Consider the following 225,238-nt stretch of genomic DNA (forward strand, 5'->3'; position numbering starts at 1 on the left):
CGATCTCAACAACCTCACCATAGACGCCGCGGCCGTGGCGTTGTTGCCGGAGGTGCAGGCCCGTCGCTATCGTGCGCTGGCGGTCAACCTCAGCGACGACAAGGTGACGGTGGCCATGTCGGATCCCGCCGATCTGAGCGCCCTGGATGCCATCGCCGCCCTGCTCAGCCCGCGCGAGCTGGTGCTGGCGGTGGCACGGGAAGGCCAACTGCTTGAGTATTTCGACAGGCTCTATCGCCGCACCCGCGAGATCGAGAGCTTCGCCGTGCAACTGCATGAGGAGCATCAGGAGACCGGGTTCGAGCTCGGCAGCAGCAACCTCAATACCGGGGCCGACGAGGGGGAGGCGACGGTGGCCAAGCTGCTGCGCTCCCTGTTCGAGGACGCGGTGCAGGTGGGGGCCTCGGATATCCACATCGAGCCGGACGAGAAGGTGCTGCGCATCCGCCAGCGCATCGACGGCGTGCTGCACGAGAATATCCTCAGCGAGGTGCGCATCGCCCAGGCGCTGGTGCTGCGCCTCAAGCTGGTGGCCGGGCTCGACATCTCCGAGAAGCGGTTGCCCCAGGATGGCCGCTTCGCCATGAAGGTGCGCGGCCGCGACGTGGACGTGCGGATGTCGACCATGCCGGTGCAGTATGGGGAATCCGTGGTGATGCGACTGCTGGATCAATCCTCCGGCATCCTCTCGCTGGCCGAGACCGGCATGCCACCGGCAATCCTGGCGCGTTTTCGCCGCCAGCTCAAACGCCCCCACGGCATGATCCTGGTGACGGGGCCGACCGGTAGCGGCAAGACCACGACGCTCTACGGCGCGCTCTCCGAGCTCAACCAGGCCAGCCACAAGATTATCACGGTGGAAGATCCGGTGGAGTACCGGCTGCCGCGGGTCAACCAGGTGCAGGTCAATCCCAAGATCGGCCTCACCTTCTCCCAGGTGCTGCGCTCCACCCTGCGCCAGGATCCGGACATCCTGCTGGTGGGGGAGATGCGGGACAACGAGACGGTGGAGATCGGCCTGCGTGGCGCCATCACCGGCCACCTGGTGCTGACCACCCTGCACACCAACGATGCGGTGACCAGCGCCCTGCGCCTGATCGACATGGGCGCCCCCGGCTATCTGGTGGCCAGCGCCTTGCGGGCCGTGGTGGCCCAGCGCCTGGTGCGGCGGGTATGCGAGCACTGTGTCGAGGAGCAGGCGCCGGACGAGGGCCAGGCCACCTGGCTCGGCGTGCTCTCCGGCGAGGTGCCGGGTCAGCATGCCTACCACAAGGGGCGAGGCTGCCAGAGCTGCAACTTCACCGGCTATAGCGGCCGGATCGGGGTCTACGAGCTGCTGGAGCTGGATCAGCCCATGATGGATGCCCTGCGCCGCAACGATGCGGAGGGCTTCGCCCGGGCGGCGCGCGACCATGAACACTACAGACCCCTGGCCCTGACTGCGCTGGACTATGCCCGGCAGGGCATCACCTCGGTGGACGAGGTGCTCAGGCTGGCCGAGGATCTGGGCTAAGCCATGGGCAGCTTCAACTACAAGGGCCGCGACAGTCAGGGCAATGCCGTCAGCGGGATGGTGGATGCCGCCAGCGAGATGGCGGCCGCCGAGCAGCTGATGCGGCGCGGCGTGATGCCGACCGAGCTCAAACCGGGCAAGGCGAAAGCGGCCAGCATCGACTGGTCGCTGCTGCTGGAGGGGGGCGTCAAGCTGGACGAGCTGGTGGTGTTCAGCCGCCAGATGTACGCCCTGACCCGGGCGGGAATCCCCATACTGCGCGCCATCGCCGGGCTGGAGGAGAGCGCCCACAGCAAGCCGCTCAAGCGGGCGCTGCATGCGCTGGGGGAGGATCTTGGCAACGGTCGCCCCCTGTCCAGCGCCATGCAGTCCCATCCCAGGGTGTTCAGCAACCTGTTTGTCGCCATCATCCATGTCGGCGAGAACACCGGTCAGCTGGAGGAAGCCTTCCTGCAGCTCGCCAACTATTTCGATCTGGAGCTGGAGACTCGCAAGCGGATCAAGACCGCCATGCGCTATCCCAGCTTCGTGATGATTGCCATCGGCATCGCCATGGTGATCCTCAACATCATGGTGATCCCGGTGTTCGCCGGCATGTTTGCCAAGTTCGGGGTCGAGCTGCCGCTGGCGACCCGGATCCTGCTCGCCACCTCCCACTTCTTCGTCCATTACTGGTGGCTGCTGCTCGCCATACTGGTGGGCGCCGTCGTTGGTTGGCGGCGCTGGGTCGCGACCCCCGGGGGCAAGCTGACCTGGCACAGATGGCAGCTCAGGCTGCCCATCGTCGGCACCATCATAGAGCGCTCCCTGCTGGCGCGTTTTGCCCGCAGCTTCTCCATGATGCTCAAGGCCGGGGTGCCGCTCAACCAGGCGCTGACCCTGGTGGCCGACGCGGTGGACAACGCTTATATGGCTGGCCAGATCCGCGACATGCGCGCGGGGATCGAGCGTGGCGAGAGCCTGCTGCGCACCGCCGGTGGCAGCGGCCTGTTTACCCCGCTGGTGATGCAGATGATCGCGGTGGGAGAGGAGACCGGCCAGGTGGATGAGCTGCTGCACGAGGCGGCCGAATACTACGAGCGGGAGGTGGACTATGACCTCAAGAGCCTCACCGCCCGCATCGAGCCCATCCTGATCGGCATAGTGGCGGTCATGGTGCTGATCCTGGCGCTGGGCATCTTCACACCCATGTGGGACATGATGCGTGCCGTGCGCGGCAAGTGATGAGGCATCTTCACCCTCCTGATGGGGGGCATGGTGCGTGCCGTGCGCGGCAAGTAATGGGTATCTTCACTCTCCTGACGAGGGACATGATGCGCGCGGTCAGAGGAAAATAAGACGGCATCTTCACCCTCCTGATGGGGGGCATGGTGTGTGCCGTGCGCGGCAAGTGATGAGGCATCTTCACCCTCCTGATGGGGGGCATGGTGCGTGCGGTGCGCGGCAAGTGATGAGGCATCTTCACGCTCTTGATGAGGGGCATGATGCGTGCGGTCAGAGGAAAATAAGACGGTATCTTCAGGTTCCTGACGAGGAACATGATGTGTGCCGTACGGGACAAATCAGCGCCGGGAGGGCAATGGGTGAGCAGACAGTCCGAGCAGGATGATCGCTGGCTGGGGGGATACAGGCGCTTGTGGGCCCTTATCCTGCTGCTGGTCATCGTCGCCAGCCTGGCCCTGGGCTATCGCAGCCAGCGGGAGCAGGCACTGGCGGTCAGCCTGGAGCTGCTCGGGGGGCAGTTCGCCGAGCGCGCACAGCGCTTGCACGGGCTCTGGCTCGATCAGCGCAGGCCCGAGGTGCTGCATGGGCAAGGAGTGGCCTGGCAGTTCGATGCACGGGGCTGGCCGCTGGCCGTGCTGCCGTTGCGGTCGCCCTCCGACAACTGCCGCCAGCTGTGGCAGCAACTGATCGGCCCGCAGGCGCAGGAGCTGCCGTCACTGCAGGTGCTGGCCAGCCGGGATGGCGGAGGCTGTGAATTTGGCTGGGAGGCTAACTGGCTGATTTATCGCTTCTCTGATGGCCGGGTGGTGTTCAGATCCTGAATGGCGATTGAACGGATCCAGTCTGGACTCTGGGTTACATGATTTTTTTCTATCTGCATGAAATAATGCGGGTTACTACGGAGGCAGCATGGCAGCAAAGAGAGTGATACCCGGCCGCACTATGGGCGGTTTTTCCCTGATCGAGCTGGTGATCGTCATCGTGATTCTGGGGATACTGGCGGTCACCGCCTTGCCCCGTTTTCTCGACGTGACCGACGAGGCGAAGAAGGCCAGCGTGGAAGGGGTATCGGGCGGCTTTGCCACCGCGGTCTCTCTGGTGCGGGCCCAGTGGGAGGCGGAGGGGCGTGCCAAGCAGGACAGCCTCAATACCGTGCTGTATGACGGCTCGCGCTTCTATCTCACCACGCCGACCGAGAGCCAGGTCAACAATGGCGAGCTCTCCCCCGGTTATCCCATGGATACCTCGGCGAGCGGCTCTCCCGATGTGGATCCGGCCAATCTGACGGCCACGCGCTGTCTCAATATTTGGGAGGGGTTGTTGCAAAATCCTCCCAAGGCTACTGCCAACTTTGACGAGGTAAGCGGTAGCGGCAATGACCTGAAGTTCTATGCCACGGTGAGCAACAATGGACTGGATTCGGTCTGCCGTTACTATCTGGTCAACAGCCTGAGCAAGGGAAGTGATGGACGGTATCAGGACCCGCAAGGGAGCACGGATGCCTATATGAGTTTCAGTTACCGCCCGGCCTCTGGCCAGGTCACCACCAATATCAATTGATAAACAGAGGAAAATGTAATGAAAAAGCAGGCGGGTTTTACCCTGATCGAACTGGTGATCGTGATCATCATCCTGGGCATTCTGGCGGTCACCGCCGCGCCCAAGTTCCTGAATCTGCAGGATGATGCGCGTACTTCCACCCTGAAAGGGGTCGAAGGCTCCCTGAATTCTGCCGGTGCCATGGTCTATAGCAAGGCCGTTATCGCCGGTAAGGACACAGCTCCCACCGAGACACTGGATATCGGTAATGGTGTCAGTGTGGGTATTGCCTACGGCTACCCCAAGGCAACCCAGGTTGATCTCGAGAAGGTGCTCGAGTTGAGCTCCGGTGACTGGAGCTTCAGCACTCCAGTATCCAGCAGCATCAAGATTTTCCCGGCGGGTGTCTCTGCTACCACGGCAACCGACTGCTTCGTCACTTATAAAGAAGCAATTTCGGGCTCTCTGCCGACCTCAGAAGTCACTGCCTGTAAGTAAGTCTTATGGCTATCAAGATAGAGAGAGGAACTCCTCTCTCTATCTTCTTTTTATTGGGATGGCTTGCCCTGATGGAACAAGACGAAGGTTTTACCCTGATAGAACTGGTGATAGTAATCCTGTTACTCGGGATTCTGGCCGCCTTTGCCGTGCCCAAGTGGCTGGGCAAAGGCGGCTTTGAAACCCATACCCTGCGCGATGAGCTGGTGGCCCGGCTACGACTGGTGCAGACCATGAATATGAACGAGGGGACGGATCGCTGCACCCAGCTGGTGCTGGAGGCTAACCGCTTCGGTCACCTGACGCAGACCGGTAGCTGCAGTGCCAAACCCATCTCTAGCTGGAGTGCGGATGAGCAGAGCCGCGGCCGGGTGGTGAGCACCTCTGGCGCCGTTGTCCTGTCCCCCCCGGCGAGGTTCTCCTTCGATAAACGCAGTGGCCGCCCCTTGGGCTCTTGCGCCGCTGGTTGCGATCTGATTGTCACTGAGGGCGCTGAGCGTACCCTGCTGCGCATCGAGTCCGAAGGCTATATACATGCCCTCCCTTAACCCCTCCCGTGGTTTTACCCTGATCGAGTTTGTCGTCGGCATAGTGCTACTGGCGGTGGCTCTCACCGGGATCTTGAGTTTGTTGAATAGCCTGGCCCCTCAAAGTGTGGATCCGGTGCAGCAGGTGCGCGCCGCCCAATTGGCTCAACGCATCTTGAACGAGGTGCTGCAAAAGTCGTTCGATGAGCACTCGGATCACAACGGTGGGCGTTTCCGTTGCGGCGAGACGGCCGGTACTCCGCCGGTGGCTTACGCCGCCTGCACCGATACGGCCAGCTATGGCCCGGAAGCTGAGACCAGCGCCTATCAGTTCAACGATGTCGATGATTACCAGACCAGCGCCATCTGTTCCCGCCGTCTGGCCAACTGTGACGGTGACTGGGTGCCCGCTAACTACTTCAGTGCCCAGAGCGGACAGGGGGCCGATGAGAGCGAATACCGGCAGTATTGGATCCGGATCCGGGTGAGCAGGACGGATCTGACCCAGCCTGAGCTACCCGTCTGTAGCGGCACCTGCTCCATCGGCAAGCGCATCGAGCTGACCGTGCGGCTGCCGGATGCGAGCGAGGTGGCGTTTGCCCTCTATCGGGGGAATTACTGATGCGGCCGTCGTCGGGTTTTACGCTGGTCGAGCTGGTGATGGTGATCCTGCTGCTCGGCATCATGGCCATCTTCTCCAGCCAGTTTATCGGCATCGGCACCCAGATCTATGGCGATGCGAGTAGCCGCGAGCAGTTGATGAGCGATGCCCGCTTCGCGCTGGAGCGGCTCAATCGCGAGCTGCGCGATGCGGTGCCGGGCTCGGTACGGGTGGAGGACAGCCTTGGAAATGTGGTGGAGCAGGGCAACTGCCTGCGCTTCTGGCCCATTGCCACCGCCAGCCGCTATCTGAGCCCCAATGGGAGCGGCGGGCTGACTATCATCACCCCGGTTCGCCTCCCCGAGGTGGGTGAGCTGGCCATCGTCTACCCCCTTGCCAGCCCGGATCTCACCCTGGACCAGGGTTGTCTCTATGGCAACTGCGTCGCCAGGGTGACCTCAGTGGGTAGCCCCGTCTCGGGGGCGCTGCCGCTGGTGGTCGACAATGTCTTCACCAAAGATTCTCCGAGCTGGCGCATCTATTTCGCCAACCAGCAGGTGCGCTACTGCGTGATTGATTCAGTGTTGAACCGGAGCAGTGGCGCCATAGGCGTGAATATTGGCACTAGCACTCCCGCCCCGATGGCCGAGCATATCCGCCCGATCTCCTCTTACTTCTACCGGGATCCGGCGGCCTTCAGCCCGAGCGAGGTTGGGCTGAGGCTGATACTCGAGCAGCGCGGCGAGAGCGTCACCTTCAACCATCGGCTGGAGCCATTCAATGTCCCCTAGCGCCTTCCCTCCCGCCATGACGGCCCAACGGGGCAGCGCCATCATGATCGCGCTCTTCGTCATCGTCATCATGGCCCTGCTGGCGGCGGCCATGGGCCGCTTTCTGGTCGACAGCGGCGAGAAGAACACGGTCGAGGTGCGCGGTGTGCGGGCCCTGATGGCGGCCCAGAGCGGGTTGGAAATAGCCCTCTATCGGCTCTATCCCAACGATCACTGGACCGCCCAGCGGTGTGATGCACTGACCAGGACCGCCTTCCCTATCCCCGGGCTGGTGGATTGCCAGGTCAGCGTGACCTGTCAGCCCATCACCGCGAGTACGAACGGGATGACCAAGACCAGCTACCGGTTTCGCAGCGAAGGGCGCTGTGGCAATGCGGACCCGAACAGCCCAAGCCCGGATTTCGCCGTCAGCCGGACCCTGGTGGCGGAAGCCTTTGATGGAGTCAACCCATGATGGCCCGCTGGTTATTCGCCTTGTCTCTGGCATGGATGGCGACACCGGCCCTGGCCGCATTTGAGGCAATAGATACCGGGGCCATATTCCCGGCGGTGGTGCAGGGCCATCACGGTAACAGCAACGATACCTGCCATCAGATCAGTGGCGATCAGCTCTATCAGGTCAATAATCCGCAGATAAATGGCACCGGGGGCAAGGCGTTAAATTTCTGCTCAATCAACAAGGATCAGAACCATACCCCGCGTTGCGACAACGGTGTCGGGGGCTATCAGGCTTGTCAGGTGACGAAGGAGGACATTCGTGGGTTGCAGTTGTTCGGTCATAACCAGTTTCCCTCCATCGGTGCGACCAACTCGCTGATCTGCGAATCCGGGCAACAAACCGTCCCCCTCGGCCGCTATGGCACCATCACGGCTGAAAATTGTGTCCTGACCTTTCCCAGCCGCAGCGAGTACCTGCTGAGGAACGTCACGCTGAGAAACAATGCGACCCTGTTGCTCGGTGAGGGGGATTACTATATCGATCAACTGACGATAGATAATGGCGACATCAGGCTGACGGGGTCGGGACTGACACGTATCTTTATCAACCAGGACGTCAGGTTCTTGAACAACGTCAACGTCAACGCAGACAAGAAGGGCAGTCTGGTATGGGTTAACTACGACAACATGGTGCTCGACAACAGCACCAAGTTTTACGGTTATCTCTATACCGATAACAAGTTGACCATGAATAACCGTGCCGCCATTTATGGCCGTGTCACCGCCCGTTATCTGAGCATGGATGCGCAGTCCAGCATCAATGACTTCGAGTCGGTGCCCCCGGTAGGCATCCAGATCGATCACTTCGAATTCGATCACAGTGGCAACGCCCTGACCTGCAATCCGGAGACCCTGACCATACGCGCCTGTGCCAATGCATCCTGCAGTACAAGGGTCATGGATCCGGTGACTGCGACCCTGCTCCCGGTGACGAGTGCCAGTGGCGGCTGGGTGGGGGGCAACCAGGTGAGCTTCAGCGGCGGCACTGCCAACTACCAGCTGAGGCAGAACACGGCCGGTGCCGTGACTGTGGGGGTCAGTCATTCCACCCCGACGGCCAATGCTCCCACCCTGTGCCGGGCCGGGGGCGGTGCACTCAGCACCACCGCCTGTACCCTTAACTTTGCCGACAGCGGCTTCCTGTTCGATGTGCTGGACACTTACGCCAACAGGCCGCAGCAGGTACAGCTGAAGGCGGTGAAGAAAGACAGCGCGAGCCAGAAGTGCGTGCCCGGCTTTGCCGGCGTCAGCAAGCCGGTCAGCTTCTGGAGCGATTACGTCAGCCCGAGCGGCAACGGCTTTGGCAGCAAGGTGACGGTCAATGGCAACGCCATCGCGACGACCCAGGGGGCGGCCACCGCCAGCAACCTGAGCTTCGATGCCCAGGGGGAGGCGACCCTGACGGTCAATTATCCGGATGCGGGTCAGATGCAGCTCAACGCCCGCCACCAGGGCAGCGGCGACAGCGCCGGGCTGGTGATGACGGGGGGAGATCAGTTCATCAGCCGCCCGGTCGGGCTCTGCATCACGGCCCCGCAAGGGGCCTGCGCGGCGGGGGATATCAGCTGCCCGGTATTCAAGAAGACCGGTGAAGCCTTCCCGATCAGCCTTGGGGCCGTGGCCTGGCAGTCCGATAACGACGCCGATCTCTGCCGCGGCAATCTGGCGACCCCCAACTTTGCGCTTACCGGGATAGCGCTCGCTAGCCAGTTGGTTGCCCCCCAACCCGGGGTGGAGGCGGTCGTCGGTACGGCTAGCTACGACCATGCCATCACGACCGCCAGCAACCTCAACGTGGTCGGGCAGTCGGTCAACGAGGTCGGGGTGTTCCGGATGCAGGCGACCCCGCCAGCTGGCGGCTACTTCGGCTATACCATAACCCCCGCGCTCAGCGCGCCGCTGGGGCGCTTTATCCCGCTGGACTTCAATCTGGTCAGCGGAGACATAGCGCCGGCCTGTGGCGCCTTCAGTTATATGGGGCAGCCCTTCCTGACGCAGTTGCATATTGAGGCCCGCAACCAGCTCGGACGGGTCACTCAGAACTATAGAGAGAGCTTCGCCAAGGGCGATGCCTACCTGAGCACGGCCAACAACAGAGATGGGATAGCACTCTCTGCCCGGCTGCGCAGCCTGGGACCGCTGCCATGGGTGGCGGGGGGGGCTGATTTCAGCGGGCCGACCGAGTTTGCCCGCCTCTCCGATAGCCAGCCTGACGGCCCCTACCGCGAGCTGCTGTTTGGTCTCTATATGCAGGACAACGATGGCGGGCAGACGCTGATCGCGGCCCCCGATTTCAATGCCCAACAGGCCGGGACATGCAGCGGCTCGGGTTGCAACGCCAAGCAGATCGATGCCAGCCCCATGGAGGCCTATTTCGGGCGGGTGCTGGCCGGCACGGCGCAGGGGGTGGCGTCGGCGCCGCTGACGGTGCCGCTGCAACTGCAATATCACGAGGCAGGCAGCTGGCACCGGCAGTGGGCGGATCAATGTACCCGGCTCTCCCTGCTGGATGGAGGGTTCGAGTTTACCGATAGCAGCCAGAGCTTCGATACAGGGAGCGGCGATCTGACCCTGGACGAGAACACCAAGATCCGGCTCGGGCTTGGTCCGGTCGCGCCCGGCGCCATGACGGCGACGGTGCAGGATGGCGTCATCGCCTTGCAGCTGGCGGCCCCGGACCAGACGGTGCGCATTCCCTTCCGAATCGATCTGAGCAAGCAACCCGAGTCGGCGCTGCAACCAGGACGGCGGCCGCTCTGGCTTTCGGACCCCCAGAGTCTGGATGGCATGGCGATTTTTGGCATCGGTCGCGGCAATGACAGAATTATTTATCGGCGTGAGGTGATGCCCTGAAATTGATCTGTCGATGAGGATCGGGACCGTTTGGCCTGAGCTTGAGACTTATCTCCTTGTTTCGTAGAGTTTGTCTGCCTGAGCGGGTGAGTGATGACTCGCATTTTTGTCGCGCTTGATTGATTGGCGACAGTTTGAGCGCTTGCCCATTGAGGTGGGCATTGGTAAAGTTAGCCGGTTTTATGCACCTCCAAATTCTTAGGATTTCCCGTAGCCATGTTCAAAAAGCTCAGAGGCGTCTTTTCCAACGATCTGTCGATCGACTTGGGAACTGCCAACACCCTGATCTACGTAAAAGATCAAGGGATCGTCCTTAACGAACCCTCAGTTGTCGCCATTCGCCAAGAGCGCGGGAACGCCAAATCGGTCGCTGCCGTCGGTCATGCCGCCAAGCAGATGCTGGGTCGTACCCCAGGCAACATCTCCGCCATCCGTCCGATGAAAGACGGCGTCATCGCCGACTTCTACGTGACCGAGAAGATGCTGCAGCACTTCATCAAGCAGGTTCACGACAACAACTATTTCCGCCCCAGCCCCCGTGTGCTGGTGTGCGTGCCGTGCGGCTCCACTCAGGTCGAGCGCCGTGCCATCAAGGAATCCGCACTGGGCGCCGGTGCCCGTGAGGTCTACCTGATCGATGAACCCATGGCTGCCGCCATCGGTGCCGGCCTGCCGGTCTCCGAAGCGACCGGCTCCATGGTGGTGGACATCGGTGGTGGTACCACCGAGGTGGCCATCATCTCCCTGAACGGCGTGGTCTACTCCCAGTCCGTGCGCATCGGTGGCGACAAGTTTGACGAAGCCATCATCAGCTACGTGCGTCGCAACTATGGCAGCCTGATCGGGGAAGCCACCGCCGAGCGCATCAAGCACTCGATCGGCTCCGCCTATCCGGGCGAAGAGGTACGCGAGATCGAGGTGCGTGGTCGCAACCTGGCCGAAGGGGTGCCGCGCAGCTTCACCCTGAACTCCAACGAGATCCTGGAAGCGCTGCAAGAGCCGCTGTCCGGTATTGTCGCCGCCGTCATGGTCGCCCTGGAGCAGTCTCCGCCCGAGCTGGCGTCCGACATCTCCGAGCGCGGCATGGTGCTGACCGGTGGTGGTGCCCTGCTCAAGGACATCGACCGCCTGCTGATGGAAGAGACCGGTATCCCGGTCGTCGTGGCCGAAGATCCGCTCACCTGTGTCGCCCGCGGTGGCGGCAAGGCGCTGGAGCTGATCGATATGCACGGTGGCGATCTGTTCCACTACGAATAAGACCCAAAGCCGGCCAGCGTGCCGGCTCTTTTTTGACGACTCATGAAACCCATTTTTGGTAGAGGCCCTTCGCTTCAGTTACGGTTGTTTCTCGCCGTCATCATCTCTGTTGCTGCCATCGTCGCGGACTCCCGCTTCGGTGTGTTTACCCATGTCCGCGTTTATCTGAGCTCGCTGGTCAGCCCGCTGCAATACATCGCCAACGCCCCCGGCACCCTGCTCGATACCATGTCGACCCAGGTGCAGACCCGCTCCAGCCTCATCGAACAGACCAAGCAGCAGGAACAACAGCTGTTCACCCTGCGCTCGCGCCTGCTCAAGCTGGATCAGCTGGAGCACGAGAACCAGCGGCTGCGTGAGCTGCTCGGTTCGCCGGTGCACAAGGAGTCCCGCAAGATGGTGGCCGAGCTGCTGTCGGTGGATTCCGACCCCTTCAGCCATCAGGTGCTGATCAACAAGGGGGCGCTGGACGGCGTCTATAACGGCCAGCCGGTGATCAACGATCAGGGGGTGATTGGTCAGGTGCTGCACGTGGGTTCCACCACCAGCCGCGTCCTGCTGGTCACCGACTCCAGCCACGGCATCCCGGTGCGGGTGCTGCGCAACGATCTGCGCGCCATCGCCTCCGGCAGTGGCGAACTCGACAAGCTCGAGCTGCGCAACCTGCCGCGCAATACCGATGTGCAGGTCGGCGATCTGCTGGTGACCTCGGGTCTCGGCGGTCGTTTCCCGGAAGGCTACCCGGTGGCGACCGTGACTCGCTCCGACTATGTGGAGGGCAAGCCCTTCGCCCAGGTCGAAGCCAAGCCGCTGGTGGAGCTGGACCGATTGCGCTACCTGCTGCTGCTGTGGACCGACAAGAAGCCGGAAGTGCACGACAATGATGCCCTGGCACCGGCTCAGGCGCCAGCTCCGGCGGCGTCCGCGGCGACGGCCACCTCGGCGGCGGGAGCGACGCGCTGATGCTGCAACCCGCCAGTGGCAGGATCTGGATCTGGGTCTCGATCCTGCTGGCTCTGTGCCTGTCGATCCTGCCGCTCCCCTTTCAATTCGAACCCTTCCGGCCGGACTGGCTCGCCATGGTGCTCATCTACTGGGCGCTGGCGTTGCCGCACCGGGCCAACGTCGGCACCGCCTGGGTGGCGGGCCTGCTGCTGGACGTGCTGCTCGGCAGCACGCTCGGGGTGCGGGCCATGGCCATGGCCATCACCACCTATCTGGCGGCCTTCCAGTTCCAGAAGATCCGCAACTTCTCCCTTTGGCAGCAGGCGCTGATCATCGGCCTGCTCTCGCTGGTGGGCAAGATCACCGTGTTCTGGGCCGAGCACCTGTTCAGCCGTGCCAGCCTCAATTTCGCCTATTTTTGGTCGACCCTGACGACGATGCTAATATGGCCCTGGATCTTTATGGTCTTGCGCAAGGTGCGCCGTCACTTCAATATTAAGTGAACATGAGCAAAAACAACGGATTGTAACTGCGTCTCATCTCATTGAGTGAATATGAACAAGCACAACGAACTACAACTCTATCTCGCCTCGGGCTCCCCCCGTCGGCACGAATTATTGACCCGCCTGGGCTACCGTTTCGAGGTGCTCAGGCTGGATGTTCCCGAGCAACGGGAAGCGGGCGAGAAGCCCCAGGATTATGTCTGCCGGCTCGCCCGTGACAAGGCGATGGCCGGGGTGGCCGCCGCCCCGACCGCGCTGCCGGTGCTGGGCGCCGACACCATAGTGGTGCTGGGGGATCGGGTGCTGGAGAAACCCTCCGATCTGCTCGACGCCAAAGACATGCTGGAGGCGCTCTCCGGCAAGGTACATCAGGTGATGACGGCGGTGGCGTTGGCCACCCCGGAGCGCTGCGACGTGCGGCTGGTCACCACCAACGTGGCGTTTCGCAAGCTGGACGAGGCCGAGATCGAGGCCTACTGGCGCACCGGTGAGCCCTGCGACAAGGCCGGCGCCTATGCCATTCAGGGCATCGCCGGCAAGTTTGTCAGCCGGCTCGAGGGGAGCTACAGCGCCGTGGTCGGCCTGCCCCTGCTGGAAACGGATCTGCTGATCCGCCAGCAGCTCGAACAGAGCCGATAACCCGCCCCAGCGGTCTCCTGCTGCGTTACCACCTGCGTTGCGCGTGCCCTGCCGGACTGGCAGTCAGAATTCAAAACTAGAAAGGCAAGGTAACTTATGTCAGTCGAACTGCTGGTGAACGTCACCCCCTCCGAAACCCGGGTCGCCCTGGTCGAGAACGGCCTGCTGCAGGAAGTGCATGTAGAGCGTCAGGCCAAGCGCGGCATAGTGGGCAACATCTACAAGGGCAAGATCAGCCGGGTGCTGCCCGGCATGCAGGCCGCCTTCGTCGACATCGGCATGGACAAGGCCGCCTTCCTGCACGCCTCCGACATAGTGCCGCACACCGAGTGCGTGGCGGTGAAGGAGAAGGAGCAGTTCCAGGCCGGCAACATCGCCGAGCTGGTGCGCCAGGGTCAAGACATCATGGTGCAGGTGGTCAAGGATCCGCTGGGTACCAAGGGTGCCCGCCTCACCACCGACATCACCCTGCCCTCCCGCTATCTGGTGTTTATGCCGGGCAGCGCTCACGTCGGCGTCTCCCAACGCATCGAATCGGAAGCGGAGCGCGAGCGCCTCAAGCGCACCGTAGCGGGCTACGTGGATGATCTCGGCGGTTACATCATCCGCACCGCCGCCGAAGGGGTGGGGGAGCAGGAGCTGGAGCAGGACGCCGCCTTCCTCAAGCGGCTGTGGCGCAAGATCCTGGAGCGCAAGCAGAAGTACCCGCCCTGCAAGATCCTCTACGAGGATCCCAGCCTGGCCTTCCGGGTGGTGCGTGACTTCGTCGGCGCCGAGCTCGACAAGATCCGGGTCGACTCGCGCCAGAGCTTCGAGCTGCTCTCGCATTTCACCGGGGAGTATGTGCCCGAGCTCGCGAACAAGCTGGAGTACTACTCCGGCGAGTCGCCCATATTCGATCTCTACGACGTGGAGAACGAGATCCAGCGCGCCCTTGAGCGCAAGGTGGAGCTGAAATCCGGCGGCTACCTCATCATCGACCAGACCGAAGCCATGACCACGGTGGACATCAACACCGGCGCCTTCGTCGGCCACCGCAATCTGGAAGAGACCATCTTCAACACCAACGTCGAGGCGACCGCCGCCATCGCCCGCCACCTGCGGCTGCGCAACCTCGGTGGCATCATCATCATCGACTTCATCGACATGCAGTCGGAGGATCACCGCCGTCGGGTACTGCACAGCCTGGAGCTGGCGCTGGCCAAGGACAGGGCCAAGACCAACGTCAACGGCTTCTCCCAGCTCGGGCTGGTGGAGATGACCCGCAAGCGCACCCGTGAGAGCCTGGAGCATGTGCTCTGCTCCGAGTGCCCGGAGTGCAAGGGCCGTGGCCGGGTCAAGACGGTGGAGTCGGTCTGCTTCGAGATCCTGCGGGAGATCATCCGGGTCAACCGCGCCTACGATGCGGATCAGTTCACCGTCTACGCGGCCCCCTCGGTGGCCGACTACCTGCGGGGCGAGGAATCACACAGTCTGGCCGAGCTGGAAGTCTTCATCGGCAAACAGGTCAGGGTGGTGACTGAGCCGCTCTGTGGGCAGGAACAATTCGATGTGGTGATGATGTAATTGGTCTACCGCTGGCTGAGTCGGGGCTGGTTAGCCCTCGGGGTCTTCTTCGTGCTGCTGGCCATCCTGGTCAGCCTGGTACGCCTTGGCGGCCCCCTGCTCAACCAGCATCGCCAGGCGCTGATCGCCAGCCTGCTCGGCAACAGTCAGCTGGAGGTCAGTGTCGAGCACGTCGGCCTGGACTGGACCCAGCGCGGGCCGGCCCTCGAGCTGCAAGGACTCGCCATCGCACCCGATTCGGGGCGTTTCTCCCTGCGCCTCGGCAAGGTGTGGGCCCACCTCGACTTCTGGCGCTCCCTCAACGAGTGGAAGCCGGTGTTCGGCCAACTGCTGCTGAGCGACGGCGACATAGCGCTGGATCTGGCCCAGCCGGCAGAGCCGGCGGGCGAGAAAAATCCGAACCAGCAGGCAGCCCTGCTGCGCTTCCTGCTGACCCAGCTCTCCACCTTCGACATTCATGACACCCGCCTGAGCGTGACCACGGCGCTGGGTGAGGTGCGCGCCCTCAACATCGCCCAGCTGCGCTGGCAGAACCGCGGCCAGCGTCACCAGGGCGTGGGCAAGGCCTATCTCATCAACGGGGTGGGCGAGAGCGCCATCGATCTCATCCTGGACGTAGACGCCCCCGCGACGCGGTTCGGCAGCCTCAGTGGCCAGCTCTATCTGGGGGCCAGCGAGCTCGACATCAGCCCCATGCTGGCCAGGATCCACAGCGGCGAGCCCAAGGTGACGGGCCAGCTCGACTTCCAGCTGTGGAGCAACTTTGCCAACGGTCAGCTGGGGGACTCGCTGCTGGCCTTTGGCAACAACCATCTGATCTGGAAGGACGAGGTCAAGGGAGAGCCACACCGGCTCGATCTGCGCGGCGGCAAGATCCAGCTGCGGCGGTCGGGGGAGGAGTGGCAGCTCGCCAGCCATGATGTGATCTTCAAGCTCGATGGCGCGACCTGGCTGCACAGCCGGCTGCAGCTCGAGCGGGTGGGCGAACGCATCCAGGGCTATGTGCCCGCCATCGACATCAGCCAGATCGCCAGCCTGAGCCAGCTGGTCTCGGGTCTCTATCCCCGCCTGACTGAGACCCTCAAGCGCACCCAGCCCAAGGGCAAGTTGCAGGATCTGATCCTGCAGGCGGATGCGAACTGGCAGGGGCTCTCCCTCGCCGGACGGCTCGCGGGCTTCGAGATGAAGGCCTGGCGGGATGTGCCTGGCCTGCAGAACCTGGACGGCGAATTCTGGCTGACCCCGGCGGGCGGCGGCGCCCGCCTGGGCCTCGGCAAGGGCAAGGTGGATCCGGCGCGCCACTTCAAGGAGCCGATCCCGGTCGACAGCCTGGCGGCGCGGCTGGATTGGTGGCAGACGCCGGCAGGCTGGGTGCTCTATGGCCAGGACATCGCCTTGGACAACCCGGATCTGCGCCTCGCCAGCCGCTTCCGGCTCGATCTGTTCGAGCACCCCTTCCTCGCCCTGACCGGCCGCATCGACGTCAAGAACGCGGGCCATGCCTATCGCTATTACCCGCTGGCCGTGATGAGTGACGGCCTGGTGAACTACCTGAGCGGTGCCATCAAGGGGGGCCAGGCCAAGGGCGCCGACCTGCTCTGGTACGGCGAGTTCAGGGACTTCCCCTACGATCAGGGCGCCGGCGTCTTCCAGGTGGCGGTGCCGCTCGAGAAGGCGACCTTCCAGTTCTTCCCCGGTTGGCAACCGCTCACCGACCTGCAGATCGATCTGCTGTTCCAGAACGCCAGCCTTGACATGAACAGCCGCTCCACCCGGCTCGGCAAAGCCGGCTCCGACTCGGTGCATGCCTGGATCCCGACGCTGGCCCCGGGCGCCCATCTCTACGTGGACGCCAGGGTCGCCGGCGAGGGCAAGGCCATCAGCGACTATCTGCAGGATTCGCCGATGGGCAACTCCGTCGGCCAGGCGCTGCGGGAGATCGAGATCCGCGGGCCCATGAAGGGCACGGTCAAGCTGGATATTCCGCTCGGCGGCAAGGGCGAGGTCAAGGCCAGCGGAGATGCCTTGTTCCACAACAACAAGGTCAGGATCGCCGCCCTCGACATGCCGCTGGAGCGGGTCGATGGCCGACTGCTGTATGACAACGAACACACCCGCTTCAGCAATCTCAAGGCCAGCCTGTGGGATCAGCCGCTGACCCTGGATTACCAGGGCAAGCAGTTGCCGAACCGCTACCAGGTCGATCTCAAGTTCAAGGGGCAGTGGGACAGCAGTCGCCAACGCCGCGACATCCCCGCCCTCGAGCTGCTCAAGGGGCGCAGCAACTGGACTGGCGCCCTGGGGCTGACGCTGCCCAATGACAAGCCGTTCAGCTTCCAGCTGGCGCTGGACTCCAACCTGCAGGGGATGGGGCTGGATCTGCCGTTCCCCCTCGCCAAGACGGCCGACAGCCAGCTCCCGCTCAAGGTCACGGTGCGAGGCCGCGACGGCGCCGCCGATATTCGCGGCGTGCTGGGGAACGATGTGGACATGCAGAGCCGGCTGGTTTACGGCGAGGGCACGCCCTACCTCAGCCGGGTGCGGGTCGACGTCGGCCAGCCGGGGGCCAGGGTGTTGCAGGACAAGCCCATGCTGCTGGTCATCAACCAGCCGCATGCGGACGTGGGTGGCTGGCTGGCGCGGCTCAAGCGCTGGCTGCCGAGCCAGGCCGAGAGCGGCAATGCGGTGGTCGGCCCCTCCTTCCTGCCGCAGGAGTGGTGGGTGGATGGCCAGCTGGCCAGGGCCGATATCGGCAGCGCCAACATCAAGGCGGTGCGCTTCACCGTGGGCCCGGTCCGCCAGGCCACCGAGGTGATGATCGACAGCCCGGATGTGATGGGGGTGGTGCGCATCCCCGTCGCCGGCCAACAGCCCATCGACGCCAAATTCGCCAGGATCTACTGGTCCGGCAAGGGATCGGACCTCAGCCCGGAGCCGGATGCCCGGCAGGACAAGGCCATCATGGACGCCATCCCCTGGCTCAACTTCAGCTGTGTGGACTGCCGTTTCGGCACCCTGCCGCTGGGGGAGCTGAAAGGCGAACTGGTGCCCGGCGTCAACCAGCTGGCCCTCAAGGGGCTGGAGATGAAGCTCGCCGGCAGCACCCTGAGCGGGAACGCCGAATGGCTGGCGCTACCCGGCCAGATGCAGACCAGGGCCCGGCTCAAGCTCAACACCCAGAACAGCGAGCTGTTGCTGCAGCGACTCGGCTTCACCTCGCCCATCGGCGATGCGCCGGGCAAGCTGGCGCTGGATCTGAACTGGCGTGACGTTCCCTACCGGCTGGATCTGCCGACCCTGGGGGGTACCGCCGACTATCAGCTGGAAGGCGGCACCCTGCGGGAGGTCAACGACAAGGGGGCCCGCCTGCTCTCCCTGCTCAGCCTGGATTCGTTGCTGCGCAAGCTGCGGCTCGATTTCCGCGATGTGTTCGACAAGGGCTTCTACTTCGAATCCATGTCCGCCTCCGCCAAGATCAAGCAGGGGGTGGTGGACAACAACGACTTCTACATGAAGGGGGCGGCGGGCAACCTGCGCGGTGAGGGCATCGCCGATCTGGTGCGCTGGCGACTCGATTACGATCTGAGCTTCTCCCCGAATCTGGGGGGCACCCTGCCGGTGGTGGCCGCCTTCTCGCTGACCCCGATCACCGGGCTCTATGTGCTGGCGCTCTCCAAGCTGCTGGAGCCGGTGGTGGACGTGGTGACCCGCATCGACTTCCGGGTCTCGGGCCCGCTGGATGATCCCAAGCTGATCGAGGCGGGGCGGGACAAGGCGCGCATCAAGCTCAACCAGCAGCAGAAGCAGGCGGTGGATGCGGTGGCTCCCAGCCTGCCCGCCGAGGAGGTCACCCCCTTCCTGCTGACCCCCAAGCATACCGGACCCGGTCAGCGCTGAGGCGGGTAGGGGTCTTCAATCACAAGGAGTGAGCCATGATCCGACACATTCTGCTGATCACCTTCAAGAGAGAGGTCCAGGCCGACGGTATCGCGGCTGTCAGGGCAGCCTTTCTCGACATCCCGGCCAAGGTCAGTGGCGTGGTAGCCGTCGAGTGGGGCCAGGATGACAGCCCAGAAGGGCGCGCCGAAGGCTTCACCCACAGCGTGCTGATGACCTTCGCCGACGAGGCCGCCCGCCAGTGTTACCTGCCCCATCCGGCTCATGCTGCTCTCAAGGCCCTCTTTCACCCCGTGCTGGCACGTATCATAGTGCTGGATTACACCCTGCAAGCCGGGGATGCGGTCCTTGCAAAGGAGCCGTCGTGATGGTTGATGAGCGTTGCCCTGCTATTCCGCTACTTCAACGTGCTCTGCTGCAAGCCGTGATTGAGCATGGCGCGGCTCACCCTGCCATAGACGCTGGAGTGGTGGTTGGGTCACTCGCCAAGGGCAAGGCCGACAGGGTGTCCGATGTCGATGTCTTGTTGCTGGCTACGCCGGGTTTTCACAATCAGGCGGCATCACTGGTGCGGTCTATTGTGGGTGAGCGCGAAGTATTTCACTGCTGGCAGGGAAAGCATGAAGAGGTTTGTTCCTACTGGCGTTATATCTTCTATGACATGTCCAGCATAGAGATCCACATCCTCGATAGTGGCACCGAGTTTCCTCTTGCCAAGCCTTACTTGCCTCTCTTCGATAAAACATCTTGTCTACCGGGGTTGGAGGTAGGAGGCACGGCGCCAAGTCACTGTGATTTTCCAGCCTATATCGCCGATGGCGATGGTTTGGTATGGGAATTGTTTGATTGCCTTAAATGGGCCCAAAGGGGCCAACGAGATCTGGTCCGACACCATCTTCGCAAACTGTTGAGCAAAATGGATAAAGACCCGAATATCAGGACTGCCATCAACGCCGACAAGGAGTGAGTCATGTGGTTAGCTGCAATACAGCTGGTGTCCGGTCGGCACTGGCAGGATAACCGGGAGCAGATCGCCGCCGAGCTGGCGGCCCTGCCCAAAGCGCGCCCCTTGCTGGTGCTGCTGCCGGAAAACTTCGCCCTGTTTGGCGAACGCCAGGGCTATCTGGACAACGCCGAAGCGATCGGTGAGGGGCCCATCCAGCAACAGCTGGCCCTGTGGGCCCGGGAGCAGGGGATCTGGCTGGTGGCCGGCGCCATGCCCACCCGCATCCCCGGCTCGAGCCATATCCACACCAGCTCGCTGGTGTTCGATCCCAACGGGGATCTCAAGGGCCATTACCACAAGATCCACCTGTTCGACGTGGACGTGGCCGACAACCAGGGCCGCTACCGGGAGTCGGAGACCTTCAGCCCCGGCCAGGATCCCGTGTTGGTGGATTCCCCCTTTGGTCCCCTCGGCCTCTCTATCTGTTATGATCTGCGCTTCCCCGAGCTCTATCGTCGGCTGAGCCGCGCCGGTGCCCGGGTGCTGCTGGTGCCGGCGGCCTTCACCGCCGTGACCGGCGAGGCGCACTGGGAGCCGCTGCTGCGGGCCCGCGCCATCGAGAACCAGTGCTATGTGGTGGCCGCCAATCAGGGCGGCAGCCATGAGACGGGGCGCCAGACCTGGGGCCACAGCATGGTGATCGATCCCTGGGGCCGGGTGCTGGCCTGTCAGCCATCGGGCCGTGCGACCGTGCTGGCGAAGATGGATCCCGCCCTCGGCGAGGAGCTGGCGCGGACCATGCCGGTGCTGCAACACGCCCGATTGCTGTAGGTCTGCATGGGTTCGATTAGCCGCATGGCGGCGCAATCGGACTAGCGCGAAACGGCCGCATCGAGAGTTCGTGAATACCCTTGCATATGGCACACATGACGTTCGATTGCGCGTCGCGAATCGAACCTACTTTGCCCTTTCTCGTTGAGACAGGGGATTTTATTACGACATCTCCCAGCGAGAATGGAGAACAAGATTGAGTCTATTGAGCCAGGTTAGTGCCTCATTGTTGGCCCCGAACGACCTCGATGAAGGACGGCTGCAGCAACTGCTCGGCAGCCTGATGAGCCATCAGGTGGAGTTCGGCGACCTCTATTTCCAGCGCAGCTGGCACGAGTCCTGGATGCTGGAAGATGGCATCGTCAAGGATGGCAGCTACAACATCGACCAGGGGGTCGGGGTGCGCGCCGTCAGCGGCGAGAAGACCGGCTTCGCCTACTCCGACGAGCTGAGCCTGCTGGCGCTGCAACAGTCGGTCACCGCCGCCCGTGGTATCGCCGCCGCCGGCGCCCAGGGCAAGGTGAAGGCCTGGGCTCGCACCGAAGCAAACCTGCTCTATCCGGCCATGGATCCGCTGCAGACCCTCGACAAGTACCAGAAGATCGCGCTGCTTGAGCAGATGGACAAGTTTGCCCGCAGCCTGGATCCCGCCATCAATCAGGTGATGGCCTCCATCAGCGGTGTCTATGAAGAGATACTGGTGGCCGCCACCGATGGCACGCTCGCCGCCGACGTGCGCCCGCTGGTGCGGCTGTCGGTGACCGTCATCGCCGAGAAGGGGGATCGCCGTGAGCGCGGCAGCGCCGGCGGCGGTGGCCGCTGCGGTTATGACCATTTCCTGGAGCTGGACGGGCTGGAGAGCCGGGCCTTCGGCTATGTGCGCGAGGCGGTGCGTCAGGCGCTGGTCAACCTCGAGGCCATAGATGCCCCGGCCGGCACCATGCCGGTGGTGCTCGGCGCCGGCTGGCCCGGTGTGCTGCTGCACGAGGCGGTGGGGCACGGCCTGGAGGGGGACTTCAACCGCAAGGGCTCGTCCGCCTTCGCCGGCCGCATCGGCGAGCAGGTTGCCTCCAAGCACTGCACCATAGTCGATGACGGTACCCTGGTGGGCCGACGCGGCTCCGTTAGCATCGATGACGAGGGCACGCCGGGCGGTTACAACGTGCTGATCGAGAACGGTATTCTCAAGGGCTACCTGCAGGATAAGCAGAACGCCCGGCTGATGGGGGTACCGCTCACCGGCAACGGTCGTCGCGAATCCTATGCCGCCCTGCCGATGCCGCGGATGACCAACACCTATATGCTGGCGGGTCAGTACGATCCGGCGGAGATCATCGCCTCGGTGAAGAAGGGCATCTATGCCCCCAACTTCGGCGGCGGTCAGGTGGACATCACCTCCGGCAAGTTCGTCTTCTCCGCCTCCGAGGCCTACCTCATCGAGGATGGCAAGATCACCGCCCCCATCAAGGGCGCCACGCTCATCGGCAACGGCCCAGAGGCCATGCGCCAGGTCTCCATGGTGGGCCACGATCTGGCATTGGATCGCGGGGTCGGGGTCTGTGGCAAGGAGGGCCAGAGCGTCCCGGTCGGGGTCGGCCAGCCGACCCTCAAGCTGGATCAGCTGACCGTGGGCGGTACCCAGTAACGGGTCACCCAGTCCATATCCGATCAAAAAAGACCCCGGCCAGTGCCGGGGTTTTTTATTGGCGCTGGCGGCCGGGCGCAACAAAAAGCCCCGGACAGGGTCGGGGCTGGGGAGGCAGGGCGGGTCAGTTGACCGAGATGGCCCTGGCGTCGATGTAGTAGTGCGGCCTGCCCTGGGGATCGATCCGGATCTGGGCCACCAGGCGGTTGGATTCCCGGTGTTCCCATCCCTTGGCCTGCCGGCTGGGGGACGGGCTGGTGACACCGACCACGGTCAGGTACTCATGAAACAGGCTGTAACTGCGGATCTCGGTCAGCATCTTTTCCATTGCATCTCTCCTGAGGGGGTGGATAGGGTGGTATCACCTTAGTCCTCATTAGCTGAATGCTGGCTGTACAAAAAATAACCAAAATGGGCCGTTCCGCTGACCCTTATTCCAATCCACTCAGGATCCACGTGCCTCCAGTGTCAGCTTGACGGCCTCCTCGTCCGGCCCCGCGGTCTTGTGCTGTACCTGAGCGGCGGGCGCACCGTGGAACACGGGATCCTGCGCCACTTCCTTGATGCCGTTGATGCAGAACTGCATGCCCATGCACACCAGCAGGAAGCCCATGATGCGGGTCATTGCGTCGATGCCGGTGGCCCCGAGGATCTTGCAGACCGGATCCGCCAGCTTGAGCACGCCCCAGCTGAGCAGGCTCATCAGGGCGAAGGCGGTGACCACGGCGGCATAGATGACGAAGCGGTTGTAGTCGGCCGGCAGTTCGGCGATCTGGGCGGCGCCGCTGATCACCAGCGCCATGGTGCCCGGCCCGCACATGCTGGGCATGGTGAGCGGCACGAAGGCGATGCTCTGGTTGATGTCGACCCCGGTGGCCTGGCTGGGGGCGGGGAACAGCATGCGAAAGCCGATGAAGGCGATGATCAGGCCACCGGCCAGTCGCAGGCCGGGGATGGAGATCCCGAACAGATCCAGGATGGAGGACCCGATGAAGAAGCTGACGCAGAGGGTGGCGAACAGATAGATGGCGGCCAGATTGATCTGGCGGCGCACGTGTTCACGGGACATGCCCTTACTCAGTCCGAGCAGCAGGGTGGCCGTGGTGGGGGGATTGACCATGGGCAGCAAGGCCAGCAAGGCAATGAATACGACCTGGAAAAACATCTTTCACCTCGGGGTGGTTGGCAAACAACAGGGCCAGACGGTGGTCTGGCCTTAAGGGGGGGCTACTCTACGGGAGCCAGGCTGAATATAGCCGGAACAAAGGGGCCCCGAAAGTCTGGGGCCCGCACCGGTCAGGCGGCTTGTGGCGCGACCTGACGCTGACCGCGCTGGCGTAGCCAGAACAGCAGGCCGAGGACGAAGCCCAGCCCGGCCAGGCTGACCACATAGTGGGAGGGGGCCAGCACGTCGTTCTTCATCCAGAGGGTGACCAGCATAGGGGTCAGACCGCCGAAGATGGCGTAGGCCACGTTGTAGGAGAACGACAGCCCGGAGAAACGCACCACGGCCGGGAAGGCGTTGACCATGACGTAGGGCACGGCCCCGACGATGCCGACGGAGAAGCCCGCCAGCATGTAGAGCGGGATCAGCTGTTCCATGCCGGCCGCCAGGCCGTGGTAGAAGGCGTAGCAGGAGCCGGCCAGCAGCAGGGAGCCAAACACGAAGGTGGGGCCGCTGCCGAGGCTGTCGATCAGGCGGCCATAGAAGATGCAGCCCAGGGTGAGCGCGACTATGGCCAGAGAGTTGGCGGTCAGCGCATCGGCCGGGCTGATGCCGTGCACCTTCTGCAGATAGGTCGGGGTCATCAGGATCACCACCACTATGCCGGCGGAGAGCAGCCAGGTCAGCAGCATGGAGACGATGACGCTGCCCTTGTGCTCACGCAGCACCGTCTTGAGCGGCAGCTCCTCGGCCAGCGTCTTGTTGGCCTGCATCTCGGCGAACACCGGGGTCTCGTGCAGCCAGCGGCGCAGGTACATGGCGACTATGCCGAAGATGCCGCCGAGGATGAAGGCCAGACGCCAGCCCCACTCGCTCACCTCGACCGGGCTCATGCCGCGGTTGATAGCGGTGGCGACCAGGGAGCCAAGCAGGATGCCGGCCGTCAGACCTGCCGTGAGAGTGCCGCAGGCGAGCCCGATCCGGCGGGCGGGCACATGCTCCGCCACGAACACCCAGGCGCCGGGGACTTCACCGCCGATGGCGGCCCCTTGCAGGATCCGCAACAGCAGCAACAGCAGCGGGGCGGCGATGCCGAGGGCGGCATAGGTGGGCAGCAGGCCGATCAGCAGGGTGGGCAGCGCCATCATGAGGATGCTGAGGGTGAACATGCGCTTGCGGCCGATGAGATCGCCGAAGTGCGCCATGATGATGCCCCCGAGCGGGCGGGCCAGGTAACCGGCGGCGAAGATGCCGAAGGTCTGGAACTGGCGCAGCCATTCGGGAATGTCGGCCGGGAAGAACAGCTCGCCGATCACCACGGCGAAGAAGACGAAGATGATAAAGTCGTAGAATTCGAGGGCGCCGCCGAGGGCGGCCAGACTCAGGGTCTTGTAATCCTGCCGGTTGAGGGGGCGGCCGTGATCATTGCGTTGCGTGACTGTGGTCATATCCTTATGTTTCCCATCGTTTTTTTAGTTATTGTTCCCCATCCTTTGCGGGGACACGCTCACCAACGAGGGTATGCTTTTGTATCCCGGAATGTAAATCGCACAATTCGCAACACAGTCTTGCAGCTTCTTGGTGCAAGCGGAGTGGAGACATGATGACGAAGAAGAAGGTACTGCTCTCCTGGAGCAGTGGTAAAGACAGTGCCTGGGCACTGCATCAGTTGCAGCAGGATCCGGCCATCGAGGTGGTGGGGTTGTTCAGCACCCTGAACCAGGAATTCGAACGGGTCGCCATCCATGGGGTGCGCAAGCAACTGCTGATGCAGCAGGCCGAGTGCCTTGGCCTGCCGCTGCGCACCCTGGATCTGCCCTGGCCCTGCAGCAACGAGGATTACGCCCGTATCATGAGCGGCTTCGTGGCCGAGGTGGTGGCCAGCGGGATCCGGCATATGGCGTTTGGGGATCTGTTCCTCGAGGATGTACGGGCCTACCGCGAGCGGCAACTGGAGGGCACCGGCATAGAGCCGTTGTTCCCGCTCTGGGGCAGTGACACGGCCGAGCTGGCGCAGAGGATGATCGCCGCCGGCTTGAAGGCGCACATCAGCACCCTGGACCCCAACAAACTGGCCGCCAGCCTGGGGGGCCATGCATTCGATCAGGCCCTGCTGGCCGCCCTACCCGCCGGGGTGGATCCCTGCGGGGAAAACGGCGAGTTCCACACCCTGGCCGTGGACGGCCCCATGTTCTTGCGGCCCCTGGCCATCGAAGTGGGGGAGACGATAGTGCGTGATGGCTTCGTCTACACGGATCTGCTGCCGAAAACGTCGGCCTGATCGACGGCTCCCCACGGCCGGCTCTTCATGCGGTCGCCGAATGCAACAAGGCCGGATCCCCAGGGATCCGGCCTTGTTGTCGGGCCCGCTTCAGCGGGCGGCGAAGGTGTCGCAGCTGGCGGGCTTGCCGCTGTCGAAGCCGCGCTTGAACCAGGCGAGGCGCTGGGCTGAGCTGCCGTGGGTGAAGCTGTCCGGCACGACCCGGCCCTGGCCTCGCTGCTGCAGGCGGTCGTCGCCGATGGCCTGGGCGGCGTTGAGCGCCTCCTCCAGATCGCCGTGCTCCAGCACCTGCTCCCGCTCCATGTAATTGCCCCAGACGCCGGCGAAGCAGTCGGCCTGCAGCTCCAGCTTGACCGACAGCTTGTTCTGCGCGGCCTGACTCAGCCCCTGCTGTTGCTGGCGCACCTTGGCCGAGATGCCGAGCAGGGTCTGCACGTGATGGCCCACCTCGTGGGCGACCACGTAGCCCTGGGCGAAGTCGCCATCGGCCCCCAGCTTGTCGCGCATGTCCTGATAGAAGGAGAGATCGATGTAGACGGAGCTGTCCGTCGGGCAGTAGAAGGGGCCCATCACCGCCTGACCCTGGCCGCAGCCGGTGCGGGTGGCGCCGCGATAGAGCACCAGCTTGGGCGGTTGGTAACGGCTGCCGCTCTGGGAGAATATCTCGCCCCAGGCATCCTCGGTGGAGGCGAGCATCACCGAGGTAAACTTGGCCAGGGGATCGCTGGCCGGCTGAGACGGGTTCTGACGCTGAGCCTGGCTCTGTTGGGCCGGCTCGTCGAGCAGGGGGCTCAGATCCACACCGTAGTAGCCGGCCACCAGCACCACGACCACCAGGATGAGGCGCCCCTTGCCGCCGATGGGCAGGCCACCGCCCCCGTTGCCACCGCCCTGTTGGCGCCTGTCTTCCACATTGCTGCTCTCACGGCGATCTTGCCAGCGCATACCCGCACACTCCCCTTCTTGGCTGTGGCAGTAATGATAATGGCTGGCGCTGCGCCCTGCCTAATGAGGGCGTTACTAGGCCCAGGGCATCTCGGGCAGGCTGTCGAGGAACTCGGCGTAGCGGGTCAGGTTGAAGGGGCCCTGCTCGGCCTCCATCGCCATCAGCTCGGCGCCGAGGGCGCAGGCGATGTATTGCAGCGCCTCTTCCCGTGGGGTGCCCTTCATCACCAGCCGCATCAGGGTGGCTTTCACCTGCGGGGGGTGACCGTCGGTGAGCTGGTTATCGACCATCTCCAGCAGTGCCTGTTCGTCGAAGAATTCGGTGTCGTCCGTCATGGTGTCTGTCCTGCTTGTTTGAAGAGGGGGCATTATAGCCGGAACCGGTCCGCGGCTCGCGCCTGAGGGGGATAAATAGCTGGTGGGGGGCGGCCAGTATCGGCACATGCTCGCTTTTGCACGCGAGATCTTGCCAAGGCGGCGACGCGGGGGCAGTCTTGATGGCCTGTTTTTCCGACAAGAGTCTTGATCATGATCCTCTCCGAGCGCCTCGTCTTGCGCGAACTGACCGCTGTGGACGCCCCCTTCATCCTCGAGCTGCTCAACGACGGCGACTTCCATCGCTACATCGGCGATCGCGGCGTGCGCACCTTAGGCGACGCCGAAGACTATATCCAGCAGGGGCCGGCGGTCAGCTACGCCCGCCACGGGCATGGCCTCTATCTGGTGATGCGACGGGAGGATGAGGCCAGGCTCGGCATCTGCGGCCTGATCAAGCGCGACACCCTGCCGTGCGAAGACATCGGCTATGCCTTCCTGCCCGCCTATCGTGGCCAGGGCTACGGCATAGAGGCGGCGCGGGCGGCGCTGCAAGACGGGCGGGAGCGGCTCGGCATCGAGCGGGTGATCGCCATCGTCACGCCGGGCAATGAGCGCTCGGTCGGGCTCTTGGCCAAACTGGGGCTGAGTCAGGGTCGGCTGGTCAAGCTGGGTGAGAGCGAAGAAGAGTGTCTGCTGCTGGAGGTGCCGGGGCGAGAGAGCTGTCCGGTCTAGGGTTTGCTGGCAAAGGGGCCGCCGTGAGTTGCGGCCGGTCTGCGTCGGTGCTGCCGTTGGGCAGGGATCAGTTGAGATCTTCGATGGAGAACTCGCCAGCGGTGCCATCACAGGAGATGGCGAAGCCACCGCTGAAACGGGTACTGAACTGGATCAGGAAGGAATCGTCATCCTGCTCTTGCGGGGGCAGGTTGATGGGTTTGCTACGACGCAGGGGTTTGTGTGTTTGTATGGCTTTCATCATGGTATTTCTCTATATAAATTAAGTAATTGCTCCTTGTTTTGGCAAATGTAGGTCGATGGGCGCGGTCAGCTCATATGGCAGACAAGCACGCAGGAATACCCAGCCCGGTCAAGGGCGTCTGCACTATCAAGGAATATGCGGATGCATAGTTCAAATTGGGTGGGCAGATCGGGTCTGCACCGTGAGAGCCGGGCAACGCAGGCAGACAGCCTGACGGTTCTCAAGGCGAGTAAATCAGAGGGAGGTTATGCGGGGACTGGCTGGATTCATCCGAAGGTGAAGCATTGCAGGGGTAACATAAACAGGGCTGATTAACTAGCCGGGGCGCATTCTCGCCTCGTGATGGATAAAAAGCAACCTGTATTTGGCAGAAATTTAGCCACAGGCCCTGATGTTCTGGTCAGCGCAAGAAAAAAGGGCTCCCGGTGGGAGCCCTTTTCGTTGATACATGGGATGTATGGCCGTGGATCAGTAGCTACCGCTGGCCTGCTTGGCCGCGGTGATCCACTGGCGTGATGGTCATGTTCCTGCCATGACTTTGCCGTTTGGCCTCGCGGGCATTTGATATGAAAAAGGGCTCCCGGTGGGAGCCCTTTTCGTTGATACATGGGATGTACTGCAGTGGATCAGTAGCTGCCGCTGGCCTGCTTGGCCGCGGTGATCCACTGGCGTGATGGTCATGTTCCTGCCATGACTTTGCCGCTTGGCCTCGCGGGCATTCGATATGAAAAAGGGCTCCTGTTAGGAGCCCTTTTCGTTGATACATGGGATGTATCGCCGTGGATCAGTAGCTGCCGCCGGCCTGCTTGGCCGCGGTGATCCACTGGCGTGATGGTCATGTTCCTGCCATGACTTTGCCGCTTGGCCTCGCGGGCATTTGATATGAAAAAGGGCTCCTGTTAGGGGCCCTTTTCGTTGATACATGGGATGTACTGCAGTGGATCAGTAGCTGCCGCTGGCCTTCTTGGCCGCGGTGATCATCGGGGTGATGGTCATGCCCTGTACCACGATGGAGAACATCACCACCGAGTAGGTCATCACCAGGATCACCTCCCGCAGATCGACACCCTGCTCCGGCAGCACCATGACGCCGGAGGGCAGCGCCAGCGCCATGGCCATGGCCAGGCCGCCGCGCAGGCCGCCCCAGGTCAGGATGCGGATGGAGAAGGTGTTGTAGCTGCGGAAACGGCGGAAGGCGACGTAGGGCAGGGAGACGCTGATGAAGCGGGCGGCCAGGCAGAGCGGCACCGCGATGACCAGCAGGATCCAGTCTTGCCAGGCGAGATCCAGCAGCACCAGTGCCAGGCCGATCAGCAGGAACAGCAGGGCGTTGAGGAACTGATCCATCAACTCCCAGAAGTGATCCAGATGGTGGCGGCTCTGCTCGGAGAAGCCGGACTGGCGGGTCCAGTTGCCGATCATGATGCCGGTGACCACCATGGCCAGGGCGCCGGAGACACCGATCATGTTGGCGAAGGCGAAGCCCGCGGTCGGGATGCAGAGCGTCAGCAGCAGCTCGAGGGAGCCGTCGTCGGTGGCGCTGATCATCACGTGGGCGATGAGGCCCAGCACGGCGCCGAACAGGATGCCACCGAGGGCCTCATGCAGGAACAGACCGGCCACGCTGCTGAAGGTCGGCTCGACCCCGCCAAAGGCCACGGCAAACACGGTGGCGAAGATCACCAGGCCGACGCCGTCGTTGAACAGGGATTCCCCCTCGATCTGGATGGCGATCTGGGGTGGCGCCTGCATCTTCTTGACGATGGCCAGCACGGCGATGGGGTCGGTGGGGGAGATCAAGGCACCGAACAGCATGCAGTAGACCAGCGGCAGCTCCCAGCCCAGCAGCTTGGCGATGAACCAGAAGCCATAGCCGATGATGAAGGTGGAGAGCAGGGTCGCCACTATGGAGAGAATGGTGATCTCCCACTTCTGGCTACGCAATGCCTTCAGATTGATGCCGAGGCCGCCGGCGAACAGCAGGAAGCCCAGGATCCCCTTCAGCAGGAAATTCTGGAAATCGATGCTCTCCATGGTCTCGATGGCCAGAGGTTCCAGATTGAACCAACCCAACTTACCAAACAGCACCATCAGCGCGGAGATCAGCATGGATCCTGCGGTGATGGCGATGGTGGTCTGGATCTTCACAACATACTGGTTGGCAAAGGCGATGAAGATCGCCAGCGCTGCCAAGAAACAGAGTGTGTAGTAGACGCTCATAGTTATTTTTCTCTTTAGTAAACAGCAAGCACGTGTCCGAATTAAGGACGGGCATAGGGTACTCCCGGCTCAGGGTGCACTCATTACCTATTTATGGTTATATTTAATCATCACTACGGACAGATAGACGGCTAGATTTCCATTTAATTTGTTTGCTGCTAGGATGGGCGACGCGCAGTTGCATGGATGTAAGAGGATCGAGCGGTGTCGAGCATAAAGTCGGACATAAAGAAGAAACTGGAAGCCTGTCTCAGGGAGCGGATCCTGATCATCGACGGTGCCATGGGCACCATGATCCAGGGCTACAAGCTGGGTGAGGCGGACTATCGCGGTGCGCGTTTTGCCGATTGGCATACCGACATCAAGGGTAACAACGATCTGCTGGTGCTGACCCGACCCGGGGTGATCCGCGAGATCCACGATCAATATTGCGCCGCCGGGGCCGACATCCTCGAGACCAACACCTTCAACGCTACCCGTATCGCCATGGCCGATTACGAGATGGAGGCCTTCTCCGCCGAGATCAACCGCGAGGCCGCCCGTCTCGCCCGCGCCGTCGCCGACGACTGGACCGCCAAAGAGCCTCACAAGCCGCGCTTCGTGGCCGGGGTGCTGGGCCCCACCAACCGCACCGCCTCCATCTCGCCGGACGTCAACGATCCGGGCAAGCGCAACGTCACCTATGACCAGCTGGTGGCCGCCTACACGGAATCGACCCATGCCCTGATCGAGGGCGGCGCCGACCTCATATTGATCGAGACCATCTTCGATACCCTCAACGCCAAGGCCGCCGCCTTCGCGGTGGAAGGGGTGTTCGAGGAGCTGGGTTATGCGCTGCCGGTGATGATCTCCGGCACCATCACCGATGCCTCGGGTCGCACCCTCTCCGGCCAGACCACGGAAGCCTTCTACCATTCCCTGCGCCACGTCAAACCGCTGTCGTTCGGCCTCAACTGCGCGCTCGGCCCGGACGAGCTGCGCCAGTATGTGGAGGAGCTGTCGCGCATCAGCGAGAGCCATGTCAGCGCCCACCCCAACGCCGGTCTGCCCAACGCCTTCGGCGAGTACGATCTGGATGCGGGGGAGATGGCCGAGCATATCCGCGAGTGGGCCCAGAGCGGCTTCCTGAACCTGGTGGGGGGCTGCTGCGGCACCACCCCGACCCACATACGCGCCATGGCGGACGCCGTGGCGGGCATCAGACCGCGCGCCCTGCCCGAGCTGCCGGTGGCCTGCCGGCTCTCCGGCCTCGAGCCGCTGATCATCACCGCGGAGTCCATGTTCGTGAACGTGGGGGAGCGCACCAACGTCACCGGCTCGGCCAAGTTCAAGCGGCTGATCAAGGAGGGACTCTACGACGAGGCCCTGGACGTGGCCAAGCAGCAGGTCGAGAGCGGCGCCCAGATCATCGACATCAACATGGACGAGGGGATGCTGGACGCCGAGGCGGCCATGGTGCGCTTCCTCAACCTGATCGCCGGCGAGCCGGACATCGCCCGGGTGCCGGTGATGATCGACTCCTCCAAGTGGGAGGTGCTGGAGGCGGGCCTCAAGTGCGTGCAGGGCAAGCCGGTGGTCAACTCCATCTCCATGAAGGAGGGGGAGGAGAAGTTCATCCAGCAGGCCAAACTGCTGCGTCGCTACGGCGCCGCCGTCATCGTCATGGCGTTCGACGAGGTGGGCCAGGCCGATACCCGTGCCCGCAAGTTCGAGATCTGCCAGCGCGCCTACCGCATCCTGGTGGACAGGGTCGGCTTCCCGCCGGAAGACATCATCTTCGATCCCAACATCTTCGCGGTGGCGACCGGCATCGACGAGCACAACAACTACGCGGTGGACTTCATCGAGGCGGTGAAGGACATCAAGGACAACCTGCCTCACGCCATGATCTCCGGCGGCGTCTCCAACGTCTCCTTCTCCTTCCGTGGCAACGAGCCGGTGCGCGAGGCCATTCACGCCGTCTTCCTCTACCACGCCATCCAGAACGGCATGGACATGGGCATAGTCAACGCCGGTCAGCTCGCCATCTATGAAGACATCCCGGCGGAGTTGAAAGAGAAAGTCATCGCCGTGGTGCTCAACCTCAACGACAACGCCACCGAGGATCTGCTGGCCATCGCCGAGAAGTATCGCGGCGCCGGTGCCCAGGCCGAGGATCCGCGGGATCAGGAGTGGCGTAGCTGGCCGGTGGGCAAGCGGCTGGAGCATGCCCTGGTCAAGGGCATCACCGACTTCATCGAAGAGGATACCGAAGAGGCGCGGGCCGGGGCCGAGAAGCCGCTGCACGTGATCGAGGGGCCGCTGATGGACGGCATGAACGTGGTCGGCGATCTGTTCGGCGCGGGCAAGATGTTCCTGCCCCAGGTGGTGAAGTCGGCGCGGGTGATGAAGCGGGCGGTGGCCTACCTGCAGCCCTATATCGAACAGGAGAAGGAGGGGGGCTCCAGCAACGGCAAGATAGTGATGGCCACGGTGAAGGGAGACGTGCACGACATCGGCAAGAACATCGTCGGCGTGGTGTTGCAGTGCAACAACTACGAAATCGTCGATCTCGGGGTCATGGTCTCCTGCGAGAAGATCCTCAAGACCGCCAGGGAAGTGAATGCCGACATGATCGGATTGTCCGGCCTGATCACCCCTTCCCTCGACGAGATGGTGCACGTGGCCAAGGAGATGGAGCGTCAGGGGTTTACACTGCCGCTGCTGATCGGTGGTGCTACCACCTCCAAGGCGCACACCGCGGTCAAGATAGAGCAGAACTACCGTGAACCCGTGGTCTATGTGTCGAACGCATCGCGGGCGGTCGGGGTGGCTCAGAGCCTGCTCAACCCCGAGCTCAAGCCCGCCTTCGTGGCCCGCATCGACAAGGAGTACGAGATAGCCCGGGAGCAGCATGCCCGCAAGCAACCGAGGTCCAAGCCGGTCAGCCTGGCCCATGCCCGCGCTAACCGCCAGCAGTTGGACTGGGTCGGCTATCAGCCGCCAGCCCCCCGCGAGCCGGGTGTGCAGACCTTCGAAAACGTGCCCATCTCGGTGTTGCGCCCCTACATCGACTGGACGCCCTTCTTCCTGAGCTGGGAGCTGGCGGGCAAGTATCCGCGCATCCTGGAGGACGAAGTCGTCGGTGAGGAGGCGACCAAGCTGTTTGCCGATGCCAACGCCATGCTGGATCAGCTCGAACGGGATGGCAGCGTGCGCTGCGCCGGTATCATAGGCCTGTTCCCCGCCAACGGCGTCGGCGACAGCATCGAGGTCTATACCGACGAATCGCGCACCGAGGTGCGCAAGGTGTTGCACCACCTGCGCCAACAGAGCGAGAAGCAGGGCTTCCCCAACTACTGCCTGGCGGACTATGTGGCGCCGAAAGAGAGCGGCAAGCCGGACTGGATCGGCGCCTTCGCCGTGACCGGCGGCATCGGCGAAGAGACCATCGCCAACGCCTACAAGGCCCAGCATGATGATTTCAATGCCATTCTGGTGCAGGCGGTGTGCGACCGCCTGGCGGAAGCCTTCGCCGAGTACCTGCACGAGCAGGTGCGCAAGCGGCACTGGGGTTATGCCCAAGATGAGGCCCTCAGCAACGAGGAGCTCATTCGCGAGAACTATCAGGGCATACGCCCGGCCCCCGGTTACCCGGCCTGCCCGGAGCATACCGAGAAGGGCAGCATCTGGGAGCTGCTGGGCGTCGAGCAGGCCATCGGCATGCAGCTGACCGAATCCTACGCCATGTGGCCGGGGGCGGCGGTGTCCGGCTGGTACTTCTCCCACCCCGACAGCAAGTACTTTGCGGTGGCGCAGATCCAGCAGGATCAGGTCGAAGACTACGCCCAGCGCAAGGGCATGAGCCTGGTCGAGGCCGAGCGCTGGCTGGGGCCAAACCTGAGTTGAACAGGGTGCGCCCTGATGGCGCACCTCCTGCAGAGCGGGACTGGCCGAGGCCAAACCTGAATTGAGGTCGTTATGAAGATTGGATTCGTCGGCCTGGGGGCAGTGGTGGAGACCGCCTATCTGCCGGCGCTGCAGGCTCTGGCACCCGATGTCGTCTTGTGGGGATTCGATCCCGCACGTTCCCTGCCCGGGGTGACCCCGGTACCGAGCCTGGAGGCGCTGCTGGCGCTGCCGCTCGATCGGCTGGTCATCGCCACCCCCTCCCTGCTACATCTGCCTGTGCTGGAGCTGGCCTTGGCCAGTGCAGTGCCGATCATCCTGGTGGAGAAGCCCGTGGTGGCCAGCCTGACGCAGCACGACAGCCTGCAGGCGCGGCTGGCCGATCCCGCGCAGGCGAGCCGGGTGCTGGCGCTGGATCACTGGATGGCCCGCACCGCGGTGCAACGCTTGCTGAGTGGTACGCTGGGGACCGATTGGCAGTTGCTGACGGGGGACGAGGCCAGAATCACCCCGGCGACCATAGATGATGTCAGCGCGGTGGAGGGCTTTCTGCTGGAACCCTGCGGGATCGATGCGCAGGGGCGGCCCTTCGCCCTCAACTTCGCGACGGGGGAGCCGGACCAACGGGAGTTTCACCATCCGGACGGGGTCATCCTCGACATCGGCACCCATGTGCTGGCCATGATCCGCGAGCTGCTGGTGGCCCTCGGCGGGGACGACCGCCTGCAACTGGCCGCCTCCGAGGTCTGCGATCGGCTGGGTCAGCCCATCCTGCGGGGGGATCTGCACAGCGCCGAAGGACGAGCCTGCCTGCGGGGGGAGGCGGCCGGGGTGCCGCTGACGCTTTGGCTCGACAAGTACGCCGGTCCCGGCATAGAGCGCAAGGGGCTCTGCCTGCATCTCAAGGATGGCCGCCGCATCGAACTGTTTCGCAGCGGCAATCAGGAGTGGTTGCACCATCATGACCAGGGCGTGGTGCATCGCTGGCAACACCTGGGGCCACTCTATCGCGACTGCATCGCCGAGACCCTGCTGGCGCCTCTTCCCGCCAATGGATGGCAGGGGACCACGGCCCGCCGCCTGCAGGAGGTGGGCTTGCTGCTCGAGCTGCAACAGCGGCTGCGCGGTCCGCATTGAATCTGTTTTAGGGCGATCTTGCAGAAAGACACATGGTGAGGGGAAAGGATTGGCGTTGCCAGACGTTCATGGCACCTTATACTCTCCAGTCCGATTATCAGGTCTGCCATTTCCATGAATATTGCCATTTTATCCCGCGAGCCCAACAACTACTCCACCCGCCGCCTGGTCGAGGTGGCACGGGCCCGTGGTCATCAGGTTGAGGTGCTCGACACCCTGCGCTGCTACATGAACATCGCCTCCCATAGCCCCTCCATTCATTACGAAGGACGGGAGCTGGAGAGCTATGACGCCGTGATCCCGCGCATCGGCGCCAGCATCACCTTCTACGGCACCGCCGTGCTGCGTCAGTTCGAGATGATGAACACCATGGCCCTCAACAGCTCGGTGGCCATCTCCCGCTCCCGCGACAAGCTGCGCGCCATGCAACTGCTCTCCCGCCACGGCATAGGCCTGCCCATCACCGGCTATGCCCACAGCACCCACGACGTGCCGGATCTCATCACCATGGTGGGCGGGGCGCCGCTGGTGGTGAAGCTGCTGGAGGGGACCCAGGGAATAGGGGTGGTACTGTGCGAGACCCAGAAGGCCGCCGAGAGCGTGATCGAAGCCTTTATCCAGACCAACAACAACATCCTGGTGCAGGAGTATATCCGCGAGGCGAACGGTGCCGACATCCGCTGTCTGGTGGTCAACGGCAAGGTGGTCGCGGCCATGCGTCGTCAGGCCCAGCCGGGGGAGTTTCGCTCCAACCTGCACCGTGGCGGCACCGCCGAGGCGATCAAGATCAGCCCCGAAGAGCGGGCGACCGCGGTGCAGGCCGCCAAGATCATGGGGCTGGATGTGGCCGGGGTGGACATTCTGCGCAGCGCCCGCGGTCCGCTGGTGCTGGAGGTGAACTCCTCACCGGGCCTGCAGGGGGTGGAGGCAGCCTCCGGCAAGGACGTGGCGGGCAAGATCATCGACTTCCTGGAGCTCAAGGCGAGTCGCAAGCACAAGCCGGCCGAGTGACGACGGTGACCAGGGATGATTGGAACTGACAAGGCGCCTTCGGGCGCCTTGTCGTTTCTAGCCTTAGCCGCCCGGGGAGGAGGGGTTGGGGAGCGGGGATGGGGTGGCCAGCATCTCCAGCCTGGCGCTGAAGAGGTCCCCTTCCAGCCGGGTGGCGATCCGCCAGTCCAGCTTCTCGCAGATGCGCTGGATGATGGTCAGGCCGCAGCCGTAGCCGAGGATCTGATCCGGCGCCGCCGCGGTGGGATTGCTGATGGTGAGGGTCTGCCCTGCCAGCACTATCTCGATGTGGCCGTCGGCGTAGCTGAGGGCGTTCTTGAGCAGGTTGCCGAGGGCGATGGCCAGCAGGGAGAGCGGGGCCTGCACCTCGCTCTGCTCGTCCAGATTGAGGCGGATGTCCAGGCTTTCCCGCTGCAACAGGGGGGCGAGCCGAGCCAGCTCCCGCCGGATCAGCGGAGCCACCCGTTGCGGGGGACGCTCGACCGCCTCCTTGCGCCCCAGCAGCAGGAAGGTTTCGGTGAGCAGCGCCATCTCGTCGCTGGCGGCGCGGATGCGGCTGGCCGCCCGGGCGGCGGGGGCGGGCAAGTCCGCCACCTTGCCGAGCAGGGCGGCGGAACCCTGGATCACCATGTTGGGGGTGCGCAGCTCGTGGCTGGCGAAGCGGCTGAACTCCTGTTCGCGGGCGAACACCGCAGCCACCTCCTGCTTGCCTGCCAGCAGCGCCAGCTCGATCTCCCGCAGCTCCTGCCAGGGGGCGTCCGGCACGAAGTCCGCCTGATCCGGGGTGAGGTGGGCGACCCGCTGACGCAGCCGTTCGAGCGGCCGGGTGATGTGGCGCACCAGCCAGATGCCGAACGCGATGCAGCCCAGCAGCAGGGCCAGGCCGATCAAGCGGGTGACCAGGTGCAGCTTGTCTTCGTAAGGATCCAGGTAGTCGTCGGCGTCATCGTTGAACACCAGATAGAGCAGGCCCTGGCCGGAGGGGTGGGGCCGCACCAGGAAGTGCTTGTCCTCCTTGCCGAGCTGGTGCTCGAAGAAGCCCGGGCTCTGGTAGGCCTTGAGCCAGGCGGGCAGGCGGCCGTGCTCGGTCCAGTAGCTGGAGAACTGGCGCGGGCTGGGTGCCGGGGCCGCGGTGCCGAGCCGCAGCCAGTCGTCGTTGTAGCGGGTCACCTCCGCCTCCAGCCAGTGGCGCAGGCTCAGCTCCTCCATCTTGTCCTCTGCCACCACCATCAGCAGGCTGAGGATCACCAGCAGCAGCAGCCCGGCCCCGCCCAGCGCCAGGATCAGCCGGCGACGCAGACTGGGCAGACTCACGGTGCCACCTGCGCGTCAGCTGTCATTGGCATGTTCGCTCCCAGGCTTCACCAGCCGGTAACCCTGACCGTGCAGGGTCTCCAGCATGGGGGTGGGGAAGGGCTTGTCCAGCGCGTTGCGCAGGGCATAGATGTGACTGCGCAGGGCATCGGAGTCGGGCTCCTCATCCCCCCAGACGGTGTCGAGCACCTCCTGGCGGCTGACCAGGGCCGGGGCCCGGCGGGTGAGCAGGGTCAGGATCCGGAACGGGATCTTGCCGAGTTTCAACTCGACGCCGGCACGGCTGGCGCGGCCACTGGCGGGATCCACCTCCAGCTCGCCGAAGCGAAGCGCCCCCAGATCGCTGCGGGGGCCGCGCAGGGCCAGCGCCTGCAGCCTGACCTCCAGCTCCTCCATGGCGAACGGCTTGACCAGGTAGTCATCGCCGCCGGCGCGAAAGCCGGCCAGCTTGTCGTCCAGCCCGTCGCGGGCGGTGAGAAACAGCACGGGCGTCGCAATGCCGTCGGCCCGCAGCCGCTCGACGGTGCGCAGGCCATCGAGGCGCGGCATCATCACATCCATGATGATGACGTCGAAGCGCTGCTCCGCCAGCAGTTGCAGGGCCGCCTGGCCATGATAGGCACAGTCCAGCCGGTGTCCCGCCAGCTCCAGGTAGTCCATGATGGTTTCCGCGACCTGGGGATTGTCTTCCACCACCAGTATTTTCATGTTCAGATCTCCTGGTTTCGGCCGGCATTTCACGGCCATTTCACACCGGATGAAGCATCCTGTGTGCCAGTGTAACCCCGAGGATCCCCGATGAAGAAGTCTCTCTGTGCCCTCTGGCTATTGATTTTATTGCCCTTTGGTCTGGCGCAGGCGGCCGAGTTCAAGCTGACCGGCCGTACCAGCTGGCAGCTGGGTCAGTTGATGGTCAACGGCATTCCCTTCGTCATCGATGGACAGACCCGCTTCAAGGATGGTCTGGACGAAGACGATCTCGGCGGCACCTGGGTCGATCTGGAAGGGGTGGTACAGGGAGAGCAGCGGCTGATCCGCGAGGTAGAAGCGCTGGAAGAGGAGGGGGAGATGGAGCTGGAGGGGCCGGTGGAGCAGGGACGGATCTGGGGCTATGTCACCTCGGACGACAGCCTGGCGCCGTTCGAGGGGCGCTGGCTGGAGCTGGAGTGCAAGTTTGACGGCATGCGGCTGAGCCAATGCCGCGAAGATGATTGAGGCGCCCGCAGCAGCGCCGACCGGAAAAAGTGCCCATCCAGGCCCATAGTTAAACCTCATCGCCGGTTGACCATGGGCCTATTTGCTATGACCAGAACCGCATTGCTGCTGTGGGTGTTACCGTTTTGCACCCTGGCCACCGAGGCCGAACTCTGGCTGGTGGAGCTGGAGCACAACGACGGCATCCGCCTGCAATTTCAGGGTGCCGAACTGGAGCTGGGCAACGCCGCGCTGACCGGGGTGAGACAGCCCGACGATCTCAAGCCCGGCATGCGGCTCGCCATCCTGAGCCGGTACGGCGTTGCCCAGCAGATCCGGGTACTCGCCACGGCGCCGGATCTGGCGCAGAGCAGCCAGTGGCTGCGGGCGGAGGACAGGCTGCTCGCCACCGCAGGGGAGACCTTGCTGTTGCAGGAGCTGGGAGTGCTGGCGTTCGATGCGAAGACCCGTTGGGTGAACGGCAGCCCCACCGACCTGCAACCGGGCCTCAGGCTGGTGCTGAGCCGCGATGAGGATGGACGCTTGACCGAGGTGCTGATCCCCAATCCGGAGGATGAACTGTCTGAGCCCTGAGGCGACGGTTCGCCCGGACCCAGAGGTCCGATTTGTTAAAGGCTTGTACTTTCTATTTACCCACCTATACTGGCGCCATCTTGTCGGAGTGCCGACCGTCGAACGACGCGAAGCTGAGACCGTTAATTCGGGATCCGTGGAACCTGATCAGGCTAGAACCTGCGAAGGGAAACAAGGGTAACCAGTGGGTTGCCGCGCGGGGAGAGGGACAAGCCTCTCCCGCTCATCGAAGGGGTCAATCCCGCGATGAGTCAGGGCGCACGAGAGGGAGTCTGTCCCGTCCGGCCTGTCCATAGAGGCGCCGCACGGCCCGCCCGAGCAGGGGGGAGCCAGACAGCAGAGCAGGGAAGCACAGATCCCGGGCTCGCTCCCTCTTGAAGCACATCTCACCCACAGGTTCATCACTTCTCCTCGAACTCCAGACAAGCAAACACCCATAACTTCAACCAGTTAATGTGAGTTTTGCTATGTCTACCCCAGTACAGTCCGTTCCAGAAGTACAGTCCGTTTCAGAAAACGCCGTATCTGAACAGATCAAGCCAGCCGTCGCCAGCCGTCGCCAGCAGCGTGCCAGCGCCCAGCGCTTTATCGATAACCTCAAGGGCATGGCCCATCCCAACTCCAAACGCATCTTCATCCAGGGCTCGCGCCCCGACATCCGGGTCGGGCTGCGGGAGATCTCCCTGGCCGACACCTTCGTCGGTGGCAGCGAGGAGCACCCCAAGTTCGAGGCCAATGAGTCGGTGCCGGTCTACGACACCTCGGGCGCCTACGGCGATGAGCAGGCCGAGATCGACGTGCGCCGCGGCCTGCCGCGCCTGCGGGAAGCCTGGGTGCTGGAGCGGTGCGATACCGAATCCCTCGATGGCCTGAGCTCCGCCTTCACCCAGGAGCGCCTCGCCGACGAGGGGCTGGATCACCTGCGCTTCGAGCAGTTGCCCAAGCCGCTGCGTGCCAAGCCGGGTCGCCGGGTGACCCAGCTGCACTATGCCCGCCAGGGTATCGTCACCCCCGAGATGGAGTTCATCGCCATTCGCGAGAACATGGGCCGCGAGCGGGTGCGCTCCGAGCTGCTGCTGCGCCAGCATCCGGGCCAGGGCTTCGGCGCCCGCCTGCCGGGCAACATCACCCCCGAATTCGTGCGCGATGAGGTGGCCGCCGGCCGCGCCATCATCCCCAGCAACATCAACCACCCGGAAGCCGAGCCGATGATCATCGGCCGCAATTTCCTGGTGAAGATCAACGCCAACATCGGCAACTCGGCGGTGACCTCCAGCATCGAGGAGGAGGTCGAGAAGCTGGTCTGGTCCACCCGCTGGGGCGCCGACACCGTGATGGATCTCTCCACCGGCCGCTACATCCACGAGACCCGCGAGTGGATACTGCGCAACAGCCCCGTCCCCATCGGCACAGTGCCCATCTATCAGGCGTTGGAGAAGACCAACGGCATCGCCGAGGATCTGACCTGGGAGCTGTTCCGCGACACCCTGCTGGAGCAGGCCGAGCAGGGGGTGGATTACTTCACCATCCACGCCGGCGTCCTGCTGCGTTACGTGCCCATGACTGCCCGGCGCCTCACCGGCATCGTCTCCCGTGGCGGCAGCATCATGGCCAAGTGGTGCCTGTCACACCATAAAGAGAACTTCCTCTATCAGCATTTCCGCGAGATCTGCGAGATCTGCGCGGCCTACGACGTGGCGCTCTCCCTCGGGGATGGCCTGCGCCCGGGCTCCGTCTATGACGCCAACGATGAGGCGCAGTTCGCCGAGCTGCACACCCTGGGTGAGCTCACCAAGATCGCCTGGGAATACGACGTGCAGGTGATGATCGAGGGGCCGGGCCACGTGCCCATGCACATGATCGAGCGCAACATGACCGAGCAGCTGGAACACTGCCACGAGGCGCCCTTCTACACCCTAGGCCCGCTCACCACCGACATCGCCCCCGGCTACGATCACTTCACCTCCGGCATAGGCGCCGCCATGATCGGCTGGTACGGCTGCGCCATGCTCTGTTACGTCACCCCCAAGGAGCACCTGGGGCTGCCGAACAAGGAGGACGTGAAGCAGGGGCTCATCACCTACAAGATCGCCGCTCACGCCGCCGACTTGGCCAAGGGTCACCCGGGCGCCCAGATCCGCGACAACGCCATGTCCAAGGCGCGCTTCGAGTTCCGCTGGGAGGATCAGTTCAACCTGGCGCTGGATCCCGAGACCGCCCGCGCCTACCACGACGAGACTCTGCCCCAGGAGTCCGGCAAGGTGGCGCACTTCTGCTCCATGTGCGGCCCCAAGTTCTGCTCCATGAAGATCACCCAGGACGTGCGCGACTACGCCGCCAAACTCGATGCTGCCAAGCTGGAAACCATAGAGGTCAAGCTGGTGGGTATGGATGGCCAGCAGGAGCGGGTGCAGGCCGAGGTTGAAACTGGCATGGCCCAGATGTCGGAAGTCTTCAAGGAGAAGGGGGGTGAGCTCTATCATCAGGCCGCCGCTCTGAAGCAGGAGCGGGAAGAGGCATGAGCACCAAACCCATCGTCTGGACCATAGCGGGTTCGGACTCGGGGGGCGGCGCCGGCATCCAGGCCGATCTGCATACGATGCACGCCCTCGGCGTGCACGGCTGCTCGGTGATCTCCGCCATCACGGCCCAGAACTCGGTGGCGGTGAAGATGGTGGATCCCGTGCTGATGCAGAGCTTCTGCGCCCAGATCGACGCCCTCGGCGTCGATCTTCCACCCGCCGCCATCAAGATAGGCCTGCTGCCGACCCGGCTGCATGTGGAGGTGCTGGCCCGCCGGCTCGATACCCTGAGCGCCCCCTTCGTGATCTATGACCCTGTCGCCATCGCCAGCACCGGCACCCCCATGGCGGAGCCGAACATGCTGGCGGCGGTGCGCGAGCACCTGCTGCCACGCTTGTCGCTCATCACCCCCAACGGCCCGGAGCTGGAAGCCCTGACCGGCATCCCGGCGACCAGCCCGGCGCTGGTACGGGCGGGGGCGGCGCGGCTGCGCGAACTCGGCGCCAGGGCGGTGCTGGTCAAGGGCGGCCACCTCGGTTGGAGCGGGGATCACTGCCTCGACTATTACCAGGATGAGAGCCGCGAGTTCTGGCTTGCGGCACCTCGTCTGGCGACCCGCCACGGCCACGGCACCGGCTGCTGTTACGCCAGCGCCATCGCCGCCGTCTATGCGTTGGACTATCCCATCGAAGACGCCATCACGCTCGCCCGCGCTTACCTGCAACAGGGGTTGGCGGGCGCGCAGGGGGTGGGGGCGGGCCCTGGCCCCATCGCCCACCTCGGCTGGCCGGGGGATCTCGCCCAGTTCCCCCGCGTCGTGTTGGCGGGATCCGAGCTGGATCGTCGCTTCGGTCTCTGTCCTGCCGGCGAGGCACGCTTGCCGCAAGGCCCCTTCGCCGAGACTGAACATCGCCTCGGCCTCTATCCCGTGGTGGATTCGGTGCAGTGGCTCGAGCGACTGCTCGGTGAGGGGGTCAAGACTATTCAGCTGCGGATCAAGGACTTGCCAGAAGATAAGGTGATGCCCGCTATTCGAACTGCGGTGGCTTTGGGCCGCCAGCATCGGGCCCGGCTCTTTATCAACGATTACTGGCAGCAAGCCATCAAAGCTGGCGCCTATGGCGTGCACCTGGGCCAGGAGGACATGGAGACGGCGGATCTTGCCGCCATCCAGGCCGCCGGCTTGCGCCTTGGCATCTCCACCCACGGCTACTTCGAGCTGATGCGGGCGCGGGAACTCGCCCCGTCCTATATCGCGCTCGGCCATATCTTCCCAACCAACACCAAGCAGATGCCGTCCCGACCCCAGGGGCTGGTGCGACTGCATCACTACCGCGCCCTGATGGCGGACTGGCCCACGGTCGCCATCGGCGGCATCGGTGAGTCGCGCATCGCTCAGGTGCAGGAGAGCGGGGTGGGCAGCATAGCCCTGGTCTCCGCCATCACCGCGAGCGATGACTGGCAGGGGGCCACCGCCCGCCTGCTGGCCGCCGTGGGGGCAGGGGATCCGGCGCTCTCCGCCATCCCGACGCAGGAGGCGGAACATGCTTTCTGACGAAGAGTATCTGAGATACGGCAGGCAACTGATGCTGGCCGAAATTGGAGAGGCGGGACAGGCGCGGCTGAAAGATAAATCGGTGCTGGTCGTCGGCCTCGGTGGCCTGGGTTCACCGCTCGCCCTCTATCTCGCCGGGGCGGGGGTGGGGACGCTGTGGCTTGTCGACGGCGACGTGGTGGATTCCAGCAATCTGCCGCGCCAGTTTCTCTACACCGGGGAGGATCTGCGCCGCTCCAAGGCTGAGCTGGCCCGCGAGCGCCTTAGCCAACACAACCCGCTGGTGGAGCTGATTGCCATCAACCGGCGCCTCGATGAGGCAAGCCTGCCGGAGTTTGTGGCCGAGGTGGATTTGGTGATCGACTGCTGCGACAACCTCCCCACCCGCCACGCCATCAACGCCGCCTGCGTGGCTCAGGGCAAGCCCTGGATCTCCGCCGCCGCCGTCGGTTGGCAGGGGCAGCTGATGGTGCGAAGCACCCCCGAACACGCTTGCTACGCCTGCCTCTACCCGGCGGATACCGAGATCAAAGAGAGCTGCCAGAGCAGCGGCGTCACCGGCCCCCTGGTGGGCGTGATGGGCTCCTTGCAGGCGCTGGAAGCCATCAAGCTGCTGCTGGGGCGCCCCAGCCCGGTGGCGGGCACCCTGCGTCGCTTCGATGCCTTGAACCACGAGTGGCAGACTCTGCGCCTGCCTGCGGATCCCGCCTGCCCTGTTTGTAGCAATGGCAACGGCAGCGCCAACAAGGAGTGCCAATGAATATTCGATTGAACGACAAGGCGCTGGCCCTGACGGCCGAAGAGGCAGCCAGCGTGGCCGCGCTGCTGGCGGCGCAAGCCGTCGCTCCCCAGGGGGTAGCTGTGGCCCTCAACGGCGCCGTGCTGCCCCGCAGCCGCTGGTCCGAGACTCCCCTCAATGACGGGGATGAACTTCATCTCTTCACTGCCATCGCCGGAGGCTAAGATGCTACGCATTGCCGATCACAATTTCTCATCCCGCCTCTTTACCGGCACCGGCAAGTTCGCCCGCCCGGAATTAATGGCTGCCGCCATCGAGGCGAGCGGCTCCCAACTCGTCACCATGGCCATCAAGCGGCTGGAGCCCGGCAAGCGCCACGACGATATCCTGAGCCCCTTGCTCAAGCTCGGGGTCAAGCTGCTGCCGAACACCTCGGGGGCCAAGACCGCCGCCGAGGCGGTGTTTGCCGCCCATCTCGCCCGCGAGGCCCTCGGCACGAACTGGCTCAAGCTCGAGATCCACCCCGATCCCAAATACCTGCTGCCCGATCCCATAGAGACGCTGAAAGCGGCGGAACAGCTGGTGCGAGAGGGCTTCGTGGTGCTGCCCTACTGCGGCGCCGATCCCGTGCTCTGCAAGCGGCTCGAAGAGGTGGGTTGCGCCGCCGTGATGCCGCTCGGCGCCCCCATCGGCTCCAACCAGGGGCTGGTGACCCGGGAGTTTCTCTCCATCATCATCGAGCAGGCCAGGGTGCCTGTGGTGGTGGATGCGGGCATAGGCGCCCCCAGCCATGCGGCGGCGGCGTTTGAGCTTGGCGCCGATGCGGTGCTGGTCAACACGGCGATTGCCGTGAGCGGCGATCCCGTCGCCATGGGCCGCGCCTTCGCGCTCGCCTGCGAGGCGGGCCGCGGCGCCTATCTGGCCGGGTTGGGGGCGCGCGGCAGCCAGGCCCAGGCCTCCAGCCCGCTCACCGATTTTCTGGAGGCGCTATGAGCCAGAGCATGGGGCAAGATGTGGTGTCTGCATGCTCCCCTCTCCCATTGGGAGAGGGGCCGGGGGTGAGGGAACCGGCTGAAGCGGCACTTGAATTGGTCGAGCCCTGCGCTCCTCCCCCTCCCAAGGGGGAGGCCGGGAGGGGGTTGGATTTTGCCGACCGCTGGCGCGAGCTGGATTGGGATCATGTGGGCATGAGCATCCGCGCCAAGACGGCCCAGGATGTGGAGCTGGCGCTCGGCAAGCCCCGCCGCAGCCTGCAGGATTTTATGGCGCTGATCTCCCCGGCGGCAGAGGCTTATCTGCCTCAGCTGGCCCAGCTGGCAGAGAGTCTCACCCGCCAGCGCTTTGGCAACACGGTCGGCTTCTATGTGCCGCTCTATCTATCGAACCTCTGCGCCAACGACTGCAGCTATTGCGGCTTCTCCATGAGCAACCGTCTCAAACGCAAGACCCTGAATGCAGAGGAGATAGAGCGCGAGTGCCTGGCCATCAAGGCGCGCGGCTTCGACAGTGTGCTGCTGGTGACCGGCGAGCACGAGACCAAGGTCGGCATGGGCTATTTTCGCGAGATGATGCCCATCATCCGTCGCCACTTCAGCACGGTCGGGATGGAAGTGCAGCCCCTGTCCGAGGCCGAATACGCCGAGCTGAAAACCCTGGGGCTCGACGCCGTCATGGTCTATCAGGAGACCTACCACGCCCCCGCCTACGCCCGCCATCACCTGCGCGGCAACAAGCAGGACATCGCCTGGCGTCTCGCCACCCCGGATCGGCTGGGCCGCGCCGGCATCGACAAGATTGGCCTCGGTGCCCTGATCGGCCTGTCGCCGGACTGGCGTGCCGACAGCTATTTCGTGGCCGAGCACCTGAGCTGGCTGGAGCGCCACCACTGGCAGAGCCGCTATTCCTTGTCATTCCCGCGGCTGCGCCCCTGCACCGGCGGTCTGCAGCCCGAGGTGACCATGACGGATCGCCAGCTGGTGCAGCTCATCTGCGCCTGGCGGCTGCTCTCGCCGACCCTGGACTTGTCGCTCTCCACCCGGGAATCGCCAGCCTTTCGCAACGGCGCCCTGCGCCTCGGCATCACCCAGATGTCGGCGGAGTCGCGCACCCAGCCGGGCGGCTACGCGGAAGGGGATGAGGAGGAGCTGGAGCAGTTCGCCATCCACGACGATCGCGCCCTCGGCGAGGTTGCCGCCGCTGTCAGGCAAGCTGGGTTGCAGCCGGTGTTCAAGGACTGGGAACCCTTCCTGGGCCGATAGGGGCGGCCAGGCCCCTCTTTGCTGGGTAGCTGCCCGGCATGGCGGTGAGGGGGAGTTCGGCCAAACTCCGTGCCTGTGGTGAGAGGCACGGCTGCGCCGTGCAGGACGCGAGGCCGCTGGCCTCGAAGGGGTTTCGCCCGCCCTTCGGGCTGGGGCGAGTGACTTTGGAAAGACCCAAAGTCACCAAAGGTCTTCTCCCCCGCTTATTCGCCCGACTTACGTCGGGTTCCTTCGGTTCACCCGCTTGTCCGACGGCACGCGCCGACGGGCCATCCATGGCCCGGCGCCGCTCGCTCGACATCCTGTCTCGCGGCCTGGACAAGCGGGTTCGCCTCAGCGAACAAGAGGGGGAACCAAGACCGTGTCCGCCCCGTAGATAGTGGTGGGTGCAGTTGATATGCGAGATGGTTCTTAGGGTAATTGCTTGAGGTAATTGGTTAGCGAGAAGGGGTGAGCAAATTCCTTCATGCCTGCCAACCTGTCCAGCTCTGCCTGCCCAATCTGCTGCAACTGGTTTTTTTGGGCAGGAGTTAGGGTGGTGGCGCTGGCCTTGATTAATACGTTGAGAAAGGAACTGTCTCCCTCTACTGCTTGATGGAACGCCTTGAGCGCCAGTGCATCAACCTCTGCTGCGGTGCAGCGCTCCATGCTTTTTTCATGCAGATAGATAAGCACGGTCGCCTGTTGTTCCCTCCCCAGTGACCAGAAGCGGTCGCCTTTCGCTGGCAGCGTGGGTGTGTGCTGCGACTTGATCGCTTCACACCGCTCAAACGCTGGGTCCAGATCATGTAGTGACAGGGCCATGGTGCCCTGACAGACAAAGAGCAGCAGGAACGCGAGTTTACTTGTTATATGAGGCATGGACGCACTTCCAGAATTGAGATTCTTTACCTGTTGAGGACCATGCCATGGGTTCGACAACCTGATTCAATTTATGGCGAAGCATATTGGGGATACCTTCCATTGCTTGGCCATACAACTCCCAGTCGTGGTCATGGATGTTGTAGACCACATCTTTGGCACTTCTTGGGTCACTGAAAATGGTATATAGCGGCGTGGCGGAAACGGCGAAGGCCAATTGATTCGCACTATCCACAAGTTGGTCGATCTGCTCAAGAGCATCTATTGAGCGAGAACTCAGAGTCAACTCCTTGATCGGACAAGTGGCTATCCCCATGATACTCTCCTGTTGCTATCAGACATGAATGAGGCCAAATGGATATCATTTATTCCGCTGACGGTCAAATTAAAGGGTTTGAAAATGGAAGATGTATCGTACTGTTCTGAGATGAGCAGGAATCCGAGAGGTAGATATTTATTATGATGTTGCTGGTCGTTTTTCTCATCGCGGGAATCTACCTTTTTTCGGGTTTTGGTCGGCTTGAAGATAAACGGTTTTTATCCGGTTCATTCTTGATGTTGTTCTATCTTGCCCTTTATTACTTCTTTCCTGTCACCACATCTGGCGCTTCCATTTATATTGGGCGGTTAACCCAATATTTGCCCATATTCTCATATGGTGTGATATTGTTTGGTCACGCAGTTATGCCATCCGCTAAAGAGGGTAATATTTATTGGCTGGGGTTTTGCGGGATGATATTTACAATTACCTCTCATTTGGCGATGAAATAAGCAATCTTTATTGACGTTAAAAATTTGACTTCGTAGGTTCAGCTACAACCTATTGTTTGGCGTAGGTTGTAGCTGAGTAAAGGAAAATCCAATATTTATATTTTTACTGCACGTATGAAATCGGGGAACCAGTCGGGGAAGTTATCGCGGAACATATCCATATCCTCCCTAAAGCTTTCAATTATTTCGGTTATTTTTACTCTTTGGGATAGTCTATTTTCTGTGGCAGGTAAAAGTCTCCCTGTTCTTTTTACTATCTGCTTTATTAGCGGTTCCCATAAATCAACGGCTTGCGCTCTAGTAATATTGTCTTGGAATGAAATAGAGTATCTATTGGGGATTACTCTATTAGTAATCATTTCTATTATTGATGCTATAGCATGTATGATTATAAAATTAACACCAGGTCTACTAAGAAACTCAGCTTTCGGCTTATCTTGGTCGAGAAGTGTATTGTGTCGATTTGAATATGCGATCTCAGATTTAATTTTCAAAATTGCTTCATAAAGGCTATAAATGAAGAGTATGTGTCTTGATGTAATTGTTTTATTGAATGACACTCCATATAACTCATCATTCTCCCATATTTCAGTCTTCTGGTGATAACTGCTAGTGGGATGACCATGAAATGCCATTAATATTTGTGCTAGCGATTCTGGATCAATCAGTATACGTTTCTGTGCAGCAGATAAATTTTTTCTGAGGCCTCCACTGTAATATGCATCTCTAATTGTCTCAAATTCAGTACGTAAGCGAGTTTGTATTTCATCACCAGATCTAAAGTCAGATGCAAGAACTTTATTCTGAGAGTTATTTGCAAGTGTTATTTTTCGAATTTTGTCGTCGTCATTAACCTTAATGAATCGAATTCCAACCTTAATATTTTTATCTAACTCTTGTTCGTTAGTAGATAAACAACCTGTGGTTTGGGCTCCATTGACAATTGAAATACCTGTAATGGTATGGAGCCGTCCAAGAAGTTCATCTTGTTCATTAATATTAATGATATTAAAGTCATGTACTAATGCAGTTATTCCATTGTTACATACGAAAAAGTCCAAAGGTGTTTCTAATGCGCTCTTTTTTATTTGTCCGTTTATGGCTTGATCTTTATTATTACTTCCCATATATGATCGTACATTGGCACTAAAAAGTTTATCCTCTCCATATCTGTCATATAAATTCTTTAAAAATGTGGCGCTAACACTTGTGCTAAAGGTCTGCCATCCAGTGTCACTCGACTCTATAAATCCAGCATTGTTTTCTGTTTCTATTACATCACTAATTAAAATGGCATTTTGCTGAGAAAGATAAAGTTGATCTAGATTTTCAAGACCGACTTCGGTAGAGTCTACAATTATATTATTTTTACCTTGCCCTCTTAAGATTGTTGTTGCTTGAGCTCCAATACCATCCATAATCCTTTTGCATTCATCCGTTTGTGGACAGTTATGAACAAACCAGATGTGAATAATTTTTATTTGATCTTTTTCTATGCATTCGCGAGCTTTTATAACTTGTTCTCTAATTCTATTAGGTATATTTTCAATGTTCATTGAAAATAAAGCTGTAACTGCATAGCTACTATCTCTTGCTTTGTTAGGTCGTGCACCTTGCATTCTGAAATGTGGGGATTGAAATGACTGGATAACATATATTCTTGATGCGTCCTCATCAACAAAGAGAATATCTATGTTTTCATCATCGCCTCCTTCTGTGATAATATCTGGTGCTATGCTTGTTATATCACCTACATTCCCATGTAATTCGATTGCATATAGTGCAGCATTTAAATTTCCATGCCTTGACAAGTCAGTGCGTTGTTGGAGCGCAGTCCAGAAATGGCTGTTTTCTAGATTTATAGTTGCCATGAGTATCTCCATTTGATTACTAAAAATTTATATTTATATCAGTTGCTAGATTCTTGATGTAATATTTTTTTTTAATTTCTCTGGGAAGGTTAGTTGTATTTTCTCGTCAATTTAAAAAATCACTTTTTCTAACTTAGGCAGAGCAACAGGTGCATCTGTCGTAATTTAATGTCTAGAGTATCCTTTTGTGGGTTCTGCATGAAGCTCTTTGGAGTGGAAATGTGAGATAAGGCTACTTCTTTATAAGTGGTTAAAAAAACACCGCTTCCCAGATGGCGTTATTAATAAGCATCTATTTTTATTGAGATCCTAGCTTTCCCTTCAGCCCTTATTGGTCGCTTCAAGTGATCTTTTCCAACTCCGTAATATCCCCACCGCCAATCAATTTCAAATTCCGGCTGATCTGCTCCACCGGCCAGTCCCACCAGGCGATGGCGTTGAGACGCGCTATGGTGTCGTCGTCGAAGCGGTAGCGGATCACCCTGGCTGGGTTGCCGCCGACGATGGCATAGTCGGGCACGTCGCCTGTGACCACGGAGCGGGCGGCGATGATGGCGCCGTTGCCGACCTTGACGCCCGGCATGATCAGCGCGTCATAGCCAATCCAGACATCGTTGCCAATCACCGTATCCCCCTTGTAGGGGAGGCTGCCCGGTGCGGGGGCGGCGCTCTCCCAGCCGTTGCCGAAGATAAAGAAGGGGTAGGTGGAGAAGCCGGAGCGCTGGTGGTTGGCGCCGTTCATGATGAACTTGACCCCGCGGGCGATGGCGCAGAACTTGCCGATGATCAGCTTGTCGCCGATGAAGGGGAAGTGGTAGAGAACGTTGCGCTCAAAGCCTGCCGAGTCTTCCGGGTCATCGTAGTAGCTGTAGTCGCCCACCTCGATATTGGGCCCCTTGATGGTGTTCTTGATAAAGCACACCTGGGGGAAGCCCTTCATGGGGTGGGGATTGGCGGGGTCGGGTCCGTGCATGGGGTGCTCCTCTCGAATCTGGGTTTTTGATACCCTAACGGAACCTAGCAGCCCTGTGCCACCTTTTTGTACACCCTGGTTCGCCAGGCTTTGTCGCCCCGTGTCGGTTCACGCATCGACCCGGGGCGGGTTTTTCTCTAGCATGGACCGATAGCGGGGCAGGGGCTCCGCCACCACGGTTATTCTGGCGGAGAGAACAAGATGAAGACGCGTCACCTGCTCATGCTGAGCGCCCTGTTGCTGGGCGGCTGTACCATCAATCCCTACGGCAGTACCCCGGCGCCCGTCACCGAGCCGGACCAGCCGGTGAGCCAGCCGGACAAAGCCGTGACCGAGCCCGACGCGGCCGAGCCGGTTCCCGCCCCCAAACCCGTTGCCCCGACCGGCCTGGCGCTGGCCATGGCGGATGCCTTCCTCAAGGCCCCCGAGGTGCAGGCGCTGACCCAGGGCGGCAGCCCTGTGCTGTTGCTGATGCCGCCTCAGAACGGCACAGGGGAAGAGTTCAACACTCAACCCATGGCCATCGCCATGAGCAAGCGGATCCAGGCCAACAGCGGTTTTCGCTTCGCCGATCCGGGCCAGGTCGCGGCCATCACCGGCCAGCTCGAGTATCAGCAGGGGGGCATGAACCCGGCCTCCCTGGTGCGGCTGGGTCGCCAGACCGGGGCCGGCTACATGCTGTACGGGGATCTCGTCTCCGAGGGGAGCCGTTACCGGCTCGCCATGAGCCTGATGGATCTGAAAAGCGGCGAGCTGCTCTGGAACGGCAGCCGTAGCGCCAGCCGCTGAGCCCTGGCGAGGGGTGAGGTCATCCTCGCCTCACCCCTGCTTTTTCAAAAAGTAACTGGTATGCCCTGGGGGCATATCGGGCAGCTCACCGAAGACGGCATAGCCCTGCTTCCGATAGAAGGGCAGCGCCTGGAAGCTGGTGGTCTCGAGGTGGATGCGGGTGATGCCGCGGGCTTGGGCTGCTTGCTCCAGGGTGGCCAGCAGGCGGGCGCCCCAGCCATCCTGGCGGATGGGCTCGTCGACCCAGAGCCCCTCGATATGCAGCCAGCCCCACTTGATCTCGCCGAGGATGCCGCCTCGCACTCTCCCCTCCTCATCCTTCACAAAGCTGGCGATCCGCTCCCGGGGCAGGGGGCCGGTGACGCTCTCATTGAACCGGTTCAGCCCCGTCCGCAAGGCGTCGAAGTCGGTTAACTGGGGGGATTGGGGGGCGGTCAGTTGCATAATAAGCTCCGTATGAAGAGCCTCCACCATTAACCCGGGGGCCTGCCGGTGGTCAAGCCGGATGGCATCTGTCGGCCGCCGATCCCACACTATGGAGATGATGGCCCGGCCAGAATGGCCAGCATGCCTGCCTTGGCTCAGGTTGTCCGAGCGGGCGCGATGCCCGACGGGAGAGGGGCCTGGCGGGTCATGGCGGTCCTGACAAGGCCGTATCAAGGTCTCTTCCTGTACGATAATCGCAGGTAGGGCATAGGTGAAATGCCCATTCTGACGGCGCAGCAGACGAGGTACCTATGACGCTCTCGGTCACGCAACTCTATGAAGTCATGACCCAGTTGCCGGATCCCGTGTTTATCCTGAGCGAGGATGGTTACTACGTCGAATACATAGGTGGCATCGAGCAGCTCTCCTATCAGGACGGCAATCCGCTGGCGGGCAAGCAGCTGGCCGACGTCTTGCCCGCCGCGATGGCGCAGTGGGTGATGGCGCAGGTCGCGCTGGCCTTGAGCAGCGGGCAGGTGCAGGTGGTGGAGTATGAGCTGGCCGCCACCGAGGTGGAGGGGATAGATGCCGCCGCCGGGCCGCAGGGGACGCAGCGCTTCGAGGGCAAGATAGCGCCGCTGCCCTCGCGCTATGAGGGCAAGCGGGCGGTGGCCTGGGTGACCCGCAACATCACCCGCCAGCACGAGCTGCAGCAGCGGCTCAAGCGGCTCGGCGAGACGGATCAGCTGACCGGCCTCTACAACCGCCATTTCTTCTTCGAGCACTACAGACACAAGCTGCAGGGCCAGGGGCGTACTGGCCTCATCATGCTGGATATCGATCACTTCAAGCAGATCAACGACAACTTCGGCCATCAGACCGGGGACAGGGTGCTGTGTCGCTTCTGCGAGTGCGTGGCCGCCCAGCTGCGGGTGGAGGATCTGTTCGTGCGCAGCGGTGGCGAGGAGTTTTTGATCCTGTTGCCGCAGATAGACGAGGCCATACTGCCGAAGGTGGCGGAGCGGATCCGCGCCGCGGTGGCGGCCATGGCGCCGGATCCGGTGCCCATCACCGTGAGTCTGGGCAGCACCCTGATCCAGCCGGGAGAGGAGGTCAACGCCGTGCTGGCCCGCGCCGACGAGTGGCTCTATCGGGCCAAGCGGAGCGGGCGCAACCGGGTGGCCCATGATCCGGACTCCTGACTTTGGCTCCTCTGAGCCTCAAAGCACAAGGGCGACCAGCTGGTCGCCCTTGTTCGTTTATGCGGCCTTGGCCAAGGCGCTCTAACCCAACAGGGTCGAGACGTTCTGGCCCGCCATCAGCAGCCCTATGGCCAGTACGCCGAACCAGACCAGGGTCGCGCTCACCAGCGCGTAGCCGCCGGCGACGAACAGGCCGTCGCGCTGCAACATGCCGATGGCCAGCAGCAGTATGGCCCAGGCGGGCATGGCGTTGGTGAACGGGATGGCGCCGAGCGGCAGCATCAGCAGCAGGGCGGCCAGCATGATCAGCAGGCCGTTACAGCGGTTGACGGCGGTGCTGCCGGTCAGCAGCAGCAGGCGTGGCCGGATGAAGCGATCGATGCGGGCCAGCAGATCCGCCCCCTTGTGCAGGGTCGGCTTGAGCTGCTCGGCGGCGAAGCGGCGCTCCATCAGGATGGCGGGCAGCCAGGGCACCCGGTTGAGGGTGATGCCGATGCCGATGAACAGGATCAGCAGGCCGAACGGGGTGCTGACGCCGGGGATGGAGACCGGCAACAGGAAGGGCACTGTGAGCAGCACGCAGAACAGCAGCATGCCCTGCTCGCCGACCAGGGCGAGCATGTCCCGCAGGCTGATATGGCTCTCCTCGATGGCGTGGGCGGTCGCCCGCAGCGTGTCGGAGAGTCGATGTTGTGGGTCGTTGAGTTGCGCGGCAACCATTCCTGAGATCCTCGTCCTGTTGAAGGCCACCCCTGTGGCCGCCGCTAGCTTACGTGGCAAGGGTTAATCCCAGATGAATGGGCCTGGCCGGCGTACATCTTGGGGGGCAGGCGAGGGCCGGATCCGCCAGATGGGTCGAAATTGTCTGGTACAGCCCCTATTTAGGCGCGGCCTCGAGGGGCTCTGATATGCTTCTGGCACGATCAATGCCAATCAGGGGAAGGCCGTGAGAAAAAGAGCAGGAATGATGGTGATGGGACTGTTGCTGCCGCTGGGTCAGAGCTGGGGGGCCGAACCGGCCGCCGATCTGGGCTGGCAGGTGACGCCTTTCCTCGGTTACAGCTCCTCCCTCGACTTCGAGGCGATGGATGAACCCGAGCCCACGCCGCACTCGAGCGACATCGACTCCCTGCAGGGGGAGAGCTCGGGCAACTGGGGCCTGTTCATCAGCAAGGAGGTCAACGACCCCGGCATGATAGAGCTGCTCTACAGCCACCAGTCGACCCCCATCTCCCCCGATCAGCCGGATCGGCTGACGGTGGATACCCTGCACTTCGCCGGTGCCCTGACCCTCTCCGACAACGTCATGGCCCCCTATATAGGCGCCGGGATCGGGTTGACGCGCTTCGATGCCTACGACAGCGAGGTGGCGCCCTCCATGTCGCTGGCCCTGGGGGTGCAACCGCGCCTGACCGACAGGCTGGCGCTGCGGGCCGAGGTGCGCGGTTACGGCTCCCTGGTCAACGAAGACAGCCAGTTCCTCTGCAACCCCGAGATCTGTGCCTTCCGGGTGCGGGGGGAGCTGATCACCCAGTGGCAGGCCAATGTCGGCTTGACCCTGAGGTTCTGAGTCCCATCATGGTGAGACTCTCCCCGCAGGATCAGGAGCCTTGAATACGTTGCGACCACTGCCCCGCGAGCTGCCCGTCCTGCCGACCCCACGGCTGCAACTGCGCCCGTTCGGGGTGCAAGACAGCGAGGATCTGTTCGCCATCTACGGGGATCCCGCCGTGATGCGTTTCGTCGGGGAGGCGCCCTTTCCTGCACTCGCGACGGTGGCGCAGATGTTGGCGAGCGTCGAGCGCCTGCTGGCCAGGGGGGAATCGCTGGAGTGGGGGCTGGTCGAGAGGGGTGGCCGTCTCATCGGCACCTGCGGCCTGCACGGCTTCGAGCCTGCGCTCCGTCAGGCCGAGCTGGGCTGCATGCTGGCCCGCAGCCATTGGGGTCAGGGCCTGATGGGCGAGGCGCTGGGCGCCTTGATGGGGTTCGCGCGGGAGCTGGGTATAACGACTCTGCTGGCCGATATCGAGCCGGAGAATCTGCCCAGCCAGGAGTTGTTCCGGCGGCTGGGCTTCGTCTGGCAGCGAGATACCTATTACCAACTGAGGCTGGATGAAGGGATCAGGGGATGCCGCGAGTGAGGCGGCTCAAGGACTCGTTGACGTCGAACAGCCGGTATTGCACCTCGCTCGCACCCATGGCGAGCAGCCGCTGCTCGTGCATCTTCACATAGTCCAAGGCACTGCCCTCATCCTCGAACAGATAGATGCCGCCGGCCTCGCCGGTGCGTGGATTTTCGGTCCAGATCTTGGAGATGAAGCCGGGCTCCCGGGTGATGGACTCCGCCAGCGGCACCGCCGCCTCGGTGAGGGCCGGCCCCATCATGGCGGCGGGGAAGTTGAAATGGATTTGCAGCAAACTGGGCATGGCGGGCTCTCTCTTCGGGTAGACAAGGGACTGGCCGCATCATAAGAAGCCGGCATCCTGGCTGCAAGAAGGCACATTTTGGTGGCATAGTTACCCCAAAGTAACCACTCACGAGGCACCCCGTGCACCCACCCCCTTGCCCCGCTTACGAGGTACTGCGACTGCTGACCGGTAAATGGAAGCCGGCCATCCTGTTTCATCTGCGTGAGCAGACCCTGCGTTTTGGCGATCTTCGCCGTTGCCTGCCGGCGGTCAGCCAGAAGGTGCTCACCGCCCAGCTCAAGGCGCTGGAGGCCGATGGCGTCATCGCTCGCACCCTGCATCCCGAGGTGCCCCCCAGGGTGGAATACGCCCTGAGCCCGCTCGGCACCGCCCTCATCCCCTTGTTGCAACAGATGCACGACTTCGCCCTGAGCCATGCCGAGCAGTTGACGGGGGACGCGAAGCGGGTCGAGGCGCCTATGATGACGCCCTGACTCGCCGATGAGCCTGTGGTCAGCGGGCCCGCAGTAGCCAGCGGCTGGCCGGGGTCGCCGCCAGCAGCCGATAGGCGAGCAGGGAGAGGGCGATCAGCGCCGGCACCTTCATCAGCTCCCACCACACCAGCTTGCCTTGCGGGCCAAACACCATCAGCCAGACCACCAGCATCATGTGCAGGCAATAGAGCCCGAGCACCTTAGGGGCCTGGCGCTCCAGCCAGCTGCCCTTGCCCCAGTCGGGGCGCGCCAGCAGCAGCCCGAACAGGCCGAGGGCCCAGGGCACGGATCCCAGCAGGAAGTCATGGCGGTTGAGCGCCACCCCGGCCAGCCACAGCCCCCAGACTTCCAGCCCGTAGAGTGCGAGACCCGCCCCCAGCAGCCAGCCACTCAGGCGGGCCGTCGGTCGCCAGCGACTGGCCCTCAGGTAGGCGCCGAGCGCCACGAACAGCAGCGAGAAGAAGGGCCCGTTGCGGGTCAGCAGCGGCCACTCGCCGCCCAGCAGCGGCTTGCCGTAGGAGCCGCCGAGCAGCGCCAGCAGATAGAGCAGCACGCCCGCCACCAGCGCCAGCTGGGGCAAGCCGACGCGCTGACAGAGCGCCAGGATCAGCACCGCCAGCATCAGGGCGGGCAGGAACCAGAGGTGGATCATGCCGCCGACCCACCAGGCATTGAGCGGATCCCCAATCTGCATCTGCCACTGGCCCGCCATGCTGGCCAGATAGCCCTGCTGCACGGCGGCGATCGGGTTGAAGGGCACCAGCAGGTAGATGAGGCTCCACCCCAGCCAGAGTCCCAGCAGGGGGCGGCAGTAGCGCAGCGCCACCGCCATGGGATCGCCCGCGGCCAGCCTGGGTTGCAGGAAATAGCCGGAGCAGAGGAAGAACAGCGGCACCGCGAAGCGGCACAGCTGATTGATGCTGCCCCCCAGCCAGAGAGAGAAGGGATCGCCCCACAGGCTGGGATCGAACGGATTGCTGAAGGGGGAGATGTGAATGGTCATCACGGCCACTATGGCCAGGACCCGCCCGCACTCGATGCTGGAGATGCGCATGATACCTCTTGGCGTCTGGGATTCTGGCCGCACCCTAACAGCCACGGTTGACCCCCGCCAGCCAAGGGGGTGACAACTGTGACCCCGTCGCTGGCCGGTTACCCTTTGTTACCTAGACCACGGGGGCGTTACCCCGGCGCCGTCCCGGATCCCGCCTGGGCTAAGGCAGGCAAGGGGTTCAGAGCAGGGCGATCAGCAGGGTGACGAGGGCCCCGCTCACCAGCAGCGCCATGCCGCGCCCGGGCGGGCCGTGCAGCTTGTTCCACATCAGCAGGCTGGTGAGGGCGAGCAACAGCAGCGCCAGGGCGGCGAGATCCCCCAGCAGTTGCCAGGGCAGACCCGTGCCCATGCCGCGATGCAGCCGGTTGAGGCTGGCGGCGGTGTTGGCCTGCTGCCGCTCGATGCGCACCAGCAGGGTGCCTTCCACGTAGCCGGCGGCCAGGCTCTGGCTCAGGCTCACCTGCCGCAGCTCCCAGCGTGCCGGCAGGGTGAGGGGGCCTGTGGGGGTGGGCAGGGTTCGGGCCGGGGTGAGGGCGACCCTGGCCTCCTCGACGGCGTCTGGATAGCGAAGGCGCAGCAGCGCCGTCAGCGCATCGGGGTTCGCCAGCGGCGCCGTCAGCACGAGATCTTCGCTGGTTTTGTCGGTATGGGGCCCGGGCAGGGGCAGCACGGCCCTGTGTTGCAGCCAGAGGCCGGTGAGGCCGTAGAGCAGCATCAGGGCCAGGGTGGCAAAGCCGGCCCAGGCGTGGATGCGGCGCACCCACTTGTTGTTATGCAGGGGGAGTCTTCTCTGTTTCATGTTTTGCGCGTCATAAAAATCTGGCCAGCGCGGGCTGGCCAGGGTCATCTGTGATGATGGAGGGATCAGAAACGGTAGGCGGCGGTCAGATGCAGCTCACGGGGACTGCCTGGCATGATCTGGGCCGCGCTGGTGGCGCTGAGGTAGTACTGGTGGTCGGTCAGGTTCTCCACGCTGAGCTGGGCATCCCACTGTTGCCAGCGGTAGCCGGCCCTGGCATCGAAGCGGGCGTAGCCGGGCAGCACAGTGGTGTTGGCGTTGTCGGCGAAGCGATCCCCCACCGCCGTCACCCCGGTCTCGCCAAACCAGCCCTGCTGGCCGCTCTGGTAACCGGCGAACAGCTGGCCATTCTGGCGGGAGACGTTGCTCGGCCGCTTGCCCTGCAGATCCGCGTCCGCCTTGACCTGTTCGGCGTCCTGGAGGGCGACGCCGCCGTGCAGGTAGAGCTCGTCGGTCAGCTGGGCGCGTGCACTCAGCTCTATGCCCTCGGTGCGCTGCAGGCCGGTGAGGATCACTTTGGTGGGATCCAGCGGATCCTTGCTGCGCTTGTTGTACATCTCCAGCCGGTAGATAGAGAGGGTGGTGGCCAGCCGGCCGCCCAGCCAGTCGCTCTTCACGCCCCCCTCGTACAGCCGGGAGTGCTGGGGATCCAGCTGGTTGTTCTTGTCCCCCGGGGTGATGCCGATCAGCTCCCCGCCCACCGGGGTGAAGGTCTTGCTGTAGGAGGTGTAGAAGGCGTGCTCCTCGATGGGGTTCCACACCAGGCCGAGGCGCGGGCTCAGGCTGGTGACCGAGAGGGTCTCCTCCTTGTCGAGGTCGTTGCGGCGGCTGGTGACGGTGAACGCGTCCCGGCGCAGACCGCCGAGCAGGTGCCAGTCACCCAGGCTGAGCTGATCCTGCAGATAGAGGCCGTAGCCACGCACCTTGTGGCTGGCGTCGCTGGCGAGCTTCATGGGGCCATGGTAGCTGGGCAGGGAACCCGGATCGTACAGGTTGCCCGGCGGGATAGGGCTGGCGTTCTGATACAGCTTGGGGGTGCGCTCCTGCCAGTTCTGCTCCAGCCCGAGCAGCAGGCGATGCTCGACGGGGCCGGTCTGCAGCTGGCCCTCGGCCTCGGTGTTGCTGGTCAGGCTGCTGGCCTTGAGGTCCTGCTGCCAGCGGGCGCGGGTCACCTGATCCCCCTTCACGCCGGTGACATAGGTGTTGTCGAATCGGCTGTCGAGGCTGGTGTAGCCGAGCTGCTGGCGCAGTTGCCACTGTTCGTTGAGATCCCAGGTCAGGCGGGAGCGGGTGGACTGGGCCAGATCGTCGATGAAGTCCCGGCTGGTGTCGCTGTAGACGCTCTCGATGGGCACCTCGGCCGGACGGCCATTGACCCCGGGAATGCCGCGATCCGGGGTGCGATCGCTGCCGTTGCGCTCGTACTGCAGCAGCCAGTTCAGGCTGTCGTTGATCTCCCAGTTGATGGCCGGGGCCAGCAGGGTGCGCTGGCTGGTCACGCCGTCGCGAAAGCTGTCGGCGTCCTCCTGGGCCAGGTTGAGGCGCAGTTGCACCCGCTCACCGGCCTCGGCGTTGAGATCGGCCGCCAGCCGCTGGCTGTCGAAGCTGCCGACCCGGGCGGTGACGCTGGAGGCCTGCCCCCTCTGCGGTGTCTTGCTGATCCTGTTGATGATGCCGCCCGTGCTGCCACGGCCGTAGAGCACGGCGGCCGGGCCCTTGAGCACCTCGACCCGCTCTATGTTGCCGAGATCCCGGGTGTACTGCATGTCGTCGCGCAGACCGTCGAGATAGAAGTCGTTGCTGGCGTTGAAGCCACGGATGTTGACGCTGTCGAAACGGGTGTCGCCGCTGGCGTTGACGCCGGGAATGCCGGTCAGGGCCTCGCTCAGGCTGGGTTGACCGTAGGCGGTCAGCTCGCTGGCGGACACGCTGTCTATGGTCTGGGGCACCAGCTTGGCGGGGGTGGCGGTGCGGGTCGCGGTGGCGACTTCCGCGTGTTGGCTGCGTTTGCCGACGACCGTCATGGTCTCATCTTCGGCGCGGGTGCCGGCACTGAGGGCCAGCAAAGCGACGCCCAGCAGGGCGCGCGGGGGAGTGGGGTTAAGCATCTGCGTGTGACTCTTCTAATCGGCCTGACGACCTGAACTTATTGATTTATTTGTAATTATTTTGTTCTCTCATGCCGAGAGGGCGCCAATGATATTGATTTTCATTTCCATGGCAAGGGAAAGATATAAACAATCCCTATCTATCGCCGCCGGCGCAGCCAGACGGCACCCGCTCGGGTCTATCCCGTGGAGAGGGCGACTCTTGGTGTCGGCAAAGGGCTGGTTTACCATCGGGATATGGCGCCTTGGGCGCAGCATCCAGCGGGAACAGGGAATCGAGACATGGAAGAGATCATCAGGGCAGACCTCGGCAACCGGCAGCATGGCCAGGCCCTGGTCTGGCTGCTCAACGAATACGCCAAGGACGAGATGGGCGGTGGCTGCGCGCTCTCCGCCGAGGTACAGGCCGGGCTGGCCCAGGCGCTGGCCGCCAGAGACAATGCCCATGTGCTGCTGGCCTGGGTGGATGGTCAGCCGGCCGGGGTGGCGACCTGTTTCGAGGGCTTCTCGACCTTCGCCTGCCGGCCGCTGCTCAATCTGCACGATCTGGCGGTGCACCCGGACCATCGTGGGCACGGCCTCGGCAAGCGACTGCTGGCCGAGGTGGAGCGGCTCGCCCGCGAGCTCGGCTGCTGCAAGCTGACCCTGGAGGTGCTGGAGGGCAATCAGGTGGCGCAGGCCGCCTACCGGGCCAGCGGTTTCGCCGGTTACGAGCTCAGCCCGCAAGTGGGGCGGGCCCTGTTCTGGCAGAAGACGCTCTAGGGTGTCGGCGCTGGCGGGCGCTGGCCGGTCTCGGCCGCCGTGCTTGTCATCGGGGCGGGCAAGTCTTAGAGTAACGCCTGATTTTTCTATCCTTTTTCAATGGGCCGACCTGGCCGGGTGATCAAGATGACGCTTTATGCCTCGGATCAACGTGTGACCCGAGTGAACTCCGAACAGATGCGCACGATGAGGCATTGTCCGGAGCCTGGGGAGGCCTGAGCCTCCCACCCATTCATCGTGCCAGTCCTATCGGATCCTGATTGAGTCAGGACCCGAGCCTGACTGGCACGAGTGAAACAGCAGGCCATAGACAATGTCTATGGCCTTTTTTGTTGGCCCCGCCCCATGGCGCGGGCTCGCAACAGAGCAGAGGCCCACCCGGGTGCTCTGCTTTTTTTTTGGCCTGTGTTGGCGGAGGCGAGAATATGCTCATGGACATCCGCTCCGCTAGCAGGCTGATACGATTCGAATGAGGAAGTGTGAAATGTCACAAAATATCTATGACGACCAAGGGTTTTTCGAGGGTTACGCCCAGTTGCCACGCTCCCGGCAGGGGCTGGCGGGAGCGCCGGAGTGGCCGGCGCTGCAGGCCATGTTGCCGCCGCTGGCGGGCAAGCGGGTGCTGGATCTGGGCTGCGGCTATGGCTGGTTCTGCCGGGTGGCCCGGGAGCAGGGGGCCGCCGGGGTGCTCGGGATCGATCTCTCCGCCAGGATGCTGGCCCGCGCCGCCGAGCTGACCCGGGATGAGGCCATCTGTTACCGGCAGGGGGATCTGAACGGACTCGAGCTGTCTGGCGAACCCTTCGATCTGATCTACAGCTCCCTGGCGCTGCACTACCTGCCCGAGGTGGCGCCGCTATTTGCCGAGATCCATCGCGCGCTGGTGGCGGGGGGCCGGCTGGTGTTCTCGGTGGAGCATCCCATCTTCACCTGCCCGCAGCCGCAGGGCTGGCTGGTGGATGGCGAGGGGCGTCGCTCCTGGCCCGTCAACGGCTACCAGGCCGAGGGCAAGCGGGTCAGCAACTGGCTGGCGGACGGGGTGATCAAGTACCACCGCACCCTGGGCAGCTATCTCAACGCCCTGATCGGCGCGGGCTTCCAGATTGCTCAGGTGGAGGAGTGGGGACCGAGCGCCGCCCAGATCGCCGCCAACCCGGCCCTGGCGGAGGAGGCCGAGCGCCCCATGCTGCTGCTGGTGTCGGTGCAAAAGCCGCTCGGCTGAGGCAATCGCGCCCGGCAGTCATGGGCCAAATAAAACGGCGCGCAGGAGTCTGCGCGCCGTTTTTATTGAGGTATCGCTTAGAAGTCGTAACGGGCTGCCAGCTGGAAGTCATCCTTGGTGTTCAGCTTGCCGCTGTCATCGCTGTCCAGGTTGTTGATCCGGTACTCGCCGATGACCCGCAGGTTCTTGTTGAACTTGTACTGGGCGCCCAGGGTGTAGTAGTCGATGGAGTCGTAGTCGTCCCGACCTGCCTCTTCCACCTTCTGCTTGTTCCACAGCGCCATCAGGCCGATGCCGTTCTCGAAGTTGTAGCCGAGCGCCGCTTCCCAACCGGTGTGATCCTTGTCGGTCGCCAGGAAGTCGCTGCCGTCGGCGTAGCTCAGGGCGGCGTAGACGGCCTTGTTGTCGTACTTGGCGGAGAGCAGCCACAGCTTGGCATCCTCTTCGCCGCTCTTGTCACGGATACCGACGTTGTAGGCGGTACCCAGCGCCAGGTTGAACGGGAAGGTGTAGGCAACGGCGGCACCGTAGGCGGCGTCGCTGTCCTTGCTGCTGGTCTCCTCGGTGTCACCGCCATCGAACTTGTAGCTGGTATCTACCTGGAAGCCGTTGAACAGGCCCGAGTATTTCAGCACAGAGCCGGCACGGTTGGTGGCGAAGGTGTCGGTCTTGGCACCGAGGGCGTCGTTGCCGTAGCCGTCGGAGAGGGAGACGTCGGTCCAGTCGGCCAGCATGCCGGGGGCGCCCTTCTGGCGGCCGAAGGTGACGTTGCCCCAGTCGGCGCCCACCCCGGCGAAGGCCAGGCGGGTGCGCAGGTTGTCGGAGTTCTCGCTGACGGTCTTCTCGCTGTCATTGATGTAGATCTGCAGCTCATACTGGGCCAGCGCCTTGAGACCCGGGTTGATCTCGCTCTCGACCTTGGCACCGAGGCGGACGAACTGGTTGGCGCCCTGCTTGTCGCTGTATTCGTTCTTGATGTCGCCATTGGCATCCAGCTCTTTCTTCTCGCCGAAGAACTGGCCGGCGTAGATGCGGCCATAGAGATCGAGCAGGGTGGAGTCATTCTTATAGACTTCGACGGCTTGAGCCTGGAAGGCCGCGGTGAGTGCCAATGCTACTACTGTCAGCTTTTTCATCATCATCCCTTGTTTGTAAGCTTCTGTTTTCAAAGACGGGGCCATGCTAGACAGGGGAAATGACAGCGGGGTGACCGTAACATGAACAACCGATGGCGGTTTGGTGTCAGTCCGGTGAACGCCGGGATTTATGTGGCGATCCGCCACTTTTGCGCGCAAAGGTTTGCCCTTGTGGTAGAATGCCGCCCGTTTTCGAGCTCCTAAGGTTGGATATGCGATGAGACGTGAACTGGCAATCGAGTTTTCCCGAGTGACGGAAGCGGCTGCACTGGCTGGCTACAAGTGGCTCGGACGTGGTGACAAGAATATCGCCGATGGTGCGGCCGTTGCGGCCATGCGCCATATCCTCAATCAGATCCAGATCGATGGTGAGATTGTGATCGGCGAGGGCGAGATCGACGAAGCCCCCATGCTCTACATCGGCGAGAAGGTCGGGACTGGTCTGGGGGATGCCGTGGACATCGCGGTCGATCCGATCGAGGGTACCCGCATGACTGCCATGGGGCAGTCCAATGCCCTGGCCGTGCTGGCCGTCGGCGACAAGGGTTCCTTCCTCAAGGCGCCCGACATGTACATGGAGAAGCTGATCGTGGGTCCGGGTGCCAAGGGCGCCATCGACCTGGATCAGGCCCTCGAGCTGAACCTCAAGGCCGTGGCCAGGGCGCTCGGCAAGCCGCTCTCCCGTCTGACCGTGATCACCCTGGCCAAGCCACGCCACGACAAGGCGATCAAGGAGATGCAGGGACTGGGTGTGCGGGTGTTCGCCATCCCCGACGGCGACGTGGCCGCGTCCATCCTCACCTGTCTGCCGGACAGCGAAGTCGACATGCTGTATGGCATCGGCGGCGCCCCGGAAGGGGTCATCTCGGCGGCGGTGATCCGCGCGCTGGATGGTGACATGCAGGCGCGCCTGGTGCCCCGTCACAAGGTCAAGGGCGACAGCCCCGAGGTGCGTGCCCTGGGCGAGCAGGAGATTGCCCGCTGCGAGGCGCTCGGCATCGACGTGAACAAGGTACTCAAGCTGGAAGATCTCGCCAAGAATGACAACGTCATCTTCTCGGCGACCGGCATCACCAAGGGTGATCTGCTGGAAGGCATCACCAGCAATGGCGTCATGGCGACCACCGAGACCCTGCTGATCCGCGGCAAGTCACGCACCATCCGCCGCATCAAGTCGATCCACTTCCTGGATCGCAAGGACAGCGTGGTGCGCGACATCATCCTCTGATGCGCTAACCTCCTGTCACCAAAAAGCCCGACCGCTTCTGCCGTCGGGCTTTTTGTTGCCCGCTCGGCGGGCCGGCCACTATTTCAGGGGGGCGAAGGGATAAGGCTAAGGGGAATCCCGGCCCTTTGATAGACTGCTTCGCCATGCACAGGAAAGCATCACATGGAATGTCGTCAAGGTTGTGGCGCCTGCTGCATCGCCCCCAGCATCAGCAGTGCCATCCCCGGCATGCCGGCGGGCAAACCGGCCGGGGTCGCCTGTATCCAGCTCGATGCAAGGCTGGGCTGCAAGATCTTCGGCCAGCCCGAGCGCCCGGCGGTGTGCAGCGGTTTCAGGCCCATGCAGGACGTGTGCGGCTCGCACCGGGAAGAGGCCGTCTGGCTCATCGGTGAGCTGGAGCGGCTGACGTCCTGAGTGCTGGTTTGGTACTGGTTTGTCAGCAAAGAAAGAGGCCGCACTGTGCGGCCTCTTTTCGTTGGTGCTGGGGGCAGGGGATCAGATCCCGGCCAGTGCCAGCGCCTGACGATAGTATTCGTTGGCCTTGTTGGTGAGGCGGCGCTTGTCCATCAGCTGGCCGAGGGCGTGGCAGACGGCGGCACTGGGGGCGCGTTTGACCTCCTGCTCCAGCAGACGCTGGGCCTCATCCAGCTGGCCGGCCAGCAGATAGACCTGGGCCAGCGCCGCTTCGGCGCCCGGCTGATCCTGCAGCTTTTGCAGCAGAGTCAGTATGGGTTGATAGTCATCCAGCTTGAGCCTGGGCAGGCGGGCGAACAGCTCGGGGGCCGGCTGCTTGCGCAGCGCCTCCAGCCAGAGTTCGGCCGCCTCGCCGTCGGCCCCGAGCTGGCGCAGGCGATCGCCGTAGCTGGCCAGCAGTACGGGATCCTGGCGCAGCTTGCGCGGCAGCTCCTGCCAGACCGGGCGCAGGGTCTCGAGCGCCTCGCCGGCGGCCTCGAGCCGACCGGTCCAGGCCTGATGCAGCAGATCTTCTTCCTGCTGGGGGGTCAGCTTGCCCACCTTGCGCAGGGCCGGGGCGAGATCGATCAGGGCCGCCCAGTCCTGGCGGGCCAGATACACCTGGCGCAGCTGATCCAGCACCATGGGGTGGCGCGGATTGAGGGCGTAGACGGACTCGAGCCGACCGAGGGCGCTGTCGTATTGGCCCTGCTCTATCTGCAGCTGGGTCTGGATCAGGGTCAGTGCCAGCTCGGCCTTGGGGTTCTCCTCCTGCGCCTTCTGCAGGTAGTGATCCCGGCGCACGTCATCGCCCCGGGCCTGGGCCACCCTGGCGGCACTCAGGTAGTTGAGCAGCGGGGTGTCGCTGTTGTCGGCCCCCTTGATCAGCAGCTTCTCGGCCTGGTTGTAGTGACCCTCGGCCATGGCCAGGGTCGCATTCACCGTCTGCAGGTTGGCCTTGCGGCGGCGACGGGAACCAAACCAGCCTTGCGTCTTGCGGCGCAGGCCGAACACCCGGCTCAGCAGCCACTCCAGCACGAGCAGGGCGCCGTAGAACAGCACCGCCAGGATCACGGCACTGGTGACCGAGGACTCCACCGTGTAGTTGCCGAGGGAGATGAGCACGTAGCCCTTGTTGCCGGAGGCTTCGGGGCCGAACATCAGGCCCGCCACCATCACGGCCACCACTAGGATCAGACGAATCATGGGCGTCTCCTCAGTTGCCGGCCAGGATGCGTTGCAGGCGCTCGTTCAGCACCTGCTCCAGCATGGCCTGGGTCTTGAACTGATCCGGATAGTCGAACTGGATCTGCTCGCCTTTGAGCTTGTCGAGCTCGGACTGCATGTATTGGGTGGCGCTGTTGTCGACGTCGAAGTACTGGGTCAGCCAGCGCTGGGCCTTGTCCAGGCTGTCTTCATACAGCGCCTGCTGCTCGCGGTAGACCGCCAGCTGGGCTTGCAGCAGCTTGGTTTTGAGGTTCTCGCGCAGGAAGATTTCCTGCTGCGGGGAGAGCAGCGCCTCCACGGCGCCATCGCGGCGACGGATGGTGATGAAGTTCTCGGTGAACTTGACCCAGTTCTTCTTCAGGTTGCTCTGCCATTCGTCCGGGCTGGTGCTGACCGCCTGATCCGGCTCGGCCTTGGCTTGTGGCATGCTGACGGTGGAGAGGGGCAGCAGCTCGATCTGATCCGAGAGGGCGGCCAGTTTCAGGGTCAGCCCCTCGCGGTCGACCCGCGGCATGCCCTTGAGCTGGGCGATGTCTTCCGCCAGCGCCTTGCGGATCGGCATCAGGCTGGGATCGTTGAGCGCCTTGATCCGCTCGTCGGCGTTGCCGAGCAGGGTGATGGCGGAGATGAGGTCATGCTCGAGCCACAGCTTGCGGCCCGCCATGCGTACCAGGTATTCGGATTCGGCCAGCATCCAGTCGTTGGGCCGCTTGTCGTTGAGATCCAGCACCCTATGCTGCAGCCCGTCCAGCGCCTCCTGCAGCTGTTGCTGGCTCTTGCCGAGCACGGCCAGCTGCTGCGCATCCTTGCTGTTGCTCTGATCCAGCTTGCCCATGACCTCGGCCAGCTGCTGCTTGAGCGCACTCAGCTCGGCCTGCTGGGCGACGGCGTTCCGGTGCCCGTGCAGATAGAGGCCGCCGGCCAGCCCGAGGGCCAGCAGGATGGCGACGCCGCCGAGGAGTGCACCGGAGCGGTGCTTGCCGTTCTTGGGCTCGAGCGCCGGTGCGGCAGGGGCCGCGGCGTTCGGCTGGACTTCTTGCTGATCAGTCATTCCATCTTCCTCAGTTCCAGGGCGGCCGTCAGGGCCTGGTTGGATGCACCTTGGGCAATCACGATACGGGTAAAACCAGCCGCCTCGGCCTGTTCGGCTACGCGGGGGCTGGGCACCACCAACAGGCGGTCATGAAGCCAGGGCTGCTGCTGGCTTGGCACCAGTTCCAGCAGCCGTTGCAGCAGTTCACCACTGGTGATGAGCAGGCTGTCGAGCCCGGCCGTCTGCCAGTGGCGAGTCAATTCGTTTCCGTCGAGCTCGGGGTAATGGCGCTCGTAGGTGGCACAATAGTGCACCAGTGCGCCGCGTGAGGCCAGCTCCCGGGCGATGAGATCCCGGCCACCGTTGCCGCGCAGGATCAGCACCCGTTTGCCGGTCATCGCTTGCAGGGCCGGCAGCAGCAGCAGTCCCTCACTGCGAGGATCCTGCGGACTCTGCGCCTTGACCCCCACCTCGGCGAAGGCGTCGGCGCTGGCCTGACCGACCGCAAAGTACTCAATATGTGGCCAGGTCAGACCAGTTTGCAACAGAAAATGATGAGCAAAATGAATTGCATGGGCGCTGACGGCGATGATGATGTCCGCCGTCGGTAGTAAGGCGGGCAGGCGGGACAGCTCGTCGCCCGGCCGGGTCTCCAGCAACGGGCAACAGAGCGGGCTGTGGCCGTGCCGGCGCAGCAACTGCACCAGCTCGTCGGCCTGCCTGGCAGGGCGCACCACCAGCGGGATCATCAGGCCGCGCCCAACGGTTGTGGCCTGACCCGGCCCGCGCTCATGGGCGGTAGACCTCGGCCAGGATGGCGTCGGCACCGGCGGCCAGCAGGCGCTGGGCCAGGGCGTCGCCGAGCGCCTCGCCATCGGCAAGGGGGCCGCGGATCTCGTCCCGGATCACCCGACGGCCATCCGGGCTGCCCACCAGGCCGCGCAACCAGACTTCATCACCCTGTACCAGGGCATAGGCACCGATGGGGACCTGACAGCCCCCTTGCAGGGCACGATTCATGGCGCGCTCGGTCAGCACCCGGATCCGGGTCTCGGCATGCTCCAGCGGGGCCAGCAGGGCGTGCAGCTCGTGATCGTCCTGGCGGCACTCGATGCCGACCGCACCCTGACCGTTGGCGGGCAGGCTCTGCTCCGGCTCGATGAAGGCGGTGATGCGGTCTGCCATCTCCAGCCGTATCAGGCCGGCGGCGGCGAGTATGATGGCGTCATATTCACCGGCATCCAGCTTGGCGAGGCGGGTGTTGACGTTGCCGCGCAGGTCGCGGATCACCAGATCCGGGCGGGCAGCCCGCAGCTGGCACTGACGGCGCAGGCTGGAGGTGCCGACCACGGCGCCCTGCGGCAGCGCGTCGAGCTGCTTGAAGCGGTTGGAGACGAAGGCATCGCGCGGATCTTCCCGCTCGCAGATGGTGTGCAGGCCGAGCCCTTCCGGGAACTCCACCGGCACGTCTTTCATGGAGTGGACCGCGATGTCGGCACGCCCCTCCAGCATGGCAGTCTCCAGCTCCTTGACGAACAGCCCCTTGCCGCCGACCTTGGCGAGGGGGGTATCCAGGATCTTGTCACCCTGGGTGCTCATGGGCACCAGTTCGACCTGCAGATCGGGATAGAGGGCTTCCAGCCGATCTTTCACAAAGTTGGCCTGCCACAGGGCCAGTGGGCTCTTGCGAGTGGCAATTCTCAGGGTTCGGGCTGCCATATCAATCAGTTGTTTCATCTTTAGAAGGAAAACGATCTTACCACCCTTTGCAGGGGCTTTCATGGCACAGCCGGCAAAAGCGGGGCCAGGTTCAAAAAAGGTGGCTGAAAATGATTTTCATTAAGTCAGGATGATATGTTAACGATATGAAATTATTAACTTTTATTGCTTTCCATTGATACCGTTATGGAGCCCGCCAGAAATAATCCGGTGATTCAGTGCGGGCTTGTTTACCACGGCAGTTTGCATTGTTAACATGATCACACTTTTTTGACGTCTCCCCGTTTTGGTGCGTCATTTGTCTCCCCCATCATAGGTAGGGCATTGCTGGTAAAACTCGACACGCTGGTGGTGCGCTACGACGAACTCAATCGTCTCAAGACGCAACGGGCGTTGGATCTCATGAGTCGCTATGGGCAGCAGGTCTTCCAATTGCTGCCGGTCATGCTGCACTTCAATCATCCTCTCTTGCCCGGCTATGTGGCGGGGGATGTGCCTCATGGTATCTGGAGTTTTGTCGCCAACGAGGCCCAGCAGGCCTTCATCCAGGATCTGTGCCAGAACGCCAACTGTCAGGGCGGCCTCAGCACCCACGACAAGTCGATCCAGGGCCTCTATTCCATGGGCAGCACCTCGTCCATCGGCCAGTGCTGCCACTCGGATCTCGACATCTGGGTCTGCCATGTGGCGGGGCTGTCGCAGGAGCGGCTCGCCCTGCTGGATCTCAAGTGCCAGCAACTCTCCAAGTGGGCCGAGCAGCGCGGGGTCGATCTCAACTTCTTCCTGATCCCGGAAGACAAGTTCCGTCAGCGCAACGATGCCCAGATGCAGGGTGAAAGCTGTGGCAGCGCCCAGCACCTGCTGCTGCTCGACGAGTTCTACCGCAGCGCCATGCACATCGCCGGCAAGCGCCTGCTCTGGTATCTGGTGCCCGCCGAGTATGACGATCACTACGACGAGTATGTGAATGGCCTGTTTGCCCACGGCAAGCTGAGCCAGGATGACTGGCTCGATCTCGGTGGTTTCGATCGCATTCCGGCCGAGGAGTACTTCGGCTCTGCCCTGTGGCAGCTCTACAAGGGCATCGACTCCCCCTACAAGGCGGTGCTCAAGTCGGTGCTGATGGAGGCTTACTCCCACGAGTATCCCGATACCCGTTTGCTGTCGGTGACCAGCCGTGACTGGTTCCAGCACAACGAGGGCATGCACTACCGGCTCGACAACTACTGCCTGATGCTGGACAAGGTGACCAATTACCTCAAGTCCATCGGCGACATGCAGCGCCTGGATCTGGTGCGTCGCTGCTTCTATCTCAAGGTGTGTGACGGTCTCAGTCACCCGAAGGAGGAGCACTCCCCGAGCTGGCGTCGCGAGCAGATGGCACAGCTGGTGGCCTACTGGGGCTGGAGCCCGGAGCGGCTGCACCATCTGGATCACCGCCAGGAGTGGAAGGTCGAGGACGTCAAGGTGGCCTACGCCGAGTTGCTGGAAGCCCTGATGCAGAGCTATCGCAACCTGATCCAGTTCGCCCGCCGCAACAACATCAGCGAGTCCATCAACCCGGAAGACATCGGCATACTGTCTCGCAAGCTCTATGCCGCGTTCGAGAGCCTGCCGGGCAAGGTGCAGCGCATCAACCTCAAGATAGCGCCGGATCTGAGTGAGCCGGATCTCAGCCTGGTGCAGGTGCCCCACGGCCGCCTCAACCGCGCCGGCTGGTATCTCTACAAGCACTCCCTCGAGCCGGCGGACATCATAGGCCGGGCGCCGCTCGAATATAACGGCTACATCAGCAAGCTGATGGCCTGGGCCTACTTCAACGGCCTGCTGACGCCCGAGTCCCGGGTGCACCTGTTCAATCAGGGCTCGGATCTGCACATCGACAACCTGCACCAGTTCTGTCGCGATCTGTCCGGCACCTTCCCGGTCAAGTATCCGCGCGCCACCAACCTGGCCCTGAGCCGCCCCTGCGAGATCCATCAGCTCTCCATCTTCCTCAACCTGGAGACGGATCCCACCAGCCACTGGGTGGGGCAGGTGATCGAGTTCGACGCCAACGCCGCCGATGTGTTCTCGTTCGGCCGCAATCAGGAGTGCCTGGTGGGCTCGGTGGATCTGGTCTATCGCAACTCCTGGAGCGAGATCCGTACCTTGCACTTCCAGGGGGAGGAGGCGGTGGTGGACGCCCTCACCACCATACTCGGCAAGATGCACCAGGATGCCGCCGCCCCCGAGATGATCGAGGTGTTCTGCTACAGCCAGCACTTCCGCTCCCTGGTGCGCTCCCGCTTCCAGCTGCTGCTGGCCGAGTGCATCGAACTGCGGCTCGCCCGCGACAAGCAGCAACTGGTCAAGACCCTGGCGCTCGGCAAAGAGAAGTACGGCATCTTCTTCGAGCGGCGCGGGGTCTCGGTCAAGAAGCTGGAAAACGCCATCGACTTCTACCGCCACATCTCCCACAACAAGCTGGATCACCTGCCGCTGCGGCTCGACAAGACCCACAGCCAGCACCTGCCCGGCATCGTCGATGCCTATGCCAGCGAGGGGCTGGTGCAGTTCTTCTTCGACACCAGAGACGCGGGCACCAACATCTATATCCTGGACGAGGCGAACCGGGTGGAGATCTACCAGCACTTCGCCGGCAACAAGGATGAGCTGGTGCAGGGGGTGAACCGCTTCTATACCTCGGGCCACGAGCGCTTCAGCAACGCGGGCCAGTTCAGCAACTTCAACCTGCCCCAGTACTATGAGATCGTGCTGATGGGAGACGCGCTGGAGGTGATCCCCTACCGCAGCCAGAGCCCGCAGCGGGACAATCCGGGCCCTGCCCGCGAGGTGGGTTGAGCGCCCAGTCGCCCAATCCACGCCGCCGAGACGCAAACGGCCTGCAGATGCAGGCCGTTGTCTTAATTTGTGGTCGAGCGGTTTCAGGCGTCGAGGCGGGCCAGCAGCCAGCTGCGAATGTCGCCGAGCTGAGGGCGGCAGATCTCGTGGCGCATGGGGTACTCGTGCCACTCGAGGCTGAGCCCCGCCGCTTCCAGCCGGTTCTTCGCGTCCCAGCCCATGGAGAGCGCCACCACGTCGTCATAGATGCCGTGCATGTAGCAGATGGGCAGGGCGCGGGCGGCCTCGCTCAGCTCGCCGAGCAGGACATCGGGCGCCGCCAGATAGGTGGACATGCAGAGCAGGCCCGCCAGCGGCGTCGGGGAGCGCAGGGCGGTGAAGGAGGCGATGACCCCCCCCTGGGAGAAGCCGGCCAGGATGATGCGCTCGGGGGCGAAGCCCTCGGCGATCAGGTCGTTCAGCAACCCCTGGATGCGGGTGGCCGATTCGCGCACATGGGACTCCACGGCGCGATCCGCCGGGTTGTCGAAGCTCTTGATGTCGTACCAGCCGCGCATCTTGTAGCCCATGTTGATGGTGATGGGCCGCTCCGGCGCATCGGGCAGCAGATGGCGGACCGGCAGGCTGGCGGGCAGATCAAGGGCATCGACCAGGGGCGCGAGCCCGGCCCCCGAATCCCCCAGCCCGTGCAGCCAGATCACCGCGTGCCGGGCGCCATGAGGATGCAGATCGATCATGGGATGCGGGTCCATCATGGGAACTGTACGGGCTCGCCCGCCTGGGTGGTGCAGGCCCGGGTCAGCAGGGCTTTCAGCTCGTCGCCGAAGCGGTTGTCGATCCAGTTGTCGCCGTGCAGCTCGAAGTGGAATCCGTTCTCGCGGGTGGCGACCCAGATCTGGTGCAGGGGTTCCTGCTTGTTGATGATGACCTTGGTCTTGTTCTCGAAGCTCAGGGTCAAGACCCCGCCGGCGCGTTCGCAGTCGATATCCGGATAACCCTCGTCGATAACGTCTTCCACATACTGGAAAAAGGCGTCGGTCAGGGCGTGATACTCGTGATCCTTCATCGGTTTATCCTGTTGCTTTTAACAATGTGAGTGCGATTATAGAGGGCCAAAAATTTTTTCGCAGCGAACCATTATGATTAGCCAGTTTACCAAGTGCCTGTTTGCCGCGTCCTTGTCGCTCGGGTTGGCCGCCTGCGGCCTGACGGGGCCACTCTATATGCCGCCAGCCGAGCAACCCGTGTCTACCGAGCAATCCAAGACACCGGCACAGCCCAAGACAGAGAGTACACCGCAAGCCGCCTCGCCGGCGACCGCAGAAGCTGCCCCCGAGGCCGCGCCGCAATAATCTAGGAAGGAACCGCCCCTTGGATCACTTTAACTACGACGCCGACGGCCAGCTTCAGGCCGAACAGCTGCCGCTGCAGCGGCTCGCCGAGCAACATGGCACCCCGCTCTATGTCTACTCCCGCGCCACCCTGGAGCGTCACTGGCACGCGTTCGATCAGGCGGCCGGCGACATTCCCCACCTGATCTGCTACGCGGTCAAGGCCAACTCCAACCTGGCGCTGCTCAACCTGCTGGCCCGCCTGGGCTCGGGTTTTGACATCGTCTCCGGCGGCGAGCTGTCCAGGGTGCTGGCGGCGGGGGGTGATCCCGCCAAGGTGGTCTTCTCCGGCGTGGCCAAGAGCGAGGCCGAGATGCGGCTGGCGCTGGAAAAAGAGATCCTCTGCTTCAACCTGGAGTCGGAAGCCGAGCTGGAGCGCCTGAACCGGGTGGCCGGCAGCATGGGCAAGACCGCACGGGTCTCGGTGCGGGTCAATCCGGATATCGATGCCGGCACCCATCCCTACATCTCCACCGGGCTCAAGCAGAACAAGTTTGGCATCCCCATCGAGCAGGCCCCGGCTATCTACCGCAAGGCGGCGGCCATGGCCCACATCGAGATCAAGGGGGTGGATTGCCATATCGGCTCCCAGCTCACCGAACTGACTCCCTTCATGGAGGCGGCGGACAAGCTGCTGCGGCTGATCGATGAGCTGGCCGCCGAAGGCATCCAGATCCATCACTTGGACGTGGGCGGTGGCCTCGGGGTCAACTACGGCGCCGAGCAGCCACCCCATCCCACCGAATATGCGCAGGCGCTCAAGCAGAAGCTGGCGGGCCGGGAGCTGACCCTGCTGTTCGAACCGGGCCGTGCCATCGTCGCCAACGCCGGCGTGCTGCTGACCCGGGTCGAATACCTCAAGCCGGGGGAGACCCGCAACTTCGCGCTGATCGACGCCGGCATGAACGATCTGCTGCGCCCCTCCCTCTATGGCGCCTGGATGAACATCATCGAGGTGGATAGCCGCACGTCCCATGAGAAGGCGGTCTACGATGTGGTGGGACCCGTGTGCGAAACCGGCGACTTCCTCGGCAAGGAGCGCACCCTGGCCATAGCCGAGGGCTCCCTGCTGGCGGTCCGCTCCGCCGGTGCCTATGGCTTCACCATGTCCTCCAACTACAACACCCGTCCCCGTGCGGCCGAGGTGCTGGTGGACGGTGACAAGGCGTTCCTCATCCGGGAGCGCGAGCCGCTGGAATCGCTCTGGCAGGGCGAGCACCTGCTGCCCTGAGCAAGGCACGGGCACGCGAGACGGTGATGATGTTTGCCGGTCGGGATTCCAAGCGTTCCTCCATGTGAGAGCGTGATTAACGGTACAGGAACGCAGGATGTTGATAGATTTTTCCAAGATGCATGGCCTGGGCAACGACTTCATGGTGGTGGACGGTGTCACCCAGAAGGTGTTCTTCAGCAATGACGTCATCAAGAAGCTGGCGGATCGCCACTTCGGCATCGGCTTCGACCAGCTGCTGCTGGTGGAGCCGCCCTATGATCCTGAGCTCGACTTTCACTACCGCATCTTCAATGCCGATGGCAGCGAAGTGGAGCAGTGTGGCAACGGGGCGCGCTGTTTCGCCCGCTTCGTGCGGCTGAAGGGGCTGATCAACCGGGATCGCATCGCGGTCAGCACGGCCCGTGGCCGCATCACCCTGCAGCTGGAGGGGGAGAACCAGGTCACGGTCAACATGGGGGTGCCCCAGTTTGAACCGGGCAAGGTACCATTCCGTGCCCAGAAGGCGGAGAAGACCTATCTGCTGCGGGCGCAGGAGCATACGGTGATGTGCGGGGTCGTCTCCATGGGCAACCCGCACTGCGTCATCGAGGTGCCCTCGGTGGATGACGCGCCCGTGCAGACCCTGGGCGCCATCATGGAGCGGCACGAGCGTTTTCCCGAGCGGGTCAACGTCGGCTTCATGGAGATGGTCAACGCCACCGAAATCCGCCTGCGGGTGTTTGAGCGCGGGGTGGGGGAAACCCTGGCTTGCGGCACCGGCGCCTGCGCGGCCGTGGTGATCGGCATCAGCCAGGGCAAGCTCAGGGAGCGGGTCACCGTCAGCCTGCCGGGCGGCAAGCTGACCATCGCCTGGAAGGGACCTGGCCAGCCGGTCTACATGACCGGGCCGGCCGAGCACGTGTTCGATGGTCAGATAGAGTTATAGGCATCGAGCGGGGGCAACCCCGCCCTGCCAAGCGGTAATGTCAGGGCCCTGTGCCCTTTTTCTATGATGGACCAACCAATTTATGAGCGAACTCAAACGGCAGGAGACACTGGTGGACGAAGCCAGCGTGCTGGAGTACCTGGCCCGTTATCCCGAGTTTTTCCAGCGCCACGCGGCCATGCTGGACCGGATCCGTATTCCCCATGAGCGCAAGGGCACCGTCTCCCTGGTGGAGCGCCAGCTGGATCGACAGCGCGAGCGCATCGATCAGCTGGAGCAGGAGATCACCGAGCTGATGGGGGTCGCCAGCGAGAATGAGCGGATCTTCCGGGTCTATGCGGATCTCTATGGCGAGCTCTACGGCTGCCAGACCCTGTTCGAGATGAGCGTGGCCATGGGCAAGGCCTTCGTGCAGCGGCTGCGGCTGACCGAGTTGCGGCTCTGGCTCAACCCGAAGAAGTTCCAGCTGAGCGGCCCGGAGCAGCGCTTCCTGGCACAGGGCAAGCAGCTCGAGCAACTGCTGGGTCAGCGCCTGCCCGGATCGGATTACTACTTCGGCCGGCTCAACCAGAGCGAGAAACAGGCGCTGTTTGGCAGCGACGTGCTGGTCAACTCGGTGGCCCTGATGCGGCTCGGCGATCTCGGCGTGCTGGCCTTCGCCAGCTCGGATCCCAGCCACTTCGCCCCCCACAACGACACCCTGTTGCTGGGTCAGCTGGGTCGCCTACTGCAACTGCGTCTGCCCGAGCTGGTTCGTGGCTAAGACGCCGCAACCCGCCACCGAGCCCCTGCCTCCCGCATTGGCGGGGGAACTCACGGCCTTTATCGAATACCTGAGGGTCGAGCGTCAGCTCAGCCCCCACACCCGCAGCAACTACGAGGCGCACCTGCAGGCCATGACCGCCGAGCTGGTGCGCCTCGGTCTCGACGACTGGGCCCGGCTCGAGGCGAGCCAGGTGCGCAGCCTGGTGACCCGGATGCACAAGGCCGGTCTCGCCCCCCGCTCCCTCGCCACCAAGGTCTCGGCCCTGCGCAGCTTCTGCGACTGGCAGGTGCGCCAGGGGCGGCTGGTGGCCAACCCGGCAAGGGGCATAGTGACCCCCAAGCAGGGGCGGCCGCTGCCCAAGAACCTGGATGTGGACGAGATGTACCAGCTGCTCAACATCACCGACGAGCAGGATCCGCTGGCGGTGCGGGATCGCGCCATCATGGAGCTGATGTACTCCTCCGGTCTGCGCCTCGCCGAGCTGGTGGGGCTCAACCTGGCGGACATCAAGCTCGACGAGCGCCAGCTCAAGGTGACCGGCAAGGGCTCGCGGGAGCGGGTGCTGCCCATGGGGCGGATGGCGGTGGAGTGGCTGCACAAGTGGCTCAGGGTGCGGCCATTGCTTGCGGGGGACGAGGCCGAGGCGCTGTTCGTCTCCAAGCGCAAACAGCGGCTGTCGGCCCGCTCGGTACAGGAGCGGCTCGATGGCTGGGGCAACAAGCAGGCGCTCAACGCCCACGTCCATCCCCACAAGCTGCGCCACAGCTTCGCCACTCATATGCTGGAGTCATCCGGCGATTTGCGGGCGGTACAGGAGCTGCTGGGCCACGCCGATCTCTCCACCACCCAGATCTACACCCATCTCGACTTCCAGCATCTGGCCAAGGTGTATGACAATGCCCACCCCAGGGCCAAACGGGATCCCGCCACCCCGGAGGATGAGTGACGCCTGTCGCCACGGACTGCTGTCAACCTGTGTGACAGCGTCCGAGCCGCCGGGGCCAAACGGGATCCTGACTCCCCGGGACTGTGAGTAACGGGCTGGCCCGGCCATCAAGCAGAGGAGAGCACATGCAGTTTTATCGCCGCTGGCAGCCGGTGGCCGCCATCTCGTTCGATCTCGACGACACCCTCTATGACAACGGCCCCGCCATAGTGCGGGCCGAGCAGTGGATGCTGGCCCATCTGCGCAGCGAATACCTGGCCACCGCCATGCTGGACAAGCCGCGCTGGCTGGCGCTCAAGCGCAGCCTGCTGCTGGCCCACCCCGAGCTGCGTCAGGATGTCAGCCTGGCGCGCCGACACTGTATCCGTGAGGCCATGGTGCAGGGGGGCATGGCGGCCGGGATGGCCAGTCATGAGGCCGAGCGGGTGTTTGCCGGCTTCCTCGTCGAGCGCTCGAAGATAGAGGTGAGCGCGGCCACCCATGACTTGCTGGCACGCCTCGCCGGGCGCTACCCGCTGGTGGTGATCACCAACGGCAACCTGGATCTGGCCCAGGCCGGGCTGAGCGACTATTTCACCCTGGTCTGCAAGGCCGGGGTGGGCGCCAGGATGAAACCGGCGCCGGACATGTTTGCCCAGGCGCAGGCCGCGCTCGGCCTGCCGGCCGACCGGATACTGCACGTGGGGGATCACCCGGAGACGGACGTGCTGGGGGCACTGCTGCACGGCTTCAAGGCCGCCTGGCTCAACGATCGCCAGCAGCCCTGGCGGCAGCTGCAACTGCTGCCGGATGTGGAGCTCTGCGCCCTCGGCGAGCTGGCAGAATTGCTGCTGTGACGCATGGCAGAAGAGGCCTCAGCGTCTGTCGGGCAGCCGAGACGAAGAGGCGGTGATGGATGGCGGTCTGGTGCGGGTCGACAAGGGAGTACAAGGATTGCGTTTGAAGAACATCTTCTGGTTGGCGATGCTCTTGCCGCTGGCGGGCTGCGATCTGCTGACGGACAAGTACCGGATGGAGTTCAGGGATGGATCCTGGCGCGAGATCGCCATCTCCCCCTTCTCCGACGAGGCCCGCTGGCGGGAAGGCTGCGCCAGCGGCGAGGTGCTGACCGACATGACGCTGCCCCTGAAGCGGGGCAAGCGGGTCGATGCGCGGCAACAACTGCTGATCGGCGGCGAGCTGTTCGAGCTGGACGACGCCAATCTGTACCGCAGCAATGGCATGGTGCTCGGTCAGGCCCCGGATCACGTCCAGCGGGGCCTCAAGGGGCTGGATCTCTGCCGTACCCTGCGCCCCGATCGCGGGGCGCTGCCCAGGCTGACGGGCAAGGGTTTCGGCGACTAGCCGGCCAGCATCCTGTGCCGGCGACAGGCGGCACCGAAGGCCTCGAACAGCTTGATGGAGTGGGGGTTTTCGGTCGCCTTCCACTCCGGATGCCATTGCACCGCCAGGGTGAACTGGGGCAGCTCTGGGGCATGAAGGGCCTCGATCAGCCCATCCTCGGCATAGGCCAGCGGGGCCAGCCCCTTGGCCAGCGTCTTGATCCCCTGGCCGTGCAGGGAGTTGACCGGGATCTGCTCCTCCCCCATCAGCTCGGCAAACCAGCTGCCGGCCACCAGACTCACCTGATGGCTGTGACCATACTGATCCTCCACCGGATCGTCCGCGTCTTCCCGATGATCGTCATACCCCGGCTCGCAATAGACCTTCTGATGAATGTCCCCGCCGAGCGCCACGTTGATCTCCTGCATGCCGCGGCAGATGCCGAGCAGCGGCAGCCCGCGATCGATGGCGGCGCGCACCAGGGGAATGTCGAACAGATCTCGGTCTCTGTCCTGCGGCTTCTCCGGGGTCAGGTTCTCCTGGCCGTAGAGGGCGGGATCTATGTTGGAGCCGGCGCCGCTCAGGTAGACGCCATCGGCCAGGTTGAGGTACTGCTCCAGATCCTCGGTACCGCAGCAGGTCGGCACCAGCAGGGGAATGCAGCCGCTGATCTCCACCAGGGGGGTGATGTATTTGTGGGTCATCACCTGGTAGGGGTGGCCGTTACGGGGCTGGGCCCCCATGGTCATCAACACGACGGGTTTGGTATGGGTACTGGGGTTGGGCATAGGTCACCTTGGCTATCCTTGTCTGGTGTCTCATCCTGCGCCTTGGGAAGGCCCTTGCCGCGGCTGAGCAGCAAGGGCATGCCTCAAGGCATGGTCATGGGATCCGGGTCTTGCCGCGGTGCCAGAATCGTCGGTCAGCCTGGGCAGTGACAGCCTGGATCCTGATCCCAGTCTGCCAAGGCCGTTCAATATGTCAAACGAAATGATGCAAAAATGTTAATCATGATAATGACTAAGCCGTCTTGAGTCCCTGTATCAGGGGCCTGAGCGGCAATGGGCGGGGGAGTGTGGGCAAGGCGTGGTGGATATATTAAACATTCGGCGGGAGGGGAAAAACGAAGGGGCATCCAGGGATGCCCCTTAGGGATCAGGCGTTCAGGATGAACTGCTCGATCACCTTGGCCACGCCCTCGTCATCGTTGCGGGCCGTGGTGTGCTGCGCCAGCCCCTTGATCTCGTCGGTGGCGTTGCCCATGGCGACCCCGAGTCCGGCGTATTCGATCATGTGGCGGTCATTGCCCGCATCGCCGACCGCGATCACCTGAGCGGCGCTGAGGCCAATGTGCTCGGCCAGGGCGGCGACGCCGGTACCCTTGTTGCTCTGCTTGTTCATGAACTCGAGGAAGTAGGGGGAGCTGCGCACCACTGTGTAGCGCTGGTAGAGCTCGGCGGGCAGCTGGCTGATGGCGCGGGAGAGCAGGGGCTCCGGGTCTATCATCATCACCTTCATGATCTGCTCGTCCAGGGGCAGGGTGGCGAAGTCCACCAGGTTGATCGGCATGTCGACCAGGCGGGACTCGTGCTCGGTATAGGTGCTGACCCTGGGGCTGATCAGCCCCTGACGGACGGAGAAGCCGTGGATGTTCACCCCCAGCTCATCGGCCAGGTGGGCGATGGCGCGGGCATCGGCGCCGGTCAGCAGCTGGCTGCGCAGGATGCGGTGATCCGCGACCTGTTGCACCAGGGCGCCGTTGTAGCAGATGACATAGTCATCCGGGCCGGTGAGGCCGAGCTCGATCAGATAGGCACTCATGCCTTCCAGCGGCCGTCCCGAGGTCAGCACCACAGTGACGCCCCTGGCGCGGGCCGCCGCGATGGCGGCGTGGGTGCGCGGGGTGATCTGACCCTGAGGGTTCAACAGGGTGCCATCCATATCCAATGCGATCAGCTTGTACATCTTCTCACTACCTGAGTCTGGCCGGCCCACCCGATGGGGCCAAGGGGAGGCCGAGTGTAGCGAAATTCACCGCCGGGATCACGCCATGCGTCCCATGGATCGGGCCGGTGGTGGGGCGCCCCTCACTTGTGGCCCTGATAGGGGGTCAGTTGCAGCTGCTCGTCGCGGATGACGAAGCTGATGGGGCCGTGCTCTATGTCGACCCTGTTGTGATGGTGGGCCATCTCCACCTCGACCCCGGGAAACAGGCGCTGGGTCGCGACTATGTTCATGCCGGCCATCAGCAGTTGCAGCTGTGCCTGGGTCGCCGCCAGCTGCTCGTTCAGCGACTTGGCCTCGTCGAGCTGGCGGATGCGCAGCGTCTTGATCTTCTGCACCGTCTCGGGATTGCGCTTCTCCCTCGGCAACTGCAGCAGCTTGAGGATGAGATCCTGCAGCTTGAGCAATTGCTCCCCGCAGGCCTGCTTGCGCTGGCGCAGGGTCTGCTCCTGCTCCTTGTGGCTGAAGTAGCCGCCGAGGATCTGCAGCCGGGTCCGGTTCGCCGCCGAGGCTCCGATCACCGGGGCCATGACCAGCCGGTTGGCGATGCTGATCCCGCCGATCAGGTGGCCCTTGCGCATGGCGCTGTCGCCGACCCTGAGATCCTGGCCGCTGCGGCAGTAGCAGTGGCTGAGCTGGCTCTGGATATGGATGTCGCCATCGGCCTCCAGCCTGGCGTACTGGGCATAGCTGGCGTGGATCTCGCCGCCGGCGCTGAGCTGGCACGGGTATTCGTCGTTGCCCTCCTGCTTGCGGCCTATGATGCCGTTGCGCACCGTGATGCTGCCACCCGACACCACGGTGCCGTTTTCGACGAAGCCGCCGATCACCACGTCGCCGCTGGCCTGGACCCGCATGCCGGGCATGACGTCGCCGGTGACCAGCAGTGATCCCTCGAAGCTGACATGGCCGTGGCGGGCATCCACCTGTTTGACGCTCAGCACCTCGTCGACCCGCATGCCGCTCTTCTCATGGCAGGGCAGGCCGTTGCGGCTCGCCAGCAGCAGGTCGGGATCCGCCGCCGAGACGCAGCTGCCTTCCCCCACAGTCATCTGGCTCTCCTTGCCCGCTCTGGCCGGCAGCGTCTGGCCGGTCACGGTGAAGCCGTCGATGCCCCGGGTGGCGGGATGGCGCCGCATCAGCGGGGCACCCGCCTTGACGGTGATCAGGGCGCCCAGATCGCGCATGTCGACCCTGCCATGATCCAGCTCCTGGGGCTTGAGGATCCGCTCGGCCGGCGTCTCGACCAGGCGTTCCAGCCGGGTATCCAGGCCGTGCTCGACCGGCCGGCCGAGGGCGATGACATGCCTGAGCTGGGCGCCGGGCGCGGCCTCCTTGCTGGCCAGGATGGCGGCGGCGAGCAGGCTGTCACTCAGCCCCTGCTTGATGCCGCTCGCCACCACGGCGTCCTGCAACTGGGCCTGGGTCAGCCATTTGCCGCCCCAGTCCGCGGTGAGCTGGGCGGTGGCGCTCATGGCGTCTTTCTCGATCACCACCAGCACGCAGGCGTCGTGGCGCTGGGCGATGGGCACGGGGGGATGGGGGCGGGCGTCCGGGTTGGCCAGCAGGGCGTTGAGCAGGCCGATGGCCTGCCGGATCCCCTCGCTCAGCGGCTGATAGCGCCGACAGTTGGACGCCAGCAGCAGGGACAGGACCTGGGCCTCGGTGATGGGGTGGGCGAGGCCGGGGGCGATGCGCAGGCAGACCAGCGTCATGTCGGCCGATAACAGTAACCACTCTTTGTTCAACACTGGGGCAGCTCTCCCTAGTCCCGATCCGGCTGGTTCCCCTGGTGGCCAGGGCGGGATCCTTGTCGCAAGCCGCGACCGTCTTGGCGGCTCAGAATCGCAGTATTCGGGCATTTCTCTTTCCGGGTCAACGAGCTGAATGCAAATGGGTGAGCTGGGTGGAGGAAATCCAGGGTGACAAGGGGTATGCTGGCGACGAGTGTATCAATTGCGCCTCATTCCCCTGTGCCACCACCTCGGGATGGGAAAATGGCTTGCGAAAGGAGCCCAGATGCGACGTCATTGCCTGCTGTCGGCCACCCTGCTTAGCTTGCTCAGCGCCTGCCAGCCCACGACCCAGGGCACGGCCCTCGGCACTCTGGAGCGGGACCGGGTGCTGCTGACCGCCACCGCCAACGAGATAGTCCGGGCCCTGCCGGTGGCCGAGGGCAGCCAGGTGGCCGAGGGGACATTGCTGGTGCGGCTCGATGACAGCCGCCAGCAGGCGGTGCTGGCCCGGGCCAGGGCCGAGGAGGCCAGCGCCACAGCGGCGCTGGCCCGCATGACCAATGGCGAGCGGCCGGAGGACATAGCCGCGGCCCGTGCCAGCCTCGACAAGGCGCAGGCGGCGGTGATCGAGAGCGAGCGCAACTTCAGGCGTATCGATCGTATGGTGGCGCAGAAGTTGTTGAGTCCCTCCGAGCTGGACAAGGCCCGCGCCCAGCGCGACGGCGCCCTGGCCGAGCAGGATGGCGCCCGCCAACAGTTCGACAAGCTGGCCCGGGGCGTGCGGACCGAGGACATCGACGAGGCCACCGCCAAGCTGGCGGCGGCCCGGGCGGATGTGGTGCTGGCCGAGCGGGAGTTGGCGGATCTCACCATCATAGCGACCCGCAGCGGTCGCCTCGACAGCCTGCCCTACAACCTGGGGGAGCGGGTCCCGGTGGGCGCCGTGCTGGCCGCCTTGCAGGCAGATCAGGCGCCCTACGCCCGGGTCTATGTGCCCGAGCCCGCGCTGGCCCGCTACCGGATTGGCGAGTCCATCGCGGTGCGGGTGGACGGTGTGCCTGCGCCCCTCACCGGCCGGCTGCGCTGGATCTCGAAGGAGCCCGCCTTTACCCCCTACTACGCCCTCAACGAGCAGGACAGGGCCCGGCTGGTCTACCTGGCGGAGATAGACTTGCCCGGGGCACAGGACTTGCCCAGCGGCCTGCCGGTGCAGGCAGAGCCTTCCCATGAGTGAGCCGTCGCTCGATCGAGTGCCGACGTCAGCGGAGTCTTCCCATGAGTGAACTGGCGATCCGGGCTGAGGGCGTGAGCCGCCGCTTCGGCGACTTTCTCGCCGTGGACGGGCTGGATCTCAGGGTGCCGAGGGGGCAGATCCAGGGCTTTCTCGGCCCTAACGGCTGCGGCAAGTCCACCACCTTGCGGATGCTGACCGGCCTGCTCACCCCCTCCGCCGGCGACATCGAGGTGCTGGGCCTCGCCATCCCGAAACAGGCGGAGGCGCTGCGCCGGCGCATCGGCTATATGACCCAGAAGTTCTCCCTCTACGACGAGCTGACCGGCTGGGAGAACCTGGAGTTCATGGGCCGGATCCACGGCATGGGCGGCGCGCCTCTCAACATCCGGCTGCACGAGCTGCTGGCGACCTACGAGCTGAGCGAGCTGGCCAGGCGTCGGGCCGGGGCCATGAGCGGCGGCCAGAAGCAGCGGCTGGCGCTGGCGGCGGCGGTGATCCACCGCCCGGATCTGCTGCTGCTCGATGAGCCCACCTCGGCGGTGGACCCGCAGAATCGGCGCGACTTCTGGGAGAAGCTGTTCGATCTCAGCGAGGCGGGCACCACCATCCTGGTCACCACCCACTACATGGACGAGGCGGAGCGCTGCCACGCGCTGGCCATCATGGAAGCGGGCAAGGTGCGGGCCCAGGGCTCGCCCCAGGCGCTGATGGAGGGGATGAATACCCAGGTGGTGGAGGTGCTGGCCCCGGATCTGCGGCTGCTCAAGCAGCAGCTGTTGCAACTGCAGCCGGTGCGCTCCGCCGCCCAGCTCGGCCAGCGGCTGCGGGTGCTGGTGGACAAGCAGCTGGCGGATCCCGTGCCCTGGCTGCAGCAGGCCTGTCCGGCCCTGGCTGGCGCCGCCATGGCGCTGGTCAGGCCTAGCCTCGAGGATGTGTTCGTCAGCTGCACCGGTCAGGAGCCAAGGACATGAACGGCCTGCGACGGCTCTGGGCAATTACCCAGCAGGAGCTGAGGCAGCTGGCGCGGGACCGGCTGACCTTTGGCACCCTGGCGGTGATGATCCTGTCCCGTCTAACCCTGAGGGCAAGCCGATGGACGGTCTGAGGCGGTTATGGGCCATTACCCAGAAGGAGCTGCGTCAGCTGGCACGAGACCGGCTGACCTTTGGCACCCTGGCGGTGATGATCCTGCCCCGTCGAACCCTGAGGGCAAGCCGATGGACGGTCTGAGGCGGTTATGGGCAATTACCCAGAAGGAGCTGAGGCAGCTGGCGCGGGACCGGCTGACGTTCGGCATGGTGGTGATGATACCGCTGCTCCAGCTGCTGCTGTTCGGCTACGCCATCAACACGGACGTGCGCCACATCCCGGCCGGGCTGGTGGACATGAGCCAGAGCGTGCCGGGTCGGCTGTTGGTGGAGGCGGTGAAGGCCAGTCAGGTGGTGAGCATCGAGCAGCGCTACGTGGGGCTGCAGGAGGCCGAAGCGGCGCTGACCCGGGGCGAGGTGCGGGCCGTGCTGGTGCTGCCTCCCGACTTGAGCCGCCGGCTCAGCGCCGGTGAGAGTGCGGGCCAGTGGCTGGTGGACGGCTCTGACACCATGATCGCGGGGGCCCTGCTCGGCCTGCGCACCATGCCGCTCTCCGATCTCAAGCCGGATCTGGTGCCCCTGCCGCCCACCTTCGAGACCGTGCTCTACTTCAACCCGTCCCGCCGCTCGGCGGTCAACATAGTGCCCGGTCTGCTCGGGGTGATCCTGACCATGACCATGATCATGTTCACCTCGGCGGCCATAGTGCGGGAGCGGGAGCGGGGCAATCTGGAGCTGCTCATCACCACCCCGGTCAGTTCGATGGAGCTGATGATCGGCAAGATCCTGCCCTACATAGGGGTGGGCCTGATCCAGGTGGTCATCATTCTCGGCCTGGGTCACTTCATCTTCGCGGTGCCCATCAACGGCGCCCTGAGCCAGGTGCTGCTGGCGACCCTGCTGTTTATCGCCGCCAGCCTGACCCTGGGGCTGCTCATCTCCACCCTGGCCCAGACCCAGTTGCAGGCGATGCAGATGACGGTGTTCATCCTGTTGCCCTCCATCCTGCTGTCGGGCTTCATGTTCCCCTACGAGGGGATGCCGGTGCCGGCCCAGTGGCTCGCCGAGCTGCTGCCCGCCACCCACTTCATGCGGTTGATCCGGGGGGTGGTGTTGCGGGGGGGCGAGCTGTCCGATCTGCTGCCGGATGTGTTCTGGCTGCTCGGCTTCACCCTGCTGATGCTGACCCTGGCCGCCCGCCGCTTCAAGAAGAGCCTGGATTGACCCTTATTCCGGCGATCCCGGCTTGGGGTTATGGGGTGGCTTGATTGGGTGCTGTATGAGTCGTTAATGTTGGCCGGTGCCGGCTATGGCATCGATTTCGGGATAAATGGCTGAAAATATCGGGGCAGAGGCGCGATTCACCTTGCTCATTGCGCCCCGAGGGACTCTAATCTGCCGCCCAACGCCGTTGGGCTTAGCACCGTCCTTTATCCCCTTGCCCCATAGAGCCATCATGACCGCCCAAGGCCATCTGCTGTTTTCCGTTACCTGCGCCCTGCTTGCCCACAAGTTACCGCTCACCCCGGCACTGGCCGAGGCCAGCCTCTGGCAGATAGTGCCCGCGGCGCTGGCCAGCGCCCTGCTGCCCGATCTGGATCATCCCAACTCCCTGCTCGGCCGGCGCCTGCCCTGGATCTCGGGGCCGCTCTCCCGCCTGTTCGGCCATCGCGGCTTCACCCACAGCCTGCTGGCGGTCGGCATGGCTGTCTGGGGGCTGGCGCAGTTTCAGGCGCCCGGCCTGCTGCCGGTGGGGGTGAAGGATGCGCTGATCATCGGCTATCTGAGCCACCTGCTCGGGGACTGGCTCACCCCGGCCGGCATCCCGCTGTTCTGGCCGATGCGTCAGCGCTTTAGGCTGCCCTACCTGTCGCTCAGGTGCGGGGGCGGGGTGGAGACGGCCTTCTGCGTCCTGACCCTGGCGCTCGCCGGGTTCTGGACCCAGGGCGGCATGGCGCTCAACGCCTTCTAGCGTGGCTTGGGCGCCAATCTGTCTCGTGTATCAGGGGAGCCGGCCTGGGGCCCTGACGCAAGCCGGTACCCAAAATATCCGCCTTAGTCGGCCCGCTGCGCCGTTCTCGGCAGGGTGAGGTAGTCGGCGATCACCGGCACACCCAGCAGGTGGCGGCGCAGCATGTCGAGGGCGGCGAAGGCGAGGATCTTGCGGCCGCCTTCGGGATCCGGGTGGCTAAGCTTCACCGTCTGGCCGATCTGTTGCCCATCGGCGCACAGCAGCAGCGGCACGCCATTCGCACCCGCCATGCCTATGGTCAGGCTCAGCCCCTTGTCGATCCCCGTCAACTGGCCGAGTTCGCTGGCGAGCTCGCCGCTGAAATGGGCCTTAAGCTGTGAATGCTCATGGCAGAGGGCGAGCAGGGCACCCCGGCTCTCCCCCTCGAACAGGGTTAGTGGGCTGTCCCCCAGCAGGGCCAGGATCTGGCTGGCTGGCCCCCGGTCGCCGCGCCCCACCAGCCAGGGCTGAGTCTCGCCGAGCAGGCGCGCCTCGGCGGCCGCCATGTCCGCCGCCGAGGCGCCATGACCGATGAGTTTCAGCTCGATGAGCGGCATAGAGGAGCGATAGCCGAGCTCGATGCCGCTCGGCCAGGGGGTGGCGTCCAGCTTGTCGCTGAGCGCCGATTCCGAGATGCCGAAGCTGTAGAAGCGGCGCAGCTCGGTGTCGGCCTGCGCCCCGGCCAGCTGTTTGAGGCGCGGCAGGATCTGCTCGCGCACCATCTGCTTGAACTCGAACGGCACGCCCGGGGTGAAGAAGAGCCGGCTCTGGCCGTGCCCGGCCGAATGATGGACCAGGAAGCCGCAGGCGGTGCCGACCGGGTTGTCGAGGATCTCGCACTCCCGGGGCAGCCAGGCCTGCTTGGCGTTGCTCGCCGGCATGGGACGGCCCCGGCTGGCGTAGCGCGCGGTGATGGTGGCGAGCCAGTCGGGGAACAGGGTCAGCGGCTGGCCAAAGGCCTCGGCCGCCGCCTGGGCGGTGAGATCGTCCGCGGTGGGGCCCAGGCCGCCGCACACCAGCACCACCTCGGCGCGCCCGGCGCTCTCCTGCAGCACGGCTTTCAGATCCGCGAGGTTGTCCCCCACTGTGGAACGGCGGCGCACCTGCCAGCCCTGCTCCAGCAACAGGGCGCTGAGCCAGGCGGCATTGGTGTCCAACACCAGGCCCGTGACTATCTCGTCTCCCGTGCTGATGATCTCGATACGCATGCTGGTTTCCTCGGGTTGAACAGGCTGGCTGGAAGGCGCCATGGGGGAATTGTACCAAGCTCCCTCGACCGCTGGCGATATCCAGGCGTCGTGACGGGAGCGGAATGAGGATCAGACACCTCTTTGTTAACCAGCCCGTAACAAGGGTGAACCCTGGCTTAAGCGTGGGCATGTTTTCCTGTGGCAACAGTCACGTTCCATGACAGAGGTGGGGTAAAATGCTCACCAATTGTTCAATTGTTCAAAAAAAGGTCATAACCATGAAACACGCAGCCTTGTTGCTGGCCCTGCTGGTAGGCACCCCCGCCTGGGCCGGCTTGCAGATCAACTCCAACGACGTGCGCATCAATGTGGACGGCGATGAAGCCGACGAGTGGAAAGAGAAGCACAGTGATGACTGCTCGAGCATCGCGGTCGGCGACGTCAAGGTGAGTAGCGAGGGCTGTGACGGCAAGGGCAAGAACAAGGAAAACAGCAGCGTGCACGGGGACAATAACCCCGGCAAGGGCCACAACAAGGCCAAGAACAAGTGATACAAGGGCGCCAACAGGCGCCCTTGTTGTCAGTGTCGTCGAGGGAGGACGAATGCACAGGTAACTGATGACAGGCTGGGCGCTTTATTATAGGCTTCTAGATGTCCAGACATATTTACCGATGCAGTACAGGGAGTCAGCATGCCGATCAAGATCCCGGACCAGTTGCCCGCCGCCGAAGTGCTGGGGCAGGAGAACATCTTCGTGATGACGGAATCCCGGGCCGTCACCCAGAACATCCGTCCGCTGCGGGTGCTCATCCTCAACCTGATGCCCAAGAAGATAGAGACCGAGATCCAGCTGATGCGGATGCTCTCCAACTCGCCGTTGCAGGTGGATGTGGATCTGCTGCGCATCGACGATCGGGAGTCGAAGAACACGCCCCAGGCGCACCTCGAGAACTTCTATCACGACTTCGAGCAGGTGCGTGGCAACAACTACGACGGCATGATCATCACGGGGGCGCCACTCGGGCTGGTGGAGTTCGAGGAGGTGGTCTACTGGCCGCGCATCGTCGAGATCATCGAGTGGTCTCATCAGCACGTGACCTCGACCCTGTTCCTGTGCTGGGCGGTGCAGGCGGCGCTCAAGGCGCTGTACGGCATGGAGAAACAGACCCACGGCGAGAAGCTGTCCGGGGTCTATCGCCACCACCGCCTCGACGAGCACGAGCCGCTGCTGCGCGGTTTCGATGACGAGTTCGTCGCGCCGCACTCCCGCTATGCCGCCTTCGACGGGGATCTCATCCGCGCCCACACCGATCTGCAGATCTTCGCCGAGTCAGAGGAGGCGGGGGTCTATCTGGCGGCGACCAAGGATTGCCGCCAGGTGTTCGTCACCGGTCATCCTGAATACGATGCCCTGACCCTGGATGGCGAATATCAGCGGGATCTGGCGGCCGGGCTCACCCCCGTCATCCCGGTCAACTACTACCCGGACAACGATCCCGGCCAGACCCCGCGCGCCAGCTGGCGCAGCCACGGCCACCTGCTGTTCTCCAACTGGCTCAACTACTACGTCTACCAGCTCACCAGCTACCGGCTGGAGGACATCGGCAAGGTGTTCACCTACCAGCAACCCAAGGCATAGGGCGCTGGCTCAGCCGGCCAGCCGGTGCGCCAGGGCGTCGAGCCAGTGGCGATGGCAGGCCAGGGTGAAGGCGCGGGGCCGCTTGGCCCGGATGGCGGCCATGGCCTCCTGCTGCGACTGACCCAGCGTCATCAGCAGGGCGGCGGCCACCAGCCCGGTGCGCCCGCTGCCCCCCTTGCAGTGGATGGCCAGCTGCTTACCGTCGCGCAGCAGGGCGATCAGCCGGGGCAGCGCCTGCTGCCAGGCTTGCTCGAAGGCGGCATCGGGGGCCTCGTCGTCCTCGATGGGCAGGTGGAACCAGCTCATGCCCCTGGCGTCGAGCTGCGGGCCGAGCCGCTCCAGCCCGACGCTGGCCAGCTCGGCCTCCGTCATCAGGCTGATGACCCCATGGGCCCCGGCCAGTTGCAACTGGTCCAGGACCTGCGCCGGGGGGACCTGCTGGGTGCCGGGGCAGGGGGTCAGCAGGAGCTGGCCATCGAGGCGTGGCACCTCCAGGCTCCAGAAGGGGTGGGAGGGATGCATGGATTTCCTTGTCGAGTCTGACATGGTGTCAAACGAGTGTTTTTGCGTCGTGGCGAAGTGCGGCAAAGCATAGGGGGCGGCGCCACGATGTCAATCTGCGTTGTGTTCGGCCCGGTTTACGGGCAGAGTCTAAAAAAATTGAGCGATGCAAGGAGTAAAGATGAGAAACCTGGATCAACTGGATTTGGACATCCTGGCCCATCTGTTTCGCGATGCGGGCATGACCAACAAGGACCTGGCTGCCCTGGTCGGGGTGGCACCGTCCACCTGCCTGGAGCGGGTGCGCAAGCTGCAGCAGGATGGGGTGCTCAAGGGGGCCCACTGCGAGGTGGATTATCAGGCGCTGGGTGGCCACATTCAGGCCATGGTCTCCCTGCAGCTGGCGCGCCACAGCCGTCAGATCATCGATGCGTTCCGCGATGCCATACTGGCGTTGCCCGAGGTGATCAGCCTGTTTCACATGGGTGGCAAGGACGATTTCCTGGTGCATCTCTGCGTCGCGGACACCGAGCACCTGCGCAACTTCGTGTTCGATCACTTCACCTCGCGGGAGGAGGTGGTGCACCTCGAGACCTCCCTGGTGTTCGAGCACAGATTCAGCCGCTCACTGCCCTGCTTCACCCACCCCTGAGCGCCCGCGCGGCGCACAGAGGGAAGAAAAAAACCGCCTGCTGGCGGTTTTTTTCTGGCGGTGGCTGACCCTCAGTTGAGCACCAGGCGGCTGTCCGGCGCCGTCTGGTAGAGTCCCTGCTGATAGGCCAGGTTGCCCCAGAGCACCAGGCCCAGCGCCGCCTCCTTGAGCTCATCGGGCTGGGGCGCCGGTTGCAGGCGCTGACTGGCGGCATCATACCGATAGCCCTCGGCCGGCCGCTCCGGCTGCAGTATCACCACGTCCTTGCCCCGCATCAGGGCGAAGTTCTTGTCGTACTGCATGATGGCTCGCCCCGGCCAGTCGTCCGGCATGCGGGTCAGATCCTTGCCCAGCATGGGATAGTCGGCGCTTATCCCCATCAGGGAGAGCAGGGTCGGCGCCATGTCTATCTGGCTCACGACCCGCGAGTCCTGGCGAGGCTTTATCCCCTCGCCGACGATGACCCCGGGAATGTGGAAGCGGGGGATGGGCACCAGATCGGCGCCGCTGACCCGGCTGTCGTGATCGGCGATGACCAGGAACAGGGTGTCTTGCCAGTAGTCCGATTGGCGGGCCTGCTTGAAGAACTCGCCGACGGCATGGTCCGCGTACTTGGCGGCGTTGTTGCGGGTCTGCTTGGGTTGCTCAAAGAGCGCGATGCGATCGTCGGGAAACTCGAACGGATCGTGGTTGCTCGAGCTGAACACCAGGCTGAAGAAGGGCTTGCCCTGCTTGCTCAGGGCCCGGAACGTCTCGTCGGCCTTGGCCATCAGATCCTCGTCCGAGGCGCCCCAGGAGCCTTCGAATACCGGATTCTCGAAGTCCTTCTGCTCGATGATGGTGGTGAAGCCATTGCCGAGGAAGAAGCTGCGCATGTTGTCGAAGTGGCTCTCGCCGCCGTAGATGAAGCTGGTGCTGTAGCCCCGTTGCTTGAGCAGATCCGCGATGGTGAAGAAGTTGGTCTGGCTCTTGCCGAGCTTGACCACGGCCTGGGCCGGGGTCGGCGTAAAGCCGGTGAGCACGGCCTCGATGCCGCGCACCGAGCGGGTGCCGGTAGCATAGAGCTGCTCGAAGGCCCAGCCCTGTTGTGACAGCGCATCTAGGTTGGGGGTGAGCGGCAGGCCGCCGAGGGAGCCGACGAACTGGGCACCGAGGCTCTCCTGCAGCAGGATCACCAGGTTCTTCGGCTTGCCGGCATAGCTGGCCTCGTTGGCGGTCTGGCTGGGCAGGGTCTCGGAGCTGTAATCCTGGTCGGGGCGGCCGCTCTCCCGGCGCACCAGCTCCAGGATCCGCTCCCTGGGCAGCTCCCCATAGAATTCGCCGGCGCTCTCCTCGTTGCCCATCTGCTTGATGGCGAAGAACAGGGAGTAGGAGGAGTTGACGGTCAGGGCGTTGATCAGGGGATCGCTGGCAAACGCCACCATGGCGGGGTTGAGGGCCCTGTGGCCCAGGCTGGAGCGGGCGCCGAGGAAGCCGATGGCCAGGATCAGCAGGGCGAAGGCCGGGCGCAGGTACCAGCGCGGGAAGCTAAGGTGCCGCATCAGGCGTCCGCTCAGCCACCAGCCTCCCCCCAGGGTCAGCAGGCTGAACACCAGAGCCAGCAGCAGCTCACCCTTGCGGCCCGCCCACAGCATGGCGAGCACCTCCTTCGGGTAGATGAGGTATTCGATATAGAGGCGGTTGGGGCGCACCCCGTACTCGGTGACGAAGGAGGGGGTGGAGATCTCCAGGAACAGCATCAGCCAGAGTCCCAGCGTCAGCCAGACCCGGATAAGCTGCAGCCAGGCGCGGCCCAGGGCATGGGGGCCGGCCAGCAGCAGGGTGAAGACGGCGGGGACGCCCCACAGCCAGCAGAGGGTGGCAAAGTCGACTCGCAGCCCTTGCAGCAGCAGCTGTGACCAGCCGGCGACGGCATCGACCCGCTCCTGTTGCCAGAGTCCGAGGGCTATCCGGCTGGCGGAGAGGGCGATGAGCGCGATCGCCGAAAAAATGGCGATGGGCCAAAATGGACCCAGCCAATGTCTTATTTTTGTCATTGTTATTCCTGATAAAGCCAATTTCTTGATGCCCATCCGAGGGCACTTTTTCTTATCTTGCAGGGTTATGACAGTGGGGGTGGGGAAAGGTTGCGGCGGGGTGGTGAAAAGCAAGTTATTGATAATATTAATTTTTTAATGAGCAGTTTCGAGAGGGTAAAAAGACAGCATAAACGACTGGGATTAGTGTGATCCCCGCTACAAAGCGGGGAGAAGGGCTTTTCTATAATGGCGCCGAACTCTCTCAATCGGAGCCGAATTCATGCCGGTCTTTCTCGATGTCGAGTATCTGCGGGAGTGGTGCCTGTTCGTGGTGCTCTCGGACGGCACCACTGGGGTGCTGGACCTGACTCCCTGGCGCGAGCAACCGCTGTTTGCCAGTATCCCCTCGGCGCGCCACTGCGCCCGGGTCTTCATCAATCGCCGCCATCAGCTGGAGTGGCCGGGGGGTTGCGTGCTGGCCGCCCAGGAGGTCTATCACCTGATCCAGCCCGTCGACGAGCGCAACCTGCACTGAGCTGACATGCTAACTCGTTGAGCCAGATAACGTTTTCAGTCACATACCCCATGCGTTCCGACCGTTATCATGGTCCCAGATGCGGCGCATCTGCGTCCATGCCACCACAGCGGGAAGATGACAATGAAACAGGGAAAGTTGCGTTATGGCGGTCTGCTCGGGGCCGCCTTGTTATTGTCGGCATGCGGCAGCGGGGGCGGCTCCAGCGCCGAGACCCAGCCGCCGATCGTCAATCCCCCTCCTGCGGCCAGCAGCCGCGCCTGCTATGGGGATGATCAGCCCGCCTGCAACCTGAGGATCTACCAGGTGATGGTGGAGTCATTCGTCGACGGCGATGGCGCCGCCAACTACGGCGTCGGTTACGGTCCCTCCCGGCACAACGGCGATCTGCAGGGCATCATCGCCAGCCTGGATCACATCAAGAGCCTCAACGTCAACGCCATCTGGCTGACCCCGGTGTTCGACTCCTGCGCCGGTCAGGGCGGCGACGACAGGCTGGATGCCACCGGCTACTTCGCCTGCGACTTCTTCAACGTGGATCCAAACTTTGGCAGCAACGCCCAGCTCAAGCAGCTGGTGGATGCGGCGCACCAGCGCGGCCTTTATGTCTTCCTCGACGGGGTGTTCGGCCACGTCAACAAGGTCGGGGTGAGCAAGCCCTCGCCCGAGGGGCGCCTGCCGGCCCTCAAGAGCGGCGGCGTCGGTTATCCGGGCCAGCTGGTGGACTACGGCAAGCCCGAGAGCCTCGCCTACTTCGAGGAGGTGGCGCGTCACTGGGTTGAGCAGTACGGCATCGACGGCTGGCGGCTGGATCAGGCCTACCAGCTCGGGCTGGATGAGTGGCGCGCCATTCGCGCCGAGGTCGAGCAGGCCAGTGCGGCGCGCAAGGCGGCCGGCCAGCAGTGGGGCACGCTCGGCTATATGGTGGGCGAGGTGTGGAAGGGGGCGGACGAGATCCGCACCCAGGCCTATGGCCCGAGCGACAACCCGGCGCTGCCCTCGGCGTTCGACTTCCCGCTGCGCTACGGCCTGATGCAGGCGCTGGCGGTGGAGGAGTCCGGCAAGGGCGGGCAGGGGGCCAGCGTGCTCGACGCCAGCTGGAACAAGGTGGAGAACTACCCGGATCACGCCATGCCGAACCTGATGCTGGGCAACCACGATCTGGTGCGCTTCGGTGATCTGCTGGAGCGCGGCAACTTCGATCCGGCGGACTACTGGCTGCGTCACAAGGCGGCCTTCAGCTTCCTTGCGGCCCGCTCCGGTCCCATCACCCTCTATTACGGTGAGGAGTTCGGCGACGAGGTGCCGGGCTTTGCCCAGCAGGTGAGCGGCGACTGTGCGGCCCAGGGGTTGTGCGACGATCACGTGGCCCGCAGCGACGGCAAGGTGCCGGGTGTCACCGGCTTCGTGCCGGACGGTGAGCAGGCCGAGCTCAAGCAGTGGCTCGCCGAGCTGCTGGCCCTGCGCGCCGCGCATCCCGCCCTCTATCAGGGGGAGCGGGTCAAGCTGGTGGCCGAGGGCAGCGTCTACGGCGACATCAAGCAGACGGCGGCGGAGCAGATCGTCTACCTGCTCAACGTCTCCAGCACCCCCCAGAGCTACAGCCTGCCGGTGGCCAGGCTGCGCGGCGGCAGCGCCCTGGTGGATCTGCAGAGCGGCGAGCGCCTCCCCATCGGTGGCAGCAGCCTGACGGTGGCGCTGCCCCCCTTGAGCGGCCGCTTCTTGCAACTGCAGTAGTGACGGGACAAACATGAAAAAGGGCTCCATCGCGGAGCCCTTTTTGTTGCCGGGCGCAGGGGCATCACTTCTCGATGCCGCTGCCCAGCTCCTCCTGATGGGAGCTGGTCGGGACCCTGCGATCATTGCCGCTGCGCCAGTGCTCGAGCCGGTTGTGCACGCCACGGCGCAGGCTCTTGAAGCTGGTCTCCAGATAGTGGACCCCCACCAGGATCCCCAGAGTCACACCGGTGAGCAGCAGCGCCTGGCGCAGCATTCCCATGCCGATGAGGGCGCCGAGGGCGGCCAGCATCCAGATGGTGGCCGCCGAGGTCACCCCCAGCACCTGACCATCCCGGGTCATCATGACCCCGGCGCCGAGGAAGCCGATGCCGGTGATGAGCTGGCCAAGCACCCGTGCCTGATCCGCGGGCAGCGGGCGGACGGCGGCGCCGATGGCGAGGAAGCAGTAGGTGCCGACCACGATGAGGGAGGAGGTGCGAATGCCGACCGGCTTGCCGTGCAACTGCCGCTCCAGCCCGACCAGGCCGCCACACACCAGACAGGCCAGGATGTTGTCCCAGCCAAGGGGCGCTATGTCCCACCACTGCGTTGTCATCATATCCACCTCTGCCACCCTGCTCGTTATCCTGCCGCGCTCTGCCCCCGGTTCTCCAGTCGTTGCCGGAAGGCCCTGGCCAGGCGCTCGTAGAGATCTTTGGCCTCTCTGTCTTCAATATCGCCACGTATCCAGGGATTGTCGATGATTTCCAGCAGCACGCAGTCGCGACCCTGCTGGCGCAGGTCGACCCCGAACAGGCCGTTGCCGAGCTGATGCACGGCGCGGCGGGCGGTCTGCAGCACCCGCTCCGGCACCTCGGTCAGCGGCAGCGCCTCGATCCGGCTCAGGTCGAGGGGGTGCTTGCGGCGGCGGATGCGGTTGCCCGGCTCCGGCCGGAAGCGGCGGCAGGCGAACAGCGGTGAGCCGTCGAGAAAGCCGATGCGCCAGTCGAACTCGGCGGGGATCCGGCTCTGCACCAGCAGCAGGGCGGAGCGGCCCAGCCCCTCGTCCAGCAGGCGGGCGAGCTGGGTCTCGTCGCTGGCCATGGCCAGATCCCGGCCCTGGGCGCCGTCGGGGACCTTCACCATCAGCGGCAGGCCGAGGCGCTGCACCAGCTCGTCCACCTGGTGGCGGCCGCGGCGGGTCACCACCATGGTCGGCGGCATGGGCACGCCGCTGCGCACCATCAGCTCGTAGAGGTAGAGCTTGTTGCTGCAGGCGAGGATGGCGCGGGAGCTGTCGATCACCGGCATCTTGAGCTGCTCGGCGCGGCGGGCGAACTCGAAGGTGTAGTGGCCGACCGCGGTCTCGGCGCGCAGCCAGAGGGTATCGAACTCCGGCAGCCGCTCGATGGCGGAGGGGGGCAGCAGCTCGGCCTGGATCCCCTGGGCGGCGGCGGCCCGGATGAAGCGCTCGAGCGCCAGGGCATCGCTGCTGGCGCGGCCATCGTTGGGATCCATCAGGATGGCGAGCTGGTAGCGCGGCGCCGCCTGCTCCTCATCCCCGGCACCGACCAGCGCCTGGGCGTGTTGCAGCATCAGCGCCTTCTCGCTCTGGCTCAGTGCCAGCGGCGACAGGCTCTGCTGCTGGCGCACCGACCAGCCGTGGCGGCCGCGCTTGAGGGTCAGCTCCTGCAGCGGCAGCTGGCTCAGGCCGTAGTAGTAGCGGGCCAGCCCCGCCAGCTCGCTCTGCTCGCACTGGCCGAAGATGGCGCGCACCCGGATCCTGTCCTCGCTCTGCCGGGTCAGCCAGCCCTGCAGCTTGCGCCACAGTTTGGCCGGCGGCTGCTGGGGTTGCAGCACGCTGATGGCCTGCAGGCCGGGCAGGCAGTGGTGGCTGCGGGCCTGGGCCAGCAGGGAGCAGTAATAGCCGGCGCTCAGGTGCTCCAGGCTGCGACAGAGGTTGATGATGCGGGGGCGGCCACCGGTGGTGGGCAGGCCGTGTTGCAGGTAGGTGCGGGCGGTCAGCAGATAATCGGCATGGCAGGGCCAGTCGCCCAGCTCCTCGACGATGACATAGGTACTCATATTTTCGGCTCCACAGATCAGACTGCCTGGACGGCAGGATCCCCAGTGGGCTTCGATGCACCGACAAGCACGACAATGGCGCGAGGGGAAACAAGAGGTTACAGTGCCTAATATGCCGCCTTGGTAACTTGTGATACAAGTCGCATTTCTGGTGCTGAGGATAAATAACCGAACAAGGACTCCCCGTGTTGACCCTGCGCGCCGCCCGAACCGATGATTTGGGCGCCATCGTTAAGCTGGAACGCTACTGTTTTCCCCCCGAGGTCGCCTTCGGCCGCAGCCGCTGGCACTATCTGCTCACCCAGGCCAAGGGGCGTACCCTCTTGCTGCTGGACGACAAGGCCCAGCTGATGGGCTATCTCAGCGTGCTGGAGCACAGGGGCTGGGATCGGCTGGTGATCCAGACCCTCGCCATCCGCTGGACGGTGCGCCGCCAGGGCTGGGCCCGCCGCATGCTGGAGCAGGTGATCCAAGAGGGCCGGCAGGCGGGCTGGGGCGCCATCCGGCTCGAGGTCGCCGATGCCAACCCCGAGGCCCAGACCCTCTACCAGAGGCTGGGGTTCCGCCCCCGACTCCGGCTGCCGGATTACTACGGGCCAGGCCTGCACGCGCACCGGCTGGTGCTGCCGCTGGGATCCGGTGAGCAGGGGCTGGCATGAGCCGTGCTGCCTCGGCATCGAGGGGCCGGCATGAGCTGTGACGACTGCCTCGCCACCGCCATCAGGGCCAAGCTCGGGCGCTGCCGGGCCTGCGCCCTCCAGACCCTGGTCATCGGGCTGGCGGGTTGGCTGGCCTGGTGGTGGTTCGGCGCCGATGCCTCGGTCAATGCCCTCACCGGCCTGCTGTTCGCCCTGGGGGGCAGCGGCCTGTTGCTGCTGCACCTGCTGGCCTTCCTCTGGCGCAGGGGCGGTCGCGGGCTGGATGAATGAATTCGTTTTTGTTTCAACAAGATGATAACAATGGAGGTTCAGATGATAGCAATGGTAACGGGCGCCTCGTCCGGTTTCGGGGAGGCGATCAGTCGCCTGCTGGTGAATGCGGGCTACAGGGTGATCGGCACCGGTCGCCGTGCCGAGCGGCTGGCCGCCCTGGCCGGTGAGCTGGGGGATGACTTCCTGCCGCTGGTGTTCGACGTGCAGGACAAGGCCGGGACCCAGGCCGCCATCGACGGCCTGCCGGTCGCCTGGCAAGAGGTGGATCTGCTGGTCAACAACGCCGGTCTGGCGCTCGGGCTGGAGCCCGCCCACAAGGCGGACCTCGAAGACTGGGAGCAGATGATCGCCACCAACATCAGTGGCCTGACCCTGCTCACCCGCTTGCTGCTGCCGGGCATGGTGGTGCGCAACCGCGGCCACGTGGTCAACATCGGCTCCATCGCCGGCACCTACCCCTATCCGGGTGGCAACGTCTACGGCGCCACCAAGGCGTTCGTGAAGCAGTTCAGCCTGAACCTGCGCGCCGATCTGGCGGGCACCGCCATCCGCGTCACCAACGTGGAGCCGGGCCTGTGCGGCGGCACCGAGTTCTCCAACGTGCGCTTCCACGGTGACGATGCCAAGGCGGCCACCGTCTATCAGGGGGTGCAGGCGATCCAGCCGGAAGACATCGCGAGCACAGTGCTCTGGGTCAGCCAGCAGCCCGCCCACGTCAACATCAACAGCATCGAGATCATGCCGGTGGCCCAGACCTTCGGTCCGCTCCAGATCAGCCGCCGCTGATTGCCCCGTTTGACGAAATGAGAAGAGGCACCCCAGGGTGCCTCTTCTGTTTTGACGAGCCGGTCAGAGGCTCATGATCTTCTTGAACTCCGCCTCCGAGTACTTCTTCTCGCTGCGCTTGGTGAGATCCGTCATCAGCTTGTAGCGCAGATCCTTGGCCAGCTGATAGCTCTGCTCCAGCTGACCGTAGGAGTAGTCCGACGCGAGGCGCAGCGCCGTCCCCTTGTCGCTGGCATAGGTCTGCTTGAGCGCCTGGTCGAGCACCGCCACCTCCTTGTAGAGCTTGTCGCTCTGCTTGCCCCAGACGCCGCGCAGCAGCGGCAGGTATTTGTCCGGCTGGGTGCTGGCCAGCGCGGTCAGGCTGCGGAACTGCCAGTAGGCGGAGTCATCGGAGTAGCTGTCGCTGCCGGTGCTATAGGGCAGGGGGTAGCTCTCAAGGGTATTGTAGAGCGGCACCATCACCGACTCGGCCAGCACCCCGTAGCTCTGCCAGATCAGCCCCTGCAGCTCCTTGGGCATCTCCTTGCGCAGCTGGATGATGTGGGATTCCAGCTGGCGATCGATGCGGATCGGCCGATCCGCCTTGCCCTCCAGCGGGGTGCCCTGGTAGGTGGCGCTGAGCAGGCGGGTGACATCCGGCACGGCGATGGGGGCATCGGGCTTCATGAACAGCGGATACTGCGCCTGACGGGTGGGCTGCTGGTGGGAGGCGGTCAGCAGTTGCTGGCCGAGCCACTCCCTGTCCACGTTGTAGGGGTCGGCGATGACCCCGAACGCCTTGGCGAAGTTGAAATCGCTCGGATCTGCCTTGTCGAGCAGCTTGTGCTCTCGCACGAACTCCAGCAGCCTGGGGGAGTGGAGCACATCCGGGCTATCGAGATTGACGCCGTGGATGCGCAGGCCGTTGGCCACCATGGCGTAGCTGTCGTCCGGCACCCGCACCGCGATCCAGTGGTGGCCCGAGCCTATCTCCATCAGCCAGGCCTCGTTCACATCCGCCAGATAGAGGCTGTTACCCTCGCCGGCGCCATGGGTCTCCACGTAGTGGCCGAGCAGTTCTACCCCCTCCTTCGCCGTCCTGGCCTGGGGCAGGATCAGGCTGGGGATGATGGCCTCGATGACCCCCTTCTCGATCAGTGGATCGGCCTTCTGCGCCCGCTCGTTGACCTCGGCGCTGGTGGTGGCCGAGAGGGCGACGTTGAACTCGTTGATGCCACGCTCCTCGTAATACTTGCCGGCCGGATCGCTGGTGGCGGCATCCCAGTCGCGGATGGCGGAGTAGGCGAGGAAGGCCTTGGGCATGGGCACCTCCAGGCCATTGCCCAGTCTCCAGCGTTTGCCTTCGTTCTGCTGGGCGGAGCGGAAGACCAGGTACTTGTTCCAGTTGTTGACGCCAAAGTCCTCATTTCTGGCGATCATGATGCTGCCATCCGCGCTGGCGCCCTTGCCGACGATGAGGCCGGTACAGGCGTCGGCGCTGGTGCCCAGCAGGCCGATCAGGGTGGCGGAGAGGAGACTCAAGGTATGTATTTTCATGAGGTTGCCCGAACGTTGAGGTGAGTGAGAGTCAGGCGAGGGATGAGATGCGGGTTGCCACAGGCCGGATGCGGCAAGGGGAAGATGCCGGTGAATTGGTCTGCATATTATTGGTTTTGCAAACATATCATCCACAATACGGCGTCCTGACTGTATTGTGCGCCGGCATGGTATGCCTCTGTGGTTGTTTATTTTGTGATCGCGTGTTCATTATTGATCTTTGTATGGCCAGCACTGACCCTATTGGTGACATCTGTTGAGATGGCCGCCTGCGGCAGCAGATCGGTGATGGGGATACTGCTATCCGGGTGGGGAGGGCAAGTTGGCCTGTAACTTGCTCACCTTGTCGGTCATGACGGGGATCCCTCCCCGCACGCCGGATCGGCAGACAGCTTGGAGCCTTCATGGATATCAAACCTTATGGTCAGCAACTCGCCCAGAGTGCGTCCCACAACCGCGCCCTGGCCACCCTAGGCGCAGACGACGGCCCGCAGGGCGGCGGCTGGGAGCAGCAGGTCAGCCTCTCCAGTCAGCGGCTGACCGGCAAGGCACAGCAGGTGCTGACCTACGAGCACCTGGCCAAGAGTGGCAAGGGTTCCTCCCCGACGGGGGGCGTCAACAACCTGGGGATGCAGCAGCTGGTGGACAAGGCGCTCGGCTTCGATCGCAAGAAATTTGACGATCTCGAGAGCCAGCTCAAGGGGGTGGCCGACAACCAGCAGCTGTCGAGCGAGCAGCGCGAACAGCAGACCAAGGCGCTGACCGAGCAGCGTGACGCCATGCTCAAGGCGGCCATGGATCGCCTCAGCGGCAAGCAGACGGGCGAGAAGCAGAGCGCATAAGCCGCGGCTCATGGCTCAAACGGCAATCTTTGGTGGCGGGGGGCAAGCGCTTGCCCGGCGGCGATCAGGGTATGGACGCCGATCGCCCTGCATGAAGAAGGGAGGGCCTGGGCCCTCCCTGTGCATGAGTGAAGGGGATGTGAGCGGTTATTTCGTCTGCGGCTCGATCCCGATGCCGACGGCCGTGGTCTGGACGGCCTTGATCTGGTCACCCTTGGCAATCAGGGCGAACTGCGCCGGATCATTCACCCTGAGGGTGAGGGTCTTGTCCACGCCCTTGACCTTGATGGTCTGCTGCTGCTTGTCGAGATCGATGACGTCGGCATAGATGGTGACCTGCATGCCAGCGCCGGCGGCCGGTTTCTGCCCCGCAGCGGCCTTGCCTCCCTCGGTCTCCACCACGCGTTTTCTCACCCCGGCGGTGCCCTTGAGCAGCTCCAGATCCAGCAGTTGCAGGTATCTGAGCGCGACCTCGTCACCCACCTTGACGTTCTTGAGATTGGTCACCTCGTCACCGGCGACCAGATCGAAGCTCTCACCCTCGGTATTCTTCAGGCTGACCTTGCGGGTCGCCATGTCGATGGCGGTCACCGTGGCCTTGGCTGTCACCTCTTCCGCCAGCTGGGCCTGGCCTGGGGTGATCGCCACGTTGGTGATGACCTCGGCGGCCTGTGTAGCGGATGCGAGTGCAAACAAACCAGCAATCCATGCGTGTTTCAGTTTCATGATTGAGACCCTATGGCTAGAAAACGGAACCCCGTGAGAGGCGCCCGATGGCGAAACGGCGGTGGCGCCATGACGATGGGAGGGGCTATGGCCCTGCCCGGTGACCACCATAGCAGAGTCACAGCTGAGTACCTATGCCGGCAACAACCGCCTCCCCATTTTGGTAACAAGCTCCCGTTTTTGACCTCGCGGGAGTGCGGGCGCACAATTCCCCTGCATGCATTCAACCGAGGGCTCTGCCGTGTACAACTTCCAATATGCCAACCCCACCCGCATCTGCTTCGGCGCGGGCCAGATCGCCAGCCTGTCCGAGCTGATACCGAGCGGCAGCCGCCTGCTGGTGCTCTATGGCGGTGGCAGCATCAAGCAGAACGGGGTCTATGAGCAGCTGACCGAGGCGCTGGCGGGGCGGGAGTGGCTGGAGTTTCCCGGTATAGGTGCCAACCCCAGATACGATCAGCTGATGGAGGCGGTGGCGCTGGTGAAACGCGAGCGCATCGACTTCCTGCTGGCGGTCGGGGGTGGCTCAGTGGTGGATGGCACCAAGTTCGTGGCCGCCGCCGCCTGCTTCGAGGGGGAGGATCCCTGGGACATACTGCAGCACAAGGCACCGATCAAGGCGGCGCTGCCGCTCGGCTGCGTGCTGACCCTGCCCGCCACCGGCTCGGAGAGCAACCCCGCCGCCGTGGTGAGCCGGGGGGAGGCCAAGCTCTCCTTCTACAATCCGCTGGTGCTGCCGCAGTTTGCGGTGCTGGATCCCACCACCACCTACAGCCTGCCGGTGCGCCAGGTCGGCAACGGGGTGGTGGATGCCTTCGTGCACATCATAGAGCAGTACCTCACCTTCCCGGTGGGGGGCGAGGTGCAGGATCGGCTGGCGGAGGGACTGTTGCAGGTGCTGGTGGATAACGGCCCCAAGGCGCTGAGCGATCCCACCGACTATCAGGTGCGGGCCAATCTGATGTGGGCCGCCAGCCTGGCGCTCAACGGCCTCATCGGTCGCGGCGTGCCCCAGGACTGGGCCACCCATGCCATCGGCCATCAGCTCACCGCCCTGCACGGGCTGGATCATGCCCAGAGTCTGGCGGTGGTGCTGCCCTCCCTGCTGCGCGCGCAGGCCGCCCAGAAGCAGGAGAAGCTGGCCCAGTTTGCCGAGCGGGTCTGGCACTCCAGCCGGGAGGACAAGGCGCTGCGCATCGAGGAGGCGATCATCCGCACCGAGCAGTTCTTCCAGCAGATGGGGGTGGGCACCCGCCTCGCCGACTATGGCCTGGACGAGCGCTGCATCCCGGCCATCTGCTCCAACCTGAAGCGCTTCGGCCTGACTGCGCTCGGGGAGCAGCAGGACATAGATCCGGACAAGGTGGCGCGGATCCTCTCCCACGCCCGCTGAGTTCATGGCGGCCTGAGGAGGATCCGGGCCGGCTGGCCAGGATCCTCCCTCAGACCTGTGGATCCTCGGATCGAGCCCGAGCCAGAGCCAAAAAAACGCCCCGTTGATCGGGGCGTTTTGCATCCTGTGGTGAGGGGCCGTGGGCCGTGGCTCAGGCGCCCTGATCCAGCTCGCGCTCCAGCGCCGCCGCCTTCTGTCGGGCCGGGTGGTCGTTGAGCCGCTGCCAGTAGGCCTGCAGGTGCGGGAACTGGGCCAGCTGCCTGCTCTGGGCCAGCAGATCCACCAGGAAGGAGTTCATGATGTCGGCGCCGGAGAGGCGATCCCCCACCAGATAGCGGCGAGTGCTCAAGACCGCATTTAGATAACCCAGCACCTTGGCGCACTCCGCCTTGGCATAGCCCGGCAGGAAGCGCATCGGGCTGCCGTCCTTGCGCACGAACATGTCGAGCAGCAGCGGCAATATGCCGGAGCTCTCGGCAAAGTGCAGCCACTGCAGGTACTCGGCGTACTCGGGGCTCTCCTGGGCTGGGGCCAGTTGCCCGGCGCCGTGGCGGGCAATCAGGTACTCGGTGATGGCGCCCGATTCCGCCAGTACCCGGCCCTCCAGCTCGATGACCGGCGACTTGCCGAGGGGATGGATGGCCCTGAGCTCGGGCGGCGCCAGGAAGGTGGCGGCATCGCGCTGGTAGGCCTTGATCTCGTAAGGCAGCCCCAGCTCCTCGAGCAGCCAGATGATGCGTTGGGAGCGGGACTTGTTCAGGTGGTGCAGGACAATCATAAGAACCTCGATTCGATGGCAGGAGGCAGTCATACGCGCCGGCGAGCCGGTCGGTTCACTCCGCCGTGCAAAAAGGCAAAAAAACGGAGGGCGGGCGCCAGGCTCGCCCTCCGGGCTCGGTCGACTCAGGCCGCCAGCGCCTGATCCAGATCCGCCAGTATGTCCTCTATGGCCTCTATCCCCACCGACAGCCGGATCATCTCCGGTTTGACCCCCGCCTTGGCCCGCTCTTCCTCGTTCAGCTGGCGATGGGTGGTGGAGGCCGGGTGACAGGCCAGGGACTTGGCGTCGCCGATGTTGACCAGCCGCTTGAAGATCTTCAGCGCATCGTAGAAGCGGATGCCGGCCTCGTAACCCTCCTTCAGGCCGAACGAGAGGATGGCCGAGGGGCGGCCACCCATGTACTTCTCCGCCAGCGGATAGTGGGGATGGCCCGGCAGGCCGGCGTAGCTGACCCAGGCCACCTTGGGGTGATGCTTGAGGTGGTGGGCGACCCGCAGGGCGTTGTCCACGTGGCGCTCCATGCGCAGGCTCAGGGTCTCCAGCCCCTGCAGCAGCAGGAAGGCGTTCATGGGGGCCAGCGCCGCCCCTGTGTTGCGCAGGGGCACGGTGCGCACACGGCCGATGAAGGCCGCCGGCCCGAAGGCTTGTGTGTAGACCACGCCATGATAGGAGGGCTCGGGCTGGGTGAGCTGGGGGAAGCGCGCGGCGTGATCCGCCCAGGGGAACTTGCCCGAGTCGACGATGACCCCGCCGAGGGAGTTGCCGTGGCCGCCCACGTACTTGGTGAGGCTGTGCACCACTATGTCGGCGCCGTGCTCGATGGGCTTGCACAGCACAGGGGTGGCGACCGTGTTGTCGACGATGAGCGGCACCCCGCGGGCATGGGCCACCTTGGCGAAGGCGACGAGATCGACGATGTTGCCCGCCGGGTTGCCGATGCTCTCGCAGTAGACCGCCTTGGTCCTGTCGTCGATGAGGGCGGCGATGGCCTCGGCGCTGTCATCCGCGGCGAAGCGCACCTCGACCCCGAAGCTCGGCAGCATGTGGGCGAACAGGGTATAGGTGCCGCCATAGAGCTGGGGGGTGGAGACGATGTTGTCACCGGCGGCGGTCAGCGCCTGGATGGCGTAGGTGATGGCGGCGGAACCCGCCGAGACCACCAGCCCGGCTATGCCCCCCTCCAGCGCGGCCATCCGTTGTTCCAGCACGTCGTTGGTGGGGTTCATGATGCGGGTGTAGATGTTGCCGGGCACCGCCAGGTTGAACAGATCCGCCCCGTGCTGGGCGCTGTCGAACTCGTAGGCCACGGTCTGGTAGATGGGCACGGCCACCGCCTTGGTGGTGGGATCGTGGGAAAAGCCGTGGTGCAGGGCCAGGGTCGCATCTTTCATCACACACTCCTTGTTGGATGTCGCTCGTCGCGGTCTCGGATGGATAGATGTCCAATCTAACAGGCCCTGATGCGATGTAAACCGCCAGATCCGGCAAAGCAATTGCGGTGGCCTTGCCGGCCTCCTGCTCGCCTGGCCGGGTCCGCCTCAGAGGCGGCGGCGATACTCCTTGTCGTCGATCTGGTTCATGTCCCACTGCATCAAGCGGTTGAGCTGGGTCATGGGATCCTCCACCAGCGACAGCGGGCGGGGCAGGATCCGCCGGAAGTAGCGGCGCAGGCTTTGTTGGATCCGGATCGGGGTGGGGGCGGTTTGTTGGCTCATGATGGTGCTCCTGTGCTGTGGCTCTCATGTTCGGCAACAGTATTGAGCTAAAATGCGGAAGTAAAAACTGACGACTTCTCTATCAAGGATTTCCTCTTTTATGCCCACCAGTCGCCTCCATCAGCAATTTCAACGACTCGCCCAGCAGATCGGCAACGAGGAGCGGGAGATCAGCCTCGCCGAGGTCGCCGAGCTGCTGTGCTGCACCCCGCGCAACGCCCGCCTGCTGCTGCGGCGCATGCAGGATCAGGGCTGGCTCAGCTGGTCGGCCGAGGCGGGGCGGGGACGCCGCTCCCGGCTGCTGCTGCTCGACAGCCAGGAGAGCCTGATCCGGCGCCGGCTGCGGGCGCTGCTGAGCCAGGGCCAGCTCGCTCAGGCGGTGCGGCTGGCGGAGGATCGGCTGGATCTGCTCACCCCGCTGCTGATCGAGCAGCTCGGCCAGGCCACCCGGGAGGGGCGCCAGATCCTGCGGGTGCCCTACTACCGTCCGCTGCCCATGCTGCTGCCCACGGATCCGCTGCGCCGCTCCGAAATCCACCTGAGCCGGCAGATCTTCAACGGCCTCACCCGACGAAATGAGGAAAATGGGGAAATCGAGGGGGATCTGGCCCACCACTGGGAACGGCTAAGCTCCTGCCACTGGCGCTTCTACCTGCGGCCGGCGGTGCGCTTCCACCACGGTCGCGAGCTGGGGGTGGAGGATGTGATGGAGAGCCTGCTGGCGTTGCGGGAGCGGCCGCTGTTCGCCCACCTGCTCCGGCTGGAGAGCCCCTGGCCGCGCACCCTGGATCTGCACCTGGACAGCCCGGATCCCTGGCTGCCCCATCTGCTGGCCGAGCCGGTGGCGGCCATACTGCCGCGAGAGCTCAAGGGGGAGCCGGGTTTCGCCCTGCAGCCGGTGGGCACGGGCCCCTACCGGGTGACCGCCAACGATCCCCTGCAACTGTGCCTGGGCGCCTTCGACGATTACTTCGGCCTGCGGGCCCTGCTCGACGAGATCGACATCTGGATGCTGCCGGAGCTGGCGGAGCGGCTGGAGAGCCACCTGCAGCTCGGCCACGACAGCCCTGAGCTCGGCACCATGCGCGGCGAGTCGGAGCTGGAGTCCGGTTGCTACTTCCTGCTGCAGGACGACAGATCCCGGCCCTTGCAGGATCCGGCCCTGCGCCAGTGGCTGACCAACCTGCTCAACCCCATCGCCCTGATGGCGCGGGTCGCCCCCGAGCTGCAACGGGGCTGGACCAGCGCCCTCGGCCTGCTGCCGCACTGGCGTGAGGCCCTGCCGGCGCCGCTGCCTAGCCCCGCGCTGTTGCCGGAGCGGCTGGTGCTGGCCTGCTTCAACCAGCATCTGGAGTTCAACGAGTGCGCCGGTGCCATGGCCAGCCTGCTGGCAGAGCAGGGCATCCGGCTGGAGGTGCGCTCCTTGGATTACGACCGCTGGGTGAGCGGGGAGGATGAGGACGTGGATCTCTGGCTCGGCACCCTCAATCTGGAGCACGAGCAGGCGTTTGCCCCCTATGCCTGGTTGCTGGGCACGCCGCTGCTGCAGCGGGTATGGGGTCGCCAGCCGGGGTTGTGGCAGGGATTGACGCAGTGGCGTGCCAGCGGCACCGAGCCGGGGCCGCGCGCCCTGCTGGCACAAGTGCAACGCCAGGGCTGGTTCGTGCCGCTGTTCCATCACTGGCTGGAGCTGGAGAGCCGGGTCGGGGTGCACGGGGTGCGCATGACGGCGCTCGGCTGGTTCGATTTTCGCAGTGCCTGGCTAAAACCCGTACAGGGGGGAGCGGCGGAGGAAACCGGAGCCGGCTCCCACCCGGATGCAGGGACGCTTGAGTCGTGAGGGCGACCGCGCTAGCCTGTGCGCGGTCCAACGACAAGGAGTCGATATCCATGCTGGAAATGCAGATCCAACCCCGTTTTCAAGAAACCGATGCCCTCGGCCACATCAACAACACTGTGCCGGCGGTCTGGTTCGAGTCGGCCAGGGATCCCCTGTTCCGTCTCTTCTCCCCCGAACTGGATGTGCATGACTGGCATCTGATCATCGCGGGCTATGCGGTGCAGTTCAAACGGGAGCTGTTTTACGGTCAGCAGGTATCGATCAAGACCGGAGTGCGCCGCATCGGCACCAGCTCCTTCACGGCCTGGCAGGAGGCCTGGCAGGGCGGCGAGCTGGCCGTCACCGCCGAGACGACCCTGATCCATTTTGACTACCGGACCCGCCAATCCCGTCCCCTGAGTGAGACGCACCGGGAGGGGCTGCGGGCCTGGTTGGTAGAGAGTTAATCCTGGCCCGCGGGCCCATCACAGGACACTTATGCGCAATACCCTGATCGCTCTGACCCTGGGACTCTGTTCCCTACCTTCGTTGGCCGCCACCCTGGCCGAGCAGTTTACCCTGATGGAGCAGGGGGCACAGAGTGCCCTCGACACCCGCCAGTTCAGTCATGACGGGGTGGATATCAAGGCCTGGATCGACGGCGCCCCCGTCATCATCGCCGTGCCCATCATGAACGAGCAGGGCAAGCTGGAGGGCGAGAGCCGCTACTACTTCAAGGGGGGCAAGCTGTTCGGGGTGAAGGAGCCGGCCGCCCAGTTCGCCTTCGATGACCAGGGTTCCCTCACCCAGTGGCTGGATGACAAGGGCCAGCCGGCCGAGTTTGTCAGCAAGATGAGCATGCAGCAGCGCGAGGCCTGGCTCACCAAGCGGGCCGCCGAGCTGAGCCAGCTGTTTGCCGTCAGTCCGATGGAGCAGCAGGCCGCCAAGGGCACCAAGCTGAAGGGCAAGGAGCTGAGCCAGTGGCTGTGCAACGGCAAGCTGATGGTGCTGGCCAAGGGTGACAAGGTGATCGCCGAGCCGGAGAAGATCAAGTTGAGCGAGCGTGGCATGGAGGGGGAGGTCTCCCTGCGCCAGGACAAGGGCTGGCAGGATCTCTGCTTCAAGTGCGAGGTGCAGGGCACGCAGGTGACCCGCCTCACCTGGCAGCCCATGCCGGGGGCCAACAAGCCGCTATAACGGTATCGAGGATAGACGAGGGGGCCAGCAGGCCCCCTCATCATTTATGGCTGCTCCCCGAGCCGCAGCCGGGTCAGCGCCTCGACTCGTCGCCACTGCTCAGGCTGAAACCAGCGCGCCAGGAGCGCCTGCTGCTGCTCGGCCCGCTCGAAGGGGGGCAGGGGCTCTAGCTCGGCCAGATAGCCCGTCAGCTGCTGCTCAAACCCTTGCTGGTTCTGCGCCAGCTGGTGCAGGCGATCCACCGCCTCCGGCCCCAGCTGCTCCAGCAGCGCGGCGTCGCGCTCGGCGGGCGCCAGCCGATCCAGGCTCTGCAGCTCGCCGAGCAGGCGGCCGTTGGTCTCGGCCTCCCGAAACCACTGGGGCTGCTCCGCCAGCCAGAGCTCCAGCTCGGTGGCCAGCCCCTGTCTGTCTGCCTCGTTCGCCTCCGCCAGCGCCTTGCGGCGCAGGGTCCACTGCTCCATCAGCCGATCCTCGGCGAACAGTTGCTCCTGCTCGGCCGGGGTGAAGCGTTGCCGGCGCAGCTGCTCGCGCTGGTCGAACAGCAGCTGCAGGCTGGCGAGGCCAGGATCCGTCGGCACCCTCAGGCTGCCCTCCGCCGCCAGGAAGGCCCGATAGCGGGCCAGCAGCGGATCCTGCTCGTCCGCCTCGCCCTGCTCCAGGCGCTGGGCCAGTTGATGGCGCAGCGCACCCTGCTCGGGGGCCGCATCCAGGGAGGGCTCCGCACTGGGGCAGATCGCCAGCACTCCCAGCAGCAGGGCCGGGCACAGCAGCGCCAGTATCAGCACGCTCCTGTTCATAGCCCCAGCCCCTGCAAGCGATTGGCGTGCTGGCGATAGAGGGTCAGGGGATCGGTGTCAAACAGATGGTGGATACCGAAGGACTGGTTCACCTCGTCAAGGTGGTTCATCCGGTAGCCGGTGCCTATCACCTTGCCGAGGTGGCTGCTGCACACCCCGACCAGGCCGTCGTTGGGCTCCTTGAAGAAGGTGCCGGTCAGCGCCAGCGCCGGATCCACCGGATCCAGGATGTTGGTCATGTTTCCGCGCCCGCTCCAGGAGAAGTAATAGACGCCGTTGGCGGCTTGCAGCGGTCCCTCGCCACAGTAGCGGCTGGGCAGCCCTTCCGGGTAGTGCTGGTTGAAGCGCTGGGCGCCGGCGCTGGTCAGGGCATCGAGGGAGGCGAGGGGGTCCTGCGGCAGATCGCTGCCACCGGAGAGCAGGGAGATGACGCCGGAGAGCGCCGAAGCCGCCGCCACCGCCAGCCGCTCGGTCACAGAGCCGGGTTTGACGTTGGCGCGCACCAGATCTGCTATCTCTGAGCCCTGGTTGACCCCGCCCACGCTGGTGGCGGAGGCGACCAGTTCGGGGGCGACCGAGGCCACGTAGCGAATGGTGGGGCCGCCGTGGGAGTGACCTATGAGGTTCACCTTCTCGGCCCCGGTGATGGCGAGCACCTGCTGCACCTGCTTGAGCAGCTGTTCACCGCGCAGTTCGGAACTCTGGGTGGCGGAGACCTGGGCCACGTAGACGCGGGCGCCGTCCCGGGTCAGGGCCTGGGGGATGCCGTAGAAGTAATCGACCCCGAGCAACTTGTCGAAGCCAAACAGCCCGTGCACCAGCACTATGGGGTAACGGGTCTGGGTATAACCTGCCGCCTGGCCCAGCATGGGCAGGGCGCACAGCAGCACCAATAGCCATCTCTTCATCTTCATCATCCTTGTGAAAACGGGCTGCCTATCCGGCAGCCACCGGCCTCATGCCAGTCCTATGAGCATGGTAGCCACACTCGAATCTATCTGTGGAAGGGATCACTAAACCGGGTATTACGGAAAAACCCTACCCATATGGGCAGAGGCGGGCACGCGAACCGGCGCTTGTGTTCGTCAGTCAAATAAGTTAAATAATAATTATTATCATTTGAGTGTTGAAGCCATGACGCTAAGCTGGGTGAAGGGATGGGTCGGTGCCACCGACGGGGACGACAGCATGGCGCACTGGAAGCAGCAGACGCTCCGCGGCAATCGCCATTTCGATGCCGGTGAGCATGCCAGGGCGCTCGACCATTACCAGCAGGCGCTGTGGCTGGCCCGTCAGCAGTTCGCCGGCTGGCACGACGCGGACGAAGCCGTGGCCGCCCTGGTGGTGGCGCACCACAACCTGGCGGATCTGCTGGTGGCCATGACGCTGCCGGACCGGGCCGCCGACCTGCTGTGCCACATCCACGACTGCCTGCTGGCCACCAGCCAGTCCCCCGCCTGTCCGGCGCCGCTGCGGGCCTCCGCCCTGCGTCACAGCCGCAACACCCATACCGAGCTGCTCGCCTTCGTGCGCCGGCACGGCAGCCACGACGGCATTCAACGCTGCCTCGGCCAATGCCTGTGTCAGGCCGAGCCAGCCTCCCGACTGCATTGATCCCAAGAAGAGAGAGACGAACATGAGCCATACCCTGCCTGCCCTGCCCTATGCCTACGATGCGCTTGAGCCTCATATCGATGCGCTGACCATGGAGATCCATCACAGCCGTCACCATCAGACCTACATCACCAACCTCAACCTCGCGCTGGAAGTGGCGCCCGCATTCGCGGCCCTGCCGGTGGACGAGCTGCTGCTGAGCTTCGACAGCCTGCCGGCCAAGGTGCAAGGGGCGGTGCGCAACCATGGTGGCGGCCACGCCAACCATAGCCTGTTCTGGCAGGTGATGAGCCCGCAGGGGGGCGGCGAGCCCGGTGGCGAGCTGGCCGAGGCGATAGTGCGGGATCTGGGGGGGCTGGATGCCTTCAAGCAGGCCTTCACCCAGGCGGCGCTGAGCCGCTTCGGCAGCGGCTGGGCCTGGCTGGTGGTGGACAAGGAGGGCAAGTTGCGGGTGGAGAGCAGCGCCAACCAGGACAGCCCCCTGATGCAGGGCCAGGTGCCCATCCTGGGGCTGGACGTGTGGGAGCACGCCTACTACCTCAAGTACCAGAACAAGCGCCCCGACTACATCGCCGCCTTCTACAAGGTGGTCGACTGGCCTGAGGTGGCGCGTCGCTACCGGCTGGCGCTGGCCTGAGCCTTCTCCTTTTCTGCCCTCATAAAGCAAGAGACCCGCCTGATGGCGGGTCTCTTGTTTCTGTCTGCTCAGGGGGCGGTTGCCGTCGCCGCACTGGTTGCCGTCGCCGCACTGGTTGCCGTTGCCGCGCTGGTTGCCGATGCCGCACTGGTTGCCGTTGCCGCGCTGGTTGCCGATGCCGCACTGGTTGCCGTTGCCGCACTGGTTGCCGTTGCCGCACTGGTTGCCGTTGCCGCGCTGGTTGCCGTTGCCGCGCTGGTTGCCGTTGCCGCGCTGGTTGCCGATGCCGCGCTGGTTGCCGTTGCCGCGCTGGTTGCCGATGCTGCGCTGGTTGCCGTCGCCGCACTGGCTGCCTTGTCGAGCGGCTTCTGCACCGGCGCCACCGGGGGGATCGGCAGGCAGGGCTGGCTGGCGCCTATGGTGCTCAGGGCCTGGCAGGGGATGGGACCGCCGATGACGATGGGCTCGCCGAGGAACTTGGGCCCCTTGTCCAGCACATAGAGATCGAGCAGCCCCATCAGCCGGGCGAATACCTCGCGTACCCGGGTCTTGATGCCCTGATAGGCGCTGGGATCCAGGGCGTTGAAGCCGACTGCCTCGATGCCGAAGTGGCGGGCGATGAAGATGGCGCGCTCGTTGTGGAAGGCCTGCGACACCACGGTGAAGTGGGCCTGACCGAACACCTCCTTGGCGCGCACTATGGAGTCCAGGGTACGGAAGCCCGCGTAGTCGCTGTAGATGGCGCTGGCCGGGATGCCGGCCTGGATCAGGGCCCGCCGCATCTGGCGCGGCTCGTTGTACTGCACGGTGGCGTTGTCGCCGGAGACCAGGATGTAGTCCACCTTGCCGTTGTTGTAGAGCTCGGCGGCGGCCTTGATCCGGTATTTGAAGTAGTGGTTCGGGCTGCCCCCGATCAGGTACTTGGAGGTGCCGAGCACCAGGGCGACCCGGTTGTAGGGCACGGCATCGACGTCGTCATAGGTGTAGTGACGGGCGTCCGAGACTGTCCACTCGCTGTAGCCCAGCAGCGCAATGGCAGAGGCCAGCAGCAGGCAGAGGCCGGCGAGCAGGATCTTGGCAAACTTCTTCATGCGCGGTGCGGTTCGGGTCTGAAATAAGGGGGAACAGGGAGCCATTCTATTACAACTTGGCGTCCGGCGTCAGGCCTGATAGCCGCCGATGGCGTCACTCGGGCAGAGACTGTCGTGGGCGGGCGATCTTTGCACAGCCTGGACCCAAGAGAAGGGGCAGCCCTGGCTGCCCCTGTCTGTTCGCCCGCTCATCAGTGGGAGGAGTCGTTGGCCTTGCAGTCGTCAGAGTCCCGGTTGCTCTCCCACCAGGGCAGCAGGTCGTTACTTAGCCAGCTCTGGTAGGCCTCGCTGTCATCGGCGATCAGCTGATCCAGCCCGGCCTCGAAGGCACTCATCGCCTGCGCCTGATCCGGGTTGCGCAGGGCCTGGGCCAGCGCCAGCCAGCTGGCGCCGCGGCCGGTCTCGCTGAGGAAGCGGTGCACCGTGTAGGACCAGGAGTAGACCAGCTCCCCCCCCTTGTCGTAATCCAGGTGCAGTATGTCGGCCAGGCCGGGTCGCTCGGTGGCCGGGCGGGCCGCCACATTGTCCAGGCCGCGGGCGAAGCACTGGCCGTGGGCGACGAACTCCGCCAGCCCCTCCGCCCACCAGGTGGTGCGGTTGAGGGGGTAGTGGCCGAAGCTGCCGTACTGGTTGAAGCGACCATCCAGGTAGTGCACGTACTCGTGGCGCAGGTTCCACACCTGGAAGGCGGGGCGTTTCCACTCTGCCTCATAGGCGAAGAAGCGGGCCTGGTTGCCGGGGCGGGCCGGATCCCCCTCGAGGTAGATGCCGCCGTTGTCGGTGGAGACGCCGCCAAACAGGGCGCCGCCGTAGCGCTGCCAGTCGGCGGAGGAGTCGAAGATCACCAGCTCCAGCGCCTCGTTGTTGTCATCCGCCACCGGCTGCCAGCCGGTCTCCAGTTGCTGGTGGAACTGCTGCTCCTCGGCGCCCAGCTCGCGGCAGATGCCGTCGGCCTGGGTCTGGGTCAGATCCTGGGCGCGCAGGCGCAGGGTCGGTGAGCAGGTGTGCTCGAACGGCAGTATGTCTTCCACCCGTATTGGGGTGCAGAGTCCGGCGAAGTCACCGCTGATGCAGGCCTCGGCGGTGCGATCCGTGTAGGTCAGGTAGTAGGTGGAGAGGGTCAGCGACATGTCTGCCAGCAGATCCTGGCTCTGGGAGCCCCCAGGGAGCAGGCCGTGATGGCGGATCAGGGCGATGACGGAGTCATCCAGCAGCTTGCGATAGCCGTCGCTTTCATCGGGCCTGGTATGGCGGGCGACCCGGTAGAGGCGGGTGTAGGCATCGAGCACATTGTTGATCAGGAACAGATCCTTGCCGCTGCGGCCCTGCCACAGGGACAGCTCGCTCATGCCGAGGGCGTGCAGCTGGCGGCGCAGCGCCTCATCCTGCTGGCGGAAGTCGGCGGCGAAGGCCTCGCTATGGTCGCTGGCGAAGTCGATTAAGTTAAGCAGATCGAACAGCCCGGTCGCCCAGGCTGGGCGGCCGTTGATTTCGCCGGCATGCAGGGTGCTGTAGGCCAGCATCTGGTTGAACTGGCCGAGCAGGGTGCCGAAGCGGCTCTGCACTGCCGGGCTCCGGAACTGGCCGTGCAGGGCGATGCTCCAGGCGCCGATGACGGTACCCACCTCGTCGCTGGTCTGCTCCGGGTAGAGCAGCTGATGGGCGCCGAGGGCGGTCAGTGCCTCGGCCAGCGCCTCGGCGGCGGCCGGGCCGTCTTCCCTGTGCTTGCCGTAGTTGTGGTAGTTGTGGGCGCGCACGTATTCCAGCAGCAGCTTCATGGCCGGATGGGCGGGCTGATTGGCCGCCAGCAGGCTCTGGATGCCGCGCGACACCGCCAGCAGCTTGCGGTCGTCGTGGCCGTAGTTCTCCTGCCAGACGGGAGCGGGCTGGCCGCTGGCGTCCTGCACTATCTGGCTGGCCTCGGCATCCAGCAGCTCGGTGTCAGGCAGATCCGGCTCCGAGCAGGCGCGGCCATCGGCACGGCGGCAGTCGAGCTGCTCCTCCACGCTGGCCAGCACTATGGGGCGATTGAGCACCCGGCTCTCCTGCCACTCGGCGGTTTCCGGCAGGACCTGCCACTCGCTGCCACCGACTGGGTACTGATAACCGCTGTCTTTGAGCACCACCTGCACCTCGCTGCCGGCGGGCAGAGTCTGGCGGCAGATCCGGTAGCTGATGGTCTTGTCCCCCTCCTGACGGGTCTGGGGCTGGTCGCACTCCTGCTGGGCCTTGGCCTCGTCCAGCTGCCAGCTATATTGGCGCCAGACGTGCAGCTCGCTCACCTGGCGGGCGGCCTGACTGCCCGCCACCGGCTGCAGGCGGAAGAAGATCTGATCGAGCCGGCCATCCCGCTCGTTGGGGGTCTCCTCCAGCACGCTCAGCTGCTGCCAGTCCTGCGGCCTGTATTGCCAAACCTGCTCGGCGCAGCGGCCCTCGGCATCGAGCTCGCAGCGATCCAGCTCTCGCTCGCTGTGACCCAGGATGATGCGCTCGGCAAGGGGCAGCCGATCCTGACGGGGGGCGGTCGGGGTGCCAGCCAGTGGCTCCCAGCGCCCCTGCTGCAGGCCATAGCCGAAGTCATAGCTGCTGGCCGGGATGGCCTTGCCGGCCGGTACCGCCTGCTCGCAGCTGAGGTAGCGGATCTGCCAGCCCTGCTCGACCCTGAGCCGCGGCTCGCCGCATTGCTGCTCCCCCAGGGCGGCCAGATCGGTCTCGCGCCAGTCGAAGCGGCGATAGACCCGCAGCTGCTGATAGGGGGCGCCGGCGTCACGGGCGCTCAGCTCGTAGGCCACTTCGGTGATGCCATCCCCCAGCTGGCGGCTCGATTCGCCGTTCAGCCGGTATTGCTGCCAGTCGGGGGAGTAGTTGGCCAGCGCCGAGGTGGCGAGCAGGCCGGGGGCTGCCAATAGCAGCAGTCGGGTACCCAGGTGGTTCATCATGATCCCTTTGGTGGAAAGTGGACGTGGGGGACCAGACAGGGTATTGGGCTTCAAAGGAATATCAATTGGCCAGATGGCGCAAGGGGAGCTCCTAGCCGGGGAACAACATCAAAAAAACAGCCCCATAAGGGGCCGTATCGATAGCAAGGGCTCAGCCCCAGATGGGGGGCCAGTATCAGAGGCGCGGTTGCAGGCTGGCGGCCAGCTTGCTGCGGGAGGGCTTCAGGCTGCCGCCGAGATCCGGCCAGGGCAGCCAGCGGTCCGGCACCATAAAGCCAGGTAATGACTGCCTGATCCAGGCGGCCAGCTCGTCATGGGGCACCGGCTCGCCGTGCCAGTCGATGAAGGCGGCGGGGCGCTGCCCCCACTCCTCACTGGGGATGGGCACCACCAGCGCCTGGGCCACGGCGCCGTGATCCACCAGCCGCTGCTCTATGGTCTCGGGCTGGATGTTCTCGCCGCCGGAGATGAAGAGGTTGTCGAGCCGCCCCTCCACCACCAGCTCCCCGGCCGGGGTGAAGTGGCCCTTGTCGCGGGTGTGGAACCAGCCCTCCTCGTCCAGCGGCCGCTCCAGGGCGCCGGCCTTGAAGTAACCGGCGAACAGGGTGGCGCCCCGCACGCAGATCTCCCCCTGCCGGATGCAGAGCTCCCGCCCCGGCAACGGCCGCCCGACCACCCCGGGGGCGGCCGGCAGGCCGGTGCAGACCTGGCTGCCCATCTCCGACAGGCCATAACTCGACTTGGGGGTGAAGCCAAGCTCGCCGAGGCGGCTCACCAGCGGCTGAGGGATGGCGGCGCCGCCGAGCAGCAGCTCGCGCAAACGGGTGCGGGCGGGATCGAAGCCCTGCGCCAGCAGGCGCCAGAGCTGGGTCGGCACCAGCGAGAGGTGGGTGATCGGCTGGCATTCGAGGCGATCCTTGAGGGACCGGCTGCGATCGTCCAGCACCAGGCAGGCCCCCGCCAGAAAGACCCGGAACAGGATGGCGTAGCCGCCGACGTGGAACAGCGGCAGGGAGAGCAGCCAGCCGCAGTCGCCATCGAGGGGGAGCAGGGCGGCGGAGCCCCGGGCCGAGGCCAGGTGGTTGGCGAGGCGGTGTACCACGGCCTTGGGGGTGCCGCTGGAGCCCGAGGTGAGGATCATGTTGCACAGCCGCGCGGGATCCAGCGGCAAGGGACCGGCATCGGCGCTCAGCGCCGCGCCGAAATCCAGCCGCAGCGGGCGCCAGGGCCCGGCCGGCATCTCGTCCGCCGACCAGAAGGCGGCCACCGCCAGCTGATGCGCCAGCTCGGCCTGCCGGGTCGGCGGGAAGGCGGGATTGAGCGGGCAGAAGACGATGCCGCTGCGCACGCAGGCCCAGGCCAGCAGGGCATCGGCCAGGGCGCCGCGCACCACGGCGGCCAGCCGGTCGCCGGCTGTTAACCCCGCCCGTTCGAGCTGTTGGCAGAGGCCGTTGAGTCGCTCATCGAGCTGCCGATAGTTGAGGGGATGGTCGCCGTGGATGGCGATCCGCGCCGGCGCCTGGCTGGCCCAGTGGCGCACCGGGCAGGCTTCGGCTGGGGCGTCGGGCCCGGCGGCGGGCGGCATGGGGGCCCCCTCAATCACGGTGGAACAGGGGCTTGAGCAGCTTCAGATCGGGTTGACCCTGCTTGTCCAGCAGATCCCCCGCCAGCCAGCGGCGGGTATCCAGGCCAGGGGCCTGATCCGGGGCCCACTCACCGGCGAGGCGGGCGAGCTGACCGAGACCGACGCCGGACTCGAAACAGGAGGAGACGATCACCTTGAGTTTCAGCTCACGGGCGCGGGCCACCAGCGCCTCGCTGTTGGCCAGGGCGCCGAGCAGCGTGGGCTTGAGCACCAGCGCCTTGAGCTGGGGTATGGGCTGCCAGGGCTCGCCCCGGGTCAGCAGCTCGTCCAGCGCCACCGGCATGCCGGTGCGCGCCGCCACGAAGGCGATGTCGTCGAAGCTGGCGCACAGGTCTTCCAGATATTCGATCCGGTTCGGATCCAGGTGACCGCAGAAGGCCCAGGCCTCCTCGCGGGTCCAGCCCTGGTTGGCATCCAGCACCAGCTTCAGGTTGGGGCGCCGATCGAGCAGCAGGCGGATCAGCGCCAGCTCGTCCCGCATGGGGTAGCGGGCCACCTTCAGCTTGGCCTTGAGGGGCGTCTCGTGCAGCCAGATCTTCCAGTTCTTGAGCAGCTCCTGGGGGGAGCCCTGAATGAGGGGATAGGGGTCGGGCAGGGGTGTCGTCTGCGCCGGCCAGTGGCGGCGGGCGCAGTCGAAGCCAAATTGCACCGAGGGCAGCAAGGGGGCTATGGCTTGCCCCCTTGCCAGTTGTGTCAGGCAGCCGAGCGCCTCGGTCTGGGCCTCGGCCAGGGTCTCTTTGGAGAAACCGGGCAGGGGGGCTATCTCCCCCCAGCCGTCGTCGATGCGCAGCAACAGGCCCTCTCGCGCCACCTCCACCTTGCCGTGAAAGGTCAGGGGCTGGGTAAAGGGCAGATGGTAGCGATAGAGGGCGAGTGTCATCAGGGGTTCCGCTTGTATTTGGAGAAGTCGGGACGGCGTTTCTCGTTGAACGCGTTACGCCCTTCCTGACCCTCTTCGGTCATGTAGAACAGCATGGTGGCATTGCCCGCCAGCTCCTGCAAGCCGGCCTGGCCGTCGCAGTCGGCGTTCAGCGCCGCCTTGAGGCAGCGCAGCGCCATCGGGCTGTTCTGCAGCATCTCGCGGCACCAGCGCACCGTCTCGCGCTCCAGCTCGGCCAGCGGCACTACGGTGTTGACCAGTCCCATGTCGAGGGCCTGCTGGGCGTCGTACATGCGGCACAGGAACCAGATCTCGCGGGCCTTCTTCTGGCCGACGATGCGGGCCATGTAGGAGGCACCCCAGCCACCGTCGAAGGAGCCGACCTTGGGGCCGGTCTGACCGAACTGGGCGTTGTCGGCGGCTATGGTCAGATCGCACATCATGTGCAGCACGTGACCACCGCCGACCGCGTAACCGGCCACCATGGCGACCACGGGTTTCGGGCAGGTGCGGATGTCGCGCTGGAAGTCGAGCACGTTGAGGTGATGAGTGCCCTCGTCATCGCGATAGCCACCGTAGTCGCCGCGGATCTTCTGGTCGCCGCCGGCGCAGAACGCCTTCTCGCCGAAGCCGGTGAGGATGATGGTGCCGATATGATCGTCGTAACGGGCATCGGCCAGCGCCTGCAGCATCTCCTTGACGGTGCGGGGACGGAAGGCGTTGCGCACCTGGGGACGGTTGATGGTGATCTTGGCAATGCCATCTTGGGACTTGTGATAGAGGATGTCCTCGTAACCGGTGGAGCAATCCTGCCACTCTACGGCGGCATAGAGTTCCGCTTCTGTCATTGCTTCAATCATGGAGCTTCTCTTCTGGTTGGTTAACCCACTCCCAAAGGAGTCGGGCAAAAATTTCGGGCTGGTCGGCGTGCAGATTATGGCCGCCATCCAGCGTCAAGTGGTTGATATTGCAGCCCAGCTTCACCAGCTGGCAAGCCAGCCGATGGAATTTTTGATCCCGGCTGCCGGAAAGCCAGGTCACCGGCAGCGATGTGTCGGTCAACCAGGGGGCGAGATCCGGCTGCCTGCCGAGCGACGTCGCCCGTAGCATGGCGGCGACGGCCTGGCCATCGTTGCCGAGACGGCGGGCGGCCTGACGGGCACGGGCGGCGTCGTCGAGATCGGCGAACACCCCCTGTCGGTACCAGTCGGCCAGCACCTCGGCCAGGGGCTCGCGCTCGAAGCGGCCGGCCCAGCCCTCGTCGTGTTTGATGCGGGCGGCCCGCTCTGCCTGCGGCAGGCCGGGGTGGCAGTTCTCCAGCAGCAGGGCCTGCAAACCGGCGGGAGATTGGCTGGCGTGATAGAGGGCGAGCCGCCCGCCCAGCGAATAGCCCGCCAGCCGATAGCGCACTATGCCGCGCGCCTGCAGCTCACCACAGAGCCACTGATGGGCCTGCTCGAAGCCGGTCATCCGCAGCGCCTGGTTGCTGCCGTGGCCCGGCAGATCCAGTGCATGGCAGGGGATCCCCGGCAGGGCCTCAATCACCGCTTGCCAGTCGCGGCCATCGCCGAGCAGGCCGTGCAGCAGCACTAGCGGTATGTTAGCTGCCACGGATAGCCGCCCCCAGTGCCTTGAGATCCTCGGCCACTTCGGTGTTACTCAGCACCTTGATTTCAATCCGCACTGTTGCTGCCTCTGGTTTAGCTGCCACGGATGGCGGCTCCCAGTGCCTTGAGATCCTCGGCCACCTCGGTGTCACTCAGCACCTTGATTTCAATCCGCACTGTTGCTGTCTCTGGTTTAGCTACCACGGATGGCGGCTCCCAGTGCCTTGAGATCCTCGGCCACCTCGGCGCTCGGCACCTTGATTTCAATCAGGGTTACACCCTTTTCCAAGGCTTCCGCGTAGGCCTGCTCGAACTCGGCCAGGGTGGTCGGCGCCCGATACTGGAGGCCGAACATGGCGGCGGCGTGGGCGAAGTGCAGGCCGTGGGGCAGGCAGTAGTAGGTTTCCAGCAGCCGATCGCCGGTGGGCACCGGCAGCATGCGGAAGATGCTGCCGCCGTCGTTGTTGAGCAGGATCACCACCAGCGGCCGGCTCGACTTGCCAAGCAGGGCCAGGCTGTTGAGATCGTGCAGGGCGCTGAGATCGCCGAGCAGCAAGGTGGTGGGCTCGTCGCTGCCCTGCTCGATCGATTGTGCGAAGCCATAGGCGCTGGCGATCAGGCCGTCGATGCCGGAGGCGCCGCGGTTGGTCATCACCCGGCTCGGGCCCTTGCCGGTCTCGCCGAGCATGTCCATCAGCCGGGCCGGCATGCTGTTGCCGACGAACAGCTGACCCCGGATCAGGCTGCCGAGGCGATGGCAGACCCCGAGCTCGGAGAAGCGATCGCAGGCCGCCCGGATCTGCTGGGTCGCGCTCTGCTGACGCTCCGCCAGGCGGTGCCAGGGCTGCTGATCGTTGACCGGATGGGCGGCGGCGAAGGCGCTGGGCTCGCAGACCAGGCGGCGGCGCAGCCGATAATCCGGGTCGAGGCGTGCCGGTTGCGAGTCCACCAGCCAGTAATCCTGCCAGGGGTGCTGCTTGATGAACTGGCCGAGTCGCTTGGAGATGAGGCGGGCACCGAACTGCAGCAGCACCTCGGCGCGGGCCAGCTCGGCGGTGAAGTCGTGGTCGTTGAGGGCCAAATCCATGTGGATAAGGTTGCGGCTATCGAAGCGGATCTGGCTCTGCAGATCCGCCAGCAGCGGCCAGCCGAGTCGCTCGGCCAGCCCGGCCACCACCAGTGCCTCGACGGGATCCTGGATGCGGCCCGCGACGATGACGCCGCGCTTGCCCTGCAACGCCGCCCAGTCGGGCTGGCGGGGGCAGGCTTGCTCGCCCTGCTGCCAGGGGCTCCAGGGCTTGTCTGAGCGCAGCCAGTCGCCGAGGGTTGCCAGGTAGTCGCTGAAATCCAGATAGTGGTCGCCGGGGTAGAGCGGCTCGGGGTACATGCAGTTGAAGTGGACAGGCCCCGGGGTATGCGCCTGCTGCGCCAGCGCCTGATCCACCGAGCTCAGCACGAAGGCGGCCGGGATGCTGGGGGTGGGGCTCGGCAGGTTGAGCTGATAGACGGGGTAGTGGCCGAAGATCCCCTGCTGCTGGATGGCCTGGTTGGCGCCGTTGTCGATGAGCTCGGGCGGCCGGTCGGCCGAGAGGATGATGAGCGGCACCCCGGTCAGCTGCGCCTCGGCCACCGCGGGCCAGAGGTTCGCCACCGCGGTGCCCGAGGTCATGATCACCGCCACCGGCCGGTTGCTGCCCTTGGCCAGCCCCAGCGCCATGAAGCCCAGGCCCCGCTCGTCGAAGTGGAGGTGGCGGCGAAAGCCGGGGTGGGCGGCGGCGGCCATGGTGAGCGGCGCCGAGCGGGAGCCGGAGGCCAGCGCCAGATCCCGTACGCCGAGGCGATAGAGCTCCTCCAGCAGGAGGGAAGACCAGACGTGGTTGAAGGTGGCATGTCTACTGGTAAACACGGGGCTCGCAAACATGGGAAGGCTCGCTAGGGGTCGATGAGAAGACGCTATCCCAGCAGGGAGAGCACGTTGGCGATCTTGTTGTCGAGCTCGGCCCACTCGGCGGCAGGCTCGGAGCCCGCCACTATGCCCGCCCCGGCGAACAGGGTGATGGTCTGCTCCCTGACCAGGGCGCTGCGGATGGCGACGGAAAACTCCGAGGTCTCCCGGCTCAGCATGCCGCAGGCCCCCGCATACCAGCCGCGATCATAGGGTTCGAACGCGCGGATGAAGGTCAGCGCCGACTCGCGCGGGGCGCCGCCCACGGCGGGGGTCGGGTGCAGGGCATCCAGCAGCTGCCAGTCGCCCACGCCGGGGCTGAGATCGGCCTCGATGTCGCACTTGAGGTGTTGCAGCAGCCGCAGCTTGAGGATCCGCGGCTCGGTCAGGCTGGCGCGGCTGGTGAGCGGCGCCAGCCGGTTGAGGATGTCAGCATGGACCAGCCGGTTCTCCAGCCGGTTCTTGCTGTCGGTCAGCAGCTCGGCCGCCAGCGCGGCATCGGTCGCCTCGTCACCGGAGCGGCGTATGGTGCCCGCCAGCGCCTCGGTGAACAGGTGGCGCCCCTCCCGCCGGTAGAGCCGCTCGGGGGAGCAGGAGATGAAACTCTGCTCGGGGGAAAACTGGAAACCGAAGTGGAAGCACTCCTGGGCGTGCTGCGCCCATTGCGCCAGCAGGGACCAGGGGGAGAGGGCGGTCCGGTCATCAGACTCATCCCGCGGCGTGAGGCGACTCTCCCGCGACAGCACCACCTTGGGGGTGTGGGCCTGCGCCGCCGGGGCGGTGACTTGTTCTACCAGCGCTTGCCAGAGGGCGGGGGAGGGACAATCTTCCCGCTGCCAGGCCTGCCTGTGCAGTGGTGGCAGGGGGGCCTCCGGCTGCAGGGCATCGAGGGCGGCCTCGGCGGCCCGCAGCTCGGCGTCGAACTCGCTCGCCCGCTCCGGAGCCGGCAACCAGAGGTTCAGGCAGAGGCTGATACACTCGCCGCGGCGCACCAGCTCGATGCGCGGCAGCACGAAGCGGCAGGGGCCAAAGCCCGGCCAGCCGGGCTGGGTCGGATCGAACGCCAGGCCGCCGTAATAGCGCGGGCTGTCTTCGCTGTCGGTGCCGGTGTTGTCACAGACCCGCCGAATATCCTCCGGCCGGCTCAGCTCATGGATGCGGCCGAGGGCGACATACTCCGGGCTCTTGGGGCCACGGGCCTGCCAGTAGATGCGGGGATAGAGGGTCTGCGCCGTCAGCCAGCCCAGGAAGGATTGTACTTCGACCGCCACGCGCAGCCGGACGAAGCCGCTGACATGACTGTGACGCAGGGCGTCCAGTTGTTGCTTGATATGGGTCTGAGCCAACATGGATGTCTTGTCTGAGCCGGATAATCGCAATCGCTCTGGGGGGAGGATGGCGCAGGTTGATGCCAAAGGGCGATGATTTCCTATATATTATCCGCCCATTCTTCCATGTAAATTGCCCGAGGGAGCAGCGCCCCCACGGAGCCAAGTATACCGAAATCCGGTTCGATAACCCTTAACACGATCAATATCTGATTGTTTGGCCATCACAATATGACAAATACCTTCTCTGTTTGGTTGCTGGCGGCGCGTTTGCGAACGTTACCGCTCGCGTGCTCCTCCATCTTGCTGGGCTCCGGCCTGGCGGCCAGCCGGGGTGCCTTCGATGGCGCCATCATGGGCCTCTCCCTGCTGACCGCCATCCTGTTGCAGATCCTCTCGAACCTGGCCAACGACTATGGCGATGCGGTGTCGGGTGCCGACAACGGCGAACGGATAGGCCCCCAGCGGGCCGTGGTATCGGGTCTCATCACCCGGCGACAGATGTGTGTGGCCATGGGGCTGACCGCGCTGGCGGCCGTGGTGAGCGGGCTCGCCCTGCTGGTCTGTGCCTTCGGTGAGGAGTGGGTGCAGATCCTCGCCTTCGTGGGGTTGGGTGGGGCGGCCATCGTCGCGGCCATCACCTACACGGTGGGCAAGACTCCTTACGGCTATCGGGGTTTCGGCGATATCTCAGTGTTCCTGTTCTTCGGTCTGCTGGGGGTGCTCGGCTCCTATTACCTGTTCACCCATACCCTGCAGTGGGATCTGCTGCTGCCCGCCACCGCCTGCGGCCTGCTGGCCACCGCCGTGCTCAACATCAACAACGTGCGGGACATCGAGACCGACGCCGCCAGCGGCAAGGTCACCCTGGCGGTGCGGCTCGGCCGCAATCGCGCCATCGCCTATCACTGGCTGTTGCTGGGGGCGGCCCTGTTGACCACCATCGCCTTCCTGCTGACCCAGCAGACCAGCCTCTGGGCCTGGATCTTCCTGCCCGCCATGAAGCCGCTCACCGATGCCGCCCGCACCCTGCGCGAGAGCTTCGACGGCGAGGTGCTGACAGGGGCCCTCAAGAAGACCGCCATCAGCGCCTTCCTGTTCAGCCTGCTGCTTTCCATCGGGCTGGCACTCTCCTGAGCGCTGTTCAGCCTGCTGCTCTGCACCCATAGGGCTGGCGCTCTCCTGCAGAGCTCCACGCCAGAGAGGGCCCTTCGGGGCCCTTTTTATTGGTCTGTCCTGCGGATTTTTTCAATCAATTCAGACTCGTTCCGTGGATGAGCGGGCACATGGCCGTGATCCGGCCGGCAATATTGATAAATTCTAGCGACCGGGTGCCGAGTTGTGACGAGCCCCGATTGTGGCACCGGGGTGATTGCTATAGAGATGTAACCGTACAGGGTTGTATATGTAAAAACCAATGACGGGAACACACTTATGGACAAGTTAGGGAAACACCTGGGATGGGTGCTGATGGCGCTGGTTGGCGCCAGTTCACTCGGTTATATCGCCCTCAACCGTGGCGAGCAGATCAACGCGCTCTGGATAGTGGTCGCAGCGGTGTGCGTCTATCTGATCGCCTATCGCTACTACGGCCTGTTTATTGCCAAGCGCGTGCTGGCAGTCGACAGCACGCGCATGACCCCGGCGGTGCGTCACAACGACGGTCTGGACTATGTGCCGACCGACAAGAAGGTGTTGTTCGGCCACCACTTCGCCGCCATCGCCGGTGCCGGCCCCCTGGTCGGCCCCGTGCTGGCGGCCCAGATGGGCTACCTGCCCGGCATGCTCTGGCTGCTGGCCGGGGTGGTGCTGGCGGGGGCGGTGCAGGACTTCATGGTGCTGTTCGTCTCCACCCGCCGGGACGGTCGCTCCCTCGGCGAGCTGATCAAGTCAGAGATGGGTCCGGTCGCCGGGGTCATCGCCCTGGTCGCCACCTTCATGATCATGGTGATCATCCTGGCGGTGCTGGCGATGATAGTGGTCAAGGCGCTCACCCACAGCCCCTGGGGCACCTATACGGTCGCTTTCACCATACCGCTGGCGCTCTTCATGGGGATCTACACCCGCTATCTGCGCCCTGGCCGTATCGGTGAGGTGTCGCTCATCGGGCTGGTGTGCCTGATCTTCGCCATCGTCTCCGGTGGCTGGGTGGCCGAGAGCGCGACCTGGGCACCCTATTTCGATTTCGACGGCGTGCAACTGACCTGGATGCTGGTGGGCTACGGCTTCGTCGCCTCTGTGTTGCCGGTCTGGCTGCTGCTGGCGCCCCGTGACTACCTCTCCACCTTCCTCAAGATCGGCACCATCATCGGCCTGGCCATCGGCATCCTGATCATGCGGCCGACCCTGCAGATGCCGGCCCTGACCCAGTTCATCGACGGCACGGGCCCGGTGTGGGCGGGGAGCATGTTCCCCTTCCTGTTCATCACCATCGCCTGTGGCGCCGTGTCCGGCTTCCACGCGCTGATCGCCTCCGGCACCACCCCCAAGATGCTGGCCAACGAGAACCAGGCCTGCTTCATCGGCTACGGTGGCATGTTGATGGAGTCCTTCGTCGCCATCATGGCGCTGGTCTCCGCCTGCGTCATCGATCCGGGCGTCTACTTCGCCATGAACAGCCCACTGGCGGTGCTGGCCCCGGCGGGTACCGCCGATGTGGTCGCCTCCGCCGCCGCCGTGGTGAGCGGCTGGGGCTTCCAGATCACCCCGGATACCCTGACCCGCATCGCCAGCGAGGTGGGTGAGCAGAGCATCATCGCCCGTGCCGGCGGTGCCCCGACCCTGGCGGTCGGCATGGCCTACATACTGCACGGCGCCCTCGGCGGCCTGATGAACGTCGCCTTCTGGTACCACTTCGCCATCCTGTTCGAGGCGCTGTTCATCCTCACCGCAGTGGATGCCGGCACCCGCGCGGCGCGCTTCATGCTGCAGGATCTGATGGGGGTGATCTCGCCGTCCCTGAAGCGGACCGACTCCCTGCCGGCCAACCTGCTCGCCACCGCCCTGTGCGTGCTGGCCTGGGGTTACTTCCTGCATCAGGGGGTGGTGGATCCCCTCGGTGGCATCAACACCCTGTGGCCGCTGTTTGGCATCGCCAACCAGATGCTGGCGGGCATGGCGCTGATGCTCTGTGCCGTGGTGCTGTTCAAGATGAAGCGCCAGGCCTATGCCTGGGTCGCCCTGCTGCCGACCAGTTGGCTGCTGATCTGCACCCTGGCCGCCGGCTGGGAGAAGACCTTCAGCGACAATCCAAAACTGGGCTTCCTGGCCATTGCCAACAAGTTCCAGGCGATGATCGACAGCGGCACCATCCCGGCCCAGTACACCGAGTCACAGCTGGCCCAGCTGGTGTTCAACAACCGCCTCGATGCGGGGCTTACCATCTTCTTCATGGTGGTGGTGGTGGTGCTCGCCGGCTTCTCCCTCAAGACGGCGCTGCAGTCGCTGCAGAGCGATCAGCCGACCGCCAGGGAGACCCCCTATCAGCCGATGCCGAAGCATCAGGGTGCAGCCCGGCCCCAGCCGGATGACGATGCCGATCTGGCCCCGGCCAGCCCCAATAACTAAGGCCTGAGTCCGGCGCCTGCGGGCGCCGGACCCTCATCTACGCATCAAGGAGGTAGCATGTTCGATACCCTGGCCAAGGCGGGCAAGTATCTGGGACAGACCGCCAGGCTGATGGTCGGCGTGCCCGACTACGACAACTATGTGCAGCACATGCGACTGACTCACCCCGAGCAGACCCCCATGAGCCACGAGGAGTTCTTTCGCGAACGCCAGGATGCCCGCTACGGCGGCAAGAATGGCGGGCGCTGCTGCTAGGAGCCGTTTGAGGTTGCGGCGCGGTCGCGCTGAAACCTCAACGGCCCCTCATACATTCATCACCGGAGCCCATCATGACGCAAGCGGTAGTGGTCACCCTTTCTTGAATGGTTTTCTCGGCTCTGGCCAGATATATCCCCTCACCACAGGACTTTCATCATGACCCAGGCTGTAGCGGTCACCCTGCTGACCGGCTTTCTCGGCGCCGGCAAGACCACCTTGCTCAACCATTTCCTGCGCCACCATGCCGACGCCTCCGTGGCCATCCTCGAGAACGAGTTTGGCGCCGCCAACATAGACGGCGCCCTGTTGCAGCGGGGGGAGTCGGTGCAGGTGATCGAGCTCAGCAACGGCTGCGTCTGCTGCAGCGTGCGCGGCGAATTCCGGGCGGCGCTGACCGGCCTGCTGGCCCGGCGGGCGGCGGGGGAGTTGCGGTTCGAGCGGTTGATCGTCGAGACCACGGGGCTCGCCGATCCGGCCCCCATCATCCAGACCTTCTTCGTGGAAGAGGCATTGAGGGATGCGCTGCGCCTGGATGCGGTCATCACCCTGGCCGATTGTGAGCACATCGCCCGCCAGCTGGACGAGCATCCGGTGGCGGCGGCCCAGCTCGGCTTTGCCGACCGCATCCTGCTCACCAAGACCGATCGGGTGGACGGGGCGATGCGGGAGGCGGCCATCGCGCGAGTCCACGGGATCAACCCCAAGGCGCAGATCATCGACATAGTGCAGGGGGAGTGCCCGGCCGAACTCTGGCTGGATCTGGATGCCTTCGCCCTCAGCGATGAGCTGAGCCTCAGCCCCGGCCTCAACATAGTGCGTGCCGGTCGGCAGGGCTTCGAGGCGTTTCACCCGCTCTCGGCCCAGCCCCGCTCCTGGCACGACGCCATTTCGGCTCAACTGTTCGAGGAGGGGGAGCTGGATCTGAAGCGGATCGGCGCCTTTATGGAGCAGTGCGTCGAGCAACATGGCAACGACATGCTGCGCTACAAGGGGGTGCTGGCCATCGCCGGCGAGCCGCGCCGGCTGATAGTGCAAGGGGTGCACAGGGTGGTGGGCTTCGATTACGGCTCCCCCTGGGGAGAGGAGCCACCTCGGTCGCGGCTGGTGATCATAGGCCGCTACCTGCCCGTCGAGGCGCTGCGGGAGGGCTTTACCCGGACGCAGGCCGGAGGAAAAGCGACAGATGCGTGAATCTCTGAGAGAGAAGATCATCCAGGTCTGCCACCAGAAAATCGCGCAGAAGGGAGAGGCGGTCGGCGTCTCCTTCTATGCATTTTTTGCCAACAAGAACGATGATCCCGCCTTGCTGATGGAGGCCGCCAGCTGGTGGATCCAGACCCACAGGCTCGATCACTTCGAGAAGGCCCGGAAGATCACCGCGCTGGTGGAGGGGATGAAATAGGGACGGGGATGAGGCAACAAGGGCTCCTGATGAGGAGCCCTTGTTGTTTGTGGCCATAGCCCGCGAGTGGCTTTAGTTGGCTTGCGCCAGTCCGGCCGCGCGGCGGGAGAAGAGCAGGCTGTCCAGCAGCCAGATGGTGACCATGGAGGCCCCCACCAGCGGGAAGCAGATCCCGAGCAGCACCAGCACGGCCAGCGCACCGCGCATGGGCGGCAGCACGGCCGGCAGGGGCGGTGCGGCGAGGCGACCCTGTGGGCGGCGGCTCCACCAGATCCAGAGCCCGCTCACCGCGCTCAGCAGCACCAGCAGGCAGATGATCAGCATGGCGAGTTGATGGGGCCAGCCGTAGAGCTTGCCGGTGTGCAGCATGACGCCTGTCTCCACCACCTTGGCGACCGGGCCGTAATCCTGCCAGCGCACGTCGGCCAGCACCTTGCCGCTGTACTGATCGATGTGCAGGGTGGCGTCGTTGCGCGGATCGTCGGCGAACAGGGCTATGGTGTAGACGCCACTCTTGCCGGCCGGCGGCGTGATGCTGTAACCCGGGGTAACCTTGCGCTCTCTGGCGATCTCGACCACTTGTTGCAGGCCGATGCGATCCTGCGCCATGACCATGCCGTCATGCTCGCCGCCCTGGTTCATGGCACTGTGATCGTGGCCCTCAGACGCCGGTTGCGCAGCGGGTGGGGCCGTCTCTGGCATCGCCATGGCAGCCATCTGGTCGGGCGCGACCGAGCTCGGCATGGGGGTGCTCTCCATCGCCCAGGGCACCGTCTGGTCATGGGGCTGGTTGAGGCTGCGGGCCAGCGGGGCCGACTTGGGCACCTCGTTCCACATGGCGGCCGGGAAGCGATTCCAGACGTTGGCGAACTGATCCCCCCAGAAGCCGGTCCAGGTCATGCCGCTCAGCAACAACAGCAGCAGGAAGCCGGCGCCCCAGAAGCCGACCACGGCGTGCAGGTCGCGCCACCAGAGCCGCCCACGCTGATTCATTCTGGGCCAGAGAATGCCGCCGACGCCGGGCCCCTTGCGCGGCCACCACAGGTAGAGGCCGCTGACGAGCAGCACTATGCCCCAGCCGGCCGCCAGCTCGATCAGCCGATCCCCGGTGGTGCCAAGCAGCAGTTCCGCATGCAGGGCACGGGCCACCGCCTGCAGATTCCACTGGTTGTCCATGGTGCCGAGCAGGGCGCCGCTGGCGGGATCCATAAACAGGGTCAGCTCGCTACCCTGGCGTTTGACGACAAACTGGGCGCTCAGATCCGGGGCAGCAGGGGGCAGGTATTTGCTCAGGCTGGCGTCCGGCATGGCGGTCCGCGCCTTGGTCCACAGCGCATCCGCGCTTAGGGCCTTGGCCTGCAGTGGATTGGCACTCTGGGCGTGGGCGGCGGGCTGCACCTTCATCAGTTCGGGATAGAGCAGGTTGTCGAGCTGGGGCTTGAACAGATACACCATGCCGGTGAGGGAGAGCAGGATCAGAAAGGGGGCGACGAACAGGCCGGCATAGAAGTGCCAGCGCCAGATCCGCTGGTAATGATTCGCGTCGTGGTTTTTCATCTCTGATCCTTGCGGCGGTGGCAAACGTTACGGCTGGTGGAACCTTTGGGTGGCGCGGATGATAGCAGCAACGTTTTGTTAACTGCAATAAAACAAAGGTGGCTCGTTCATAGACGGAGAATGCCTGCGAGCAGGAGGCCTGACAGAGGGTAAACAGGCCGGAAAGAAGACGATAGTCACCCGGTGGAGCCGATGAGCATTGTGGATCAGCACCGATGGGGATGCTGGTTCTGACGGGTAAAACGGGGATGACTGCGGCGGTAAAGAGGGGAGGGAACGTCATGGGTGTGGCACATCATAGAGAGGGCGATCCAGCTCTTAGCTCAGGTTGATAAACCACTTGTCCCGCTCGTCGACGCAGTCGGGCTCACCCATCTCGAACTCCCGGCAGATGAAGGGCGCACTTCATAGAGGCGGCACATCATTGAGGGGGTGATCCAGTGCTTAGCTCAGGTTGATAAACCACTTGTCCCGTTCGTCGATACAGTCGGGCTCACCCATCTCGAACTCCCGGCAGATGAGGGGGCGGACTTCATAGATGCGGCACATCATGGTGTTGCGATCCAGCGCCGCACACCAGCCATCTTCCAGCCGGTGCATCACGGGCACCTGTCCTTCTATCTCGTCCACATAGCGATCCGGTACGCCGGTATCGGTGAACAGCATCACCTCTAGGCGGCAACAGCAGGCTTCGCAATTCTGGCAGCTGACTTCGGGCGGGTTGGCTTGGGACATGGCTCATCTCATGGTGTGTGACTGGGTTGGCAGGGGAAACAGGCGCCGTCAACAGCGCCTGTTTCCTGATAGCTGGGTGGAACTTAGCCCAGCTTGCGGGCGCGATAGGTGCGGCCCTTGATCTTGCCTTCCTGCAGCCGCTTGAGGGCGGCGCTCGCCACCTGACGTTTGACCGCCACGTAGGAGTGCTGCTCCGAGATCTGGATCTTGCCGACGTCGGCACCGGCGATGCCACCTTCGCCGGTCAGGGCGCCGAGGATGTCACCGGCCCGCACCTTGGTCTTGCGGCCCGCATCGATGGAGAGGGTCACCATCTGCGGCGCGATCGGCTTGATCTCGCGGCCGATCCCGGCCAGATCCCCTTGCGGGATGGGAGCCTGCTGGTACTCCTCGATCAGGTTGACGCGCTGGGCCTCGTTCGGCTGATAGAGGCTCAGGGCCAGGCCCTGCTGGCCGGCACGACCGGTACGGCCAATGCGGTGCACGTGCACCTCGGGGTCGTAGGTCAGCTCGTAGTTGATGACGGCGCCCAGCTCCTTGATGTCCAGCCCACGGGCGGCCACGTCGGTGGCGACCAGTATGGTGGCGCTGCCGTTGGCGAAGCGTACCAGCACCTGGTCCCGCTCGCGCTGCTCGAGATCGCCGTTCAGCGCCAGCGCCGAGAAGCCCTTGGCGGCCAGATGCTCGGCCACGTCGTTGCAGGCGCGCTTGGTGTTGCAGAACACCACGCAGGAGCTCGGCTGATGGTGGCTCAGCAGCCAGGTCAGGGCGTCGAGGCGCTGACCGGCGGGCACTTCATACAGCTTCTGCTCGATGGCGCTGCCCTCGTGCAGGGACTCCACGCTCACCTCGACCGGATTGCGCTGCACGCCGCGGCTCATCTGGGCGATCCCCTCCGGGTAGGTGGCGGAGAACAGCAGGGTCTGGCGGCGCTCGGGCGCATAGCTGATGACTTTATTGATGTCTTCGCCAAAGCCCATGTCCAGCATGCGATCCGCTTCGTCCAGCACCAGGGTCTCCAGGCTGGACAGCTCCAGGGTGCCCTGCTCCAGATGCTTGAGAATGCGGCCAGGGGTGCCGACGGCGATGTGGGCACCGAAGCCCAGGGTGGCGGACTGAGGCGCGGTCGGGGTGCCGCCACACAGGGTCACCAGCTTGACGTTCGGCAGGGCGCGGGCCAGACGACGGATCTCCTGGGCGACCTGATCCGCCAGCTCGCGAGTCGGGCAGAGCACCAGGGCCTGCACGTCGACGCGGTTGACGTTGAGCCGGGAGAGCAGGCCGAGGGCGAAGGCGGCGGTCTTGCCACTGCCGGTTTTTGCCTTGGCGATCAGGTCTTTACCGTCGAGCACCAGGGGCAGGCTCTGAGCCTGGATCGGGGTCATCTGCAGATAACCCAGGCTGGCGAGGTTCTCCAGCAGGGCGGGGGAGAGGTTGAGGCTGCTAAATTCGCTGTTGTTCACAAGAGGACTCTATATCGGGAAAACGGGCTGCGCGTGGCGCAAGGGCGCGCATTGTACCAGAGAGTGCCGCCGCGTGGGATGGATTGTGGCGGATTTTTGAACGCCGGAGCCGAAGGCGTCGGCCAGGCGGGGATCCCGTGACAGGGAGGTTGGGAGTCGATCCGCCCCGGCGTAACGACCTCGATGGCTATTGACTAATTATGCGTAAACGAGATAAACGTTTTCCATCTGATTTGATTAAATATTGCGATGCCGAGCCGGTTTTTAATGGGCTGACAGCCAGACGGGTCTGCGGGAAATAATGAGGAAATAGAACGCCATGCGAAGAAGTTGAAATATAACTCATTGTTTTTTATTTGATATTTTTATCATAAGAGGTGATGGGACTCTTATTTCATGATTAATTAATTTAAAAACGTTTGTATTATCCTGGGTGCATATTTTTACCGCAGATTGTGATGGCTATCTGATTTTTAAATATGCAAATCTCTATGATGGCGCCGGTCAAAAATTACAATTCACTCAGGTGCTACTGGTATGGAATACGTTCACTTTGTGCTCGGACTGGTGATGGTCCTCGTGCTCGCGTTGCTGGCTAACCGCCACAACTGGAAACAGATCAAGCTGCGCTATATCGGCCAGCTGTTGGTGGTGGAACTGGCGCTGGCCTGGTTCATGCTGAACTCCGAAGTGGGCCTGGCCGTGGTGGGTGGCTTCGCCGCCGGCTTCACCAAGCTGATGGAGTTTGCCAAGCAGGGTACCGACTTCGTGTTCGGTGGCCTGGTCAACGAGGGAGCCTTCTCCTTCTTCCTGATGGTGTTGATGCCCATCGTCTTCATCTCGGTGCTGATCGGTATCTTGCAGTACATCCGTCTGCTGCCCATCATCATCCGTGGCATCGGCACCGTGCTGGCCAAGATCAACGGCATGGGCAAGCTGGAATCCTTCAACGCCATCAGCTCCATGATCGTCGGCCAGTCCGAGAACTTCATCGCGCTCAAGAACACCCTGCCGCACCTGAACGAGAAGCAGATGTACACCCTGGCGGCGACGGCCATGTCCACCGTCTCCATGTCCATCGTCGGTGCCTACATGCAGCTGATCGAGCCGCGTTACGTGGTGGCCGCGCTGGTGCTCAACATGTTCAGCACCTTCATAGTGCTGTCGCTGATCAACCCGTACGAGCCGGACAACTCGGTCACCGATCTGAAGGCCATAGCCGAGGGTGACGAGCACCATACCCCGAAGAAAGAGAACTTCTTCGAGATGCTGGGCGAATACATCATGGCCGGTTTCTCCGTGGCCGTGATCGTGGCCGCCATGCTGGTCGGTTTCATCGCCCTGATCGCCCTGGTCAACTACCTGTTCGAGATGGCGTTTGGCGTCAACTTCCAGTACGTCATGGGCTACATCTTCTATCCGATCGCCTGGATCCTGGGTATCCCCAGTGGTGAGGCGCTGCAAGCCGGCTCCATCATGGCGACCAAGCTGGTGACCAACGAGTTCGTGGCCATGATGGATCTGGGCAAGATCGCCGCCGATCTGTCCCCGCGTACCATCGGTATCCTCTCCATTTTCATGGTGTCGTTCGCCAACTTCAGCTCCATCGGCATCATCGCCGGTGCGGTGAAGGCGCTGAACGAGGAGAAGGGCAACATGGTCTCCCGCTTCGGCCTGAAGCTGGTGTACGGCTCTACCCTGGTGAGCCTGCTCTCCGCGGTGATCGCCGGTGTGATGATCTAAGCCTTACCGCATTTGTACTGATAAACCCCTGCCCAGTCAGGGGTTTATTTTTTCCTGGCCCGGAACTTTTCTATTTTATCCTGCTCTGAACTGATTGAATGAAAATGAACCAGGACCGGGAGAACAGGATGAGATGGTTGATATGGGGAATGGCAATGCTGCTGGCTGGCTGTGCCGCCAAGGGGGACACACCGGAGCAGAAGCGGGGCTATGTGCAGGAGATGCGCGAGCAGGTGCTGAGCGAGCTCTACCAGGAGAAGGCGAGCATCCGTGATGAGGTGCAACAGGCCAAGGGTTATGCGGTCTTCTCCAGCGTCAATAACAGCCTGGTCTTTGTCAGCGCAGGCAGCGGCTTTGGTGTGGTGCGGGACAATGGGACCGGTCAGGATGTCTACATGAGCATGGCCAATGCCGGGGTGGGGCTGGGTCTTGGCATCAAGGACTTCAGGGCGCTGATCCTGTTCAACGACGCCGATGCGTTGAAGCACTTCATCGAGGTGGGCTGGGAGGCGGGGGCGCAGGCCGATGCGGCGGCACGCTCCGGTGACAAGGGCAGCGAATTGCTCAATAAAACCGCCAGCACGGGGACCAAGAAGGTGACCATCTATCAGCTGACCCAAAGCGGTCTGGTGTTGCAGGCGACCCTGCAGGGTTACAAGTACTGGACCGATGATGAACTCAACGCACCTGGTCCGGCCGAGGTACAGACGGTGCAGTGATCTGCCATGAGCTCATCTTATGCGCGAGATCGTTGAACCATGCTGGTTGGCTATTTTGGGGGTTAATGAGAGCTGTCAGGGCATTTGCCTCTGCATGAATGCAGGTCGATATGCGTAAAAAAGGGTCCCTAGGGACCCTTTTTTGTTGTGGTTGATGGTTAAGGTATCAGGCCAGGGAAAGTCAATATGTTGCTGGATACCCCATTGAGCTCGGCTTGGAAGTTGGTACTGCCGAGGGGAATAACCAACACATAGGTATTGCCCAGCCCCAAGGCCAACAGACCGCCATTCATGCGCCAAGTCGCACTGCTGGTCACATTCTGTGTGCTGCCGTCCGAGTAGTGGCCTATCGCCGTGAAGGTGATAGTCCTTACCGTGTTCAGCAAGTTAATACTGCTGGTGGAGCTGATTACCAAGCTGCTCAGCACCGCATTGCTGACGGTGACCGGCAGGGAGGCTGTGACACCCTGTACGTTGACACTGACGTTCGCACTGCCGACGGTGACCCCAGTCGCCAGGCCCGTCGACGTGACGCTGAATACGCCGGGGTTGCTGCTCAGCCAATTGGCCTGAGCGGAGACATCCTGAGTGGTTGTGTCGCTCAGCGTCGCCGTGACCTTGAGCTGTGTCGATGTGCCCGCCGCCAGCGGGCTAATGGGAGCGATAGCCACGCTGACGACCACCGCATTGGATACCGTCACTCCCAACGTGGCGCTCTCTCCATTCAGAGTCCCTGTGATGGTGGCAGTTCCCGGTTGCAGCGCAGTGACCAGGCCGGAATTGAGGCCAACACTCGCAATGGCTGGGGCACTGCTGGTCCAGCTGACATTGGCGGTGACATCTACGGTGCTGCCATCGCTGTAGCTACCCTGGGCGGTCAGTTGACCCGTCAGCCCTGCAGCCAACGTTAAGGGCGGTACCGTGATGTTGAGTCCACCCGGATTGAGGGCGGCACTGGTCACGGTGATCAACAGGGTCGCATTTTGCCCGTTCAGAGTACCGGTAATCACAGCAACACCCGGCGTAACCGCTGTGACCAGGCCGGTCGAGCTGACGGTCGCAACAGCGGGGGTGCCGCTGCTCCAGCTGACACTGTTGGTGACGTTGATGTTGCTGCCGTCACTGTAGCTGCCATTGGCGGCAAGCTGACCGGTCAGACCGGCGGCCAGGGTCAATGGGGGCACCGTGATGCTGAGTCCAAATGGGTTAAGGATGGCGTTGGTGACAGTCACCTGCAGGGTCGCAGTTTGCCCGCCAAGAGTTCCTGTAATGGTGGCCGTTCCCGGTACGACAGCAGTGACCAGGCCGGTGTTGAGGCCAACGGTCGCAACGGTAGGGGCGCTGCTGGTCCAACTGACATTGGCGGTGACATCCAGGTTGCTGCCATCGCTGTAGCTACCATTGGCGACGAGCTGGCCGGTCAGGCCGGCAGCCAGGGTCAAAGGTGGCACTGTGATGGTGAGCCCACCGGGATTGATGGCTGCGTTGGTGACAGTCACCAGCAGGGTTGCAGTTTCTCCATTCAGGGTGCCCGTGATGGTGGTGATTCCCGGCGCGACAGCAGTGACCAGACCGGTGTGGAGGCCAACGGACGCAACGGCAGGGTTGCTGCTGGCCCAGCTGACGGAGGTGGTCACATTCACGTTGCTGCCATCGCTATAACTACCATTGGCAACCAGTTGACCTGTCAGGCCTGCGGCCAGGGTCAGAGGCGGTGTGGCTATGGTCAACCCACCTGCAATGAGCACCGCATTGCTGACAGTGACTAACAGGGTCGCACTCTGGCCGCCCAGGGTACCAGTGATGGTGGCGGTGCCGGGGGCGACGCCAGTGACCAGACCGGATGCATCGACGGTGGCGACAGCCGGATCACTGCTGACCCAGGTGACGGAGGCGGTCACATCCACACTGCTGCCATCACTGTAGTTGCCGTTGGCGGCAAGCTGACCGGTCTGACCGGCTGCCAGCGTCATGGGCGGCACCGTGATGGTGAGCCCACCTGCATTGATAGTGGCGTTGGTGACGGTGACGGAGAGCGTTGCACTCTGGCCATCCAGGATGCCGGTGATGGTGGCGGTGCCGGGGGCGACAGCGGTGACCAGGCCGGTCAGGCTAACGGTTGCGATGGCTGGATCACTGGTGTCCCATTGGACATTGGCGGTGACATCCGCGCTCGTGCCATCGCTGTAGGTTCCGCTGGCGGCAAGCTGACCCGTCAGGCCAACGGCCAGCGTCAGTGGCGGCACCGTGATGGTGAGTCCACCGACATTGAGGGTGGCGTTGGTGACGGTGACAGAGAGCGTTGCGCTCTGGCCGTCCAGGGTGCCGGTGATGGTGGCGGTGCCGGGGGCGACGCCAGTGACCAGACCGGATGCATCGACGGTGGCGACAGCGGGGTCACTGCTGGTCCAGCTGACGGAGGTGGTCACATTCACACTGCTGCCATCGCTGTAGCTGCCGTTGGCGGCAAGCTGACCGGTCAGGCCGGCTGACAGCGTCATGGGCGGTACCGTGATGGTGAGCCCACCGGCATTGAGGGTGGCACCGGTCACCTCCAGCGTAGAAGCGTTGCTGGTCACGTTCTGGAACTTGGCCGAAATGATGGTATTCCCTTCATTGAAGGCGGTCGCCTCACCATTCAGGTCGATGGTGGCTACGTTGATGTCCGAACTATCCCAGTCGACCTGACTGGTGAGATCCTGCGATGAGTTGTCGCTGAAGGTCGCTATTGCCTGGAATTGCTGCTTGGTCCCTTTGGGCAGTGATTTGGCTGCGGGGGTAATCTGGATGGAGGTGGTAATGGCGTTGGTGACAGTCAGTGTTGCACTGCGACTGATGGCTCCCAGCGTGGCGGAGAGTGTTACCTGGCCAATGCCTTTGCTCGTGACCAGTCCCACACTATTGATATCTGCCAATGTGGTGTCACTGCTGCTCCACTGCACCTGTTCCGAAACATCTTGAGTGGAGCCGTCCTGGAAGGTAGCGATGGCCTGCAACTGGGTCTTGGTGCCCAAAGCAATGGAGCTTGCTGCAGGAATGACTTGCAGAGTGCTGGCGCTGGTGTTGTTGACCGTGACGCTGGTAGTGGCAGTTACACCGAGCAGGCTTGCGGAGAGGGTGACAGTGCCTGCAGCGACACCGGTGACCTGACCCGTACCATCAATGGTTGCGACGGCGGGGTTACTGCTCAACCAGCCTACCTGAGAGGAGACATCCTGAACGCTTTGGTCAGCAAGAGTAGCGAGGGCCGTCAGCTTCGTCTTGGTGCCGATAGCCAGGGTGACCGTGGCTGGAGTGATCTGGATCTGGCTGATCGCCAGATTCACTGCAGAGACGCTAGTCTGACCGGTGACACCTTGCAGGGTGGCGCTGACGGTAGCATCGCCGATATCGCGAGCAGTAATCTTACCTTGTGTATCGACTTCCAGCACGGCCGGGTTGCTGCTCTGCCAGTTGGCTTGGGTCGACACATCTTTGGTGCTGTCATCGGATAGGGTGGCGATGGCTTGCAATTGCAGCGACAACCCCTTGGCCACCTTGGTGGTGGGGGGAATGACGCTGATCTTGGTAGCAATGGCATCAGTGATGGTCAGCGTGGACGCATTGCTGGTGACCCCCTGATAGCTGGCCGTTATCTCGGTCTTGCTGATTTTGAGTGGTTTGGCCAGGCCTTTCTCATCGATGGTGGCAATGCTGGTGTCGGCACTGCTCCAAGTGGCCAGAGCCGTGATGTCTTCCGTGGTGTTATCGCTATAGGTTGCAATAGCCGAATATTGGGTGCTGATGCCAAGCGGGGTGCTGGGATTGGCTTCGGCCCTGGTCTTGGTGCCTGCGGTGTCGGCAGAGATATCGATCTTGGTCAGCGTCTTGGCGCCTGGATCGGGGGACTCATTTCCTCCTCCCCCTCCTCCACCACAACTGAATAAGAAGAGGGTAAGAAACAGTGAGAGAAATACATTCATTGGTTTGCTCATGGATATTCCCCTTTGAACTCTGTGCTTAATCTGAGACGAGATTCCCCTTGTTTTTAGGGGCGACGAATCTTGCAGAGATGGTGTTCTCTGTTCTCGATAAGCACTCAAGTGCAGTAACTTGTTGAAATTATGACGTTAAGTCCCTTATTTTATTCGGCAGGAATATATTTTAATTATTTCCATTGTGTTGTTGTGGACATATTGTGGGTTTGCGCAAAATGCTACTAACAAGATTATTAATTTGTAGTTTGTTAATATGTCTAGGTTAGGTGGCTCGGTATTTCAACCACCATTGATATAATTAAAATTATGAGGAATAGGCCGAATTGATATAAAAAGTTATATCGAGCATCGGTCTCATCTGTGACGATGGGAGCAAGAAAAGGGAACCGAGTGAGGCGTATCTTGTGCCAGCGAGGAAGGGGGCATTACTGTGTGAGCCTGAGCGGCCCACAGCGGTGAGCCTGGAAGGCAAGTCGAGATGCTACGGCTTGCCGGAAGCTATGTCGGTCAGGCGGCTCAGTGCCAGCAGTCAGCCCATGGGGCTTGAACGCTGTCTCTCTTTATCTGGCTATGCCAGCTTGCCTCTGAGCAACCACTTGTCCAGCGCATTGGCGAAGCGTTGCTTGTCGGCCGCGTTGAAGGGGGCCGGGCCGCCGGTCTGGACCCCGGCTGAGCGCAGCTCCTCCATGAAGTTACGCATGCCGAGCCGCGCCTGTATGGTCTCGCGGGTGTAGATCTCGCCCCGGGGATTGAGTGCCTCGCCGCCGGCATCGATCACCCAGGAGGCCAGCGGGATATCGCCGGTAATGACCAGATCGCCGGGCCTGACCTGCTGGGCGATCACGTGATCCGCCACATCGAACCCCTGCTCCACCTGCTGGGTCTTGATGAAGGGGGAGGGCGGCACCCGCAGCCCCTGATTGGCGACCAGGGTGGTGACAACCTGGGCACGGTGGGCGGCGCGGTAGAGGATCTCCTTGACCGGGAGGGGACAGGCATCGGCATCAACCCAGATGGGCATGGCATGGTTTCCTGTGTCTGAAGCGAGGGCCGCATCTTAGCACGGCTGACGCAGGGCGGCTGCCCCGGGGCTGAGTCGGCCCCGGCTTTCGTGTAAGCTGGGTCGATGAACATGAACGAGAAGGACGTGCAGATGGATCGGGTGCCCAGTGACGTGATTTATGGCCTGACCCTAGATGGCAAGGGGGGCATGCAGCCGCTGGAGCCAGGCAGCGAGATCCCGGGGCCGCAACCCAGCTGGCTGCACCTGGATTATGGCAATCCGGAGTCGGCTCGCTGGTTGCTGCACACACCTCTGTTCAATGACGCCGTGCGTGAATCCCTGCTCGGCCAGAGCAACCGCCCCAAGCTGGTGCGGATGGGAGAGGCGGTGCTGCTGATCCTGCGTGGCATCAACCACAACCAGGAGCACCGCCCCGAGGAGATGGTGGCGCTGCGCATCTACATCACGCCGGATCTTATCCTCAGCAGTCGCCGTCGCCCCCTGCTGTCGGAGACGGACGTCTTCGAGCAGTTGAAACTGGGAGGGGGCGCGGACTCTCCCGCCGACTGGCTGGTGGAGATCTGTGATGCCCTGACCGAGCGGGCGGGGGAGTTCGTTGAGGAGCTGCACGATCAGATCCTGGAACTGGAGGAGAGGGTGCTGACCCGCGACTTGCCCGCCAATGGCCGGTTGGCGCTGATCCGCAAGCAGCTCATCATGATCCGCCGCTATCTCTCCCCCCAGCGGGATCTGGTGGCGCGGCTCGCCAACGAGAAGATCAGCTGGCTGGACGAGGATGACCGCCGCCGTCTGCTCGACATCGCCGATCGCTTGCGGCGCTGGCTGGACGATCTGGATGCCGGGGTCGCCCGTACCGCCGTGCTGGCGGACGAGATCAACAACCTGATGGCGGAGGCGACCAATAGACGCGCCTACCAGATGTCGGTGATGGCGTTGCTGTTCCTGCCTGCGACCTTCCTGACCGGCCTGTTTGGCATCAACCTGGGGGGCATTCCGGGGGCGGAGAGTCCGCTTGCCTTCTGGGTCTTCAGCGGCTCCCTGCTGACATTGGCGACCGTACTGGCGGTCTGGCTCAAACATCGGCGCTGGTGGTAAGGAGCACAGATGACGACATGGGAATCTTTTGGTGTGACCCTGCTGCTGTTGCTGGGCCACACCCTCATCCGCGGTCTCATTCACAAGAGTCTGATGGCGCTGGCTCAGAGCCGGCAGGTGAGCGAGAACCGGGTGCTCTACGTGGAGCATGTGTTCCACTTCCTGCTCGGCTGCGCCACCCTGCTGATCCTGGCGGGGGTGTGGGGGCTCGACTTCTCCCGGCTGGTGGTACTCGCCTCTTCCTTCTTTGCCGTGCTCGGCGTCGCCATGGTGGCGCAGTGGTCGATCCTCTCCAACATCACCGCCAGCATCACCATCTTCTTCGCCTTCCCCTACAAGATTGGCGACAGGATCCGCATCCTCGACAAGGATGATTCCGTCACCGGTGTCATCACCGAGATCGGCCTGTTCTACCTGCGGGTGCGGGATGACAACGGCGATCTGGTGACCTACCCGGCCAACCTGATCCTGCAAAAGCCGGTCAGACGACTGGAGAGCAAGGAAGCCGAGCCGTTGCAGCCGGAATAACAAAAGGCTCCTCCCGGAGCCTTTTTTCTATCGTAATAACTTCTCAGCGCTCGTAGAAGCGGTAGAGATGCTCGACCTGGATTGGGCAGTCCGCCACCCGATGGATGTGTTCGCGAGCATCCTCCTCCGAGGCGAATCTCACCGGGCAACCCAGGGTGTCCGTCATCTCGTACAGGCGGCCATCCTGGCCACGAAACTCCACGAGCCAGCCCGGAAAGGCGATGTCGTGCAGGATCTCCGCCTCCTTGAAGCGGCGCTGCTGATTCAGTGTGCGCAATTCGCTGACCGTCATGACATCCTCCTATGACTCATGGCACCACCCTCAAGTCTAGTCGCCGCCAGCCAGGGCGGCACGCCCCCGGAGGAGCTGAGTACTGGGCCTATTGTCGCTTAGGCGGCAGAGAGTCTCAGGGCGCCGGCGGCTCCCTGGGTGGCTGCAGGGCGATCAGCAGCTCGCCTGCCTGCGGCTGGATAGGGCCGGTGACGACATGGGGCTTCGCCCTGGCATCCAGCACGAACAAGGGGATGGCACCCGGATTGGCCTCCTGGTACTGGGCCCAGTCAAAGGCGTCGCTCAGCCGGGTCGCCTTGATCTGGCCGCCCCGGCTCAGCAGGCCGCTCAGGCGGGCATAGTTGACCTCGGGTCCGAACAGGTTCTGGCGGGCGCGGAAGGTGGCGCTCTCCCGGTTCGCCTTGCCGTGCTGCTCGCTGGATCGCAGGGAGTAGACCTTCTCCTCCCCGTACAGATGGGCGAAGTGCAGCACGCCGAGGGCGTTGTTGTGGCGGTTGGGGGAGAGCGCCAGCACTGTACTGATGCTGGTGAGCGGCAGGTGCAGCTCGGCATGTTCGGACTGCGGATTGCCGAAGTAACAGGGCAGATTGCTCATGCGCGCCTGCCTGCAAAATTCCCAGGCCGGGTCGCAGAGCTGCACCGGCACCCCCTGCTCCGCCAGCGCCCGGCCTATGGCCCGCGCCACCGAGTTGGCCCCTATGATGAGCCAGGTGTTGGGGGCGCTCTGGCGCATCTTGAGCAGGCCCGCCAGTGGCGCCGAGGTGAGGCTTTGCAGCACCACTGTGGAGATGATCACCGCGAACACCAGGGGCACCAGCTTGTCCGCATCGGGAATATCAGCCTGATGCAGGCTGATGGCGAAGGAGGCGCTGACCGCCGCCGCCACTATGCCCCGCGGTGCTATCCAGCTGAGCAGGGCGCGGGCTCGCCAGGAGAGATCCGAGCCCCAAGTCGAGACCAGGATGCAGAGCGGGCGCGCCACGAACTGCACCACGCACAGCAGCGCCAGCACCATGGGACCGAGCTGCCAGAGCTGGGCCAGGTCGAGGCGGGCCGCCAGCAGGATGAACAGGGAGGAGATAAGGATGACGGCGAGATCCTCCTTGAAGGCCAGCACCTCTTCCAGGTCCAGCCCCTCCTGATTGGCAAGCCAGATGCCGAACACTGTGATCGCCAACAGGCCGGATTCGTGGCTGAGCCAGTTGGAGAGGCTGAAGGTGACCAGCACCAGCGCCAGCACCCCGAACTTGTGCAGGCTGACCGGCAGCCAGTCCTTGCGGATCAGCAGTGTGGTAAGCCAGCCGGCGGCCACCCCGATGAAGGAGCCGACCCCCACCGTTTTTGCCAGTGCCAGCAGGGTGTGGCCGATGAGATCCCCCTGGCTGCCGAGGCGCACCGCCTCGAACACCAGCACCGCAAACAGGGCACCGATGGGGTCTATGACTATCCCTTCCCAGCGCAGTATGCGGTCCACCTCCCGGGTGGGGCGGATCACGTTGAGCATGGGGGCGACCACGGTCGGCCCCGTCACCACCAGCACGGCACCGAGCACCATGGCGACCCGCCAGTCCAGCCCCAGCAGAAAGTAGCTGGCGCTGCCGATGACGGCGAAACTGGCCAGCATGCCCACCGAGCAGAGGTTGCGCACCACCTTGCCTATTCCCTTGAGTTCGGCCAGATGCAGGGTCAGGGCCCCTTCGAACAAGATGATGGCCACCGACAGGGACACCAGCGGGAACAACAGCTCCCCCAGCAACTGATCCGGATCGAGCAGACCCGTCATCGGGCCGAGCAGCAGGCCACTCAGTAGCAGAAACAGGATGGCGGGCACCCGCAGGAACCAGGCCAGCCATTGCGCCAACAGGGAGATCAGGGCGATCCCCGCCAGGGAGAGTGCGATCATGCCAACCTCGGGCAGGTGAGGGGGTTGGGAGTAGTGTAGCGGGGAAGGAGGGCAAATTGACACCCGCTCGCGGCGGCGGGGCGGCGCCTCCCTGCTTTACCGGAGGGGCCTTGCCGGGGGAGCTCGCCTAGATGGGGCTCTCTTTGTGAAGCTCGGCGACGCAGTCGGCCACCGCCAGCACCAGTGCGGAGCGCACCACCTGATCGAGCCGGTTGAGCTGCATCTGGTAGAAGGGCCAGTCTTCCTCGTTGGCCGGGGGATCCTGCGGCATCATGCTGCCCTGGTTGAGACCGTGCAGACGAGCCAGCAGATCGCGGATCGGCTTGTCGCTGAAGCGGTAATCCTTGGGATCGCGCACCAGAAAATCGCGGATCTTCAGGTAGGCTTCCAGATCCTGATAGCGCTCGAGGGAGATGAGACCGAGGGCGAAGATGAGCTTGAGGCGCACCTCCAGCTGGCCGAGGGGGCCGCTCTGGTTGAGCAGGGGTTCGATGGCGTATTTGACGGCATACTCCTCCTGACGGAACGCGCGCCGCATCAGGGAGTCGACCGCCTCTTCCAGGATGGTCACGACTTCGAGAAAGAAGCCGCGGGGGCCATCCTGCTCGTTCAGTCGTTCCAGTATTTCATCTTCCTGGTGTGTGGTCATAGGTGCTTAAGGTCCAGCTGACAGGGAGAGAGTGCCTCTCTCCCGGTTTTTATCATATGGGGCGAATTCCCATGCCATTCAACCGGTTGATGCGGCTGCTTGGCGGTGAGTGCGCCCCATCAGGGTCACTTCAAGGTGTCGTAACGGGCGACGATGGCACGCACTATCTCGCTGTCGGCGGCAAGGCCTGTCACCCGGGCCAGGGCCTGGGCCGGGCCAAGCTCTGCCAGCAGGCTCTGCAGCTCCACCGCCTGGGGGTCATCGGCGTTGCGATAGTGCAGCGCCGCGGCTATCCCCTCCTGCAGGTGATCGCTCGGCAGGCCGTACTCCAGGGTGCCGAGCAGCGGCTTCACCAGCCGATCCCCCGCCGCCAGCTTGCGCAGCGGCTGACGGCCGACCCGGTCGATTTCGTCCACCAGATAGGGGTTGGCGAAGCGGGCCAGGATCTTCTCGATATAGGCGGCGTGCAGGCGCGGGTCGAAGCCGTAGCGTTTCACCAGTACGGCTCCGCTCTCCTCCATGGCGCGGCGCACCTTGCTGCGGATCAGCGGATCCTCTATCGCCTCGCGCACGGTGCGATAGCCCCGCAACTTGCCGAGGTAGGCGGTGACTATGTGGCCGGTGTTGAGGGTGAACAGCTTGCGCTCGACGAAGGCCATCAGGTTGTCGGTGGGCTCCATGCCCGCCACCTGCGGCAGTTCGCCCTTGAACTGGGTCTGATCGACGATCCACTCGCTGAAGCTCTCCACCGTCACTTCCAGCGGATCGTCGTTGGCCGCCGCCGGTGGCACTATGCGATCCACCGCGGAGTCGACGAAGCCGACGCAGGATTCGAGCGTGGCATGATACGCGACCGGCAGGAACTTGAGTACCTCCTGCTTGAGATGGCTGGTGCCGCGCACCATGTTCTCGCAGGCGATGACGTTGAGCGGGGTCAGGTTGCCGGCATCGAAGCGGGCCTGCAGCCCCTTGGCCAGGGTGCTGGCAATCTTGTCCAGAATGTTGGGGCCGACCGCTGTGGTGACCAGATCGGCGGTGATGATGCGGGCGATCACCTCGTGACCGGCGGAGCTGACCGCCGCCACGTTGCGCACCACGTCCAGCTTCTGATCCGCCCCCACCACGTGCACCTTGTACTCCTGGCGGTGGTTGAGCTGATCGATCAGGGTCTCGTTGACGTCGGCGAAAGTGACCTGGTGGCTGGCGTCCGCCAGCAGTTTTCCAATGAAGCCACGACCTATGTTGCCGGCACCAAAATGCAATGTTTTCATGATATTAACCTCTACAACCAAAGACGATGAAGGACGATTACGCAGCCTGTTCGGCACCCAGCAGATCCAGAAACTCCTGGGGATCCGTGGTGCTGGCCAGCCGGTCGATGAGACCGGGTTCATCCAGTGCATTGGTCAGGCGGGTTATCACCTGCATGTGCTCGTCGTTGCGGGCGGCGATGCCGATCACCAGTCGTGCCACCTCATCGGCCGCCTCGCCGAAGGCGACCCCGGCCGGATACTGGCAGATGACGATGCCGGTACGCTTCACGAACTCCTTGGCGGCTATGGTGCCGTGGGGCACGGCGATGGACTCGCCGAGGTAGGTGGAGACCAGCTGCTCGCGCTCCAGCATGGCGTTGACGTAGTCGGGCGCCACGTAGCCCCGCTCGGCCAGCAGCGCGCCGGCGGCCAGGATGGCGGCCTCCTTGTTGTCGGCCTTGAGCCCCAGATGCACGTCCTGCAGGCTGAGGCTGAACACCTCGGCGGCCTGCGGCTCGTAGCTGTCGTCGTTGGCGGCCACCAGCAGCTGCGGGTGGGCGACGTCATCGTTGGCGGCCTGGGTCAGGCTCTGCACCAGCTCCTGATAGAGGCCGTTGTCGAGGAAGTTGGTGAGCGAGATGTGGTGGGCGTTCGGCGCATGGCGACGGGCCCGCTCGGTCAAGTCCTTGTGGGTGATGACCCAGTCCACCTGATCGTCGAGCTGATCGATGGCGCGGTTGGTGACGCTGATGTCGAGCCCGGCGGCCTGCACCCGCTTGCGCAGCATGCCGGCGCCCATGGCGCTGGAACCCATGCCCGCATCGCAGGCAACGACGATATTGCGCACCGCCATCAGTTCACCGCTCGGCTTCTTGGCCGCCGCGGTTTCGGGTTTGGCGCCCTTCATGGCTTTCATCTTGCGAGTGGCTTCACCCAGGGCATCGGCCTCGTCGGCTTCCGGCTGCTGGGCACGCACGAACACGGCGGCGACCAGGAAGGAGACCAGGGTCGAGCAGATGATGGAGAGAGCAACCCCGATCAGGGAGGCTTTCGGCGTCATCAGGAGCACGGCGAAGATGGAGCCCGGCGATGCGGGGGAGACCAGCCCGGCATTGAACAGGGTCAGGGTGAAGACCCCTGTCATGCCGCCGGCGATTACCGCCAGTATGAGGCGCGGGTTCATCAGCACGTAGGGGAAGTAGATCTCGTGGATGCCACCGAAGAAGTGAATGATGGAGGCTCCGGCGGCGGACTGCTTGGCGGCACCACGGCCGAACACCATGTAGGCCAGCAGCACGCCCATGCCCGGGCCCGGGTTCGCTTCGATCAGGAAGAAGATGGAGCGGCCATGCTCGGTCGCCTGTTGGATCCCCAGCGGCGAGAAGATGCCGTGGTTGATGGCGTTGTTGAGGAACAGGATCTTGGCCGGCTCGACGAAGATGGAGGTGAGCGGCAGCAGGTTGTTGTCCACCAGGAAGCCGACACCACCGGCCAGCACGCCGGACAGCACCTTGACGAAGGGGCCGATCACGAAGAAGGCGAGGATCGCCAGCAACATGCCGATGAGGCCGGCGGAGAAGTTGTTGACCAGCATCTCGAAGCCGCTCTTGACGCGGCCTTCCATCACCTTGTCGAAGCGCTTGATGGCCCAGCCACCCAGCGGACCGACCATCATGGCACCCATGAACATCGGGATGTCGGTCCCCACTATGACGCCCATGGTGGTGATGGCACCGACCACACCGCCGCGTTCACCGCCCATCAGCTTGCCGCCGGTATAGCCAATCAGCAGCGGCAGCAGGTAGGTGATCATGGGGCCGACCAGCTTGGCCAAGGTTTCGCTTGGCAGCCAGCCGGTGGGGATGAAGAGGGCGGTAATAAAGCCCCAGGCGATGAAGGCGCCTATGTTGGGCATGACCATATTGGACAGGAAGCGTCCAAAATTCTGTATCTTGACTTTGGTATCCGGTGATAACATGTCGGGACCCCGTTTTAAGCCTGTTTGATTAAGAGTGGTAGTCGGGATGACGGGTTTTGCCGAACCCCCATCCCAGTCGTCTAAGCAACTTCAATCTACCAGCTCGCGATCGAATTAGGCTGAAAACGGGGCATCTTGTGATCTGCCTCTCAATTACCTCGACCTCCCCCCTCCCTTCCCAGTGATCAAGATCACAGTCATGGGCTGTATTCTGGTTACATCTCGATCATCGCCGTCGAATCGGCCTTGTTTATGTGACTTCTGTCACTCTTTGTTGTTTGCGCAAACAGGATGTCAATGTGATTCTCGTCACAAGTTGGTAATTTGTGCTCAAACGAGGCAACTCATCGGTGGTGGATCCCGGGGGAGATGACGATGGATCGATCCTGGTTTGCCGTTGTTGACTAATGAATGATTAGGTTTTGTAACCCACTTTCAGTTTTCAACCCCCGCATCACGGCCATGACAATCTCTATGCCTGCCTGCCTGCCTGCCTGCCTGCCTGCCGTCCGCCACGCCCAGATCCCGCTCGCCAAGCGGGAGCTATTCACCGATAGGGTGCCGTCGGTGTCGTGAGCCGGGCGTAAAAAAGCCCGCCGAGTGGCGGGCTGTTTGAATCGAGCGGGTGGCTGCGACTTACTCCGCCTTGGGAGCAGCTTCAGCCTCAGCCGGTGTCTCAGTCGATGCCTCGGTGCTCTCGACGACCGGGGCTTCCGGTGCCGGGCCCGGTACCAGCGCGACCGCAGGCTTGGCGATGAGGGAGCGGGTCTCTTCCACCGCCTCGCTCAGCCTGACCTCGATGATCTGGCCCAGCTCATAGACCACTTCTGTCTTGTCCAGGTAGACGCGACCGTTGTCCCAGTTGCACTCCAGCCTGTCCTTGTTGTCCAGGATGTGGCGGGCGGGCATGAACACCACGGCGCCGTTCTCCTGCAGGCGCAGCTTGAGGCCGGCGCGCATCACGTCGATGATCTCGGCGTTGAACAGCTGCTCGGTGCCGGCGGCAGCCTGGAGGTAACGGACATAGAGCCAGTCGCCGATGTCGCGCTCGACCCTGCGGTGCAGGCGGCGGCACTCAGTCAGGTGCTCGGTGAGCTCCTGGCTCGGACGCTCACCCGGGGTCTTGCCGGCGATGACGGCCTTGAGCAGGCGATGGTTGACCATGTCGCCGTACTTGCGGATCGGAGAGGTCCAGGTGGCGTAGGCATCCAGCCCCAGGCCGTAGTGGGCACCCGGCTCGGCGGACATCAGTGCATAGCTCTGGAAGCGGCGGATCTTGCCGTCCAGCCAGCGGGTGTCCAGGCTGTCGATCCAGCGGCGCAGGGCGCAGAAACCGGTCAGGCTGGCGATCTCTTCCTTCTCGAACGGGGCCTCGGCGCTCTTGAGCAGCTCGATGGCGCCGTCGAGGGACTCCTCGTCGAAGCCGGTGTGGACGTTGAAGATGCCGTAGCCGACGCTCTTGCCCAGCACCCGACCGGCGCAGATGTTGGCGGCGATCATCGACTCCTCGATCATCCGGTTGGCGATGCGGCGCGGTTCCACGTGAATGGCCAGCACGGCGCCGTTTTCACCCAGTTCGAAGTCGTAGTCGGGACGATCCGGGAACACCAGGGCGTGCTCGGTGCGCCACTTGATGCGCGCCTCTGTCATGGCCTTCATCAGCGGCAGCTGGGCCATGACGCCTGCGTCTATGGCCAGCTCTTTGCCGTGCTCGGCCCAGTCGGAGACCTCGTCATAGTTGAGACGGGCGTGGGAGATGATGCGGGCGGCGAAGAACTCGGTCTCCTCCAGCAGCAGGCCATCTTCGGCGATCAGCAGGCGGGCGCACAGGGTGTTGCGCTCCTCGCCCTCTTTCAGGGAGCAGAGCTCGTCGGAGAGGGTGCGCGGGATCATGGGCACGTTGCGGCCCGGCATGTAGACGGTGAAGGCGCGCTTGGCGGCTTCCTGGTCCAGCTCGCTGCCTTCGGCCACATAGGCGGTCGGATCGGCGATGGCGACCAGCAGCTCCCAGCCGTTGTCCAGCTTGCGGATGGACAGGGCGTCATCCATGTCCTTGGTCTTGGCACCGTCGATGGTGAAGAAGGGGACGGCGGTCAGGTCGGTGCGCGGCAGCTCTTCCTCTTCGATCACCTTCCACTCGGGCAGGTCCGCCGGCTCGATCTGGGCCAGGTTGTGGCGTGCCAGCACCACCCACCAGGGCACGTTGTGATCGCCCTTGTCGGCGATGAGCTGGGTGATCTCGGCGGAGAAGTTACCATCCACCAGGGCGTGACGCTTGAGGGTCGCAACCACCCAGTCCCCTTCCTTGAGGGACTTCTCATCCAGCCCCTTCTTGGCGCGGGCCTTGATGGCGTCCTTGATGAGGGGATGGTCAGGCACCACGTTGAGGCGGTCGCGGAACATCTTGACGCGACCGACGAAGCGGGTCACCGCCTGCTCCAGCAGGGCATCCGGCTCGGCCACTTCCTTATCTTTCTCGGTACGGATCAGGGCGCTCACCCGGTCACCGTGCATCACCTTCTTCATGTAGGGAGGCGGCACGAAATAGCTGGTCTTCTCATCGACCTCCAGGAAGCCGAAGCCCCGATCGGAGGCGCGGATCACACCCTCTTTCTTGGGGATGTTTTCGCGGATTTGTTGCTTGAGCTGGGCCAGCAGCGGATTGTCTTGGAACATAAGTGAGGAACCTGAGTGGAGACCTGATGAAGAATCGCCCAGCACTATACGTTTTTACCCCCCCAAAGCCAAGGTGAATGGCCCCGTCAGCGGGGCAGCAGTGCCCGGCGACCCTGTTCGATCAGGCGCAGGGAGATCTGTTTGTGCAGCCCCCGCTCCAGCACCCAGCGGTGCCAGTAGAGGCGCTCGATGAGGTGATGCCCCGGGCTGAGATCGAGCAGGCTCCCCGCCGCCAGCTGCTGGCGGATCTGCAACTCGGGGATGAGGCAGTAGGCCAGCCCCTGCTCGGCCATGGCGACGAAGGCCTCCGACGAGCGCACCGTGTGGCAGGGGTAGCCGCCGGGCTCCAGCCCGAAGTGGCGGGCCATGAAGCTCACGTGCATGTCGTCGCGCTGATCGAAGGCCACCGCCGGCGCCTTGGCCAGCGCTTCCGGGGTGAGCCCCTTGGGAAAATGGCGGGCGACGAAGGCGGGGCTGGCGGTCAGCAGGTAGCGCATCTCGCCGAGCTCGTCGACGCAGCAACCGGCGAGGGGCTGGGGTTGCAGGCTGACGGCGCCGAAGGCTTGCCCCTCGCGCACCTTGTCGAGGGTGCGGATCTCGTCATCCACCAGCAGGTTCAGCTCGATGGGATGCTGCTCCAGCAGCGGGGCCAGGGCGGGCAGCAGCCAGGTGGCCAGGCTGTCGGCATTGATGGCGATGCTGACCCGGATCGGTGCCTGGGGCGCGGCGGGGGAGAGCTCCCCGGCCAGTTCGAGTTCAAGCTGGCGTACCTGCCGGTAGTGGGCCAGCAGCTTCTGCCCGAGTGCGGTGGCCTGCAGCGGCTGGCTGCGAATGATCAGCGGCTCGGCAAACTGCTGCTCCAGCTGCTTGATGCGCTGGGAGATGGCGGACTGGGTGATGTGCAGGCGCTGGGCGGCCCGCTCGAAGTTCTGCTCCTGCATCACGGCATCCAGTGCCAGCAGCAGCTTGTAATCCAGGGCTTTCATCAGCCTTCCTTATCCCGCTGAGAATCAAGAAAACAGGCTACTGAAGGGGGGCGCCGGCGACAAGAGGAACCGCCCTCGTTCCCTCTCTTTCGATCGGCTCGGCGGGCGCGGCCACTGTGATAAGTGACAGTAGAGACAAGGTGAGATTCATAAGATACTCACTCTGTCCGTTTTTGCATGGGGTGGAAACGGGCCATAGCGAGAGTTTTAGTCCCGGGTATCAACCCGGGACTTTTTTATGGCGCTCAGGCCGCCGGGCGGGTGGCGCTCAGGAGGTGCCGACCAGCTCCTCAGACGGCTGGTACCGGCCCCGCAGCGGGCGATTGACGGCCAGGGCGAAGCGCTCGTCCAGCTGGAAGCGGATGCCCACTCCGCGCACGGCGCCCAGCTCCACCGCCTGGCGGTGGCCGAGTCGCTCTATGGGCAGGCCGAGGCGGCGGAAGATGCGCTCGACCGGCAGGCTGACCACGGCCACCAGTTCCCGGATCCCCTGCGCCCTGGCGAAGGCATAGACCTCGCGGAAGATGACGCAGGTCAGCTCGTTCACGCCGTTGTCCAGTTGCGGCGCCCGACTGGCATCGATGGCGAGCCGGGTCAGCTCCCAGACATCGGCGCAGCGCGGGGCCAGCTCGCCGGCGAGGGCAGCGGGGAAGATGCTGGGCAACATGTAGTCCTGGGCACAGCTGAGCAAGCGAATGCAGCCGCACAGGCCCTGCTCGTCCTCAATCAGTACCCAGTGGGTATCCGGCTTGTCGAAGCTGTCCCGCTCCAGACCCCGGTGGGATTCCACATCCCAGCCGAGCCGATCGGAGAAGACGCGCTTGCGAAAGCGATAAAGTTCGTTTTCGACCTCCCATCTGGGGTGTTGTTTCAATTTTCCTTTGAAAACAAGCATTCATGTCTCTCCATTTCATGGTTAGGCGCTATAATCCAAGGCCTTGGCCAGGGGGGCTAGCCTATGACACACGACCAACTGCTTGAGTATCTCGAACATTTCACGGTGGTGACGGATGGCAACCGGCTGGCGGAACTGATCGGCCGCTTCACGCTGGGAATGGGCTACGACTACTATCGGTTTGCGCTCATCCTGCCCATGTCGATGCAGAGGCCCAAGGTGGTGCTGTTCAACCAGTGCCCCGACTCCTGGGTACAGGCCTACACGGTCAACAACATGCTGGCCTGCGACCCCATCATCCAGCTCGCCCGCAGGCAGACCCTGCCCATCTACTGGAACCGGTTGGACGAGAAGGCGCGCTTTCTGCAGGAAGGCAGCATGGACGTGATGGGGCTGGCGGCGGAGTTCGGGCTGCGCAACGGCATCTCCTTCCCGTTGCACGGGGCGGCAGGGGAGAATGGCATACTGTCGTTCATCACCGCCGAGCGGGCCTCGAGCGATCTGCTGCTGGAGTCCTCGCCCATCCTCTCCTGGATGTCCAACTACATCTTCGAGGCCGCGATCCGGATCGTGCGCAAGGGCCTGCGGGAAGGCGATCCGCAGGAGGCCCTGACCGACCGGGAGACCGAATGCCTGTTCTGGGCCAGCGAAGGGAAGACGTCGAACGAGATCGCCTGCATCCTGGGGATCACCGAACGCACGGTGAACTACCACCTCAATCAGGTGACCCGCAAGACCGGCTCCATGAACCGTTATCAGGCCATCGCCAAAGGGGTGAGCAGCGGCATCCTGATCCCCAACCTGGAGCAGGTCGTGGTCACCAATTACCCCAAGATCCTGCAGTGAGATAAGCGCCTCCCGCCCCACCCCTCGTGCCAGGGCCGGACGGGCGACATAGCTGGTCAGTCACCCGTGATCCTCGTCCCCTGCCCCAGCCGATGCGTCGACCCTGTTGATTCTCGGTGCGGGGCGGCGGGCTCACAATTGTCAGATCCTGCAATTGACAGCCCGCTGAGAAGGGCGTTGGCGCCCGGGTTATTAGTGAATTGAATGTATCAGCAGATTAATGAATTTCTCTGATTCCCCCGATCCCCTTATAGTGCCGTCCAGTTACCCATACGGACGCTTCACCCATGCTCGCAACCACACTGCAAGGCTTCACCCTCGGCCTCGCCATGATCATCCCAATAGGTGCCCAGAATGCCTTCGTGCTGAGCCGGGGCATCCACCGCAACCACCATCTGTTGACGGCCACGCTCTGCTGCTTCTGCGATCTCATCCTGATCGGTATAGGGGTGTTTGGCGGCGCCAACCTGCTGGCGAGCAGCCCCATCGGCCTGGCGCTGCTGACCTGGGGCGGCGTACTGTTCCTCGGCTGGTTCGGCATTCGTTCCCTGCGCAGCGCCTGGCGCGGGCAGGGGGCGGCATTGGCGGATTCACCCCAGCTGATGGGGGTCAAGAGCGTGCTGGCCATGACGCTGGGCGTCACCCTGCTCAACCCCCATGTCTACCTGGATACCCTGATGCTGCTCGGCTCCTTCGGCAGTCAGTTCGCCGAGGAGCTGCGACCGGCCTTCGCCGCGGGCGCCATGCTGGCATCCCTGGTCTGGTTCTACGGTCTGGCATTCGGGGCGGCGGCCCTTTCCCCCTGGCTTGCCCGGGGCAGGGTGCAGCAAGCCATTGATCTTGTTGTTGGTATTATCATGCTGGGGTTGGCGGTTCAGCTGGCCAGCGGGGCCTTGCTGGCCTCATAAGGCTATTTTTGTGTCGGGCTTCATAAAAATTAATCTCGGTTCCATGCGCTGACATATTCGTCTGTTAAATTCCCGTCGCTGGTAAAGCGTTACTCATAATAAAAGGGAAAAGACAGTGAATAAAACCATGAAGCTGGGCGCCATTGCAGCCATAGTGCTGTTGACTGCCTGCAGCAATGAAAATGATAGCAAGGCGCAGCCGGGAGCCGTCTCTCTGCGCCTGATCCAGACCTCCGATATCCATTCCAACGTGCTGGGGTTCGACTACTACCAGAACAAGGAAGACCGCAAGTTTGGCCTCTCCCGCACCGCCCTGTTGATCCGCGCGGCCCGCGCCGAAAACCCCAACAACCTGCTGCTCGACAACGGTGACCTGATCCAGGGTACGCCGCTGGCGGATTACATCTTCGAGCAGTCCGGCGCCGGTTACCTCGACAAGCAGGCCCACCCGGTGTTCAAGGCCATGAACGAGCTCGGCTATGACGCCGGCAACCTGGGCAACCACGAGTTCAACTACGGGCTGGAGTACCTCGGCAAGGTGCTGGCGGGCGCCAAGTTCCCCTATGTGAACGCCAACGTGTTCGAGATGGGCGCCTTCAAGCGCGATGCGAAGGGACAGATCGACTGGAGTGGCAACAAGTTCACCCCCTATCTGCTGCTGGAGCGCCAGGTGACGGATGACAAGGGCCAGTCACAGACCGTCAGAGTCGGCATCCTGGGGCTGACGCCACCGCAGGTGCTGCAGTGGGACAAGCGCCACCTGGAAGGCAAGGTGGTGGTGGCCGACATGGTCGAGACCGCCAACCACTATGTGCCGGAACTGCGCGCCAAGGGGGCCGACATAGTGGTGGTGGTCGCCCACACCGGCATCAACGCCAACAGCTATGAGGCCATGATGGAGAACTCCGCCTGGCATCTGGCCAAGGTGAAGGGTGTGGATGCCCTGATGCTGGGCCATGCCCACAAAAACTTCCCCGGCGACTTCCCGGATCTGCCGGAGGTGGACAACCAGGCCGGCACCCTGAGCGGCATCCCGACCGTGATGCCCGGCTACTGGGGCAACCACCTCGGCATCATCGATCTCAAACTGGAGCAGGTGGACGGCAAGTGGCGGGTGAAACAGAGCCAGGCCAGCCTGCGCAAGATCGACTCCAGCGAGAACAGCGCCGTGGATCAGCGGGTGGTGGACCTGGTGCAGGCCGATCACGATGCCACCAATCAGTGGCTGGACGAGCCGCTCGGCAAGATCACCTCCTCCATCCACAGCTTCTTCGCGCTGGTGCAGGATGATCCCTCGGTGCAACTGGTGAGCGACGCCCAGCGCAAGCACGCCGAGCAGCTGCAAAAGGATGGCCTGCTCAAGCAGCCCTACCCGATCCTGTCGGTGGCGGCCCCCTTCCGCGGCGGTCGCAACGGCATCAATGACTTCACCTATGTGGCCAAGGGGGACATCTCCCTGCGCAACGTCTCCGATCTCTACATCTACCCGAACACCCTGCAGGTGGTCGAGGTGAACGGGGCCACCGTCAAGGAGTGGCTGGAGATGAGTGCCGGCCAGTTCAACCAGATCGATGCCGGCAAGACCGAGGTGCAGTGGCTGGTGAATGAGAAGTTCCCCACCTACAACTTCGATGTGATCGACGGGGTGAACTACGAGGTGGATATCACCCAGCCGGCCCGCTACAGCAAGGAAGGCGCCAAGGTGAGCGAGGGTCAGCGCATCAGCGGCCTGACCTTCAACGGTCAGCCGATAGATCCGGCCCAGAAGTTCTACGTGGTGACCAACAACTACCGCGCCAGCGGTGGCGGCCACTTCCCGGGCATCGACGGCACCAATATAGTGCACGAAGATCCCTTCGAAACGCGGGAGATCATCGCCCAGTACCTGAAGACCCAGTCCGCCGACAATCCGGCAGGCTTCAGCCCGGCGGCCAACAACAACTGGCACATGAAGACGCTGCCCGCCGGTGTCGACGTGCGGCTCTACTCCTCGCCGAGCGAGGAGGCCAAGCAGCTGGCCGGCGCGGATCTTGAGTACAAGTCCACCCTGCCAACGAGCGATGAGAAGCACCCTGGCTACGCCATCTATCGTCTGATCCGCCAATAACCCAGGCGCTGTCGCAGACCCGTAAAAAAGCCCTCGCATGCGAGGGCTTTTTCATTCGGGGCCGAAAGGCTCGTCTCAGTAGTAACCCGCGTCATTGGGGTTGGGGCGGGTCTTGAAGCGGCGGTGCAGCCACATGTACTGCTCCGGGGCCTTGCGTACGGCGGTTTCAATCTCCCGGTTGGCGCGGCTGGCGTCGGCCAGATCGTCGCCGCTCGGGTAGTCGGCCAGCGGCGCCCCTATGTGCAGGGTATAACCGGTGGCGGTGCGAATGTTGTAGCAGGGCAGGGTGACCGTGTTCTTGACCCTGGCCAGGGTCGCCGTGCCGGTGATGGTGGCCGCCTGCTCCACCGCGAAGTAGGGCACGAACACGCTGGCATGGGCGCCGTAGTCGTGATCCGGCGCGTACCAGAGCGCATCGCCGTTGCGCAGCGCCTTGATCATCCCCTTCACGTCCATGCGATCCACCAGGTACTTGTTGGAGGCGCAGCGACCGTGGTACTGGGCGTACTCCAGCACCGGATTGGTGTTGGGGCGATAGACGCCGACCCCGGGCCGCACCAGGCCGAAGCAGCGGGCGTTGAGCTCCAGCGTCAGGAAGTGGCAGGAGAGCAGCAGCATGCCCTGACCCTGCTCCACGGCCCGGGTGACGTGCTCTTCCCCTTCCACCTTCATCAGCCGGCGCATCCGCCAATCCGGCCAGAACCAGGCCATGCCGACCTCGAAGATGGCGCAGCCCACGCTCTCGAAGTTCTGCACCAGCAAGGCTTCGCGCTGATCGCGGCTGAGCTCGGGCATGGCCAGCTCCAGATTGCGGCGGGCTATCTTGACGCGGGACTTCAGCAGCTTGCGGGCCAGGGTGCCGAGCTGGCGCCCCAGCCACATCTGGCTACGCCAGGGCAGCAGCACCAGCAGCCAGAGCAGGCCAAGGCCTGCCCAGCTGCCCCAGTAGCGGGGATGGAACAGATGGGGTTCGAGGCGGGGAGCGCGTTCTTGGGCCATGAAGAGTCTCTTGTTCTCAATCGCAAATAATCCGGGGAGCCCAGTCGCACAGGGGCGGCGCTCGATGCAGGCGCCTATCCTGGTCGGCTGACTTGACTCACAATCCGAGGATTCTATCCGAAAAGGGGGGGCGGGTGCGAATGGCCATCGTCTGGTCAGAGGGGAGGGGGGCGGAGTGACAGGCGGGCAATTGCCGGTGGGGCCGCGCTTTTTTCACCCGGGAGAAAAGAGTGTGATAAAATCGGGGGCTGAATTTTTCAGGTTTTGAGAGTCGATACAGATGAAGATCACCCTGCCCGAGTTTGAGAAAGCCCGCGTTCTGGTCGTTGGCGATGTCATGTTGGACCGCTACTGGCATGGCCCCACCGGCCGTATCTCCCCCGAGGCCCCCGTGCCCGTGGTCAAGGTCGAACACATCGAGGAGCGCCCGGGTGGTGCCGCCAACGTGGCCCTGAACTCGGCCGCGCTTGGTGCCCATGCCGTCCTGCTGGGTCTGACCGGACAGGATGAGGCCGCCGACGCCCTGGCCGGCCAGATGGCGGGGGTCAAGGTCGCCTGTGATTTCGTTCGACTGGCCGACTATCCGACCATCACCAAGCTGCGGGTGCTGTCTCGCAACCAGCAACTGCTGCGTCTCGACTTCGAAGAGGCCTTCCACGACGTCGACGCCAGCCTGCTGATGAGCAAGGTGGAAGAGGCGCTGCCCCGGGCCGATGTGATGATCCTCTCCGACTACGGCAAGGGTGCCCTGAACGATGTGCCGGGCATGATCAAGCGCGCCCGCGCCGCCGGCATCCCGGTGCTGGTGGACCCCAAGGGGACCGAGTTCGAGAAGTACCGTGGCGCCACCCTGTTGACCCCCAACATGTCCGAGTTCGAGGCCGTGGTAGGCAAGGTGAAGAGCGAGGACGAGCTGGTCGCCAAGGGGCTGGAGCTGGTCAAGCGCTTCGAACTGGACGCCCTGCTGGTGACCCGTTCCGAGAATGGCATGACCCTGATCCGCGAGGGGCAGCCCGAGCTGCACCTGCCCGCCCAGGCTCACGAGGTCTATGACGTGACAGGTGCCGGCGATACCGTCATCTCCACCCTGGCCACCTCCCTGGCCGCCGGCATGAGTCTGGACGAGGCCTGCGCCCTGGCCAACACCGCCGCCGGCATAGTCGTGGGCAAGCTGGGTACCTCTACCGTCAGCCCGGTGGAGCTTGCCAATGCGCTCTACACCGAGCAGGAGACCGGCTTTGGCGTCATGTCCGAGGCGCAGCTCAAGATTGCCGTCCAGGCCGCCCGCCTGCGTGGTGAGAAGGTGGTGATGACCAATGGCTGCTTCGACATACTGCACGCCGGCCACGTCTCCTACCTCGCCAATGCCGGCAAGCTGGGGGATCGGCTGATCGTCGCGGTCAACACCGATGACTCGGTGCGCCGCCTGAAGGGGCCGGGTCGCCCGGTCAACCCGACCGAGCGCCGCATGACGGTGTTGGCGGCGCTGGGCGCCGTGGATTGGGTGGTGCCGTTCGCCGAAGACACGCCGCAACGGCTGATCGCCGAGATCCTGCCAGATCTGCTGGTCAAGGGTGGCGACTACAAGCCCGAAGAGATCGCCGGTTACGCCGAGGTCACCGCCAACGGCGGCGAGGTGCGAGTGCTGAACTTCGAGGATGGCTGCTCCACCAGCGACATCATCAAGACCATCCGCGAGCGCGGTTGAATCGACGCCCGGCTTAGGCCGGGTTGTTCACGGCGGTTATCGCCGCGCATCATCGGATAACAAAAAGGCGACCCTAGGGTCGCCTTTTGCATGTCTGGAGTCAGGCTCAGGACTTGGTCGTCACCTGGGCGGCTGGCATCAGCCCCTGGTTCACATCTTCCAGATCCTTCTGCTCCAGCGTGCCGGCGGCCTGCTTGAGAGAGAGGATGCTGAGGATGTAGTTGTAACGGGCCTCGGACAGTTTCTGCTTGGCCTGGTACAGCTTGCGGGTGGAGTCCAGCACGTCGACTATGGTACGGGTCCCCACTTCATAACCGGCCTCGGTCGCCTTCAGGGCGCTGTCGGCGGAGATGACGGACTGGCTGTAGGCGCGCACCGAGCCGATGCTGGCGTTCACGTTGTTGTAAGAGGAACGGACCGTGCTCTGCACCGAGCGGAAGCTGCGCTCCAGCTGCTCGCTGGCGGCCACGTAGTTGAACTGCGCCTGCTTGACCAGGGAGGTGGTGGCTCCACCGGTGTAGAGCGGCAGCTTGAAGTTCAGGCCGACGTTGGCCTCGTTGCTGCTGCTCTCGGGGTTGCGGATCTCGTCCTTGTAGTCGTTGTAACCGGCGGTGAGGCCGGCACCGAGATCCAGGGTCGGCTCATGACCCGTCTTGGCCAAGTCGATCTGTTCCTTGGCGATGTCCTTGCCGATGCGGGCGCTGTGCAGCTCCAGGTTCTTGTCCAGTGCCAGCTCCAGCCACTTGTCGGAGTTGAACGGGGTCTTCTGCGGGGTGAAGCGGGCGGTGTTGAGCACGTCCAGCTGGCGGTGATCGATGCCGGTCAGCTCGCGCAGGCTCTCGTAGCTGTTGTCCAGGGTGTTCTCGGCATTGATCTCGTCTGCCAGCGCCTGGTCACGCTCGGCCTCGGCTTCGTGCACGTCGGTGATGGCGGTCAGGCCCACTTCGAATCGCTGCTGGGTCTGTTCCAGCTGACGCTCGACCGCGACCTTGTTGGCACGCACGAACTCCAGGGTATCCATCGCCTTGAGCACGTCGAAATAGGCCTGGGCGGTACGCAGCATCAGGTTCTGGATCTCGAGGTTGTAGCCCACGTCGGATTGGGTGGCGCTCTTCTCGGTCAGGTCCAGGTTGACCCAGTTGCTGCGGCGATAGACGGACTGATCCAGGGTCACAGTACCTGAGGCGTTACTGTTGGTCATGGTATCGTCTTTGTTCTGCAGATAGTTCAGACCGGCGCCCAGGTTGATCTGCGGCAGCAAGGCGGCGCGTGATTCGTTGATCTTCTCGAAGGCTTGATCCCGTCTCGCCTTGGACTCCAGCAGTTGGGTATCTTTGATCTGAGCCTGTTGGTAGATCTGGAGCAGGTTTTCGGCATGAGCAGCGGTGCTCACGCCCAGCATCACCATGACTGACAAGAGTGTTCTTTTCATATGATAGTTTTAACCTTATATATCAACCCAAAGCTGTCCGCTGGATGGAGAGGGGGGATTGTCATCGAGCAAGCTTGATTTCAGCTTAACCACTCTACTATAAGCAGAATTTAATGCGAACTGTCTCTTTTCCAGCGACAGGAACGTCAAGAGTCAGGGCGAGTTTTTCTCGGCTACGCGCCTAGCCAAATAGCCTGTGGCTGCTAAAATCCATCCCTCATCGTCAGCGAGAACGAGTGAATGAACGTTCATTCATGTTCCCGAATATTATGGTCAAACCTAGCCAAGTCAAGCTGGCAGGAGTGTCGTATGTCACAGCAAGCCTTGCCACAAACCAGTCACTACTCCGGTAGCGATGTGAAAATCATCGAAAAATCATCTGGATACAATGGTTTCTTCAAAGTAAACGTCTACCGTCTGCAGCACAGGTTATTTGAGGGCGGCTGGAATGAGCCCATAGTGCGCGAGCTGTTCGAGCGGGGTCATGCGGCCGCGCTGCTGCCTTATGATCCCGTGCTGGACCAGATAGTGCTGGTGGAGCAGTTCAGGATCGGCGCCATGGAGACCAGCCCCACCCCCTGGCTGCTGGAGCTGGTGGCCGGCATCATAGATGAAGGGGAGACCGCCGAGGTCGTGGTGCGCCGGGAGGCGGTGGAAGAGGCGGGGCTCGAGGTGGGCCGCTGCGAACATGCCATCAGCTATATGGTGAGCCCGGGTGGCAGCACCGAGCGGATCGAAGTCTTTGTCGGCGAGGTCGATGCCAGCAAGGCCGGGGGGATCCACGGTCTGGCGGAAGAGGGTGAGGACATCCGGGTGCACGTGGTGAGCCGCGAGCAGGCCTATGCCTGGCTGAAAGAGGGTCGCATCGACAACGCCGCCTCCGTCATCGCCTTGCAGTGGCTGGCGCTCAATCACGCGGATCTGCGGGCCCGCTGGCTGACGGGGCGCTGAGGTGGCGCTGACCCTGCAACAGAGCCGGCGCTATGTGCCGGATCTGATGTCCCTGCAGCGCACCTGCGAGGTCAACTACATGGCCTTGATGAAGCTGCTGCCTCCTGGGGGGAGCCTGGGGGCTGAGCGTCGCTATCAGGTCGGCAACGGCTTGCAGTTCCAGCTCACCGTCAGCGGGGAGAGCCGCTTCACCAGCCAGGTGATCCTGGCCCAGCACAATCCTGAATTGGCGAGCTACTTGCAGGCTCGTATAGAGATTCGTTTGTATCATGATGTGCGGATGGCGGAAGTGTGTGCCGCGCAACAGATTTCGATGTTGCAACCACGTTATGATTATCCCAATAAAAAAATGCATCACAGGGATGAAAAAGAGCAGGTAAATCTGTTCCTGGCCGACTGGCTAAAATTTTGTCTCAAGCATGGCACCAGCCCGATAAACATCCTCTAGTTGAACTCATATAAAGAAGCGTGATTTTGGAAACAGAGCTACCCCAGGCGCCGGACGGAAGCGTGCGTCTGTTACAGATTACCGATACCCATCTCTTCGCCAGCGCCGAGGGACGACTGCTGGCCGTGCGTACCGCCGAGAGCCTGGCTGCCGTGCTGGCGCGGGTGCAGGACAACGCCCATCCGTTCGATCTGATCCTGGCCACCGGCGATCTGTCTCAGGATCACAGCCCGGAATCCTATCTGCGCTTCGCCACCATGATGGCCCCGTTGGCGCGCCCCATCTACTGGCTGCCCGGCAACCATGACGACGGCCCCCTGATGACCGAGTACCTGCATGCGGCCGGGATCAGCGAGGCCAAGCAGCTGGTGGGGGATCACTGGCAGGTGATCCTGCTGGATACCCAGGTGCGCGGCAAACCCCACGGCGTGCTCGGCGATCACCAGCTGGCGACGCTGGATCAGGCCCTGCGCCAACATCCGGAGCGCCACGCCCTCATCGCCCTGCACCATCAGGCCGTGCCGGTCGGCTGCGCCTGGCTGGATCAGCACAATCTCAAGAATGCCGACGACCTGTTCGCGGTGCTGGCCCGTCATCCGCAGCAGAAGACCATCTTGTTTGGCCATGTGCATCAGGAGTTTGACGAGGTGCATCAGGGGGTTAGGCTCATCGCCAGTCCCTCCACCTGCATCCAGTTCAAGCCGCTGTCCGATGGCTTCGCGCTGGACGAGTCCGGCCCGGGTTGGCGCTATCTCACCCTGCATCCGGATGGCCGGATCGCCAGCCAGGTGTGGCGCCTGCCGGTGGGGCAGTTCGTGCCCGATCCCCATGCCACCGGTTATTGAGGAGGCCTGCATGAAGCCCGTCCTCTTGTATCTGCACGGTTTCAATTCATCGCCCGGATCGGCCAAGGCGCAGCAGATGGCGGACTGGGTCGCCCGGCACAGGCCCGATATCGAGCTGCTGATCCCGGCCCAGCCCAACACCCCGGCGGCGGCCTGGGCGGCCATAGAGCAGACCATAGAGGAGGCCGTCGCCCGTCATGGCCAGAGGCTGCGACTCGGCGCCGTGGGCAGCTCCCTCGGCGGCTTTATGGCGACCAGAGTCAGTGAGTTGTATGGCTGCCGCGCCGCCCTGATCAACCCGGCGGTGCGCCCCCACGAGCTGCTCTGCGACTACCTCGGTCCCCAGACCAATCCCTATACCGATGAGCGCTATGAGCTGCTGCCGCTGCACATGGATGAGCTGCAGGGACTGGCGGTGCCGGTGACGGCCCCCGGACGGCTCTGGGTCCTGCAACAGCAGGAAGACGAGGTGCTCGACTACCGCAAGACGCTGGCCGAGTATCGCTTCGCCCGCCTGTCGCTGGAGTGCGGTGGCAATCACGCCTTCATGGGGTTCGAGCGCTACCCGGCCCAGATAGTCCGCTTCCTCGGGCTCTAGCCATGCAACCGCCGTTGGCCGCCTTTCTGGAACAGGTGCTGGCCACGGCCCAGGCCGGGCTCACCTACTCGCAAGACCCCTTCGACATAGCCCGTTTTCATGCCCTGCGGGATGCCACCGCCACCCTGATTGCCAGCCAGAGCGAGCTGGATCCGGCGGCCATCGCCGACTGGATCGCCCTAGACAGCGGTTATCCCACCCCCAAGCTGGATGTGCGGGCGCTGATCCTCGATGAGCAGGGGCGGTTGCTGCTGGTGCAGGAGCGCAGCGATGGCTGCTGGACCCTGCCGGGGGGCTGGTGCGACATCGGCGACTCGCCGGCGGGGGCCGTGGTGCGCGAAGTGGTCGAGGAGACCGGACTCGAGTGTCGGGCCGTTCGGTTGCTGGCGCTGTTCGACAAGCTCAGGCACCCCCATCCGCCGCAGCTGCCCCATGCCCACAAGGCGTTCTTCCTGTGTGAGGTGACGGGAGGGCAACTGCTCACCGAGACCGACGAGACCCAGGGCGCGGCCTACTTCCCCATCGACCAGCTGCCCCCGCTCTCCCGCCACCGGGTGGTGGCATCCCAGCTGCGCACCCTGCATGCCCATGTGCGGCAGGGGCGGCAAGATACCCTGTTCGATTGAGACAAGCGGGCCAAGGCCCGGCGGCAAGGAGGCCATATGATCAAGCGCATCGGCAATACCCCCATTCAGGAGAAGCACAGGGCCAGCTGTCATTGCGGGGCCGTGGTGCTGGAGCTCAGCCTGCCGGATGGAGTGGTGGATCCGCGCCGCTGCGACTGCTCCCTCTGCCGGCGGCGCGGTGCCATCGTCGCCTCTGTGCCGCTGGCGGGCATCCGCATTCTGCAAGGGGAGGCGGCGCTGCGCTGCTACCAGTTCAACACTCGTACCGCCCGCCATTACTTCTGCGGCCTCTGTGGCATCTACACCCACCATCAGCGCCGCTCCAATCCGGCCGAGTATGGTTACAACCTCGCCTGCCTCGAGGGGGTCAATCCGTTCGAGATCGGTGAGGTGCCGCTGCGGGATGGCATCAACCATCCGGCAGATCGGTGACCTTGGGGCGTCATCTGCTTCTGTAGCCGCCGAAATGGCTGTGTTAACCTTGGCCTGCCTGCCCTCGAACGGGCCATCGCCGATTTCCTCTGTCCTCCTCTCGCCAATAGGGAGCACGCCTGTGACGACCGCTTCAGCGCTGCCGGATCTGATCCTGGGGGCCTCGCTCTACTTTCCGCCCCTGTTCAAGGCGGTGCTGCTCGGCCTGCTGGGCTGGCTGCCGGCCCATCATCTGCTGCGCGACTGGCTCTACAGCGGAGATGTCTGGCACCCCCTGTTGATGGATCTCTCCCTGTTCGTCCTCGCCGTCAGTGGCGCCTTATGGATATTGCTACATGGCTAAATCACCCCTCGCGACCCTCAAATACTTCTCCACCCTGCTGGTGTGCGCCCTGGCGCTGGCGGCGGGCTGGTGGCTGTGGAACTACTACATGCAGGGTCCCTGGACCCGGGATGGCAAGGTGCGGGCCGAGCTGGTCAGCATCACGCCTGAGGTGTCGGGCAAGATCACCCGGATCTGGGTGCAGGACAACCAGCTGGTCAAGATGGGTGACGTTCTGTTCAGTCTGGATCCCGAGCCCTACCGGATCGCGCTGGACAACGCCAATGCGGCCCTGGCCAAGGCCAAGTCGGATCTCGACAAGGCCGAGCACGAGGCCCATCGCCGGCAGAGCCTGGCCCGCACCGTCATCTCCGCCGAGGCGGTCGACGAGTCCAGCCTCAACGCCCAGGCGATGCGGGCCGCCTATCAGGTGGCCCAGGCCGATCTGGAGCAGGCGCAGTGGTCCCTCGCCAAGACCGAGCTGCACGCCTCCAGCGACGGCTACATCACCAACCTGCAGACCCGGGTCGGCAACTATGCCAGCGCCGGGGTACCGCTGGTGGCCTTGGTGGACATCCACTCCTTCTACGTACAGGGCTATTTCGAGGAGACCAAGCTCAGGCACATCCGGCCGGGCCAACCGGCGCGGATGGTGCTCTACAGCGGGGAGCAGGCACTCAAGGGGGAGGTGGAGAGCATAGGGCGCGCCATCCACGATCAGAGCGTGGAGGGGAGTGACGGCCTGCTGCTCGACGTCAAGCCGAACGTGCCCTGGGTGCGGCTGGCGCAGCGGGTGCCGGTGCGGATCCGCCTGCTGGAGGTGCCGCCCGAGCTGGCGCTGATCGCGGGCACCACCTGTACCATCACCATAGGCGACTAGGGTGGCAAGCGGGGGATCGCTCTGGCAACGGACGCCCTGGGCCCAGGCCAATGAGAGCCAGTGGCGCTATGCCCTGCGCAACAGCCTGGCCATGTGTCTGTCGCTCTGGCTGGCGTTCGTGTTGCAGCTGGATGCCCCCTACTGGGCCATGACCTCGGCCGCCGTGGTGAGCTTTCCCACCGTCGGCGGGGTCATCAGCAAGAGTCTGGGGCGGGTGGTCGGCAGTCTGATTGGCGCCATGGCGGCCGTGGTGATCACCGGCCTTGGCATCAGCGATCCCTGGTTGTTCAGCTTTCTCATCGCCCTCTGGCTCGGGCTCTGCACCTACATCTCCAACCACTATCAGAACAATGTCTCCTACGCCTTTGCCCTGGCGGGCTACACGGCCGCCATCATCGCCTTCTCCTGCGTCAACGTGGTCGATCCGCAGCATATCTTCGACATAGCCCAGGCCCGGGTGAGCGAGGTGATCATCGGCATCCTCTGCGGTGGCCTGATGATGATGATCCTGCCCAGCACCTCCGACAGCGAGACCCTGCTGCAATCGCTGCGCAAGAGCCAGAGCCGCCTGCTGGAACATGCCCAGCTGCTCTGGCTGGGGGAGGCCAACCCGGATGTGCGCAGTGCCCACGAGGGGTTGATAGGCCAGATCCTCACCATGAATGTGCTGCGCATCCAGGCGGTGTGGAGCCACCACCGGCTGCGGCGCCACAACAGGCTGCTCAACTTCCTGCTGCACCGCCAACTGCGGATGATCAGCCTCATCTCGGGGCTGCGCCGCATGCTGCAACACTGGCCGGAGCAGCCCCAGGCGCTGCAGCCACTGCTGGGAACCCTGCTGAGCGCGCTGGCCGAGCCGGACTGCGACAAGCTCCGTATCGCCCGCCTGCTGGCGCCCTTCGTGGCAGAGGCGGAGGGAGATTTTCGCCGGCGCACCTTCTGGCTGCGGCTGCGCCATTTCTGCTGGAGTTATCTGGAGTGCCAGCGCTGGCTGAGCCGGCTGACACCCTATGACGGCCAGGAGTGGCCGGCGCCGCCGCGCCACAGCTCGCTCACCCAGCACACCGACAGCCTAGAGGCGGCCTACAACGGCGGCCGTACCTTCCTCTGCGTAGTGCTGGGCTGCGCCTTCTGGATCAACACCCAGTGGGAGTCGGGGGCCTCGGCGCTGACCCTGCTCTCCATCTGCTGCGTGCTCTACTCGGCGACGCCGGCGCCGGTCAAAGGGGTCAACACCATGCTGCAGGCCATTCTGCTGCTGAGCCTGGTCTGTTTCGCGGTCAAGTTCGGCCTGATGATCCGCATCGACGACTTCTGGCAGTTCTGCGCCCTGCTGTTTCCCGTGCTGGTCACCATGCAGATGTTCAAGCTGCAAAAGCCCAGGATGGCTGTGCTGTGGGGTCAGCTCATAGTGCTGCTCGGCTCCTTTCTCTCCATCACCAACCCGCCGAGCTACGACTACTCGTTGTTCATCAATACCAGCATCAGCCAGGTGCTGGGGGTGATGGCAGCCGGACTGGCGTTCCAGATCCTGCGGCCGAGCTCGGATCGGCGCAAGAGTCGCCGCATCATGCGTATCCTGCGCCACGACTTCATGGACCAGCTGGCGCCCAGGCCACAGCAGAGCGAGAGCCAGTTCGAATCGCGCATCTATCACGGCATCAGCCAGCTCAGCCAGAGCCAGGATCAGACCGCCAGGCTCTGGGTGTTGCGCTGGGGCGTGGTGCTGCTCAACTGCAGCCACATCGTCTGGCAATTGCGTCAGTGGCGTGGCGACGATCAGCCGCTCTATCTGGTGCGAGACGCCTGCATTCGCTGCCTGCGAGGGATCCTCACCGAGCGGGGGGTGCAGCATGACTCCCTTGAACGGACGCTGGCCGAGCTGCAACGCATCAGCCGGGGGCTGGCGGGGCACAGGGAGCCGGCGGCCCAGGAGCTGGCGGGCCTGGTGTGGCGGCTCCATTGTTCCCTGTCCCAGCTGTTGCAGGCACTGCCCCTGGCGTCAGATGCCACCTGATCCCGGCCGGGACGGCCGCCACGGCCGGCCTGGATCACCCTTTGCCACCGCCGGGTTTGTCCAACGCCGTCCCAACGAGTAAGATCCTCCCCAAACGTCAATTCGCAAGGCCCTCCATGTCCACTCAATACAATGCGGATGCCATTGAGGTCCTCAATGGCCTCGAACCGGTGCGTCGCCGCCCCGGCATGTACACCGACACCACCAGGCCCAATCACCTCGGCCAGGAGGTCATCGACAACAGCGTCGACGAGGCGCTGGCGGGCCATGCCCGCACCCTGGAGGTGACCCTGTTTGAAGACCAGTCCCTCGAGGTGATCGATGACGGCCGTGGCATGCCGGTCGACATTCACCCGGAGGAGGGGGTCTCGGGGGTCGAGCTGATCCTCTGCAAGCTGCACGCGGGTGGCAAGTTCTCCAACAAGAACTACCAGTTCTCCGGCGGTCTGCACGGGGTGGGCATCTCGGTGGTGAACGCGCTCTCCGACCGGGTCGAGGTGACGGTGCGCCGCGACGGTCAGGTCTATGACATCGCCTTCGAGCGCGGCGACAAGGTGCAGGAGCTGACCATCAGCGGCACCTGCGGGCGCCGCAACACCGGCACCCGGGTGCGCTTCTGGCCGCAGGCGAGCTACTTCGACTCGCCCCGCTTCTCTGTCAGCAAGCTGGAGCACCTGCTCAAGGCCAAGGCCGTGCTCTGCCCCGGCCTCACCATCAAGTTCCTCGACAAGAACACCGGCATCAAGCTGGAGTGGTGCTACGAAGATGGCCTCAAGGATTACCTGATCGATGCGGTCAAGCAGTTCACCTGCCTGCCGGAGCAGCCCTTTATCGGAGCCTTTAGCACCGAGCAGTCCGCGGTGGACTGGGCGCTGTGCTGGCTGCCGGAAGGGGGGGAATGCCTCGCCGAATCCTATGTGAACCTGATCCCCACGGCGCAGGGCGGCACCCATGTCAACGGTCTGCGTCAGGGCTTGCTCGACGCCATGCGCGAGTTCTGCGAGTTCCGCAACCTGCTGCCGCGCGGGGTCAAGCTGACCCCGGAAGACATCTGGGATCGCTGCGCCTACATCCTCTCGGTCAAGATGCAGGATCCCCAGTTCGCCGGCCAGACCAAGGAGCGGCTGTCGTCCCGCCAGAGCTCGGCCTTCGTGTCCGGGGTGGTGAAGGATGCCTTCAGCCTGTTCCTCAACAGCAACACCGAGCTGGCGGAGCAGATCGCCGAGATCTGCATCAGCAGCGCCCAGCGCCGGCTGCGCGCCGCCAAGACGGTGGTGCGCAAGAAGATTACCCAGGGTCCGGCCTTGCCCGGCAAGCTCACCGACTGCAACTGCGCCGACCCCATGCAGGGGGAGCTGTTCCTGGTGGAGGGTGACTCCGCGGGCGGCAGCGCCAAGCAGGCGCGGGATCGCGAGTTCCAGGCCATCATGCCCCTGCGCGGCAAGATCCTGAACACCTGGGAGGTGGAGGCCGGCCAAGTACTCGCCTCCCAGGAAGTGCACGATATCTCTGTAGCCATCGGCCTGGATCCCGACTCCGAGGATCTCTCCGGCCTGCGCTACGGCAAGGTGTGCATACTGGCGGATGCGGACTCGGACGGTCTGCACATCGCCACCCTGCTCTGCGCCCTGTTCGTGAAGCACTTCCGCACCCTGGTCAACAAGGGCCACGTCTATGTGGCCATGCCGCCGCTCTACCGGATCGACATCGGCAAGGAGGTGTTCTATGCCCTCGACGAGGACGAGAAGAACGGCGTACTGCAACGGGTCGAGGCCGAGAAGAAGAAGGGCAAGGTGATGGTGACCCGATTCAAGGGGCTGGGTGAGATGAACCCGAAACAGCTGCGGGAAACCACCATGGATCCCAACACCCGCCGTCTGGTGCAACTCACCATGGGCGAGATGGAGGAGGGGGACGAGACCCTGCAACTGATGGACATGCTGCTGGCCAAGAAGCGCGCCCCGGATCGCCGCGAGTGGCTGGAAGAGAAGGGCAACCTCGCCATCATCTAAGCCGTCGGCTGGTCCTGTACGGGCCAGCAAGCATTTAGCCGGAGTCGCCCTGTGGCGGCTCCCGAACCGAAAGAGAAAATCACATGAGTGATGCTATCGAGCTCAGTCTGGATGGGGTAGAGCGCCAGCCCATGCGCACCTTTACCGAACAGGCTTACTTGAACTACTCCATGTACGTCATCATGGACCGGGCCCTGCCCCACATCGGCGATGGCCTCAAACCCGTGCAGCGGCGGATCATCTACGCCATGAGCGAGCTGGGTCTGTCGGCGCTCTCCAAGCACAAGAAGTCCGCCCGTACCGTGGGTGACGTGCTGGGTAAGTACCACCCCCACGGCGACAGCGCCTGTTACGAGGCCATGGTGCTGATGGCCCAGCCCTTCTCCTACCGCTACCCGCTGGTGGACGGTCAGGGCAACTGGGGGGCACCGGACGATCCCAAATCCTTCGCCGCCATGCGTTACACCGAGGCGCGGCTGTCGCGCTTCTCCGAGCTGCTGCTCTCCGAGCTCGGCCAGGGCACGGTGGAGTGGACCCCGAACTTCGACGGCACCATGAAAGAACCCGTGGTGCTGCCGGCTCGCCTGCCGCACATCTTGCTGAACGGCATCACCGGCATCGCCGTGGGCATGGCGACCGACATCCCGCCCCACAACGCGCGGGAAGTGGCCCTGGCCTGCGCCGAGCTGCTCGACAACCCCGATGCCGGGCTGGATGCGCTGATGGCGCACATTCAGGGGCCGGACTACCCGACCAGCGCCGAGATCATCACGCCGCGCGATGACATCCGCAAAATCTACGAGACCGGCAAGGGCTCCATCAAGCAGCGGGCGGTCTGGAACGAGGAGGATGGCGACATCGTCATCACGGCGCTGCCCCATCAGGCCTCCGGCGCCAAGATTATGGAGCAGATCGCCGCCCAGATGGTGGCCAAGAAGCTGCCCATGGTCAGCGACCTGCGGGACGAGTCGGATCATGAGAACCCGACCCGGCTGGTGATCATCCCCCGCTCCAACCGGGTGGACATGGAGGCGCTGATGGCCCACCTGTTCGCCACCACGGATCTGGAGAAGAACTACCGGGTCAACCTCAACATCCTGGGGCTGGACAACAGACCCCAGGTGAAGACCCTCAAGATGATCCTGTCCGAGTGGATCGTCTTCCGTCGCGAGACGGTGCGTCGTCGCCTGCAGTATCGCCTCGACAAGGTGCTGTCCCGCCTGCACATCCTCGAAGGCTTGCTGGTCGCCTACCTCAACATCGACGAGGTGATCGAGATCATCCGCACCGAGGATGAGCCGGGCAAGGTGATGATTGAGCGCTTCAACATCAGCGAGACCCAGGCCGAGGCGATCCTCGAGCTCAAACTGCGCCATCTGGCCAAGCTGGAAGAGTTCAAGCTGCGCGCCGAGCAGGATGAGCTGGCCATCGAACGCGACAAGCTGGAGCTGCTGCTGGGTTCAGAGCGCCGCCTCAACACCCTGCTCAAGAAGGAGCTGCTGGCGGATGCCGAGAAGTACGGCGACGATCGCCGCACCCCGCTGGTGGAGCGTGCCACCGCGGTGGCGCTGACCGAGAAGGAGTTGGTGCCGAGCGAGCCGGTCACCGTCATCCTGTCGGGCGCGGGCTGGGTGCGCGCCGCCAAGGGCCACGACGTGGACGTGGAGGGCCTCTCCTACAAGGCGGGGGATGGTTATCTGGCTCATGCCCATGGGCGCAGCAACCAGCAGGCGGTGTTCCTCTCCACCCTGGGACGCACCTACGCGCTGGAGGCTCACACCCTGCCATCGGCCCGCAGCCAGGGCGAGCCGCTCACCGGTCGCTTCGCGCTGGGGGCCGGCGAGGAGGTGCGTCATCTGGTGATGGGCAACGAGGGGGAACCCTACCTCATCTGTTCCGATGCCGGTTATGGCTTCGTCTGTACCTATGACGATCTCATCGGCAAGAACAAGAACGGCAAGGCGCTACTCAGCGTGCCGGAAGGGGGCCTGGTGATGGCCCCCCAGAAGATCGGCTCGCCGGAGACCGATCTCTGCATGGCCATCTCCAACGAGGGGCGCATGCTGCTGTTCCCGCTCAGCACCCTGCCGGTGCTCGGCAAGGGCAAGGGCAACAAGCTCATCAGCATCCCCTCCGCTCGCGTCAAGGCGCGGGAAGAGTTTATGGTGATGGCCGCCATCATACCGCAGGGGCAATATGTCACCCTGTTTGCCGGCAAGCGCAAGCTGACCCTCAAGCCATCCGATCTCGACTACTACCGCGGCGAGCGCGGCCGCCGTGGCGCCAAGCTGCCCCGTGGCTTGCAGCGGGTGGACAGGATAGAGATAGAAGCCGCCGCCGGTGCCGAGCCGGTCGCGGAGGAAAATCAGGAAGGGTAATAAATATAAAGGGCGCGAAAGCGCCCTTTATATTTGATGTCGGATGGAATGAGATATCTATCCTCTTGTAATAGGTCTCTTTTCAACTTTCTCCTGAGCGTTTTTAAGCAATACGGCTCTTAAAACAATCCGGTACCTAGGATCAACAAAAGTAAATGCATCTCCCTTAGGTGAGCGTTTAATCAATGGTTTATCACCTTTGGATAGCTGACTTAACACGGCGGATATATTTAAGTTAGTTTGATTTGTCGACTGAGGGAATTGCTCTCTGACAATTGCCTCTATCTCTGTATATCTGAACTGTTCGCCATCACATAGAGACAATGCATAAAGTACTTGATTTCTCCTAGCAGCCTTTGTCTCTCTCTCATTCATGTGAGACTCAATCGCCGCATATGCATACTGCATAGATCCTGCAAGCCAAATGGCATTAGCTTCATGTATTTTTGACTGAGTAACATGTTTGTCAGATTCACAAATCAAACTAAGCTCAAGGCAATAATCATGAATTACTTGTGGTACTCTATCGGAAACCCATGATATATGTGTTTTTAAAGCTACAATGTCATCTATTTTATAAGACAGCTTTTCAACAAAACCACGCTCAACAAGTGCATCACATTCGGCTTTTTCTAATCTTGCGACTTCAGGAAGTTCTGTTAATCGGTTGGCAACTGTCATATGGTTAGGTGTTCTATAGTAATATTCTTTCACACCACTCGGAACACCAACAATTAATATCTTTACCTTATAAGAGGAATATCTTTCGTCGTCACACAGAATTATTAAATCTGCAAGTTCCTTTAAAAGTGGTTCAGTAAATGCAGCTTCTAGGTTATCAAAAACCAATACTGTTTGCTTGCCACCATATTTTTTATTCAAAAAATCTAAGCATGCTTCAAAGGGTTCTTTTTTACCTATTTCATACTGCCCAGTGTGACTTAATGCTCCCTTGGCCATAACGGCACTAAGCTCAGCTGATTTTTCTTCCTCATAGGACACTTTGTTAGCTTGCTGCTCCCTATCAATTAAATTCCGTAATTCTGCAGCTACGCTCCCAAGCCTAGAAGCATTTGCGAGATTTGCAACAAGATAAGGGACACCTAGTTTTATTAATGAACTTTTGTATAACCACGACTTTCCTGTCCCGCTTTCACCATGAATTAACATATGCAAATTTCGCCGCAGAGCTGCTGATATCGCTGCTTCTAATACTGGCCGACTGATGTACATATTAGAATTAACTTCAGCTGATCTAGGGGTGAATACATCTTCAGGTCTCACTGAAGAAGAGAATAAATTCATAAGCCCACCACTGTTCATTGATAACTAGATTGGGACATATCATACACAAGGTTTCATTCATACCCCACAATCACTACAAAAATTTATGACTGGGTCACATTAAAATTCCCGACCTCACTCTGGGACCCTAAAAAATGGGAACACCCACCTTTGTGATAATGACTATGACTGTACTTAGCTTGAGGAGTCTCCGTCGAGGAGGAAAACCATGAGCATTGCCCGTTCACATCGAATCAGTCTGCAGGACCGTAGGTTTGATTAACGCAGCGTAATCAGACGTTCGCGAAAGTCGGCTGCCGGTCTCCTACTGGCAACCCCTCTTCTTTCCTTCTTTGCCAATTGCCACAGGTCAAGGATTTGGCCGATTAGGCCCCGCAAGTCGCACTTGCTCGCTAACATTGAAGGGAGCAGCACAGTGCCAGGAGGCCAAACATGGAAACGGAGAAAGCCATAGGGCTTATCGAGGCTCACGGGGTTTTTCACGGGGATCACTACAGCTTCAACAGCGACGAGTTCGTGCAGTGGTGTCGGGAGGAGACTCACCAGCCCCTCAGCCTGGAGCAGGCCAATCATGAACTTGCCCCCTTCTGCATCCGGGTCGGCTACGCAGAGCCGATCAGGTTGTGGCGTTACTATCTCACCTGATGCTCACGAAGCGGGCAAAGGCGAGGCAAGGGCCTCGCCTTTTATATGCGCTGGGTAATGGCGAAAGGAGCCAGCAAGGCTCCTTTCTTGTGATCATGCCCCAGCCTGTTGTTTTATATGCCGGCATGGCCACCCAGAAAGACCACCATGATGGTAAACAGCAGCCAATCATTGATGATGTGTGCGCCGGTCGATACCCAGATATTTTTGGTGATGATGTAGCCGCTTAACAGCACGATGCGAGCAGTCCCGATAACCAGAAAACATTGCAGGAAATTCCAGCCATAAGTGGGCAGGTGCAATGCACCGAAGATGAGTGCGGTACAGAGCCAGGCCGCAAGCAGCGCCCGCTTGCGAGTCATGTTGAGTCTTTCGTGACAGAACCAGAGGACAGCAAGAAAAGGCAATATGGAGACCACCTCCTCGCCGAAGAGCTGAGGCGCCGTTTTTAAATAAAAGAGGATACGGGACGTATTGGAGGCCTCTGCCAGCATGTTGCTCACAGGATTGCCATTCATCTGGAAAACATGCTGCAGCAATAAGGCAACGATAACGGACACCAGGATATTGGCGCCAGCAATCACCAGCATCAAGACGAGATCCCGCAGCCCAGGCTTTCTAAAGAGTGCCCGCCATACTGGACCCGCCACCATGGCGAGCACGACCAGGGGGATGACAGGGAAAAGAATGGCGGATACAAAGCCACCCACCGTGGTCTTATAAAGCGCCATGGGGGCCGTCAGCACGGCGAAGCCCAGCGCCACGCCAAGCAGGATCAACACCCAGCCACGGGTGGATAATGCATGAGGCTCTTGGCGATAAAAAGGGAAGTCCCCGGCACTCTTTCGCTCGAGGCCATAGTAATCACCGTCATTCAATGTCGTTATGGCCACAGATTGATATTCGCTCATGGTGATGCTCGATATTTAATTCGTTTGTCAGGGGGCAACTGCACATCAGATGATATGGCTAGTCGGTCACTCTCACACCTTTATTTAAACTTTAACAATCAAGGTTGTAACAAAGGGAATGAGAGCCAGTAGCCTGTGCATTCCCTGCATACAGTTAGCTATAAAGTATTTATTTTTCTTCATCGAAAACATGCTTATATCACCAAGAGAGTCGGATGCTCAATTGATGTCCACCCTTATAATTTGTAATAAAATGTTTTCTGTCACTTTTTAATACAACCCGGCCCATTTAGTAACAACTGGGTGGTTGCCACCCAAGATTCAACTTCTTGCTCTGTGTCGGTTGTTCCCGCAGCGATGGCCTCATCCCCGGCCTTTTTCCCCTTTCCATGCAAAGAATGGGAGAAGGGCGTAAAGACAGCGCCTGCGGAGCAGGATCCGACGTGGCGTTGCGATAGTGGAAAGCGGGTTTATTCCCTCTCCCTTTGGCAGAGGGGGTTGAGTCTTAGTTATTGAAATTCCAAGCGATGGGCAGCTCGACGTCGAAGATCAGCAGATTGTCTTGCAGGGTAAAGGGCACGCTGAGCTGGTGCCGCTCGTATTCGTCGACGATCAGGCAGCCCTCGAAGAAGTTGGATTCGTAACTGAGGTGGGCCAGACCCTGAGTGCCGTTCTGGTCGAGTTCGATGCCCAGCACTTGCGGCGGGTGCTCCTGGCTCAGATTGACCCCGGGATTTCCCTCATCCACCAGCCGCTCCAGCAGGGGGAAGAAGTCCCGCCTGTGGGCCTCTATCGCCCGGGCGATCGCCTGCTCCAGCTCGGCCTGAGTGGCAAAGGGGCCGGCGAGCCGGTACTGGGTCTGGATCCTTTCCTGGGTCATGCTCTTCTCCTTGGCTCTTCCCCTGCCATCAGTATCGGCGCAGGGCTGTCTGATCGACCGTTCGTGGACAGCTGGCAATATCAGGCGGGGATCCGGCCATTGCGCACCAGCGCCCGGCGGATGTTCTTGCACATCTTGCCAAAACTATAGAGCTCGTCGAAGGTGGGCGGGATGCCGCGATCGATCTGATATTGCCAATAGGACAGATCTGTATCCACCAGCTCCATCAGCTTCTTGGGGCAGCCGATGCACGTATTGTCCGGCCCGCATCTGAAGGTATCTGGCTGATAGAGCGGGAATTCCTGCTTCACGGCATCGATGATCTGCTGCATCGCGGTGATCCTGTCGGGTTTTCTGCTCATGCCTTGCTCCCCTGCTACTGGTATGGGGGAGTCATTATATCCCTGACAAGTTGTAGGCCAATGATGCTAACGAGGTAGGGCGCCTGATCGGCGCGGGGTCATCAATCCTGTGCGAACAGAATTGGCCTAGGGCAATGGCGGCCGAGCACGCCTCGTGCGGCCTGATGCTCTGCTAGCGGCGATGTGGGGTGCCGGGCCTTATATGGGCTTGCCCGAGGCGTGGCTGGAGAAGACACTGATCAGGTGGCCGGCGGGCTCGCGCAGGGTAAAGACCTCGTGGCCGATGGCGGGGCGCGCCTCGATCGGCGAGGGCGCCAACCCCAGGGCGCTCAGGCGGCGGTGGGTCTCGTGCAGATCGTCGACCATCAGATCGAACGGGGCCTCGCCCGCCAGGACCCGATCTCGTCGCATCAGGAGCAGGTGGGTGCCGCCGCGCATCTCGTAGACGCTGACCTCAGGCCCGTCGAAGATGGGCCTCATGCCGAGCTGGCGCATGAAGCGGGCGGACTCCTTCATCCGGTCGGTCTGCAACATCACATGGGCCACGCCAACCGGCGGTCTTTGCTCATCCTGCGCCATCTGCACGCCTCCTGAAACAGCCTGTGGGCCCAAGCCCGTCTTCCCCCATCCCAAGCCAGATTATGGGGCAGCAAGCCGCGGATAGGACAACGCCCGGTCAGGCCGGGCGTTGGATCACATGGATGGGGGCGGGCGGCGCCAGCACTGAGCTGGCTCACTCGCCGCGATGCGGTGCCTATTTCTTGATCTCATGGCCAATCACGCCACCGACCACGGCCCCGCCAACGGTGCCGGCCGCACTGCCGCCGGTCAGCACGGCGCCACCGACGGCCCCTATACCGGCCCCGACAGCGGTGCTCTTGCCCTGTTGCGACATGCCGGAACAAGCTGCCAGGCCAAACAGCATGACCATGGTCACGGCGCCTTTAGCTAAACGATGGATCTTCTTCATGGGGTTACCTCTTGATACTGATCAATACGTTAGGGTGTCCCGATCAGGCGGTTACCGAGCCTGAGCCCGACGCGCAAGCCGGATGATGGTTGCTCAACGGCGGATCCGGCGGGCATATGGAGCGATGGGGCAAGATGTCTGATATGGGTCGGGTGCTCTGCCAGGCGTTTGGTCGTTATGGCGACCATCTTCCCCCACCCCCCGCAAGCGCGTCTGTACGCTAGCGCCTATAGGGTGACCTTTCTTTTGCCACTGCCGCTCATCGGCGCTTGCCGCAGTGACCGCTTGCGGCGGCACATAACCCCATCAACTGAGCCCTGCAGACCCTCGGTGTTGGCGACCCTGCTGGAGTGATATACGTTGCGCCGGCGGTTCCGGTTCATTTTACCTCCGGCATTTATGGGGCCGGATGGCTGGCCTGCCCCTTCCCCGACCCTGCTCTCGCGAGGAGAGAAGAGGGCAAGGCGCCGCGGCCTGCACTCGCCAGCGATGACAACGCCCGGCGGGGCCGGGCGTTGGGGTACGACGAAGGGAGGCAGCGCCTGCCATCAGAAGTCGTGGTAGAGCGGCCAGCCGAGCAGGGGGTGCTTGAGACCGGCGCGCATCTCGACGTTGTCGAGCTTCTCCGGCGAGGCATTGGCATGTTGCAGCAGCTGGTACTGGCGCACGAAGCCCAGGGTATGCAGCAGGTTGGGCACGAAGCCGGGGCTCAGCTCCTGGCGCAGACCGGCCACGAGATCCCCCGGCAGCTCGGCCAGCATCAGCTCGAGCTGGGCGGCCAGATAGTCGGTGTCGTACCAGGCCTCTTGCAGCACTAGGTCCCGCCCCAGGCGGCGCTTGAGATCCTGCTTGACCCTGAGCTGGGCGGCGCCGCTGCCCTGGCCGCAGAGGATGCGGTAGAGCAGCGCCTCGGCCAGCTTGTCCTCCATGGTGGGATGGTCGCTCTCATAGGCGAAGAAGTGTTGCTCCAGCAGACCCAGCAGGCGGGTCTTGTTGTGCTCCACCAGCGCCTTCTCGTACTCCTGCCAGCCCTGCCACTCCTCCACATCCGGCGGGCTGGAGATCTTGTCCAGCAGGCGGGCATCCACCTCGCCGTAGAGGCTCTTGCCGCCGGGCTGCTTGGGGCTGACCGAGATCAGCATGGACCAGCCCTTCTGGAACGGCTTGACCGGGCCTTCCGGCGCCTGCAGCAGGGCCAGCGCCTTGGCGCGATCCTGCTGTGACAGCTCCTGCAGCCCCAGGCTGACCACCCCGATCACGTCGTGGGCGGCCTGCTCCAGCAGGTGCATCTTGTACTTGTTGTAGTACTTGTCGGCGAACTTCAGGCTCATCAGCACCGCCTTGCCCTTGATGGCGGCCAGTTGCTGCTCGCTCAGCCGTTCGTTGTCGCGACCAAAGCGCAGTACCTGGGTCAGGAAGGGGCCCTGATTGCTCTCGCGGATCACTAGTTGCATGGTGCGGGCCTCAATCCAGGAAGCTGAACATGTCGTCGACGTCTTTGTATTCGTCCTCGACCTGGTTCTTCTCTTTGGCCTGCATCACCAGCTCGGCGGCAAACTTGTTGATGATGCCATCCCAGCTGCTGTTCTCGCTGCGCAGCAGCGCCTTGATGGCTTGCTCCACCCCGGGCGCCAGGGTACGGATCAACATCAACAGGCTGCGGGGATCGTCCAGCGCATAGTCGTGGGCATCCTCGCTCAGCTGGCGATCGCTGTAGGCGAGCGCCTCTTCGAGATCTTCCTCTTCGGCGTGCAGCTGGTCCTGATAGCCCTCCTCGTCGTCAAAGCGCTCACCGCGATAGAACTCGATGAAGGGGATGGCGAGGTAGAACAGGCCGGCCGGATCCTCGGCGATGCACTCCAGGATCTCGGCCTGCTTGGCTTCGTTGTCCTGGGTGCGGATCAGGTAGTTGAGGAAGTCGAAGGTGTGCTGTTGCAGCTCATCGGCGTTGTGCTTGATCGCCTCTTCCCAGTAGAGCGGCTGCTGGCAGACGATGTCGCGGATCCGCTCCGGGGTCATCAGCTCGGAGATGATCGACGGGAAGGACATGTCGTGCTGGCCGTTGATCTGGGTCAGGGTAACGATATCAATATTTTCAATGACTTCGACCAACTGCTCGTCGGACATCGTCATGGCGATCAGCTCGAACTTCTCGCTGGCCTGCTTCGGCTCGATCACGGCCAGCTCTTTGATCTCGATGGCGGTAATTTCAATCAGACTATTCATGCTTTACCCCAAGTTAGAAACGCACTTCGTCGTACATGTCCTGATCGTCTTCCTCGCCCTCTCCGCCGTGATAGTCGGCGTCGGCGTCTTCTCCATCATCCTCCTCCTCATCGCGCAGCTCATAGTCGTCATCGGCATGGCGGCCACCGCGTGGCTGCGGGTTGTCCAGCAGATAGAGCACGGCGCAGGCTTCGATGAGCTTTTCTTCGCTCAGGGCGCGCACCGCCTTGACCAGCGGCAGGTCGGCATTGTTGAACGCCACCGACACCTTGAATTCGTCCCAGGAGGGCTGGACGCTGCCGCCGAGCCACTTTGCCCAGGCCTGCTTGGCCTGGGGCGGGAACTGTACCCGGCCATAGAGGGCGAGCGGCAGATATTCAGGCATAAATTCCAGCATGCTGGTGTCGGCCAGCAGCAGGGCCTTCATCTTGCCGGTGAACTGCTCCAGCGCCTTGGGCTGGTCGAGATCCCGATAGGATTCGATGTTCTCGCTTGCATCCTGCATCAGCGCCTTGATCCGCGCCTGGTCCCATTTTGTTTGCATAGTGGCTCTTCTTGCTTAGCGCATCAGGGGTAGAACTGGTCCCACATCTCCTGCATGGCAGAAGCGGGATCGGTCACGATGACGTTGTTGAAATCCTTGATGAAGGCAGCCCGTGCCTTGGGGTCGTTGAGCACCTCGTAGGCCTGTTTCACCTGGTGCAGCTTGATGGCTGCCTGCTCTCGCTCTTCATCCGTCGCCCCGAGCAGCTTGTCGGGATGGTACTGGTTAGACAGCCGTCGATAGGCTTTCTTGATCTCATTTTCGTTGGCGTTGGACTTGACGCCCAGCACCCGAAAGTAGTTGTTCATGGCAGATCCTGCATCACTGGCATCGTCGGAGTCACACCGTGGGCGCCTGGGGCTCGCAAAACCAGGCACGGCAAAAACCCGTCATTTTACCGGAAACAGGCCGCCGCCGCCATGAATAGGAAGCGAACTGGCAACGAACAGGCGGATGGCGCCCGGCGCCGCTGGCGATCGGCATCGGGGCTACACTGGGGGAGGGCCGCCGGGAACTCTTTTGCCGTCGCGTTGCCCAAACCGGGGATGGGGTGTCCGGCTGATCCGGCACCTTGCTCGATATTCATCAGGGCTCGGCGAGGCCGGGGCCAGCAAGAGGAATACATTGCCATGTTCAAACCCTATCTTCTCTCCCTCGCGCTTTTGAGTGGTCTCAGCGTCGCCGCCGATGAGCCGCCTGGCGAGCCACTCATCAAGGGGGATATCAGCAAGGCCCAGTTTATGGAGAAAGCCGAGCAGCGCTTCGCCCGGCAGGATCAGAATGGTGACGGCGTGCTCTCGATTGCCGAGAAGGAGGCCGCCATGGCGAAGATGCATGAGGCGATGAAGCTGGCCGGCAAGAGCGCGCCGGAGAAGATGGCCAACATGAAGCCCAGGCAGGAGACGACCAAGGTGCAGTTCATGCAGCGCCAGGAGAAGATCTTCACCCACCTGGACAAGAATGCTGACGGCATGATCAGCGAGGCCGAACGGGCCGACGTCAGGGCCGGCCTGAAGCAGCGGGCCGAGCAGTCGATGCCCTAAGGATTGCGCCCCTTCGAGGTAAAAAAGAGCCCGGTAGAAATACCGGGCTCTTGTCATTCTGGCGGACGGGAATGACTCGCTAGCGTGACCAGTCGGCCCACAGCAGCCGCAGCTGCAGTCCCCAGCGGCTGCTCCAGCCGGTGGTGCTGCTCACCAGCTCGCCATCCTTGACGATGAGGAAGGTCGGGGTGACCCCGATCTTCCACTGGGCTGCGAGGCTGCCCTGCTCATCGTTATGGGTGGGGAAGCTCAGCCCCTTCCTGGTCATGCCCTGTCGCAACTGGGCGTCGCCGCCGGAGCGCAGTGCCACCGTCAGCACCTGCCCACCGTCTTGCCACAGCTGCTCCACCACCGGCGTGGTGAAGCGGCACACCCCACACCAGCTGGCCCAGTAGTAGACCAGCAGCGGTTTGTTCTGGCTCAGGGCGGCGAGGCTGGTGGTGCTGCCATCCTGCAGGGTGAGGGGGGCGCTCATGGCCCCGGCGGGCAGGGTCGGGCCGCGCCAGGAGTCCAGCAGGCTGGAGATGACCAGGCCCGCCAGCAGCAGCCAGATCGCCTCCTTGCCCCAGCGTTTCCAACGAGGCTGGATAATGGTCGCCATTCCTTAGCCCAGCTTGGCCAGTTCGGCCTTCACCAACTGTTCGAGCTGTTCATAGGGGAGCGCGCCCGGCACCAGCTGGTTGCCGATCAGGGTCGCCGGTGTGCCTTGCACCCCCAGCAAGGTGCCGATGCGCAGGCTATTGCGCAGCTCCTCGGTGGCCTTGCCTTCAGGTTTGAGCGCCACATTGCCGGTGGCCGCCAGCGCCTTGTTGATGTCCGCCTCGGTCAGCATGCCCTGCTTGCTCATCAGTTTGTCGTGGAGCGGCAGGAAGCGGGCCGGATCCTGTTGCCACAGGGTCAGGCTGTACTGGGCCGCCTTGGCGGAGGTCTGCCCCTTGAACGGCAACAGCTTGATCACCAGCCCCAGATCGTTCGGATAGGCCTTGAGCAGCTTGGCTATCTGCGGATCGAACTGTTTGCAGTAGGGGCAGTTGTAGTCGGTGAACAGCACCAGGGTCAGCTTGGGGTTCTTGGCACCGAGCCGCGGGCTGGTGGCACTGTTGAACAGCACGTCCTTGTTGCCCTTGATGAAGTTGCCGAGCTGGGCCTCCTGGGCCGCGGTGTTCTGCTTCTCCCAGGATTCGGCCGCCTCGTCGAGGATCTTCGGATTGGCCACCAGGGTCTCGCGGATCAGCTCCTTGATGCGGGCCTCCTGCTCCGGGGTGAAGGGGGCGGCGTGCAGAGCCGGGGCCAGCAGGCCGGCGGACAGGGAGGCAATCAGGGTCAGAGTGCGCAGGGTCGGTTTCATTTTTTCTCTCCTTCGAAATGGGGGGACTGGCCGTCGCCTTGGGATGAGGCGGCGCGGCGCAACAGGGTCAGCAGGTCGGCCTTGTCCAGCAGCGGGGAGAGTGTCTCTCCCGCTGGCAGGCCGGGGCCGTAGATCTGGTTGAAGGGGACGGCGGCGGCGTCGCGCTTGCGCAGGAAGGCGGCGATGGCGTCGTTGGGTCTGCTCCAGTCACCGCGCAGGGCCACCACATCGGGGGCCGAGAGGGCGTCTTGCACCTCATCGCGTAGCAACACATTGTATTTATTGGCCTTGCAGGTCACGCACCAGTCGGCGGTGACATCCACGAACACCCGTTTTTTGTCGGCCAGCGCCTGGCTGATGGCCTGCTCCGACAGGGGCTGCCAGGCCACCCTGTCGAGGCTGCCCGAGCCCTGGACGGTGAAGGCCCCGCCCAGCAGCCAGGCCCCGCCCACCAGGGCACTGAGCGACAGCGCCAGGGTGAAACCCCGGATGCCGTAGCGCCAGATGATGCCGGCTAGCAGCAGCAGCAACAGCGTCGCCATCAGCCAGCCGCTGGTGACGCCGCCCAGATGGTTGCCGAGCAGGCTGATCAGCCAGAGGCTGGAGCCCAGCATCAGCAGGCCGAGCAGGAGGCGCAGCCGGCTCATCCAGCGGCCCGGTTTCGGCAGCCAGAGCGCGAGGCGCGGCAGGGCCGCCACCAGCAGCCAGGGCAGGCTCATGCCGATGCCGAGCGCGGTGAAGATGAGCCACAGCTCGGCCAGCGGCGCCGCCAGGGCGAAGGCGACGGCGGTGCCGAGGAAAGGCGCCGAGCAGGGGGTGGCCAGCAGGGTGGCAAAGCTCCCCTGCAGGAAGTGACCCCCGAGACCATTGCCGCCGCTGGTGGCCAGCCGGGTGCTGAGGGTACTCGGCAGGCGGATCTCGAACAGCCCCAACAGGTTGGCGCAGAACAGCGCCGTCACCACCACCATGAAGCCGATGAAGCCGACACTCTGGAACTGGATGCCCCAGCCGACCGCCCCCTGGGTGGCCCGCAGCAGGCTGCTCATGGCCGCCAGCAGCCAGAAGGAGGCGAGGATGCCGGCGCTGGCGGCGAGGAACTGCTTGCGCACCTCGGTCTGCTGCCGGTGTTGCTGTTGCAACACAGAGCCGAGCTTGAGCGCTAGCACCGGCAGCACGCAGGGCATCAGGTTGAGAATGAGGCCGCCGAGCAGCGCCGCCCCCAGCAGCCAGAGCAGGGATTGGCGCTGGTCTGGCAGGCTGAGCGCCTCACCTATGGGGACTTCGGTCTGCCAGGCCTGTTCGTCGCTGGTGAGCAGCAGGCCGAGCCGATTGCCGCGAATGTCCGGCGCATCCCCCTGCCAGCCATCGCTGACCGGCACTCGGGCGATCAGGCGGGTGCCCTGCACCTCCAGCGCCGGCTTGCCAAACTCGGCCCCCTCCAGGGCGTCGATGAAGAGTGCCGGGTTTTGCCAACCCTCGGCGCGCTCTGCCAGCAGTTGCAGCTGGTTGTGCTGATAACCAAGGCTGACCCTGATGTCCGCCGGCAGCGGCTGGGGCAGGGTGCTCATCCCTTTGGCGTAGGCGAAGTCGAAGCCGGCGGGCACGGCACCGTCCGCGTCGAGCCGGAAGGGGTAGTCGGTCAGGATGCAGACGTTGCTGCAGGTGGAGAGGCGCAGGATCCCTTCGAGTGGCTGCTCTTTGGGGTAGCGCAGGCTGATGGGAAAGCTGACGCTTTTCTGATAGCCCTGGGTGCTGAGCCCGGCCACCTCGAAGTGCCGGGGCACGGGCCAGTGCCATTGGAGCTCGGTGACGGGTTTGTGCCACAGGATCTGGGGCGCTATGCCCCCTTCACCCGGGCTGTGCCAATAGGTCTTCCAGCCTGACTCGAGTTCGACCTCGAGCAGGATGCGGGTCTGTTGGGGATCGCTGCGGTCGGCTTGCAACCGCACCTTGGCGTGATCGTTCTGGGGGCTGGTGAGCCAGCCCGTGTCGCTGGCCAATCCCATGGATTGCCACAGCAAGCAGCCCAGTAACAGGGTTGCCTTGAGAAGGTTTGACATCGGTTTTATCTCGCAAAAAAATGAATGACGGCTAATCAACGAACAGCCGAACTCATTCCCGCCAGACACAGAGGGTGAGATGAAGACGCCGCTCGGGCGGCGAGATGACCCTGGGGGGAGGCAAGGGGGGCGTATAGCGCCAGAGCGGAGCCAGCAGGGCGATGACCAGGGCCACCGCGAAGAACAGCTGCTCGACGCAGAGCAGGCTGGCGGCACTCAGCCACTTGCCGTTGAGCTGGCAACTGCTCGGCTGCGGGCTGGCGGCGCGGGCGCTATCCTGATCGTCGGGACTACTCTGTTCGGGCAGCGCCTGGCAGCCGAGAGCCTGATCGAGCAGGGCCAGCCGGGCCAGCGGCTGGGCCGCACAGTTGAGCACCAGCAGGCAGACCAGCAGCAGGAGTCGTTTCGCCGCGCGTTGTTGCAACATCATGCTAGCCCCGTCCATCAAGATGGGCACATCCTAGCGGCCAATGGCGGGTGGGGCAAGTCGGGGGTCTGGTCGTGTGCCCATCCGCGGACAGGGGGAGGTCGGTTCTGTTTGGCGAACGCTTGTTCGCTAAAAGGGGGACCAGTATACTGCGCCGAGTTAACATCCGAGGTGTTCGATGCTCAAAATTGCCCGTGTGCTGCTGCTAACCCTGCTGCTCGTCTTCTGGTTTGTGTTTGGTCTGTTGCTCTGCCTGGTGCGTCCGCGCCACCCCAACAACGTCTATGTCTTCGCCCGCATGTACCACGCGGTCTGCCCGCTGATCGGGCTCAAGGTCAGGGTCATCGTCCCGGACGAGGTCAAGACGGTCGGCCCGGCAGTGTACGTCTGCAACCACCAGAGCAACTTCGACATCTTCACCGTGACCGGTGCCGTCATGCCCGGCGTGGTGGCGGTGGGCAAGAAGAGCCTGCTGTGGCTGCCGTTCTTCGGCCTCCTCTTCTGGCTCTCCGGCAACGTGCTGATCGACAGATCCAATCGCTCCCGTGCCATCGGCACCATAGGTCAGGTGGTGGATCGCATCAAGAATCACGGCACCTCCATCTGGATGTTCCCGGAGGGGACCCGCTCCAAGGGCCGCGGCCTGCTGCCGTTCAAGGCCGGCGCCTTCCACACCGCCGTGCAGGCCGAGGTGCCTGTGGTGCCCATCGTTTGCTCCAGCTACTTCGGTCAGGTCGATTTGAACCGCTGGGACAACGGCGAGGTCCTGCTGGAGATGCTGCCGCCCCTGTGCAGCAAGGAGCACGGCGCCGCCGGCATCCGCGATCTGTCAGATACCTGCCGGGCCCAGATGGAGGCCAAGCTGGTCGAGCTGGACAACCGGCTCGGCCATAGTCCGGCCGCCTGAGGTCGCGCGACGAGATAGGAAGGGAGCCGCTGGCTCCCTTTTTTGTTGGTTAAAATCACCACCATATTGGCTATTTTTACCAACTCAGGGTCCTTGGATTTCGACGGCTAATCTCCATCTCTATGTAAAACAACAATAAATCATATTGGCACGGCTCTTGTAATGTCATGGATAGAGATACCCATCCCATGAACGAGGAGCCAGACCATGAGCGTATTTAGCCGCCTGACCGACGTGATCAACGCCAACCTGCACAGCCTGCTCGACAAGAGTGAGGAGCCGGAGAAGATGCTGCGGCTGATGATCGAGGAGATGGAGCAGGTGCAGGTCGAGATGAGAACCCAGGCCGCCCGCGTCATCGCCGAGCAGAAGCAACTGGAGCGCCATCAGCAGGCGCTGCGCCACCAGATCCAGGAGTGGGCGGCCAAGGCCGAGCTCGCCATCCAGAAGGGCCGTGAAGACTTGGCGCGCGCCGCCCTCACCGAGAAGCTGGCCGAGCTCAAGAAATGCGAGCAACTGGAGCAGGACAAGGCCCGGGTGGCCGAGGTGCTGGCCCAGCTGACCGCCGACAGCGAGCGGTTGGCGAGCAAGCTGACCGAGGCGCGGGAGAAACAGAAGATGCTGACCCTGCGCGAGCAGACGGCGCACAGCCGGATCCGGGCCCGAGCCCAGGTCGACAACCAGCGCATGCATGAGCTGATGGCGCGTTTCGACGGCTTTCAGGGCCGGGTGGATCAGCTGGAAGCCCAGCTGGAGGCGGCAACCCTGGGGCAGAATCCCTCCCTGGAGGCCCAGTTCCGCGAGCTGGAGCTCAATGACGAGATAGATCGTGAGCTGGCGAAGCTGAAGGGTCAGCAGGTCGGGGTGTGAGCATGAGCCCCTGGCCCAAGGATCTGGCCCATCGCAAGCTGACAGGGGTCTGTGCCGGCCTGGCCAATGGGCTGGGGATCTCGCGGGTGACGGTGCGGGTCCTGGCGTTGCTCGCCCTGATCCTGATGCCGCCGCTGGCCTTGGCCGCCTACCTGCTGGCGGTGCTGATCATGCCGCCCCGTCGTGAATTGAAGCGCTGGCTGGATTGATCCCCGGATCAGCCCAGTTGGCAAGATACCCCTGATGAGGAGCAACCCATGCTGGAATTTATCGTTTTGATGCTGGTGCTGGTGACCATGGCGCTGACCGGTTTTACCGTGCTGGCCATGCTGCTGGTGAGCGGGTTTTTCGTGCTGTTTGGCGCCCTGGCTGGCATGTTTGCCCTCATCATCAAGCTGGCGCCCTGGCTGCTGTTACTGCTGGTGGTGTGCTGGTTGCTCAGCAACAGGCGCAAGCAGTCGAACACCTACCGTTAAGCCTCCCTGCTGTCGGACCCTGGCCACTGCTCGCAGTGGCCTTTTTTATGGCGCCGGGTGGCTGATCGTCTTGGGATCGGCGGCGATGCTTGCCAGCCAGGATTGATGCCAGTCGCTCCACAGTTGAGGCTCGAGCAGCAGCCGCTCCTTGAATGCCTTGCTCTGCTGCTTGAGCCGGTATTCGAGGCGCAGCGCCTCGCCCTTGTCCGCAAGCTCCTGCCGCCACACCAGTGCCAGCTGTCCCTTGCCACGCAGGGCGCGGGCGCCCTTGCCGCTCTGGTGCTGGCGCAGGCGCCGCTCGGGATCAGTGCTGATGCCGGTGTAGAGCGCGCCCGCGCCGGTGCGCACCAGATAGATAAACCAGCGCGCCGTCGGCCGATCGGCAGTGGTGGGGGCGATCAGGGTTTGTGCCATTCGACTCGGCTCCGCTTGAGCAGATGCAGGGGCAGCAGGCTCACCAGCAGGCCGGCCCAGACGAAGGCGAAGCCCACCGACTTCACCGGATCCGCCGTCTCGCCGAACCAGAAGATGGCGAGCAGGAAGGCGAGGCTGGGCTCTATGTATTGCAGCAGCCCCACTGTGCTCATGCGGGTGCGCGCCACGGCGTAGCAGAACAGGCCCACCGGCAGCAGGGTGGCGGGGGCGCTGCCCATCAGCAGCAGCCTGTCGGCCCAGTCCCCGGCCATAAACTGGCTGGTGCCGTGCAGGCCCAGCCATACGATGATCAGCAGGGCGAAGGGGAGCTGCACCAGGGACTCGAGATAGAGGCTGACGCCGGCATCATAGTGCACCTTCTTCTTGAGCAGGCCGTAGAAGGCGAAGTTGGCACCCATGATGAGGGAGAACCAGGGCAACTGGCCGTAGGAGAACAGCATATAGGCCAGCCCCGCCAGGGCCAGGGCGACCGCCAGGTGCTTCTGCGGGCTGAGCCGTTCCCTCAGGAAAATGACGGCAAATACGATGTTGAACAGCGGCGTCATGAAGAAGGCGAGGCTGGTGGCCAGTACCTGGCCGGTGGTCAGGCACCAGGTGAACATGCACCAGCTGACGGACATGACGGGGCCCGCCAGCAGGATTAGGCCGAGCTGGCGCGGCTCGCTGCGCAGCCGTGCCCAGGGCAGCCGATAGCCGAGCAGCAGGAAGAGCCCGCCTAGCAGGACGGCCGACCAGAGCACCCGGTGGGAGAGCAGCTCCCACATGTTGACCTCGGGCATGAACTGGTAATAGAGCGGCAGCATGCCCCACAGCAGGAAGGAGAGGGCCGCACTGCCGGTGCCCATCCAGTTCTTCATCGCTTTCCGTTTATTAAATTAAACAAATGTGGCCGCATGATAAGTAGCTGCCGGCGGTTTCACAAGCAGGATAGAGGGGGAAAGTCTGCTACCATCGGGCCATGAACCGACTCGACATGCTGTTTGAACAGATCCGGGCCTGCCGGCTGTGCGAGGCCCATCTGCCACTGGGGCCGCGGCCGGTGATCCGTGGCGCCGAGAGTGCCCGCCTGCTGATCATCGGTCAGGCGCCGGGCACCCGTGTCCATGCCAGCGGCATCCCCTGGGATGATCCCTCCGGCGATCGGCTGCGCCACTGGCTCGGGGTGGACAAGGCCACCTTCTACGACGAGTCCCGCATCGCCATCATGCCGATGGGGCTCTGCTATCCCGGCAAGGGCAAGTCGGGGGATCTGCCACCCAGACCCGAGTGTGCGCCGACCTGGCACGACAAGGTGTTGATGCTGCTGCCCCATATAGAGCTGACCCTGCTCATCGGCCAGTACGCCCAGCATTACTATCTGGGTGCGGCGGGCAAGGGCTCGCTCACCGAGACGGTGCACAGTTGGGCCGACTATGGCCCCGCCTGGCTGCCACTGCCGCATCCCTCACCGCGCAATACCTTCTGGCTCAAGAAGAACCCCTGGTTCGAGCAGGAGGTGGTCCCTCACCTGCGACTCAGGGTCGCCCCCCTGCTGGGGTGACCCTGTAGCCTGTCGCGTCAGACCACCGGCTCGGCCAATGGTTTTGGCTTGCCGCGGGCCATGGCGACCAGCGGCAGTATGATGCACAGGCAGCCAAGCAGCAGCGGTAGACCCGGCTGCTCGTCGAACAACCAGACCCCGATGGCGACCGCCATCAAGAGACCCGTGTATTCCGCCGAGGCGATCTTGCTCGCCTCCGCCTTGCGATAGGCCACCACGCACAGCCCGGCGTAGACCATGATCAGCGCCGACGAGCCGAAGGCGGGCCACCACATCTGCCACTGCCAGGTTCCCCCTTCCCACCAGGCCAGCGCCAGTATGATGGGCATGCTCAGCACGTTGGTGAAGAACAGGGTCTGGGCGATGGGCTGCTTGAGCGGGATCCGCTTGATCAGCAGGTTGTTGACCGCCATGGAGAGCGCCACCCCGAGCGCCGCCAGCGCGGCCCAGTTCACCTCGGTCGGGCGCAGCACGATCAGCACCCCGATGAAGCCCACCAGCGCCGTCAGCACCTTCTGACGCGACAGTGCCTCCCCCGCCAGCCAGACCGCGAGCGGCACCATCAGCAGCGGCGCCGCATAAAACAGGGCATTGGCGGTGGCGAGCGGCAAGCGGGTGAGGGCGACCACCATCAGGCAGACGCCGATCGCCCAGATGTGGGCCCGCAACAGATGCCACTTGAGCGCCACCGGCGGGTTGCGGCGCCAGGACCAGAGCAGCCAGGGCGCCAGCAAGAGGGCGGCGGAGAGTTGGCGAAAGAACACGAACTGGAACACCGGCTGGCTCGGATCCAGTACCTTGACCAGCGCATCGGAAAAGACCGCCACCATGTTGCCCAGCACCAGATAAAGGATGCCGATCCCGACTGCATTCATACCACCTCCCACGTTAGATGAGGGGAGGGTAGCCTGGGGCTAGTTATCCAGTAAAATGATAAAAAATCACCATCTATGAGAATTTTGGATAATGAAGCTGCCCCCCCTGCGTGCCGTCCAGTACTTCGAGGCGGTCGCCCGCCTGCTCAGTTTCTCCCGCGCGGCCCTCGAGCTGAACGTCAGCCAGAGCGCGGTCAGCCACCAGATCCGCCTGCTGGAGGACTTTCTGGGGGAGCGGCTGCTGCTGCGTCAGGGGCGCCTGTTGTCACTGACCGCCCAGGGAGAGATCTATTTCGAGGGCATAGCGGCCGGGCTCGGCCAGATCGCCCAGAGCAGCGAGCAGCTGCGTGGGGGCGGCGAGATGCGACTGCGGCTCGCGGTCTACAGCTCCTTCGCGGTGAAGTGGCTGATCCCGCGCCTGGCCGGGTTGCGCCAGCTCTATCCCGAGCTGGATCTCAGCCTGGAGATGGTGGCGGAAGATCCCGAACTCTCCGATCGGGTGGCGGACTGCTTCATCACTGTCTCCCCCCACGGTCGCGGCTATTGTCACGATCTCATCTATCAGGAGCGGCTGTTCCCGGTCTGCAGCCGCCGCCTGCTGCAACAGGTCGAGGGGGATTGGCCACAGGCTATCTGGCAGTTGCCGCTGTTGTCGGTGCAGTCCATCTACAAGGCGCGGGGGGAGGATTGGCAGCGCTGGGCCCAGGCGGGCGGCCTGGTCATTCCGGAGCAGGCGCGCATGCACCACTTCAGCCATGTGCTGCTGGCGATGGAGGCGGCGGCCTGGGATCAGGGGGTGGCGTTCGTGAATGACTATATGCTGCGGCCGGATGATCCCCAGCTGGTGGCCTTGCCGGTCCACCAGCTGGTGACGGGGGATGCGTTCTACTTCACCTGCAAGCGCTCCCGGGCCCATGAGCCCGCCATCAGCCGACTGCGCCAATGGCTGATGATGGAGACGCGCCAGAGCATGCCGCTCTAGGCCAAGGAGCAGCTCCGACGTGCCGGTGATCAGGCCTTCTTGAACTGGCTCAGGATAAACAGGCTGGTGGCGCAGACCACCACCGAGGGGCCGGCCGGGGTGTCCTGGAACCAGGAGAGGCTGAGCCCGCCCAGTACCGCCAGGCAGCCGATCAGCGCCGCCAGGCCGGCCATCTGCTCCGGCGTCTGACTGAAGCGACGGGCGGTGGCGGCGGGGATGATCAGCAGGGAGGTGATGATCAGCGCGCCGACAAACTTCATGGCCACCGCTATCACCAGCCCGATCAGCAGCATCAGCACGCAGCGCAGCACATCGACCCGGATCCCTTCCACCCGCGCCAGCTCCTCCGAGATGGTCATGGAGAGCAGGGGATCCCACAGCCGCCACAGGGTGAGCAGCACCAGGGCGCCGCCGCCGTAGATCCAGAGCAGATCCATGGGTTGGACCGAGAGCAGGTCGCCGAACAGGTAGGCCATCAGATCCACCCGCACGTTATCCATGAAGCTCAAGGTGACCAGGCCAAGGGACAGGGCGCTGTGGGCCAGGATGCCGAGCAGGGTGTCGGTCGCCACTTGCTGGTTGCGGCTCATGACCACCAGCAGCATGGCCATGGCGAGGCAGCAGACCACCACCGCCAGGGTGAGATCCACCTGCAGCAAGATGCCGAGCGCTATGCCGAACAGGCAGGCGTGGGAGAGGGTGTCGCCAAAATAGGCCATCTTGCGCCACACCACGAAGCTGCCGAGAGGCCCGGCCAGCAGGGCGATGCCGAGACCTGCCGCGAGGGCATATAACAGAAAGCTGTCCACTTGAATGTCCTTAGCCGTGCTTAACGATTGCGAGAGGGCAGGCGGATGACCGGGGCCTGCGGCTCGTGATGATGGTGTTCACCGTCACAGTGGTGATGGTGGGTATAGACCGCCAGCACCTCCTGCTCCGGGCGCCCGAACAGGCGGGCAAATTCGGGGTGGCGGGCCACGCTTTCCGGCTCGCCGTGGCAGCAGATGTGGCGATTGAGGCAGATCACCTCGTGGGTGCTGGCCATCACCAGATGCAGATCGTGGGAGACCATCAGCACGGCGCAGTTGAGCTCGGCCGCCAGTTGACCGATCAGGGCATAGAGCTCGATCTGGCCGCTGATGTCCACCCCCTGCACCGGCTCGTCCAGCACCAGCAGCTCGGGCTTGACCAGCAGGGCGCGGGCCAGCAGCACCCGTTGCATCTCGCCACCGGAGAGCTTCTGCATCCGGTTGTCCAGCAGATCCTGGGCGCCGACCCGATTCAGAGCCTCGTCGATGGAGAGCCGGCCATTCTTGCCAAGCTGCAGGAAGCGACGCACCGTCAGCGGCAGGGTGGGATCCAGATAGAGGCGCTGTGGCACATAGCCGACCCGCAGATCGCGGCGCCGGATGATCTTGCCGGAATCCGGGTTGAGCAGGCCCAGCACCAGCTTGCTCAGGGTGCTCTTGCCCGCGCCATTGGGGCCGACCAGGGTGGTGATTTTGCCTTTATTCAGGGTAAAGGAGACCTTGTCGAGCACGGATCGTCCGTCAAACGCGAGACAGACCTCTTTCAGCTCCACCAGTTGGGTCATGACAGCTCCGGGGTTTACAGCCAGTGAGAGTTATAATATAACAATAACGTTGGTTTGTTATATTATCACACACTCACTTCCTGACGAGATCTCTATGCGAATTCTTACCCTGATCACCGCCCTGCTGGCGGTGAGTCTGCCTGTTCGTGCCCTCGAGGTACTGACCACCATCAAACCGCTCGGTTTCATTGCCGCTGCCATCACCGACGGCGTGAGTGAGCCCAAGGTGCTGCTGCCGACCGGCGCCTCCCCCCACGACTTTGCCCTGCGCCCTTCCGACATTCGCAGCATCAACGAGGCCGATCTGGTGGTGTGGGTCGGCCCTGAGCTGGAAGGCTTCATGGCCAAGCCGCTGGCCAAGCATCCCCATGTGCTGACCCTGACCCGGGTCGAGGGCATGCCGCTGTTCGACTACAGCAAGCAGGCCGGACATGAGGAGCCGGCCGATGAGGAGCATGAAGGCCACGATCATGACGGGCACGAGGGCCACCATCACGAAGGGGTGGATCCCCATATCTGGCTGGGACCAACCCAGGCGCTGGTGATCGCCAAGGCGATGAGCGAGACGCTGAGCGCCCGGGATCCGGGCAATGCCGAGCGTTATCGCGCCAACCTGCTGGCCTTCCAGGCCAAGGTCGACGCCAAGGACAAGGTCATCGCCGGGCAGATGAAGGTGGTGAACCAGAAGGGCTATTTCGTGTTCCACGAAGCCTATGGTTACTGGGAGCGCCACTACGGCATGAGCTCCAAGGGACACTTCACCGTGAGCCCGGAGCGCCGCCCCGGCGCCAAGACCCTGGTGGAGATCCGCAAGGCGCTGGAGGAGAAGCAGGCGAGCTGCATCTATGCCGAGCCGCAATTCTCGCCGGCGGTGATCGAATCGGTCGCCCGCAACACCGGCGCCAAGGTGCTGCTGCTGGATGAGGTCGGTGAGCAGGTGCCGCTCGGACCGGATGGTTACCCGCAGTTCATGCAGCAGCTGGCCGACGCCTTCGCCCAGTGCCGCTAAAGGTAGTTGCCGCGTCGATGCCCTAGTCAGGCCTGACTATACTGACCTCCAGCGCATGACACGGAGCGTCTCGTATGAAATGGCTCGTCCCCGCCTGCACATTGGCACTGGCATGTGCCCCTGTGCAGGCCTCCCAACTGTCCAATTACGTCGCCAGCCCGGATCTCAAGACCAAGCTGCAGGCGGTCTATGGCGGCAAGGTGTTGCAGCGGGCGGAGGCGTTTTCTCGACTGCTTACCCCCAGAGCCGGCACGACGGATCAGCAGAAGCTGGAGCTGGTGAACAACTACTTCAACAACCTGACCTTCAGCGACGATCCCAGGCTGTGGGGGGAGGAGGATTACTGGGCCAACCCGCTGGAGTTTATCGGGGCCCGGGGTGGGGACTGTGAGGATTACAGCATCTCCAAGTACTACACCCTGATGGAGCTGGGGGTCGACGAGCAGAAGCTGCGGCTGGCCTATGTCAAGGCGGTCCGGTACAACCAGTTTCACATGGTGACGCTCTACTTCTCGACCACCAAGTCCGACCCTCTGGTGCTGGACAACATCAATGGCCGCATCCTGCCCGGTAGCCAGCGCAACGATCTGCAACCCGTCTACAGCTTCGATGCCAAAAGCATCTGGGTCATGAAGTCACGGCGCGAGGGCACCCTGGCGGGGAGCGCCGATCGTCTGACCCAGTGGACCTCGATGCAGAGCCGGTTCTCCAGCGAGCACCTGCGCACCCCCCGCCGCCAGCTATAGCTTGCCGGCCGTTTTCAACTCCTCGAAATACTTTGTCGCCCCCGGATGCTGCTCGATGCTCAGCACCGGGCCTATCTTGTTGCGCGCCTTGTGGAACAGGTTGGCGTAGCCGTAGGTCTGCTCGTTGAAGCTGGTCTGCTGGCTCAGCATGGCCTTGGTCAGACGATACACGTCGGCATCCGTGGTGCTGGCGTTGGTGACCAGGGTGGCGGCGATGGCGAAGGTGGGGGTGGCCTTCAGGTTGCCAGGATAGATGCGGGCAGGCACCTGGCTACGCTGGTAATACTTCACCCCCTTCAACAGTTGATCCCGCACCGGCCCATCGATGGGCAGAAAGTGGATGGCGCAACGCTTGGCCGTCTCCAGCACGATCCGGTTCGGGTGCCCCATCACCAGCCCATAGGCATCGATCTGCTTGCTGCACAGCGCCTCGGCCAGATTGGCCACGCTCTTCAGATCCAGATCCAGCTCTGCCACGCCCAGTGCAGCAAATAGCGCCAGCGCCGTCTGGCGCGTGCCCGAGTGTTTCAGCCCCATGTCGATGGGCGCCAGCTTGAGCTGGTCCAGCTTGCTGATGTCGCCATCGGCCCGCACCACCAGAGTGAAAGGCTCAGCATGGGTGGCAAACAGAGCCCGCAGCTCAGGCTGGGGGAGTTTGCTGAAGGGGCCGGTGCCGTGGCTGGCCTGATAGAGCCAGTCCGACTGCACTATGGCGTAGGGGAGCCCTCCCGCCTGCAACAGGCGAAGATTCTCGATGGAGCCCGAGCTGGCCTGCAGTCTGCATTTCAGATCCGGGTCGCTCTTGCCTGCCAGGCGGCAGAACTCCTTGATGACCTGGTAATAGATGCCCTGTTCCCCCCCGGTCCCTATGGTCATGGTGGTGGCCTGCAAGGAGGGCAGCCACAGCAGGGCGAGTAACGGCAGAATGGGTCTCATGATGCCTCCTGGCTGGCATAACCATCTATGCCCCAGTTGCGTAGTGTATTGATGTCATTGATTTCGCTGGCTTCTGCCAACAGGGTATAGCCGGACGCATGCAGGCACTGGGAGAGCAGATTCCAGTAGAGCGGGGCCTGGGTCAGCTGACAACTGATGAACACCGGATTGATGGGATCGAGTCTGGTCAGGTTGTCGTTGTTCATGGGCACATTGCTGAACGCCATCTCGACCCCCTGGGCCTGCAGGGCCGTCAGGCGCTCCTCGGCAAGGGGCGGGAAGAGGGCGAGATCCCAACGCCAGTCCAGGGTCTTGCCCTTGCCGCTGGCCAGGGACGAAGAAAACTGTGCCCAGTCAGGATGATTGAGCAGGCTGAGGGGGAGCTGCAGCCCCTCCGCCTTCTGTGCCAGCCAATGGTTTATCAGGGCCCGGATCTCGTCCGGTGAGCTGTCGACGGTCGGTGGTCTCTGGGGGAGCAGCCGGCTGTACAGCCTGATCTCCCCCTGGGTGGAGATGAAGTGTTGCAGATACATGCCGCTCGCTGTCTCTGTCAGGGCCATCAGTTTCTGGCTGATGTGGGGCTCGTGCTGTTTGCCAAGCTGGGTGATCTTGAGCCGCTGCTGGAGCAGATCCCGCTTGCGCTCGGAGACCAGTTGGTTGATCGACACCACGACCTCCTGCAGTTCCTGCAGCCAGGGGGTGGGCAGGTTGCCACTGAAGCGGCGCTGACGAACCTGCATCAGCTGCAGGCTGACCTGTTCGAGGGGGCGCAGCAGGCGGGTGCATACCCACTGGATGATGAGGATCAGGACCACCAGGCCGGACAGCAAGGCCAGCCCGGTGCGGCTGATGGCATTCCACAGGTGCTGGTAGGCATAGCCTTCGTGACCCTCGAGGGTGAGGGTGCCGAGGATGCGCCAGCCATCGGTGAGCTCCTGCTCGATCTTGACCGGCGGCATGTGGACGACGGCCGGCAGCCAGCTGGGAATATTTTGCTGGGCCGTGTGGAAGACTTTCTGGAACAGCAGCTGGCCATCGGGATCCAGCAGCGTGACCGAGCTGACGAAGCCCCCGTCGAACATGGCATTGACGATGGTTTCCGCCAGCACTTTGTCATCGTTGAGCAGGGTGCCTTGCAGCACCAGGCCGAGGGCGGTGATGGCCGTCTCCAGGTTGGCCGACATCTGATCGAGGATGGATTGCCGTACCGTGGTGATCTCCAGCATGAGCAGCAGGATGGCACCCAGGGTGAACAGGATCAGGATGATTACATTTAACAATCTTGCTAATGACATACCCACTCCGTGGCAATTTTTTCGCAACATCTTGTTGCTAGAGGGCAATAACAACCGGGCCCGGGTCTTAAAAATAGAAAAAAATGACTAAAAGCGGCGATGATTTCTGCCCATGACAGGAAGTTATGCATAAAATGTGAGGTTCATGCGTATTGCTATGAACTTTTTGTGAGTAATTAGGTCTAAAACCCAGATATTCGGTTTTCATAAGAAAAAAACATAAAAACAGACCCCTTACTACCACCCTTAGATCTAATGACAGGATAGCGGATGAAACGTCTCCGTCCCTTGGTAGCACAGGCTGCCAACTGGGAACCCCCGGTTCCCCGCAAACATTTTTATGCCATGTTATTGCTCACGGCCATGACGCTGTCAGCGGTAGCGGTATTGCCAGCCCCGGGTGACATCCTGGAGCGGCCACTGCGTCTGGAGTTGCCGATCGCCACTACTGGCACAGCGACCAACGAAGACAACACCGACTTCAACGATATCCCGGATCACGAGCTGGTAGAGGCCGCGACACCGGAGGATGACATTCCGGCCGATGCGACGCCCCAGTGGCAGGATTACCGGGTGCGCAACGGTGAAAACCTGACCACCATCTTCAACAATCTGGGGCTCTCGACCACCACCCTCTACAAGGTGCTGGATGCGGATGCCAAGAACAATCTGGCCCGCCTCAAGCCCGGCCAGACCATAGAGTTGCTGATCGATCAGGACAACATTCTGCAGCAGCTTAAGATCCGCTTGAACATCAAGCAGACCCTGGTGCTGGAGCGCACCGACGACAGCTACAGCGCCAACATGCTCAATGAAGAGGTGCAGTGGCAGCAGAAGAGCTATGACGGCATCATCAACGGCAGCTTCTATGTCAGTGCCCGCAATGCGGGGATCCCGGCGAACCATATCCAGAAGATTGCCAACCTGTTCCAGTGGCGGCTGAATTTCGCCAAGGATCTGCAAAAGGGCGACAAGTTCAAGGTGCTGGTCCGCCAGGAGACGGTCGAGGGCAAGAGTACGGGCAACACCCAGCTGCTGGGAGTGGAAGTGTTCAGCCAGGGCAAGGCGGTATCGGCCTGGCTGTCGGAAGATGGCAATTATTATGACGGTCAGGCGAACAGTCTGGAGCGCGGCTTCCGCCGTTATCCGACCCACAGCCGCTACCGGGTCAGCTCCAGCTTCAACCCGAACCGGCGCCACCCGATCACCGGCCAGGTCCGTCCGCATGAGGGCACCGACTTCGCCCTGCCGGTCGGCACGCCTGTCATGGCTACCGGGGATGGCGTGGTGCTCAAGGCGACCCGCCACCCGCTGGCCGGTACCTATGTGGTCATCAAGCACGGCCGCACCCTGATGACGCGCTATCTGCACCTGAGCAAGCTGCTGGTGAAACCCGGTCAGCGGGTGAAGATGGGTGACAAGATCGCGCTCTCCGGCAACACTGGGCGCTCCACTGGTGCTCACCTGCACTATGAGGTGCGGATCAACAACCGCCCGGTCGATGCCATGAAGGTCAAGCTGCCGATGGCGGAGCCCCTTAGCGGCAAGGACAAGCGCCAGTTCCTCGCCAAGGTGAAGGGCTATCGCAAGGAGATGGCAGCGGGCTGAGCCCGGTTTCATCCCGGCCATGAAAAAGGCCCCGCCAGTCTGGCGGGGCCTTTTCGTTGGGACCGGCGTCGTACTCAGTAGCCCTTGTCGAAGTCGATCCGTCCATCCAGCTGCTGACCATCGATGAAGCGAATGTAGTTGCGCACGAAGATCTGGGCCACATCCTCCGGGAAGCTGTAGGCGCTGTTGTGCGGGGTGATGATCAGATTGGGCTGGTGCCAGAGTGGGCTGTCGGCGGGCAGGGGTTCCTGCTCGAGCACATCCAGTACCGCCATGGCGAGCTTGCCACCGCGCAGCGCCTCCAGCAGATCGCCTTCGTGGATGGCACTGCCCCGGCCGACGTTGAACAGGATGGCGTCCGGCTTGCAGTGCGCGAAGCGGGCCGCGGTGAACAGGTGACGCGTCTCGCGGGTCGAGGGCAGGACGCTGACGATGATGTCGGACTGGGCCAGCATCTTGTTGAGGGCCGGCAGCTGATAAACCTGATCGAAGCCGGCGCGCTCGTGGCCACTGTGGCTGATGCCGAGCACCTTCATGCCGAAGTGCTTGGCGGTGTTGGCGATATGCTGGCCTATGCTGCCGGTGCCCAGGATCAGCATGGTGCGTCCCTTGAGCCCCTGATAGGGATGGCTCTGCCACAGTCGCTGCTGCTGTTGCTCGCGATAGCGCGGCAGCTGGCGCGACAGGCTGAGCAGCTGGCCGAACACGTACTCGCTCATCAGCGGGCCGAAGATGCCGCGCACATTGGTCAGCTGATAGTCGCGGCGGCAGCTGGCGTCCAGCAGTACATCGACCCCGGCATAGGTGGACTGCATCCAGCTCAGCTTGTCGGCCTTGGCCAGCAGCGGCTTGGCCCGCGCCGGTTCGGCCATCAGGATGTGGGCCTCGCCGATCAGTTTCTCGGCCTCGGCCTGGTTGTCGGCCCGCAGTATGTGCAGATGGGGAAGGCGGGCGGCCTTGAGCAGGCGCTCATAGTGGTTGTTGTCCTGGCTGAGCAGAAGCAGGGTACGTTGGCTCATACTCTTGTTCCTTATCATGTTTACGGCACGGCGGAGGAGGTACTCTCCTCATCTTACCCGAGTTGATCGGGCAAGATAGCCGACCAGGCCGCTTTTTCGTTTTCGCAGGGCCCCTCGTGGGCTACAATCTGCCCCACATTTTGCAAAGGATCCGACTCCAGTGTTTGGTGACAAGTTTTATAAGCGACTGGCCGAGCTACAGCCTTGGCAACAGACCGTCTACACCCTGGCGCTGGCAGAGCGCATGTACCCCAACTATGCGCTGTTCAGCCAGGCCGCCGGTTTCGGTGATGCGAAGGCATTCCGCAACGCGCTGGATCAGATGTGGAACTATCTCACCGTGAAGGGATCCCGCGTCAATCTGGGCGCCATTCTGGAGGCGTTTGAAGTCTATATCCCGGAACCCAGCAAGTTCGAATCCTATGGCGCCTATCCGGCGCTGGATGCCTGTGTGGCACTGGGCTGCGCCTACAACTCGGTGATCTGCCGGGTCGGCGAGGAAGCCGAAGATGCCAGCCATGCCTCAGTGGGCACAGTGGCCGGTTTCATCGAGATGCTGGAAGAGCGCGAGCTGACCGATGAGGAACTCTACGAGCACGAGTACATCGAGGCCGAGCTGGAGTTTCAGGTCGAGCTGCTCAAGCGGGTGGCCCATGAGCGCGACAGCGATCGCATCCTGGCGATCCGCACCTTCGCGGCTCAGGACGGCGTCTCCAACATCGGCATCAGCCTGGAAGAGTGACCCCGCCACGGGTGCTGTAGAAAAAGCCCCATGCAAAAAAGCTCCCGTTCGGGAGCTTTTTTTATGCCTGCTACTCGGTGAGCGGTCTGACGCTTAGCACAGGTGCGGCATCGATCTCGTGGGCATTCATCATCGACGAGATCCGCTGCAGGGAGGAGAGCAGCAGGCTCTGCTCCCAGGTTTCCAGCGCCTGGAAGCGCTGGATGAAACTCTCCTGCAGCGGGGTGGGGGCCTGCGCCAGCAGGGCGCGACCCGCGTCAGTCAGTGTCGCATGCACCTTGCGCTTGTCGGTTTCGCTGCGAATGCGCTGCACCAGCTGGCGGCTCTCGAGCCGATCCATGATGGTGGTCGCGGTGGCCTGACTCATGTTGGTGTGATCGGCCAGTTGGCGCATGGAGATCTGCCCCAGCTCGTTGATCCCCTTGAGCAGCAGGAGCTGCGGCGAGGTCAGCCCGGCTTCCTTGATCAAGCGCTTGGAGTGCATGTCGATGGCACGGATGATCTGGCGCAATGCGACCAGCACTTCATCATGTTTTTCCATGGGGTTTGAGTCATTGCGGAGCAGTTGAGAGGCGCAAAATTCTCCGCCTAATTCGTCACAAGGTCAATATGGTTTTTGGTCTAATGATTTCTGCTCTAATGATTTTTGTGTTAGGTTATCGGGTAATTTCCGAATTATAACCCGATTTTGAGGAACGAAATGATGAGCAACGATCTGGATATCAAGTCGCTGGTTGCCGATCTCCGGGTGGTCAGAGTACGTTATGAACTGCCGGATACCTCGGCTTTCGTGCGTTATCAGCCCGCCTATGATGAAGACCCCAACAACCTGAAAGTGCACCACTATGATGGCGAGCTGCCGCTCTCCTACAGCGACACAGGTGCTTTCAGTCTAAAGGAGTTAGTGAACGAAATACGCTATGCCTATGTGCTGGTGCACCTGTTCCCCGACGAGAGCGCCATGAACTTCTACCTGACCGGCCTCGACACCGGCCTGGCCCAGCTCGAGTTCATCGGTGGCTCCTACGACTTCAACCGGCTCTGGATCACCAGCGGCATCTCCAATCTGGGCGTGCCCATGGCCATCTTCCTCGGCAAACGCCACGCGGTGAACGGCCAGCCTTCGGTCACCCTGGTGGATCACCGTGCCCAGGCGGCGGGCCAGATGGTCTATCGCGCCATCGGTGGTGCGGGCGAGCACGTGGGCGAAGATTTTTTCAACAATGACTAAGGAGGCCCGATGAGAGCAACCAAAGGGCTACTGAAGGGCCTCAACCCCACCATGGCCATGACGGCCCTCACCGTCGTGACCCTGTTTCTGCTGTTTGGCGTGTTCGTTCCCGAGACGGCCGCCGCCTGGTTCGTCGGCGCCAAGGATCAGATCATCGCCGGCTTCAAGTGGTACTACATTCTGGTCGTCGCCCTGTTTCTGTTCTTCGCCGTCTATCTGATGTTCAGCCGTTTCGGCAGCATCCGACTGGGCGACGACGACCAGGTACCGGAGTTCGGCTACTTCGCCTGGTTCTCCATGCTGTTCAGCGCCGGCATGGGCATAGGTCTGGTGTTCTGGAGCATCGCCGAGCCCATGAATCACCTGCAGGGCAACCCTTTCATCACCGAGGGGATGACGCCGGAGGCGGCCCAGGTCGCGATGCGGCTCACCTTCTTCCACTGGGGTCTGCACCCCTGGGCCATCTATGTGATCGTCGGCCTGTCGCTGGCCTTCTTCAGCTATCGCCGCAAGCTGCCGCTGGCGATCCGCTCGGTGCTCTATCCCATCCTGGGTGAACGGATCTACGGCTTCTGGGGCCATGCCGCCGACGTGCTGGCGGTGTTCGGCACTGTGTTCGGGGTGGCGACCTCCCTCGGCCTCGGCGTCTCTCAGATGAACACCGGTCTCAACCAGATGTTCGGCATGGGGGTCTCGCAGAGCAACCAGCTCTGGCTCATCGGCGGCATCAGCCTGATCGCCACCCTGTCGGCGGTCTCCGGGGTGGGGCGCGGGGTCAAGCTGCTCTCCGAGCTCAACATCTGGCTCAGCGTGTTCGTGCTCGCTCTCTTCCTGGTGCTGGGCCCGACCACCTACATCCTCAACGCCTATGTGCAGAACATCGGTGACTACCTGCAGAACATCGTCAAACTGAGCTTCTGGACCAACACCGAGGCCAACGGCACCTCGGCCTGGCAATCGAGCTGGACCGCCTTCTACTGGGGCTGGTGGATAGCCTGGGCCCCCTTCGTCGGCATGTTCATCGCCCGCATTTCCAAGGGCCGCACCATCCGTGAGTTCGTGCTCGGCGTGCTGCTGGTGCCCTCCCTGCTCGGCATGTTCTGGCTCACCGTGTTTGGCGGTACTGCCATGAACCTGGAGCTGTTCGGCGGTGGCGGCGTGGTGGCTGCGGTCAACCAGGATGTGACCCTGGCGCTCTACCAGACGGTGGAACTGTTGCACTGGGACACCTTCGGCTGGATCGCCAAGGGGGTGTTGACCCTGCTGATCTGCACCTACTTCATCACCTCCAGTGACTCGGGCACGCTGGTCATCACCACCCTGCTCTCCATCGGCGATCAGGAGCCGCCCGTGCTGCACCGCGCCATCTGGGGGCTGGGCCAGGGGCTGGTAGCCGCCATCCTGCTGGTGTCCGGTGGACTGGCGGCCCTGCAGGCGGCCAGCATCATAGCTGCGCTGCCGTTCTCGTTGATCATGCTGGCCATGTGTTATTCGCTGATGCTGGGCCTCAAGCAGGAGAGCCAGCACCAGTTCGAATACCGGCAGAACCTCAAGCGCCACGACAGCTCCTCCCACATGAGCTTGCTGGATCGCATAGGTCCGGCCTGATGCTCCAGGGCAAGGCGCGCAATGAAAAAGGGGAACCGTGAGGTTCCCCTTTTTTGTCTGTGGCGTCGGCCGGGCGGGTTACAGCAGCTGCTTGAGGCGATAGAGCAGATCCAGCGCCTGGCGGGGGCTCAGTTCGTCGGGCCGCACGGCCGCCAACTCGTCCACCACCGGATGGGGCTGGGTGATCACGGACATGGGCCGCGCGCCGCTTGAGGTCTGGCTGGCATGGGCCGGGGTCGCGCTCTCCAGCTCCGCCAGCTTGTGGCGGGCCTGGCTTATCACCGATTTTGGCACCCCTGCCAGCGCCGCCACCTGCAGGCCGTAGGAGCGGCTGGCCGCCCCCTCCTGCACCGCGTGCATAAAGGCGATGGTATCGCCGTGTTCAACCGCGTCCAGATGGACGTTGGCCAGGCCATCCATCAACTCCGGCAGGCGGGTCAGCTCAAAGTAGTGGGTGGCAAACAGGGTGTAGGCGCCGATCTTGCTCGCCAGCTGTTCGGCGCAGGCCCAGGCCAGCGACAGACCGTCGTAGGTGCTGGTGCCACGGCCGATCTCGTCCATCAGCACCAGGCTGCGGGCGGTGGCGTTGTTGAGGATGTTGGCGGTCTCGGTCATCTCCACCATGAAGGTGGATCTTCCTGATGCCAGATCATCCGACGCCCCTATGCGGGTGAAGATGCGATCGATGGGGCCGATGCGGGCGCTGTCGGCGGGCACGAAGGCCCCGATGTGGGCCAGCAGCACTATGAGGGCGGTCTGGCGCATATAGGTGGACTTACCGCCCATGTTGGGGCCGGTGATGATCAGCATGCGCCGTGCCCGATCGAGCCGGATCGGGTTGGCGATGAAGGGATCGCTCATCACCTGCTCCACCACCGGATGGCGGCCCGCCTCGATCAGGATCTGCTCCTCGTCGATGAGCTGCGGGCAGCGATAGTCCAGGGTCTCGGCCCGCTCCGCCAGGTTGGTCAGCACATCCAGCTCGGCGAGGGCGGCGGCGGACTCCTGCAGATCGCCGAGGTGAGGCAGCAGGTTGTCGAGCAGCTCCTCGTACAGCCGCTTCTCCAACGCCAGCGCCTGGGCCTGGGCGGTGAGCACCTTGTCCTCGTATTTTTTCAGCTCGTCGATGATGTAGCGTTCGTTGTTCTTGAGGGTCTGGCGGCGGATGTAGTGGGCCGGCACCAGCTGGCTGTTGGCGCGGCTCACTTCGATGTAGAAGCCGTGTACCCGGTTGTAGCCCACCTTGAGGGTGTTGATGCCAGTCAGCAGCCGCTCGCGCTCCTCGATGCGGGCCAGGCTGGCGGTGGCGCCGTTGGCCAGATCCCGCAGCTCGTCCAGCTCCTGGTTGAAGCCGTCGCGGATCACGCCGCCATCGCGGATCAGCACCGGCGGCACCTCCATCACCGACCTTTCCAGCAGGTCGAGCAGCTCGGGGAAGGTGCTGGCACGCTCGGCCAGCTGTTGCACCGCCTCGTGCTGGCTGTCGGCCAGCTGGCGTTGCAGCTCGGGCAATTGCTGGAAGGCCTGGCGCAGACGGGTGAGGTCGCGCGGGCGGGCCGAGCGCAGGGCGAGGCGGGCCAACACCCGCTCCACGTCGCCGACCTGGCGCAGCAGGCTGCCGAGATCGTCATAGAGGTTCTGTTCGATCAGGCTCTGGATGGTGCTCTGGCGCCCCTTGAGGATCACCCGATCGCGGATCGGCTGGTGGATCCAGCGCTTGAGCAGGCGGCTGCCCATGGGGGTGGCGGTGCGATCCAGCACCTCGGCCAGGGTATTCTCATAGCCTCCCGCCAGGTTCTGGGTCAGCTCCAGGTTGCGGCGGGTGGCGGCATCCATGATGACCGCGTGATCCGGCTGCTCGAGGCGCACGCCGCGAATGTGGGGCAGGGCGGTGCGCTGGGTGTCTTTCACGTACTGCATCAGGCAGCCGGCGGCGCAGAGCGCGGTCTCGCTCTGCTCGACCCCGAAGCCCACCAGATCCTGGGTGCCGAACTGCTGGCACAGCAGCTTGCGGGCGGTGCCGAGCTCGAACTCCCACTCGGGACGACGGCGCAGGCCGCGGCGGCCCTCGACGTGGCGCAGGAACTCGAAGGATTCCGGGTAGAGCAGCTCGGCCGGATTGGTGCGTTGCAGCTCCGCCAGTAACGTCTCTTCCTTGTCGAACTGGTTGATGAAGAAGCGGCCCGAGCCGATGTCCATGGTGCCGTAGCCGAAACGGCGGCCGTCGTGGTAGACGGCGGCGATCAGGTTGTCCTGGCGCTCCGAGAGCAGCGCCTCGTCGGAGACGGTGCCCGGGGTGATGATGCGGACGACCCTGCGCTCCACCGGCCCCTTGCTGGTGGCGGGATCCCCCACCTGCTCGCAGATGGCGGCGGACTCGCCGAGCTGCACCAGCTTGGCCAGGTAACCCTCGATGGCGTGATAGGGCACCCCCGCCATGGGGATGGGGTTGCCCGCCGACTGGCCGCGCTTGGTCAGGGAGATGTCGAGCAGTTGGGAGGCCTTGCGGGCATCGTCATAGAAGAGTTCGTAGAAGTCGCCCATCCGGTAGAACAGCAGGATCTCGGGATTCTCGGCCTTGAGGCCAAGGTACTGCTGCATCATGGGGGTGTGGGCGCTCAGGTTGGCGCCGGTGGCTTGGTGCTGTGCTGTCATGTTCTGTTCCAGAGGGTGCTCTTGCGGGCAAGCGTCTGCCGTAATGGGTCTGAATCTGGCGGCCATTCTACATGCTCAGGGCCGGATGGTGGGGAGTTATCTCTGTCTTTGGGGCGTCTGGGTCGTGCGTGGGGAGAGGGTAAAGAGGGCTGAGTTTAGTGGTGTGGTCAGCTGGGAACCCGGAGGCTAGTGCTTGTGAGGGGTTGTTAATACGCGGGAAAGAAGGGGATCAAAATCCCCGCCATCAGCGCGGGGATTGTGGTCAGAGCGTCAGGATGAGCCCTCAGTACATGGCCTCGCCGCCACTCAGCATCTCGTGCAGCTTGGTTTTCTGCTCGGCGGTCAGCACCTTGCTCACTTCGAACAGGTAATGGGCGCGATAGTAGCGGGCTTCGGCCTGCACGCTGCTGATGGTTTGCAGCTGTTTCTTGGCGGCGGCCTCGTCCCACTTGCCGGTCTTGATCATGTTGACGATGACGTCCTGACCGATGGCATCGAGCTTGACCGAGCTCATGTTCTTGACTGCCTGCTCACGCAGACCCTTGATCTGTTCCACTTGTGCGGAGGAGAGGTTCAGCTCCTGTGCCAGAGTGGTCTCGCTCTGCAGCTCGGGGGCGCTTTCGGCGGCGATGGTATTGGTGGCAAAACAGATCGCCAGGGCAGCCATGGCGACTTTAAATTGATGCTTCATCTATTTTCTCCATTGGAACCGCGCTCATGGCGGTGCTTGCTGATTATAGGAAGCCCCCATGTACTGAAGCTTAAGCGATGACAACTTGTTGATGTGCTGGGCGTTATGCATAAAGCCTGCGACAGCTGCTGTCCCTGGTCTGAACCGGTCGCCACGGGGGAGCTGGTTGGTTGCTCGGGGTCCGGGGCGATCGCATAATGAAGCCGGGTTTGGCCAAAGAGGGCATTGATGATGGGGCTTGAGACAGAGATCGCCCGCTTATCCCGGGAGCTGGGCGAGGCGCTGACGGCGCGGGGCTGGCTGGCCGCCACGGCGGAGTCTTGCACCGGCGGCGGCGTCGCCACCGCCATCACCGACATCGCGGGCAGCTCAGGCTGGTTCGATCGGGGGTTCGTCACCTACACCAATGAGGCCAAGCAGCAGATGCTGGGGGTCAGCATCGACAACCTGCTGCGCCACGGTGCCGTCAGCGAGGCCGTGGTGCTGGAGATGGCCAGGGGCGCGCTGGCGCGCTCCGACGCGGGGATCAGCGTCGCCATCAGCGGCATCGCCGGGCCGGGTGGCGGCAGCGACGACAAGCCGGTTGGCACCATCTGGTTCGCTTGGGCGGACAAGAGCGGGCGTCAGCACTCCTTGCTGGCCCGCTTCGACGGCGACCGGCGCCAGGTTCGCCAGCAGGCGGTCAGGCAAGCATTGTCCGGGCTGTTGGCCCTGCTCAGATAAATTGGGCTTGATACTGTATGAATAGACAGTATACTTAGCCCGACTTCACTTCTTCATCACGATTCCCAGCGGAGATTGGCATGGATCAGAACAAACAGAAGGCACTGGCGGCTGCGCTGGGCCAGATTGAAAAGCAGTTCGGCAAGGGTTCAATCATGCGTCTTGGCGACAGCAAGACCATGGACATCGAAGCCATCTCCACCGGTTCCCTCTCCCTGGACGTGGCGCTGGGCATCGGCGGCCTGCCGTGTGGTCGTATCGTCGAGATCTACGGTCCGGAATCATCTGGTAAGACTACCCTGACCCTGCAGGTGATCGCGGAAGCCCAGAAGAAAGGCAAGGTCTGTGCCTTCATCGATGCGGAACACGCGCTGGATCCCATCTATGCCGCCAAGCTGGGCGTCAACGTCGATGATTTGCTGATCTCCCAGCCGGATACCGGTGAACAGGCGCTGGAGATCTGCGACATGCTGGTGCGCTCCAACGCGGTCGACGTCATCATCGTCGACTCGGTGGCCGCCCTGACGCCGAAGGCGGAAATTGAAGGCGAGATGGGGGATTCCCACGTCGGTCTGCAGGCCCGCCTGATGTCCCAGGCGCTGCGCAAGCTGACCGCCAACATCAAGAACGCGAACTGCCTCTGTATCTTCATCAACCAGATCCGGATGAAGATCGGCGTCATGTTCGGCAGCCCCGAGACTACCACGGGTGGTAACGCGCTCAAGTTCTACGCCTCAGTGCGTCTCGACATTCGTCGCATCGGCGCCATCAAGGACGGCGATGAGGTGGTCGGTAACGAGACCCGCGTCAAGGTAGTCAAGAACAAGGTGGCCCCTCCCTTCAAGCAAGCCGAGTTCCAGATCTTCTACGGTGTCGGTATCTCCAAGGAGGGCGAGCTGGTGGATCTGGGGGTCAAGCACAAGCTGATCGACAAGGCCGGTGCCTGGTACAGCTACAACGGCGAGAAGATCGGTCAGGGCAAGGCCAACGTGATGAAGCTCTTCTCCGAGAACAAGGCGATGGCGGCCGAGGTCGAAGCCAGACTGCGTGAGCTGCTGCTCTCCGGTGATGTGCCGGCCGAGAAGCCGGTGGCGGCTGACGCTGACGAGCTCGAAGCCGAAAGCGAACAAGAGTTCGAATAACAGGAAGGCCGGGCTAACCCCCGGCCTTGTCATTTATGGCTGATGAATCGATTCCCGAACCCGTCGAACCCTCGTTTGAGGAGCTGTTCGCCGCGGCCCGTACCTTTGCCATGCGCAGCCTGGCTCGCCGCGAGAGTGCCGAGTCCGAGCTGGCCGGCCGACTGCGCAGGCAGGGCTTCAACGCAGAGGTGATAGACGCGGTGCTCGACTATTGCCGCGGCTACCACTGGATCGATGACGAACGCTATGGCGCCATGGCGGTGCGGGCCGGTGCCACCAAGGGGCAGGGCCCCATCAAGATCCGCTTCGATCTGCGCCGCAAGGGGCTCAGCGATGCCCAGATAGAGACCGCATTCGAGCAGCCTGAACTGGACTGGTTCGAACTGGCATCCGAGCTGCTGCAGCGCCGGGCCAGGGCGAGCGATCTGGGCGACTTCAAGTTGCGGATGAAGTGGCTAAAGTACCTGCTCGGGCGAGGCTTCAATCAGGATCAGGCCCGTCATGCCATCTCGGCCATGCAGGAGCGGGGCGAGTAACGACCCGGTTCATGCGGCCACCGCATTGCTCTGGCCGGTGTGAGAGGGAACAAGGCGATTAGCTGGCCGAATGGAGGATGCTCCAAACAAGATCCCCGGCGGTGCCTGCCGATTTAGCCCGGCGCTGGTGGGCCCTATCGCCACAAACGACACCTTTCCGCCTCTCGTTCTTCTTCCTGCCTCATGGCTCCTTTCCCCTGCTAATCTGAGAGTCCGTCCGCGATGCGTGCTTTTTCACCCATGGCGGGCCTGCGCGTTTTACTTTACCCCGCAGAAAACTTACATTAATGCGGTTAAAAGTCCGTATTCGAATCAAGCAGGATTTTCCATGTATATGTCCACGTCAGAGTTGCGCTCAGCGTTTCTCGAGTATTTCCGCTCCCAGGGGCACCAGGTTGTCTCCTCCAGCTCGCTGGTGCCGCATAACGACCCGACCCTGCTGTTCACCAACGCAGGTATGAACCAGTTCAAGGATACCTTCCTTGGCGCCGACAAGCGTGCCTATAACCGAGCCACCACGGCCCAGCGTTGCGTGCGGGCTGGCGGTAAGCACAATGACCTGGAAAACGTCGGCTATACCGCTCGTCACCACACCTTCTTCGAGATGCTGGGTAACTTCAGCTTCGGTGACTATTTCAAGCAGGACGCCATCCGTTTTGCCTGGGAATTCCTGACCGGGACCCTCAAGCTGCCCAAAGAGCGCCTGCTGGTCACCGTGTATGAAACGGATGATGAAGCCTTCAACATCTGGGCAAACGAAGTGGGCGTGCCAGTCGAGCGCATCGTACGCATCGGCGACAACAAGGGCGCCCCTTTTGCCTCCGATAACTTCTGGCAGATGGGCGATACCGGTCCGTGCGGCCCCTGCACCGAGATCTTCTATGACCACGGCGATCACCTCTGGGGTGGCCCTCCCGGTTCACCGGAAGAGGACGGCGACCGTTTCATCGAGATCTGGAACGTGGTGTTCATGCAGTTCAACCGTCAGGCCGACGGCACCATGGAACCGCTGCCCCGTCCGTCTGTGGATACCGGCATGGGTCTGGAGCGCATCTCCGCCATCATGCAGGGCGTCCACTCCAACTACGAGATCGACATCTTCCAGGCGCTGATCAAGAAGGCGGCCGAGATCGTCGGCACCACAGATCTGAGCAATCAGTCCCTGCGCGTCATCGCCGACCACATCCGCTCCTGCGCCTTCCTGGTGGCCGACGGTGTCATGCCCTCCAACGAGGGCCGTGGCTATGTGCTGCGCCGCATCATCCGCCGCGCCGTGCGTCACGGCCGCAAGCTGGGCGCCACCGAGGTGTTCTTCTACAAGCTGGCCGCCGAACTCGCGGTGCAGATGAAGGACGTAGGCCCTGAACTCATCGCCCAGCTGCCGCTGGTCGAGCGCGTGCTGCGCATCGAGGAAGAGCAGTTTGTCCGCACCCTGGATCGCGGCCTGCTGTTGCTGGAAGACGTGCTGGCGAACCTGGGTGATGCCAAGGTCATCCCGGGCGAGGTGGTGTTCAAGTTGTATGACACCTACGGCTTCCCGGCGGACTTGACCGCCGACGTGGTGCGCGAGCGCGAGATCGGCATCGACGAAGAAGGTTTCCGTGTCGAGATGGAGAAGCAGCGCGCCCGTGCGAAAGAGGCCTCCAGCTTCGGTGTGAACTACAACGAGGTGTTGAAACTCGATTTCGAGACCCCATTTACCGGTTACAAACAGCTGAGCCAAACGACTCAGGTGGTCGGCATCTACAAGGATGCGATCGAAGTGAGCGGCCTGATCGCCGGCGAAGAAGCCGTGATCGTGCTGGCCGAGACCCCCTTCTACGCCGAATCCGGTGGTCAGGTGGGCGACAGCGGTATTCTCAAGGTGGATGACGGCATCTTCGCCGTGACCGACACCCAGAAAGCGGGCAAGGCCATCATTCACAAGGGCTATCTGGAGCTGGGTACCCTGGAGAAGGGGGCCGTGGTGGAAGCCGTGGTCGATGGGGAGCGCCGCCAGGCCGTGGCCCTGAACCACTCGGTCACCCACCTGCTGCACGCAGCCCTGCGCCAGGCGCTGGGTGATCACGTGACCCAGAAGGGCTCGCTGGTCGGGGCCGATCGCATGCGCTTCGACTTCTCCCACTTCGAAGGCCTGACCATGGCGACCATTCGCCGGGTTGAGGAGCTGGTCAACGCCCAGATCCGTGCCAACCACGATGTCGTCACCCAGGTGATGGATCTGGAAGCGGCCAAGTCCGCCGGCGCCATGGCGCTGTTTGGCGAGAAATATGAAGACGATGTGCGGGTCGTGCGCATGGGTGACTACTCCACCGAGCTGTGTGGCGGTACTCATGCCAAGCGTACCGGTGACATCGGCTTCTTCAAGATCATCGCCGAGAGCGGTGTCGCCGCCGGGGTGCGCCGCATCGAGGCGGTGACCGGCAAGGGCGCCATCGACTTCATGCACCAGCTGGCAGAGCAGTTTGAAGAAGCCGCGGCCCTGGTGAAAGGGGATCAGTTCTCCATCGGCAGCAAGGTGCGCCAGCTGCTGGACAAGTCCAGGATGATGGAACGCGAGCTGGAGCAGCTCAAGGCCAAGCTGGCCGCTCAGGCCGGCAGCGACCTGCTGAGCCAGGTGGTCGAGATCAAGGGTCAGAAGGTGCTGATCGCCGCACTGGACGGGGCCGATCCCAAGTCCCTGCGCGGCATGTTGGACGAGCTGAAGAACCGGATGAAGTCCGGTGTCGTGCTGCTGGCGACCAGCAGCGATGACAAGGTCAACCTGATCGCCGGTGTGACCAACGATCTGACCGCCAAGGTGAAGGCCGGCGAGCTGGTCAACCTGGTGGCCCAGCAGGTGGGCGGCAAGGGCGGTGGTCGTCCCGACATGGCCCAGGCGGGGGGAACCCAGCCAGAAGCCGTGCCGGCGGCGCTGCAATCCGTTCACTCCTGGTTGGAAGAGCGCCTGTAAACGGGCGAGGTGATCTGTGGCACTTTATGTACAGAAGTACGGCGGCACCTCGGTCGGCACGCTGGAGCGGATCGAGGCGGTGGCTGAGCGGGTTCAGCTGAGCCGAGCCCAAGGACACGATGTGGTGGTGGTGGTGTCCGCCATGTCGGGCGAAACCAACCGGTTGCTGGGCATGGCCCAGCAACTGGATCCTGATGCCAATCGGCGCGAGATGGATGTGCTGGTCTCCACCGGTGAGCAGGTCACCATAGCGCTGCTGGCAATCGCGTTGAACAAACGGGGTTGTGCTGCGGTCTCAATGACCGGTGATCAGGTGCGTATCCACACCGATTCCGCCTATGGCAAGGCCAGGATCAGCCACATAGATACCGAGCAGGTTCAGTCTGCACTGAGCGCGGGCAAGGTGGTGGTGATCGCCGGTTTCCAGGGCCGCGATGAGCACAACGCCATCACGACCCTGGGGCGTGGCGGTTCGGATACCACGGCGGTGGCGGTCGCGGCGGCCATCAAGGCCGATGAATGCCAGATCTTTACCGATGTGGATGGGGTCTATACCACTGATCCGCGCATCGAGCCCAAGGCCAGGCGCCTTTCCACCATCACCTTCGAGGAGATGCTGGAGATGGCGAGCCTGGGGGCCAAGGTGCTGCAGATCCGTTCGGTGGAGTTCGCGGGCAAGTACCGCGTGCCACTGCGGGTGCTGTCGAGTTTTGTCGACGGAGAGGGAACCTTGATCACATATGGAGATGAGAGGATGGAAGCACCCCTGGTATCCGGCATCGCGTTCAATCGCAATGAGGCCAGCCTGACCATTCTGGGTGTGCCGGACAGGCCCACCGTGGCGGCGCAGATCCTCAATCCGATCAGCGATGCCAACATTGATGTCGACATGATAGTGCAGAACACACTAGGGGATGGCACCGCCGATTTTACCTTCACGGTGAATCGGGATGACTATCGCCGGGCCCGGGCGCTGCTGGAGGAGACCGCCACCGAGCTGGGGGCCGCCTGCGTGCAGGGCAACGGGGAGATCGCCAAGGTCTCCATCGTTGGGGTCGGCATGTGGAATCACCCCGGCGTCGCTCGCACCATGTTTAAGGTATTGGGCGAGGAGGGGATCAACATGCAGTTGATTTCCACCTCTGAAATCAAGATATCCGTAGTGATTGACGAGAAGTACCTGGAGCTGGCGGTGCGCGCGTTGCACTCCGCTTTCGGGCTGGATAATGAGCCTCATGAGCAGCCCTTGGGGAACAATCCCTGATTGATTTAGTTTCAACCATTTACCATATCGGTATCTTTGTAAGATAATGTCGCATATCGATATAAATACAAAACAGGATACAGGAGCAAGCGAATGCTTATTTTGACTCGTCGTGTAGGGGAAACCCTGATGATTGGTGACGAAGTGACTGTCACCGTGCTGGGCGTTAAGGGTAACCAGGTTCGTATCGGTGTGAACGCACCGAAAGAGGTCTCCGTGCACCGCGAAGAGATCTACATGCGGATACAGGCCGAGAAAGTCCCGGGCCAACCGAATTTCTAAGCCGCATCGATAGCTGCTTTTAAGGCGACACTTGCTGTGTCGCCTTTTGTTTTTCTGGCCCGGCAGAATGGGCCCGCAGGGGGCGGAACTACAGGGTAAGTACCGATATTGTTTGAATATTCCACTCTTTGACCAAATGCTGAGCGAACGCTCTGTTTTCTCCAAAAAAGTGTTTGACTAAAAATCCCTGTGAAGTATTATCAGCCCCGCAAACGGAGAGGTGGCCGAGAGGCTGAAGGCGCTCCCCTGCTAAGGGAGTATGCGGCTTATACCCGCATCGGGGGTTCGAATCCCCCCTTCTCCGCCATTTGCGCCCGTAGCTCAGCTGGATAGAGTACCTGGCTACGAACCAGGTGGTCGGAGGTTCGAATCCTCCCGGGCGCACCATATTACGACTCAAGCAAGAGTCATGTGTTGACCATCAGCAAGTCGACACTTTAGAAAAGGCTTACTGATAAGTAGGCTTTTTTTATCGTTTTAAATCAGGGCGCCCGTAGCTCAGCTGGATAGAGTACCTGGCTACGAACCAGGTGGTCGGAGGTTCGAATCCTCCCGGGCGCACCATTTAAAGTGAAATCAAAGATTTATGAGCGCCCGTAGCTCAGCTGGATAGAGTACCTGGCTACGAACCAGGTGGTCAGAGGTTCGAATCCTCTCGGGCGCACCATTTTGAAAGCAGTGTCAAAAGTTTGTGAGCGCCCGTAGCTCAGCTGGATAGAGTACCTGGCTACGAACCAGGTGGTCGGAGGTTCGAATCCTCCCGGGCGCACCATTTTGAAAGCAGTGTTAACAGTTAATGAGCGCCCGTAGCTCAGCTGGATAGAGTACCTGGCTACGAACCAGGTGGTCGGAGGTTCGAATCCTCCCGGGCGCACCATACAGACAGCCTCGACTTCGGTCGGGGCTGTTTTTTTATGGGCCGCCGCCGGATGACGATATGTCTGCGCTGCGGCCGCACTCGGCGCCGCCTCCGTCAGGGTGCCGGCATGTCCCGCCCCAAGGCCTTATCCCCTGCGCTATCGCTTCATACGGCGTTCCATTGCCCAGTCATGGTATGGAGTCAGCAAAGTGCCCTGGCTGCGCCCAGAGCGTGCAGGCGCGTCGGTTGGCGTCATCGAACCAGCGCCCGTCAGCGGGCAATAAAAAAGGATGCCAAGGCATCCTTTTTTATTTCTGGTGAGGCGATCAGCTCTTGAGCCACTTGCGAATTCGGTTGGCATCCCCGATCGGGGTGCGCTTGCCCACCGAGTTGAGCAGCACTATGGCGAGCTCCTGGCGGTCCGGCTTGGCGCGCATCAGCAGGCAGCGGCCCGCCTCGTCGGTGAAACCGGTCTTGGAGAGGCGTACGTCCCAATCCGGATTCTTCACCAGCGGGTTGGTGTTGTTGAACATCAGGCTGTAGGCCGGGGCCATGAAGCGCATCTCCATGTTGGTGTCCTGGGTGAACTGGCGGATCAGCGGCTGGCGATAGGCCGCCGAGATGAGCCTGGCCAGATCCTGGGCGGTGGAGACGTTGCGGGTCGACAGGCCGGTGGAGTCATAGAAGCGGCTGTTGCGCATGCCGAGCTGTTTGGCCTTGTTGTTCATGGCGCGGATGAAGGCCGAGCGGCCACCCGGGTAGTGACGAGCCAGGGCCGAGGCCATGCGGTTCTCGGAGGACATCAGCGCCAGGTGCAGGGCATCGCGGCGGGTCACCTTGGTGCCAAAACGCACCCGGGAATAGGTGTGCTTGATGTTGTCCCTGTCGTTCTGATCGACGGTCAGGGTCTGGCTCAGGCTCTGACGGGCATCCAGCACCACCAGGGCGGTCATCAGCTTGGTGAGGGAGGCGATGGGACGCACCCGGGTGGCATTCTTCTGATAGAGCGTCTTGCCCGTGTTGACGTCCATCACCAGAGCACTGCCCGATTGCAACTTCAGATTGGCTGGGTTGGGCGCCGCCAGGGCCGCAGGCAATCCGAGCAATCCAGCCAACCCACACAGCAGCGCAATTGCGCGAATTCGACACCCCATACAACCGACTCCATCCACAGCGAAAAAAGGCGCTAGATTCACTCATTTTTGCCCTTGCTTTACAAGAGCGGCGGCGAGGAATTCGTCATTATTTCCATAAAAAAGGGCCGCCCCTGGCGACCCTGATGATTTGTCTCAGCCTTTGCCTCAATCCCGGGAGGCGGGGGCCTTGCGTTTGCTCAGCCAGCGCCAGATCAATGCGATCAAACCGCCGACCAGCAGCACCAGCGGCAGGCAGAGGATGATGCTGAGGAACTGGGACTCATACTGTGCGGCCAGCTTGGTGTGGCTCAGGTAATAACCCAGCCCGACCAGCGGGCAGATCCACATGATGGAGCTGATCAGGTTGACGATGAGGAAGCGCCCCTGCGGTATCTCGTTGGCGCCGACGATGTAGGGATAGGCGGTGCGCACGAAGGCGATGTAGCGAGCGGTGATCAGGGTGATGATGCCGTACTTGTTGAGCAGGTAATGCACCTTCTCCTTGTGTTTGTCGTCCAGGTGGGACATCAGCCTGTGGTACATCTGGGTATGGCCGAGAAAGCGCCCCTGCATGTAGCCGCACCAGGTACCGACGAAGGTGGCCATGATCAGCAGCGGAATGACCGCCAGTGGCAGCACGCCCTGATAGATGAGCACGCCGGTCAGGATCAGCAGGGTGTCGCCGGGCAGGAAGGCGGTCGGGATGAAGCCATTCTCCAACACCAGGAAGGTCAGCAGGACGATATAGACCATGAAGACCATCTTGGGATCGGACAGGGTCGCCAGATCCTGATTAATGAAGGCGTGAGCCAGGTGGTAAAACTGCTCCATACGTGCAAACTCCGCAGATTAGCTGGGTTGGTCGGTCAAGGGCATGGCAAGCACCTTGTCGATGCGCAGGCCGTCCATATCTACAATTTCCAGTTGCCACTGTTCCAGGGTGACCAGGTCTCCGGTCCGGGGAAGGCGACCAAGGAGCAGCATGATAAGCCCTCCAAGGGTGTGATAGTGATGTTTTTCTTCTTCCGGCAAGCGGACCAGTTCCAGACAATCTTTCAGCTCCGGCAGGGGGATGAGGCCATCCAGCAGCCAGCTGCCGTCGGCGCGCTGGAATGCCCAGTTGTCCTCACCATCCTCCTGCTGGAAGTCACCGGCCAGGGTCTCCAGCAGATCCTGCTGGGTGACCAGCCCCTGCAGCTCACCATACTCGTCCACCACCAGCACCATGTGCTCGGAGTGGGCGCGGAAGTGATTGAGCAGCTCGAGGCCGTTGAGGGTCTCCGGCAGCAGGCTGCCATCCTGGGTGAGGGCCGCCAGATCGATGGGCTCCCCCTTGATGTAGGCGTGCAGCACCTTGTTGACGTTGAGGATGCCCACCAGATCCGACAGGCTGCCGTCACAGACCGGGAAGAAGCTGTGGCGATACTCCACCAGTCGCTGCAGGTTGGTCTCCAGTGGCAGGGAGAGATCCAGATAGCGGATGTCGCTGCGCGGCACCATCAGGGAGGCCAGGCTGCGCTCGTCGAGACGAAACACATTCCGTAACATAGTGTGTTCCTGATCCTCGATGATGCCAGCCTCGGAGCCTTCCACCAGCATGGCGTGGATCTCCTCCTGGGTGACGTTGTTGCTGTTGTTCTGATCGACCCGCAGGATGCGCAGGCTGGCATGGGTCGAGGCCGACAGCAACCAGACGAAGGGGCGGGTCAGGGTCGCCAGCCACTGCATGGGGCGGGCCACCAGGCAGGCGATGCGTTCGGCATTGAGCTGGCCGAGGCGCTTGGGGACCAGCTCCCCCACCACTATGGAGAGGTAGGTGACCAGCACCACCACGATGACGGTGGCGAGCAGGCTGCTGCTCTTGGCGGAGAGGCCCCACTCCTGCAGCCATTGTGCGAAGGGTTGTGCCAGCAGGGATTCACCGTAGATACCGTTGAGCAGGCCGATGCTGGTGATGCCTATCTGGACGGCAGAGAGGAAATGGGTCGGATTCTCGCCCAGTTTGAGCGCAATGGCGGCGGAGCGGCTGCCTTCGCTTGCCATCTTGCTGAGGCGGGCCTTGCGCGCGGTGACGATGGCGATTTCCGACATGGCGAAGACGCCATTGAGCAAAATCAATCCGAGCAGGATCAATATTTCCATACTGCGACAGCACTCCAAATAGAAAAGATCGCTGGCAGTGTAATGAATTTACGGGCGATGCGCTTGTGAAAGCGGGTGACTGGGCTCGCTAATTTTTCAATTGCGTGGGGCAGAAAAGCGGCCTTGCCGGGCGCTGGACAACCGAGAGCCGCCATCCTCTGGAAGTTGCGGCCTGGTGGGACCGGCGGTGAGCCAATAAAAAAGCCCCCGATAAACGGGGGCTTGTCGCGAAGCGGGGTCGCTTACAGGGCGGCGATCTCGACCTGTTGGGCTTCCAGCTTGACCAGCTGGAGGCGGTACTCTTCCAGCTTCTCGCGCTCCTTGGCGATGACCGCCTCCGGCGCCTTGGCCACGAAGGCCTCGTTGCCGAGCTTGCCTTCGATACGGGCGCATTCACCGGCCAGCTTGGCCACCTCTTTGGCCAGACGGGCCAGCTCGGCTTCCTTGTCGATGAGGCCGGCCATGGGGATCATCAGCTCGGTGCTGCCGATCAGCTTCTTCACCGACAGCGGGGCGACGTCGCCGTCCGCCAGCACGCGGATGGACTCCAGGCGAGCGAGGGACTTGAGGAAGGCCTCGTTGTCCTTGGCGCGCTGGGCATCCTTGGCGTCGCACTGGAGCAGCACGTTGAGGCCCACGCTCGGCGCCACGTTCATCTCGGCGCGGATGTTGCGGATGCCGACGATGAACTCCTTCACCCACTCCTGATCCGCCATGGCGGTCTCATCCAGTCTGGCGGCATCGAACTCGGGGAAGGGCTGCAGCATGATGGTGTCGGCATGGACCCCGGTCAGCGGCGCCACCGATTTCCAGATGGTCTCGGTGATGAACGGAATGATGGGGTGCGCCAGGCGCAGCAGGGTTTCCAGCACAGTCACCAGGGTGTGACGGGTGGCACGCTGCTCGGATTCCGAGCCCTTGCCCAGCACCGGCTTAGTCAGCTCCAGATACCAGTCGCAGAACTGGTTCCAGATAAATTCGTACAGCACGCCGGCGGCCATGTCGAAGCGGTAGGTGTCGAGCGCGGTGCGGAAGTCGCGGATGGCGACCTGCAGCTGGGACTGGATCCAGCGATCCGCCAGGCTGAACTGCATCTCGCCGCCATTCAGGCCGCAATCCTGCTCTTCGGTGTTCATCAGCACGTAGCGCGACGCGTTCCACAGCTTGTTGCAGAAGTTGTTGTAACCGTCCAGGCGCTTCATGTCCCAGTTGATGTCACGACCCGTGCTGGCCAGCGCCGCCAGGGTGAAGCGCAGGGCGTCGGTGCCGTGGGCCTCGATCCCTTCCGGGAACTGCTTGGCGGTGCGCTTGCCGATCTTCTCGGCCATCTGCGGCTGCATCATGTTGCCGGTGCGCTTCTCCAGCAGATTTGCCAGGCTGATACCGTCGATCATGTCGAGCGGGTCCAGCACGTTGCCCTTGGACTTGGACATCTTCTGGCCCTCTTCATCCCGGATCAGGCCGGTGATATAGACGGTCTTGAAGGGAACCTGCGGGGTGCCATCTTCATTCTTGATGAAGTGCATGGTCATCATGATCATCCGGGCTATCCAGAAGAAGATGATGTCGAAGCCGCTCATCAGCACGTCGGTCGGGTGGAAGGTCTTGAGCGCTTCGGTGTTGTTCGGCCAGCCCAGGGTGGAGAAGGTCCACAGGGCGGAGCTGAACCAGGTGTCGAGCACGTCTTCGTCCTGACGCAGCACGGTCACGGACGGAATGTTGTGCTTGGCGCGCACCTCGGCCTCGTCGCGACCGACGTAGACCTTGCCGGATTCGTCATACCAGGCCGGGATGCGGTGACCCCACCACAGCTGACGGGAGACACACCAGTCCTGAATGTCGCGCATCCAGGAGAAGTACATGTTCTCGTACTGCTTGGGCACAAACTGGATGCGACCATCTTCCACCGCCTCGATGGCGGTCTTGGCCATGGGCGCCACGCGTACGTACCACTGGTCGGTCAGCATGGGTTCGATGGGCACGCCACCGCGATCGCCGTAAGGCTGTTGCAGCACGTGATCCTTGGTTTCGCTCAGCAGGCCCAGCTCGTCCAGCCTGGCCAGGATGGCCTTGCGGGCGGCGAAGCGCTCCAGCCCGGCGAATTCGGCCGGCAGGGCGGCGTCATAGGCGGTGCAGGGGTTGCCGTTGGTGTCGACCACTTCGGCCTCGGCGCGCACGTGGGCGTCCAGGGTGAAGATGTTGATCATCGGCAGGTTGTGGCGCTTGCCCACTTCGTTATCGTTGAAGTCGTGGGCCGGGGTGATCTTCACGCAGCCGGTGCCCTTCTCCATGTCGGCGTGTTCGTCGGCGACGATGGGGATCAGGCGGTTCACCAGCGGCAGCAGTATGTGCTGGCCGATCAACGCCTTGTAACGCGGGTCTTCCGGGTTCACGGCGACGGCGGTATCACCCAGCATGGTCTCGGGACGGGTGGTGGCGACGATCAGGTGATCCTGGCCTTCGGCGGTCTTGGCGCCGTTCGCCAGCGGATAACGCAGGTGCCACATGTGGCCCTTGATCTCGCGGTTTTCCACTTCCAGATCGGAGATGGCGGTGTTGAGCTTGGGATCCCAGTTCACCAGGCGTTTGCCACGGTACATCAGGCCATCTTCATACAGACGCACGAACACTTCCTGTACGGCTTCGGAGAGGCCCTCGTCCATGGTGAAGCGCTCGCGCTCCCAGTCCACTGAGTCACCGAGGCGGCGCATCTGACGGGTGATGGTGCCGCCGGACTCTTCCTTCCACTGCCAGATCTTGTCGATGAAGGCATCGCGGCCGTAGTCGTGACGGGTCTTGCCCTCTTCGGCGGCGATCTTGCGCTCCACCACCATCTGGGTGGCGATGCCGGCGTGGTCACAGCCCGCCTGCCACAGGGTGTTCTTGCCCTGCATGCGGTTGTAGCGGATCAGGGTGTCCATCAGGGTCTGCTGGAAGGCGTGACCCATGTGCAGGCTGCCGGTGACGTTCGGCGGCGGGATCATGATGCAGAAGGAGTCTTTGCTGGTGTCACCGTGGGGCTTGAAGTAACCCTGGGATTCCCAGTGCTGGTAGAGCGCCTGTTCGATGGCGTTGTGATTAAAAGTCTTTTCCATGGTCTCGCCGTATTCTGGATGAATTCTGGTGTTGATGGGGTCTGGATCGCGGGGGCGGCAGTCAGGGCTGCGCCGGATCCGGTGCGGCAAGGACGGGCTGATCCCTCATCTCGAGGGCATGGCCTGCCTGGCGATAGTGCTTGTAGCGCTCGCGGGCTTGCTGCTTTTGCGTTTCGTCAGTGGGGACAAAATCTACCACTTGAGCGAAGTGTCCTGCAAACAAAGGTGTCTGTTCGGCCAGATTGATGAGGCAGGCGTAGCGCCGCTTCGGTGGCTGGCAGCCGATCTCGACCGGGGCCTGACCGGTTTCGCCCTGCAACTGATGCGGTACGAAGCGATCCGGCGGCAGCTGCCACAGCAGCTCGTCCAGGCGCTCGGCCTGAGCCTGATCCACACAATGCAGATAGAGATGGCCCGCGCCCCAGCCATCGGCCGCCAGTTGGCAGGCGAGCCGCTCGACGGCGGAAGCCTGCGCGTCATCCGGCTCACTCATCAGGTAAAAGGTCACTTGGCTCATCAGGTTGGGTCCCGTTTGGCTGTGACGGACAGCGATTGGCCGTCGGTGGGGTGCCATGCCGGGCATGGTTCCCCCAGTTCTCTCAATGAAACAAGGAAGAGGCGGGCCTCTTCCTTGTGATACGGGTTAACGCCTCCCCGCCGCGCACAGGGTGCGGCGGGCGTGAGGAATCACTCCTTGTCTTCGACATCCGCCACGCCGGCCCGGTTCAGCAGGAACTGGGTCAGTAGGGGCACCGGACGACCGGTGGAGCCCTTGTCCTTGCCACTCTTCCAGGCGGTACCTGCGATGTCCAGGTGGGCCCAGTTGTACTTCTTGGTGAAGCGTGACAGGAAGGCGGCGGCAGTGATGGTACCGGCCGGGCGGCCGCCGATGTTGGCCATGTCGGCGAACGGGCTCTCCAGCTGTTCCTGATACTCATCGAACAGCGGCAGGCGCCAGGCGCGATCACCGGCCTGCTCGGAGGCGTTCAGCAGCTCGTGGGCCAGCGGGTTGTGGTTGGCCAGCAGACCCGAGGTGTGGTGACCGAGGGCGATGATGCAGGCCCCGGTCAGGGTCGCCACGTCGATGACGGTCTCGGGATCGTAGCGATCGACATAGGTGAGCGCATCGCACAGCACCAGGCGCCCTTCCGCGTCGGTGTTGAGCACCTCGACGGTCTGGCCGGACATGGTGGTGAGGATGTCACCGGGCCGGTAGGCGTTGCCACCCGGCATGTTCTCGCAACCGGCCAGCACGCCTATGACGTTGATGGGCAGCTGCAACTGGGCCAGGGCGTGCATGGTGCCGAGCACGGAGGCGGCGCCACCCATGTCGTACTTCATCTCGTCCATGCCCTCGGCCGGCTTGATGGAGATGCCGCCGGAGTCGAAGGTCAGCCCCTTGCCGACCAGCACGATGGGCTTGGCGTCGCCGTTGCCCTTGTACTCGATGATGGCCATCATGGCTTCGTTGTCGGAGCCACGGGCCACCGCCAGGTAGGAGTTCATGCCGAGTTCGGCCATCTCCTGCTCGCCGATCACCTTGGTGGTGATGTTGTCATAGGCATCGGCCAGACGACGGGCCTGGGAGGCCAGGTAAGCCGGGTTGCAGATGTTGGGCGGCATGTTCGCCACGTCGCGACAGACCCGCACCCCTTTCGCCACGGCCAGGCCGTGGGCGATGGCGCGCTCGCCTATGGTCAGTTCCCGACGCGTCGGCACGTTGAACACCAGCTTGCGCAGCGGGCGGCGCGGTTCGGCCTTGTTGGTCTTGAACTGATCGAAGCTGTAGAGGCCCGCCTTGGTGGTTTCCACCGCCTGACGCACCTTCCAGTAAGTATCCCGTCCCTTGACGTGCAGCTCGGTCAGGAAGCAGACGGCTTCCATGGACCCGGTCTCGTTGAGGGTGGTGATTGTCTTGTTGATGATCTGCTTGTACTGGCGTTCGTCGAGTTCCCGCTCCTTGCCGCAACCGACCAGCAGTACGCGCTCGCTGAGCACGCCCGGTACTTGATGCAGCAACAGCATCTGGCCTGGTTTGCCTTCCAGATCGCCGCGGCGCAGCAGCGAGCTGATGTAGCCGTCGCTGATCTTGTCCAGCTGTTCGGCGACCGGAGAGAGGCGACGGGGCTCAAACACGCCAACCACGACGCAGGCACTGCGTTGCTTCTCAGGACTGCCACTCTTTACACTGAACTCCATGGAATCTCCTACATCCTAAAGACAAAAGGCACCTTTTATTGAATAATGCGGTGCTTGTTGGGGTATCAGAGGCGGAGCGAACAGCCACAGGCTCCGCAGTTCAAACTGGTAAAAATCCAATATAGGGCCCTATTTTTCAGGCATTCGACTAAAAACACAAGTTTACTTGGGAATGACTGTGATCGTTTTCCGATATTTGTTCAGGGAGACCCTGAAAACCCAGCTGGCGGTGTTATTCGTACTGCTGCTTATCTTCGTCAGCCAGCAATTTATCCAGATCATCGGCGATGCCGCCGATGGCGAGGTGCCGACGCGCCTGGTTTCCACCCTGCTGCTGCTCAACCTGCCCAATATGGCGCTGTTGATGCTGCCTATCAGTCTGTTCCTTGCCATTTTGTTTGCTCATGGTCGTTTGTATGCCGAAAGCGAGATGACGGTGATGCATGCCGTGGGTTTCAGTCACCGCTTCGTGATGCGCAGCGCCATGCTGCTGGCCTTGCTGACGGCGGCGGTGGCGGCGTTCAACACCGGCTGGATCGCGCCCCAGGCCAAGGAGCGCGAGTATCAGGTGATCGACGAGTTCAAGGCCGATCCGGGCATCTCCTTCCTGCAGGCGGGCCGCTTCATGGAGCTCGACAAGGGACGGCTGGTCGCCTACATCCAGGATCTGAACGACAAGGGCTCTGAGCTGCAGAAGATCTTCGTGCTGCAGCGCGCCGAAGGTACCTCGCCGCCCTCCGTCGTGGTGGCCAGCGAGGGGCATGTGACCGCCGACAGCAACGGCCTGCAGTGGTTGACCCTGAAAGATGGCTCCCGCTACGAGGGCCAGTTCACCGGCAAGCAGTTCCAGATCTCCAACTTTGACGAGTACAGCCTGGTGATCCGCCAGCAGGAGATGGAACGCTCCAACCGCAAGGCGGCGGCCAAGCCGACCGTGGCGCTGCTCGGCACCCAGGACAATCAGCTGATGGCCGAGTTGCAGTGGCGCCTGTCGCTGCCCGTCTCCATTCTGGTGCTTACCTTCCTGGTGGTGCCGCTGGCCAGGGTCAATCCCCGCCAGGGCCGTTATGCCAAGTTGCTGCCCGCCATCCTGCTCTATCTCTCCTATTTCCTGTTGCTCAGCGCCGCCCGCTCGGCCATCGACAGCGGGCGTCTGCCCCACTGGCCCGGCATGTTCCTGGTGCCTATGGTCTATCTGCTGGCAATCGGCCTGCCGCTCAACCTGCATGGCACGACCTGGTGGAACGGGGTGAAGAGTCACTTCTTCAAAATGAAATCGGCATGATGCTGCAACATAGGGATCTCTGCTGATGTTTGACATTCTCGACAGACATATCAACAGGGTCGCCCCCGTGTCGATTCATGTTTCATACACCGCATTTCAAGGGAAAATCAGCATGATGCTGCAACCTGGGAGTCTCGGCTGATGTTTGGCATTCTCGATAGATATATCGGCCGGGTCATTTTCATGTCGATCCTGCTGTGTGAGCTGACCCTGGTCGGGCTGGCTGCGCTCATCAAGTATGTGGAGCAGCTCAAGGCGGTGGGGGAAGGCAACTATGACATGCTCAACGCGCTCTATTTCGTGCTGCTCTCCATGCCGAAGGAGGCGGTGCTGTTCTTCCCGCTGGCGGCTCTGCTGGGGGGGCTCATCGGGCTCGGTCAGCTGGCGACCACCTCAGAATTGGTGGTGATGCAGGCATCGGGCCGCTCCAAGATCAGCATAGTGATGGCGGCGCTCAAGACCGCGATCCCCCTGATGTTGCTGGTAGGGCTGATGGGGGAATATGTGGCCCCCGTCGCGAAGCGGATGGCGGATGACATCAAGGCGGGTGCCATGTCGGAAGGACGGCTGACCGTCTCGGCCTATGGTGTCTGGGCCCGGGATGGCAACAACTTCGTCAATATCAACGGGGTACGCAACGACGGAGCCTTGACCGGCATCACCCTGTACCGTTTCACTCCGTCCCGTGCTCTGATCGACGTCGTACAGGCACAGGAGGGGGTGTTCGAACAGCATCACTGGCTGCTCAAGCGGGTGCATATCACCCGCTTCGACGATCCCAAGCAGATCCAGGACGAGAAGCATGAGCAGATGGCGTGGAGCTCGGAGCTGACCCCCAAACAGCTGGGGGTGGTCAGCATAGATCCCGAGAACCTGCCGATCTCCGGCCTGCGCGACTATATCGGCTATCTGGATGCCAACAAGCAGGATGCGGGGCGCTACAAGCTGGAGATGTGGCGCAAGCTGCTGTCGCCGCTCTCTGTGGTGGCCATGATTTTGCTGGCCTCCTCCTTCATCTTCGGCCCGCTGCGCTCGGTGAGCATGGGGGCGAGGATGCTGATGGGGATCATGACCGGCTTCGCGGTCTATGTGAGCGATCGGGTGTTCGGTCCCGTCAGCTTGGTGTATGCGATGCCGCCCATCCTGGCCGCTATCGCCCCCAGCCTGCTGTTCGGCGGTATTTCCTTCTATATCCTGAGCCGCAGGCGATAGCCGGATGGCGAAACGAAAAGGGCCCTCATGGGCCCTTTTTTCATGCTGTCCACGGCGATACGGGCCATGGAGGCAGGTAGTGAGAAGGGCACCCCGGGGTGCCCTTCTTGTCATTCAAGCTACCTTATTTGTTCAGCTGCTCCAGATTCTCCTGCTTGCTCAGCACCACCACCTCACACTCGGACCAGATGTCCTGGAAGGCGCGTGGCCGCTCGCGGTTCATCACGCACAGCAGGTTGCCGAGTCCGAAGGCGGCAGTCCCGAGCCGGATCAGGGCCTGGGTGATGCGGATGTTGCTGCCATCCACATTCTGGATGCGCAGGCGCCAGGCGCGCATGCCGATGGTCTGACCGGCGCGGGTCCAGAACCAGGTATAGAAACCGCAGATCACCAGGGCCAGCCAGGCGCTGTAGAGCGGGCTGGTCAGCAGCCAGGAGGCATCCTTGCCCTCGGGCACGCTCGCCATGCCGGTGGCCAGCAGCAACTGGGCAACCCCCATGCCGATGAAGCCGGCGATGATCAACAGGGCGATGACCACCAGATAGTCATAGAGCAGGGCGCCCAGGCGGCGCAGCAGACCGGCGGAGGGATATGGATGCTGGGGGGGAGGGGTCGGGGAGGAGACTGTCTTGCGCTTGGCCATGATGCTATTCCATTAATATGATGCGGGCATTCTATGTAACTGACCCCACATCGGCAAGGCGTTGAATAAATGAGCAAACGGGATCCGACGTGAGAAAAACACCTTGCATGCCCAAGCGCCATTCGTATAATCCCTCGCAGTTGCCCGGGTGGCGAAATCGGTAGACGCAGCGGATTCAAAATCCGCCGTTGAAAGACGTGTCGGTTCGAGTCCGACCCCGGGCACCATTTAGAATTCAATGACAAAAGGCCATCCTCACGGATGGCCTTTTGTTTTTCCGTTGCTTGGCGGCGGCCGCCAGCCCATGCTCTGTGCCTCCACCCACTGTCACGCCCAGGATTCTCACTTGCTGCAAGTGGGGCTTCTCCTCTGCTCACCCCTGCTGGCCGTCTTGGCAAAGGCAGTACCCGCATTCTTCCTGACCCCTGTCACATCTTGGTGCGCCCTCCCGGCTCTGCACAGCGGGAGTGCGATTTCGTTCCTGTTTGTGAACCAGGTGCGCCAACATGGTGCAACCCTTCTTCGAATATCACACAAGATATTGAATATTATGTAATTTATTTTTTGGCCTGCTTTATGCTTTAACACAATCATGTCGCCATGATGATCCCTGCGGGGTCATGCCTAGGGTTGTGACA

At 63.2% G+C, this 225,238-nt stretch carries 213 protein-coding genes, 7 tRNA genes, 1 pseudogene and 1 riboswitch (1 of these 222 only partly in view); of the genes and pseudogenes, 124 read left to right on the plus strand and 97 right to left on the minus strand.

Annotated features, from left to right (window positions below; all coding sequences use genetic code 11):
- From mshE to tldD, 20 genes are all read left to right on the plus strand, one after another.
- Positions 1–1,513: the 3' portion of an MSHA fimbrial ATPase MshE gene (gene mshE / locus EL255_RS01545; RefSeq protein WP_042651874.1), read on the plus strand. It extends 200 nt beyond the left edge of the window; only the last 1,513 of its 1,713 coding nucleotides appear in the window; the start codon falls outside the window, past its left edge; the stop codon is at positions 1,511–1,513.
- Positions 1,514–1,516: 3 nt separating this feature from the next.
- Positions 1,517–2,737 (plus strand): type II secretion system F family protein, encoded by a 1,221-nt coding sequence (locus EL255_RS01550; RefSeq protein WP_042651875.1) that lies wholly within the window; start codon positions 1,517–1,519, stop codon positions 2,735–2,737.
- A gap of 359 nt (positions 2,738–3,096) precedes the next feature.
- Positions 3,097–3,558, plus strand: a complete 462-nt coding sequence (locus EL255_RS01555) for a hypothetical protein (protein ID WP_042651876.1) — start codon at positions 3,097–3,099, stop codon at positions 3,556–3,558.
- 88 nt (positions 3,559–3,646) lie between these two features.
- Positions 3,647–4,297, plus strand: a complete 651-nt coding sequence (locus tag EL255_RS01560) for a type II secretion system protein (RefSeq protein WP_042651877.1) — start codon at positions 3,647–3,649, stop codon at positions 4,295–4,297.
- A gap of 18 nt (positions 4,298–4,315) precedes the next feature.
- Complete coding sequence (locus tag EL255_RS01565; protein WP_042651878.1) at positions 4,316–4,774, plus strand: prepilin-type N-terminal cleavage/methylation domain-containing protein; 459 nt, start codon at positions 4,316–4,318, stop codon at positions 4,772–4,774.
- 71 nt (positions 4,775–4,845) lie between these two features.
- Entirely contained in the window at positions 4,846–5,322 is a 477-nt protein-coding gene (locus EL255_RS01570; protein WP_042651879.1) for a pilus assembly FimT family protein, read from the plus strand.
- Complete coding sequence (locus EL255_RS01575) at positions 5,309–5,923, plus strand: prepilin-type N-terminal cleavage/methylation domain-containing protein (RefSeq protein ID WP_042651880.1); 615 nt, start codon at positions 5,309–5,311, stop codon at positions 5,921–5,923. Before EL255_RS01570 ends, EL255_RS01575 begins: the two co-directional genes overlap by 14 nt.
- Positions 5,923–6,693 (plus strand): PilW family protein, encoded by a 771-nt coding sequence (locus EL255_RS01580; protein WP_042651881.1) that lies wholly within the window; start codon positions 5,923–5,925, stop codon positions 6,691–6,693. Before EL255_RS01575 ends, EL255_RS01580 begins: the two co-directional genes overlap by 1 nt.
- Before the next feature lie 43 nt (positions 6,694–6,736).
- Positions 6,737–7,147 carry a hypothetical protein gene (locus tag EL255_RS01585; protein WP_042652176.1) on the plus strand — a complete coding sequence of 137 codons (411 nt, stop codon included), beginning with the start codon at positions 6,737–6,739 and terminating at the stop codon, positions 7,145–7,147.
- Entirely contained in the window at positions 7,147–10,044 is a 2,898-nt protein-coding gene (locus EL255_RS01590) for a DUF6701 domain-containing protein (protein WP_042652177.1), read from the plus strand. Before EL255_RS01585 ends, EL255_RS01590 begins: the two co-directional genes overlap by 1 nt.
- A gap of 216 nt (positions 10,045–10,260) precedes the next feature.
- Complete coding sequence (locus EL255_RS01595) at positions 10,261–11,301, plus strand: rod shape-determining protein (protein ID WP_042651882.1); 1,041 nt, start codon at positions 10,261–10,263, stop codon at positions 11,299–11,301.
- A gap of 42 nt (positions 11,302–11,343) precedes the next feature.
- The gene (gene mreC, locus EL255_RS01600) at positions 11,344–12,264 is read left to right on the plus strand and encodes a rod shape-determining protein MreC (RefSeq protein ID WP_042651883.1); all 921 of its coding nucleotides are present in this window, start codon (positions 11,344–11,346) and stop codon (positions 12,262–12,264) included.
- The gene (gene mreD, locus EL255_RS01605; RefSeq protein WP_033131672.1) at positions 12,264–12,749 is read left to right on the plus strand and encodes a rod shape-determining protein MreD; all 486 of its coding nucleotides are present in this window, start codon (positions 12,264–12,266) and stop codon (positions 12,747–12,749) included. The genes mreC and mreD overlap by 1 nt, the downstream gene beginning before the upstream one ends.
- A gap of 51 nt (positions 12,750–12,800) precedes the next feature.
- Complete coding sequence (locus EL255_RS01610; RefSeq protein WP_042651884.1) at positions 12,801–13,388, plus strand: Maf family protein; 588 nt, start codon at positions 12,801–12,803, stop codon at positions 13,386–13,388.
- A 96-nt stretch (positions 13,389–13,484) separates the two neighbouring features.
- Positions 13,485–14,954, plus strand: a complete 1,470-nt coding sequence (gene rng, locus EL255_RS01615) for a ribonuclease G (protein WP_042651885.1) — start codon at positions 13,485–13,487, stop codon at positions 14,952–14,954.
- The gene (locus EL255_RS01620) at positions 14,955–18,851 is read left to right on the plus strand and encodes a YhdP family protein (protein WP_042651886.1); all 3,897 of its coding nucleotides are present in this window, start codon (positions 14,955–14,957) and stop codon (positions 18,849–18,851) included. It abuts the gene before it with no gap.
- A gap of 35 nt (positions 18,852–18,886) precedes the next feature.
- On the plus strand, positions 18,887–19,219 hold the full coding sequence (locus tag EL255_RS01625; protein WP_042651887.1) for a Dabb family protein: 333 nt from the start codon (positions 18,887–18,889) through the stop codon (positions 19,217–19,219).
- Positions 19,219–19,818, plus strand: coding sequence for a hypothetical protein (locus EL255_RS01630; protein ID WP_042651888.1), 600 nt, complete (start codon positions 19,219–19,221; stop codon positions 19,816–19,818). The genes EL255_RS01625 and EL255_RS01630 overlap by 1 nt, the downstream gene beginning before the upstream one ends.
- A gap of 3 nt (positions 19,819–19,821) precedes the next feature.
- On the plus strand, positions 19,822–20,628 hold the full coding sequence (locus EL255_RS01635; RefSeq protein ID WP_042651889.1) for a carbon-nitrogen hydrolase family protein: 807 nt from the start codon (positions 19,822–19,824) through the stop codon (positions 20,626–20,628).
- Between the two features lie 196 nt (positions 20,629–20,824).
- Entirely contained in the window at positions 20,825–22,273 is a 1,449-nt protein-coding gene (tldD, locus tag EL255_RS01640; RefSeq protein WP_042651890.1) for a metalloprotease TldD, read from the plus strand.
- A 124-nt stretch (positions 22,274–22,397) separates the two neighbouring features.
- On the opposite strand, the gene EL255_RS01645 is transcribed toward tldD, so the two are convergent.
- The 3 genes from EL255_RS01645 to EL255_RS01655 form a co-directional block, all read right to left on the minus strand.
- Entirely contained in the window at positions 22,398–22,601 is a 204-nt protein-coding gene (locus tag EL255_RS01645) for a hypothetical protein (protein WP_042651891.1), read from the minus strand.
- A gap of 117 nt (positions 22,602–22,718) precedes the next feature.
- Positions 22,719–23,438, minus strand: a complete 720-nt coding sequence (locus EL255_RS01650; RefSeq protein ID WP_042651892.1) for a MarC family NAAT transporter — start codon at positions 23,436–23,438, stop codon at positions 22,719–22,721.
- Positions 23,439–23,569: 131 nt separating this feature from the next.
- A complete protein-coding gene (locus EL255_RS01655; protein WP_042651893.1) occupies positions 23,570–24,886 on the minus strand; it encodes an MFS transporter in 1,317 nt (438 codons plus the stop codon).
- Between the two features lie 155 nt (positions 24,887–25,041).
- Between EL255_RS01655 and EL255_RS01660 the strand changes: the two genes are divergently transcribed.
- Positions 25,042–25,719: a Dph6-related ATP pyrophosphatase gene (locus EL255_RS01660; RefSeq protein WP_042652178.1), complete on the plus strand. Its 678-nt coding sequence runs from the start codon at positions 25,042–25,044 to the stop codon at positions 25,717–25,719.
- A 90-nt stretch (positions 25,720–25,809) separates the two neighbouring features.
- Here the strand turns inward: EL255_RS01660 and ypfJ are convergent, their stop codons facing one another.
- Positions 25,810–26,664 (minus strand): KPN_02809 family neutral zinc metallopeptidase, encoded by an 855-nt coding sequence (gene ypfJ, locus EL255_RS01665; RefSeq protein ID WP_042651894.1) that lies wholly within the window; start codon positions 26,662–26,664, stop codon positions 25,810–25,812.
- Between the two features lie 75 nt (positions 26,665–26,739).
- On the minus strand, positions 26,740–27,000 hold the full coding sequence (locus EL255_RS01670; RefSeq protein ID WP_042651895.1) for a hypothetical protein: 261 nt from the start codon (positions 26,998–27,000) through the stop codon (positions 26,740–26,742).
- 192 nt (positions 27,001–27,192) lie between these two features.
- Between EL255_RS01670 and EL255_RS01675 the strand changes: the two genes are divergently transcribed.
- On the plus strand, positions 27,193–27,714 hold the full coding sequence (locus EL255_RS01675; protein WP_042651896.1) for a GNAT family N-acetyltransferase: 522 nt from the start codon (positions 27,193–27,195) through the stop codon (positions 27,712–27,714).
- A 67-nt stretch (positions 27,715–27,781) separates the two neighbouring features.
- Here EL255_RS01675 and EL255_RS01680 read toward each other — a convergent pair whose 3' ends face one another.
- Together EL255_RS01680 and EL255_RS01685 are read right to left on the minus strand one after the other, a co-directional pair.
- Entirely contained in the window at positions 27,782–27,958 is a 177-nt protein-coding gene (locus tag EL255_RS01680; protein WP_126623235.1) for a hypothetical protein, read from the minus strand.
- A gap of 942 nt (positions 27,959–28,900) precedes the next feature.
- Positions 28,901–30,178: a cation:proton antiporter gene (locus tag EL255_RS01685; RefSeq protein WP_042651897.1), complete on the minus strand. Its 1,278-nt coding sequence runs from the start codon at positions 30,176–30,178 to the stop codon at positions 28,901–28,903.
- Between the two features lie 204 nt (positions 30,179–30,382).
- Here EL255_RS01685 and metH point away from each other — a divergent pair, with 204 nt between their 5' ends.
- From metH to rimK, 3 genes are all read left to right on the plus strand, one after another.
- Complete coding sequence (gene metH, locus EL255_RS01690; RefSeq protein WP_042651898.1) at positions 30,383–34,066, plus strand: methionine synthase; 3,684 nt, start codon at positions 30,383–30,385, stop codon at positions 34,064–34,066.
- Positions 34,067–34,138: 72 nt separating this feature from the next.
- Positions 34,139–35,203, plus strand: coding sequence for a Gfo/Idh/MocA family oxidoreductase (locus tag EL255_RS01695; RefSeq protein ID WP_042651899.1), 1,065 nt, complete (start codon positions 34,139–34,141; stop codon positions 35,201–35,203).
- 114 nt (positions 35,204–35,317) lie between these two features.
- Positions 35,318–36,214: a 30S ribosomal protein S6--L-glutamate ligase gene (rimK, locus tag EL255_RS01700; RefSeq protein WP_033131517.1), complete on the plus strand. Its 897-nt coding sequence runs from the start codon at positions 35,318–35,320 to the stop codon at positions 36,212–36,214.
- 63 nt (positions 36,215–36,277) lie between these two features.
- Here rimK and EL255_RS01705 read toward each other — a convergent pair whose 3' ends face one another.
- Both EL255_RS01705 and EL255_RS01710 read right to left on the minus strand, forming a co-directional pair.
- Entirely contained in the window at positions 36,278–37,528 is a 1,251-nt protein-coding gene (locus EL255_RS01705) for a sensor histidine kinase (protein ID WP_042651900.1), read from the minus strand.
- Between the two features lie 15 nt (positions 37,529–37,543).
- The gene (locus EL255_RS01710) at positions 37,544–38,236 is read right to left on the minus strand and encodes a response regulator transcription factor (protein WP_042651901.1); all 693 of its coding nucleotides are present in this window, start codon (positions 38,234–38,236) and stop codon (positions 37,544–37,546) included.
- A gap of 90 nt (positions 38,237–38,326) precedes the next feature.
- Between EL255_RS01710 and EL255_RS01715 the strand changes: the two genes are divergently transcribed.
- The 8 genes from EL255_RS01715 to thiH all read left to right on the plus strand — a co-directional run bounded on the left by EL255_RS01715 (position 38,327) and on the right by thiH (position 46,391).
- On the plus strand, positions 38,327–38,743 hold the full coding sequence (locus EL255_RS01715; protein ID WP_042651902.1) for a hypothetical protein: 417 nt from the start codon (positions 38,327–38,329) through the stop codon (positions 38,741–38,743).
- Between the two features lie 87 nt (positions 38,744–38,830).
- Complete coding sequence (locus tag EL255_RS01720) at positions 38,831–39,316, plus strand: hypothetical protein (protein WP_042651903.1); 486 nt, start codon at positions 38,831–38,833, stop codon at positions 39,314–39,316.
- A 74-nt stretch (positions 39,317–39,390) separates the two neighbouring features.
- Positions 39,391–39,504: riboswitch (TPP riboswitch) on the plus strand.
- Between the two features lie 279 nt (positions 39,505–39,783).
- The gene (gene thiC, locus EL255_RS01725) at positions 39,784–41,838 is read left to right on the plus strand and encodes a phosphomethylpyrimidine synthase ThiC (RefSeq protein WP_042651904.1); all 2,055 of its coding nucleotides are present in this window, start codon (positions 39,784–39,786) and stop codon (positions 41,836–41,838) included.
- A complete protein-coding gene (gene thiE / locus EL255_RS01730) occupies positions 41,835–43,394 on the plus strand; it encodes a thiamine phosphate synthase (RefSeq protein WP_042651905.1) in 1,560 nt (519 codons plus the stop codon). Before thiC ends, thiE begins: the two co-directional genes overlap by 4 nt.
- Complete coding sequence (locus EL255_RS01735; protein WP_042651906.1) at positions 43,384–44,154, plus strand: HesA/MoeB/ThiF family protein; 771 nt, start codon at positions 43,384–43,386, stop codon at positions 44,152–44,154. Before thiE ends, EL255_RS01735 begins: the two co-directional genes overlap by 11 nt.
- Positions 44,145–44,357: a sulfur carrier protein ThiS gene (gene thiS, locus EL255_RS01740; protein WP_232018892.1), complete on the plus strand. Its 213-nt coding sequence runs from the start codon at positions 44,145–44,147 to the stop codon at positions 44,355–44,357. Before EL255_RS01735 ends, thiS begins: the two co-directional genes overlap by 10 nt.
- Before the next feature lies 1 nt (position 44,358).
- The gene (locus tag EL255_RS01745) at positions 44,359–45,126 is read left to right on the plus strand and encodes a thiazole synthase (protein ID WP_042651908.1); all 768 of its coding nucleotides are present in this window, start codon (positions 44,359–44,361) and stop codon (positions 45,124–45,126) included.
- 194 nt (positions 45,127–45,320) lie between these two features.
- The gene (gene thiH, locus EL255_RS01750) at positions 45,321–46,391 is read left to right on the plus strand and encodes a 2-iminoacetate synthase ThiH (RefSeq protein ID WP_042652179.1); all 1,071 of its coding nucleotides are present in this window, start codon (positions 45,321–45,323) and stop codon (positions 46,389–46,391) included.
- A gap of 411 nt (positions 46,392–46,802) precedes the next feature.
- Here thiH and EL255_RS01755 read toward each other — a convergent pair whose 3' ends face one another.
- Positions 46,803–47,252 (minus strand): hypothetical protein, encoded by a 450-nt coding sequence (locus tag EL255_RS01755; protein ID WP_042651909.1) that lies wholly within the window; start codon positions 47,250–47,252, stop codon positions 46,803–46,805.
- Entirely contained in the window at positions 47,233–47,568 is a 336-nt protein-coding gene (locus EL255_RS01760; protein ID WP_005316265.1) for a hypothetical protein, read from the minus strand. The genes EL255_RS01755 and EL255_RS01760 overlap by 20 nt, the downstream gene beginning before the upstream one ends.
- Positions 47,569–47,711: 143 nt before the next feature.
- On the opposite strand from EL255_RS01760, the gene EL255_RS01765 reads away from it, so the two are divergent.
- On the plus strand, positions 47,712–48,023 hold the full coding sequence (locus EL255_RS01765; RefSeq protein ID WP_042651910.1) for a hypothetical protein: 312 nt from the start codon (positions 47,712–47,714) through the stop codon (positions 48,021–48,023).
- 95 nt (positions 48,024–48,118) lie between these two features.
- Here the strand turns inward: EL255_RS01765 and EL255_RS01770 are convergent, their stop codons facing one another.
- Positions 48,119–49,894: an AIPR family protein gene (locus EL255_RS01770; protein ID WP_170175989.1), complete on the minus strand. Its 1,776-nt coding sequence runs from the start codon at positions 49,892–49,894 to the stop codon at positions 48,119–48,121.
- Between the two features lie 340 nt (positions 49,895–50,234).
- Positions 50,235–50,867: a Vat family streptogramin A O-acetyltransferase gene (locus EL255_RS01775; protein WP_042651911.1), complete on the minus strand. Its 633-nt coding sequence runs from the start codon at positions 50,865–50,867 to the stop codon at positions 50,235–50,237.
- Positions 50,868–51,068: 201 nt separating this feature from the next.
- On the opposite strand from EL255_RS01775, the gene EL255_RS01780 reads away from it, so the two are divergent.
- Positions 51,069–51,656, plus strand: coding sequence for a hypothetical protein (locus tag EL255_RS01780; protein WP_042651912.1), 588 nt, complete (start codon positions 51,069–51,071; stop codon positions 51,654–51,656).
- Between the two features lie 30 nt (positions 51,657–51,686).
- Here EL255_RS01780 and EL255_RS01785 read toward each other — a convergent pair whose 3' ends face one another.
- On the minus strand, positions 51,687–52,100 hold the full coding sequence (locus tag EL255_RS01785) for a GNAT family N-acetyltransferase (protein ID WP_042651913.1): 414 nt from the start codon (positions 52,098–52,100) through the stop codon (positions 51,687–51,689).
- Between the two features lie 293 nt (positions 52,101–52,393).
- Here EL255_RS01785 and EL255_RS01790 point away from each other — a divergent pair, with 293 nt between their 5' ends.
- Positions 52,394–53,284 (plus strand): GGDEF domain-containing protein, encoded by an 891-nt coding sequence (locus EL255_RS01790; RefSeq protein WP_042651914.1) that lies wholly within the window; start codon positions 52,394–52,396, stop codon positions 53,282–53,284.
- An 81-nt stretch (positions 53,285–53,365) separates the two neighbouring features.
- Here the strand turns inward: EL255_RS01790 and EL255_RS01795 are convergent, their stop codons facing one another.
- Entirely contained in the window at positions 53,366–54,004 is a 639-nt protein-coding gene (locus EL255_RS01795; RefSeq protein WP_042651915.1) for an exopolysaccharide biosynthesis protein, read from the minus strand.
- A gap of 247 nt (positions 54,005–54,251) precedes the next feature.
- On the opposite strand from EL255_RS01795, the gene EL255_RS01800 reads away from it, so the two are divergent.
- Complete coding sequence (locus EL255_RS01800) at positions 54,252–54,854, plus strand: outer membrane beta-barrel protein (RefSeq protein WP_042652180.1); 603 nt, start codon at positions 54,252–54,254, stop codon at positions 54,852–54,854.
- Between the two features lie 49 nt (positions 54,855–54,903).
- The gene (locus EL255_RS01805) at positions 54,904–55,425 is read left to right on the plus strand and encodes a GNAT family N-acetyltransferase (RefSeq protein ID WP_126623447.1); all 522 of its coding nucleotides are present in this window, start codon (positions 54,904–54,906) and stop codon (positions 55,423–55,425) included.
- Here EL255_RS01805 and EL255_RS01810 read toward each other — a convergent pair.
- Entirely contained in the window at positions 55,406–55,711 is a 306-nt protein-coding gene (locus EL255_RS01810; protein WP_042651917.1) for a monooxygenase, read from the minus strand. The genes EL255_RS01805 and EL255_RS01810 overlap by 20 nt on opposite strands.
- A gap of 122 nt (positions 55,712–55,833) precedes the next feature.
- Here EL255_RS01810 and EL255_RS01815 point away from each other — a divergent pair, with 122 nt between their 5' ends.
- On the plus strand, positions 55,834–56,187 hold the full coding sequence (locus tag EL255_RS01815; protein ID WP_042651918.1) for a winged helix-turn-helix transcriptional regulator: 354 nt from the start codon (positions 55,834–55,836) through the stop codon (positions 56,185–56,187).
- Between the two features lie 19 nt (positions 56,188–56,206).
- Here EL255_RS01815 and EL255_RS01820 read toward each other — a convergent pair whose 3' ends face one another.
- The 3 genes from EL255_RS01820 to EL255_RS01830 all read right to left on the minus strand — a co-directional run bounded on the left by EL255_RS01820 (position 56,207) and on the right by EL255_RS01830 (position 60,148).
- Positions 56,207–57,241: an acyltransferase gene (locus tag EL255_RS01820; protein ID WP_042651919.1), complete on the minus strand. Its 1,035-nt coding sequence runs from the start codon at positions 57,239–57,241 to the stop codon at positions 56,207–56,209.
- 178 nt (positions 57,242–57,419) lie between these two features.
- On the minus strand, positions 57,420–58,040 hold the full coding sequence (locus EL255_RS01825) for a PepSY-associated TM helix domain-containing protein (RefSeq protein WP_042652181.1): 621 nt from the start codon (positions 58,038–58,040) through the stop codon (positions 57,420–57,422).
- A 65-nt stretch (positions 58,041–58,105) separates the two neighbouring features.
- Positions 58,106–60,148, minus strand: a complete 2,043-nt coding sequence (locus tag EL255_RS01830) for a TonB-dependent receptor (protein ID WP_042651920.1) — start codon at positions 60,146–60,148, stop codon at positions 58,106–58,108.
- 282 nt (positions 60,149–60,430) lie between these two features.
- On the opposite strand from EL255_RS01830, the gene EL255_RS01835 reads away from it, so the two are divergent.
- Both EL255_RS01835 and EL255_RS01840 read left to right on the plus strand, forming a co-directional pair.
- Complete coding sequence (locus EL255_RS01835; protein WP_042651921.1) at positions 60,431–60,910, plus strand: GNAT family N-acetyltransferase; 480 nt, start codon at positions 60,431–60,433, stop codon at positions 60,908–60,910.
- Positions 60,911–61,394: 484 nt separating this feature from the next.
- Complete coding sequence (locus EL255_RS01840) at positions 61,395–62,132, plus strand: class I SAM-dependent methyltransferase (protein ID WP_042651922.1); 738 nt, start codon at positions 61,395–61,397, stop codon at positions 62,130–62,132.
- A 77-nt stretch (positions 62,133–62,209) separates the two neighbouring features.
- On the opposite strand, the gene EL255_RS01845 is transcribed toward EL255_RS01840, so the two are convergent.
- A complete protein-coding gene (locus EL255_RS01845; RefSeq protein ID WP_042651923.1) occupies positions 62,210–63,268 on the minus strand; it encodes a porin in 1,059 nt (352 codons plus the stop codon).
- A gap of 217 nt (positions 63,269–63,485) precedes the next feature.
- Here EL255_RS01845 and glpX point away from each other — a divergent pair, with 217 nt between their 5' ends.
- A complete protein-coding gene (glpX, locus tag EL255_RS01850; protein ID WP_042651924.1) occupies positions 63,486–64,496 on the plus strand; it encodes a class II fructose-bisphosphatase in 1,011 nt (336 codons plus the stop codon).
- 162 nt (positions 64,497–64,658) lie between these two features.
- Complete coding sequence (locus tag EL255_RS01855) at positions 64,659–64,910, plus strand: YkgJ family cysteine cluster protein (RefSeq protein WP_042651925.1); 252 nt, start codon at positions 64,659–64,661, stop codon at positions 64,908–64,910.
- A gap of 81 nt (positions 64,911–64,991) precedes the next feature.
- Here EL255_RS01855 and EL255_RS01860 read toward each other — a convergent pair whose 3' ends face one another.
- The 4 genes from EL255_RS01860 to hemC are packed head-to-tail and all read right to left on the minus strand — an operon-like array spanning position 64,992 to position 68,928.
- Positions 64,992–66,155 (minus strand): heme biosynthesis HemY N-terminal domain-containing protein, encoded by a 1,164-nt coding sequence (locus tag EL255_RS01860; RefSeq protein WP_042651926.1) that lies wholly within the window; start codon positions 66,153–66,155, stop codon positions 64,992–64,994.
- A gap of 10 nt (positions 66,156–66,165) precedes the next feature.
- Positions 66,166–67,227: a uroporphyrinogen-III C-methyltransferase gene (locus EL255_RS01865; protein WP_042651927.1), complete on the minus strand. Its 1,062-nt coding sequence runs from the start codon at positions 67,225–67,227 to the stop codon at positions 66,166–66,168.
- Positions 67,224–67,958, minus strand: a complete 735-nt coding sequence (locus EL255_RS01870; RefSeq protein ID WP_042651928.1) for a uroporphyrinogen-III synthase — start codon at positions 67,956–67,958, stop codon at positions 67,224–67,226. The genes EL255_RS01865 and EL255_RS01870 overlap by 4 nt, the downstream gene beginning before the upstream one ends.
- A 40-nt stretch (positions 67,959–67,998) precedes the next feature.
- Positions 67,999–68,928 carry a hydroxymethylbilane synthase gene (gene hemC, locus EL255_RS01875; RefSeq protein ID WP_148669224.1) on the minus strand — a complete coding sequence of 310 codons (930 nt, stop codon included), beginning with the start codon at positions 68,926–68,928 and terminating at the stop codon, positions 67,999–68,001.
- 324 nt (positions 68,929–69,252) lie between these two features.
- Here hemC and EL255_RS01880 point away from each other — a divergent pair, with 324 nt between their 5' ends.
- Positions 69,253–71,772 carry a class I adenylate cyclase gene (locus EL255_RS01880; protein ID WP_042651930.1) on the plus strand — a complete coding sequence of 840 codons (2,520 nt, stop codon included), beginning with the start codon at positions 69,253–69,255 and terminating at the stop codon, positions 71,770–71,772.
- Between the two features lie 83 nt (positions 71,773–71,855).
- Here the strand turns inward: EL255_RS01880 and EL255_RS01885 are convergent, their stop codons facing one another.
- The gene (locus EL255_RS01885) at positions 71,856–72,509 is read right to left on the minus strand and encodes an alpha/beta hydrolase (RefSeq protein ID WP_042651931.1); all 654 of its coding nucleotides are present in this window, start codon (positions 72,507–72,509) and stop codon (positions 71,856–71,858) included.
- A gap of 14 nt (positions 72,510–72,523) precedes the next feature.
- Positions 72,524–72,838, minus strand: coding sequence for an iron donor protein CyaY (cyaY, locus tag EL255_RS01890; protein ID WP_042651932.1), 315 nt, complete (start codon positions 72,836–72,838; stop codon positions 72,524–72,526).
- A 73-nt stretch (positions 72,839–72,911) separates the two neighbouring features.
- On the opposite strand from cyaY, the gene lptM reads away from it, so the two are divergent.
- From lptM to EL255_RS01925, 7 genes are all read left to right on the plus strand, one after another.
- On the plus strand, positions 72,912–73,124 hold the full coding sequence (lptM, locus tag EL255_RS01895) for an LPS translocon maturation chaperone LptM (RefSeq protein ID WP_042651933.1): 213 nt from the start codon (positions 72,912–72,914) through the stop codon (positions 73,122–73,124).
- Between the two features lie 19 nt (positions 73,125–73,143).
- Entirely contained in the window at positions 73,144–74,394 is a 1,251-nt protein-coding gene (lysA, locus tag EL255_RS01900; protein ID WP_042651934.1) for a diaminopimelate decarboxylase, read from the plus strand.
- Between the two features lie 97 nt (positions 74,395–74,491).
- A complete protein-coding gene (gene dapF, locus EL255_RS01905) occupies positions 74,492–75,322 on the plus strand; it encodes a diaminopimelate epimerase (RefSeq protein WP_042651935.1) in 831 nt (276 codons plus the stop codon).
- Positions 75,323–75,404: 82 nt separating this feature from the next.
- Positions 75,405–76,085, plus strand: a complete 681-nt coding sequence (locus tag EL255_RS01910; RefSeq protein ID WP_042651936.1) for a DUF484 family protein — start codon at positions 75,405–75,407, stop codon at positions 76,083–76,085.
- A complete protein-coding gene (gene xerC, locus EL255_RS01915) occupies positions 76,078–77,034 on the plus strand; it encodes a tyrosine recombinase XerC (RefSeq protein WP_042651937.1) in 957 nt (318 codons plus the stop codon). Before EL255_RS01910 ends, xerC begins: the two co-directional genes overlap by 8 nt.
- Positions 77,035–77,159: 125 nt before the next feature.
- Positions 77,160–77,870, plus strand: a complete 711-nt coding sequence (locus tag EL255_RS01920) for an HAD-IA family hydrolase (protein WP_042651938.1) — start codon at positions 77,160–77,162, stop codon at positions 77,868–77,870.
- A gap of 127 nt (positions 77,871–77,997) precedes the next feature.
- Positions 77,998–78,378, plus strand: coding sequence for a hypothetical protein (locus EL255_RS01925; protein WP_042652182.1), 381 nt, complete (start codon positions 77,998–78,000; stop codon positions 78,376–78,378).
- Here the strand turns inward: EL255_RS01925 and EL255_RS01930 are convergent.
- The 3 genes from EL255_RS01930 to EL255_RS01940 form a co-directional block, all read right to left on the minus strand.
- A complete protein-coding gene (locus EL255_RS01930; protein ID WP_042651939.1) occupies positions 78,375–79,145 on the minus strand; it encodes a gamma-glutamyl-gamma-aminobutyrate hydrolase family protein in 771 nt (256 codons plus the stop codon). The two genes, EL255_RS01925 and EL255_RS01930, sit on opposite strands and share 4 nt — an antisense overlap.
- A 367-nt stretch (positions 79,146–79,512) precedes the next feature.
- Positions 79,513–80,322 (minus strand): sugar-phosphatase, encoded by an 810-nt coding sequence (yidA, locus tag EL255_RS01935; RefSeq protein ID WP_042651940.1) that lies wholly within the window; start codon positions 80,320–80,322, stop codon positions 79,513–79,515.
- Between the two features lie 122 nt (positions 80,323–80,444).
- Positions 80,445–82,112 (minus strand): flagellar assembly protein A, encoded by a 1,668-nt coding sequence (locus tag EL255_RS01940; protein ID WP_042651941.1) that lies wholly within the window; start codon positions 82,110–82,112, stop codon positions 80,445–80,447.
- A 268-nt stretch (positions 82,113–82,380) separates the two neighbouring features.
- Here EL255_RS01940 and EL255_RS01945 point away from each other — a divergent pair, with 268 nt between their 5' ends.
- The 5 genes from EL255_RS01945 to EL255_RS01960 all read left to right on the plus strand — a co-directional run bounded on the left by EL255_RS01945 (position 82,381) and on the right by EL255_RS01960 (position 86,391).
- Complete coding sequence (locus EL255_RS01945; RefSeq protein WP_042651942.1) at positions 82,381–83,331, plus strand: HlyD family secretion protein; 951 nt, start codon at positions 82,381–82,383, stop codon at positions 83,329–83,331.
- Between the two features lie 41 nt (positions 83,332–83,372).
- Positions 83,373–84,302 (plus strand): ABC transporter ATP-binding protein, encoded by a 930-nt coding sequence (locus EL255_RS01950; protein ID WP_042651943.1) that lies wholly within the window; start codon positions 83,373–83,375, stop codon positions 84,300–84,302.
- Positions 84,299–84,436 carry a hypothetical protein gene (locus EL255_RS21300; RefSeq protein WP_042651944.1) on the plus strand — a complete coding sequence of 46 codons (138 nt, stop codon included), beginning with the start codon at positions 84,299–84,301 and terminating at the stop codon, positions 84,434–84,436. Before EL255_RS01950 ends, EL255_RS21300 begins: the two co-directional genes overlap by 4 nt.
- Positions 84,437–84,548: 112 nt before the next feature.
- Complete coding sequence (locus EL255_RS01955) at positions 84,549–85,643, plus strand: ABC transporter permease (protein ID WP_042651945.1); 1,095 nt, start codon at positions 84,549–84,551, stop codon at positions 85,641–85,643.
- Positions 85,644–85,875: 232 nt separating this feature from the next.
- A complete protein-coding gene (locus EL255_RS01960) occupies positions 85,876–86,391 on the plus strand; it encodes a metal-dependent hydrolase (RefSeq protein WP_042651946.1) in 516 nt (171 codons plus the stop codon).
- Positions 86,392–86,474: 83 nt separating this feature from the next.
- Here the strand turns inward: EL255_RS01960 and EL255_RS01965 are convergent, their stop codons facing one another.
- Positions 86,475–87,638, minus strand: coding sequence for a competence/damage-inducible protein A (locus EL255_RS01965; protein ID WP_042651947.1), 1,164 nt, complete (start codon positions 87,636–87,638; stop codon positions 86,475–86,477).
- A 260-nt stretch (positions 87,639–87,898) separates the two neighbouring features.
- Here EL255_RS01965 and EL255_RS01970 point away from each other — a divergent pair, with 260 nt between their 5' ends.
- Positions 87,899–88,171 (plus strand): CG2 omega domain protein, encoded by a 273-nt coding sequence (locus EL255_RS01970; protein ID WP_126623237.1) that lies wholly within the window; start codon positions 87,899–87,901, stop codon positions 88,169–88,171.
- A gap of 141 nt (positions 88,172–88,312) precedes the next feature.
- Positions 88,313–89,260: a homoserine O-acetyltransferase MetA gene (gene metA, locus EL255_RS01975; RefSeq protein WP_042651948.1), complete on the plus strand. Its 948-nt coding sequence runs from the start codon at positions 88,313–88,315 to the stop codon at positions 89,258–89,260.
- A 9-nt stretch (positions 89,261–89,269) separates the two neighbouring features.
- Here metA and EL255_RS01980 read toward each other — a convergent pair whose 3' ends face one another.
- Positions 89,270–89,782 (minus strand): phosphatase domain-containing putative toxin, encoded by a 513-nt coding sequence (locus EL255_RS01980; protein WP_042651949.1) that lies wholly within the window; start codon positions 89,780–89,782, stop codon positions 89,270–89,272.
- Between the two features lie 160 nt (positions 89,783–89,942).
- Here EL255_RS01980 and EL255_RS01985 point away from each other — a divergent pair, with 160 nt between their 5' ends.
- Positions 89,943–90,413, plus strand: coding sequence for an Lrp/AsnC family transcriptional regulator (locus tag EL255_RS01985; protein WP_025325515.1), 471 nt, complete (start codon positions 89,943–89,945; stop codon positions 90,411–90,413).
- A gap of 71 nt (positions 90,414–90,484) precedes the next feature.
- On the opposite strand, the gene EL255_RS01990 is transcribed toward EL255_RS01985, so the two are convergent.
- Entirely contained in the window at positions 90,485–92,449 is a 1,965-nt protein-coding gene (locus tag EL255_RS01990; protein ID WP_042651950.1) for an LTA synthase family protein, read from the minus strand.
- Positions 92,450–92,711: 262 nt separating this feature from the next.
- On the opposite strand from EL255_RS01990, the gene EL255_RS01995 reads away from it, so the two are divergent.
- Together EL255_RS01995 and EL255_RS02000 are read left to right on the plus strand one after the other, a co-directional pair.
- A complete protein-coding gene (locus EL255_RS01995) occupies positions 92,712–92,966 on the plus strand; it encodes a DUF2442 domain-containing protein (RefSeq protein ID WP_042651951.1) in 255 nt (84 codons plus the stop codon).
- A 123-nt stretch (positions 92,967–93,089) separates the two neighbouring features.
- Entirely contained in the window at positions 93,090–94,703 is a 1,614-nt protein-coding gene (locus tag EL255_RS02000) for an alpha-amylase family glycosyl hydrolase (RefSeq protein WP_042651952.1), read from the plus strand.
- 64 nt (positions 94,704–94,767) lie between these two features.
- Here the strand turns inward: EL255_RS02000 and EL255_RS02005 are convergent, their stop codons facing one another.
- Together EL255_RS02005 and EL255_RS02010 are read right to left on the minus strand one after the other, a co-directional pair.
- The gene (locus EL255_RS02005) at positions 94,768–95,304 is read right to left on the minus strand and encodes an MgtC/SapB family protein (RefSeq protein ID WP_042651953.1); all 537 of its coding nucleotides are present in this window, start codon (positions 95,302–95,304) and stop codon (positions 94,768–94,770) included.
- Positions 95,305–95,327: 23 nt separating this feature from the next.
- A complete protein-coding gene (locus EL255_RS02010) occupies positions 95,328–96,770 on the minus strand; it encodes a RimK family ATP-grasp domain-containing protein (RefSeq protein WP_042651954.1) in 1,443 nt (480 codons plus the stop codon).
- Between the two features lie 185 nt (positions 96,771–96,955).
- Between EL255_RS02010 and EL255_RS02015 the strand changes: the two genes are divergently transcribed.
- From EL255_RS02015 to EL255_RS02025, 3 genes are read left to right on the plus strand one after another with little or no spacing between them, the layout of a single operon-like run.
- The gene (locus EL255_RS02015; RefSeq protein WP_042651955.1) at positions 96,956–97,429 is read left to right on the plus strand and encodes a GNAT family N-acetyltransferase; all 474 of its coding nucleotides are present in this window, start codon (positions 96,956–96,958) and stop codon (positions 97,427–97,429) included.
- Positions 97,430–97,459: 30 nt separating this feature from the next.
- On the plus strand, positions 97,460–97,699 hold the full coding sequence (locus EL255_RS02020) for a DUF3624 family protein (protein ID WP_042651956.1): 240 nt from the start codon (positions 97,460–97,462) through the stop codon (positions 97,697–97,699).
- A gap of 42 nt (positions 97,700–97,741) precedes the next feature.
- Positions 97,742–98,488 (plus strand): SDR family oxidoreductase, encoded by a 747-nt coding sequence (locus EL255_RS02025; protein ID WP_042652184.1) that lies wholly within the window; start codon positions 97,742–97,744, stop codon positions 98,486–98,488.
- A 63-nt stretch (positions 98,489–98,551) separates the two neighbouring features.
- Here EL255_RS02025 and EL255_RS02030 read toward each other — a convergent pair whose 3' ends face one another.
- Positions 98,552–100,024 (minus strand): C69 family dipeptidase, encoded by a 1,473-nt coding sequence (locus tag EL255_RS02030; protein ID WP_042651957.1) that lies wholly within the window; start codon positions 100,022–100,024, stop codon positions 98,552–98,554.
- A gap of 404 nt (positions 100,025–100,428) precedes the next feature.
- On the opposite strand from EL255_RS02030, the gene EL255_RS02035 reads away from it, so the two are divergent.
- Entirely contained in the window at positions 100,429–100,866 is a 438-nt protein-coding gene (locus tag EL255_RS02035; RefSeq protein WP_042651958.1) for a hypothetical protein, read from the plus strand.
- Positions 100,867–101,013: 147 nt separating this feature from the next.
- Here EL255_RS02035 and EL255_RS02040 read toward each other — a convergent pair whose 3' ends face one another.
- The gene (locus EL255_RS02040; RefSeq protein WP_232018893.1) at positions 101,014–101,562 is read right to left on the minus strand and encodes a hypothetical protein; all 549 of its coding nucleotides are present in this window, start codon (positions 101,560–101,562) and stop codon (positions 101,014–101,016) included.
- 247 nt (positions 101,563–101,809) lie between these two features.
- On the opposite strand from EL255_RS02040, the gene EL255_RS02045 reads away from it, so the two are divergent.
- Positions 101,810–102,985, plus strand: a complete 1,176-nt coding sequence (locus EL255_RS02045) for an iron-containing alcohol dehydrogenase (protein WP_084228240.1) — start codon at positions 101,810–101,812, stop codon at positions 102,983–102,985.
- A 151-nt stretch (positions 102,986–103,136) separates the two neighbouring features.
- Here EL255_RS02045 and EL255_RS02050 read toward each other — a convergent pair whose 3' ends face one another.
- The 3 genes from EL255_RS02050 to EL255_RS02060 all read right to left on the minus strand — a co-directional run bounded on the left by EL255_RS02050 (position 103,137) and on the right by EL255_RS02060 (position 105,481).
- Entirely contained in the window at positions 103,137–103,763 is a 627-nt protein-coding gene (locus EL255_RS02050) for a glutathione S-transferase family protein (RefSeq protein ID WP_042651960.1), read from the minus strand.
- 125 nt (positions 103,764–103,888) lie between these two features.
- Complete coding sequence (locus EL255_RS02055; RefSeq protein WP_042651961.1) at positions 103,889–105,157, minus strand: O-acetylhomoserine aminocarboxypropyltransferase/cysteine synthase family protein; 1,269 nt, start codon at positions 105,155–105,157, stop codon at positions 103,889–103,891.
- Between the two features lie 147 nt (positions 105,158–105,304).
- Positions 105,305–105,481, minus strand: a complete 177-nt coding sequence (locus tag EL255_RS02060; RefSeq protein ID WP_126623239.1) for a hypothetical protein — start codon at positions 105,479–105,481, stop codon at positions 105,305–105,307.
- Positions 105,482–105,581: 100 nt separating this feature from the next.
- On the opposite strand from EL255_RS02060, the gene sgrR reads away from it, so the two are divergent.
- From sgrR to EL255_RS02075, 3 genes are read left to right on the plus strand one after another with little or no spacing between them, the layout of a single operon-like run.
- On the plus strand, positions 105,582–107,321 hold the full coding sequence (gene sgrR / locus EL255_RS02065; protein WP_042651962.1) for an HTH-type transcriptional regulator SgrR: 1,740 nt from the start codon (positions 105,582–105,584) through the stop codon (positions 107,319–107,321).
- 50 nt (positions 107,322–107,371) lie between these two features.
- Positions 107,372–107,767 carry an acyl-CoA thioesterase gene (locus tag EL255_RS02070; RefSeq protein ID WP_042651963.1) on the plus strand — a complete coding sequence of 132 codons (396 nt, stop codon included), beginning with the start codon at positions 107,372–107,374 and terminating at the stop codon, positions 107,765–107,767.
- Positions 107,768–107,798: 31 nt separating this feature from the next.
- Positions 107,799–108,497, plus strand: coding sequence for a hypothetical protein (locus EL255_RS02075; RefSeq protein WP_042651964.1), 699 nt, complete (start codon positions 107,799–107,801; stop codon positions 108,495–108,497).
- A gap of 44 nt (positions 108,498–108,541) precedes the next feature.
- Here EL255_RS02075 and EL255_RS02080 read toward each other — a convergent pair whose 3' ends face one another.
- Both EL255_RS02080 and EL255_RS02085 read right to left on the minus strand, forming a co-directional pair.
- Positions 108,542–109,294 carry a lipase secretion chaperone gene (locus EL255_RS02080; RefSeq protein ID WP_042651965.1) on the minus strand — a complete coding sequence of 251 codons (753 nt, stop codon included), beginning with the start codon at positions 109,292–109,294 and terminating at the stop codon, positions 108,542–108,544.
- Positions 109,291–110,202 (minus strand): lipase family alpha/beta hydrolase, encoded by a 912-nt coding sequence (locus tag EL255_RS02085; RefSeq protein ID WP_042651966.1) that lies wholly within the window; start codon positions 110,200–110,202, stop codon positions 109,291–109,293. The genes EL255_RS02080 and EL255_RS02085 overlap by 4 nt, the downstream gene beginning before the upstream one ends.
- 280 nt (positions 110,203–110,482) lie before the next feature.
- On the opposite strand from EL255_RS02085, the gene EL255_RS02090 reads away from it, so the two are divergent.
- Both EL255_RS02090 and EL255_RS02095 read left to right on the plus strand, forming a co-directional pair.
- Positions 110,483–110,908: a DUF2753 family protein gene (locus EL255_RS02090; protein ID WP_042652186.1), complete on the plus strand. Its 426-nt coding sequence runs from the start codon at positions 110,483–110,485 to the stop codon at positions 110,906–110,908.
- Between the two features lie 22 nt (positions 110,909–110,930).
- Complete coding sequence (locus EL255_RS02095; protein WP_042651967.1) at positions 110,931–111,545, plus strand: superoxide dismutase; 615 nt, start codon at positions 110,931–110,933, stop codon at positions 111,543–111,545.
- Positions 111,546–111,613: 68 nt separating this feature from the next.
- Here EL255_RS02095 and EL255_RS02100 read toward each other — a convergent pair whose 3' ends face one another.
- From EL255_RS02100 to EL255_RS02135, 8 genes are all read right to left on the minus strand, one after another.
- On the minus strand, positions 111,614–112,636 hold the full coding sequence (locus EL255_RS02100) for a SanA/YdcF family protein (RefSeq protein ID WP_232018894.1): 1,023 nt from the start codon (positions 112,634–112,636) through the stop codon (positions 111,614–111,616).
- Between the two features lie 191 nt (positions 112,637–112,827).
- Positions 112,828–115,572: a collagenase gene (locus EL255_RS02105; protein WP_042651968.1), complete on the minus strand. Its 2,745-nt coding sequence runs from the start codon at positions 115,570–115,572 to the stop codon at positions 112,828–112,830.
- A gap of 178 nt (positions 115,573–115,750) precedes the next feature.
- Positions 115,751–117,160, minus strand: coding sequence for an AMP-binding protein (locus EL255_RS02110; RefSeq protein ID WP_042651969.1), 1,410 nt, complete (start codon positions 117,158–117,160; stop codon positions 115,751–115,753).
- Between the two features lie 10 nt (positions 117,161–117,170).
- Positions 117,171–118,100: an o-succinylbenzoate synthase gene (gene menC, locus EL255_RS02115; protein ID WP_042651970.1), complete on the minus strand. Its 930-nt coding sequence runs from the start codon at positions 118,098–118,100 to the stop codon at positions 117,171–117,173.
- Complete coding sequence (menB, locus tag EL255_RS02120; protein WP_042651971.1) at positions 118,100–118,960, minus strand: 1,4-dihydroxy-2-naphthoyl-CoA synthase; 861 nt, start codon at positions 118,958–118,960, stop codon at positions 118,100–118,102. Before menB ends, menC begins: the two co-directional genes overlap by 1 nt.
- Positions 118,953–119,711, minus strand: coding sequence for a 2-succinyl-6-hydroxy-2,4-cyclohexadiene-1-carboxylate synthase (gene menH / locus EL255_RS02125; protein WP_042651972.1), 759 nt, complete (start codon positions 119,709–119,711; stop codon positions 118,953–118,955). The genes menB and menH overlap by 8 nt, the downstream gene beginning before the upstream one ends.
- Before the next feature lie 189 nt (positions 119,712–119,900).
- The gene (gene menD, locus EL255_RS02130) at positions 119,901–121,613 is read right to left on the minus strand and encodes a 2-succinyl-5-enolpyruvyl-6-hydroxy-3-cyclohexene-1-carboxylic-acid synthase (RefSeq protein ID WP_197720931.1); all 1,713 of its coding nucleotides are present in this window, start codon (positions 121,611–121,613) and stop codon (positions 119,901–119,903) included.
- A 47-nt stretch (positions 121,614–121,660) separates the two neighbouring features.
- Positions 121,661–123,001 carry an isochorismate synthase gene (locus tag EL255_RS02135; RefSeq protein WP_042651974.1) on the minus strand — a complete coding sequence of 447 codons (1,341 nt, stop codon included), beginning with the start codon at positions 122,999–123,001 and terminating at the stop codon, positions 121,661–121,663.
- 210 nt (positions 123,002–123,211) lie between these two features.
- Between EL255_RS02135 and EL255_RS02140 the strand changes: the two genes are divergently transcribed.
- From EL255_RS02140 to EL255_RS02160, 5 genes are all read left to right on the plus strand, one after another.
- Positions 123,212–124,117 (plus strand): 1,4-dihydroxy-2-naphthoate polyprenyltransferase, encoded by a 906-nt coding sequence (locus EL255_RS02140; RefSeq protein WP_042651975.1) that lies wholly within the window; start codon positions 123,212–123,214, stop codon positions 124,115–124,117.
- Positions 124,118–124,414: 297 nt separating this feature from the next.
- Positions 124,415–126,547, plus strand: coding sequence for a pyruvate/proton symporter CstA (gene cstA, locus EL255_RS02145; protein ID WP_042651976.1), 2,133 nt, complete (start codon positions 124,415–124,417; stop codon positions 126,545–126,547).
- Between the two features lie 57 nt (positions 126,548–126,604).
- On the plus strand, positions 126,605–126,802 hold the full coding sequence (locus EL255_RS02150) for a YbdD/YjiX family protein (RefSeq protein ID WP_042651977.1): 198 nt from the start codon (positions 126,605–126,607) through the stop codon (positions 126,800–126,802).
- A gap of 159 nt (positions 126,803–126,961) precedes the next feature.
- On the plus strand, positions 126,962–127,996 hold the full coding sequence (locus tag EL255_RS02155; protein ID WP_042651978.1) for a CobW family GTP-binding protein: 1,035 nt from the start codon (positions 126,962–126,964) through the stop codon (positions 127,994–127,996).
- Entirely contained in the window at positions 127,989–128,207 is a 219-nt protein-coding gene (locus EL255_RS02160) for a DUF6500 family protein (RefSeq protein ID WP_042651979.1), read from the plus strand. Before EL255_RS02155 ends, EL255_RS02160 begins: the two co-directional genes overlap by 8 nt.
- 72 nt (positions 128,208–128,279) lie before the next feature.
- On the opposite strand, the gene EL255_RS02165 is transcribed toward EL255_RS02160, so the two are convergent.
- The 4 genes and pseudogenes from EL255_RS02165 to dbpA form a co-directional block, all read right to left on the minus strand.
- Complete coding sequence (locus tag EL255_RS02165; RefSeq protein WP_042651980.1) at positions 128,280–129,764, minus strand: PepSY-associated TM helix domain-containing protein; 1,485 nt, start codon at positions 129,762–129,764, stop codon at positions 128,280–128,282.
- A 318-nt stretch (positions 129,765–130,082) separates the two neighbouring features.
- Positions 130,083–130,192: pseudogene (locus tag EL255_RS21490) on the minus strand (YkgJ family cysteine cluster protein); the annotation flags it as partial.
- A gap of 16 nt (positions 130,193–130,208) precedes the next feature.
- On the minus strand, positions 130,209–130,499 hold the full coding sequence (locus EL255_RS02170) for a YkgJ family cysteine cluster protein (RefSeq protein WP_042651981.1): 291 nt from the start codon (positions 130,497–130,499) through the stop codon (positions 130,209–130,211).
- Between the two features lie 83 nt (positions 130,500–130,582).
- Positions 130,583–131,962 carry an ATP-dependent RNA helicase DbpA gene (gene dbpA, locus EL255_RS02175; RefSeq protein ID WP_042651982.1) on the minus strand — a complete coding sequence of 460 codons (1,380 nt, stop codon included), beginning with the start codon at positions 131,960–131,962 and terminating at the stop codon, positions 130,583–130,585.
- Between the two features lie 537 nt (positions 131,963–132,499).
- Here dbpA and EL255_RS02180 point away from each other — a divergent pair.
- A complete protein-coding gene (locus EL255_RS02180) occupies positions 132,500–133,705 on the plus strand; it encodes a NupC/NupG family nucleoside CNT transporter (RefSeq protein WP_042651983.1) in 1,206 nt (401 codons plus the stop codon).
- 149 nt (positions 133,706–133,854) lie between these two features.
- Positions 133,855–134,424 (plus strand): lipid-binding SYLF domain-containing protein, encoded by a 570-nt coding sequence (locus EL255_RS02185; protein WP_232018895.1) that lies wholly within the window; start codon positions 133,855–133,857, stop codon positions 134,422–134,424.
- A gap of 158 nt (positions 134,425–134,582) precedes the next feature.
- On the opposite strand, the gene EL255_RS02190 is transcribed toward EL255_RS02185, so the two are convergent.
- Positions 134,583–138,398: a beta strand repeat-containing protein gene (locus EL255_RS02190; RefSeq protein ID WP_084228244.1), complete on the minus strand. Its 3,816-nt coding sequence runs from the start codon at positions 138,396–138,398 to the stop codon at positions 134,583–134,585.
- Positions 138,399–138,969: 571 nt separating this feature from the next.
- Positions 138,970–139,422 carry a YaiI/YqxD family protein gene (locus EL255_RS02195; protein ID WP_042651984.1) on the minus strand — a complete coding sequence of 151 codons (453 nt, stop codon included), beginning with the start codon at positions 139,420–139,422 and terminating at the stop codon, positions 138,970–138,972.
- A 105-nt stretch (positions 139,423–139,527) separates the two neighbouring features.
- On the opposite strand from EL255_RS02195, the gene zntB reads away from it, so the two are divergent.
- On the plus strand, positions 139,528–140,520 hold the full coding sequence (zntB, locus tag EL255_RS02200; protein ID WP_042651985.1) for a zinc transporter ZntB: 993 nt from the start codon (positions 139,528–139,530) through the stop codon (positions 140,518–140,520).
- Between the two features lie 9 nt (positions 140,521–140,529).
- A complete protein-coding gene (locus tag EL255_RS02205) occupies positions 140,530–141,048 on the plus strand; it encodes a mechanosensitive ion channel domain-containing protein (protein ID WP_042651986.1) in 519 nt (172 codons plus the stop codon).
- A 43-nt stretch (positions 141,049–141,091) separates the two neighbouring features.
- On the opposite strand, the gene EL255_RS02210 is transcribed toward EL255_RS02205, so the two are convergent.
- From EL255_RS02210 to EL255_RS02245, 8 genes are all read right to left on the minus strand, one after another.
- Positions 141,092–141,340 carry a hypothetical protein gene (locus EL255_RS02210; RefSeq protein ID WP_042651987.1) on the minus strand — a complete coding sequence of 83 codons (249 nt, stop codon included), beginning with the start codon at positions 141,338–141,340 and terminating at the stop codon, positions 141,092–141,094.
- A gap of 115 nt (positions 141,341–141,455) precedes the next feature.
- Entirely contained in the window at positions 141,456–143,243 is a 1,788-nt protein-coding gene (locus EL255_RS02215; protein WP_042651988.1) for a cation:proton antiporter, read from the minus strand.
- A 127-nt stretch (positions 143,244–143,370) separates the two neighbouring features.
- A complete protein-coding gene (locus tag EL255_RS02220; RefSeq protein WP_042651989.1) occupies positions 143,371–143,892 on the minus strand; it encodes an MltR family transcriptional regulator in 522 nt (173 codons plus the stop codon).
- A 125-nt stretch (positions 143,893–144,017) separates the two neighbouring features.
- Positions 144,018–145,163 (minus strand): mannitol-1-phosphate 5-dehydrogenase, encoded by a 1,146-nt coding sequence (locus EL255_RS02225; RefSeq protein WP_042651990.1) that lies wholly within the window; start codon positions 145,161–145,163, stop codon positions 144,018–144,020.
- Between the two features lie 37 nt (positions 145,164–145,200).
- On the minus strand, positions 145,201–147,123 hold the full coding sequence (locus EL255_RS02230) for a PTS mannitol transporter subunit IICBA (protein ID WP_042651991.1): 1,923 nt from the start codon (positions 147,121–147,123) through the stop codon (positions 145,201–145,203).
- Between the two features lie 636 nt (positions 147,124–147,759).
- Positions 147,760–149,799, minus strand: a complete 2,040-nt coding sequence (locus EL255_RS02235) for an exoribonuclease II (protein ID WP_042651992.1) — start codon at positions 149,797–149,799, stop codon at positions 147,760–147,762.
- Between the two features lie 86 nt (positions 149,800–149,885).
- Positions 149,886–150,785 carry a LysR family transcriptional regulator ArgP gene (locus tag EL255_RS02240; protein ID WP_042651993.1) on the minus strand — a complete coding sequence of 300 codons (900 nt, stop codon included), beginning with the start codon at positions 150,783–150,785 and terminating at the stop codon, positions 149,886–149,888.
- 268 nt (positions 150,786–151,053) lie between these two features.
- On the minus strand, positions 151,054–151,680 hold the full coding sequence (locus EL255_RS02245) for an acyl-homoserine-lactone synthase (RefSeq protein ID WP_042651994.1): 627 nt from the start codon (positions 151,678–151,680) through the stop codon (positions 151,054–151,056).
- Positions 151,681–151,743: 63 nt separating this feature from the next.
- Here EL255_RS02245 and EL255_RS02250 point away from each other — a divergent pair, with 63 nt between their 5' ends.
- The 3 genes from EL255_RS02250 (at position 151,744) to EL255_RS02260 (ending at position 155,541) form a co-directional block, all read left to right on the plus strand.
- The gene (locus EL255_RS02250) at positions 151,744–152,526 is read left to right on the plus strand and encodes a LuxR family transcriptional regulator (protein ID WP_042651995.1); all 783 of its coding nucleotides are present in this window, start codon (positions 151,744–151,746) and stop codon (positions 152,524–152,526) included.
- Between the two features lie 287 nt (positions 152,527–152,813).
- Positions 152,814–153,434: an L-lysine exporter gene (gene lysE, locus EL255_RS02255; RefSeq protein WP_042651996.1), complete on the plus strand. Its 621-nt coding sequence runs from the start codon at positions 152,814–152,816 to the stop codon at positions 153,432–153,434.
- 127 nt (positions 153,435–153,561) lie between these two features.
- Positions 153,562–155,541 carry a bifunctional 2',3'-cyclic-nucleotide 2'-phosphodiesterase/3'-nucleotidase gene (locus EL255_RS02260; protein ID WP_042651997.1) on the plus strand — a complete coding sequence of 660 codons (1,980 nt, stop codon included), beginning with the start codon at positions 153,562–153,564 and terminating at the stop codon, positions 155,539–155,541.
- Positions 155,542–155,616: 75 nt separating this feature from the next.
- On the opposite strand, the gene lpxL is transcribed toward EL255_RS02260, so the two are convergent.
- Entirely contained in the window at positions 155,617–156,540 is a 924-nt protein-coding gene (lpxL, locus tag EL255_RS02265) for an LpxL/LpxP family Kdo(2)-lipid IV(A) lauroyl/palmitoleoyl acyltransferase (protein ID WP_042651998.1), read from the minus strand.
- A 280-nt stretch (positions 156,541–156,820) separates the two neighbouring features.
- On the opposite strand from lpxL, the gene hldE reads away from it, so the two are divergent.
- Complete coding sequence (gene hldE / locus EL255_RS02270; RefSeq protein WP_042651999.1) at positions 156,821–158,248, plus strand: bifunctional D-glycero-beta-D-manno-heptose-7-phosphate kinase/D-glycero-beta-D-manno-heptose 1-phosphate adenylyltransferase HldE; 1,428 nt, start codon at positions 156,821–156,823, stop codon at positions 158,246–158,248.
- Between the two features lie 106 nt (positions 158,249–158,354).
- Here the strand turns inward: hldE and tolC are convergent, their stop codons facing one another.
- Positions 158,355–159,680 carry an outer membrane channel protein TolC gene (tolC, locus tag EL255_RS02275; protein WP_042652000.1) on the minus strand — a complete coding sequence of 442 codons (1,326 nt, stop codon included), beginning with the start codon at positions 159,678–159,680 and terminating at the stop codon, positions 158,355–158,357.
- 309 nt (positions 159,681–159,989) lie between these two features.
- On the opposite strand from tolC, the gene nudF reads away from it, so the two are divergent.
- From nudF to parC, 11 genes are all read left to right on the plus strand, one after another.
- A complete protein-coding gene (gene nudF / locus EL255_RS02280; RefSeq protein WP_042652001.1) occupies positions 159,990–160,631 on the plus strand; it encodes an ADP-ribose diphosphatase in 642 nt (213 codons plus the stop codon).
- Between the two features lie 46 nt (positions 160,632–160,677).
- Positions 160,678–161,079, plus strand: coding sequence for a DUF1249 domain-containing protein (locus tag EL255_RS02285; RefSeq protein ID WP_408608801.1), 402 nt, complete (start codon positions 160,678–160,680; stop codon positions 161,077–161,079).
- Positions 161,080–161,105: 26 nt separating this feature from the next.
- Complete coding sequence (gene cpdA / locus EL255_RS02290; protein WP_042652003.1) at positions 161,106–161,924, plus strand: 3',5'-cyclic-AMP phosphodiesterase; 819 nt, start codon at positions 161,106–161,108, stop codon at positions 161,922–161,924.
- Between the two features lie 10 nt (positions 161,925–161,934).
- Positions 161,935–162,522 carry a YqiA/YcfP family alpha/beta fold hydrolase gene (locus tag EL255_RS02295; RefSeq protein WP_042652004.1) on the plus strand — a complete coding sequence of 196 codons (588 nt, stop codon included), beginning with the start codon at positions 161,935–161,937 and terminating at the stop codon, positions 162,520–162,522.
- Positions 162,523–162,524: 2 nt separating this feature from the next.
- On the plus strand, positions 162,525–163,148 hold the full coding sequence (locus tag EL255_RS02300) for an NUDIX hydrolase (RefSeq protein WP_042652005.1): 624 nt from the start codon (positions 162,525–162,527) through the stop codon (positions 163,146–163,148).
- Positions 163,149–163,184: 36 nt separating this feature from the next.
- The gene (locus EL255_RS02305; RefSeq protein WP_042652006.1) at positions 163,185–163,580 is read left to right on the plus strand and encodes a GFA family protein; all 396 of its coding nucleotides are present in this window, start codon (positions 163,185–163,187) and stop codon (positions 163,578–163,580) included.
- Positions 163,581–163,701: 121 nt separating this feature from the next.
- Complete coding sequence (locus EL255_RS02310) at positions 163,702–163,923, plus strand: DUF1656 domain-containing protein (RefSeq protein WP_084228248.1); 222 nt, start codon at positions 163,702–163,704, stop codon at positions 163,921–163,923.
- Complete coding sequence (locus EL255_RS02315) at positions 163,916–164,782, plus strand: efflux RND transporter periplasmic adaptor subunit (RefSeq protein WP_042652007.1); 867 nt, start codon at positions 163,916–163,918, stop codon at positions 164,780–164,782. Before EL255_RS02310 ends, EL255_RS02315 begins: the two co-directional genes overlap by 8 nt.
- Before the next feature lies 1 nt (position 164,783).
- A complete protein-coding gene (locus EL255_RS02320; protein WP_042652008.1) occupies positions 164,784–166,799 on the plus strand; it encodes an FUSC family protein in 2,016 nt (671 codons plus the stop codon).
- A gap of 116 nt (positions 166,800–166,915) precedes the next feature.
- On the plus strand, positions 166,916–168,811 hold the full coding sequence (gene parE, locus EL255_RS02325) for a DNA topoisomerase IV subunit B (RefSeq protein ID WP_042652009.1): 1,896 nt from the start codon (positions 166,916–166,918) through the stop codon (positions 168,809–168,811).
- An 83-nt stretch (positions 168,812–168,894) separates the two neighbouring features.
- The gene (parC, locus tag EL255_RS02330; protein ID WP_042652010.1) at positions 168,895–171,189 is read left to right on the plus strand and encodes a DNA topoisomerase IV subunit A; all 2,295 of its coding nucleotides are present in this window, start codon (positions 168,895–168,897) and stop codon (positions 171,187–171,189) included.
- 57 nt (positions 171,190–171,246) lie between these two features.
- Here parC and EL255_RS02335 read toward each other — a convergent pair whose 3' ends face one another.
- Positions 171,247–172,494: an ATP-binding protein gene (locus EL255_RS02335; protein WP_170175990.1), complete on the minus strand. Its 1,248-nt coding sequence runs from the start codon at positions 172,492–172,494 to the stop codon at positions 171,247–171,249.
- Between the two features lie 432 nt (positions 172,495–172,926).
- On the opposite strand from EL255_RS02335, the gene EL255_RS02340 reads away from it, so the two are divergent.
- Entirely contained in the window at positions 172,927–173,139 is a 213-nt protein-coding gene (locus tag EL255_RS02340) for a hypothetical protein (RefSeq protein ID WP_042652011.1), read from the plus strand.
- Positions 173,140–173,252: 113 nt separating this feature from the next.
- Here the strand turns inward: EL255_RS02340 and EL255_RS02345 are convergent, their stop codons facing one another.
- From EL255_RS02345 to atcJ, 9 genes are all read right to left on the minus strand, one after another.
- A complete protein-coding gene (locus EL255_RS02345; protein ID WP_084228252.1) occupies positions 173,253–174,050 on the minus strand; it encodes a CPBP family intramembrane glutamic endopeptidase in 798 nt (265 codons plus the stop codon).
- A gap of 505 nt (positions 174,051–174,555) precedes the next feature.
- Positions 174,556–174,930, minus strand: a complete 375-nt coding sequence (locus EL255_RS02350; protein ID WP_042652012.1) for a hypothetical protein — start codon at positions 174,928–174,930, stop codon at positions 174,556–174,558.
- Positions 174,931–175,010: 80 nt separating this feature from the next.
- Positions 175,011–175,262, minus strand: coding sequence for a hypothetical protein (locus EL255_RS02355; RefSeq protein ID WP_042652013.1), 252 nt, complete (start codon positions 175,260–175,262; stop codon positions 175,011–175,013).
- A 228-nt stretch (positions 175,263–175,490) separates the two neighbouring features.
- The gene (locus EL255_RS02360; RefSeq protein WP_042652014.1) at positions 175,491–175,871 is read right to left on the minus strand and encodes a VOC family protein; all 381 of its coding nucleotides are present in this window, start codon (positions 175,869–175,871) and stop codon (positions 175,491–175,493) included.
- A gap of 175 nt (positions 175,872–176,046) precedes the next feature.
- A complete protein-coding gene (locus tag EL255_RS02365; RefSeq protein WP_042652015.1) occupies positions 176,047–176,262 on the minus strand; it encodes a YMGG-like glycine zipper-containing protein in 216 nt (71 codons plus the stop codon).
- A 548-nt stretch (positions 176,263–176,810) separates the two neighbouring features.
- Positions 176,811–177,716, minus strand: a complete 906-nt coding sequence (gene atcC, locus EL255_RS02370; RefSeq protein ID WP_042652016.1) for a cold adaptation protein AtcC — start codon at positions 177,714–177,716, stop codon at positions 176,811–176,813.
- Positions 177,717–177,726: 10 nt separating this feature from the next.
- Positions 177,727–178,488: a cold adaptation protein AtcB gene (gene atcB, locus EL255_RS02375; RefSeq protein ID WP_042652017.1), complete on the minus strand. Its 762-nt coding sequence runs from the start codon at positions 178,486–178,488 to the stop codon at positions 177,727–177,729.
- Between the two features lie 13 nt (positions 178,489–178,501).
- Positions 178,502–179,032: a cold adaptation protein AtcA gene (atcA, locus tag EL255_RS02380; protein ID WP_042652018.1), complete on the minus strand. Its 531-nt coding sequence runs from the start codon at positions 179,030–179,032 to the stop codon at positions 178,502–178,504.
- A gap of 23 nt (positions 179,033–179,055) precedes the next feature.
- The gene (gene atcJ / locus EL255_RS02385; RefSeq protein WP_042652019.1) at positions 179,056–179,340 is read right to left on the minus strand and encodes a cold adaptation protein ActJcold adaptation protein ActJ; all 285 of its coding nucleotides are present in this window, start codon (positions 179,338–179,340) and stop codon (positions 179,056–179,058) included.
- A gap of 321 nt (positions 179,341–179,661) precedes the next feature.
- Here atcJ and EL255_RS02390 point away from each other — a divergent pair, with 321 nt between their 5' ends.
- Complete coding sequence (locus EL255_RS02390; protein ID WP_042652020.1) at positions 179,662–180,075, plus strand: EF-hand domain-containing protein; 414 nt, start codon at positions 179,662–179,664, stop codon at positions 180,073–180,075.
- 79 nt (positions 180,076–180,154) lie between these two features.
- Here EL255_RS02390 and EL255_RS02395 read toward each other — a convergent pair whose 3' ends face one another.
- The 4 genes from EL255_RS02395 to EL255_RS02410 are packed head-to-tail and all read right to left on the minus strand — an operon-like array spanning position 180,155 to position 183,913.
- Positions 180,155–180,676: a protein disulfide oxidoreductase gene (locus tag EL255_RS02395; RefSeq protein WP_042652021.1), complete on the minus strand. Its 522-nt coding sequence runs from the start codon at positions 180,674–180,676 to the stop codon at positions 180,155–180,157.
- 3 nt (positions 180,677–180,679) lie between these two features.
- Complete coding sequence (locus EL255_RS02400) at positions 180,680–181,423, minus strand: DsbA family protein (protein WP_042652022.1); 744 nt, start codon at positions 181,421–181,423, stop codon at positions 180,680–180,682.
- Entirely contained in the window at positions 181,420–183,483 is a 2,064-nt protein-coding gene (locus tag EL255_RS02405; protein WP_042652023.1) for a protein-disulfide reductase DsbD family protein, read from the minus strand. The genes EL255_RS02400 and EL255_RS02405 overlap by 4 nt, the downstream gene beginning before the upstream one ends.
- A gap of 52 nt (positions 183,484–183,535) precedes the next feature.
- Positions 183,536–183,913 (minus strand): hypothetical protein, encoded by a 378-nt coding sequence (locus EL255_RS02410; RefSeq protein ID WP_042652024.1) that lies wholly within the window; start codon positions 183,911–183,913, stop codon positions 183,536–183,538.
- 175 nt (positions 183,914–184,088) lie between these two features.
- Between EL255_RS02410 and EL255_RS02415 the strand changes: the two genes are divergently transcribed.
- From EL255_RS02415 to pspG, 4 genes are all read left to right on the plus strand, one after another.
- Positions 184,089–184,817, plus strand: coding sequence for a 1-acylglycerol-3-phosphate O-acyltransferase (locus EL255_RS02415; RefSeq protein ID WP_042652025.1), 729 nt, complete (start codon positions 184,089–184,091; stop codon positions 184,815–184,817).
- Positions 184,818–185,024: 207 nt separating this feature from the next.
- On the plus strand, positions 185,025–185,687 hold the full coding sequence (gene pspA, locus EL255_RS02420; RefSeq protein WP_042652026.1) for a phage shock protein PspA: 663 nt from the start codon (positions 185,025–185,027) through the stop codon (positions 185,685–185,687).
- 2 nt (positions 185,688–185,689) lie between these two features.
- Positions 185,690–185,896 carry a PspC domain-containing protein gene (locus EL255_RS02425; protein ID WP_042652027.1) on the plus strand — a complete coding sequence of 69 codons (207 nt, stop codon included), beginning with the start codon at positions 185,690–185,692 and terminating at the stop codon, positions 185,894–185,896.
- 48 nt (positions 185,897–185,944) lie between these two features.
- The gene (gene pspG, locus EL255_RS02430) at positions 185,945–186,163 is read left to right on the plus strand and encodes an envelope stress response protein PspG (protein WP_042652028.1); all 219 of its coding nucleotides are present in this window, start codon (positions 185,945–185,947) and stop codon (positions 186,161–186,163) included.
- A 45-nt stretch (positions 186,164–186,208) separates the two neighbouring features.
- Here the strand turns inward: pspG and EL255_RS02435 are convergent, their stop codons facing one another.
- Together EL255_RS02435 and rarD are read right to left on the minus strand one after the other, a co-directional pair.
- On the minus strand, positions 186,209–186,577 hold the full coding sequence (locus EL255_RS02435) for a GIY-YIG nuclease family protein (protein WP_042652029.1): 369 nt from the start codon (positions 186,575–186,577) through the stop codon (positions 186,209–186,211).
- Positions 186,562–187,455 (minus strand): EamA family transporter RarD, encoded by an 894-nt coding sequence (gene rarD / locus EL255_RS02440; protein ID WP_042652030.1) that lies wholly within the window; start codon positions 187,453–187,455, stop codon positions 186,562–186,564. The genes EL255_RS02435 and rarD overlap by 16 nt, the downstream gene beginning before the upstream one ends.
- Before the next feature lie 101 nt (positions 187,456–187,556).
- Between rarD and EL255_RS02445 the strand changes: the two genes are divergently transcribed.
- Positions 187,557–188,138: a uracil-DNA glycosylase family protein gene (locus tag EL255_RS02445; protein ID WP_042652031.1), complete on the plus strand. Its 582-nt coding sequence runs from the start codon at positions 187,557–187,559 to the stop codon at positions 188,136–188,138.
- A gap of 17 nt (positions 188,139–188,155) precedes the next feature.
- Here EL255_RS02445 and EL255_RS02450 read toward each other — a convergent pair whose 3' ends face one another.
- A complete protein-coding gene (locus EL255_RS02450) occupies positions 188,156–189,013 on the minus strand; it encodes a DMT family transporter (protein WP_042652032.1) in 858 nt (285 codons plus the stop codon).
- A gap of 91 nt (positions 189,014–189,104) precedes the next feature.
- On the opposite strand from EL255_RS02450, the gene EL255_RS02455 reads away from it, so the two are divergent.
- On the plus strand, positions 189,105–189,995 hold the full coding sequence (locus EL255_RS02455; protein WP_042652033.1) for a LysR substrate-binding domain-containing protein: 891 nt from the start codon (positions 189,105–189,107) through the stop codon (positions 189,993–189,995).
- A gap of 29 nt (positions 189,996–190,024) precedes the next feature.
- Here the strand turns inward: EL255_RS02455 and znuB are convergent, their stop codons facing one another.
- Together znuB and znuC are read right to left on the minus strand one after the other, a co-directional pair.
- Positions 190,025–190,804: a zinc ABC transporter permease subunit ZnuB gene (gene znuB / locus EL255_RS02460; protein WP_042652034.1), complete on the minus strand. Its 780-nt coding sequence runs from the start codon at positions 190,802–190,804 to the stop codon at positions 190,025–190,027.
- A gap of 20 nt (positions 190,805–190,824) precedes the next feature.
- Positions 190,825–191,589, minus strand: a complete 765-nt coding sequence (gene znuC / locus EL255_RS02465) for a zinc ABC transporter ATP-binding protein ZnuC (protein ID WP_042652035.1) — start codon at positions 191,587–191,589, stop codon at positions 190,825–190,827.
- Between the two features lie 94 nt (positions 191,590–191,683).
- On the opposite strand from znuC, the gene znuA reads away from it, so the two are divergent.
- Positions 191,684–192,598 carry a zinc ABC transporter substrate-binding protein ZnuA gene (znuA, locus tag EL255_RS02470; RefSeq protein ID WP_042652036.1) on the plus strand — a complete coding sequence of 305 codons (915 nt, stop codon included), beginning with the start codon at positions 191,684–191,686 and terminating at the stop codon, positions 192,596–192,598.
- A 74-nt stretch (positions 192,599–192,672) separates the two neighbouring features.
- Complete coding sequence (locus tag EL255_RS02475) at positions 192,673–193,344, plus strand: transglutaminase-like cysteine peptidase (protein ID WP_042652037.1); 672 nt, start codon at positions 192,673–192,675, stop codon at positions 193,342–193,344.
- On the opposite strand, the gene EL255_RS02480 is transcribed toward EL255_RS02475, so the two are convergent.
- Positions 193,339–194,280 (minus strand): TAXI family TRAP transporter solute-binding subunit, encoded by a 942-nt coding sequence (locus tag EL255_RS02480; protein WP_042652038.1) that lies wholly within the window; start codon positions 194,278–194,280, stop codon positions 193,339–193,341. The two genes, EL255_RS02475 and EL255_RS02480, sit on opposite strands and share 6 nt — an antisense overlap.
- Complete coding sequence (locus tag EL255_RS02485; protein WP_042652039.1) at positions 194,277–195,575, minus strand: LapD/MoxY N-terminal periplasmic domain-containing protein; 1,299 nt, start codon at positions 195,573–195,575, stop codon at positions 194,277–194,279. Before EL255_RS02485 ends, EL255_RS02480 begins: the two co-directional genes overlap by 4 nt.
- Before the next feature lie 270 nt (positions 195,576–195,845).
- Here EL255_RS02485 and mepM point away from each other — a divergent pair, with 270 nt between their 5' ends.
- Entirely contained in the window at positions 195,846–197,183 is a 1,338-nt protein-coding gene (gene mepM / locus EL255_RS02490; protein WP_042652040.1) for a murein DD-endopeptidase MepM, read from the plus strand.
- Positions 197,184–197,257: 74 nt separating this feature from the next.
- On the opposite strand, the gene EL255_RS02495 is transcribed toward mepM, so the two are convergent.
- On the minus strand, positions 197,258–198,202 hold the full coding sequence (locus tag EL255_RS02495) for a D-2-hydroxyacid dehydrogenase (protein WP_042652041.1): 945 nt from the start codon (positions 198,200–198,202) through the stop codon (positions 197,258–197,260).
- 160 nt (positions 198,203–198,362) lie between these two features.
- Between EL255_RS02495 and EL255_RS02500 the strand changes: the two genes are divergently transcribed.
- The gene (locus EL255_RS02500) at positions 198,363–198,944 is read left to right on the plus strand and encodes a YjaG family protein (RefSeq protein ID WP_042652042.1); all 582 of its coding nucleotides are present in this window, start codon (positions 198,363–198,365) and stop codon (positions 198,942–198,944) included.
- Between the two features lie 70 nt (positions 198,945–199,014).
- Here the strand turns inward: EL255_RS02500 and EL255_RS02505 are convergent, their stop codons facing one another.
- Positions 199,015–199,485: a MarR family winged helix-turn-helix transcriptional regulator gene (locus EL255_RS02505; protein ID WP_042652043.1), complete on the minus strand. Its 471-nt coding sequence runs from the start codon at positions 199,483–199,485 to the stop codon at positions 199,015–199,017.
- A 162-nt stretch (positions 199,486–199,647) separates the two neighbouring features.
- Here EL255_RS02505 and EL255_RS02510 point away from each other — a divergent pair, with 162 nt between their 5' ends.
- A complete protein-coding gene (locus tag EL255_RS02510; RefSeq protein ID WP_042652193.1) occupies positions 199,648–200,175 on the plus strand; it encodes a hypothetical protein in 528 nt (175 codons plus the stop codon).
- A gap of 9 nt (positions 200,176–200,184) precedes the next feature.
- Positions 200,185–201,783, plus strand: a complete 1,599-nt coding sequence (locus EL255_RS02515; protein WP_042652044.1) for a BCCT family transporter — start codon at positions 200,185–200,187, stop codon at positions 201,781–201,783.
- Between the two features lie 78 nt (positions 201,784–201,861).
- Here EL255_RS02515 and mutS read toward each other — a convergent pair whose 3' ends face one another.
- A complete protein-coding gene (mutS, locus tag EL255_RS02520; RefSeq protein WP_042652045.1) occupies positions 201,862–204,438 on the minus strand; it encodes a DNA mismatch repair protein MutS in 2,577 nt (858 codons plus the stop codon).
- A gap of 283 nt (positions 204,439–204,721) precedes the next feature.
- Positions 204,722–205,129, minus strand: a complete 408-nt coding sequence (locus EL255_RS02525) for a Spy/CpxP family protein refolding chaperone (protein WP_232018896.1) — start codon at positions 205,127–205,129, stop codon at positions 204,722–204,724.
- A 231-nt stretch (positions 205,130–205,360) separates the two neighbouring features.
- Between EL255_RS02525 and pncC the strand changes: the two genes are divergently transcribed.
- The 12 genes from pncC (at position 205,361) to EL255_RS02585 (ending at position 212,906) form a co-directional block, all read left to right on the plus strand.
- On the plus strand, positions 205,361–205,852 hold the full coding sequence (pncC, locus tag EL255_RS02530) for a nicotinamide-nucleotide amidase (RefSeq protein ID WP_042652195.1): 492 nt from the start codon (positions 205,361–205,363) through the stop codon (positions 205,850–205,852).
- Positions 205,853–205,932: 80 nt separating this feature from the next.
- Positions 205,933–206,994 (plus strand): recombinase RecA, encoded by a 1,062-nt coding sequence (gene recA / locus EL255_RS02535; protein WP_042652046.1) that lies wholly within the window; start codon positions 205,933–205,935, stop codon positions 206,992–206,994.
- Positions 206,995–207,029: 35 nt separating this feature from the next.
- Entirely contained in the window at positions 207,030–207,530 is a 501-nt protein-coding gene (locus EL255_RS02540; RefSeq protein ID WP_042652047.1) for a regulatory protein RecX, read from the plus strand.
- A gap of 328 nt (positions 207,531–207,858) precedes the next feature.
- A complete protein-coding gene (gene alaS / locus EL255_RS02545; RefSeq protein ID WP_042652048.1) occupies positions 207,859–210,483 on the plus strand; it encodes an alanine--tRNA ligase in 2,625 nt (874 codons plus the stop codon).
- Positions 210,484–210,499: 16 nt separating this feature from the next.
- On the plus strand, positions 210,500–211,747 hold the full coding sequence (locus tag EL255_RS02550) for an aspartate kinase (protein WP_042652049.1): 1,248 nt from the start codon (positions 210,500–210,502) through the stop codon (positions 211,745–211,747).
- A gap of 93 nt (positions 211,748–211,840) precedes the next feature.
- The gene (gene csrA / locus EL255_RS02555) at positions 211,841–212,029 is read left to right on the plus strand and encodes a carbon storage regulator CsrA (protein ID WP_005315760.1); all 189 of its coding nucleotides are present in this window, start codon (positions 211,841–211,843) and stop codon (positions 212,027–212,029) included.
- A gap of 214 nt (positions 212,030–212,243) precedes the next feature.
- Positions 212,244–212,336: transfer RNA gene (locus EL255_RS02560), tRNA-Ser, on the plus strand.
- Between the two features lie 3 nt (positions 212,337–212,339).
- A tRNA-Arg gene (locus EL255_RS02565) sits at positions 212,340–212,416 on the plus strand.
- A 100-nt stretch (positions 212,417–212,516) separates the two neighbouring features.
- A tRNA-Arg gene (locus EL255_RS02570) sits at positions 212,517–212,593 on the plus strand.
- A gap of 26 nt (positions 212,594–212,619) precedes the next feature.
- Positions 212,620–212,696: transfer RNA gene (locus EL255_RS02575), tRNA-Arg, on the plus strand.
- Positions 212,697–212,724: 28 nt separating this feature from the next.
- A tRNA-Arg gene (locus EL255_RS02580) sits at positions 212,725–212,801 on the plus strand.
- 28 nt (positions 212,802–212,829) lie between these two features.
- Positions 212,830–212,906 (plus strand) — tRNA-Arg (locus tag EL255_RS02585).
- 308 nt (positions 212,907–213,214) lie between these two features.
- Here EL255_RS02585 and pbpG read toward each other — a convergent pair.
- From pbpG to pepA, 6 genes are all read right to left on the minus strand, one after another.
- Positions 213,215–214,042, minus strand: a complete 828-nt coding sequence (pbpG, locus tag EL255_RS02590) for a D-alanyl-D-alanine endopeptidase (RefSeq protein WP_042652050.1) — start codon at positions 214,040–214,042, stop codon at positions 213,215–213,217.
- Between the two features lie 147 nt (positions 214,043–214,189).
- The gene (locus EL255_RS02595) at positions 214,190–214,855 is read right to left on the minus strand and encodes a DedA family protein (RefSeq protein WP_042652051.1); all 666 of its coding nucleotides are present in this window, start codon (positions 214,853–214,855) and stop codon (positions 214,190–214,192) included.
- A gap of 18 nt (positions 214,856–214,873) precedes the next feature.
- The gene (locus tag EL255_RS02600; protein ID WP_042652052.1) at positions 214,874–216,166 is read right to left on the minus strand and encodes a hemolysin family protein; all 1,293 of its coding nucleotides are present in this window, start codon (positions 216,164–216,166) and stop codon (positions 214,874–214,876) included.
- 242 nt (positions 216,167–216,408) lie between these two features.
- A complete protein-coding gene (locus tag EL255_RS02605) occupies positions 216,409–219,261 on the minus strand; it encodes a valine--tRNA ligase (RefSeq protein WP_042652053.1) in 2,853 nt (950 codons plus the stop codon).
- Between the two features lie 61 nt (positions 219,262–219,322).
- Positions 219,323–219,778 (minus strand): DNA polymerase III subunit chi, encoded by a 456-nt coding sequence (locus EL255_RS02610; RefSeq protein ID WP_042652054.1) that lies wholly within the window; start codon positions 219,776–219,778, stop codon positions 219,323–219,325.
- A 170-nt stretch (positions 219,779–219,948) separates the two neighbouring features.
- Positions 219,949–221,460, minus strand: a complete 1,512-nt coding sequence (gene pepA / locus EL255_RS02615) for a leucyl aminopeptidase (RefSeq protein WP_042652055.1) — start codon at positions 221,458–221,460, stop codon at positions 219,949–219,951.
- A gap of 172 nt (positions 221,461–221,632) precedes the next feature.
- On the opposite strand from pepA, the gene lptF reads away from it, so the two are divergent.
- Together lptF and lptG are read left to right on the plus strand one after the other, a co-directional pair.
- Entirely contained in the window at positions 221,633–222,745 is a 1,113-nt protein-coding gene (lptF, locus tag EL255_RS02620) for an LPS export ABC transporter permease LptF (RefSeq protein WP_042652056.1), read from the plus strand.
- A 141-nt stretch (positions 222,746–222,886) separates the two neighbouring features.
- Entirely contained in the window at positions 222,887–223,957 is a 1,071-nt protein-coding gene (gene lptG, locus EL255_RS02625) for an LPS export ABC transporter permease LptG (protein WP_042652057.1), read from the plus strand.
- Between the two features lie 124 nt (positions 223,958–224,081).
- On the opposite strand, the gene EL255_RS02630 is transcribed toward lptG, so the two are convergent.
- On the minus strand, positions 224,082–224,600 hold the full coding sequence (locus tag EL255_RS02630) for an RDD family protein (protein ID WP_042652058.1): 519 nt from the start codon (positions 224,598–224,600) through the stop codon (positions 224,082–224,084).
- A gap of 142 nt (positions 224,601–224,742) precedes the next feature.
- Here EL255_RS02630 and EL255_RS02635 point away from each other — a divergent pair.
- A tRNA-Leu gene (locus EL255_RS02635) sits at positions 224,743–224,827 on the plus strand.
- The last annotated feature ends 411 nt before the right edge of the window (positions 224,828–225,238 follow it).

Source organism: Aeromonas encheleia (genome assembly GCF_900637545.1).
GTDB classification, from domain to species: domain Bacteria; phylum Pseudomonadota; class Gammaproteobacteria; order Enterobacterales; family Aeromonadaceae; genus Aeromonas; species Aeromonas encheleia.

Excerpts from the sequence above, each read along its gene's own strand:
- EL255_RS01790 (WP_042651914.1), top strand. The coding sequence starts at position 52,394 with ATGACGCTCTCGGTCACGCAACTCTATGAAGTCATGACCCAGTTGCCG.
- EL255_RS02605 (WP_042652053.1), bottom strand. The coding sequence starts at position 219,261 with ATGGAAAAGACTTTTAATCACAACGCCATCGAACAGGCGCTCTACCAG.
- lysE (WP_042651996.1), top strand. The coding sequence starts at position 152,814 with ATGCTCGCAACCACACTGCAAGGCTTCACCCTCGGCCTCGCCATGATC.
- EL255_RS02365 (WP_042652015.1), bottom strand. The coding sequence starts at position 176,262 with ATGAAGAAGATCCATCGTTTAGCTAAAGGCGCCGTGACCATGGTCATG.
- menB (WP_042651971.1), bottom strand. The coding sequence starts at position 118,960 with ATGATTGAAGCAATGACAGAAGCGGAACTCTATGCCGCCGTAGAGTGG.
- EL255_RS02235 (WP_042651992.1), bottom strand. The coding sequence starts at position 149,799 with ATGTTCCAAGACAATCCGCTGCTGGCCCAGCTCAAGCAACAAATCCGC.
- EL255_RS01715 (WP_042651902.1), top strand. The coding sequence starts at position 38,327 with ATGAAGAAGTCTCTCTGTGCCCTCTGGCTATTGATTTTATTGCCCTTT.
- EL255_RS01780 (WP_042651912.1), top strand. The coding sequence starts at position 51,069 with ATGAAGACGCGTCACCTGCTCATGCTGAGCGCCCTGTTGCTGGGCGGC.
- sgrR (WP_042651962.1), top strand. The coding sequence starts at position 105,582 with ATGCCCACCAGTCGCCTCCATCAGCAATTTCAACGACTCGCCCAGCAG.
- EL255_RS02225 (WP_042651990.1), bottom strand. The coding sequence starts at position 145,163 with ATGAAAACATTGCATTTTGGTGCCGGCAACATAGGTCGTGGCTTCATT.
- lptM (WP_042651933.1), top strand. The coding sequence starts at position 72,912 with ATGATTAGCCAGTTTACCAAGTGCCTGTTTGCCGCGTCCTTGTCGCTC.
- EL255_RS02005 (WP_042651953.1), bottom strand. The coding sequence starts at position 95,304 with ATGATGACAACGCAGTGGTGGGACATAGCGCCCCTTGGCTGGGACAAC.
- EL255_RS02480 (WP_042652038.1), bottom strand. The coding sequence starts at position 194,280 with ATGAGACCCATTCTGCCGTTACTCGCCCTGCTGTGGCTGCCCTCCTTG.
- EL255_RS02450 (WP_042652032.1), bottom strand. The coding sequence starts at position 189,013 with ATGAATGCAGTCGGGATCGGCATCCTTTATCTGGTGCTGGGCAACATG.
- EL255_RS01825 (WP_042652181.1), bottom strand. The coding sequence starts at position 58,040 with ATGAAACAGAGAAGACTCCCCCTGCATAACAACAAGTGGGTGCGCCGC.
- EL255_RS01860 (WP_042651926.1), bottom strand. The coding sequence starts at position 66,155 with ATGATTCGTCTGATCCTAGTGGTGGCCGTGATGGTGGCGGGCCTGATG.
- EL255_RS01835 (WP_042651921.1), top strand. The coding sequence starts at position 60,431 with ATGGAAGAGATCATCAGGGCAGACCTCGGCAACCGGCAGCATGGCCAG.
- EL255_RS01870 (WP_042651928.1), bottom strand. The coding sequence starts at position 67,958 with ATGATCCCGCTGGTGGTGCGCCCTGCCAGGCAGGCCGACGAGCTGGTG.
- EL255_RS02390 (WP_042652020.1), top strand. The coding sequence starts at position 179,662 with ATGTTCAAACCCTATCTTCTCTCCCTCGCGCTTTTGAGTGGTCTCAGC.
- EL255_RS02090 (WP_042652186.1), top strand. The coding sequence starts at position 110,483 with ATGGCGCACTGGAAGCAGCAGACGCTCCGCGGCAATCGCCATTTCGAT.
- EL255_RS02395 (WP_042652021.1), bottom strand. The coding sequence starts at position 180,676 with ATGGCGACCATTATCCAGCCTCGTTGGAAACGCTGGGGCAAGGAGGCG.
- EL255_RS02060 (WP_126623239.1), bottom strand. The coding sequence starts at position 105,481 with ATGAGCCAACAAACCGCCCCCACCCCGATCCGGATCCAACAAAGCCTG.
- mutS (WP_042652045.1), bottom strand. The coding sequence starts at position 204,438 with ATGACAGCACAGCACCAAGCCACCGGCGCCAACCTGAGCGCCCACACC.
- mreC (WP_042651883.1), top strand. The coding sequence starts at position 11,344 with ATGAAACCCATTTTTGGTAGAGGCCCTTCGCTTCAGTTACGGTTGTTT.
- rimK (WP_033131517.1), top strand. The coding sequence starts at position 35,318 with ATGAATATTGCCATTTTATCCCGCGAGCCCAACAACTACTCCACCCGC.
- mepM (WP_042652040.1), top strand. The coding sequence starts at position 195,846 with ATGAAACGTCTCCGTCCCTTGGTAGCACAGGCTGCCAACTGGGAACCC.
- thiE (WP_042651905.1), top strand. The coding sequence starts at position 41,835 with ATGAGCACCAAACCCATCGTCTGGACCATAGCGGGTTCGGACTCGGGG.
- EL255_RS02610 (WP_042652054.1), bottom strand. The coding sequence starts at position 219,778 with ATGAGCCAAGTGACCTTTTACCTGATGAGTGAGCCGGATGACGCGCAG.
- EL255_RS01995 (WP_042651951.1), top strand. The coding sequence starts at position 92,712 with ATGCCGGTCTTTCTCGATGTCGAGTATCTGCGGGAGTGGTGCCTGTTC.
- EL255_RS02315 (WP_042652007.1), top strand. The coding sequence starts at position 163,916 with ATGGCTAAATCACCCCTCGCGACCCTCAAATACTTCTCCACCCTGCTG.
- atcA (WP_042652018.1), bottom strand. The coding sequence starts at position 179,032 with ATGCAAACAAAATGGGACCAGGCGCGGATCAAGGCGCTGATGCAGGAT.
- EL255_RS01970 (WP_126623237.1), top strand. The coding sequence starts at position 87,899 with ATGAAACACGCAGCCTTGTTGCTGGCCCTGCTGGTAGGCACCCCCGCC.
- thiH (WP_042652179.1), top strand. The coding sequence starts at position 45,321 with ATGAGCATCCGCGCCAAGACGGCCCAGGATGTGGAGCTGGCGCTCGGC.
- EL255_RS02400 (WP_042652022.1), bottom strand. The coding sequence starts at position 181,423 with ATGAAACCGACCCTGCGCACTCTGACCCTGATTGCCTCCCTGTCCGCC.
- EL255_RS01635 (WP_042651889.1), top strand. The coding sequence starts at position 19,822 with ATGTGGTTAGCTGCAATACAGCTGGTGTCCGGTCGGCACTGGCAGGAT.
- lptG (WP_042652057.1), top strand. The coding sequence starts at position 222,887 with ATGTTTGGCATTCTCGATAGATATATCGGCCGGGTCATTTTCATGTCG.
- EL255_RS02075 (WP_042651964.1), top strand. The coding sequence starts at position 107,799 with ATGCGCAATACCCTGATCGCTCTGACCCTGGGACTCTGTTCCCTACCT.
- EL255_RS01985 (WP_025325515.1), top strand. The coding sequence starts at position 89,943 with ATGAGAAACCTGGATCAACTGGATTTGGACATCCTGGCCCATCTGTTT.
- EL255_RS01980 (WP_042651949.1), bottom strand. The coding sequence starts at position 89,782 with ATGCATCCCTCCCACCCCTTCTGGAGCCTGGAGGTGCCACGCCTCGAT.
- EL255_RS02350 (WP_042652012.1), bottom strand. The coding sequence starts at position 174,930 with ATGACCCAGGAAAGGATCCAGACCCAGTACCGGCTCGCCGGCCCCTTT.
- EL255_RS02285 (WP_408608801.1), top strand. The coding sequence starts at position 160,678 with ATGTCCCTGCAGCGCACCTGCGAGGTCAACTACATGGCCTTGATGAAG.
- EL255_RS02020 (WP_042651956.1), top strand. The coding sequence starts at position 97,460 with ATGAGCTGTGACGACTGCCTCGCCACCGCCATCAGGGCCAAGCTCGGG.
- EL255_RS02305 (WP_042652006.1), top strand. The coding sequence starts at position 163,185 with ATGATCAAGCGCATCGGCAATACCCCCATTCAGGAGAAGCACAGGGCC.
- znuC (WP_042652035.1), bottom strand. The coding sequence starts at position 191,589 with ATGACCCAACTGGTGGAGCTGAAAGAGGTCTGTCTCGCGTTTGACGGA.
- parC (WP_042652010.1), top strand. The coding sequence starts at position 168,895 with ATGAGTGATGCTATCGAGCTCAGTCTGGATGGGGTAGAGCGCCAGCCC.
- EL255_RS02495 (WP_042652041.1), bottom strand. The coding sequence starts at position 198,202 with ATGAGCCAACGTACCCTGCTTCTGCTCAGCCAGGACAACAACCACTAT.
- EL255_RS01565 (WP_042651878.1), top strand. The coding sequence starts at position 4,316 with ATGAAAAAGCAGGCGGGTTTTACCCTGATCGAACTGGTGATCGTGATC.
- EL255_RS02300 (WP_042652005.1), top strand. The coding sequence starts at position 162,525 with ATGCAACCGCCGTTGGCCGCCTTTCTGGAACAGGTGCTGGCCACGGCC.
- EL255_RS02095 (WP_042651967.1), top strand. The coding sequence starts at position 110,931 with ATGAGCCATACCCTGCCTGCCCTGCCCTATGCCTACGATGCGCTTGAG.
- EL255_RS01920 (WP_042651938.1), top strand. The coding sequence starts at position 77,160 with ATGCAGTTTTATCGCCGCTGGCAGCCGGTGGCCGCCATCTCGTTCGAT.
- EL255_RS02205 (WP_042651986.1), top strand. The coding sequence starts at position 140,530 with ATGACGACATGGGAATCTTTTGGTGTGACCCTGCTGCTGTTGCTGGGC.
- cyaY (WP_042651932.1), bottom strand. The coding sequence starts at position 72,838 with ATGAAGGATCACGAGTATCACGCCCTGACCGACGCCTTTTTCCAGTAT.
- EL255_RS02170 (WP_042651981.1), bottom strand. The coding sequence starts at position 130,499 with ATGTCCCAAGCCAACCCGCCCGAAGTCAGCTGCCAGAATTGCGAAGCC.
- EL255_RS02080 (WP_042651965.1), bottom strand. The coding sequence starts at position 109,294 with ATGAACAGGAGCGTGCTGATACTGGCGCTGCTGTGCCCGGCCCTGCTG.
- EL255_RS02630 (WP_042652058.1), bottom strand. The coding sequence starts at position 224,600 with ATGGCCAAGCGCAAGACAGTCTCCTCCCCGACCCCTCCCCCCCAGCAT.
- EL255_RS02105 (WP_042651968.1), bottom strand. The coding sequence starts at position 115,572 with ATGAACCACCTGGGTACCCGACTGCTGCTATTGGCAGCCCCCGGCCTG.
- EL255_RS02260 (WP_042651997.1), top strand. The coding sequence starts at position 153,562 with ATGAAGCTGGGCGCCATTGCAGCCATAGTGCTGTTGACTGCCTGCAGC.
- cstA (WP_042651976.1), top strand. The coding sequence starts at position 124,415 with ATGGACAAGTTAGGGAAACACCTGGGATGGGTGCTGATGGCGCTGGTT.
- EL255_RS01925 (WP_042652182.1), top strand. The coding sequence starts at position 77,998 with ATGCTCTTGCCGCTGGCGGGCTGCGATCTGCTGACGGACAAGTACCGG.
- EL255_RS02345 (WP_084228252.1), bottom strand. The coding sequence starts at position 174,050 with ATGAGCGAATATCAATCTGTGGCCATAACGACATTGAATGACGGTGAT.
- EL255_RS02295 (WP_042652004.1), top strand. The coding sequence starts at position 161,935 with ATGAAGCCCGTCCTCTTGTATCTGCACGGTTTCAATTCATCGCCCGGA.
- EL255_RS02525 (WP_232018896.1), bottom strand. The coding sequence starts at position 205,129 with ATGAAGCATCAATTTAAAGTCGCCATGGCTGCCCTGGCGATCTGTTTT.
- EL255_RS02185 (WP_232018895.1), top strand. The coding sequence starts at position 133,855 with ATGGCAATGCTGCTGGCTGGCTGTGCCGCCAAGGGGGACACACCGGAG.
- atcB (WP_042652017.1), bottom strand. The coding sequence starts at position 178,488 with ATGAATAGTCTGATTGAAATTACCGCCATCGAGATCAAAGAGCTGGCC.
- alaS (WP_042652048.1), top strand. The coding sequence starts at position 207,859 with ATGTATATGTCCACGTCAGAGTTGCGCTCAGCGTTTCTCGAGTATTTC.
- EL255_RS01770 (WP_170175989.1), bottom strand. The coding sequence starts at position 49,894 with ATGGCAACTATAAATCTAGAAAACAGCCATTTCTGGACTGCGCTCCAA.
- EL255_RS01570 (WP_042651879.1), top strand. The coding sequence starts at position 4,846 with ATGGAACAAGACGAAGGTTTTACCCTGATAGAACTGGTGATAGTAATC.
- EL255_RS01830 (WP_042651920.1), bottom strand. The coding sequence starts at position 60,148 with ATGCTTAACCCCACTCCCCCGCGCGCCCTGCTGGGCGTCGCTTTGCTG.
- EL255_RS02160 (WP_042651979.1), top strand. The coding sequence starts at position 127,989 with ATGCGTGAATCTCTGAGAGAGAAGATCATCCAGGTCTGCCACCAGAAA.
- pspA (WP_042652026.1), top strand. The coding sequence starts at position 185,025 with ATGAGCGTATTTAGCCGCCTGACCGACGTGATCAACGCCAACCTGCAC.
- lptF (WP_042652056.1), top strand. The coding sequence starts at position 221,633 with ATGACTGTGATCGTTTTCCGATATTTGTTCAGGGAGACCCTGAAAACC.
- ypfJ (WP_042651894.1), bottom strand. The coding sequence starts at position 26,664 with ATGCGCTGGCAAGATCGCCGTGAGAGCAGCAATGTGGAAGACAGGCGC.
- EL255_RS01720 (WP_042651903.1), top strand. The coding sequence starts at position 38,831 with ATGACCAGAACCGCATTGCTGCTGTGGGTGTTACCGTTTTGCACCCTG.
- EL255_RS01745 (WP_042651908.1), top strand. The coding sequence starts at position 44,359 with ATGCTACGCATTGCCGATCACAATTTCTCATCCCGCCTCTTTACCGGC.
- EL255_RS01885 (WP_042651931.1), bottom strand. The coding sequence starts at position 72,509 with ATGATCGATCTGCATCCTCATGGCGCCCGGCACGCGGTGATCTGGCTG.
- EL255_RS02355 (WP_042652013.1), bottom strand. The coding sequence starts at position 175,262 with ATGCAGCAGATCATCGATGCCGTGAAGCAGGAATTCCCGCTCTATCAG.
- EL255_RS01735 (WP_042651906.1), top strand. The coding sequence starts at position 43,384 with ATGCTTTCTGACGAAGAGTATCTGAGATACGGCAGGCAACTGATGCTG.
- EL255_RS01755 (WP_042651909.1), bottom strand. The coding sequence starts at position 47,252 with ATGCCTCATATAACAAGTAAACTCGCGTTCCTGCTGCTCTTTGTCTGT.
- EL255_RS01660 (WP_042652178.1), top strand. The coding sequence starts at position 25,042 with ATGACGAAGAAGAAGGTACTGCTCTCCTGGAGCAGTGGTAAAGACAGT.
- EL255_RS01765 (WP_042651910.1), top strand. The coding sequence starts at position 47,712 with ATGATGTTGCTGGTCGTTTTTCTCATCGCGGGAATCTACCTTTTTTCG.
- EL255_RS02405 (WP_042652023.1), bottom strand. The coding sequence starts at position 183,483 with ATGTCAAACCTTCTCAAGGCAACCCTGTTACTGGGCTGCTTGCTGTGG.
- EL255_RS01575 (WP_042651880.1), top strand. The coding sequence starts at position 5,309 with ATGCCCTCCCTTAACCCCTCCCGTGGTTTTACCCTGATCGAGTTTGTC.
- EL255_RS01580 (WP_042651881.1), top strand. The coding sequence starts at position 5,923 with ATGCGGCCGTCGTCGGGTTTTACGCTGGTCGAGCTGGTGATGGTGATC.
- EL255_RS01550 (WP_042651875.1), top strand. The coding sequence starts at position 1,517 with ATGGGCAGCTTCAACTACAAGGGCCGCGACAGTCAGGGCAATGCCGTC.
- EL255_RS02455 (WP_042652033.1), top strand. The coding sequence starts at position 189,105 with ATGAAGCTGCCCCCCCTGCGTGCCGTCCAGTACTTCGAGGCGGTCGCC.
- metA (WP_042651948.1), top strand. The coding sequence starts at position 88,313 with ATGCCGATCAAGATCCCGGACCAGTTGCCCGCCGCCGAAGTGCTGGGG.
- EL255_RS02245 (WP_042651994.1), bottom strand. The coding sequence starts at position 151,680 with ATGCTTGTTTTCAAAGGAAAATTGAAACAACACCCCAGATGGGAGGTC.
- EL255_RS01910 (WP_042651936.1), top strand. The coding sequence starts at position 75,405 with ATGAGCGAACTCAAACGGCAGGAGACACTGGTGGACGAAGCCAGCGTG.
- pspG (WP_042652028.1), top strand. The coding sequence starts at position 185,945 with ATGCTGGAATTTATCGTTTTGATGCTGGTGCTGGTGACCATGGCGCTG.
- EL255_RS02135 (WP_042651974.1), bottom strand. The coding sequence starts at position 123,001 with ATGTTGGCTCAGACCCATATCAAGCAACAACTGGACGCCCTGCGTCAC.
- EL255_RS01795 (WP_042651915.1), bottom strand. The coding sequence starts at position 54,004 with ATGGTTGCCGCGCAACTCAACGACCCACAACATCGACTCTCCGACACG.
- EL255_RS01845 (WP_042651923.1), bottom strand. The coding sequence starts at position 63,268 with ATGAAAAAGCTGACAGTAGTAGCATTGGCACTCACCGCGGCCTTCCAG.
- EL255_RS01560 (WP_042651877.1), top strand. The coding sequence starts at position 3,647 with ATGGCAGCAAAGAGAGTGATACCCGGCCGCACTATGGGCGGTTTTTCC.
- EL255_RS02000 (WP_042651952.1), top strand. The coding sequence starts at position 93,090 with ATGAAACAGGGAAAGTTGCGTTATGGCGGTCTGCTCGGGGCCGCCTTG.
- thiC (WP_042651904.1), top strand. The coding sequence starts at position 39,784 with ATGTCTACCCCAGTACAGTCCGTTCCAGAAGTACAGTCCGTTTCAGAA.
- csrA (WP_005315760.1), top strand. The coding sequence starts at position 211,841 with ATGCTTATTTTGACTCGTCGTGTAGGGGAAACCCTGATGATTGGTGAC.
- EL255_RS02035 (WP_042651958.1), top strand. The coding sequence starts at position 100,429 with ATGGATATCAAACCTTATGGTCAGCAACTCGCCCAGAGTGCGTCCCAC.
- hldE (WP_042651999.1), top strand. The coding sequence starts at position 156,821 with ATGAAGATCACCCTGCCCGAGTTTGAGAAAGCCCGCGTTCTGGTCGTT.
- dapF (WP_042651935.1), top strand. The coding sequence starts at position 74,492 with ATGTTGATAGATTTTTCCAAGATGCATGGCCTGGGCAACGACTTCATG.
- EL255_RS02425 (WP_042652027.1), top strand. The coding sequence starts at position 185,690 with ATGAGCCCCTGGCCCAAGGATCTGGCCCATCGCAAGCTGACAGGGGTC.
- EL255_RS02215 (WP_042651988.1), bottom strand. The coding sequence starts at position 143,243 with ATGATCGCACTCTCCCTGGCGGGGATCGCCCTGATCTCCCTGTTGGCG.
- EL255_RS01670 (WP_042651895.1), bottom strand. The coding sequence starts at position 27,000 with ATGACGGACGACACCGAATTCTTCGACGAACAGGCACTGCTGGAGATG.
- EL255_RS01955 (WP_042651945.1), top strand. The coding sequence starts at position 84,549 with ATGGACGGTCTGAGGCGGTTATGGGCAATTACCCAGAAGGAGCTGAGG.
- EL255_RS02155 (WP_042651978.1), top strand. The coding sequence starts at position 126,962 with ATGACCCAGGCTGTAGCGGTCACCCTGCTGACCGGCTTTCTCGGCGCC.
- EL255_RS02050 (WP_042651960.1), bottom strand. The coding sequence starts at position 103,763 with ATGATTGTCCTGCACCACCTGAACAAGTCCCGCTCCCAACGCATCATC.
- EL255_RS01800 (WP_042652180.1), top strand. The coding sequence starts at position 54,252 with ATGGTGATGGGACTGTTGCTGCCGCTGGGTCAGAGCTGGGGGGCCGAA.
- EL255_RS02165 (WP_042651980.1), bottom strand. The coding sequence starts at position 129,764 with ATGAAAAACCACGACGCGAATCATTACCAGCGGATCTGGCGCTGGCAC.
- EL255_RS01760 (WP_005316265.1), bottom strand. The coding sequence starts at position 47,568 with ATGGGGATAGCCACTTGTCCGATCAAGGAGTTGACTCTGAGTTCTCGC.
- pncC (WP_042652195.1), top strand. The coding sequence starts at position 205,361 with ATGGGGCTTGAGACAGAGATCGCCCGCTTATCCCGGGAGCTGGGCGAG.
- lpxL (WP_042651998.1), bottom strand. The coding sequence starts at position 156,540 with ATGGCCCAAGAACGCGCTCCCCGCCTCGAACCCCATCTGTTCCATCCC.
- EL255_RS02505 (WP_042652043.1), bottom strand. The coding sequence starts at position 199,485 with ATGGAAAAACATGATGAAGTGCTGGTCGCATTGCGCCAGATCATCCGT.
- EL255_RS02030 (WP_042651957.1), bottom strand. The coding sequence starts at position 100,024 with ATGAAAATACATACCTTGAGTCTCCTCTCCGCCACCCTGATCGGCCTG.
- rng (WP_042651885.1), top strand. The coding sequence starts at position 13,485 with ATGTCAGTCGAACTGCTGGTGAACGTCACCCCCTCCGAAACCCGGGTC.
- EL255_RS02515 (WP_042652044.1), top strand. The coding sequence starts at position 200,185 with ATGAGAGCAACCAAAGGGCTACTGAAGGGCCTCAACCCCACCATGGCC.
- EL255_RS01610 (WP_042651884.1), top strand. The coding sequence starts at position 12,801 with ATGAACAAGCACAACGAACTACAACTCTATCTCGCCTCGGGCTCCCCC.
- nudF (WP_042652001.1), top strand. The coding sequence starts at position 159,990 with ATGTCACAGCAAGCCTTGCCACAAACCAGTCACTACTCCGGTAGCGAT.
- EL255_RS01930 (WP_042651939.1), bottom strand. The coding sequence starts at position 79,145 with ATGCCCAACCCCAGTACCCATACCAAACCCGTCGTGTTGATGACCATG.
- EL255_RS01840 (WP_042651922.1), top strand. The coding sequence starts at position 61,395 with ATGTCACAAAATATCTATGACGACCAAGGGTTTTTCGAGGGTTACGCC.
- EL255_RS02140 (WP_042651975.1), top strand. The coding sequence starts at position 123,212 with ATGACAAATACCTTCTCTGTTTGGTTGCTGGCGGCGCGTTTGCGAACG.
- EL255_RS01945 (WP_042651942.1), top strand. The coding sequence starts at position 82,381 with ATGCGACGTCATTGCCTGCTGTCGGCCACCCTGCTTAGCTTGCTCAGC.
- EL255_RS02045 (WP_084228240.1), top strand. The coding sequence starts at position 101,810 with ATGCATTCAACCGAGGGCTCTGCCGTGTACAACTTCCAATATGCCAAC.
- menC (WP_042651970.1), bottom strand. The coding sequence starts at position 118,100 with ATGACACTCGCCCTCTATCGCTACCATCTGCCCTTTACCCAGCCCCTG.
- EL255_RS02025 (WP_042652184.1), top strand. The coding sequence starts at position 97,742 with ATGATAGCAATGGTAACGGGCGCCTCGTCCGGTTTCGGGGAGGCGATC.
- EL255_RS01645 (WP_042651891.1), bottom strand. The coding sequence starts at position 22,601 with ATGGAAAAGATGCTGACCGAGATCCGCAGTTACAGCCTGTTTCATGAG.
- EL255_RS02220 (WP_042651989.1), bottom strand. The coding sequence starts at position 143,892 with ATGACCACACACCAGGAAGATGAAATACTGGAACGACTGAACGAGCAG.
- EL255_RS01775 (WP_042651911.1), bottom strand. The coding sequence starts at position 50,867 with ATGCACGGACCCGACCCCGCCAATCCCCACCCCATGAAGGGCTTCCCC.
- znuA (WP_042652036.1), top strand. The coding sequence starts at position 191,684 with ATGCGAATTCTTACCCTGATCACCGCCCTGCTGGCGGTGAGTCTGCCT.
- recA (WP_042652046.1), top strand. The coding sequence starts at position 205,933 with ATGGATCAGAACAAACAGAAGGCACTGGCGGCTGCGCTGGGCCAGATT.
- mreD (WP_033131672.1), top strand. The coding sequence starts at position 12,264 with ATGCTGCAACCCGCCAGTGGCAGGATCTGGATCTGGGTCTCGATCCTG.
- EL255_RS01990 (WP_042651950.1), bottom strand. The coding sequence starts at position 92,449 with ATGACAAAAATAAGACATTGGCTGGGTCCATTTTGGCCCATCGCCATT.
- EL255_RS01625 (WP_042651887.1), top strand. The coding sequence starts at position 18,887 with ATGATCCGACACATTCTGCTGATCACCTTCAAGAGAGAGGTCCAGGCC.
- EL255_RS02415 (WP_042652025.1), top strand. The coding sequence starts at position 184,089 with ATGCTCAAAATTGCCCGTGTGCTGCTGCTAACCCTGCTGCTCGTCTTC.
- glpX (WP_042651924.1), top strand. The coding sequence starts at position 63,486 with ATGAGACGTGAACTGGCAATCGAGTTTTCCCGAGTGACGGAAGCGGCT.
- EL255_RS02485 (WP_042652039.1), bottom strand. The coding sequence starts at position 195,575 with ATGTCATTAGCAAGATTGTTAAATGTAATCATCCTGATCCTGTTCACC.
- EL255_RS02195 (WP_042651984.1), bottom strand. The coding sequence starts at position 139,422 with ATGCCCATCTGGGTTGATGCCGATGCCTGTCCCCTCCCGGTCAAGGAG.
- pbpG (WP_042652050.1), bottom strand. The coding sequence starts at position 214,042 with ATGGGGTGTCGAATTCGCGCAATTGCGCTGCTGTGTGGGTTGGCTGGA.
- EL255_RS02070 (WP_042651963.1), top strand. The coding sequence starts at position 107,372 with ATGCTGGAAATGCAGATCCAACCCCGTTTTCAAGAAACCGATGCCCTC.
- parE (WP_042652009.1), top strand. The coding sequence starts at position 166,916 with ATGTCCACTCAATACAATGCGGATGCCATTGAGGTCCTCAATGGCCTC.
- atcC (WP_042652016.1), bottom strand. The coding sequence starts at position 177,716 with ATGCAACTAGTGATCCGCGAGAGCAATCAGGGCCCCTTCCTGACCCAG.
- EL255_RS01630 (WP_042651888.1), top strand. The coding sequence starts at position 19,219 with ATGGTTGATGAGCGTTGCCCTGCTATTCCGCTACTTCAACGTGCTCTG.
- hemC (WP_148669224.1), bottom strand. The coding sequence starts at position 68,928 with ATGGCAGCCCGAACCCTGAGAATTGCCACTCGCAAGAGCCCACTGGCC.
- EL255_RS01710 (WP_042651901.1), bottom strand. The coding sequence starts at position 38,236 with ATGAAAATACTGGTGGTGGAAGACAATCCCCAGGTCGCGGAAACCATC.
- EL255_RS21300 (WP_042651944.1), top strand. The coding sequence starts at position 84,299 with ATGAACGGCCTGCGACGGCTCTGGGCAATTACCCAGCAGGAGCTGAGG.
- EL255_RS01865 (WP_042651927.1), bottom strand. The coding sequence starts at position 67,227 with ATGACTGATCAGCAAGAAGTCCAGCCGAACGCCGCGGCCCCTGCCGCA.
- EL255_RS01685 (WP_042651897.1), bottom strand. The coding sequence starts at position 30,178 with ATGAGCGTCTACTACACACTCTGTTTCTTGGCAGCGCTGGCGATCTTC.
- EL255_RS02240 (WP_042651993.1), bottom strand. The coding sequence starts at position 150,785 with ATGAAAGCCCTGGATTACAAGCTGCTGCTGGCACTGGATGCCGTGATG.
- yidA (WP_042651940.1), bottom strand. The coding sequence starts at position 80,322 with ATGTACAAGCTGATCGCATTGGATATGGATGGCACCCTGTTGAACCCT.
- EL255_RS02340 (WP_042652011.1), top strand. The coding sequence starts at position 172,927 with ATGGAAACGGAGAAAGCCATAGGGCTTATCGAGGCTCACGGGGTTTTT.
- EL255_RS01965 (WP_042651947.1), bottom strand. The coding sequence starts at position 87,638 with ATGCGTATCGAGATCATCAGCACGGGAGACGAGATAGTCACGGGCCTG.
- EL255_RS02360 (WP_042652014.1), bottom strand. The coding sequence starts at position 175,871 with ATGGCGCAGGATGAGCAAAGACCGCCGGTTGGCGTGGCCCATGTGATG.
- atcJ (WP_042652019.1), bottom strand. The coding sequence starts at position 179,340 with ATGAACAACTACTTTCGGGTGCTGGGCGTCAAGTCCAACGCCAACGAA.
- EL255_RS02180 (WP_042651983.1), top strand. The coding sequence starts at position 132,500 with ATGGAATACGTTCACTTTGTGCTCGGACTGGTGATGGTCCTCGTGCTC.
- EL255_RS01675 (WP_042651896.1), top strand. The coding sequence starts at position 27,193 with ATGATCCTCTCCGAGCGCCTCGTCTTGCGCGAACTGACCGCTGTGGAC.
- EL255_RS01855 (WP_042651925.1), top strand. The coding sequence starts at position 64,659 with ATGGAATGTCGTCAAGGTTGTGGCGCCTGCTGCATCGCCCCCAGCATC.
- EL255_RS02055 (WP_042651961.1), bottom strand. The coding sequence starts at position 105,157 with ATGAAAGATGCGACCCTGGCCCTGCACCACGGCTTTTCCCACGATCCC.
- EL255_RS02445 (WP_042652031.1), top strand. The coding sequence starts at position 187,557 with ATGAACCGACTCGACATGCTGTTTGAACAGATCCGGGCCTGCCGGCTG.
- EL255_RS02335 (WP_170175990.1), bottom strand. The coding sequence starts at position 172,494 with ATGAATTTATTCTCTTCTTCAGTGAGACCTGAAGATGTATTCACCCCT.
- EL255_RS01695 (WP_042651899.1), top strand. The coding sequence starts at position 34,139 with ATGAAGATTGGATTCGTCGGCCTGGGGGCAGTGGTGGAGACCGCCTAT.
- EL255_RS02100 (WP_232018894.1), bottom strand. The coding sequence starts at position 112,636 with ATGAAGAAGTTTGCCAAGATCCTGCTCGCCGGCCTCTGCCTGCTGCTG.
- EL255_RS01590 (WP_042652177.1), top strand. The coding sequence starts at position 7,147 with ATGGCCCGCTGGTTATTCGCCTTGTCTCTGGCATGGATGGCGACACCG.
- EL255_RS02150 (WP_042651977.1), top strand. The coding sequence starts at position 126,605 with ATGTTCGATACCCTGGCCAAGGCGGGCAAGTATCTGGGACAGACCGCC.
- EL255_RS01810 (WP_042651917.1), bottom strand. The coding sequence starts at position 55,711 with ATGCCCAGTTTGCTGCAAATCCATTTCAACTTCCCCGCCGCCATGATG.
- EL255_RS01650 (WP_042651892.1), bottom strand. The coding sequence starts at position 23,438 with ATGTTTTTCCAGGTCGTATTCATTGCCTTGCTGGCCTTGCTGCCCATG.
- EL255_RS01585 (WP_042652176.1), top strand. The coding sequence starts at position 6,737 with ATGATCGCGCTCTTCGTCATCGTCATCATGGCCCTGCTGGCGGCGGCC.
- EL255_RS02510 (WP_042652193.1), top strand. The coding sequence starts at position 199,648 with ATGAGCAACGATCTGGATATCAAGTCGCTGGTTGCCGATCTCCGGGTG.
- EL255_RS02190 (WP_084228244.1), bottom strand. The coding sequence starts at position 138,398 with ATGAGCAAACCAATGAATGTATTTCTCTCACTGTTTCTTACCCTCTTC.
- EL255_RS01680 (WP_126623235.1), bottom strand. The coding sequence starts at position 27,958 with ATGATGAAAGCCATACAAACACACAAACCCCTGCGTCGTAGCAAACCC.
- EL255_RS01960 (WP_042651946.1), top strand. The coding sequence starts at position 85,876 with ATGACCGCCCAAGGCCATCTGCTGTTTTCCGTTACCTGCGCCCTGCTT.
- EL255_RS01785 (WP_042651913.1), bottom strand. The coding sequence starts at position 52,100 with ATGCAACTGACCGCCCCCCAATCCCCCCAGTTAACCGACTTCGACGCC.
- EL255_RS01820 (WP_042651919.1), bottom strand. The coding sequence starts at position 57,241 with ATGCGCATCTCCAGCATCGAGTGCGGGCGGGTCCTGGCCATAGTGGCC.
- EL255_RS01595 (WP_042651882.1), top strand. The coding sequence starts at position 10,261 with ATGTTCAAAAAGCTCAGAGGCGTCTTTTCCAACGATCTGTCGATCGAC.
- tolC (WP_042652000.1), bottom strand. The coding sequence starts at position 159,680 with ATGAAAAGAACACTCTTGTCAGTCATGGTGATGCTGGGCGTGAGCACC.
- EL255_RS02230 (WP_042651991.1), bottom strand. The coding sequence starts at position 147,123 with ATGTTATCACCGGATACCAAAGTCAAGATACAGAATTTTGGACGCTTC.
- EL255_RS02595 (WP_042652051.1), bottom strand. The coding sequence starts at position 214,855 with ATGGAGCAGTTTTACCACCTGGCTCACGCCTTCATTAATCAGGATCTG.
- EL255_RS02475 (WP_042652037.1), top strand. The coding sequence starts at position 192,673 with ATGAAATGGCTCGTCCCCGCCTGCACATTGGCACTGGCATGTGCCCCT.
- EL255_RS02210 (WP_042651987.1), bottom strand. The coding sequence starts at position 141,340 with ATGACGGTCAGCGAATTGCGCACACTGAATCAGCAGCGCCGCTTCAAG.
- EL255_RS01950 (WP_042651943.1), top strand. The coding sequence starts at position 83,373 with ATGAGTGAACTGGCGATCCGGGCTGAGGGCGTGAGCCGCCGCTTCGGC.
- pepA (WP_042652055.1), bottom strand. The coding sequence starts at position 221,460 with ATGGAGTTCAGTGTAAAGAGTGGCAGTCCTGAGAAGCAACGCAGTGCC.
- rarD (WP_042652030.1), bottom strand. The coding sequence starts at position 187,455 with ATGAAGAACTGGATGGGCACCGGCAGTGCGGCCCTCTCCTTCCTGCTG.
- EL255_RS02010 (WP_042651954.1), bottom strand. The coding sequence starts at position 96,770 with ATGAGTACCTATGTCATCGTCGAGGAGCTGGGCGACTGGCCCTGCCAT.
- zntB (WP_042651985.1), top strand. The coding sequence starts at position 139,528 with ATGAACATGAACGAGAAGGACGTGCAGATGGATCGGGTGCCCAGTGAC.
- EL255_RS02435 (WP_042652029.1), bottom strand. The coding sequence starts at position 186,577 with ATGGCACAAACCCTGATCGCCCCCACCACTGCCGATCGGCCGACGGCG.
- EL255_RS02540 (WP_042652047.1), top strand. The coding sequence starts at position 207,030 with ATGGCTGATGAATCGATTCCCGAACCCGTCGAACCCTCGTTTGAGGAG.
- EL255_RS02110 (WP_042651969.1), bottom strand. The coding sequence starts at position 117,160 with ATGCCGCCCGCCGCCGGGCCCGACGCCCCAGCCGAAGCCTGCCCGGTG.
- EL255_RS02250 (WP_042651995.1), top strand. The coding sequence starts at position 151,744 with ATGACACACGACCAACTGCTTGAGTATCTCGAACATTTCACGGTGGTG.
- EL255_RS02410 (WP_042652024.1), bottom strand. The coding sequence starts at position 183,913 with ATGATGTTGCAACAACGCGCGGCGAAACGACTCCTGCTGCTGGTCTGC.
- EL255_RS01655 (WP_042651893.1), bottom strand. The coding sequence starts at position 24,886 with ATGACCACAGTCACGCAACGCAATGATCACGGCCGCCCCCTCAACCGG.
- EL255_RS02085 (WP_042651966.1), bottom strand. The coding sequence starts at position 110,202 with ATGAAGAGATGGCTATTGGTGCTGCTGTGCGCCCTGCCCATGCTGGGC.
- EL255_RS02600 (WP_042652052.1), bottom strand. The coding sequence starts at position 216,166 with ATGGAAATATTGATCCTGCTCGGATTGATTTTGCTCAATGGCGTCTTC.